Here is a 228,623-nt window from a genome sequence, read left to right as displayed (position 1 = left end):
ACGACGGGCCGGTGCCGGTCACCGGTCGTCCTCCGTCGCGATGCGGTATCCGGCACCCGGCACGGTGTCGATCACATCGGGCGGGCCGAGCTTCGTCCGGAGCCGGCTGAGGGTGACCCGTACCGCGTTCGTGCGGTAGCTGATCTCCTCCTCCCACACCTGCTCGACGAGATCGTCACTGCTGACCACACTCCCGCACGCGCGCAGGAGTGTTTCCAGCACGGCGAACTCCTTCAGGGACAGCCGCAGCGGGCGGCCGTCGCGTCGTGCCCGGCGGGCGGAGGTGTCGAGCACGATGCCCGCGCGCCGGATCACGGGAGGCAGCATGGGGTTGGAGCGGCGGCCCAGGGCCAGGACGCGGGCCACCAGTTCCTCGTACGCGAAGGGCTTGGACAGATAGTCGTCCGCCCCCAGGGCGAGGCCCTCCACCCGGTCGTGCACCGTACCGGACGCGGTCAGCATCAGGACGCGGGTGAGGAGCCCGCGCTCGACGACCTGCCGGCACACCTCGTCGCCGGACAGTCCGGGCAGATCGCGGTCCAGGACGATCACGTCGTACGCGCCGAAGGTCAGACGTCGCACCGCCTCCGGGCCGTCGCCCGCCACATCGACGGCGAAGGCGTTCTGACGCAGCCCCTCCGCGATCATCTCGGCGAGGAACTCCTCGTCCTCCACAACAAGCACGCGCATGGATCCCTGTGTACCCGAAGACCACCTTTCACGGGTGTTACAGCTTCGGTGAAAGCGATGAAACACACACCGCTGTCACTGTCTCCCCACCAAGACGCTCAGAGCACTCGTTCGCCCAGGAGGCAGATCATGCAGACGAAGAAGATCCAGCTGGCCACGGCCTGCGCGGTAACGGCGCTCGCGCTGTTCCTCACCGGATGCTCCGGCGGCTCCGACAGCCAGGGCTCGTCCGGTGGCGGTAACAGCCAGGGCTCGGGCGGCGACAAGCGGTCCAAGGCCAACGACTGCCTGCGCGAGAAGGGCGCGGAGATCACGGAGCCGGCGCGGAAGGGCGATCTGGCGCAGATCAACCCCGGGACGCTGTCGCAGGAGGAACTCGCCCAGGCCGTGAAGGACTGTGACGTCATGGGCGGTAAGGGCGCCGGTGCCGGGATCTCACAGGAGATGAAGGACAAGGCGCTGGACTACGCCGAGTGCATGCGCAAGGAGGGCCTCGACTTCCCGGATCCGGAGTTCGGGAACGGAGGGATCCAGGCCCAGAAACTCCCGCAGGGCGACCAGGCCGCGTTCGCCGCCGCCGACAAGGTCTGCGCGGCGAAGGTCGGCTGACGCACACCCGGGCGAGGAGAGGCACCCCGTATGAAACACAAGAAGTTCCTGCTCACCCTGGGAGCGACGGCACTGGTCGCGGTGGGGGGAGCGGCGGTCGTCACGATGCCCGGCGATTCCGGTTCACGGCCGGAGGCGGAGCGGCTCTCCGTCCCCACGGCCACCGCCGGTGTCACCAAGGGCGATCTGGTCACCTCGGACAAGGCCAAGGGCACCCTCGGGTTCTCGGCCGAGCGCAAGATCACCACCGAGAGGCAGGGAGTCGTCACCTGGCTGCCGGGTGGGGGCCGGACCATCGCGCGTGACGGCAGGCTGTACGAGATCGACGGGTCTCCCGTGTTCCTCATGTACGGCCAGACCCCCGCCTACCGGGTGCTGGAGCTGGGTGATGAGGGGGACGATGTGCGCCAGCTCAAGGAGAACCTCATCGCACTCGGCTTCGGGTCCGGTCTCGCCGCCGACGACGAGTTCACCAAGGGAACCGTGCGGGGTGTCAAGGCCTGGCAGAAGAGCCACGGCCTGAAGCGGACCGGGAAGATCGGGCCGGACGCTGTCGCCTTCGCGCCCGCCGCCGTCCGCGTACAGAACGCCGACGCGTCGGTCGGTGCGCGCGTCGCGCCCGGCGCGCCCGTACTGAGCACGACCAGCTCCGAGCGGGTGGTGCAGTTCGACCTGGAGGTGGCGAAGGCCGGAAAGTACACCTCGGGTGACGCCGTCAAGGTCGAGCTGCCCGACGGATCCACCGCCAAGGGCCGGATCAGCTCCATCGGCCGCACCGCGCGCACGGACGAGCAGTCCTCGGACAAGGAGCCGGTGATCAAGGTGACGGTGGAGTTCGACGAGCCGGACAAGGTCGCCGGTGTCGACAAGGCACCGGTCACCGTGTTCCTCACCGGCGAACGGCGCGAGGACGTCCTGTCCGTACCGGTGGAAGCGCTGCTGGCCGTGGAGGGGGGTGGCTTCGGCGTCCGGGTGGTGGAGGGCGGCACCGCACGGGACGTGAGAGTGGAACTCGGCATCTTCGCCAACGGCCGTGTCGAGGTGTCGGGCGGGGGCCTGCGCGCGGGCATGAAAGTGGGGGTCCCGGCATGACCGTCTCCCCCCTGCGGTCCGCCGAGCCGGTCGCCGAACTGCGCGGTGTGACCAAGGAGTATCCGGGCGGTGTGACGGCGCTGGGAGGTGTGGACCTGAGCATCCGGGCCGGTGAACTGCTCGCCATCGTCGGCCCGTCCGGTTCGGGCAAGTCCACGCTCCTGCACATCCTCGGCACCCTCGACCGGCCCACGGCCGGTACGGTCGGCATCGCGGGCCATGACGTGGGGCGGCTGCGCGACCGGCAGCTGTCCGCCCTGCGCGCCCGCCACATCGGCTTCATCTTCCAGGCGTTCCATCTGGTGCCCAGCGCCACCGCGCTGGGCAATGTCGCCGAAGGACTGCGCTACTCCGGCCTGCCCCCCGCCGAACGCCGCCGCCGCGCGGCGACCGCCCTGGAACGCGTGGGTCTCGCGGACCGGATGAGCCACCGGCCGCACGCCCTCTCCGGAGGACAGCAGCAGCGCGTGGCCATCGCGCGGGCGGTGGCCGGGGAACCGGAACTGCTGCTGGCCGACGAACCGACCGGGGCACTGGACTCCGCGTCCGGAGACGCCGTGATGGAGCTGCTGCACGAGCTGAACGCGGACGGCGCGACGATCGCCGTCATCACCCACGACCGCGAACTGGCCGACGCGCTGCCGCGCCAGGTCCGTATCCGCGACGGACGGGTCGTCGAGGACACCGTGCGCGACATTCCGGCAGGTGTGCGATGACGAGCCGCCGCGGCCGAAGGCTCGTCCCCTCCCGGCTCGGTCTCCGGGACGTCGCGCAGGTCGGTTCGGCGGGACTGCGCGGCCGGCCCGTACGCGTCGTCCTTTCCGCACTGGGCATCGCCATCGGGATCGCGACGATGATCGCCGTGGTCGGCATCTCCGCGTCCAGCAAGGCCAAACTCATGCGGGACCTGGACCGGCTCGGCACCAACATGCTGGTCGTCACGCCGGGCCAGTCGTTCTTCAGCGACGAGGAGGTCAAGCTCCCCAAGGGCGCGCTGCGGATGGTCAGCCGGATCGACGGTGTGGAACACGTCGCCGCGACCGGCGGTGTCAACGGCGCCAAGGTCTACCGCTCCGAGCACATCCCCAAGGAACAGACCGGAGGCATCCAGGTCAACGCCGCCACCGAGGGTCTCAAGAACACACTGCGCGGCTCCATGGCGACGGGCACCTGGTTGAACGGCGCCACCGGTTCCTATCCCTCCGTCGTCCTCGGATTCGCCGCGGCCGAACGCCTCGGGATCACCGAGGCCGGACAGCGGATCCGCGTGGGCGACGAGTACTACACGGTCCTCGGCATCCTCCGGCCACTGCCGCTCGCACCCGAGATCGACAACACCGCGCTGGTGGGCTGGGAGGCCGCACAGAAACTGCTCGGATTCGACGGCCACCCGACGTCACTCTACGAACGCTCGGCCGACAACAGGGTCGAGCAGGTGAGGGAGTTGCTGCCCCGCACCGTCAACCCCGAAGCCCCGCACGAGATAGACGTCTCCGACCCGTCGGCCGCCCTCAAGGCCAAGACCGCTTCCGAGGGAGCCTTCTCCAGCCTGCTGCTCGGGCTCGGCGGGGTCGCGCTGCTGGTTGGCGGGGTCGGTATCGCCAACACCATGATCATCTCCGTACTGGAGCGGAAACACGAGATCGGCCTGCGGAGGTCGTTCGGCGCCACACGCGGCCAGATACGGCTTCAGTTCGTCACCGAATCGCTGATGCTGTCCGGCCTGGGCGGCCTGGCCGGGGTCGTCCTCGGGGCGCTGGCCACCTATATCTACGCCCACGCTTCCGGGATGCCGTGGACGATACCTCCCTGGGCGATGGCGGGCGGCTTCGGAGCGACGCTGGTGATCGGCACGATCGCCGGGCTCTATCCGGCGGTCCGCGCGTCGAAGATGTCCCCGACGCTGGCCCTGCACGCCTCGTAGGACACCGGGCCCGTCCTCGACGGTGAGGACGGGCCTTCGGGCTCACCCGTCCCGCTCACGGCTCATCGTTGCGCCGGCCGTCATGGGCGTGCGTGTGCGTGTGGGGGTGGGCGTGGGGGTGGGGAGGGTGACGGTGATGTGGAGGCCGCCGTGCCGCAGTGGTTCCGCGTGGAGGGTTCCGTTGTGGGCGCGGACGATCGATTCCACGATGGCGAGGCCGAGGCCGTAGCCCGCCGGGCGGTCCGGGCGGCTCGTGCGGCGGGTGTCGAGGCGGTGGAAGGGTTCCAGGATGCGGTCCGTCTCGGTGCGGGTGAGCGTGCGTCCGGTGTTGCGTACGACGAGCCGGGTCCCGTGCTCGGGCCGCTCGTCCACGCTCACGGTCACCGTTCCGCCCGGGTGATTGTGGCGGACGGCGTTGTCGACGAGGTTGGTGACCAGCTGCCGCAGCAGGACCCGGTCGCCGAGGACCCGGCCCCGGCCCACCGACGCGGTCAGGACCACCCCCGCGTCGGCCGCCGCCGGGGTGGCCTGGGTGCACACCTCCCGTGCCAGGACGTCCAGTTCGACGGCTTCCTCGGCGAGCGCGCCGTGGTCGGCGCGGGCCAGGACCAGCAGCGCCTCGGTGATCTCCGTGGAGCGCCGGTTGAGGGTGAGCAGGTCGGGGCCCAGGTCCTCCAGCCGGTACTCACCGGGCGCGGCGAGCGCGACCTGGAGGAGGGTCCGCATCCCGGCCAGCGGGGTGCGCAGCTCGTGCGACGCGTTCGCCGCGAACCGGCTCTGCGCCTGGAACGCCTTGTCCAGGCGCTGGAGCATCGCGTCGAAGGTGTCGGCGAGTTCCCTGATCTCGTCCTTCGGTCCGGCCAGCGCGATCCGTTCGTGCAGGGTGGACCCGGCGATGCTCCGGGCGGTCGCGGTGATCCGCTGGAGCGGCGCCAGCATCCGCCCCGCCACGAACCAGCCCAGAACCACCGCGATCACCAGCAACACCAGGAGTGTCACCGCGCTGAACATCAACAGCGCCTCGAGGAAGTCCGCCTTGGTGGAGACCTCGAACGAGCTTTTCCCGCCGCTCGCGGACCCGCAGACGGCGAGGGTCGAATCACCGTCGCTGGGTGCGCTCAAACGCGCAGCGAACGTGCGCACTTTCTCGGTGAACGAGACCTCGCAGTCCGTCGCCGCGACCATGCTGTCCGCGCTGTGGGTGAGGTGGCCGGGCCCGGGAAGACCGGCTGTGGTCGTGCCGCTTTTCAGGGCGCTGCTGTGGGTCGTCAGACTTTCGCTGTAGACCGGGACGTATTTCATAAAGGCGTAGAGCAAACCGATCATCGCCACACCGGCCGCCGCGAAAAGCCCCGCGTAGGTGAGCGTCAATCGGGCGCGGATGGTGAGCCGGAGCCAGACGGTGCTCACGGGGCCGATACCGGGCGTGCGCGCCCGCCCCCCACGGCCGACGCCAGGGCCATGGGGCCGTTCCGCTGCGCGTGCGCGCGTCCTTCACGGTTTCTGGTTCGCGCTGCCGCGTCTCTCACTTCGATGTGCTCTTCTCTATGAGATGGGCAATGATTCCGTCGCGTCCGTCGCTGATTGGCGTGTACGTTTTCCCGGCTCGCCTGAACGCCTGAACGCCGGATCGCTCGCGGTTACGGAAATTCCGCCATCCGGGTTTCTTTCCGCGGTTCGAATCCATTGTCGCGTTCACGTGTTCGCACGTTCGCACTTCCGAAGCCGCAAGCGAAGCGCGGCGACTTCGGGTGTGTCAAGCGCGCTCATGTTCATGCCATCCCTCGTCGACGACGACGGCGACTGGACGGGGGACGGTCCAGTGAGGACAGTCGGCTGCCTCATTGGACCGTCGTCTCCCGCGCCGTCAGTCTTACCGCTATGACGTGCTGCCGCATCCCGGACACCGCGCCGGGGTCGGGCTGTCCGGCCCCGGACACGGGGGTGGCTGTGGGATGTACGCGGCCGGACAGCACCTCCAGCGAAACCCGAACCCCCCGGATACGCACGTCGGATGGATGCCGGACGGGGTATCGAGTGCGGTGGCTATCCGGCGAGAGTCTGGGTGCCGATCACGGTGAGCAGCGCGAGGCGTTCGGCGTCGGCGGTGCCCGGTTCGGCTGTGTAGACCATGATGCGCAGGTCGCCGGTCGCCACGGTGAGTACGTCGCAGTCCAGTGTCAGTGGGCCCACGCGCGGGTGATCGATGGTCTTGCATGCGGCCTCGTGATGGCCGACGGCGCCGGACTCCCACAGTCGGGTGAACCGCTCGCTGTGTGTGCGCAGTTCTTCGACGAGGCGCCGTAGCCGCTGATCGGCGGGGTAGCGGTCGGCCGCCGCGCGCAGATCGGCGACCAGAGCGGCCTCGAACGCGCGCCGGGCCTCCGGCGTGTGCCGGACCCGGGTGCCGGAACCGAGCAGGTTGCGCCAGACCCCGTTGCGCTCGTTGCCACGCCATCCGGACGGATCGCCCATCAGCGCCGCGTACGGCGGGTTGGCCATGAGCAGTGTCCAGGTGGCGTCGAAGACCGCGACGGGTGTGCCGGTCAGTCTGTCCAGCATCCGCTGGACGCTCGGTGTGATGTACGCGGGCACGGTTTCCGGCCCCGGCGGGGCCAGCCCGGCCAGCCGGAACAGATGCGCGCGCTCGGTTCCCGACAGCCGCAGTGCCCTGGCCAGCGCTTCGACGACCTGCGCCGACGGGTGGGCGGCGCGGCCCTGTTCGAGGCGGGTGATGTAGTCGACGGAGATCCCGGCCAGCAGGGCCAGCTCCTCGCGGCGCAGTCCGGCCGCGCGCCGGTGCCCGCCGGCGGGCAGCCCGACGGTCTCCGGCGAGACCCGGTCGCGCCAACGGCGCACCGCCTTGCCGAACTCCGCTGTCGCCATGCCCACCAGTGTGCACCGCCCGCGGGCCGCGAGCCGTGGTGCAGCCTGGTACCGGCGGTCCCAGGAAGACGCGACCACTGGCTGACCACACCGCCCGGCCGGAATCTGGAGGCATGACAACAACACTGATCACCGGAGCGAACAAGGGTCTCGGTTTCGAGACCGCCCGACGGCTCGTGGAAGCGGGCCACCTCGTCTACGTGGGCAGCCGGGACCCCGAGCGCGGGCGCCGCGCCGCCGAGCTGCTGGGGGCGCGGACGGTCGTCCTCGATGTCACCGACGACGCGTCGGTCGCCGCCGCGGCGCGCGCCATCGAGGCCGACGGCGGACTGGACGTGCTGGTCAACAACGCCGGCATCGAGAGGAACGAGACCGGCGCCGCGGAGGTGACCGCCGACGCGCTGCGGACCACGTTCGACACGAACGTCTTCGGCGTGGTGCGTGTCACCCACGCGTTCCTGCCACTGCTGCGCCGGTCCGCCGCCCCCGTCGTGGTCAACGTCAGCAGCGGCCTGGCCTCGAAGACCCTGGTCTCCACGGTGGGCACGCCGACGTACGCGTACCCGGGGGTCGCCTACCCGGCGTCGAAGGCCGCGCTCAACATGATCACCGTGCAGTACGCGAAGGCCCTCCCGGACATGCGGATCAACGCGGTGGAGCCCGGCTACACCGCGACGGACCTGAACGGCCACAGCGGCACGCAGACCGTCGAGGAGGGCGCCGAGATCATCGTCCGCATGGCGCTCGTACGCCCCGACGGCCCCACCGGGGGCTACTTCGACGCCGAGGGCCCGCTGCCCTGGTGAGCCCCGGCGCCGCTCCGTGAACACTGGTTCCCCCGTGCGTGGTTGGGCACACTGTGACGTGTTGCCTGAAGTGGACTCCGGACGGAGAAGTGGGCGAGTGGCGAGGCACGTACCCGACGAGTGGCGTCCCGGTGCGGTGATCCTGGACCTCTACGAGGTCAGGGAGGTGATCCGCAGCGGCGGGATGGGACTGGTCTACCGGATCCTGCACCGCGACTGGAACGTGGAGCTGGCGGTGAAGGTACCCCGGCCCGCCCTGGCGGCCACGGAGAAGGGACTGCGGGACTTCGAGACCGAGGCGGCGACCTGGGTCGGTCTCGACGAGCATCCGCACACGGTGAACTGCGTGTACGTCCGCACGCTCGGCGGAGTGCCCACGGTGTTCGCCGAATGGCTGGACGGCGGCAGCCTGGCCGAGGCCGTGCGCGACGAACACCTCTACACCGGCGGCCACCGCGAGGTCCTGCGCCGCATCCTCGACATCGCCGTCCAGACCGCGTGGGGACTTCGGCACGCGCACCGGCACGGCCTGATCCACCAGGACGTCAAGCCCGCCAACGTGCTGCTCGCCCGTGACGGCACCGCCAAGGTGACCGATTTCGGACTGGCCAAGGCCCGCGCCGCGGCGGGGGAGAGCACCGTGGTGCCGCCCGGCGCGAGCGTACTGGCCGGGTACTGCGGCATGACCCCGGCCTTCTGCTCCCCCGAGCAGGCGGAGGCCGCCGTGTGGACGGAGGACTCCGGGCGGCCGAGGCCACAGCTCACCCGGGCGACCGACACCTGGTCGTGGGCCCTGACCGTACTGGAGATGTTCGTCGGCCACCCGCCGTGCCGGTACGGGCAGACGGGGGCCGAGGTGCTCGCCGCGTTCGTCGCGGAGGAGATCCGCGACGAACGGATGCTGGCCATCCCGGCCATCCCCGCCGGACTGGTGACCCTGCTGGAGCGCTGTCTCGCCTGGGTCCCGGCGGACCGGCCCAAGGACATGGGCGAACTCGCCGGCGAACTGGCCGAGATCTACGCGACGGCCCTGGGCGAGCCCTACCCGAGGCCGGAACCGCTGACCGCGGTGCGGCTCGCCGACGGCCTGTCCAACCAGGCTCTCTCCCTGGTGGACCTCGGTCGGGCGGACGAAGCCGAGGCCCTGTGGCGGCGCGCCTCCGAGACCGATCCCCACAACCCGCACGCGGCGTACAACCGGGGCCTGTACCTGTGGCGCGCCGGGCGGCTGACCGACGCTCAGGTCATCGTCGATCTGGAAGGGGTCCGCGAGGCTCATCCGGAGGAGTGGCGTCCCGGGTATCTGCTGGGGCTGGTGCATCTGGAGCGCGGCGACGCCGAGTCCGCGGCGGAACTGCTGCGGGCCGCCGCGGAGCGGGCGCCGGGCACCCCGGAGATCACCGACGCGCTCGGACGCGCCGACCGCGCACCACGGACCGGACCGGACACCGTCCTCATCGGCCACACCGGCATCGTGTACGGGGTGGCCGTGAGCCGGGACGGCCGTACCGGCGTCTCCGCCGCCACCGACGGGACGGTCCGGGTCTGGGATCTCGTCGGCCGCCGCTGCGTACGGGTCATCACCGCCACGGACAGCGAGTGGGGGATCTACGGACTGGCGGCGGACGCGGCGGCCCGCCGGGCGATCACCGCGGCGCCCGACGGCGCCGCGCGCGTCTGGGACCTGCGTACCGGCGGGCTTCTCCACACCCTCGACCACGGGGCGAACCCGGTGAAGTTCGCCCCCGGCGACGTGGCGATGAGCGGGGACGGCCTGATCGCGCTGACCGCGCACAACAACGGGGTCGTGCAGGTGTGGGACACCGAGACCGGCCGCTGCCTGCGCGAGCTGACGTCAGGACCGGACGGTACGCGCGTCGGCGGGACCGCCCATGGACTGGCCCTCAGCGCGGACGGCCGCGTCGCGCTGACGCGCGACCGCTGGACGAGCGGACCGGACGCCGGCCTGCTGGTGTGGGATCCGGGCACCGGACAGGTCCTGCGCACCATCGAGACCCGCTTCCGCGACGCCGCCCTGAGCGCCGACGGGCGCACCGCGGTCACCAGCGTCGGCGGCTCCGGCGTACGGATCTGGGACGTGGCGACGGGCCGCGAGCGGCGCCCCGCCGTCGTCCGCCCCGGCGGACTGGGCTACTACTACGGCGTGAGCGCCGACGGGCGGTACGCCCTCGGCGGCGCCACGAACACCACCGAGCTGTGGGAGCTGTCCGCCGGCAGATGTTTCCGGTCGTGGCGGGAAGGCGGCTACTCGGTCGCCTTCGGTACCGACGGCCTGCTGGTACTGACGGGCGGCGCGCACGGCAGGCTCACGCTGAGGGAGCCGGCACCCCCGGGTCCGCCCGCGCCGTGGAGCTACCCGCTTCCGCGCGCGGCGACGGAACGCGTGCGCGAGAGCGAGGTGGTGCGCCGCGCTCTCGACCGTACGACGGCGCTGATGGACGAGGGCCGGGCCGGTGCCGCGGCCGACGAGCTGCGCCGCGCGCGAGCCGTACCGGGCTACCGGCGCCACCACGCGCTGCTCGACAGCTGGCAGGCCGTCACGGGCGCCGGGCGGCGCACCACCCTGTCCGACGCCTGGCTCCGCGCCACCCCGCCCATCATCGGAGTCGGGCCCCACAGCACGCACGAGGCCGCCGGTCTGCTGCCGCTCAACTCCGGCCGCGGTCTGCTGGAACTGGTCTCCCGCGCGGACGGGACACGACTCGACCTGTGGGACCTGCGGGACGGCGGCCGGCGCGTCCTCGCGCGGGGCGACATCGACACCTTCCGTGATCTCGCCGTCCCCGCCGACGACGGGATCGTGCTGTCGGCGGGCGCGGACGGCACCGTCCACGGCTGGGACCTGGAGTCGGGACGGGACCGGCACACACTGCGCGGCACCACCGGACGGATGTACAAGGTGGCGCTGGACGCCGGTGGCCGGGTCGCTCTCTCCGCCGGGAAGGACCGGGTCATCCGCGTCTGGGACCTGGAGACGGAGACATGTGTCCGGGAACTCACGGGGCACACGGCCTTCGTCTCCACCCTGGCGATGAGCGACGACGGGCGGTACGCCTTCTCGTACGGCGACGACGGGCCGCGGATCTGGGACGTGCGGGCCGGGCGCTGCCTCCATGTCCTGAACGGCGAGAAGTGGAGCGAGTTCGCGCTGAGCGGCAACGGCGACGTGCTGCTGACGGGCCACTGGGACGGGACCGTGCGGGTGTGGGACGTCAGGACAGGGATCTGCCGCCATACGATGACCGGCCATGACCCGGAGAAGACCTTGGTCGGCCTCGCCTGTTCCGCGGACGGCGGTGTCGGCGTGTCGGTGAGCCAGGACCAGACGATGCGGACCTGGGACCCGCGTACCGGCCGGTGCCGTCATGTGGCCAGGATCAACCGGGGCTTCCCCGCCTTCGCGGTCAGCGGTGTCGAGGTCAGCGCTGACGGCCGCTTCGCCGTCAGCGGTGGTGCCGAGGGCTTGCTGCGGGTGTGGGATCTCGACACCGGCGCCTGCCTGCGCACGCTGGACGGCCACGCGTCCGGGATCATGTGGCTCGCGATCACCGGTGGTGGCCGCGTCGTCCTCTCACGCGACCGTGAAGGGGTCACCCGGGTCTGGGAGCTGGACTGGGAGTACGACTTCTCACCGCCTCCCCCGCCCCCTCCGGCCACGCCACCCGCACCACCTGTCCGGTCGACGTGGTTCGCGCGGCTCCCGGGGGTCTCGCGGCTGACCCGGTCGTCGCGGTCCTCGCGAGGCGTGTCGTGAGCGGCACGCGGGCGCTCGCGTCCGTCACCCTGTCCGTACGGTCCGGCCCGTCGCGGGGGAGGACGTTCTCCTTCGAGGAGCGCACGACCTGCGTGGTCGGCCGCGCCTCCGACTGCTCGCCACGGCTGCCCCAGGACGACATGCGGGTCTCGCGGCACCACTGCCTCTTCGACATCAACCCGCCCGACGTACGGGTGCGGGACTTCGGCAGCCTCAACGGCACCTTCGTCAACGGCGAGGAGATCGGCCGCCGCGAACCGGACGAGACCCCGGAGCAGGCCGCGCGCGCGGAGTTCCCGGAACGCGATCTCGTCCACGGTGACGAAGTACGCCTGGGGGAAACCCTGTTGCGGGTCGGGATCGCGGGCGGGAAGGCCGCAGCGGGCGAACCGGTCACGACCCGCGCGTACTGCGCGCACTGCGGTCGCGACGTGCAACGCGCGGACGGTGGCCAAGCGGACCGTGGCCGCGAGGGCGACATCGTCTGCGACCCCTGCCGGAACAGCCCCCAGGGCATCGTGCGCGGCCTGCTGTCCCGCGCCGCCGGGGACGACGGCCTCGCGGGCCTGCGCCACTACGAACTCGTACGGGAACTCGGCCGGGGCGGACAGGGCGTGGTCCATCTCGCCCGGCACCTCGGCACAGGCGAACTGGTGGCCCTGAAGGTGCTGTTGGCCGAGGTCGCGGTGGGCCACCGCGCGCGGGCGAACTTCCTGCGGGAGATCGAGGGCATCCGCGGTCTGCGGCACCACAACATCGTCAGGTTCCACGACAGCGGCTCACACGGCGCGAGCTTCTATCTGGCCTGCGAGTACTGCGGCGGCGGCGATCTGCGGCAGTGGCTCGCCGCGCGGGGCGGCACACTGCCGCCGGACGAAGCGGTCGCGATCGCCTCACAGGTACTCGACGGCCTCGCCCACGCCCACACCGCGCCACTGGCCCGGCCGCGACCCCCGGGGTCCGCGGCGGGCGGCGGTGGGAGCGGGAGCGTACGCGGCCTGGTGCACCGGGACATCAAGCCCGCCAACATCCTCCTCACCGCGGACGGCGGACCGCCCACCGTCAAGATCAGTGACTTCGGCCTCGCCAAAGCCTTCGACCGGGCCGGTCTGTCCGGCCTCACCCGCACCGGGACGGTGGCCGGAACCGTGGCGTACATGCCCCGTACCCAGGTCGTCGACTACAAGTACGCCAGGCCCGAGGTCGATGTCTGGGCCACGGCCGCCACCCTGTACCGGATGCTGACCGGTGCCACCCCGCGCGACTTCCCGCCCGCCGTCGACCCCCTCGCGGTACTGCTGCGGGAGCCCGCCGTCCCGATCCGGGACCGTAGCCCGTCGGTGCCCCGCCGCCTCGCCCGGGTGATCGACGAGGCGCTGATCGACAGTCCGCGGATCGTCACCACGACCGCGGACGCGTTCAGAGAGGCCCTTGAGGAAGCGGTCCACCGGGCGTGAACGCGCCGGCGCCGGGGCCCGCCTCTCACGGGAACAGGGCGAGCGGGGCCTCCTGCTGGAAGAACGTCTTGGCCCGGAGCGCCGCCCGCTCGTCGTTCCGTACCTGACCGGGCCGGGAGCCGTTGCCGAACAGCACCCCGCCGAACCGCATCCGCATATACGCCGCCGAGTTGTTGAGGGTGGTCACCAGTCCGTCGCCGACGGCCTCGTCGTCGGCCGACATGACCGACACGCCCCACAGGGTGCGGCCCGCCATCCGCTCCGCGAAGTCCGAGCCGGACACCGTCAGCCAGCCCGACCAGTAGTCGAGGTAGCGCTTGGTCTGCGCGGAGAGGGTGTACCAGTACAGGGGCGAGGCGATGACGATGTCGGTGGCCTCCAGCGTGGCCTGCCGCAGCGTCTCCTCGTACTCCCCGGCCGACCAGGTGTCGGTCTCGTGCCGCCCGTCCTGGAAGTCGGGCAACGGCAGGTGGGCCAGATCCACCCAGCGCTGCGGCACACCGGGCGGTAACTGCTGGGCGGCGGCGCGCGCGAGTATCTCGGTGTTGCCGTCGGAGCGGGAGCTGCCGAGGACGAAGAGGAACGAGCGGTCCGCGTCACGGATCGTGTCCGCACCACGGGTCGTGTCGATGGTCATGTCTGCTCCGGTCTCGGACCCCCGGGCCGCGGGCGCCGAAGGGCCCTGAGCCGCTCGCCGACCGGGGGGAATCGGTGAGTACCTCGCTGCCAACTCCCGTGCCCCGGAGGATATTCCGGCGGTGATCGACACGAAACGTCCTGGCGGGTGACGGGCCGTCCCGCACCCGGCGGGCGCGTTCGGTCCGGAACCGGACCGGCTCCCGGCCGGAGAGTGACGGCGTTGCCGCGTACGGGAGTTCCGCCGCCCTCAGAGCGTCGCGGACCGCTGGTACGTACGGCCTCCCCGGCGTGGCAGCGCGCCGGGGGAGTCGTCGGGGCCGGCGAGGGTCTCCAGCGCCAGATAGAGATCGGCGCGGACGGCGGCGGACGACAGGTCCACGTCCAGGAGCCGGCCGATCTCCTCCAGCCACCGCCGGAGCGTCGTGCGGTGCAGGCCGAGTTCCTCGGCGGCCGGGGCGACGCTGCCGAGATGGCCGAGCCAGACGCGCAGGGCGATCCGTTGTGCCGTGTCGAGCGGTTCGGTCAGCGCGGTGGCCCAACGGCGTGCCGGCGCGGCGTCCACGAGTTCCGTGGGGAGCGCGGCGGGCGGGCCCGTACCGGCGGACCCGGCCGCCTCCGCGGGCCCGCCCGCCGGGGCACGCAGTGCGAGGGCGAGCCGCGCCAGGGCGAGGGGCGTCTCCAGACCTCCCAGCCGCTCGGCGGCCGTCCGCAGCCGGGAACGCGCGGTGCCCCGGGAGATCCCCAGCATCTGTGCCATGGCCCCGATCGATCCGGTGCGCAGCCACCCCTCCAGCGCCTGGCGCTGGGGTTGTGTGAGCGGGCCCAGCAGGGAGGACGCCCAGGCGGAGAGCCGGTCGGGCGGGATGATCCGCAGCAGGGCGCGGTCTCCGAGCCCGGCGGCGGGGACCAGCCGGTGGCCCGCCGCCGCCCCGGCGCGTGCCTGACCGGCCTCGGTGAAGGCCGCCGCGAGCATGGCGAGCGGCGCGGGGTCCGCGACGCCGCCGAGCAGCCCGTACCGCTCCGCCGAGCGGGCGATCAGCCGCAGGACCCGTCCGTCGTCCCGTGCCGCGTCATGGAGGGCCACGACGACCAGGTCACCGTCCAGGAGCGTGATGAGTGTGGGCGCGCCCGGCCGGGCGCCGGTGGGCAGCAGCGCGCGCCACACCGCCTGGTACGCGGCCTGCGGATCCGCGCCGCCGGAGAGCCGGTAGACGGTGGCGTGCGAGGTCAGTCCCCCGATGACCTCCGCCGCGAGACCGGTGTCGCCGCGCAGCAGCAGGCGCGTCACCACGGCATGCAGCCGCATCTCCGCGCTCGTCAGCTCTTCCGCGCGGCGGGCGCGTACTTCGAGCAGCCCGGCCGTGGTCCTGGTCACCAGCTCGACCCGGCGCGCGGAGACGTCCGGGCCGGCGTGCACCACGAGCGCGGCTCCCACCACCTGCCGGACCGTCGTACCCGTGCCGCCGTCGGTATCACCGGACCGCGCCCGTCCGCCGCCGCCCCCTGCCGCACCGCCCGCGCCCACCGTGTTTCCGGCCTCCGCCGCGGCGCTGACACCCGCCGCGGCGGCGCGCTCCGGTGAGCTGTAGACGGCGCCCGTGGTCGGGTCCACCAGAACCGCCCATCCGGAGACCGCGGAGGCGGTCTCCGCGATCAGCGAGGCGCCGGAGCGTGCCGCCGCCTCGATCAGCCGGCGCGCCACCAGCCCGTCACTGTCCATCCGTACAGCTTCGACGGGATACGGCCCGCCCGCACGCGCGGACACGGCCGACGGGGAGGGGCGTGGCCGGGAGGGGGTGGTCGCGGTGATCGGGGGTGGTCAGGGGATACGGGCGACGCCTCCCCAGCCGCCCCGCTCGGCGACCGAGGTGGTGGTGGCGTCGGGGTGCCAGTGCGGCCAGGACACGACACCCGGTTCGACCAGCTCCAGCCCGTCGAAGAACCGTGCGATCTGCTCGGGCGTGCGGAGGATGTACGGGACGGCCCCGGACGCGTTGTACGTCTCCTGCGCCGCCGCGTGCCCCTCGTCCGCTGCCGCCGCGTGGCTCAGGGCCAGATAACTGCCGGACGGCAACCGGTCCACGAGCCGCTTGACCAGGGCCAGGGCCTCGTCGAAGTCGACGATGTGGCCGAGTACGTCCGAGATGACCAGCGCGACGGGCCGCGCCATGTCGAGGGTCTCCGCCGCGCCGTCCAGCACCGCGTCCGTGTCCCGCATGTCCGCCTCGATGTAGGCGGTGGCGCCCTCGGCGGTGGAGGTGAGCAGCGCGTGCACATGCAGCAGGACCAGCGGGTCGTGGTCCACGTACACGACGCGGGCGGTGGGCGCGATGCGCTGCGCGACCTCGTGCGTGTTGTTGACGGTCGGCAGTCCGGCGCCGAGATCGAGGAACTGCCTCATCCCCGCCTCCGCCGCGAGATAGGTGACGGAGCGCCGCAGGAAGCCGCGCGACTCCCGCGCGAACGTCTCGATCAGGGGAAAGACCTCGCGATAGGCGTCCCCGGCCACCTGGTCCGCCGAGAAATGGTCCTTGCCTCCAAGCCAGTAGTTCCAGATGCGCGCGGAGTGCGGCACGGTCGTGTCGATACGACGGGGGGTCTCATCCGGCACGGTAGATCCCTTCGGTCACGGGTCCGGTCACTGGTCGGCTGTCGGGTAAGGGTCGTCGGGCGACGGCATCGCGTAAAGACCGTCAGGCCAGGGGCACGGGGTAGGGGAGCGGGGTGGACGGATGCGGGGCGGCGGCACACGCCTGGTCGATGAGCGTCCGGTACGCGGTCACGGTCACGGTGTCGCTCCAGACGTCGGCAGGACCCACGGGGCTCTCCCGGACCACATGGTCCGGGATCTCGGGCACATCCACCCGGTACAGGGTCAGACCGGCGACTCCGGTCAGCGGATGCGGTGGATCGGTGAGCCGTGCGACCTGAAGGGTGACGTCCGGGCGGGCGGCGGCATCGCGCAGCGCGGCGAGTTGTTCCTCCATGATGCGTCCGTCGCCCACGCGCGTGCGCACCGCCGCCTCGGTCATCAGCGCCCAGATCCGCGCCCCCCGCTCCGTCAGCCGGGCCCGGCGCTCGGTCAGCAGCTCGACGCGCCTGGCGCGGTCGGCCGGTGAACGGCCGGTGCCGAGTGCCTCCTCCACCGCGCGGGCGTACGCCGGGGTGCGCAGCAGCGGCGGCACGAGCGCCGGGTGCCAGAGACGGACCATGCGCGCCGCGGACTCCACGTTCATCAGGTCCAGGGCCCAGGGGTCCATCACGTCCCGCCACGGATGCCACCAGCCCGGCAGATTGGCGGTGGCCAGTTCACCGAGGAACTGCCTGATCTCCTCCTGGCCGGCACCGTAGCGCTCCAGCAGGGTCCGTACCTGGCCCGCGTCGAGCGCCGTCTCGGCCCGTTCGATTCTCATCACCGTCGTCCGGTGCGCGCCCAGCGCCGTCGCCGCCTGGGTCAGCGACAGACCGGCGCCCACGCGCAGCGACAGGAGCCGGGCGGCCAGGACCGCGTGGTGCACCGTGGGCCCGGACCTCGGTCTCATGATCTGCCCCTCTCCGGAACGCTCCCGGATCTCCGTGGCTGTGCTGCTCTCGTGGCTGTGCCGATGTCTCGGTTGTACCGATTCCGCCGGGGTGTGCGACACCGTGCGCACCTTGCGCATCGTGCACACTTCGCACGTTGCATATGGGGCACAGTGCTCCGACAGTGATGAGTATGTCCCCATCTGCCCGAGCCGCATCCTCCGGAAAGGGACCGATCGGAGCCCCCGGCGGGCTTCGCGTCAGGAACCTTCCCCCGCGTTCGCGGAGGCCCGCATGACCCGCGTCCGGCTTCTCGACGGTGTCACCGCCCGGCCGACCGCGTGGGTCGGCCGTCAGGCCCCGTGGGACGGCCAGTCCTCCCGGGGCGACACCTGCCGGATCGTGCCGGATGACGCCCGCCGGACCCCACGGAACGAGACCCTCCGGACCTCCTTGAGCCTCGACCGGGCCGACCACTCGTGCCGGCGCGCCCGGCAGTGGACCCGCGCCACGCTGGCCGACTGGTCCTGTCCGGCCGGTGACGAGATCGCCGGGACCGCCGCCGAGATCACCTCCGAGATCGCCGATGACGTCCTGCTGGTCATGTCGGAGCTGGTCACCAACGCCGTACTGCACGCCCGCGGCCCCATCCGCGCTCATCTGGAACGGCGTCCGGACGGCAGCGTCCATGTCGCCGTGGACGACGGGGGACCGGCCGCGAGCAGCCGTCCGCACGAACTGGCCGGCGACCACGGCAGGGGCCTCGAAGTCATCGCCGCGCTGGCGGCCGACCACGGGCGGACCACCGCGCTGCCCTGCCCGTACCGGGCCCGGTCCTGGGCCACCGTCACCACGGGCGACCGCCGATCCCCTCGACAGGAGCCACCCATGTCCGCTCTGTCACGCTCTCTCTCCGACGAGGGTGCGAGCCTCCCCGGCCCCGCCCATGCCGTCACCCCCGGTCCCGGCCCCGCCCCTGTGGCCGTCCGCGGCGGCGCCACCTGTCCTCCCGCCCGTCCTGCCCGTACCGCCGCTTCCGGCGTGGCGCGGCTGGCCGTCACCGTCACCGAGACCCGTCACCTCGTGATCGAGGATCCCGGACTGCTGATGCACCGCGCGTGGCAGATCGCACGGTGCGACCCCGAGGCCGCCGCCGAGCTGGGGTACGGAGAGCCGTACATCATGAACGAGAGGCAGGCGTTCACGCTGGTGCTCGCGGACTGCGGCGGCGACGGACTGGATGAGCGCGCCGAGCAGATGGGGCTGCGTGTCGTGTCCACCGCCACGGTGGCGACCTGCACCGACTCGGACAGTCTCGTCTACGAGGACGAGCGGCTCTTCGAGCCGAGCTGACCCGACGAGCCCGACCACCTCCGCGGTCCGGTCTCCTCCGCGGTCCGCCCACTGTGCCGTCCGACCATCTGTGCCGTCCGACCACCTGTGCTGTCCGACCGGGCCGGGAGAGGGTGATGTCTGCGCTCCGACGGTGCGTGTCATGGCCCGAGCGGGCGGCGGGCATTGTCTGATGGCTGTGTGGCGCGCAGCGAGAAGGTCCGGGGTCTGTTCGTAGCTTCTCTCCGGATCCTTGGCGTCGCCGTCGCCTACTACGCGGGCACGCGCATCGGCACGATGGAGGGCGTCGTGCGCGTCGAGGGCGCGGATGTGTCACCCCTCTGGCCGCCCACCGGTATCGCCCTGACCTGTCTGTTCCTGATGGGTGCCGGGATCTGGCCGGGGATCACGCTGGGCGTCCTCTTCCACCTCCTCACGCTCGACCCGTTGAGCGCCGTCACGCCCGGCGTCCTCGTGGGCTGCACCCTCGCACCGCTCTGCTCCTACCTGCTGCTGCGGCGCGTGGGCTTCCGTATCGAGCTGGACCGGCTGCGGGACGGGGTGGCGCTGGTGTTCCTGGGCGCCCTCGCCGGGATGCTGATCAGCGCCACGGTGGGGACGGCCATGCTGCTGCTCCACGGCACACTCCCGGTGGGTTTCTGGCCGACCTGGCTGGCGTGGTGGGCGGGTGACGCCATGGGGGTGCTGGTGGTCACGCCCTTCCTGCTCCTCGTCTGCCGTATCCGGCTGCCGCTGCCGCTCGACCGCTGGGTGGAGGGGACGGCCGTGGTGGTGGCCGCCGTCATCATCACCCCGCTGGCCATCACGATGTCCCTCACCCTGATCTTCCTGTTCTTCCCGGTGCTCATCTGGGCGGCGCTGCGCTTCCAGCTCGCCGGGAGCGCGCCGTACGCGCTGTTCGTCTCCGTCGTGGCGGTCCTGGAGGCGACCAAACGCGAGGGTGTCTTCGCCCATCACAGCCTGACGGAGCGGCTGATCAGCCTTCAGGCGCTCAACGGGTCGGTGGCACTGACCTCGTTGCTGGTGGCGGCGGTCGTCACCGAACAGAAGAACATCCGGCTGAAGATCGAGCAGGCGTGCGAGGCTCTGGCGGAGGTGGTGGAGCGGCTCGCGCCGGCGGAGATGGCGAGACTGAGGCCGCTGGAGAGCGAGGAGGAGAGCGGCTGACCCGACCGGCTGACACGCCCCGGACCGGAATGTTTGACTCTTCCCATGTCCATGACTCTCGGTGTGTCCCGGCCCGACCAGGCCGCCTACATGCTGCGCGCCGCCGCCGCGGACGCGGGCCGCGCCTACAAGCGGGAACTGATCGATCTGCTGGACGTACGGCCGGGCCACACCGCGCTGGACGTGGGATGCGGTCCGGGCACCGACCTGCCGGCGCTGGCGGAACGCGTCGGCCCGGCCGGCACGGTGATCGGCGTGGACCGTGACCCGGCCATGCTCGCCGAGGCCCGGCTGCGCACGGACGCGCTCCCTGCGGTCGAGATCCGCGAGGGTGACGCCCACGCCCTTCCCGTCGAACCGGGCACGGTGGACCGGGTGAAGACCGACCGGGTCCTGATGCATGTCGCCGAACCCGCCGATGTCCTGGCCCAACTCCACCTGGCCACCCGGCCGGGAGGGCTGATCGGTCTCACCGAACCCGACTGGGACACCCTGGCCGTCGACGCGGAGGACCTCGACACGAGCCGCGCCTTCACGCGGTACACCGCCTCGCGGGTGGTCCGGCACGCCACGGTCGGCCGCGGCCTCGCCCGCCTGGCCACGCGGGCGGGTCTCACCGTCGAGACCGTCCTCGCCACGACCCCGGTCTTCCGCGACTTCCAGGACGCCGATCACACGCTGGGGCTCGGCCGCAACGTGCAGCGGGCGATCAAGGACGGTGTCATCGACGAAACGCGGGGCCGCCGCTGGTTCGCCGCCCTCTCCGAGGGGCCGTTCTTCGCTTCCTTCACCCTGATCAGCGTGGTCTGCCGCAGACCCGTGTCGTGACGGCGACGATCACGGCATCCTGAGCCGGGCCGGGCCTCGTCCCGCGAACGGCCGTGGCATAGCCTCGACTTCGATGAGAGGCATCGACATCCCCGACGCGCTGGCCGCGTCCTACGGAAAACCGGGCGACGTGTCCGGCCGTGCCTGGATCGCCGCGCTGCCCGGACTGGTCGCGGACTTCCTGGACCGCTGGACGCTCCGGCCGGACGGTCCCGCCGGACACGGCATGGCCGGTCTCGTCCTGCCGGTGACCCGCGCGGACGGCACGCCCGCCGCGCTGAAAATCCAGCCGGTCAGCGAGGACAACGCCCACACCGCGACCGGTCTGCGGGTATGGAACGGCGACGGCGTGGTCCGCCTGTTCGACCACGACCAGGACACCGGCGTCATGCTGCTCGAACGGCTGGACGCGACACGGCCGCTGTCGTCCGTGGCCGATGACACCGCCGCCATGCGCGTGCTCGCCGGTCTGCTGGCGCGGCTGGTCGCGGTGCCCGCGCCGGAGGGCGTACGGCGGCTGGCGGACATCGCCGCCGTCATGGTCGACGAGGCGCCGCGGGCCGTACCGGCACTGCGCGACCCGGCCGAGCAACGGCTCGTACGGACCTGCGCCTCCGCGGTGGCCGAGCTGGTCCGCGAGCCCGGCGACCGCCTGCTGCACTGGGACCTGCACTACGACAACATCCTCGCCGGAGAGCGGGAACCATGGCTGGCCATCGACCCCGAACCGCTGGCCGGCGACCCCGGGTTCGACCTGCTGCCGGGGCTGGACAACCGATGGGACGAGGTGGTGGCGACCGGCGATGTCACGGGCGTGGTGCTGCGCCGCTTCGACCTCCTGACCGAGGCACTCGGCCTCGACCGGCAGCGCGCGACCGGCTGGACGCTCGGCCGTGTACTACAGAACGCGTTGTGGGACATCGAGGACGGCAAGGCCGCGCTGGAACCGGCCCAGGTCGCCATCGCCACGATCCTGTCGCGCCACCGGGCGAACAGCCGGTGGCCCGTCTGACCTCCGCCTCTCCCGGCCCTCCGCCCCTCCCGCGCCCCGGCCCCCCCCGGCGGCATCGGGCGCCCCGCTAAGCTCAGCACATGCCAACCCACCACACTTCCTGGGGCACCCCTGTCTCTCTTCCCTCGCACACCGGCAGCCGGCGCATTCCCTGGGAGCGCCTGCCGCGAGCGGTGAAGGCGGGGATCGAGGACGTACTCCAGGGGACGGTGACCGCGGCCACCAGCCAGCAGGGCGGATTCTCCGACGGCCTCGCGGTCCGGCTGGAACTGTCCGACGGGCGCAGGGCGTTCGCCAAGGCCGTCGATACGGTCGCCGCGACCGCGGTGGGCGCGTTCCACCGTCGGGAGGGCGCGGTGGCGGCCGGGCTGCCGTCCGGGGCGCCCGTGCCGCGGCTGCTGGGCACCTACGACGACGGCGGGTGGGTGGCGCTCGTCTTCGAGGACATCGACGGAACACTGCCCGCGCAGCCATGGCGCGCGACCGAACTGGAACGGGTCCTCGACGCCCTCACCGACCTGGCCGGACGGCTCACCCCGGCGCCCCCGCTCGCGGTGGCCCTTCCGGCGCCACGGCTGGGCGGCTGGGAGCGGCTGGCGAACCATCCCCGCGCGCTGGCGAAGCTGACCGAGATCGCGCCCCGGGCCGCCCGCGAACTGGAGACGCATCTGTCGCTGGAGGCGCGGCTCGGCGAGGCGACCGCCGGAGACACCCTCACGCACGGGGACCTGTACCCGTTCAACGTCCTGCTCACCGACGACCGTGTCGTCGTCGTGGACTGGCCGCACGCCTGGGTCGGCCCCGCACACGCCGATGTGGTGATGCTGCTCAGCAGTGTGGCGCTCTCCGGGATCGATCCGGAACCGTACGCCGCGCGCCATCCGTTGCTGGCCGGTGTCGACCCCGAGGCGGTCGACGTACTCATTTCGGCGCAGGCGGGGTTCCTCCTGGCCGCGGCCTGCTCCATGGACTCCACCGGCGACCCGAGGCTGGAGGGCATGATGACGGGGCTCGGACTGGCGTCCCTGCGCTGGCTGTCCGCCCGCGGGTGAACCGGCGCGGCGGGCGGAGCCGTCGGATAGTGGTTCCGTGCGCGGTACGCGACGCGGCGCACGGACGAACGCGACGGCGGGAGGGAAGCGATGACGCCGCCTGCCGCACCGGAACCCGGCACCCTCACCACGGCCGTACCGGCACGCCTCGACCGGCTGCCCTGGTCGCGCTGGCACTGGATGATCGTGATCGGTCTCGGCACGGTCTGGATCCTGGACGGCCTCGAAGTCACGATCGTCGGCAATATCGCCGGACGTCTGTCCGAGCCGGGCAGCGGTCTGGCGATCACCTCGGCACAGGTCACGGGCGTCGCCGCCGCTCTCTATGTGGCGGGCGCCTGCGCGGGCGCGCTGTTCTTCGGCCGGCTCACCGACCGCTACGGCCGCAAGAAGCTGTTCATGGTGACCCTCGCGGTCTATCTCAGTGCCACCGCGATGACCGCGCTGTCCTTCGACGCCTGGTGGTTCTTCGTCTTCCGCTTCCTCACCGGATTCGGCATCGGCGGTGAGTACGCGGCCATCAACTCGGCCATCGACGAGCTGATCCCGTCCGTCTACCGGGGACGTGTCGACCTGATCATCAATGGCACCTACTGGCTGGGGGCCGTGGGCGGCTCGCTGCTGTCCATCGTGATGCTCAACACCGGACTCCTCCCCGAGAACGTGGGATGGCGGCTCGCCTTCGGACTCGGTGTCGTCCTCGGCCTGGTCATCCTCCTCGTACGACGCCACGTACCGGAGAGCCCCCGCTGGCAGCTCATCCACGGGTACGGCGCGGAGGCGGAGAAGCTGGTCGATTCCGTCGAACGGCGCATCGAGGAGGAGAAACAACGGGAACTCCCTCCGCCGGCCGGCCGGATCACGATCCAGGAGCGCGAGAGCGTCGGCTTCGGCCTCATCGCCAGGACGGTCTTCCGCCGGTACCCCAGGCGGGCCGTGCTGAGCCTGTCGCTCTTCATCGGGCAGGCGTTCCTCTACAACGCGATCACCTTCGGCTTCGGCACGATCCTGACCACGTTCTTCGGCGTCGCGACGGGACACACCGGCTACTACTTCGCGGTCATCGCCGCCGGCAACTTCGTCGGCCCGCTGCTGCTCGGCAGGCTCTTCGACACGGTCGGCCGCCGGATCATGATCTCCGGCACCTATCTGCTGTCGGGCGTCCTGCTCTTCGGCACCGCGTGGCTCTTCGACCGCGGCTCACTGACGGCCACGACGCTCACCGCGTGCTGGTGCGTGGTGCTCTTCTTCGCGTCGGCGGGCGCCAGCAGCGCGTACCTCACGGTCTCCGAGGTCTTCCCGATGGAGACCCGCGCCATGGCGATCGCGTTCTTCTACGCCCTCGGTACGGCGGCGGGCGGTATCAGCGGCCCGCTGGTCTTCGCGGACCTCACGGCGTCCGGGGTGGTCGGGGACACGGCGCTGGCCTTCCGGATCGGCGCCGGGCTCATGTGCGCGGCGGGGCTGGTGGCGGCGTTCCTCGCGGTACGGGCCGAGCGCCGGGCGCTGGAGGACATCGCGGAGCCGCTGTCGGTGGTGAGGTGAACCGGTCACGCGGCTCGCTCCCGTACCACCTCCGCCGGATCCTTGTCGTCGCGCAGCCCACGGAACCGGGGGTGGCGCAGCATCGCGTCCCGCGTCCACTCCGTGAACTCGATGTCGGCGACGAGCCGGGGGTGCGCCCAGTGCGGGGCGCGTTCACGGACCGGGTCGGCGAACGGCGAGTGATCCACGGCCAGTTCGTCGAGCCGTCGGCGCAGCTCCCGCAGGGTCGCGCGGTCGTACCCCGTACCCGCCTTGCCCGCGTAGCGCAGCCGGCCGCCCTCGTGGTACCCGAGGAGCAGCGCTCCGAAGCCGGTGCGCGTACCGGACGGTTCCGTGAAGCCGCCGATGACGAACTCCTGCGCGCGCAGGCACTTGAGCTTCAGCCAGTCGGGGGACCGGCGGGGCTGGTAGCGGCCGGTGGCCCGTTTGGCGATCAGCCCCTCCCAGCCCCGGGCGCACGCCTCGTCCAGCAACTCCTGGCCGCCGTGGTTGCGGTGCGTGATGAACCGCAGCGGCGGCCGGTGGACGAGGGCTCGGCGGAGCAGGGACTTGCGGGAGCGCAGGGGGAGCGCGGTGACATCGGCGCCGTCGAGCCGCAGGAGGTCGAAGAGACAGTAGGTGACGGCGACCGGCGTGGCACGGGCCCTGCGGACGTCGGAGATCCCCATCCGCTTCTGGAGCAGGGCGAAGTCGGTACGGCCGTCCGCGAAGGCGACGATCTCGCCGTCCACGGTGAAGTCGGCGCGGTCCTGCGCGGCGAGGGCGTCCACGATCTCCGGGTAGGTGCTGTTCAGCCGCAGGCCGTTGCGCGACAGCAGACGGACGCCGCCCCCGTCCCGCACCGCGAGCACACGGACCCCGTCGAGCTTCCGCTCGAAGATCCACTCGTCGTCGAACTCCCGGCGGTCGCTCAGGGTGGCCAGCATCGGCCGGGACGCCAGCTCGACGCCGGGCCGCGCGTCGGTCAGCCTCCGGCGTTCGGCGGCCGGCAGCGTCTCCAGGATTCCGGTCATCACCGCACGCCCCTTCCGGGCACGTTCTCCTGGGCCACCTGGCGGAGGGTACGGCCGGTACGCGCGGAACGTGCCCGCCGGGGATCGGGCGCGGCCCGCCCGTGACGGGCGCCACCCGCGTCGTTCTCCTTGACCAGCAGCCAGGCCTCGCGCGCGCCGTCGTCGCCGCTCCTGAACCGGGTGAGCGCGTAACCGCCGCGCAGTTTCGTCCCGTTGAGCCGGAAGGAGGCGTGGCCGCGTTCCAGCGCCCGCGCGAAGGCGGCCGGGTCCATGTCCTTGAGCGGCCGGTAGGTGCCCTGGTCCCAGACGATGACCGTGCCGGCGCCGTACTGGCCGCCGGGGATGACGCCCTCGTACTCCCGGTACTCCAGCGGGTGATCCTCCGTGGGTACCGCCAGGCGTTTGTCGTGCGGATCGTCGGACGGCCCCTTCGGCACCGACCACGATCTCAGTACGCCGTCCACTTCGAGCCGGAAGTCGAAGTGCGTGGTGCTCGCGTCGTGGATCTGGACGACGAACGACGGCTCCCGCCCGGGGAGGTCGCCCTCGCCGCGGGGTTCGTCGAGGGGCTCGTCCGTACGGTCGAAGTGCCGCTTGGCGCGGTAGCGCGCCAAGCCGTCCGTGTCGTTCACGGCGTCCCGCCTCCCTGCCTCCATGACGCTCCATGACGGCTTCGCTCCGGCAGGTCCCCGGGCCCGGCCCGCCGCGCGGGCGACCCTGAGTCCGAGCATCCGGGAGCGGTTCCCCCTCGGCAACCGCGGCCGGCGCCCAGGGCCGACAATCGCAGGTCACCGCCGGTTCGAGGCGCCCGGCGCCCGTACGAAAGGATCCCGGGGCGCCCATGGCGGGGATAGGGCCGGACGGTACCGCCATGGGCCTCTTGGCCCCTATCGGCGCGCACGGACCGCGTGGTCCGGTGGAAGCGGGGCTCCGGGAGAGGAGGCGGGCATGCGCTTCGCCGACCGAACGACCGCCGGGATACAGCTGGCCGAGGAAGTGGCGCGGCTGCACCTCGACGACCCTGTGGTGCTGGGCCTGCCGCGTGGCGGGATACCGGTGGCGTACCAGGTCGCCCGGGTGCTCGACGCGCCGCTGGATGTCATCGCCGTCCGGAAGCTCGGAGTGCCGTCCCGGCCCGAGCTGGGGTTCGGCGCCATCGGCGAGGGCGAGGTACGCATCCTGAACGACGATGTGGTCCGGGCCGCCCGGCTCGGGCCGCGCGAGCGCGCCGCGGTGGAGCTGACCGAGCGGACCGCGCTGGAGGGCCGCCTCCGTGCCTACCGCGCGGAGCGACCGCCCACCGCGCTCGCCGGGCGGACGGTGGTGATCGTCGACGACGGCATCGCCACCGGCTCCACCGCGTCCGCCGCCTGCCAGGTGGCGCGGGCACGCGGTGCGGCCCGGGTGGTGCTGGCCGTACCCGTGGCCCCGCCGGGAGCGCTGGCGGAGCTGAGCGGGGAGGCCGACGACATGGTGTGCCTGTACTCGCCGGACTACTTCGGTTCGGTCGGCCAGTGGTACACGGACTTCGCCCAGACCGGCGACACCGAGGTCGTCGAGCTGCTGAACGACCGTCTGGCCTCCTCCGGGGGCGCCACGAGGAGCACCACGGAGGGTGCGGGGAGCATCGCGGAAGATACGGGGGGCATCGCGGAGGGTTCGAGGGGCTTCGCGGAAGGTACGGAGACCGGTGGCGGCCACACGGCGGACCCGCCGTCCCGCCTCCGGGCCGTCGAACGCGAGGTCGAGATGACCATCGACGGCCGCGTGCTGCCCGGAAGCCTGACACTGCCGGACGGCGCGCCGGGCGTGGTGGTCTTCGCGCACGGCAGCGGCAGCGGCCGGCACAGCCCCCGCAACCGGTCGGTGGCCGAGCTGCTGAACCGAGCGGGTCTCGGCACCCTGCTGTTCGACCTGCTCACCCCCGAGGAGGAACGCGACCGGGCCAACGTCTTCGACATCCCGCTGCTGGCCCGGCGGCTCACGCTGGTCACCGCGTGGCTGGGAGCCGAGCACGCCCTGCCGGTCTGCTACTTCGGTGCCAGTACGGGAGCGGCGGCGGCGCTCCTGTCCGCCGCCGAGCCGCACGCGGACATCAAGGCCGTGGTCTGCCGCGGCGGCCGTCCCGACCTGGCCGCCGACGCGCTCGCTGACGTACGGGCACCGACCCTGCTCATCGTGGGCGGCGCGGACGCGCAGGTGCTCGACCTGAACCGCCGGGCGGCCGAACGTATGCACTGCGAGCACCGTCTCGACGTGGTGGCCGGGGCGACCCATCTGTTCGAGGAGCCGGGTGCGCTCGAAGCCGTGGCGGATCTGGCCCGTGAATGGCTCACGGAGCATCTGTCCCCGAGTGCGCAGCGCGCGGGCCCTTGACGGCGCGCGGAAGGCACCGCGCGGATGACTCCACTTCGGATGGCACCGCGCGGAACCCGGGAACTCATCGAGTCGAGTGCAGGAGGGCGGACCATGCGGACGCCGGACCCAGGGGACCCCAGGAACGACCGGAACCACCGGAACAACCGGAACGACCGGAACCACCGGCACGGGAATCACGGACATCACCGGAAGCACCGGCCGGGGCGTCCGCGCGCCGCAAGGAACGGCAATCCGCTGCGCCGGCCGGCCGACCGGCTGCGGTTCTGCGTCGACATACTCCTGATGGTCGTACTGATCATCGGCCTCCCGCTCGCGGGATGGGCGGCGGGCAGCCTGACCTACGACCACTACCAGGGCGTCACACACTCCCAGAACCTGGGAAAGCACCGGGTCACGGCCCATCTGACCGCGGACACGAGCCATCTCGTACCGGTCGCCCTCCCCGGAGGCTCGGTGGGCAGCGCGCCGGTCACCTGGACCGACGCGAGCGGGAAACACACCGGCCGGACCGTCGCCTTCGAGGGCCAGAAGAAGGGGGCGGCCATCCGCGTCTGGGTGGACCGGGCGGACCGGATCACCGTGCCCCCGGAGAACTCGTCCGCGGGCCTCACCGCCGGAGTGTCCGCCGGGATCGTGGCCGCGGCCACGGCCGGCGCGCTCGTGAGCGGCGCGCGGGCGGGGTTCCACCGGTCGCTCGACCGGCGGCTCGACGCGCGGTGGGAGAAGGAATGGTCCCTGGTCGAGCCCAAGTGGTCCCACCGGAGCGACCGTTGAGACACCGGCGAGACACCGGCGCGGACCGTCCCTGGTGCCACAGGCCGGGGCGTACGAGGACCATCCCCGACTCGCGGGAGAGCCACCATGACGGACAGGACGACAGACGGGACCACGGGCGGCGGACCGGAAGACGGTTACCGCCCGGGAGACCCGGTCCCGCACCGCGCGGACCTGGGCCGGCGGGTCGTCGCACGGCGCCGGGAACTGGGACTGACGCGCGAGGACGTGGCCGTACGGGCCGGTTCGGCGCCCGGCTACATCCAGTATCTGGAGGAGCACTCGGCGTCGCCCGGAACCGGATTCCTGCTGCGCCTCGCCGACGCTCTGGAGACCACCGTCACGGAGCTGACCGGCGCCACGACGGACCTCCCGCCCGGACTCGGCGTGGCCGGGTACCACCCCGAGCTGATCACCCTGAACGCCGCCGACTCCCGTGCGCTGCTGTCCACCCACGGGGTGGGCAGAGTGGCGGTGACGCGGGACGGCGAGCCCGCGATCTTTCCCGTGAACTACACGGTCGACGGTGATCTGGTCGCCTTCAGAACCGCTCCGGACGCCGCGCCGGCGGCGGCCGCGGGGCATGAGGTCGCCTTCGAGGCCGACCATATCGACGACGCGTTCAGCCAGGGCTGGAGCGTGCTCGTCGTCGGCGAGGCACAGCGGGTCACCGACCCGGACCAGGTGCTGCGGCTTGAGGAACTGGCCCACACCACCGCCTGGGCCGGAGGCGACCGCGGTCTGTGGATCGCCATCAGCCCGGCGCAGGTCACCGGGCGCCGGATCCAGGTGCACCACGGCCCCCGGTCGTCCGCCTGAGCCATCCTCCCCCGCAGCACTTACGGTGGAAGTGCGGCCGGCCGGCGGTCCGAAGCCCGGCCGCGACGGAGGGACCGTGGGCGACGACGGGAACACGTGGGCCGAGAGTGCCCCGAGACGGCTGGACGTCCTCCCGGAGGAGTTGCAGGCGCAGCTCGACGCTGTCCGGCACGGGACGCCGCAATCGATGCAGAGCCTGCTGGAGGCCGTGCTCTCGGTCGGGCGGGAGCTGGATCTCTCACAGGTGCTGCGGCACATCGTGGAGGCCGCGGTGGTGCTCGTGGACGCCGAGTACGGCGCGCTCGGCGTCATCGGCGAGGGGATGACGCTCTCCCGCTTCCTGCCCGTCGGCCTCACGGCGGACGAGATGGACACCATCGGCCGGCTGCCCGAGGGCCATGGAATCCTGGGCGAACTGATCCGCCACCCCGAGTCCCTGAGGCTCTCCGAGATCTCGGACCATCCGGAGTCGTACGGGTTTCCGCCCAGCCATCCGCCCATGCACTCGTTCCTGGGCGTGCCGATCCGCGTGCGCGACACCGTGTTCGGCAACCTCTACCTCACCGAGAAGAGGGGCGGCAAGGAATTCGACGACGAGGACGAGACCGTCCTGTCCACGCTCGCCATGGCCGCCGGGGTGGCCATCGAGAACGCGCGGCTGTACGAGAAGGCCCGGGACCGGCAGCGCTGGCTGGAGGCCAACGCGGAGATCGTCGCCAGTCTGCTGTCCGGCGCCGACGAGACGCAGGTGCTCCCCCTGGTCGTGGACCACGCGCGCCGTGTCCTCTCCGTCGACCTGGGGGCGCTGGCGCTGCCCGACGAGGGCGGGGACATCCTGCGCGTCGCGTTCGCCACGGGAGTCGACGCGGAAGCACACGACGGACTGGTGCTGCCCCGCGAGGGCTCGTTCGTCGGAGCCGCCCTCCACGCGGGAAAGCCGCTGATCAGCCTGGACATCGAGACCGACCCGAGGAGCACGGCGGGCCCGCCGGGGTGGGACGGTCTGGGGCCCGCCGTCGCGGTGCCGATGGTCGCGCGGGACGGCGTGCGCGGCGTCCTGCTGCTGGCCAGACTCCGCGGGAAGGTCCCGTTCACCGAGGCCGAGACGGCGCCGCTGCTGGCCTTCGCGGGACAGGCGGCGCTCGCCATGGAACTCGCCGGGCGCAGGCGCTCCGCCGAACAGCTGACCCTGCTGGAGGACCGTGACCGGATCGCCCGTGACCTGCACGATCTGGCCATTCAGCGGCTCTTCGCCACCGGCATGACCGTGCAGAGCACCCTGCGGTTCGTGGACCATCCCGCGGCGCGCGAGCGGCTGCTGCGCGCCGTGGACGATCTCGACGAGACCATCAAGATCATCCGCTCGACGATCTTCGGCCTGCGCGCCCATGACACGGGACGTACCCGGCAGGGGCTGCGCGTCCGCGCCACCGCGGCGGTCGAACAGGCCGTCCGCCCCCTCGGCTTCACGCCGTCGCTGCGCATGGAGGGACTCATCGACACGGATGTCCCGTCGGCGGTCGCCGACCATGTCGTCGCCGTCCTGGGCGAGGCGCTCAGCAATGTCGCCCGTCACGCGCGCGCCACCGGCGCGGAGGTGTCCCTCGTCGTCCGCGAGCACCGGCTGACCCTGACCGTCTCGGACAACGGGGTCGGCCTGGCGCCGGACTGTCCGCGAAGCGGCCTGGACAACCTCGCCGGGCGAGCGGAGACACTGGGCGGCCGGCTGACGGTCCTGCCGGTCGAGGCGACCGATCACGGCGGAGCCGGTCAGCGCGGCACGCGCCTCGTATGGACCGTGCCCGTCGACCCTTGCTGACCCCGTGGGCCGCCGGCCCCGGCCCCGGGTGCGAGGCCGCGGGGCTCAGTGGCTCCCATGGCCGGGGTCCGGCGGTCCCGCCGAGTGCGGGGCGGCCTCGGTGGCGAGGACGGCGGCCTGGATACGCCGTTCGACACCGAGCTTGGCCAGCAGCCGCGAGATATGGTTCTTGACCGTCTTCTCGGAGAGATAGAGCCGCTCGCCGATCCGCCGGTTGGTCAGCCCCTCGCCGATCAGCCCGAGGATCTCGCGCTCGCGGGGTGACAGCCCGGACAGCGCGTCGGGCTCCCGCCGCTCTTCGTCCTCCGCGTCCTCGCCGCGCAGACTGCTCATCAGCCGGGTCGTCGTGGCCGGGTCGAGCATGGAGCGGCCCGAGGCGACCGTACGCACGGCGTCCACCAGATCCGACCCCTTGATCTCCTTCAGCACATAGCCCGCCGCCCCGGCCATGATCGCGTCGAGCAGCGCGTCGTCGTCATCGAACGACGTGAGCATCAGACAGGCCAGGCCGGGCATCCGCGACCGCAGCTCCCGGCAGACCGTGATCCCGTCGCCGTCCGGCAGCCGTACGTCGAGAACGGCGACATCGGGCCGGAGCGCCGGACCCCGGGCCAGGGCGTGGTCCATCGAGCCCGCGTCCCCCACCACCTCGATGTCGGGCTCCGCGTCGAGCAGATCCCGCACCCCGCGCCGGACGACCTCGTGATCGTCGAGGAGGAACACCCGGATCGGCTTCCGCGCCGGGTCGCGCGCCCGCGTGCGCGCCGAGAAGTCAACGTCCCGTGCCTCGTCCATGCCGATCCTCCGCCGCGCCGTCGTGGGCCCCGCCCCGGTATCCGGCCAGGGCCTCCATCGTGGCGCCACCTCTCCATCGTGGCGCGGGCTCCGGTGGGCGTACCAGGGCCGAACGGGGCCCGCGCATGGGCCGTCCAGGTCCCCCGGCGTTCCCTCCCAGGGCCCCTGCCGGCCCGGGGAGGGGCCCGGGGAGGCGTGAGTCCCGGCATCGCGCGTTCGTCCGTCAGGCGTCGTCGCCCGTCACGAGTGGCGTCGGGCATCGGAAGTCTTCTGCCAGGAGTCAGGCGCCGGGGCCACGGTCACGGTCCTCCGCGCCGTGAATCCCGGGCCGCGACGCCGGGAGAGCCGACGCGGGGAGAGTCATCGTGAACACGGTGCGCCCGGGGGCGCTCTCCACGCCGACCGTGCCGCCGTGCGCGGTGACCACCGCGTGCACGATGGCGAGCCCCAGCCCCGTGTCGCCCGCCGCCCGCGAGCGGCTGACGTCCGCGCGTACGAAACGGCCGAAGATCTCCGGCTGGAGTTCCTCCGGGATACCGGGGCCGTCGTCCGCCACGCTCAGCCGGATCTCGTCCCCGTCGGCCGCCAGCCGGACGGTGACCCGCGTACCGGGAGGCGTGTGCGAGCGGGCGTTGGCGAGGAGGTTGGAGACGGCCTGGTGCAGTCGGTGCTCGTCGCCCGTCACGGTCACGGCCTCCTCCGGCAGATCGAGCAGCCACCGATGGCCGGGGCCGGCGGCCCGCGCGTCGTCCGTGGCGTCGAGCACGAGCCGCGTGAGGTCCACGGGGCCGCGGTCGAGGGCGCGTCCGGCGTCGATACGGGCCAACAGCAGCAGATCGTCCACCAGCCGGCTCATACGCTCCGACTCGGACTGGATACGGTCCAGCGCCCGCCGTACCTCGCGCGGTACGGGGCCCTCGTGCCGGAGCGCGAGCTCCGCGTGCCCGCGGATGTTGGCCACGGGCGTGCGCAGTTCATGGCTGGCGTCCGCGGCGAAGTGACGCAGCCGTTCCTCACTGGCCTGACGTCGCTCCAGGGCGTTGCCGACATGCCCGAGCATGCGGTTGAGCGCGGTCCCGACCTGGCCCACCTCGGTGCGCGGGTCCGTGACCGGTACCGGGTCCGGCATGGCGACCTCTCCGCTGGCGAGGGGGCGCTCGGCCACGTTCGCCGCGGTGCTGGTCACCCGGCGCAGCGGGCGCAGCGACAGCCGTACCCACAGCGCCGCCAGGATTCCCGTGACGATCAGGGCCGCGCCGAAGACCGCCGCCTCCACCCGCTCCAGCCGGTGCACGGTTTCCTCGACGGGGCGCAGGGGCAGCCCCGTGATCAGCACATCCCCGTCGTCGCCCTTGACGGCGGCGAGCCGGTAGTGTCCCAGCGCGGAGAGCCGGAGCGTATGCCCCTCTCCGTCGACGGGCAGCCCGGCGAGTGCGCGCCGGTCGTCCACCGTGAGTCGTACCGCCGAGTCGCCCTCGTTCCTGACGACAGCCGCCTGTGTGGTGGTGCCCCGCAGCAGCCGGGCTCCGAACGTGCCCTTCGACTGGCCCCTGGTGTCGGCGCGGTTGTCGCCGTCCGGGGTGGCCTCGTGTTCCAGACTCGCCGGGAACCTCCCCCCGGACGCGGAAAGCTGCTGGTCGAGGCGGCGGACGAGGAATCCTTCGAGTGCGAAGGCCGTGCCGACACCCACCGCCAGACAGGCGAGCGCGAGGAGCACGACGAGCCCGGTGGTCAGCTGACCGCGCAGCGTACGGGGCGGCAGGGAGGCGCGGGACAAGAGCCGTCGCGGTGGTGTCGGCATCAGGACTCCGGCTTGAGTACGTAGCCCACGCCGCGCACGGTATGGATCATCGCGGGCCGCCCCGTGTCGATCTTCTTGCGCAGATAGCTGATGTACAGCTCCACGACATGCGCACGGCCACCGAAGTCGTAGGACCAGACCCGGTCCAGGATCTGCGCCTTCGACAGCACCCTGCGGGGGTTGCGCATCAGGAACCTGAGCAGCTCGAACTCCGTGCGGGACAGCTCCACGAGATCACCACCGCGCGTGACCTCCCTGGCCTCCTCGTCCATCACCAGGTCTCCCACGGCCAGCAGCCGGTCGCTGTCCGTCTCGCGCGCCATGCCGGCCCGTCGCAGCAGCCCGCGCAGCCGGGCCAGCACCTCTTCCAGACTGAAGGGTTTGGTCACATAGTCGTCGCCGCCCGCGGTGATTCCGGCGATCCGGTCCTCGACGGAGTCGCGCGCGGTCAGGAACAGCACACACACGTGCTCCCGCTCTCCGCGCAGCTCGTGCAGCACCCTCAGACCGTCCATGTCGGGCAGCATCCAGTCCAGGACGACGGCGTGCGGACGGAACGCGCGGGCGGTGGCGACGGCCGACGCGCCGTCGGCCGCGGTGCGCACCTCCCAGCCCTCGCCCGACAGCACGCCGGAGAGGACCTCCGTGAGGTCCGGCTCGTCATCGACGACAAGGACCCGCACCGGGCCGCCGTCGCTGCCGTACAGACGGGGTGGGTGGCTGTGGTTCTCCATGGTCCTTACAGCATCTCCCGCGACACGGGGTGTGTGCTTCAGGGCTTGCTCTGAGTTCCCTCTGAATACGCCCGTTACGAGGGCGCTCAGAGGGTTCTCAGAGGTTGGGTTGCCAGGCTGGCGGCGGCCGGTGGAAACGATGCCGGCGGCCACCGGCGGAAAGAGGGCCCCATGACCAGCGCGACCCACGCGCGCCGTATCCCGGACCGCGCGCTGGGGCCGCGGCGGCCGCGTTCCGCCGTCCCCGCGATGACGCTCGGAGCGATCTGGGCAGGTGCCGCCGGCGTCCTCGCCCTGTGGTGGAGAGACACGGCCTCGGTCGTGGGCGCGGGCGGGTGGCTGACCGACGCCGGCCGGATCACCGGGCTCCTGGCGGGGTACGCCTGCGCCGTGCTGGTGGTCCTGATGGCGCGCATACCGCTCCTGGACCACAGCGTCGGCACCGATCGGCTCGCGCGCTGGCACGCGATGGGCGGCCGCTACACCATCTCACTCGTGCTGGCCCACACCCTGCTGATCATCTGGGGCTACTCCCTCACCGCACACGCCGGCGCGGTGGACCAGACGACCACACTCCTGCGCGCCTATCCGGACATGCTCAAGGCCACCGCCGCCTTCCTGCTGCTGGTGGGCACCGGAATCGTCTCGGCGCGGGCCGCGCGGCGCAGGATGCGCTACGAGACCTGGCACTACCTGCACTTCGCCACGTATCTGGCCGTCTTCCTCGCCTTCTTCCACCAGCTGAGCAACGGCGCCGACTTCGTCGCCAACAGGCCGGCCCAGGCGGTCTGGTACACGGTGTACCTGGGAGTCGCCGCGCTCACCGGCTGGTACCGCTTCCTGGTCCCGGTACGGCGGGCGCTGCGCCACCGGCTGCGTGTGGCCGACCTCCGGTACGAGGCGCCCGGCATCGTATCCGTCCATCTCAGCGGCGAACGTCTGGACGAACTGGGCGCACGGCCAGGGCAGTTCTTCCGCTGGCGCTTCCTGGCACCGGGCCTGTGGTGGACCGCCAACCCGTACTCGCTCTCCGCGCCGCCACTCGACCACCATCTGCGGATCACGGTGAAGGAGGCAGGCGGTCACAGCGCCGCGCTGGCGCGGCTGCGGCCGGGGACCCGGGTGTGGGCCGAGGGGCCGTACGGTTCCTTCACCGCGGCTCGCAGCGCGTCGCGAAAGGTGCTGCTGCTGGCGGGCGGTGTCGGGATCACGCCGTTGAGGGCGCTGTTCGAGACGCTCCCCGGCGAGGTGACGCTGATCTACCGAGCCCGCCGCCCCGAGGACCTCGCCCTGCGCGCCGAACTCGACGCGATAGCGGCGGCCCGCCGCGCCGTCGTGCACTACATCGTCGACGAACCGGCCGGGTACTCCTCGCCGCTGACGGCTCGGGCGCTGAGCCGGCTGGTGCCCGACCTCGCCGCGCACGAGGTGTATCTGTGCGGCCCGCCCGGCATGACCGCCGCCGCCACCCGCGCACTGCGCGGCGCCGGGGTGCCGCGCCGTCATATCCATCACGAGTCGTTCGAGTTCTGAGGAGACCCACCGTGCGACGAGCCGTTCTCACCGCCGCGTCGACCTGCTCCCTGGTCGTCCTGCTGCTCGCGCTCAAGCCGCACCACACAGCCGCGGTCTCCGCGCTCGGCGGCACACCCCCGAGCGGGGCAGCCCCCTCGCCGACGCGGTCCGAGCCCGCCGCGAGCGGCTCGCACCCGGTCAGCGGCACCTACACAGGTGATCCCGTCGACACCCGGTACGGGACGGTGCAGGTCGCCGCGACCGTCCAGGGCGGCGAGCTCACCGACGTCAAGGTAGTTCAGGTACCGTCCGGATCCGGCCGCGACCAGCAGATCACCGCCTACGCGGTGCCCCGGCTGACACAAGAGGCGCTCACCGCCCACAGCGCGCACATCGACGCGGTCTCGGGTGCCAGTTACACCAGTCAGGGCTACATCCAGTCCCTGCAGAGCGCACTCGACAAGGCCGGTGTCTGACGGTGTCCGATACGGATCGGGAAACAGGTACGCGTGCGGGTCCGGGCGAGGCGCCGGGGCGTGGCGGGTGGCGCCACGTCGAGCACGCGATGGGCACCGTCTTCTCCTTCGACATGCGCGACCCGCGCACGCCCGCCGTCGAGGCCGCGCTGCGCGAGGCGGTGCGCTGGCTGCACCACGTCGACGAGGTGTACTCCACGTACCGGCCCGAGAGCATCATCTGCCGTCTCGCACGCGGAGAGATCCGACTCGACGAGTGTTCCTCCGAGGTACGCGAGGTCCTCACCCTCTGCAAGAGGGCCGTACGGCACACCGGCGGCTGGTTCAGCCATCTCGCGGGTGGTGTCCTCGACCCGTCCGGGCTGGTCAAGGGGTGGTCGGTCGAACGCGCCTCGCGGATCCTGCGCGAGGCGGGCGCGTACAACACCTGTGTCAACGGCGGCGGGGACCTGCAACTCGGAGGAGAGGCGGCGCCGGGCTCACCCTGGCGCGTCGGGATCGCGGACCCCCTGCGCCCCGGGGAGTTCTGTACGGTCGTCACCGGCCGTGACCTGGCCATCGCCACCTCGGGCGAGACGGAACGCGGAGCCCATATCCTCAACCCCCACCACGGCACGCCGGCGTGCGGCCCCGCGTCCGTCACGGTGGTCGGTGCCCGGCTCACCATGACCGACGCGTACGCGACCGCGGCCTTCGCCATGGGGGAGGGGGCACGGGACTGGCTGGAATCCCTGGACGGCTACGAGGGGTTCGCGGTGACACCGGACGGCGGGTCATGGCGCACCAGCGGATTCCCCGGCGAAGCGCCGCCGGATACGAGGGCCGACGTGTCCGGGCGCTGAGCGGATCACCACGGCTCGCGATCCCCGGAGCATGCCGTCGCCATCGACCACGGGGCCGTATCGACCACGGGCAGCCGCTTCGGCTTCCCCCGGGTCCTGGTTCACGCCGCCCCCGGGTCATGGTTCACGCCGCCCGCCCGGTCAGCGGCGGGCGACCGCCTTGCGCAGGCCGTACGCGGCGGCGCCCACCGCGAGCACCGCGGCTCCCCACACGACCGAGGCCGTCGGCAGGGCGAAGGCCAGGACCAGGCAACCGGCCAGGCCCAGGACCGGCACGATCCTGGCGGGGCGGCCCTCGGCCGGGGTGAGCGTCCAGGCCGAGGCGTTGGCGACGGCGTAGTAGGCGAGCACGCCGAAGGACGAGAAACCGATCGCGCCGCGCACATCGGCGGTGGCGGCCAGGACGGCGACGACCGCGCCGACCGCGAGCTCCGCGCGGTGCGGCACCCCGAAGCGCGGGTGGACGGCCGCCAGGGCATGCGGCAGATGCCGGTCACGGGCCATGGCCAGCGTGGTACGGGAGACACCGAGGATCAGCGCGAGCAGCGAGCCGAGCGCCGCGACCGCGGCCCCGACCCGCACCACCGGGACCAGCCCCGGGACCCCGGCGGCCCGGACCGCCTGGTCCAGTGGCGCGGCGGCCCCGGCCAGGCCGTCGGGCCCGAGCACCGCGAGGACCGCGAGGGCGACGCCCGCGTACACGGCCAGCGTGATGCCCAGGGCGAGCGGGATCGCCCGGGGAATGGTCCTGCCCGGGTCGCGGACCTCTTCGCCGAGGGTGGCGACGCGCGCGTAGCCCGCGAAGGCGAAGAACAGCAGCCCGGCCGCCCCCAGCACCCCGCCGAAGGTGGTGTCCGCGCCGATGCCCAGCCGCGCGGGCTCGGCCGTCCCACCGGCCAGACAGGCCGCGACCACGGCGGCCAGGACGGCCAGCACGACCGCGACGATGCCCCTCGTCAGCCACGCGGACTTCCGCACGCCGGCATAGTTCACCGCGGTCAGCGCCACCACCGCCGCCACCGCCACCGCGTGCGCCTGGCCGGGCCACGCGTACGCGCCCACCGTCAGGGCCATCGCCGCGCAGGAGGCGGTCTTGCCGACCACGAATCCCCAGCCGGCCAGATAACCCCAGAACTCCCCGAGCCGCTCGCGGCCGTAGACGTACGTGCCACCGGACTTCGGGTAGCGCGCGGCCAGCCGTGCGGAGGACGTGGCGTTGCAGTACGCCACCACCGCGGCCACCGCCAGGCTCAGCGGCAGCCCGGACCCGGCCGCCGAGGCGGCCGGGGCGAGCGCGGCGAAGATTCCCGCGCCGATCATCGCGCCGAGCCCGATCACCACGGCGTCGAACACGCCCAGACGCCGCTTCAGCTCTCCCGCTCCAGCAGACCCCGCCGGCGTACCCATCGCTCGCTCCTCGCCCCTGGCCGGGCAACACCGCGCTCCGCGGGCGGCTGTCCGCGTACGTACGATATCGACGGGCCGAACAGCCGACGGAGCCCGCCCCGGACCCTGACGGCACCGCGTGCGACACCGGTCGGACAGGGCCAACGCGGTGCGGCCGTCGATGACAGGGCGCTCCTCCCGCCTTCGTCCGACTCGCCCACCGGTAGGGTGGATTCGATGGGGACCGGCCGCCACGACCGGCCTCGCTTCCGCGGCGAACGACTCATGGGGGCCAGTGGTGACCTTGCGGGGGGACGATCCACGTTCCGTCGGCGCGTACCGGCTCGTGTCGCGGCTGGGCGCGGGCGGCATGGGCGTCGTCTACCTCGGGCGGTCCGTCTCCGGACGCCAGGTCGCGGTGAAGATGATCCGGCCCGAGTTCGCCGAGGACGACGGGTTCCGCACCAGGTTCCGCCGAGAGGTGGAGGCGGCGCGGCGGGTCAGCGGGGCCTTCACCGCGCCCGTGGTGGACGCCGATCCGGAGGCCGAACGGCCGTGGCTGGCCACGCTGTTCGTACCCGGGCGCACGCTGCACGCGCGGGTGGCGGACGACGGTCCGGTGCCCCCGGGGGAGATACGGATCCTCGCGGCGGGCCTCGCGGAGGCGCTGCGCGACATCCACCGCACCGGTCTCGTACACCGCGACCTCAAGCCCGCCAATGTGCTGCTCGCCGAGGACGGTCTGCGGGTCATCGACTTCGGGATCTCGCGGGCGGTCGACAGCGATCCGCTGACCCGTACCGGACTGGTGGTCGGCACACCGCCGTTCATGGCGCCCGAGCAGTTCCGCGCGGGTGAGGCCACAGGACCCTTCACGGATGTCTTCGCGCTGGGTTCGGTGCTCGTGTTCGCGGCGACCGGACACGGCCCCTTCGACGCGACGGACCCGTTCGTGTGCGGCTACCGGGTCACGCACGAGGAGCCGGACCTCACCGGACTCCCCGACGAGCTGCGGGAGTTGATCGCTCCCTGTCTGTCGAAGGAGCCGAGCGCGCGCCCCACGGTCGGGGACCTCCTGAAGCACACGGAGGCGGCGATGTCGGGGGCGGCGGCGACGGTCCCAACGGACGGGACGGTCCCGGCGGTTGGTACGGTCCCGGCGGTCGAGACGGGGACGACATCGACCGAGGCGGCGGGTACGGAATCCCCGGCACAGCCGGAGGCATCCCCTGAGGTGCGGCCCGAGGCGCGCCCCGACGTACGGCCCGAGGCGCGGCCCGAGGCGGAGGTCACCACCGCGAGCGCACCGGCGCGGGAGCCGGAGCCGGTCGCCCGTCCGGCGTCCGGGCCGGTCACCGCACCCGCAGTTCCGCCGGTCACCGAGTCCGCCGCCCCGCCGGAAACCGAGCCCGCCGCTCAGCCGGTCACCGAGTCCGCCCGCCCAGCCGCCCGGCAGCCCACTCCGCCGGTCGCCGAGCCCGGACCCGCACCGCGGCTCGCCGCCTTCGCACGGGCCGAGACACACGTCGCACCCGTGCCGGCGCCCGCGTCCACGTCCGCACCCGCGTCACCACCCGGAGATCTGCCCCCCTCCCCGGAACGAGCCGGAGGCGGCTTCCCCAAGCGGCGTACCGCCCTCGCCCTCGTCACCCTGGCGGCCGTCGTGGCGGGCTCGCTCTGGGTGGTGAACCAGGGCGGCGGCCAGGACGAACAGGCCGGTGACAAGGGCGGGCCGGCCGGAACCACCACGCCCCAAGCCTCACTCCCCGCCACGCCCTCCCCGTCGCCCAGAAGTGACGCCCTCGGCCCCGTCCCCGACCCGCCCGGCGGATTCCGCGGCTGGACCAGCCGCATCACACTCGACGGGCGCAGCTACGAGCTGGGCAGTGGCAGCTGTGCGACGGTGAGCAGCGGCGTCTACTGCGCGACCTCCTACCGCCAGGCGGTCAAGCTCGACCCCGCCACCGGCGCCGAAGGCTGGAAGGAGGACTACCCCGACGGCCACGGCTATGTCTACCGGGGCATCGCCGGCGTGAGCCGGGACACCGTGATCGGCTGGACCTCGGTCGGGATCTCCCGTGGTCCGTCCCGGCTCACGGGCCTCGCCACCGCCGACGGCGGGTCACGCTGGGCCAAGCACTACCGGCAGTTCGCCATCCCCGCCTACGACGGCCGGAACACGGTCTTCATGGCCGACGCCCCCGAAGGCCGGCCGACGGTCCTCAGAGCACTCGACGCGGCCACCGGCAAGGAGAAGTGGACCATCGACGGTCCGTCACCCGGTGTGGGACAGGTGCTGTGTGCCGGGGACGGCTTCCTCGTCACGACCGAGGCGTACGGGGAGAGCACGATCGCCACGGCATACGGGTCGGAGAGCAACGAGGAACTCCGGCGGACCAACTTCGTCGGCTCCCTCCTCGCGTGCGACGTGCGGGCGGACGCGATGTACTTCCTGGTGGGCGAGGGAGAGGACGGACCGCGCCGCACCCTGCGCTGGGACCTGGGGAAACCGAAGGGCACCGACCCCGAGCGCGTCGACGTCGACGGCACGTTCCGCACCGGCACGTTCGCCGACGATGTCTTCTACGGCTCCGACGAATCGGCCGCGTACGCCTACGACTTGCGTACGGGCAAGCGCATGTGGCGCCGTGCGCTGCCCAAGGGTGTCGGCCTCGCCGCGCCCGCCACCGCACCGGGGAACCGGCTTCTGGTGCCCGTGGGCGAGGGCAGGGTGGCGGTGCTCAACGCCACCACGGGCAGCCAGCTGTGGACCGCGAAACCGAAGGGCAAGACCGCCGGGGGCGCCAGCGAGAGCCGCCCGATGACGCTCGGCGGAGCCGTGTACACGGTCGCCCTGGGGACGGACATCTTCGCGTTCCGGCTGGACGGGAAGACGGGCTGACAGCCGCGCGCACGCTCCGCGCCGTCGGCGGGCGGGTAATCCGGTGGATCGGTGTATCCGGTGTATCCGGTGACCCGGCGTATCGGGCCGGGAGGCCGCTATCAGTCCGCTGACCGGTCAGCTGACCGGTCCGCGCGGCCGAAGGGGTGAGTGAACTGGTCGACCAGGCCCTGTGGCGCGTCGGGACCGAAGCAGAGGGCGAGGCTGTCGGCGGACTCCACCGCGGATGCCTCGGCGCGCGGGAACAGCGCCTCCTCGTAGACGGTCAGCGCCTTCTCCGTGTCACCGGGGTGGGCCACGATCGCGGCGGCCAGTTCGGCGCCGTCGAGCATGGCGAGGTTGGCGCCCTCACCGGCGAAGGGCGACATCAGGTGCGCGGCGTCACCGAGCAGCGTCACACCGGGAATCCGGTCCCACCGGTGGCCGAGGGGCAGGGCGTGGATGGGGCGCGGTACGAGCGGGCCGTCGGCGTCGGCGATGAACGCGCGCAACCGCTCGTCCCAGCCGTCGAAGTACCCCAGGAGACGGGACCTGGCCGCTTCCGTGTCGGTGAAGTCGATACCGGCGGAGGCGATCCAGTCGGCCGGGGCCCTGAGCGCGCAGTAGATGTGCAGTCGGCCGTCGGTTTCCCGGTGGGCGAGGAAGCCCTTCCCCTCGGCCAGCGCGAAGAGCATGCCGCCTCCGACGACGGCGGCGCTGACCGGATGGCGGGTATCGGCGTCGTGGAGATCCATTTCGACGAAGGAGACGCCGGAGTAGCGGGGCCTGGCGTCGGAGACCAGCGGACGCAGCGTCGACCAGGCACCGTCCGCGCCGATCAGCAGGTCGGTGGTGAAGGTGGTGCCGTCGCCGAGAGCGACCTCGTGGCGGCCCGCACCGAGCGGGCGGGCGGCGGTCACCTTGGCACCCCAGCGGAGGGTGTCCCCGGGCAGTGAGGCGAGCAGGAGGTCACGCAGATCGTTGCGGTTGATCTCGGGCCGGCCACCGGCGCTGTCCTCGTCGCTCTCCTCCATGCGGACGGTGGCGTGCTTGTCGAGGATGCGCAGGGCCTCGCCGCCGGGGTGGACGGCGGCGCGGAACTCCGCGAAGAGACCGGCGGCGCGCAGCGCCTCCTGACCGGAGTCCTCGTGCAGGTCGAGCATGCCGCCCTGTGGCCGGGCGTCGGGTGAGGCGTCCCGTTCGTACACGGCGGTCTCGATCCCGTGCAGATGGAGAACTCGGGCCAGCACGAGTCCGCCGAGTCCGCCGCCGACGACGGTGATGGGGTGGTGGGTTCGGTGGGCCGGGTGGGCCTCGTGGGCCTGGTGTGGGGTCTGCATGTCGATCACTCCTCTTCGGATGTGGTGGTGTCTGATCCCCGAAGGTAGCGAACATGTTCGTCACGAACAAGTTCGCAAGCCATGTGAACGAAGTGTTCACAACGAATAGTTGACATCGATTCGTGTGTCAGCGATCCTGGTGGCATGTCATCGACGTCCGGTCGGCCCGCCGACCCCTTCACGCCCCCGCACCCCGAGCAGGCGCGCGCGCATCGCGTCGCCGCGTCGCTGTTCCGCATCGCCGAGCGGCACGCGGCCAGTGACGAACAGCGCCGCCGACAGGTCCATCCCGCGGTCCTCGCGCCGCACGAGGCCATCAGGCTGGTGTCGTTCCTGCTCAGTGGCGCCGCGCGGCCCGATGAGGGCGAGCCGGAGGTGGACCACGCGGACATCACCGCCGCCCTGAGCCTCATCCCCTCGGCGCGCGGTGACATGGACGAACTGGAGGCCGGGCTCCTCAAGATGGCCCGCGGGCGCGAGATGACCTGGCAGGAGATCGCCTTCGGTCTGGGCCTCGGCACTCCCCAGGCGGCGAGGCAGCGGTACGAGCGGCTGGCCGGCCGTGCCACCGCCGACCCGGACGGGGCGGGGGAGCCGGGGGAGACGGACGGGGCAGGCGAGGCGACCTGAGGCGCTCCTCCGGGCGTCACCCGGCCGGCCCCCATCGAGAGCGGGGCCGGAGCGGGAAGGGACACCGGGCCGGAGCGGGCAGGGTCACGGGGCCGCGATCTCCGACGGGCAGGCGGCCCGGCACGCGTGGCGATCGGGAAGTGTGCTGTTCATCCCGCTATGTTCCTCCCGGACCGCCCACGCACCCGCCACGCCAGCCGAGGGACGCGATGAGACTCCGTGCCGTCAGAATCAGCCGGTCGCCGGCGCTCCTGTTCGCTCTCCTGATCAGTACGGCGATGGCGTTGTGGCCCGCCGCCCCGGCACACGCGCGGCAGGCGTCCTGCGAGCCCTCCGTGCCGTACGAGTCCGGGACCTCCGGCTACCACACCTTCCGTATCCCGGCCGCTCTCCAGGTGCCGGGCGGCGCCCTGCTCGCGTTCGCCGAGGGGCGGCGCGACTCGGCCGCGGACGACGGCGACATCGATCTGGTCCTCCGGCGCTCGCTGGACGGAGGGTGCACCTGGCAGCCGCTCCACGTGGTCGCCGACGCGGGGAAGGACACCGTCGGCAACCCCGCGCCGATGATCGATCCGCACAGCGGGGACGTGGTGCTCGTGACCTGCCGGACGATCGGCGGCGCGACCAAACGCCAGGTGGTGGTGGGCGCGGTCGCCGAATCCGTCCGCCGGGTGTATGTGCAGCGCAGCACGGACGGCGGCCTGAGCTGGTCGCCACAGCGGGACATCACGGCATCGGTCAAAGCCGCGGACTGGCGCTGGTACGCGGTCGGCCCCGGGCACGCGGTGGCGCTGCGCCACGGCCCGCACCGGGGACGACTGCTGGTCCCCGCGAACCACAGCGCGGGCCCCAGGGCCCGCAGCGGCGCGCACTCCTTGATCAGCGACGACGGCGGTCACAACTGGCGCGTCGGCTATCTCAGCCCCGGGGCCGACGAGCCGCTCGCGCTCAACGAGAGCACCCTGACGGAACTGCCGGACGGCCGCGTCTACATCAACGCCCGTGATCACGACCGTACGACCGGGGGGTCCCGGGCCGACGCCTACAGCGCCGACGGCGGCCTGACCCTCTCCGTCCCGTTCCGTCCGCAGCCGGGGATCGAGGGACCCGTGGTGCAGGGCAGTGTGCTCCAGGTCCGCGGTGTCACGCGGCACGAGCCGTTGCTGTACTCCGGCCCCTCGGACGCCGTGGAGCGGCTCCGGATGCAGGTGCGGGCCAGCGGAGACGGCGGGCGGTCATGGCGACCCGTGTGGACGGTGTCGGAGGACCGGGCCGGCTACTCGGACCTGGTGCAGACCGGTGGGGGGACCGTCGGTCTGCTGTACGAGACGGGGGAGCGGACCTATCACGACACCATCCGCTTCACCCGGCTCCCCTGGGTCTGGAGGCTCCTGCCGTAGGGCGTGCCGGACGGTGATGACCCCCGGCCCCGCCGTGCTCACGACCGTGAGCCGTGGTGCCATGGGTCCATGGGGCATCTCCGCGCAGGGGCCGGGCAGGGACGGATCGGGCCATGACCGCCGCGCCGGCCCTGGCACCGTGTCTGCGCGCCGTGCGGGCCGTGGTCTTCGACACCGACGGGGTCATCATCGACTCCGCCGGGGTGCACGCCGCGGCCTGGAAGGGCGCGTTCGACGCGTGTCTGTCCGCCGCGGGCGTGCGGGAGCCCTTCGACGCGGTGGACGACTACCGCCGTTATGTCGACGGCAGGTCCCGGGAGGACGGGGCGGTCGCGTTCCTGAGCGCGCGCGGGCTCGGTCTGCCCCTCGGCGATCCCGGCGACGGACCGGGAACGGCCACCGTCCGGGCCGTCGCGGCACGCAAGGAGCAGCTGTTCGCCCGGCGGCTGCGCGAGCACGGCGTCGACGCCTGGCCCGGGACCGTACGCCTGCTCCACGCGCTGACCGCCGAGCGCGTGCCGTGCGCCGCCGTCTCGGCGTCCCGGCACGCGACGGAGCTGCTGACGGTGGCCGGTGTGCTCGGTCTGCTGCGGACCGTGGTGGACGGCGACGAGGCGCGCAGGCTGCGGCTGCCGGGCAAGCCCGCCCCGGCGCTCTTCCTGGAGGCCGCCCGCCGTCTCGGGTTCCCGCCCCGGGACACGGCCGTCGTGGAAGACGCGCTCGCCGGTGTCGAAGCGGGCCGGCGCGGCGGGTTCGGCGTGGTGATCGGTGTCGACCGTACGGCGGGGCCGACGAGCGCGGCCGACCTGCGCGGGCACGGCGCCGATGTGGTGGTCGCCGACCCCGGAGAGCTGCTGATCGCGGAAGCGTGCCGGAGCAGCGCGAAGGGGAGCAGCGCGAACGGGAGAAACGCGAACGGGAGCAGCGCGAACGGGAGAAACGGGAACAGGAGCACCGGGTGACCTCACGCGCCTGGACCTGGACCTACGAGGGGTACGACCCCGAGGCGGAGCGTCTGCGCGAGGCGCTCTGCACCCTGGGCAACGGCTACTTCGGCACTCGCGGCGCCGCGTCGGAGACGTCCGAGGGACCCGCCCACTACCCCGGCACGTACGCGGCGGGCTGCTACAACCGGCTGATCTCCACCGTGGCGGGCCGTCAGGTCGAGAACGAGGACATGGTCAATCTGCCCAACTGGCTTCCGCTGCGCTACCGCGTACACCCCGAGGGAGCCGCACCGGGACCGTGGCTCTCACCCGACGGTCCCCACCTCCTCACCCACCGGCAGAGCCTGGACCTGCGGCACGGCACCCTGACCCGCTGGTCGGTGTACGAGGACGACGCCGGGCGGCGGCTGCGCGTGGAGCAGGCCCGGCTGGTGCACATGGGCGAGCCGCATCTCGCCGCACAGCGCACCTCGTTCACCGCGGAGGGCTGGGCCGGGACGGTGGAGGTGGAGTCGGGGCTCGACGGCGATGTGCGCAACGCGGGAGTGGAGCGCTACAGCGAGCTGGCGAACCGGCATCTGACCCATGTGCGCACCGGCGCCGAGCACGATGACACCGTGGTGTGGCTGCGGTGCCGCACCGTCACCTCCGACATCAGGATCGCGCTGGCCGCGCGTGTCCGCGTCACCGACCGCCGCGCCCTCCCACCCCGTGCGCGGCTCACCGCGGGACAGGCCGTCCAGACGCTGCTGATCCCCGTGGGGCGCGACGAGACGGTGGCCGTCGACAAGACGGTCGCGCTGTACACCTCCCGCGACCCGGCGATCAGCGGCCCGCTGACCACCGCCGTCCAGGAGGTACGGCGCGCCGCCGACTTCCCCCGGCTGCTGGCGTCGCACCACCGTGCCTGGGAACGCGTCTGGCGGGAGGCCGCGCTGGACGTGCCGGGCGAGGCGGGCCGGATCCTGCGGCTGCACCTCTTCCACGTACTCCAGACCCTGTCCCCGCACACCGCGGGTCTGGACGCCGGCGTACCGGCCAGAGGGCTGCACGGCGAGGCGTACCGCGGGCATGTGTTCTGGGACGAGCTGTTCGTCCTGCCGTTCCTCAACCTGCACTTCCCGGAGGTCTCCAGGTCCCTGCTCGGCTACCGCTACCGGCGGCTGCCCGCGGCCGTGCACGCGGCGCGCAGTGTGGGCCGGCGGGGCGCGATGTACCCCTGGCAGAGCGGCAGCGACGGGCGCGAGGAGACTCAGGAAGTCCACCTCAACCCGCGCTCGGGCCGCTGGCTGCCCGACCACTCCCGGTTGCAGCACCATGTCGGCTCGGCGGTGGCGTACAACGTGTGGCAGTACTGCCAGGCCAGCGGCGACACGGAGTTCCTGCACACCGACGGCGCGGAGACCCTGCTCCAGATCGCACGGTTCTGGGCGAGCAGCGCGGTGTGGGACCCGGCGCTGGAGCGGTACCGCATCCGCGGCGTCGTCGGTCCCGACGAGTACCACGACGGCTACCCGGACGCCACGGTGCCGGGCCTGGACGACAACGCCTATACGAACGTCACCGCCGCGTGGGTACTGACCCGGGCCCTCGAACTCTGCCGGACCCTGCCCCTCGCGCACCGCCACCAGCTCTTCGACCGCATCCGGCTCGCGCCGTCGGAACAGGACGGCTGGGACGACATCGCCCACCGGCTCCATGTGCCGTACCACGCGGGGATCATCAGCCAGTTCGCCGGATACGGGGACCTCGCCGAACTCGACTGGGAGGGATACCGGAAGCGGTACGGCGACATCCGGCGGCTGGACCGGATCCTGGAGGCGGAGGGCGACACGGCCAACCGCTATCAGGCGTCCAAGCAGGCCGATGTGCTGATGCTCGGCTATCTCTTCTCGCCCCGGGAACTCGCCGGGCTCTTCCGGCAGCTCGGTCACCGTCTCGACGACGACTCCTGGCGGGCCACCGTCGACTACTACCTCGCCCGTACCAGCCACGGGTCCACGCTCAGCTCCCTCGTCCACGCGTGGGTGCTGGCCCGGGTCCGCCGTGAGGAGGCGTGGGCCTTCGCCGAGGAGGCGCTCGCCGGGGACGTGGCGGATGTCCAGGGCGGCACCACGGCGGAGGGCATCCACCTCGGCGCGATGGCGGGCACCCTGGACTTCGTCCAGCGCGGGCTGACGGGTCTGGAGACCCGGGACAACGCGCTGTGGCTGGATCCGGCGCCGCTGCCCCAGCTGTCGAAGTTCGGGGTCGGCATCCGCTACCGCAGTCACTGGGACGTGGATCTGCGGATCCTGGCCCAGCGGGTACGGATCGCCGTGCCGGACGGGAGCGACGGTCCGGTACGCGTGGTGCTCGGCGGGGTCGAGTCCGTCATCGCTCCCGGCACCGTGCGCCGGCTCGAACTGCCCGGTGGCTGAGCGCCGGGCAGGCGGGTGAGCGCGGCGGCGGTGCGCGCCGGCCCGGCTACGGGCGTCAGCGGGCCATGGGCGTCAACGTGCCATGGGCGCCGGCCGGGTACGGGCGTCAGTCGGGTACGAGCACCGCGGCGCCGTTCACCCGGTCGGCCGCGAGGTCGGTGAGCGCCCGGTCGGCCTGGCTCAGCGGATAGCGGCTGACGGTGACGCGGATGCCGATGCGCTCGGCCAGGGCGAGGAAGTCGTAGCCGTCCTGGCGGGTGTTGGAGGTGACGCTGCGCAGATTCCGTTCCTGGAAGAGATGGCGCTGGTAGTTGAGCACCGGAATGTCGGAGAGGTGGATTCCGGCGATCGCGAGCGTGCCCGACCGGTCCAGGGCCTCCAGCGCCACCGGCACCAGGTCACCCACCGGGGCGAACAGGATCGCGGAGTCCAGTGGCTCCGGCGGCCGGTCCCGGGCGTCACCGGCCGAGGAGGCGCCGAGTTCCATGGCGAGGTCACGTGCCGACGCCGACCGGGTCAGGACATGGACCGTGGCGCCCTCGGCCAGCGCCACCTGCGCGGCCAGATGGGCGGAGGCGCCGAAACCGTAGAGCCCCAGACGCCCGCCGCGGGGCAGCGCGCTGCGGCGCAGCGAGCGGTAGCCGATGATCCCGGCGCACAGGAGCGGCGCGAGGAGCGCGGCGTCCTGGTTCTCCGGCAGCCGGTAGGCGAACGCCTCGGGGACGAGGGCCAGTTCGGCGAAGCCGCCGTCCGCGTCCCACCCCGTATAGAGGGACCGGGGGCAGAGATTCTCCTGTCCCGCCCGGCAGTAGCGGCAGGTCCCGCAGGTCCCGCGCAGCCAGGCCCCGCCGGCCCGGTCGCCGGTACGGAACCGCGTCACGCCCTCGCCGACGGCGGCCACCCGGCCGACGATCTCATGGCCGGGGATGCTCGCCGGGCGGTGCGGGGCGAGATCGCCCTCGGTCAGATGCAGATCCGTACGGCAGACGCCGCACGCCTCCACCCGCAGCAGCAGTTCGCCGGGCCCGGGGACGGGCACGCGGCGGCTGACACGGACCAGTGGCCGCCCGGTGCTGACCGGCCCCGGGGTCTCGACGGCCCAGCCGCCGTAGGTCTCCGTGGCGGGGGCGGCGGACGCGGGAACAGCCATGAATCCAGCCTGCGGCGGTCGCCGACCCGCGGCAAGCGGACGCCGCGGCACACCCCGGGGCCGTGCCTCTCCTCTCCTCTCCTCTCCTCTCCTCGGCACGCGGCCGGAGTCTCATCCGCGCTCGCGGAGATACGCCTCCAGCTCGGCGGCCCCGGTGAGCATCGCCCGCGCGCGAGCGGACAGCCGCCCGTGCCAGTCGTGCAGTGTGGCCTCCAGCGGCTCCAGGCCGCCGGCCGCCCGCACCTGGGCGAGCAGCGGGGCGATCCGCTCCAGCGGATAGCCGCCCCGTCTGAGCTGGTGGGCCAGCCGGGCGTCCCGTACGTCGGCCTCGTCGTAGACGCGGTACCCGGTCAGCGGGTCGCGGCGCGGGCGCACCAGCCCGGCGCGCTCCCATTTCCGCAGCGTCGCGGGCCGGATTCCGAGCTCCTCCGCAAGCGGCCCGATGAACGTGCCGCCGAGCCCGGACACCGGCCCGGACACCGGCCCGGACGTTCGCGCGGACCGGGGCACCGCCGCGGCGGGTTCGGATGCCGTGGTGTGCGCCAGGTCGCGGAGGGCGTTCTCCACGGCCTGAAGGGTCCGCCGGTCGTCGAGCAGCTGGGCGTGGCTCTCGTCGATGAGACGGAACGCCTCGTCGACCGCGTCCCGGTGCACGGCCCGCATGATCGACGTCGCCGTCCCGTGGCTGTGACCGGGCACCAGCGCGAGGAACGCGCCCAGGGCCCGCGCGTGCAGCGGGGTGTAGGTGCGGTAGCCGTGGGCCGTGCGACCGGCGGCCGGCAGGATGCCGGCCTCCTCGTAGTTCCTGACGGCCTGCGTCGACAGACCGTGCCCGCGCGCCAGGTCGATCGGCCTGAGCCGACCGGCGTTTTGAAGGTTTCGTGCCACGGAGCGGACGATATCGCGGAAAAGTCTCCACCGAGGGTTCAACGATACCGTTGAAGGCATGGTTACCGACATCAAGGACGCCGCTCGGGCCGTCACGGCCGCCGCCCTCCTGAAGCCCCTTCCGGCCCGGCCGCGACTGCTCGCCCTCGGCGAGCCCACCCACGGCGAGGACCTCCTGCTCGACGTGCGCAACGAGCTCTTCCGGCAGTTCGTCGAACAGGAGGGCTACCGGACGATCGCGATCGAGAGCGACTGCCTGATGGGTCTGGTCGTGGACGACTACGTCACCTCGGGCACGGGCACCCTGGACGACGTCATGGCACGGGGAATCAGCCACGGCTGGGGCGCCTCCGCGGCCAACCGCGAGCTCGTACGCTGGATGCGCGCCTACAACGTCCGCGCCGACGACGACGGCCGGCCCGCGTCCGAGCGGCTCCGCTTCGCCGGGTTCGACGGCCCGCTGGAGATGACCCACGCGGCGAGTCCCCGGCAGGCCCTCACCGCACTCCACGGCTATCTCGCGGCCCGGGTGGACGCGCGGCTGCTCCCCTGTACCGCGGACACACTCGACCGCCTGCTCGGCGCCGACGACCGGTGGACCGAGCCCGCCGCGATGATGGACCCGTCCCGGTCCGCGGGGCGGTCGGCCGAGGCCGGGGAACTGCGGCTGCTCGCCGACGATCTGGTCGCGCTGCTCGACGCGCAGACGCCATACCTGATCACGACGTCATCGCGAGAGGACTGGGACCGGGCCCGCCTGTACGGGCGCACCGCCGTCGGGCTGCTGCGCTACCACTTCTGGATGGCCGACACCTCACCGGGCCGCATGACGCGGCTGATCGGCCTGCGGGGCCAGATGATGGCCGACAACCTCCTCGCCCTCGCCGACCGGGGCCCGGCACTCCTCCACGCCCACAACTCGCATTTCCAGCGGGAGAAGAGCTCGATGCGGATGGGCGACATGCCGCTGGAGTGGTGGAGCGCCGGGGCGCTGGTGAGCGTCCGGCTCGGCGAGGAGTACGCCTTCGTGGCCACGGCCCTCGGCACGATCCGGCACCAGGGCGTGGACACGCCGCCGCCGGACACCGTCGAGGGACTGCTGTACGCGCTCCCGGAAGACCATTACGTCGTCGACCCCCGGCGGCTGGCCGCCGCACTGGGCGACACACGCCCCGCGCCCCGCGTATCCCCCTGGTTCGGCTACGCCCCGTTCGACCCGGCCCACTTGGCGGACAGCGACGGCATCGTGTTCGTCAAGGACGTCACGCGCTAGGGAATGTCCGGCCGGTGTTCGTGAGCCGGTGCGCTCAGCTGCCAGACGCGCGCCGGTGGCACATTGCCCCAGACGGTGCGGCAGCCGACGGCATGGGCTCGCTGGAAGGAGTCGAGCACGTGCACGACTCCGCTGTGCCGGGCCAGGCTCCGGGAGCTGCCGAACACCGCGCGCAGCCTGGTGGTGCCGCGATAGCCGAAGTACGTCAGCCGACCGCCCGGTCTGAGCGCGGTCAGATAGCGCGCGAGCAGATCGGACACCTCGTCGGGGCGGAAGTTGGTGAACGGCAGCCCCGACACGATCACGTCGTACCGTGCCGCGGGGTCCAGCTCCTGGACCGGTGCGGCTATGAGCCCGGCCCGGCCCCCCAGGACCGTGAACCGGGGGTCGGCACGCAGATCGGCCGCGAGCACGCGGGCGAAGCGCGGGTTGGATTCGACCAGGTCCAAGGTGTCCTCCGGCCCGAGCAGAGCGGCGAGTACCCGGGAGACCGCGCCGGTGCCGGCCCCGACCTCCAGTACGGCGCGGGGGCGACCGGTACGCTCCGCCAGCGGCGCGGCGAGGGCCTGGGCCAGCGGGCGCCCGCTGGGCGTCACGGCGCCGGTCGTACGGAACGTCCGCAGTGTCTCCGCGAAGAACAGCCCCCGGTCGGCGAGCCGCCGGACGGGCGTGCGCCGGGCCCGCGCACCCCCGGCCGGGGGTACGCCGGTCCGTGCGGCGCCAGTGGGTGAGGTGCCGGCCGGCGAGGTGCGGACCAGCGGGGTACGGGGCGGTGGAAGAGCCATGCGAGCGACGCTAGGCAGCGGGCGGAGCCGGGGAATCGGCTGTTGTGCGACGCCGGTCTCCGACGAAAGTCGGGGGTGGCGATGGCTGTTTGGCGGGGGAGCCCGGCGTACGGCGTCTCTAGGATGACGAGGTGAAATCCGAGCCCGGCCGCAGAATGCCGCTGTGGGTGGAGGCACCGTCGGCGGTGGCGCTCGCCCTGATGTCCGTACTGGAGGGTTACCGGTCGGCCGGTGACACGCTGGCGGATCCCGCGCCATGGGTGGCGGTGATCGCCTCGGTGGCGGCCCTCGGACGCCACCGGTATCCCCGGGCGGCGGCGGGCGCGGCGCTCGTGTCGGCGGTTCTCGGCGCCCTGCTGCCGTTGTTGGTGACGCTGTACCACTTCTCCTCGCGGGGCAGGCTGCGCGAGGTGTGGGTGTGTCTGGGAATCGTCCTGACCGCCGGGCTGCCGTGGCTCGCCGTCGCGCTGACCCGGGGCGAGCCGCTCACCGGAGGGCGGCTGAGCAACTGGACCACCGCGAGCTTCGGCAATTCCGTGCTCATTGGTCTCGCCCTGGCGCTCGGCATGTGGCTGGGCAGCAGGCGCCGGCTGCTGGAGGCGCTGACGGACCAGGTCGAACAACTGCGGGTGGAGCGCGAACTCCGCGCGGAACAGGCGAGACTGGCCGAACGGTCGCGGATCGCCCGGGAGATGCACGATGTACTCGCCCACCGGCTGAGCCTGCTCATGCTGCACGCCGGGGTGCTCCAGCTGCGCGGGGAAGGAATGCCCCCGGCCACCGTCGAGCGGATCGCCCTGCTGCGGAGCACCGCGGGACAGGCGCTGGACGATCTGCGCGAGGTGCTCGGGGCGATGCGCTCCGACGACGGGCCCCGGGGGACCGGCGGGACGGCAGGGGCGGTGGGGACCGCCGGGGCCGACGGCACGGTGGCCGTGGCCGCCCCGGCGCTCCAGGATCTGGCCGAGCTGCTCGCCGAGGCACGGGCCGCGGGACAGCTGATCGAGTCGACGGTGTCCGGGGACGCGGGCAGCACCTCCACCACCCACCGGCTGGCGGTGCACCGGCTCGTGCGGGAAGCCCTGACCAACGCCCGCAAGCACGCCTGCGCGGCGCCGGTCGCGGTGCGCGTGCACTACGGGCCGCCGGCCACCACGGTCGAGGTGGTCAACGGGCCCGCGGGGGAGGCCCCTCCGGCGTCCGAGGACCCCGGGGCGCGGGCGCCCGGCGGGTACGGTCTGATCGGTCTGGCGGAGCGGGTCGCCGCGCTGGGCGGCCATCTGCACGCAGGCGCCACCGGGGGAGGCTGGCGGCTCGCCGCCCGGCTGCCCGTGACCTCCTCCGACCTCTCCTCGGCGGCGTCATGATCAACGTCCTGGTGGTGGACGACGACGCCCTGGTGCGGCTCGGTCTCGTCGATCTGCTGACCACCGACCCGGAACTGACCGTCGTCGGTGAGGCGGCGGACGGGCTGGCGGCCGTCGAGCAGGCGGGCCGGCACCGTGTCGACATCGCGCTCGTCGACATACGGATGCCGCGTATGGACGGTATCGCCGCGACCCGCCGGCTGCGCGCGCTCCCGGCCCCGCCGCGAGTGATCACCCTGACCACCTTCGACCTGGACGAGTATGTCTACGACGCGCTCGCCGCGGGCGCGGACGGCTTCCTGCTCAAGGACACCGATCCGCTGGAGATCATCCGCGCGGTCCACGTGGTGGCCGCGGGCCAGGGCATGCTGCACCCCGCCGCGGCCCGCCGGCTGATCGACCGTTACCACCACGCCGAACGGCCCGCGGCGCTGGCGGCGCGCGCCAAGGTCGCCCGGCTCACACCGCGCGAGACGGACGTACTGGCACGGCTCGCGCTGGGCTGCTCCAACGCGGAGATCGCGACGGCGCTCGGTATGCGCGAAAGCACCGTCAAGGCGCACATCAGCCGGATCCTCACGGCACTCGACGCCGGAAACCGCGTCCAGGCCGCACTGCTGGCCAGGGACGCCGGGCTCGGCGCTCCCGGCTGAGCCACGGCGGAGGGCCGCCGGACCGGATCACGGCCCGGAGCCGGCGGAAACGCTCGGATTGGTCGTGTCGAAGTAGACCGTGTCCGTTCCCGCATCGAGATAGAACGCGCCGGAGTACGTCCCACGCGTCATGTCGCTGTCGAAGGATTCGCCGCGGACCCACCGTGCGCCGTCGGGCATGAACTCGGCCAGCTCGCCCGGAATCCGGCGTGGTGTCTCACGCCGAAAGCTCCGATGCGGCGCCCCCGTGATGGCGGCGACGGCACCTGCTCCCAGCCGGGCGGTTCCCACCACGCGAACATCGGTGGGGCCCGGAACGGACATCCTCGAATCGGCGCCCAGCGCGGTGCCGAGCCAGTGCGCGCCGGACAGCGCGCCGAGCGCGGCGAACCGGCGTTCCAGAGGCTCCAGGTCTGTGCGGACCTTGGCACCGTCCGTGCTCTTCGCGGCCGGGTTACAGGCCGCTAGCACCACCACCGCGCCCAGCGCGAGGATCCCCCGGCGCCCAGGACTCGCTATGTCCCTCACCGGACCGCCTTCTCGTGTTGTACGCGGTGGCGGCTTGTACGCGGTGGCGGCCTCCGGAACCAGTCCGGACCGTTCGCCGTAAAGCCCTTGATCTGGAGCGCGCTCCAGATCCGAGCATAGAACGCATGAACACGACCGACCCTCAGATCGTCCTCGGAACGATGGACTTCGGCACCCTCGTCGACCGCGACCGGGCCTTCGCCGTCCTCGACTCCTTCGTCGCCGCCGGCGGTGTCTGGCTCGACACCGCGAACGCCTACTCCTTTTGGGCCGACCCCAGCGGCGTCGGCGGCGCCAGCGAGCGTCTCATCGGGGCATGGCTCCGGGCCCGCCCGGGTGCGCGCGACGCGGTGCGGATCGCGACGAAGGTCCGGCAGAACCCCCTCGTCCCGCACTCCTGGCCGGACAGCGCGGAAGGACTCTCCGCCCGCGCCATCCACGCCGGAGTGAAGGAGAGTCTGGGCCGCCTGGGAGTCGACCACCTCGATCTGCTCTGGGCCCACGCCGAGGACCGCAGCGTGCCACTGGAGGAAACCGTCGGGGCCTTGGGCGAACTGGTCGGGCAGGGAGCCACGTTGCGGGTCGGGGCCGCGAACCATGCCGCCTGGCGCGTCGAACGCGCCCGGTCGCTCGCGCGACAGCGGCACGTGGAACCGCTGACGGCCCTCCAACTGCGCCACTCACTCGTCCAGCCGCGCCCGCTCACCCCCCTCGCGGAGTCCGCCCACCGCATGCTCACCGCCGACGACCTGGACCTCGCGCGGTCGGAGGGGCTCGCCGTATGGTCGTACACCTCGCTGATGTGGGGTTCGTACGTACGCGCGGACAAGCCGCTTCCGCGGACCTATGATCACCCCGGAACCACCCGGGTGCTCGCGGTCCTGGACGACATCGCCGGTGAGCTGTCGGCCACGAGGAACCAGACCGTCCTCGCATGGCTGATGCGGCAGGGCATCGATCCCATCGTCGGCGTGAGCCGGGTGGAGCAGATCGAGGAGGCGCTCGGCGCACGCCATGTGCGGCTCGGTGACGAGCACCTGGCGCGTTTCGCCGAAGCGCGGTAGCGGCGACAGCCGAAGGAGCTCCATGACCACCATTACCCCGGCGGCGGCCGCCGACCGCACCGGCGTCTCCATCGACACGCTGCGCTACTACGAACGCGAAGGGCTCATCGGCCCGATCGGCCGCTCCGTCGGCGGGCGCAGGGAGTACACCGACGACGACATCTTCTGGATCGGCCTGGTCACGTGCTTCCGCGAGGCCGGCCTCGGCATCGCGGACCTGCGCGGGTTCGTCGCCCTCCTGCGAGCCGAGCAGCCTCCGCGGGAAAAGGTCACCTTCCTGCGTGAGCACCGCGCCACCCTGGAGCAGCGAGTGGCGGCGCTGCGCCGGGCCATGGAGGTCCTCGACGGCAAGATCGCCTACTACAGCTGAGCGCCCGCCGCCGGTCGTCCGGGGGCGGGCTCCGCGCCGGTCAGTGGATCGGCGGATCACGTCCACGAACACCGGGTCGGTGTACGGCCAGGTGTCCGCCCACGGGTCGCCGTCGCCGGGCGTGTGGGGGATCGGTCCGCGGAGTGTGTCGTCCGCTACGACAGCGTGTCGTCCGCTACGACAGCGCGCCGACGACCACGGACGCGGCTTCCGCGATCAGCTTGTTGTCGTAGGCGGCGTCCTTGCCGGGGCGGTTCGACATGATCGCCATGACGATGGGGGCGGAGTCGGGCGGCCACACCACGGCGATGTCGTTGCGGGCGCCGTGGTAGCTGCCGGATCCCGTCTTGTCGCCGACCACCCAGCCCTTGGGCACCCCGGCCCGGATGAGTTCGTCCCCGGTGGTGTTGGTCCGCAGCCACTCCGTGAGCTGGGCGCGTTCGCCCTTGCCGAGGACGTCTCCGAGCACGAACGCGCGCAGATCCCTGGCCAGCGCCCGCGGCGTGCTCGTATCCCGCGTGTCGCCGGGGACCCACCGGCTCAGCTCGGGCTCGCGGCGCTCCATCAGGGTGACGTCGTCGCCGATGCCCCGGAGTACGGCCTGGAGGCCCTTGGGGCCGCCGAGCTGGTCGAAGAGCAGGTTGGCCGCGGTGTTGTCGCTGAAGCGGACGGTGGCGTCACACAGCTCCTTCAAGGTCATCCCGGTCTCGACGTGCTTCTCGGTCACGGGGGAGTTGGCGACCAGATCCTCCTTGGAGTATGTGATCACCCGGTCCATGCCGCTCAGGGAGTACTTCCGCAGCACGGCACCGGCGGCCAGCGCCTTGAACGTGGAGGCGTAGCCGAACCGCTCGCCGTCCCGGTACGCCACCTCGCGCCCGGTGCCGGTGTCGATGGCGTACACACCGAGCCGCGCGTCGAACGTGCGCTCAAGCTCCTTGAGTTCGCCGGTGAACGGCTTCGTCGCCGCGCCCGGCCCTGTCGTCGCCGTGGCGGACGGGGACGACGCGGCGGACAGAGACGACGAGGCCGCGGAACTCTCCTGGCCGCAGGCCACGAGCGGGACGAGGGCGAGCGCGGCGAGTGCGCCGAGAACGGCGCGCCGGGCACGGGTGCAGTGCATGGTCCAAACCTCCGGGGCGCCCCGTGCGCGCGGGCGGGCGCGTGGGGCGGCATAGGGGATGGGGTGACACGGCCCCATCCCGGTACGTGGTCGTGGTCATCGGTGCCGGGACCACCCTCACCGTCGGACTGCCATGCGGTCCAATACGCTCATGCGCTGTTCCATGCCGATCTGGCATAGAGTGCGGCGCGTGGATCTGGTGGGAGCGTGTCACGCGTTTGTCAGCGTCAGCGAACACGGCAGTTTCACCGTCGGAGCGGCGGCTGCCCGGATGTCCCAGTCGGTGGCCAGCCGTCGTGTCGCCGCGCTGGAGGAACGCTTCGGTGAGCAGTTGTTCGAGCGCACGTCACGGCGGGCCGTCCTGACCCCCTTCGGCCGGCACATGCTGCCGGCCGCCCGACAGCTCGTACAGTCGGCCGAGGTGCTGCTGAACGAGGCGACCGCCGCCAAGCGCAAGCCCTGGCGGCTCGCGGTGCCGGGCATCTGCTCCACAGCCGGACTCGCCCGTCTCGTCGCCGAGGCGCGCGGATACGGTGTCACGCTCGATCTCCGCGTCGCCGCGCCGGCGGAGCGCAGGGAGCTGATCCACGCCCAGCAGGTGCGTGCCGCCGTGCTCGCGGTGCCCGGGGACGAGGCGACGTGGTCCGTCCCGCTCGGGCTCGCCGGTGCGCGGGATCCCGGCGTCAGGCGTGTGTACGTCGAGACGCTGCGGATCGGACGGGCCTCCGCCGGCCCGGCGCGCCGTATCTGGATCCAGCCTGAGGACGACGTGCCGCATATCCGTGACCCGCTGACGCGACTGCGCGACGCGGTGGGCCTGCGGCCCGCACAGCTCGTCGCCGCGGCCGACCTGACGACCGCCGCCGCGGAAGTCCTCTGCGCGCAGGACCTGTTGCTGTGTTCCCCGGCGCAGGCCGGGGAACTCGCCCTGCACTGGCGGCCCATCGGTGAGATCACACTCAGCCGGGGGTTCGCCCTCGCCGCCGCGGCGGACGGCAATCCACAGCACATCGAGGCGCGCCTGGGCGACGGCCTCGCCCGTCTCCTGGGCGCGGGCACCCGGGCGGGCGCCTCGGGCGGGGCGGCGGCGTGAACACCGAGGCACTGCTCGGCGAGATGCGCCGGCAACTGCGCGACGGCGGTCTGCACGGCTGCCTGCTCGTGCGGGACCTGCACACGGGAGAAGAGCTGGGGATCGACCCGGACACCCCGCTGCCCGCCGCCTCCCTCGTCAAGGTGCCGCTCGCGCTGGCGACGGCCGAGCGCATACGGCGGGGCGAGCTCGACGGGGCGACGACGCTCGACGTGGAACCCGGGCGGATCACCACGCCCGGCCCCACCGGGCTGAGCCGATTCCGTCACCCCGCCCGGATCGCGATCGACGACCTGCTCTATCTGAGCACCTGCGTGAGCGACGGAACGGCCGCCGACGCGCTGTTCGCCCTCACCCCGCCCGCCCGGGTCGCGGGCATCCTCCACGAACTCGGCGTGCGCGGCCTCACCGTCCGGCACGGCATGCTCGAACTGTCCGACACCCCCGTGGAACGCTTCGACGCCGCCGAGGCCCATCTCGCCCACTCCCTCGCCATCGACGCGGGCACCAGCGGCCGTGGGCACCGGGTGCCGCAGCTCGACACGACCCGCGCCAACACCGGCAGCGCACGCGCCTACGTCGAACTGCTCCAGGCCCTGTGGACACCCTCGGCGATCCACCCCGAAGTGGCCGAGCGGGTGCGCGGGCTCATGAGCCACAACGTGCTACGGCACCGGCTCACCCCGGACTTCAGCTCCGACGCCACCACCTGGTCCTCCAAGACCGGCACCCTTCTCAACCTCCGTCATGAGATCGGTGTGGTCGAGCACTCCGACGGCCAGGCTTTCGCCATCGCCGTCCTCACCGAGTCACTCGTCCCGGCCAGTACCCAACCCGGGGCCGACGCCCTCATGGCGCAGGTCGCCCGAAGCCTGCGCGATCACCTCAGGCAGCTCTAGGACAGATGCCGGGGCGGTCCCCGCCCGCCCCTCGCCGCCCCCTCACACCTGGCGGCGCCTCACACCGTCCGTACGATCACCCCGGCCGCGGCCAACGCGGCCGTCTCCTCCTCCGGGGCCGTCCCGTCCGTCACGACGGCGTCGAGCGCGGAGACCGGCGCGACGAAGGCGAGCGCCGTACGGGAGAGCTTGGCGGCCTCCGCCACGGCGATCACCCGGCGGGCCGAGGAGATCGCGGCGCGCTTGACGGCGGCGTCGGCCAGGTCGTACGCGGTCAGACCGTCCCTGGAGGTGAGCCCGCAGCAGCCGATGACGGCGGTGTCGAAGCGCAGCGCGGCGAGCGACGCCTCGGTCAGCGGGCCGGTCAACGCCAGCTCGCCCGGACGCGGTTCACCGCCGGGCAGCAGCAGTTTCAGCCGGGGGGCACCGGTCAGCGCGTTCGCGGCGTGCAGGGAGAGCGGTATGACGGTCAGCCTGCGGTGCTCCAGGGCGCGGGCCACCTCCAGACAGGTCGTGCCGCTGTCGACGAGCACCGACTCGCCGTCGGCGATCAGTCCGGCCGCGGCGGCGGCGATGCGCCGCTTCGTCTCCGTGTCCTCCCGCGCCCGGAGCGCGAAGGGCGGTTCCTCGCCCCGCAGCAGCAGGCTTCTGGCGCCGCCGCGGTAGCGCTCCAGTACACCCTGGGTGCCCAGGGCCTCCAGATCGCGGCGAATGGTCATCTCGGAGGCCCCGGTGAGCCGCGCCAGTCCGGCCACGCTCAGCTGCCCGGCCTCGCGTACGGCATCGGTGATCAGCCTCAGTCGTTCTGTGCGCGCCATACCGGATATTGAACATGGCTGGCGACCGTTGGGCAATGTTTCGAACGTATTCCATGTTTGCTATGTTCGCTCGCATGGAGAGAACACGCATGGAGAAATCACTGCGCGCCGCCCGGATCGCCACCTTCGGCTTCTTCACCCTCAACGGGTTCGTGATGGGCATGTGGGTCGTCCACATCCCGACCGTGGAGCACCGCGCGGGGATCAGCCATGCCGTGCTCGGCTGGCTCCTGCTGCTGCTCGGCGGCGGCGCGTTCGCCGGAATGCAACTGGTCGGGCCGCTCACCGACCGTCTCGGCGCGCGCAAGGTGGTGCCCGCGAGCGCGGCGCTGTGCAGCGCCGCGCTGATCCTGCCCGGCCTCGCCACCGAGGCGTGGACCCTGGCCGTGGCCATGCTGGTGTTCGGCTTCGGCAACGGCTGTCTGGACGTCAGCATGAACACCCATGCCGTCCAGGTCGAACGCGGCTACGAACGGCCCATCATGTCCGCGTTCCACGCCTTCTTCTCGGTCGGCGGGGTGCTGGCCGCGCTGGTCGGCGCCCGGACCCTCAGCTGGGACTGGAGCGCGGCGCTGACCCTCACCTCGGTCAGCGTCTTCGGGGTGGTCGTCACCGTCCTCTTCACCCCGGCCCTGCTGCGGCCCGCGCCCGCCCACGGCCCGGAGACGCACGACGGCACGGCCGGTGAGACCGGCGCCGGGCGCAAGCCGTCCCCGGCGGACCAGGAGCTGTCCCGGGCGGGTCGGAAGTCTCCGCGCGCGAAGACCCCCTCGCGGATCTGGGCGCTGGCCGCGCTCGCCTTCATGCTGATGCTCTGCGAGGGCGTCGCCAACGACTGGAGCGTGCTGGGCCTGCGGGAAGTCCTCGACGCGCCCGCCGCCACCGCCGCCTTCGCCTACGGCGCGTTCTCCACCGCCATGACGATCGGACGGCTGCTCACCGACCGGGTGGCGGCGCGCTTCGGCCCCGTCGCGATCGTCCGTTACGGCACGGCCCTGGGGGCGCTCGGGCTGACGGTCGTCGCGCTCTCCCCCTGGATTCCCCTCGCCCTGGCCGGCTGGACGGTCTTCGGCATCGGGCTGTCCGGTTCCGTACCGCAGCTCTTCAGCGCCGCGGGCCACGCGGACCAGGGGAACGCCGGGGTGAATGTCTCCCGCGTCGCCGGACTCGGCTATCTGGGCATGCTCGCCGGGCCCGCGATCATCGGGCCCATGACCCATTTCATCCCGCTGAACCTCACCTTCTTCCTGCCGGTGGTCTTCTGCGTGATCGCCGCGTCGGCCGCCCGGATCCTGCGTACGGGACCGGCGGCGGCGACCCCGGCGGCCGAGCCCGCGCAAGCGAGCGCGGGAAGCCGGCCGGTCTGACCTCGCCCTGGACGCCTGGACGCCTGGACGCCTGGACGCCTGACGTCCGGGACGCCCTGCGGTGTCACGCGGCCGGGGAACGGCCCTCGGCGGAGGAGCGCCGCAGGGCGAGCACGGCGATGTCGTCCTGCTGATGTCCCGCGGCGAAGGCCCGGGAAACCGTGTGGAGGGAGCGCGCGAGCCGGTTCGGGGGCAGCTCCGCGCTCTCGGCGAGACGCTTCCGCAGCGGGAAGAACGTGCCGTCGGGGGCGCGGGCCTCGGTCAGGCCGTCGGTGCAGAGCAGCAGTGTGGTGTCGAAGGGGAAGTCGAACCGGCCGACGGTGCGGGCCGCGGACGCCAGCGAGCCGAGGCCGAGCGGGAGATCCGCTTCATCGAGGAGTACGGAGACGGCCGCGCCCGGTCCGACGAGATACGGGCGGGGGTGTCCGCAGCAGATGGCCTGCACCGTCGGGGAGTCGTCGATACAGAGGACGAGCGCGGTCACGAACCGTTCCGGCTCGTCGGCCTCGGCGGCGATGGCGTTGTGCCGTACGACGGCCTCCTCCAGGGCGTTCACGAGACCGGGGAGCGTCGTCTCGCGGTACGCCGCCTCGCGGAACGCGCCGATCACGGCGAAGGCCGTGCCTATGGCGGGCAGCCCCTTGCCCTGGACGTCACCGATCAGCACGCGCGTGCCGTAGGGCGAGGCCGCCAGGTCGTAGATGTCGCCGCCGACGAGCTTGTCCTCCTGGAGCGGCTCGTACACACCGTCCATCAGCACCTGGTCGGTGAGCAGCGGGAGCGGCCGGAGGATGCTCCGCTGCATGGCGGTGGCGGTCGACCGCAGCCGCAGCATCTCGTTCTCGTGCCCGATCCGGTACCGGCAGCCCAGCACGCTCAGCACGCCGAAGACCACGGTCAGTGTCAGCGCCGCGATGTCATCGCCCTGGTCCGGTGCCGGGTGGTAGGCCAGGGACAGCGCCATCGCGGCGATGGACCAGCACGCGGTGAACATGGTCTGCCGGACGTCGGAGAAGGCGGCGGCGAACGCGGGGAGGAACACGAGCAGGCTGACCAGGCGTACGCCGGTGCCGGTCAGCAGGCCGATCACCAGGATGAACCCGGTCAGTCCCACGACCCACAGCAGTACGGCGCCGTTCGACGGCCGGCGTGCCCGGGGGCGGTCCGGATCCGCAGGCTCGTCGGCCCTGGTGGCCACACCGCGCTCCCTTCACCGTCGGGCTCTCCCCCCCCACCTTCGGGCCGGGCCCTCCGGCCCGCGAGCGGCGCGGAGCACACGTGTGATCAGGGCGTGGGCACCTCCCCCGGCCCGGCGCCCGGCCGAGGGAGGCGTGCACGTCCGGGCCCCTAGCGCAGATCGATCTGGAACACCTTGTCCGCGCCGGCCGGCTCGCCGCCGTTGGCGTCGGCGTTGGTCGTCGCCAGCCACAGGGCGTTCTTGCCGGGGACCTGCTCCACGGTGCGCAGCCGGCCGTACTGACTGGCGTAGTACGCGACGGGCGTGCCCGTACTCGTACCGGTGACCGGGATCCGCCACAGTCGCTCGCCGCGCAGCGCCGCCAGATAGAGCGCGCCGTCGGCGTACGCGACCGCGCTGGGGGAGGCCTCGTTCGTCGGCCACTGCCGGGCGGGGTTGGTCATGCCGGCGGTGGTGCAGTTGCCCTCGCAGACCGGCCAGCCGTAGTTCTTGCCGGGCTCGATCAGATTCAGCTCGTCGAACTTGGTGTTGCCGAACTCAGCCTCCCACAGCCTGCCTTGCGCGTCCCAGGCGAGCCCTTGGGGGTTGCGGTGGCCGAGGGAGTAGACGAGCGTGCCGAAGGGGTTGCCCGGCGCGGGCCTGCCCTCGGGCGTCATCCGCAGGACCTTCCCGCTGAGGGAGTTCGCGTCCTGCGAGAGGTTCGCGTTCTGCGCGTCGCCGGTGGTGGCGTAGAGGTAGCCGTCCGGGCCGAACTTGATCCGCCCGCCGTTGTGATAGCGGTTCTTGGCCATGCCGCTGACCAGCACGGTGTAGCCGCCGAGCGAGGAGCCGTCGTACGTCATCCGGACGATGCGGTTGTCACTGGACGAGGTGTGCATCAGATAGATGTAGTGATCGCTGTTCCAGTTCGGCGAGACGGCGATGCCGAGGAGCCCGCCCTCGCCGCCGGTGGTCACGACGTTGGGCACGGTGCCGACCTGGGTCCGGGCGCCGGACTGCGTGAGCTTGAAGACCTTGAACGAGTCGCGCTCGGTGACGAGCGCGGCCCCGTCGGGGAGCCAGCTGAGGCCCCAGGGAACGGTCCAGCCGGACGAGACCGTCCGGATGGCCGACGGGACGGATTCGATACCGCTGTCGGTCTGTGCCGTGGCGTTTCCCGTGCCGGCGGAGACGAGCAGACCGGCGGTCACCGCGGTCGCGGCGGCGACGGCGATCAGCGTGGGGGGCAGGAGCCTTCGGGCGGTGTGGGGGTGGCGTGCCATGGGAGGGCCCTCCTGAGGGAGTCGGTACGGCTGGAACGTCACACGACCGGTGGGTCTCCGGCCGTGGCTGACGAGCACCTGACAATGACTTCGGGCTCCCGAGGGACCGTAGGAGCTGTGTCATGGCCGGTCAAGGGCGTATGGAGCCAAAGGTTCGTACCTATACGGCGGGTCAGCGGGCGGCATCGCGGATCAGACGGGTGGGATCGGGCCGGTGGGGATCGCCGGGGTCCGATCGGGCCGGTGGGGATCGGCGGGGTCCCGGAAGGCGAGGCGCCGGGCGCGCCGGTTCCGTGGGCGAGTGCGGCGCTGGGACACTCCGACGACCGGCCGGGCCACCGGCCGGAGTCCGTGACGTCTCGGAGAACGGGGTTCACCGCGTGCTGCTGCTGGCCGAGTTACTGACCAACTTCCTGCCCGGCCACGTGAAGACGCGCGGAGCGTATGCGCTCTCCGCGGTCGTCATGACGGTGCTGGCCCTGCTGGTGCCGTCCTCCCTCGGGCATCTCTTCGGACAGACGTGGGGCACCGCTCTGACGTGGGCGTCCTTCGTGGCCGGGGGCGTGGCCGTCGGATACGCCGTGGCGTACCCGTTCATGAGGGCCCGGCTCACCGGCGCTCGGCGAACTCCCTAGACGAGAACCGGGCAACACGCGTTCGGATTGGGGCGGTTGGGGCGGGTGTACACGGCCGTCTCACTCGTCCGGCCCACACCGAGTACCCGAAGAGGTGGTTTGGCGTCGCCGCCCGGCTTCCATGGCGACGGCATCCGGCAGTCTCCTCCCGGTGCCGGACAGTCCGGCCCGAATCGTGTCAGGAGAAGTCATGTCGGTATACAAGCTGAACTGGGCCGCCGCGGCCGCCGCTCTCGCGGGAACGATGCTCGTCGCCTCGATGACGCCGACCGCCTCGGCGCAGCCCGAGACGGACAGAGCGGTCACCGTCCAGCAGCTCAGCCTCCGTCTGGCCGCCAACCCCAGCCAGGTCGCCAACGTCAAGGGCGGCGGCAGCGCGAACGGTACGCCGGTCATCCAGTGGCCCTGGTCAGGGACCCCGAACGAACGCTGGGAGGCCACCGCCAAGGGCGGCGGCTACTACCAGTTCGCGTCGAAGGAAAGCGGAAAGTGCCTGAACGTCAGGGGCGGTGGCAACGCCAACGGCACCGAGGTCATCCAGTGGACCTGCGGCAACGACGCCAACGCCCTGTGGAAGTTCGTACGGAAGGGCATCGGCTACGAGCTGGTCGTCAAGTCCAGCCAGAAGTGTCTGAACGTCAAGGGCGGTGTCGGCAAGGGGAACGCCCTGATCCAGTACACCTGCGCCGGCGCCGACAACGACATCTGGCTGCCGGTCTGGGAACACTGACGGTCACCCCGCGCCGTACCGGTCCGGCACGCTGACGGGCGACGGGACACTCGTCACGGCTGACCCGTGAACCGGCCGTCAGGAGGGCCGCCGACACCGTCGGCGGCCCTTTCCCGCTCCGGAACAGGACGGCGAGGTTGTCAGCGACGGGCCTGGACGAGCGCGTGCGTGCCGCTGGTACGCCACGACTTCCCGCTCGCCTCCAGGCCCTCCAGCGTGCGGGCGTCGAGACCGACGATCACATCGGACTTCAGGGTGCGCAGCGCGGCCACGGGACCGGGGAAGTACGCGGTGCGGCCGGCGAACGAGGACGTCGGCGCCCAGTACCGGTCGCCCACCAGACGCCGGTAGTTGAGGTCGCCCTTGAGAAGCGTCACGGTGGCGCCCGCGAGTTCCCGGCGCAGATCGTCGGGCATCGCGCTGTACGGCAGCGGCGCGCGGAAGAAGCCGTGCGCGCGCACCGTGAGCCGCCCGCCCGCCATCGCGGCCCAGAGCCGTTCGCCGGTCCCGGCCGCGTATCCGGACGCCGCGCCCAGCCGCCGCAGACCGTCGATGACGTCCGTCATCGTCGCGTCGGAGACGTAGTACGGATACGGCTTGACGTGCAGGACGGCGCGGGAGGCGCGTCCGGTGTGGAGCAGATGGTCGAGGAGCACGAGATCCGGGATGAGTTCCCGGCCGGCGTTGTCGGCGATCAGATGCACCGTGGCCGCCGCGCCCACGGGCAGCAGGGACCACAGCAGCGGGCCGTCGTCCGCGACGAGGCGCGGGTCCGTACCGCTGTCGGCGGCGACGGCTCCCGAGGCGATCCGGAAGCCGAGGTCCGCGCGGTTGCCCCAGAGCGAGGCGTGTGCCAGCGCGAGCGCCTGCTCGTCTGCGGGGCGTCCGGCGAGCCCGTCGAGTGCGGCGAGTTCGTCGTCCACCGCCGGGCCGCGCAGCTCGGCGTCCTTGAAGGGGGCGAACGGGTCGACGCCCCGCCAGGGGCCGTCGCCGAAGTAGCCCATGGCGTCGAGGAGCACGCGGTAGAAGTAGCTCTCGGCCCACAGGAACGGCACGTCGAACCAGGACCGGCCGAACCGGGAACCCCCGGCGCCGTCACGCCCCCAGACCTCCCACTGGGCGCGGTCGTGCGCGTCCGGCGCGAGCGGCTCGATCACCCCGTCGGTGACCGAGCGCAGCAGGGCGTCGAGCGCCCGGTGCTGCGCGGGGGTGCAGGGGAAGGCGTCGCGCACCTGCTGGATCAGCGCCGGATGGCGGTCGGTCAGTACTCCCCGGGCGAACGAGCCGGGCTCGTCGCCCAGGATCACCGGCGCGTCGTCCGCCGCGGGCGTCGCCTTGTCGTCTGCTTCGCGCATCGCCTGTACGTACTCCTCGGTCGGCCGTCCGGAGCGGCCCCGCCGAGCCGCCGTCGCCGGCCGTCCCGGGGGACCACCACCGCACCGTACCGGTGGCGGCTCACGCCCACAGCGCCCCGGCGAGGGCGACCCCGGCGAAGGCCGCGCCCAGCCCGGCCGCCACGCTGCCGAGGACATTCACGGCGGCGTAGAGCTTCGCACCGTCCTCGGCGAGCCGCAGCGTCTCGTAGCTGAAGGTCGAGTACGTCGTCAGCGCGCCGCACAGGCCGGTGCCGAGGAACAGCTGGGTCCGCGAGGAGGCGGCCCCGGCGGCGACCGCGCCGGTCAGCAGCCCGAGGATCAGACACCCCACGACATTGACCGCGAACGTCCCCCACGGGAAGACACTGTCGTGTCCGCGCTGCACGCTCCGGTCGGTCAGAAAACGCAGCGGGGCTCCGATGGCGGCCCCGGCCACGACCAGCAGCCAGTTCACCGCGCCTCCCGCCGCCCGGCGTGACGGACGACCTCGCAGTTCTCCAGCGTGACCAGCCCCTCGCGGACCAGCTCGTCCAGCCGTGGGAGGAAGTCCCGGATCTTCTCCTCCGAGTCCACGATCACGATCGCGACCGGCAGATCCTCGCTCAGCGACAGCAGCCGCTGCGTGTGGATCAGGGAGGACGCGCCGAACCCCTCGATCCCGCGGAACACGCTCGCGCCCGCCAGCCCCGCCCGGTGCGCGCGGTGCACGATCTCGGTGTAGAGGGGCTTGTGGTGCCACACATCGGATTCGCCGATGAGGACCGTCAGCCGCAGGGCACTGCCCATCAGCCCGTTCATCTCTGCCTCCACGCGACTACGCGGCGCGTCAGCCACACCGCACTCCACACCGAGGCGAGGGCCGCCACCAGCGTCAGTCCCAGATACGCCATGCCCGTGGCGGGCCTGCCGGAGCCCACCAGGAGCCGGATGTCCACCGCGTAGGTGGAGAACGTGGTGAACCCGCCCAGCACGCCGGTCCCGAAGAACGGCCTCACCAGCCGGTGCGCGGCCCACACCTCGCTGATCACCACCATGAAGACGCCGATCACCGCGCACCCCACCACGTTCACGGTGAGCGTCGTCCACGGAAAGGTGCCGGACGCGGTGGGCCACAGGAGGGACGCCCCGTAGCGGGCCGCCGCGCCGATCGAACCGCCGAGGGACACGACGGCCACCACCGGCCACAGCGCTCCGGCCCGCGCACGCCGCCGCCCGGCCCCGGGCAGGGCCTCGGCGCCGGCTCCGGACATGGCGTCACCGTCATCGGGTCCGGTGGGTTCGTCGGGCTCGTTCGCCACGCGGGGCCACGGGCTTCCCATGGGCATACGTCTCCTACTCGCCGGGCGCCCGTACGCGGGCGCGCTCCTTCGCAAGTAGGGACCGTTGGCGGAGATCTCCGCGGTTCGGGTACGGCGGGCCCCACCGCCGCGTGGTCGCCCGCCGGGCCACCACCGGCTCCCAGGCTAGCGCCACGGCGCCGGAGGCGCCGACCGGGGCCCTGACGGCCCCTGCCGTGCGCGGGTACGGCGCCGGCTCACAGCCCCGGGCCACCATGGCGCATGTACTGGTCGAGCAGTTTCGTACGCGCCACCTCAAGGCGGCGGGCGAGGATCTCCGCGATGGAGCGGGTCAGCGCGTAGCCGAGCGCAGGATCGGCCTCGCACATGGCCCGTACCGCGTGCCCGTCGAACTCCAGGGTGCGCACCGGACTGAACGCCTCCGCCCCGAAGTGCCAGCGGTGCGGCGGGAACAGCCAGGACCAGCCGAGCAGGTCCCCGACCCCGAGCGTCTCGACCATCACCCGCCGGCGGCCGGGTACGTACATGTCCAGGGAGACGGCGCCCGAGCGGATCACCCAGAACCGGTCCGCCGGATCGCCCTCCTCGAAGATCCTGGTGTCCTGGGGGAAGGAGACATAGCGGGCCTGTCGCATCAGGAGCTCGCTGTGGCCGCTGGGAAGCACCGTCAACCAACGCGTCGCGGGAGCCATGGTGGGGTACCTCCTTGCCGAACCGCGTGACCGGGCCGTCGGCCGGGTCATGAACGGGCCGGACGGGACATACGGCGCGTACGGCCATACTTCAGATGGTATCCCCACCGTGTGACCTGCCCGGAAGTGCTGGTTCCGCGGGCTCTCCCGCCGGGCCCGGATGGTCACCGATGCCACCACCGTGTGTGACGGACTCGCGGCGGACAGCGCCGGAACGGCGGAAACGAGACCCGGCCGAATCCCGCCCCCCGGGGCCGCGCGATCATAGGGACACGTCGTGACCGCGACACGTCTTGACCTCGGCCACGCCGTGACCTCGACCTTCGCCGTGTACACGAAAGCAGGAGAGTCCGTTGAAGCAGCCTCCCCATCTCGCCGCCGCCGACCGCTACGAGGACATGCGCTTCACGCGTTGCGGTCACAGCGGCGTACGACTGCCGCAGGTCTCCCTCGGCCTGTGGCACAACTTCGGCGGCACCGCGCCGCTGGAGAACCAGCGCGCCGTGCTGCGCCGCGCCTTCGACCGGGGCGTCACCCATTTCGACCTCGCCAACAACTACGGCCCGCCCTACGGCAGCGCCGAGGAGAACTTCGGCACGCTCTACGCGCAGGACTTCCGCCCCTACCGCGACGAACTGTTCCTCTCCACCAAGGCCGGCTACGACATGTGGCCGGGGCCGTACGGTGAGTTCGGCTCGCGCAAGCATCTGCTGGCGAGCCTGGACCAGTCGCTGACGCGGATGCGCGTCGACCACGTCGATCTCTTCTACTCCCACCGGTTCGACCCCGACACTCCGCTCGAGGAGACGATGGGGGCGCTGGACTCGGCCGTACGGCAGGGCAAGGCGCTGTACGCCGGGCTGTCCAACTACCCGCCCGAGCGGATGGAGCGGGCCGCCGCGATACTCCGGGACCTCGGTACCCCGCTGCTGATCAACCAGCACCCGTACAACCTCCTGGACCGCGGCATCGAGCACAACGGTCTGATCGCCGCCTCCGCCGGGGTGGGCGCCGGAGTGATCGCCTTCTCCCCGCTGGCCCAGGGGCAGTTGACGGACCGTTACCTGAACGGTGTGCCCGCCGACTCGCGGATGGCCGTGGGGCACTTCCTGAAGCGGGACGCGCTCAGCGAGCGGAAGCTGACCCTGCTGCGCGCGCTCGACAAGCTCGCGGGCGAGCGCGGACAGACCCTCGCGCAGCTGGCCCTCACCTGGGTGCTGCGCGACCCGCGCGTCACCTCCGTCCTCATCGGCGCCAGCAGCGTCCGGCAGCTGGACCAGAACCTCGAAGTGCTGACCGCCACCGCGCTCGCTGAGCCGGAACTGGCCGCGATCGAGGCCCTGTTGACGGATCTCGACGGATCTGCCTGAGGGCACGCTGACGGACAGTGAGATATTCGTCGGACGGGTGCATCCGGCAGGTATCCCCTTATCACATTCCACGTCACCCCAGCTGTTGACGTGCTCCTAATCCGTGACGGACCATCACATGAGGGTGTCCAACGGGGAGTTGGGCACCGTGGTGTCGAAGGGGGATCGTTCCATGCGGAAAACGGCCAAGAGCGACAGCACATCCCGTCCCAAGCCGACCACCATCAAGATCCGACGTCTCGACCGGAGAGAGACCACGGGCGACAGCAACTCGACCGGTTCCTGAACGGGCCGCTGTGCCGGGTCGTTATCTCACCGTCGACGAACTGACCTCCCGCGCCCGGGGCCTGGCCGCGGCGCACCCGGACCGCGCCGTCCTGCGGCGTATCGGCTACTCACGGGCCGGGGAGCCGATACGGCTGCTGTCCATAGGGCGGGGGAGCCGGCACGCGCTGGTGGTCGCGGGGCCGCATGCCAATGAACCGGTGGGCGGCATGACGGCCCTGCGGCTGGCCCGGTATCTCGCCCGGCCCGAGCGGCCGGGCCGGGCCATGGATACGACCTGGCACTTCGTTCTCTGCCTCGATCCCGACGGAGCCCGCCGCAACGAGCGGTGGCTCAAGGGCCCGATGACCTTCGCCCAGCACTACCGCCACTTCTTCCGTCCCGGCTTCGCGGAGCAGCCCGAGTGGCTGCCCACGGAGCCCGGCGCGGAACCGATGCCCGAGACCCGGGCCCTGCTCGACCTCCAGGACGAACTGCGCCCCTACCTCCAGTGCTCGCTGCACGGTGTGGACGTGGGCGGCAGCTTCGTCCAGCTGACCCGCCGGCTGCCCGGTCTCCCCGAGCGGCTCGGCCGGTCCGCCGCCGATCTGCGGATACCGGTGGAGCTGGGACCGTACGACGCGTTCTTCTGGCCGAGCCCGGGACCGGGCGTCTACGACATGCCGCGGCCCCAGGAAACGGACCAGTTCCACTCACTGCCCGCCGCCACTGCCACCTCCACCTGGTTCCATCCGTATACGTACGGCACCGTCACGGCGGTCGTCGAAGCACCGATGTGGGGGGTCGAGGAGGTCGGTGACACCTCCGTCCACCCCGACCCGTCCGGCGCCCTGGAGACCATCAGCCGGACGCTCCGGCAGGACGCGTTGTTCCTCGCCGGACTGCTGGAGCGGGTGCGGCCGGGGCTGCCCGCCACCGTGGCACCGCTGCTCGCGCCGGTCGAGGAGTACCTCGCCATCTGCGGCGGGCTGGCGGACGAATGGGCGCCGGAGGCGGCCCTGCGCGAGACGGGCGGACTGCCACCGCTGAACCGGGCGCGGATCATGGCGCTCCGGATCGCCGCCCGGCGGCTCGTGGTCCGTACGGCGGGGATGCTGCACCAGATGCTCGCCGCCGGGCACGGCACGGAGCCCGGTCACGACCCCGGCGTCACGGGCGGCGCGGCCGGCGCCGGCGGTACGGAGGCGGCCGAGGTACGCGCTTCCCTGGACGTGTTCCTCACACGGCGCTGCGACGCGTTCGAAGCGGACTGCCGTGCCCGCTGGATCCCGGTCCACGACCAGGTGGAGCATCAGTTCAGAATCGTGCTGGCCGCCTCCGAGCTGGCCGCCCGGTTCAGGGAGCCGAGGGCGGTACGGGCGTGAAACCGGACCGGCCGCCACCGCCGGTGTCCGGCTTACGGCGTCCCCGGGTCAAGCCCGAACACCGTGCCTACCGCACCGTGGACGGGAACGTACGCATCGGGAGCGTGGTGTACGGGATCGGGGCCGAGGTCGCCGACCCCGACGGCTGGATCTGGACGCTGACCGAGGCGCTCGACGGGACCCGCGGCCAGGCCGAGTCGGTCGACGAGGTGCTCGCCCGGCACCCGGCCGTCGAAGGGGGCGCGGTCGTCCAGGCGATCACCGAGCTGTACGAGGCCGGGTTCCTGGAGGACGCCGAGGCGGAGCCACCGGACACCCTCACCGACGAGGACCGCGTACGGTACAGCCGCGGCGTGACGCTGTTGCGGTGGATGGACCTCAAACCGCACGCGACCGCCTGGGAGTTACAGGCCCGGCTGCGCTCGGCCCGTGTCCTGCTGCTCGGCCTCGGCGGCACCGGAGGCTTCGCCGCTCAGGGCCTGGTCGCGTCGGGCGTGGGCCGGATGCACTGCGTCGACGGCGATGTCGTGGAGCTGTCCAACCTCAACCGGCAGCCCCTGTACCACGAGAGCGACATCGGCCGGTCCAAGGCCACCGCCGCCGACGCGGCCCTGCGGGCGGTCAACTCGCGGGTGGCGCTGACCACCGAACACCGCGCGGTCCGCGGTCCCGACGACATCGCCACACTGCTCGCGCCCGGCTACGATCTGCTGCTGCTCTGCGCCGACCGGCCGCCGGAGATCCGCCGCTGGGCCAACCGCGTCTGCCTGGCCGCCGGAATCCCCTGGCTCGACGCCGGCTACCGCGGACCGCTCGTCACCGTCGGCGTCCACACGCCCGGCCGCGGAGCGTGCTGGGAGTGCCACCGCGCGGGTGAGGTCGACCGCCGCGATCTGCGCCTCGCCGCAGGACAGGACGAGGAGGCCGCCTCGCCCCGGATGGAGTGGAACCCCGTCAACGCCGTGACCGCGGGCCTCTCCGGCCATCTCCTCGTCCACGCGGCGATCGCGCTGCTCACGGGCGTACCGGAGATGGAGCCCGGCTTCCGCTTCGGCCTCAATCTGATGGCACTGTCCGAACCGGTGGAGGAACGGTACGACCGCAGACCGGACTGCCCGGCGTGCGGTACGCCGCACACGGCACGCCGCCCGGCCTGAGGCCCGTAACCGTCCCGCCGGAAGCGTGTCGTCCGGCGGGGGAGTTTCGTTACCCCTTGAACCGCCTTCGCGCAGTCGAACGGCCGAATTCGTGTGGATTCGGGTCCACTCGGGGCGCTCCGGGGCTACCCTCAACACTTGACCTGCGCACTGTTCGAGAAAGCGAGGGATGCCGGTGTACCGGCCGGATGACACGGTCACCCTCCCGCTGCTGGAGCGTGAACCCGAACTCGCCGCGGCGGCCAACGCCGTGGACGCACTGTGCGGAAGCAAGCGCTCCGGTGGGCTTCTCGTCTACCGGGGTGCCGCCGGGCTCGGCAAGACGGCGTTGCTCTCGGAGGTGCGCCGACTCGCCACCGGACGCTGTGCGGTGTGGTCCGCGCGCGGCGGCGAGACCGTCACTTCCGTGCCCTTCCATGTCGTACGGCAGTTGCTCCAGCCCGCACTGACAGCCGCCGAACCGGTGTCCGAGGCGGTGCCGGGACCGGCGGACGGTCCCATGGACGCACGGGAGTTGCTCGGCGACCGGTACGAGATCGTCGGCCCGGCCCTCGGCATAGCGCCACCGGGCGACCAGCACGCGGACCCGCAGGGCGTCAGGGACGGCCTCGACGCCCTGGTCGAGCGGCTCGCCGCCGTCCACGGACCGCTCGTCCTCCTCGTGGACGACGCGCAGTGGGCCGATCTGGAGACCCTCGCCTGGCTCACCTCCTTCGCCGAACGCCCCGCCGTCCCGCTGCCCGTCCTCATCGTCGTCGCGTACCGCACCGAGGAGGCCATCGGCGAGACCGAATGGTTTCTCCAGAAGATCGGGGCGGCGGCGAGGCTGCTGGTCACACTGAGCGAGCTGACCTCCGACGCCACGGCCGAGCTGGCCCGCGCCGCCCTCGGAGAGCACGCGGACGATCCGTTCTGCCGCGAGGTGTGGGCGGTGACCGGCGGCAACGCGTACGAGACCGTCGAACTGCTCGCCAAGGTGCGCGACAGCGGCCTCGAACCCGTCGAGGACCACGCCGGAGAACTGCGCGCCCTCGGCGCCTCGGCCCGCGGCACCGGTCTGATCGCCCGGCTGGAGGAACTGGGCACGGCCACCACCCGGTTCGCCTGGGCCGCCGCCATCCTGGGCACCGACATCTCACTCGATCTGGCGATCTCCCTGTCGGGTATGAGCCAGGAAGAGGCCACCGAATGCGCGGAACGGCTGCGGGCCGCGCGCATCCTCGTGGGCACGGACCCGCTGGAGTTCGTCCACCCGCTGATCGCGGGCGCCGTCTACCGGGCGATCCCGCCGGGCGTGCGCACCGCGATGCACGGCCTCGCCGCCTGGGCCGTCTCCCGCAGCGGCCGGGGATCGGCGGCGGCCGCGCCCCACCTCCTCGAAGTGCATCCGGACGGCGACCCCGAACTCGTCGAGCAACTGCGCGAAGCCGCCGCCGAACACCTCGCGGTGGGCGCACCGGACGCCGCCCGCCGCTGCCTCGAACGCGCCCTGGCGGAACCGCCGTTGGAGTCCGTCCGGCCCCTGGTGCTGTACGAGCTGGGCTGCGCCACGCTGCTCACCTCACCGGCCACCACGGTCGGACATCTGCGCGCCGCGCTCGACACCCCGCAGCTGGACGAAGCCCTGCGGGTGGATGTGGTGTTCCGGCTCGCCCAGGCACTGACACACAACAACCAGACCGGTGACGCCGCGCATGTGGTGGCCACCGAGGTCGCGCGCACCGAAGAGGGACCCGCCAGGATGCGGCTCCAGGGCGCCCACTTCCTGTGGGAGGGCGTGCAGGCCATCGAGGAGAACGGCCCCGAGCGCTCCCGCCGGCTCGCCCGGCTGGCGGACGGGCTCACCGGACGTGACAACACCGAACGCGTCCTGCTGATGCTGCGCGCGTTCGACGGTACGGCCCGGGGCGAGAGCGCCGAGGAGAACGTCCAGATCGGTGAACAGGCCCTGCTCGACGGCCGGTTGGCGCCGGGAGTCGGCTGGACCGACACGGCGTGGGGCTTCGAACCACCGGCGCTGCTCGGTCTCTCGTACGCCTTCGCCGACCGGCTCGACCGCGCGGAGAGCCTGTTCCAGGAAGGGCTGCGGGCCTTCGAGATCTCCGGCTGGAGCGGTGGCCATCTGGCCTTCGCCCATGCCCTCGTCGGCTACGGCCACCGCCGGCGCGGCCGGCTCGCGGATGCCGAGACGTATCTGCGCGAGAGCCTGCGGCTGGCCGACCGGGTCGGCAACGGTCTGCCGATGCACTGGGACGCGGCGTGCATGCTGATCGACACCCTGCTCGCACGCGGCCATGTCGACAAGGCCCTGGAGGCGGCCGAGCGTCACGCGTTCGCCCCGCCGTACTCCTCCTCGATCGTCATCCCCGACGCGCCGAGCGTGCGCGGCCGGCTGCTGCTCGCCCTCGGCCGTACCAAGGAAGCCGTCGCCGAACTCGAAGCGACCGGGGTGGCGTTGACCGCGCGAGGCCGGCACAACATCGTCATGGCTCCCTGGGCGTGCGACCTCGCGCGTGCGGTCGCCGACGACGATCCGCGCCGTGCGGCCCATCTCGCCTCGTACGCCAGGGACCGGGCGGAACGCTTCGGCACGCACACCGCCATCGGAGTCGCGCTGTGCTGCGCCGCGTCCCTGAAGGAGGGCGCGGAGAAGGTCGAGTTGCTGGCGCAGGCCGTCGCCCATCTGGAAACGTCACCGTCCGCGTACGAACTCGCCGTGGCCCGCGTGGAGTACGGCATCGCCGCCGGGTTCCCCGCCGAGCTGGCCTGCGGGCTCGAACTGGCGGAGAGCTGTGGCGCGGACGGCCTGGCGGACCGGGCGCGCCGGGCGATGGACGCCCGCCCGGCACCGCGCTGACGACGGACGGACCGCCGGCCGCCCGGGGCCTCGCCGATGCCCGGGCCCGCCGACGGCCGGCGCGCCCCGTCGGCGGCCGTCCGTCCGGGACGCGGGCCTTATGACGTCATCGCCGTAAGCCCCCGCCCGGTCAGGGCGCGGTGCGCGGGCGCAGTTCCAGCACCCGTACGCCGTACGGGCCGATCTCCACCGACTCCAGCCGCTCGCCGGAGACCAGATCGTGCAGCGCCGCGTCACCGGTCTCCGGACACACCGTCAGCTCCCGCTCGGACTGGCTCACCAGCCAGACGAAGCGCCTGCCGTCCTCATGCACCAGCATGTCCGCGCCCACCAGCGGCGTGCCGACCGTCACCGGCCGCCGTACGCCCGCCACGTCGGCGAGCGCCTCGTACAGCCGGTGCGTACGCTCCGGATTGACCCGGGCCGTACGGGCCGCCATGTGCTCCAGCGGGTAGGTCGCCAGCACGGTCTCGCCCTCGCCGAGCCGGTGGCGCAGCAGTGCGGGCCGGCCGTGGGCATCGGTCGCCACCACCCGGGCCCCGGTGGGCACCACCGGCAGATAGGCGCGGCTGTCCTCGTTGCCCGCCACCGCGAAGCGCAGCGTCTCCCCGGCCCCGATTGTCCCGAAGTCCTCCTGGAACGTCATCTCCAGCGTGTCGTCCTCGATCGGCTCGGCGACACCGTACGAGAGCTGGAGCTCCACCCCGAACAGTCCGTCCAGGTCGTGGAACCACGGCCCGCGCGTGCCCGGGTACTCACCCGAGCAGAAGGACAGATAGACCGTCGCGCCGTCCCGCGCCCGCCGCTCCAGGTCGCGCCGGGTACGGGTGGTCAGCTGGCGTGTCGAGGGCAGCAGATACAGCAGGCCGTCCCTGGGCAGACCGTCGGCCTCCCGGGCGAACGCGACCGGCAGATCCGCGCCGCGCGCCGCCACATACCCCTGGTGCAGCGAGCTGAAGATCAGCGGCCGGTCGGCCGGCCTGCTGTACGGGTAGCCGCGCTCCAGGAAGGCGGGCACGACGAGCGCGGTGGGCGCGTCGGAACGCCGGCAGTGTGCGAAGTCCACCCGCCGCAGCACATCGGTGAAGGCGGCCAGTTCACGCAGCGGCTCCTTCGGGCGCCCGGTGCTGTCCGTGATGCCGAAGTGCATCTCGAAGGGGTGGTGGTCGTACGGCGACCGGTCCCAGAGATGGTCGTAATCGGTGTTGTTCCAGGCGATCCACCCGGTCGCGCCGCCGAGCAGCGAGTTGTGCAGGGTCTGCCGGTAGTAGACGCCCGCGTTGCGCGCGGAGACGGTGTCGGTGGAGAGGCCGAACTCCTCCAGGATCACGGGCTGTCCGGTGACGGCGGCCAGCTCGCATTCGAAGGCCGCCCGGTAGTGCTGGCGCGGCAGATCGGTGTCGGAGCGGTAGACATGCGGGCCGACGAAGTCCACGTACTCCGCCGTCTCGCGCAGCGAGAAACCGTTGTCACGGCCGGTCACCTCCAGACCCCAGGCACCGTCGCCGAGCGACAGCGGCTGGGTGCCCCCGGCCGCCCGGACGGCCTGGCACATGAACTGCGCCCAGGCCGTCACCACGTCCGAGGACGGCGGATCGACCTGGTGGATCCGCCCGTACCCGGGCATCTCGTTGGTGATCAGCCAGCCGGTCACCGCGGGGTGGTCCTTGAAGCGCCGGGTCATCTCGCTCACGAACCAGGCCTGCCGGCCGACCATCCACACGTCCTCGTACAGATCGCGGTCGCCGCGCCAGACCGGATCCCAGTTCTCCCCGGACATGTGGCCCACGATGAACGTCGGGACGGTACCCATCGACAGCTCGTCGTGGGCGTCCAGGAAGTCCCGGAAACGGTCGCACAGTTCCTCGTCGATCCGGTGCGGTTCGGGGTGGAAGTCCGGCCAGTAGAAGAACGAACGGCTCATGGAGAGCCCGTGGTCGCGCAGCACGGCCAGCTCTTCGCGTACGACCGCGCCGTCGTAGTCGCGCCACATCAGCGGACCGCCGGTGCGGGACCAGAAATTGGCGCCGACCCAGGGCAGGACGCGATCGTCGTGGGTGAGGTGGGCGCTGTGGCGTCGCATGTGTTCTCCGTGACGGGGATGGTTCTCTGTCTTCTGGGGAGCCGGGCTCACCGGCGGCGGTCAGGCCCTGTCCCGGCCCGGGACAGGGCCCGTCGACTCGCGGACCACCAGCCGGGGCCGGCCGGTGAGCGGCCGGGTGTCGGCGTCCTCGCCGCACTCCGCGAGCAGTGCCCGCGCCGCGGCGGCGCCGACCTCCCGTACCCGCTGGTCGACGGTGGTCAGCCGGGGGTGCAGCCAGTGTCCGAGCGGCAGATTGTCGTAGCCGACCACCGAGAGATCGTCCGGCACGGCGAGCCCGGCGCGCTGGGCCGCGCCGATACCGCACACCGCCATCGAGTCATTGGCGTACATGATCGCGGTCGGCCGGACGGGGAGCGCGAGCAGCTGTGTGGTGGCGGTGCCGGCCGCGGCCTCGGTGAAGTCCGTGTGCAGCACGGCCGCGGGGGCGAGCCCCGCCGCCGCGAGTTCCCGCTCGACGACCCGCAGGCGGAAGCCGGTGTGCACCAGCTCGGCCGGGCCCGCCACATACGCGATACACCGGTGGCCGAGGTCCAGCAGATGCCGTACGGCCTCGGTGACGCCCGCCTCCTGGTCCCCGAGCGTGATGTTCCGGACCGGCAGCTCGTGGTGCGGTGTGCCCAGCAGTACGGCGGGCAGCCCCAGCCGGCGCAGCAGCGGGGGACGGGGGTCGTCCGTCCTGTGGTCGGTGAGGACCGCGCCGTCGACGCGTCCCTCCGCCGCCAGCCGCTCGTACAGCGCCGTCTCCTCCGCCACCCCGCCGGCCATGTGCAGCAGCAGGCCGTAGCCGCGCGGCGACAGCTCGCTCTCCAGACCGGTGATCAGCTCGGAGAAGTGCGGATCCGCGCCGAGGACATCGGTGGGGCGGCGGACGACCATCGCGACCGTACGGGTACGGGACCGGCGCAGCGCGGTCGCCGTGGCGCTCGGCGACCAGCCGAGCCGCGCCGCCGCCTCCACGATGCGCAGGCGCGTCGGCTCCGATATCCGGCCCGTGTTGTTGAAGACCTTGGACACGGCCGTCGCCGAGACGCCCGCCTCGGCCGCCACGTCCTTGATGGTGGGTCTGGAGTTCCTGCCGGCGCCGTTCCCGCTCGCGCCGTCGATCCCGCCGTTGCTCTCGCTCACATCTTCACCGCGCCGCTGATCAGTGCCTGCTGCATCCTCTTCTGGAGAATGGTGTACACGATCCAGACGGGTACGAGCGTGAGGATCGTCCCGGCCGTCAGTACACCGTAGTCGGTGCCGATCTGGGACTTCAGGGTCGGCAACGCGACCTGCACGGTGCGCAGTTCGGGGTCCGGGCCGATGATGATCAGCGAGTAGAGGTACTCGTTCCAGAAGCTGAGGAAGTTCAGCAGCAGCACGGTGGCGATGCCGGGCATGCACATCGGTGTGTAGATGTGCCGCAGTACGGCGAACGTCGAGGCGCCGTCCATCCGCGCCGCCTCCTCCATCTCGCGCGGGATGGTCCGCATGAACTGCACCAGGATCACCACCGACAGCGGCATCGCGGTCGCCGGCAGGAACAGCACCATGAACGCGCGGGTGTGGAAGAGGCCGGTCGCCGCCGAGAGCAGGAAGGTGGGGAAGAGCGCGGCGAAGGTCGGAATGAGGAACCCGAGCGAGAACACCTTCTCCATCGCGGACGCCAGCCGGCCCGTCGAACGGGCGAGCGCGAACGCGGCGGGTATCGCCAGGCCCAGGGTCAGGGCCAGCGAGAACACCGTCACCAGCGCCGAGTTGAGGATCGCGGGGCCGAGTCCGGCGCTCTCGAAGGCCGTACGGAAGTTGCCGAAGCCGAACGAGGACGGCGGTGAGAGGGGGCTCGCGAAGATCCGTTCGTTCGACTTGAACGCCGAGGCGAGGAAGTAGTAGAGCGGGACGGCCAGCAGTACCGCGTACGTCCACACCAGGATGTGCGCGGGCAGCCAGGACTTCCTGAACTTCATGGTGGACATCTTCATGGTGGACATGGGGGACAGCTCCGATCGGTGGCTGTGTGCACGACGCCGGCGCGCTGCGGTACCTCGGTACGTCGCATGTCAGTACGTCTGGCGGAAGGTGCGGCGGATGGAGAGCAGCCCCACCAGCCCGGCCAGGAAGAGGACCACACCGATGGCCTGGCTGTAGCCCAGATCCGTCTCGATGAACGCCTTCTGGTAGACGAGGAAGGACAGTGTGGTCGAGGAGTTGGCCGGCCCGCCCTGGGTGAGCAGCAGCACCTGCTGCGCCGAGCCGAAGAGCGTCCAGAGGAACTGGAGCATCGTCACCACCCCCACGTAGTCCTTGATGACGGGGAAGTGGACACGCCACATGGTGCGCCAGTGCCCCGCGCCGTCCAGCTGCGCGGCCTCGCCGAGCTCGTCGGGAACGCTGTCGAGCCGCGCCGCGAACAGCACGGCCGTGAAGCCGATACCGGCCCAGATGTCGAGCGCGATCAGACAGAACAGCGCCGTACCGGAGTTGGCGAGCCAGGCGTCGGAGAGCGAGCCGAGGCCGATGGACTGGAGGGCTCCGTTGAGCAGCCCGTCCGGGGAGAGCGCGGCGTAGAAGACCATCGCCTTGGCCGGGGTCGAGATCAGCCCCGGGACGAACAGCAGATAGCGGATCACCCGGTGACCCGGGGGCTTCTGCGCCACGTAGTAGCCCACCATGTACGCGCACACGATCATGACCGGCACGGCGATCGCGAGCTGGACGGCGGTGTTCCGTACCGCCTGCCAGAAGACCGGATCGTCCAGCACCGTACGGAAGTTGTCGAGCCCGGCGAACGAGACGGGCTGGAGCATCCCCGGCCAGTTCATGGCCGCGATCACGAAGATGGCGGCCATCGGGCCGACCATGAAGATCAGATACCAGGCGAGGGCGGGCAGGGCGAGGATCGTGGCGCGCTGCCCGCGCCGCCGCTTCCGCTGTCCTGGGCCCGGTCGGGCCGGTGCGGCCTGCCCGGTGGCAGACCTGACAGACATCGTTGTCACTGGAGAACTCCCGTGGGGCGTCGGACCTGCTCAGGCGTGGCGGTACGCACCGTCGAGCAGAGCGAGGATGCGGCGGGCGCTGGTGCCCGGGGTGAACGCGGTGCTGGTCGCCTGGATCAGCGGCTGCACGGCCGAGGGCGGCACGTACAGATCCGGCAGGACCACCTGGCTCACGCTGTCGCCGAGTCGCTGTGCCTTGGCGACCAGGGGGAAGTTGTCGCTGAGGGTGTCGGTCCGCACGGCCATGTCGCGACCGCCCTCGGAGACGAAGCGCGAGATCACATCGGGCCGGTACATGAAGCGGACGAACTTCTCCACGTTCTCGATCTTCTTCGTGCCGTTCGGACTGATCCAGAACCCGGAGACGGTGTACGTCCGCAGGATCGTCGGCTTCGGATGCGCGGCGCCCGGGGCCAGTGGCCAGCCGCCGACCTCCGTGCGTGCGGCGACCTTTCCGGGGACCCGGGCCAGCGCCGAGGACATCGCCGACTCCATGGCGGCGGCCTCGGTGTTGAACTGGGTCGTCATCGAGTCCGTGGTCAGACCCTGCGCCTTGTCCGTGAACACCCCCGCGTCGCGCAGCTCGACGAAGTACGCGACACCGTCGCGCGCCTGCGGGAGACCGCTGAAGTCGCCCGTGGAGTAGAGGGTGCGGGCCTGCTCGGGGGTGAGGAACGTCTGGATGATCTGGGCGAGAAGCTTCTGCCCCGTCCAGTCGTTGCCGCCGATGGTGACGGGGGCGGTGCCCTTCGCGCGCAGCTTCCGGGCCGCCGCGATCAGTTCGTCGCCGGTGGTGGGGATCGTGTCGACACCGGCGGCCCGCAGCAGCGAGGTGTTGAAGGCGACGGGCCAGTTGCTGCTGATGTAGGGAAGGGCGCGCAGCCGCCCCTTGGGGTCGGTCCACTCCTTGAGGGCGCCGGGGATGACGCGGTCGCGCAGCCCCCACGCGTCGAGATAGCCGCCGACCGGGACGGTCGCGCCCAGCTCGGTCCAGGCCACCGTCTTGTCGTAGAGGTTGACCATGACGACGTCGGCCTCCTTCTTCGCCAGCCGCGACGTCTCGTACACCTGCCCCAGCTCATCGCCGTTGACCAGGCTCTTGACCGCGATCCGCGGATTCTCCCGGCGGAAGGTGTCGAGCACGGCCCGGAAGGTGGCGGAACCGGGGGCGGTGCCACCGAGCTGGCTGTGGATGACCAGGGTGTCGGGGTCGAAGTCGGCCGCCGCCAGTGCGGCGCACCCGGACAGCGCGGGTACGGCGGCGCCTGCGGCGAGGGCGGCGCCGGCGGCCAGAAAACCGCGGCGGTTCAGCGGGGAGCGCACGGCGCGGGGCCTCCTACGGGAGTGCTGAGTGGGACCCCGGTCAGATGGTTTATCGATACACCTGCGAGGTGCGAGGAATCTAGACCCAGGACAGGAGACGGTCAACCCCCCGTTGCACATGCTGCGTCGGCGCCGGAAGGTACGCTCCGTCGGGCGACCGCCGCCCAGCAGGTACAGGAGACCGGAACCCTTGTCAGCGCAGCCCGACCCCTTGAACTCCGCCCTCCGCGAGGGGGATCACGACTCTCCCCGCGAGGGGACGCACGGCCCCGGGCCCTCCGGCCTCGATCTGCGGGCCGACTGCGCGAACTGCTTCGGGCTCTGCTGCGTCGCGCTGACCTTCTCGGTCTCGGCGGACTTCCCGGTCGACAAGGCCGCCGGAGAACCCTGCCGCCACCTGCGGACGGACTTCCGCTGTGGCGTGCACAGCACCCTGCGGGAACGGGGCTTCCAGGGCTGCACGGTCTACGACTGCTTCGGCGCGGGCCAGAAGGTCTCGCAGCTCACCTTCGGCGGACGGGACTGGCGGCAGGCCCCGGAGAGCGCGGAGCGGATGTTCGCCGCGCTTCCCGTGATGCGGCAGCTCCAGGAACTGCTGTGGTACCTCGACGAGGCGCTGGCGCTGGAGCCCGCCCGTCCGCTTCACCGCGAGATCCGCCGCGCCCTGGACGACACCGAGCGCCTGACCCGGAGCGCTCCCGAGGCCCTGCTCGCACTGGACGTGGCGGAACGACGCGCGGCCGTCAACACCCTCCTGCTGCGCACGAGCGAGCTGGTACGGGCCCAGGTCCGGGGCAAGCGGAAGAACCGCAGGGGGGCGGGCCTCTTCGGCGCGAAGCTCAACGGCGCGGATCTGCGCGGCGCCGATCTGCGCGGGGCGTATCTGATCGCCGCCGACCTGCGGGGAGCCGATCTGCGCCTGGCCGATCTGATCGGGGCCGACCTGAGGGACGCGGATCTGCGGGGCGCCGACCTGACCGGCGCCATCTTCCTCGTCCAGACCCAGGTCAACGCCGCGAAGGGGGACGCGGCGACCAGACTCCCGCCGTCACTCACGCGCCCCGCGCACTGGTAGGCGCCCTCAGCGGGTGGGTGCCGGGTCACCGGCGGGTGTCCGGCTCCGCGGCGATGGGTGCCGGGCTCACCGGCGGGTGTCCGGCTCCGCGGCGGCGGGTGCCGGGCTCAGTGGATGATCTCTTCCTCCTCCGGCCGCCGCCGCCGGCCCGAGCGCCGTACGGCGAAGAGCCCGACGGCCGCGAGACAGGCCGCGCTCACGAAGACCGCGGGCACCAGATAGCCGGACCCGGAATCGTCCTCCTCCGCCCGCGCGACGCTCACCGACCGGGCGCCCGGCGGCGCCCCCGCCACCTTCGCCATCGGGCTCGACCCGGGACCCGCCGGCTTCGGCGGGGTCGGCGGCATCGGCGGGACGGGCGGTGGCGGCGGCTTGAGCGTGCCCACCGGGACGACCCGCTTCCCGGCGGCGAAGCCCCAGTCCAGCAGCTCCCTGGCCTCCTCGTACACCGCGTGGACGCCGCCCCACTGCGGGTTCATCACGGTCGCCACCAGCGTGCGCCCGCCGCGCTTGGCCGCCGCGACCAGGGTGTAGCCGGCCTCGGAGGTGAAGCCGTTCTTGACACCGATCAGCCCGGGATAGGGCTCGACCCCGTCCTCGCCGCTCAGCAGCCGGTTGGTGTTGACGATGCCGCCCTCGCCGGGGAACTCGGCGTCGACGGTCGAGCTGTACCGTACGAACTCCGGTGACGCCAGGCCCGCGCGGGCGAAGACCGACAGGTCGTACGCCGACGACACCTGACCGGGCGCGTCATAGCCGTCAGGGGACACGACATGGGTGTCCAGCGCACCCAGTTGCCTGGCCTTCTTCCGCATCTGGGCGACCGTCGAATCCCAGCCGCCGTTCATCGCGGAGAGCGCGCGCACCGCGTCATTGCCGGAGCTGAGGAACACGCCCCGCCACAGATCGGCCACTTCGTACGACTCGCCGCCGACGATGCCCACCGTGCTGCTGCCGGGGCCGATGTCGTCCAGCTCCTCCTCTTTGACGGTGTGCCGGGAGTGTTCGGCCAGTCGCGGCAGCGCGGTGAGGGCGAAGAGCGTCTTCAGGGTGGAGGCCGGAGGGAGTTTGAGGTGTGCGTCGCGCGCGGCGAGGACCTCTCCCGTACGGGCGTCCGCGACGAGCCAGGACAGCGCCGACAGCTCCGGCGGAGCGGGGGCACCGGCCCTGGGCCGCGCGTGCGTACCCGGCCGGTACAGCAGCGCGCGGTCGATATCGGCTCCCGGGGCGCTCGCGGGGCCATGAGCGCCGGCGGCCGGTCCGTGCGCGGCGGAGACGGATCGGGGGGATCGATGAGATCCGGGGGAGCCGGAGGAGCCGGGGGAGCCATGAGGTCCGGGAGATCCGGCTGAGCCATGGACGCCGGGGGAGCCTGCGATCACGGGGACGCGGGGCAGGCCCGGAGCCCGTACGGCCGGATCGCTGCGGGAGTCCGCGGCGGCCGGCGGGGACGGCGGCAGAAGGACCAGCAGGCCGATGGCGGCGAGAGCCACCGTGCCGGAGAGCGCGGAGCGCGTCACGGATCTGTTGATCATTCCGCCACGGTAGGAACGGACCGCGTCCCGCGCCCCTCACGTGAGCCGACCGGATGTATCACTGTCCGGTCGGCGGTTCCGGGTTTCGGCGGGCGCGCATCCGTCACGGATAGCGGACCCGATAGCGCAAATGGGTGACGCCGATGCCCTGGGACATCGACAGCGGTCCCTCCAGTTGCACGGGTACGTTCCTCAGCTCGTCGAAGAACGGTGTCCCGGCGCCGAGCAGCACCGGTACGAGATCGATCCACACCTCGTCGAGCAGCCGCGCGTCCAGGCACTGCCGCGCGATCGTGCCGCCGTTGACGGTGACCGCCCTGCCGGGCCCCGCGAGCTCCTTGGCCCGTTCCACGGCGCTCTCGATACCGTCCGTGACGAAGGTGAAGGGCGCGTCCTCGTACGGCCAGTCCTCCGGCACGCGGTGCGTGAGCACGACCACCGGGCACCCGATCGGGTGATTTCCCTCCCAGCCGGAGGTGAGATCGAAGAGGCGCCGGCCGACGACCAGCGCGCCGGTGCGCTCGACCGTGGCTCGCCACGCCTCCACGCTCACCGGGGACATAGTGAAGGTGAGGTCGTCGCGGGCGGTCGGCACGCGCACCGTGCCGTTGCTGTACCACGTGAACAGCTTGTCGAAGCCCGTCTCCTCGGGGCCCGCGATATAGCCGTCCAGCGACATGCTGGCGCCGGTGCAGACCGTGTTTGTCCTCATCGGTCGGCGGGCTCCGGCGCGGCGGCGGGGCTGGAACCAGGACCGGGGCCGGGGCCGTGCCCGGATCCGGGCCCCGCATCAGCGGCGCGACCGGGATCGTCGACAACGGGGACCGTGGCCGGGGCGGCGGCCGTGGCGGGTCCCCGTGGCATCTCGCCCGTGTCCGTCAGCTCGGTCATCCCGGTCATCCCTGTCATCTCCGTGCCGATCACATCGAGCAGCCTGAGCTTCTCCGCCGCGTCCGTGCCCGGGGCGGCGGAGTACGCGGCGATACGGAGATCGCAGCCCGGGACGGTCAGGGTGTCGCAGTCCACGGTCACCGGTCCGACATCCGGGTGATGGATGGTCCTGGTGTCGGTGTCGTGGGAGTCGGTGATACGGGAGTTCCACAGCACCGCGAACCGGTTGCTGACCCGCCGCAGCTCCCCGATGAGGAAGCGCAGCCGTACGTCGGTGGGGTAGTGGACCGTCGCGGACCGGAGGTCGGCGACGAGAGCCGCCTCGAACCGGGCCTCCTGCTCCACGGTGTGGCTGATCCGGCCGGGCTGGCCCGTGAAGTGCAGCCAGGCGGCGTTGCGGCCCCGCCCGGGGACCGCCGCCGGATCCCCGAGCAGCGCGGCCCAGAGGGGATTCCAGGTGATCAGGTTCCAGGCGGCGTCATGGACCCCGAGCGGGGTCCCCGGAAGCCGTCCGAGCAGCCGCCGCACGCTGGGCGGGATGTGGTCCGAGACCCGTCCGAGCGCGGGCGGTGACTGCCCGGCGAGCAGGAAGAGGTGTCTGCGCTCGTCGTCGGAGAGCCGCAGGGCGCGGGCCAGCGAGGTGAGGATCTGAACGGACGGGGAGGTCGCCCGCCCCTCTTCCAGCCGGACGAGATAGTCCACGGACAGACCGGTCAGCTGGGCCAGCTCCTCATGCCGCAGCCCGGCCGCCCGGCCGGGCTCGCCCGCGGGCAGCCCGGCCTCGGCCGGTCCGATCCGGTCACGCCAGCGGTGCAGGGCTGTGCCCAGCTCTCCGTGTCGGGTCATGGGGTCAGTATCAGCGCGTACGGCGGCAACCGCCTGATATCGCCTGATATCCCCGTGGGGAGCGCCCCCGGCACCCCTTCCGGAACCGCTCGCGCGCGGGGCCTCCCACGCCCCTCCCGTGCCATCCGGCCGACCGGTCGCCTCTTCCCCGAACGTCCCCTTCGGCAACAGGGGTTGCGAGTAGTCGCCAACCGCACCCGTACCGCCGTGATCGCTATTACGGTTGATCCGGAACGTGGCGCGCGGCCTCCGCCGGCGCTTCGCCGGGCAGCGGGGACCGGGCCCGCGGACCCGGACGCGGGATCCGGGCAGGGGATCCGGGCACGGGATCGGAGAACGGGGAATGGGGGAGCGGGCATGCTGGAGCCCATGTCACTGGCGGCGATCGCCGCGGTGCTGAGCGCCGTAGGCGCGGGAATGGCCAATGAGGCCGGGAAGTGGGCCTGGGAGTCGGCCGGTGGTCTGGTGCGGCGCATCGTCGGCCGGGAGGTGACGGCGCCCGAGGGCCCGGCCGAGCTGACGGCCGTGGCCGAGCGGATCCACGAGGCGGTACGGACCGATCCCGCGCTCGCCCGCGCCTGGGAGGCGTTCGCCCGTACCGCTCCCGGCCCGGGGCCGGCCGACGCGGTGCCGGCCCTGCCCGCCTCCATACGGTTCTTCACGGACCGTCAGGGACCGATGAAGCTCCTGGAGCGTGAGGCCGCGCGCCCGGCGGACGGACGGCCACGCGTCGCGCTGATCCACGGCCCCGAAGGCATCGGCACCAGCGCCCTCGCCATCCACTGGGGGTGCCGGGAGGCGGAGCGCCTCTTCCCCGGCGGGCAGCTGTACGCCGACCTGCGCGGCGCCTCCGCGACCACCGCGCTGGACGCGTCCACGGTCCTGCGGAGCCTGCTCGTCCAGCTCGGGATGGCCCGGGACGAGATCCCGCCGGACGCGGCGGACCGGCGCGAGTGGTTCCGGCGCGCCGTCGCGAACCGGCGCCTGCTCGTCGTACTGGACCACGCCCAGTCGGCGGCGCAGGTCCGGCCCCTGCTCACGGCCGCGCCGGACGTGTTCACGGTCGTGACCGCGCCGAGGCCGCTGCGCGGTCTGGACGCGCTGCCGGTCCCCGTCGGGCCGCTCTCCGACAAGGACGCGCGCAGGCTGCTCACCGACCTCACGGACCGGGAGACGGTCGCGGCGGCCCGCGCCGTACTGCCGCGGGTGCTGGAGCGGTGCGGCGGTTCGCCGTACGCGCTGCGGGCGGCGGCGCCACAGCTGACCGGGCCGCACCGGCCGCTCGGCCAGGACCCCGGACCGGACCGGCAGGAGGAGGCGCCCACGGTGTCCGACCACGGCCCCGTCCGTACCGCGGTCGAGGGCCTGTACCGCGAGCTGGAGCCCGCCGCCGCCAAGGTCTACCGGCTGATGTCGCTGCGCGAGTGGCCCGCGTTCGGCCCGGCCGCCGTCGCGGCCACCGTCTCCCTGCCCGAGGCCGAGGCGGCGCGCGTCCTCGGCGAACTCGTCGACCACGGGCTGCTGGAGTCCGTGGACGCCGACCGCTGTCGCTACCGCCCCGTGGTCCGCGCCCACGCCGAGGAGACCGCCGTCCGCGTGGACGGCATCCCGGCGTACTCCGCGGCGGTGCAGCGAACGGTGGACTGGTATCTGCGCTTCGCCGTACGGGCCCGGCTCGCCGCCCTGCCGGGAGCCTGGGGCATCGGCCCGCTCTACGAGGAGCTGGCGCGGGTCCCGAGCCCGTACGGCAACGAGGGCGAGGCGCTCTCCGCGCTGGTGGCCGAGCTGGGCAACCTGGTCCAAGCGGTCCACGCGGCCGAGGAGTTCGGCCGGCCGGAAGCCGTCTACCAGCTGTGCCAGGCCCTCTGGCCGCTCCAGCTGAAGGCGGGATACCACGACGAGCTGCTCCCCGCGCTGCGGGCGGGCGCGCGCGTCGCCGATGCCCATGACCCCGGATCCCGGATGGCCGGGCGGACGCATCTGCTGCTGGCGCTGGACCTGATGGAGCTACGGCGGTACGAGGAGGCCGAGCCCGAACTGGCAGCCGCCGCGCGGGCCGAGGAGCGGTCAGGGCATCTGCGCGGACACGCCTCCTGCGTGGAGTCGCTGGGTCTGCTGCGGCTGCGCCAGTGGCGCTTCCAGGAGGCGTACGACCGCTTCGACGAGGCGGCGGCGATCCTCGACGGCATCGGTGCCGGGGACGAGGGCGAGCGTGATCTGCCCCGCGCCCGCGCCCTGTTGGACCGGCACCGGGGCCGGGCCCTGCGCGGTCTCGGCAGCTACGCCGAGGCCCATGAGCGGCTGGCTGCGGCGCTGGCGTTCTTCCGCGACGTCGCCAGGGAGCCGTACAACACCGCGAGGACCCTCACCGACCTCGCCGAGACCTGTCTCGCCGAAGGGGACCCGCACAGCGCGCTGCCGCTGATCGACGAGGCGGCCGCCGCGCTCGACGCCGAGAAGGCCGCCTACCATCTCGCGCATCTGCGGGCGCTGCGCGAGCGCTGTCTCACCTCAGGGGAGTGAAGGGAGATCCCGGACCCTCCTGACCGTCCGGATCGTCCGGGCCGCCCTGATCGCCCGGATCGCTCTGATCGCCTGGGCCGCTCTGACCGCCCGGATGGGCCGGGCCGTCCGGCGTGAGCGGTGTGACCGACACCTGGTGCGGGCCGCTCCTGCCGGTGCGTACGGTCATCCCGCCCGCCGCCAGCTCCTCCCACGTCTTGCCCGCGGCCAGCCACGCGTACAGCGCGGAGACATACACGGCGGGGTCGGCGGCGGCGGGCGGGCCGGAGAGCCGCAGCAGTGCGCCGCTCCGCGCGCGGACCGTACAGCCGCCGGGACCGGTGACCAGTGCCGCCAGCTCACTGTAGGGATGGCGGGCCAGTACCTCCGCCGTCCACTCCTCCGCGGTGCCGTACCGGGGATCGTCCGCCGTGCCGTACCGGAAGATCACATCGGCGAGCGCGCGTCTGTCCGGGTCCAGGGTGTCCTCGTGTACGGCCGTGTGCGCGTCCCCGTCACCCGCCGGCTCCGACCGGGGGTCCGCGTACCGGCTCACCTCGACCTCGCCCGTTCCCAGCAGCCGCGTCACGACCCGCAGGGGGGCCGTCCGCGCCACCCGCTCGTACGGGGGGAGCGGCAGCGGGTCCAGCAGAGCGGGCTCCTCGGGCTCGGGGATACCGATGAACCCGTAGAAGTGGCGGCGCAGCAGCGCCGCCGCCTCACCCGGAACCGAGGAGACCAGCTCGGCGGGACCGGGGAGCGCCCCCGGCTGCCGTTGCCGCCGCCGTTCCGCTTCGTCGAGCAGCGCGTCCAGCTGGGCCCGCAGTGGGGCGTAGGGCACGAGCCGGGGAGCCCGCCGTACGAACGCGGCCACCGGCGACCGCGCGTCGAGTCCGTCCGCCGACGCCGCGCCCATCAGCACCGGGGTGCCGAGAGCCGCCGCGTAGTAGCTGACCGAGCCGCCGTCCCCGATGACCACATCGGCCGCGATGAGCGCCTGACGCCATCCCTCCAGCGGATCCACCAGCGCCAGCCCGCCCCGCCTGGCCCGGTCCAGCCAGACGCGGATCTGGCCGGGCCCGTGACCGTGCCAGATATTGGGGTGCAGCACGGCCGCCGGCCGGTACTCGTCGGCGGGCAGTTCGGCGGTGAGCCGCGGCAGCAGCGACGGCAGTATGTCCTCGCCGCCGTCCCCGAAGAGGGAGTCCGGGTTCCAGGTCGAGTTCAGCAGGACGAGCCGCTGTCCCGGCCGTACGTCGAGGGCCCGGCGGAAGCGCTCGCGATAGGGGAGGGCCGCGAGTATCCGGTCGAAACACGGGTCGCCGGCGAGTACGGCGGTGGGCACCGCCTCAGGGCACGCGGCGCGCAGCCGCTCCAGCTGTTCGGGGTGGGAGAGGACCAGCGCGTCGGCGACGGGGGAGCCGTCGGCGAGCAGCCAGTCGGGGGAGAGTCCGAAGACGGGCGGCGACCCGGCACCGGGCGTACGGCGCTCCGCTTCGGGCGAAGGGCATCCGGTGTCCGGTGTCCGGTGTCCGGTGTCCGGTGTCCGGTGTCCGGTGTGGCCAGCCTCTTATTGTAGCCAACGCCATGTGAGAGGACGGTCAACTTCCCCGAAAGCGCGTGAAGTTGACCGCCGAAGCTGGCCGATATCGCCAGATCCACCGGGAGTTCGAGCGCCTGCTCCCATGGCAGTACCGGTACGCCGGTCTCCGCGAGCAGCTCGGCCACCCCGGCTCGGAACGGCGACGAACCGGTCCACGTGGCGAGCAGCTGCACCCGCAGATCGTCGCGGAACAGCGGCAGGACGTCCAGCAGCCGGGTCGCCGAGGTCACGTTGTGCACGACGAACAGCACGAGTTTGCAGCGCCCCCGGGTCGCCCACCGCGCCGAGTCGGCCCCCACCGGCACCCGGATCCAGTCGGCCCGCGCCTCGCCCACCGTCCGCCCTCCCCGTTCCACCGTGTCACCGCCGCCCCTTCCGACCCGCCACGATAACCACCCGGCGGACGGCGCGTGGACGCGTCGTCACTTCCCCGGGGCGACCGCCCGCGGACAGCGGACGTCACGGTGGTGTCACCCGTCAGGGTGGAAACCGTCCGGAGACGTGTGGGCCGCGGGTGCGCCGCGATCGCGCGTCGTTCACCCCCCGAGCCCTTCACCCGGAAGAGTGAAGATCGTTGGCGATTCCTCGATCGGACCGGGCGGCCGTACCGGGCCCGGTCTTCCGCACGCGCGCTCGGCATACGAGCGTGATCACCCGATAAACGCCCGATATCAGAGCCATTGTCATGCCCCGAGGTCGTTACTCTTCGTGCCCTCATGGGCGCGTAGCGTGCAAACGCGCGAGTCTATGCCCAACGGCATTGCCCCCGCATGAGGTTGAGTGAATATGCCGATGCGCCGATTTCATCGGGCTAAGCTCTCGCGGAGCGCGCCGAGTTGATACGTAATCAGGCACTTGTTCCCTTTGTGCCGTGATTGTTGGAATGATCTGATCTGAATCGACCGCCAGAGGGCTTACATGGTTCGTGTTGAAGCACCCCCGAGTGATCAAGCATCCCCCGCCGTCCGCGCGCTTCTGCTCCCCGCCGTCCTGATCGTGGCGGCCACAGCGGGCGCGGTGGTCCTCGTTCCCGACGCCGCCCGGATACCGCTCGTGGTATACGGTGCGGTCGCGACGATCGTCGTCACCTGGTGTGCGGGGGAACTGTCCCGGCGCGCCAGGACCGTCAGTACGCTGCACGAGCACTACGCGTACCGCCTCGCACAGCTGGAACGGCGTCTCGCCCAGCACGACGAGGAGACCGTACGGCTCGGCAAGGAGCTGATGCCGGCCACGATCCACCGGATGCGACAGGGCGAATCGCCCGCGGAGGTCATCCGCGCCGTGGTGGACGGCGACGAGCGCTACCGCGAACTGCCCACCGCGCAGCGGTCCTTGCTCCGGTCCGTACTACAGATCGTGGACGACGAGGAAGCCATGCGCGAGTCCGCGCAGCGCTCCTTCGTGAACATCGCACGCCGCGTCCAGTCCATCGTGCACCAGCAGGCCAGTGAACTGCGGGAGATGGAAGAGGCGCACGGCCGCAACCCCGAGGTCTTCGACGACCTGCTGCGCATCGACCACGGCACCGCGCTGATCGGCCGGCTCGCGGACAGTATCGCCGTACTGGGCAAGGCCCGTCCCGGACGCCAATGGCCCAAGCCCGTACCGCTGTTCAGCGTGTTGCGCGGCGCGATGTCCCGGATCCTGGAGTACCAGCGCGTCGATCTGCACTCCATCGCCAAGGTCGCCATCATCGGCACGGCCGTGGAGCCGCTCATCCACGCGTGCGCGGAACTCCTCGACAACGCCACCCGCTACTCGCCGCCGCAGACCCGCGTCCATGTCACCGCGGTCGAGGTGCAGACCGGGATCGCGATCGAGATCGAGGACGGCGGCGTCAGTCTCAGCGAGGAGGCACGGGCGCGGGCCGAGACCATGCTCGCGCAGGCCCAGGCCGGTATCGACCTCAACGACCTCGGCGAGACACCCCGGCTCGGTATGGCCGTGGTCGGCCGCCTCTGCCAGATGTACAACTTGCAGGTCTCGCTGCGGCAGTCGGCGTACGGCGGCGTCCGTGCCGTCCTCATCGTGCCGCGCGATGTCGTCACCACCGGACCCGCGCCCGGTATCGCCCATGGCATCGGCGCTTCGGCGCTGCCCCGCGGCAGTGGTGCGGGACTGCCGACGACGGACGTACTGCGGCCCGCGAACCGGGTGCCGCGGCCGGCCACCGGGCCACAGCCGTCGGTGCCGGTGGGGGGACCCATGGAGGACGACATTCCCGTGGTGACGGAGTGGACGGAGAACGGGCTGCCGCAGCGGCGCAGCCGTGGCCGCGCCCCGCTCGGCTCCCACAACCTCGGCCTCCAGAACAACGGCTGGAGCGAAGGCCGGAGTGACAACCGGAGCGACAGCCGAACCCAGGGCAATGGCCCGGCCAACGGCAGAAGCACCGGGTATGGAAGCACCGGGTACGGAAGCAACGGGCACGGAAGTACCGGGCACGGAAACAACGGGTACGGCGGCAACGGGTCCAACGGCGGGCGCCGCGACGCCCCGGGCGGCGCGCCGGACGGCACACAACGCGACGGCGGTGCGCCGGAGAAGAAGCCCGGCCCCGGCATCTGGCTCGAAGCGTTCACCAAGGCGGTCAACGGCACTCCGCGTGAGCCGTCGGCCGAGCCGGGGGAGGCGCCGGGCCACCCCGGTGACCAGGGCGAATCCGACGACGTGTGGGGCAAGGGAGATCTGAAGTGATCCAGCAGCGGGCGAACATGGACTGGATGCTCAAGGAACTGGCCGACGGCGTACCGCAGATCCAGCAGATCGTGGTGCTCTCCGCGGACGGGCTCCGGATCGCCCGGCACGGCGGTGACCCGGATGTCGCCGACCGGCTGGCCGCCGCCTGCGCCGGACTTCAGAGTCTGGCCGCCGCCGTCGCCGCCGAAATCCCCTCCAGCGACGGCCGGATGCGGCTGGTCGTCATCGAGGTCGGGGGCGGCTTCTTCTATCTGATGGAGGCGGGGGCGGGCGCGTATCTCGCCGTCCTCGCCGACGACACGGTGGACGCGGGGCTGGTGGGGGCCAGGATGCGGGACATGGTGGTCCGTATCGGAGCGCATCTGACGAGTCCGCCGCGCCATGACGGGCAGACCGGATGATCACGCCTCCCCGACGAGAACGCCGGCGCCCCGAGGCGGATGTGGGGGATCCGGAACGGCTGTACGTGATCACCGGTGGCCCCGACGGCGCCGAACGGGCGCCGCTCGATCTGGTCACCATGATCGTGGCCCGCGACGAACCCTCGCCGACGGTGCAGCCGGAACAGGCCGCCATCCTGCGGCTCTGCCGGGCACCCCTGTCCGTGGCCGAGATCTCCGCCTACCTCAGCCTCCCCTTCAGCGTGGTGACCGCGCTGCTGACCGAACTCCTCGCGACCGAGCTGGTCGAATCGCGCGCACCCATCGTCCGCGCCGCACTTCCCGACCGGTCCCTTCTCGAAGCGGTGATGCATGGACTTCAGAAACTCTGACACGATCACGGGTCCCAGGAGCGAGGACGTCCTGCCCACCACGGCCACCTCCGCGGTGAAGGTCGTGATCGTGGGCGGATTCGGGGTCGGAAAGACGACGATGGTGGGCTCGGTCAGCGAGATCCGTCCGCTCACCACCGAAGAGACCATGACCCAGGCCGGGGTGGGGGTGGACGACAACTCCGGTGTGGAGACCAAGACCGCCACGACCGTCGCCATGGACTTCGGCCGGATCAGCATCACCGAACAGCTGGTGCTCTATCTCTTCGGCACCCCCGGCCAGGAGCGCTTCTGGTTCCTGTGGAACGGCCTCTTCGAGGGCGCCCTGGGAGCCGTGGTGCTCGTCGACACCCGCCGCCTCGAAGTCAGCTTCGATGTGATCGGACGGCTGGAGGAGCGCGGCGTACCGTTCGTCGTCGCGGTCAACACCTTCCCGGACGCGCCGCACCACCCCGTCGAGGCGCTGCGGACGGCCCTGGACCTGCCCGACGAGGTCCCGATGGTCGACTGCGACGCACGGCTGCGGGCGTCGAGCCGCGATGTGCTGCTGACGCTGATGCACTACCTGCACTCGCTGGCGCTGCCGTCCGCCTGAGCGCCGCGTGACCGTCCGCCTGAGCGGCCCCGTGACCCGGCCCCGTGACCCGGCCGCGCGCGGTCTTCGCGTACCGGGCACCGCGCGCCATCCCCGTACGCACACACGCGTACGCCCACGTACACCTTCCGGCCTGACCCCTGGAGCGACCGTGACCACCCCTTATTCCCACCGACCCGGGCCGGACGGGCCCATGGCGCCGCCCCCCGGCTGCCCCGCCCACGGCATGACCGCCGGTGAGCTGAACTCCCCCGGCCGGAGCGGCGGTCAGGACACCATGGGGCCCACACTGGAGGGCTTCGCCGCCGGTGGGCTGCGGCGGCTGTACGGACCCGAGGCCGAGAACGACCCCATGGGTCTGTACGAGAAGCTGCGCGCCGAACACGGCTCCGTCGCGCCCGTGCTGCTGCACGGCGACGTCCCCGCCTGGCTCGTGCTCGGGCACGGTGACAATCTGCATATGACGCGTACGCCGTCGCAGTTCTCCCGGGACTCCCGGCGCTGGCGCGCGCTGCACGACGGCACCGCGCCCGCCGACCATCCCCTCGCGCCCATTTTCACCTGGCAGCCCATCTGCGTCTTCGCCGACGGCGCGGATCACGAGCGGCTGCGCGGCGCGGTCACCGACGCGATCGCGCGGATCGACCACCGGGGCGTCCGGCGCTATATCAACCGCTACAGCAACCGGCTGGTCAACGAGTTCTGCCGGGACGGCAGGGCGGATCTGGTCAGCAGGTTCGCCGAGCATCTGCCGATGATGGTGATGACGCAGATCCTCGGGATGCCCGAGGAGTACAGCGAACGCCTCGTGCAGGCCGCGCGCGACATGATCAAGGGCACCGAGACCGCCAACGAGAGCAACGCCTATGTGATGGCCACACTGACCAGGCTGGTGAAGCGGCGTCGTATCGCGCCCGAGGAGGACTTCGCGACCTGGCTCACCGAACACCCGGCCGGACTCACCGACGACGAGGTCGGCCAGCATCTGCGGCTGGTGCTCATCGCGGCGTACGAGACCACCGCGAACCTCATCGCCCATGTGCTGCGCATGGTCCTCACCGATCCGCGGTTCCGGGCCCAGCTGAGCGGCGGTCATATGACCCTGCCGGAGGCGGTCGAGCAGACGCTCTGGGACGAGCCCCCCTTCACCACGATCTTCGGCCGCTGGGCGGTCGGCGACACCGAACTCGGCGGGCAGCGCATCAGGGCCGGGGACGCGCTGGTGGTCGGGATCGCGGCGGCCAATGTGGACCCCGTGGTACGGCCCGATCTCAACGCCTCCATGCAGGGCAACCGGGCCCATCTCGCCTTCAGCGGCGGCCCGCACGAGTGTCCGGGCCAGGACATCGGGCGGGCGATCGCCGACACCGGGATCGACGCGCTGCTGCTACGGCTGCCCGACGTCCAGCTGGCCGTGGAGGAACATGAACTGCGGTACGAGGGGGCGCTGATGTCCCGTCAGCTGCTGGAGCTTCCGGTGACCTTCGCACCGCGTCCGCCGCAGGACGTCACCGGGCCGCCGAGCGCGTCGGCCGCCGTACCGCGACCGCGCTGGCGGGTGGATTCGCCCCGCCCCGACGCGGCGCGACCACCGGCCGGGGCCGCGGTCCCGTCATCCGAAGTCCCCTCATCCGAAGTCCCCTCTGCCGGGGGCCCGTCACTCGGGGTCCCGTCAGCCGGGGAGGCCGGTACCGGCGGGACGGGGACGAGGGCGATCCCGGAGGCGACGGGCCTGGTTCCGGAGCAGCGCCGGGAACAGCGCGCGGGCAGTGCCCCGAAGCGGGCCTGGCGGGCGGTGGCGCGCTGGTGGCGCGGCCACTGACGGAGCACCGGCGGGGCCTGCCGGCGCGTCGGCCGGCCGGTGCGCCGACGGCTCAGTGCGCCGGGTCGAGCTGGTCCCACCACCAGGCGATCGTCGGGATCGGAAGCGGCTCAAGGCTGGTGTCGGCCGGCTGCCGCTTCCACCATCCGCCCGGGGTCGACCGCGGCCCCGACGGTACGGAGTAACGGGGGCAGACCGACGCCCAGTCCAGATGTCCCCGGATGAACTGGCCGAGCCCCTGCACGTAGCGGCGCAGACCGTCGTCCGCCTCCTTCAGCACCTGCTGGGCCAGCCGGTCGAACAGCACCATCACGCGGTCCCGCATCGCCACCACCCGTACGAGTGCGCGACGCGGGTCGCAGTGCTGCTCCTGGCAGAGGACGTCGATCAGATTCAGATTGTCGTCGGCCCGCAGCAGTTCCTTGTTGCGGGAGTAGAGGTCGTTGTCCCAGCTGACCAGCGTCCAGGTGATCTCCGTGAGCGCACGTACCCGGGGGTCCTGCATGTCCTCGTCCGCCACCGAGAAACCGCCGACCACCTCGATCATCGCGGTGGAGGGCGCCATCCCGATGGCCCGCATCCACAGCGTGACGTAGTCGTCGAGCGAGGGAAGGCCCGCGTTGCGGCGCCAGGACGCCTCCCACACCAGCCCCGAGGTATAGACGCGCATCGCCTCCGTCAATCGGCGTACCTGACGCGGCGACGCGTACTGCTCCAGTTCCAGCCGCAGCCTGCGCAGCGCGGCGGTGTGCGGTGAGTCGCCGAGCGCCCGCGCGGCCGGTGCCTCCACGGCGCGCATGATGCGCGAGGTCTCCTGCGCCAGCAGATCGGCGGTGGCCTCGGACTCGTCGCACACGCCGTCGTCGAGCGAGAAGAGCACGGCGTGGAATTTGGCCATCAGCGTGAGCGGTTCGAGCGCCCCGTACGGCATGGTCGACGCGGCGAGGCCGCCGAAGTCGCAGACGGCCAGGCGTTTGAGCTGGTGCTCGTCGCTGTCGAGGTGCTGTTTGAGCATCCATCGCACGGTCCGGTCGTTGACGGTCTCGACCGACGGATGTCTGGCGGGCGGTACGGGGCAGTAGAACGGCACAGCAGGAAGCTGTTGGACCAAGCGCTGTTCCGAGACGCAGGTCATGGTCGGCCTCCTGATGCGGCAAGGGCGCAACACGGTGCGCGGATAAGGGGCGATGCCGTTCGGGTGGAGCGTATCTGTCCATGTCGGATCGTCAACAACGGTGTAACTGGCGTGCCGCTGGCCGAAATTGACTGATTGTGAACTGACCTGATCGGTACCGGTCGGGAGTCGAACCCATCGCGCCCCAGCCCGGGGGCTCCGAAATCGGGCCACACGCGCGCCGTGCACCGGTGGTTCATACCACTGCGCCACCGTCCGCCGTGCTCCCCGGGCCCCCGGCGCCCGCCGCCGGCCGAAGGTGTTCGTCACGGCTCGTATACGGCTCCTCCCGGATGCCGTCGCCATTCTGACCGCTGTCACTACGTCATTGAGCGGTGACGTACAGAGACGAATGTACGAGACCGGACTCCGTACGCACGCATGTCCCCATCTCTCCATCTCTCCGTTTCCCCGTCTGTTCCGAACACTCGACCGCCCCGGCGTGCCTGTGGCCCCCTCCGGAGAGGGGGCCACAGGCACGGAGTGCGCCGCTCCCGTCCCCACGGTGCGGCGCCGGTGAGCCGTCGTCATCCGCTCGGACGACGGCCCACCGGTCAGGGGCGCGAGGCGGCTCGCGCGGTGTCCCGCAGGCCGAGTGCGGGGAAGACCGCGGCCTCCAGGAAGCGGTGGAGATACGCCTCGTCGGCCTGTCGGCCCTCCACCATCGGCCGCGCGCGCATGACGCCCATCAGCTGGGCGGCCACGAACTCCGCCGCGGGGTTGTCGGCCGCGATCTCGCCGCGTGCCACGGCGCGTTCGACCATGGCGTTGATCGCCGCGACCTCCGGTTCGATGATGTTCTCGCGCAGGGCGCGCAGCAGCTCCGGATTCTGGAAGGCCGCGTGGCTGAGCGCGTGCATCAGCGCGGTGTCGCGGCCCGCGCCCGCCACCGCCGCACGGGCCGCCGCCCGCAGGTCCCCGACGAGGCTGCCCGTGTCGACGTCCACGAGCTTGACGCAGCGGGTGCCGCGCAGCGCCGCCGCGACCAGCTGCGGTTTCGTGCCCCACTGACGGTAGAGCGTGGACTTGCCGCAGCGCGAACGGGCGGCCACGCCCTCCATGGTCAGCGCCTCGTACCCGCTCTCTCTGAGCAGCTCCAGGGCGGCTTCGTAGAGTTCCCGCTCCCGTTCCGGCGTGATCTTGGAGCGGCGCTGCGACGTCATCGTCTCTCCCCGTCTCGGCCGCTCGGCCCCGGTGCGGTTCCGGCGGCGATACGTCAGTGTACCGATACGCCAGTGTACCGATACGAATCCGTATCGGTACACTGGCGTATCGATAGGGCGCGGTCCAGACCGCGCCGCCGCACCACCACGACGTCCTGTCACGCCGTGTTGCCCAGGTAAGGGGGTCGGGTGATACACACCCGCACCGGGCCCGCCGCACGGAAGCCGGACACTTCCGCCCGACCGCCCCTCGTACGTGAGCTGCTGCTCGTCGCCGGACTCTTCCTCGTCTACAAACTCGGCAGGCAGGCCGCCACCGGCCGGACCGGCGAGGCCTTCCGGAACGCCGACCGCGTCTGGGACTGGGAGCGCGCGGTCCATCTGCCGGGCGAGGGCTCCGTACAGGGCGTGCTGCTGGACAGCGGGACGCTCGTCCACCTGGCGAACACGTACTACGCGACGGTGCACTTCCCGGCGACGGTGCTCTTCCTCGGCTGGCTCTACTGGCGCCGCCCCGGCCACTACCTGTGGGCCAGGCGCGTCCTGTCCGTACTGACCGGGGCCGCGCTCGCCCTCCATCTGCTGATGCCGCTCGCGCCGCCGCGGCTGCTCGCGGCGTCCGGTCTGGTGGACACCGGCCAGGTGTACGGGCCGACGGTGTACGGCGAGAGCCCCGGCACGGACGCGCTGGCGAACCAGTTCGCGGCGATGCCGTCGCTGCACGTCGGCTGGGCCCTGATGGTGGCCGTGGGCCTCATCGCCGCCACGCGGTCACGGTGGCGGTGGCTCTGGCTGCTCCACCCGCTGCTGACGCTGCTCGTGGTCATCGGCACCGCCAACCACTACTGGCTCGACGCCCTCGTGGCCGTCGCCCTGCTCACCGGCACACTGACCGCCATCAGGGCGCCACGTCCCCGGTCCCCGCGGCGCGGCTCGCTGGTCGCACGCTCCGCCGCCGCGCAGCTCCCGCCCGTGGCACCCGTCGCTCCCGTCACCTCAGGGGCCGGCCGGTGAACGGGGCGACGGCCGTGGCCGTGGCGCTGTCGCTGGTCTCGGCCGTCGCGTATGCCTCCGCCGCGGTGGCACAGGAGCGGCTCGCGGCCCGTACGGCACCGGACGCCGGGCTGTTCACCCTGCTGACCCGCGGCGCCTGGTGGTGGGCGGTCGGGCTGAACGCGACCGGCGCGCTCCTGCATGTCGTGGCGCTCACCTACGGACCGCTCACGGTCGTCCAGCCGCTGGGCGCCCTCACCCTCGTCGCCGCCGTACCCCTGGGGGCCCGTCGGGCCGGGCGGCAGGTCAGCCGGGGCGAGTGGCGCGGCACGGCCTTCACGCTGGTCGGCCTCGCGGCCATCCTGCTCACGGCGGCCGGCAGCTCCCCCGACGAGACGCTCAGCCTGCCGCAGGCGCTCGGTGTCGCGGGCGTGGCGATGGCGCTGGTCGCCCTGCTGGCCCGGCCGGGAGCAGGGTCCGGCCTCCGGCACGCCGCGGCCTCCGGCATCACCTCGGGCGTCGCCTCGGCCCTCACCCAGACGGTCACGGTCGCCGCCACCGCGCGCGACGCGGACGCGCTGCCGATGTGGCAGGTGGCGGCCGTGGCACTGGTGGTCGCGGCCTTCGCGTCCGGCGGTCTGCTGCTGTCACAGCGCGCCTACCGCGGCGGACTCGGAGCGCCGCTCGCCGTCCTGACCCTGGCCAACCCGCTCGCGGCGGCCGTCATCGGGCTGGCCCTGCTGGGGGAGCGCCTCCAGGGCGGCGTCCCGGGCGTGACGGCGGCGCTCATCGGCGCGGTGCTCGCCGCGCGGGGCGTGGTGCTGCTGACACGTACGGCGGTGGCAGCGCCCGCGATGACGGCGCCGATGACGGTGACGCCCGTGGCGCGGGTGCCCGGACAGCGGACCACCGCCCCCGTCGCCGTACCGCCGGCGCGTCCCGAGCCCGGCGGCCGGGCCGTGGAGCCGGCCGCCGCGGACGGATGGCCCGGCACGGACGTCCCCGCGCAGGGTGGCCCGGTGCCCGGCACGCTCACCGTCCGGCGACCCTGGCGACCGCACCCTCTGAGATCGGGGCGGGCGCTCCGGGACCGCCGGCGTGCGCGTCGCCGCGGAGACTGTACGTACCGCTAGGGCCTGTCTTCAAAGGAGCGCCGTCCGCCCGGAGGGCGCGCTTCGGCGGCGTCCGGTGCGTGCGAGCGCACGGAGGAGGGTCGCCCCAGTGCCGGACATACTGGGGTGACCCCGACAACGCCGCGAGTGTCCGTGCCGAGAGCCCGCCGTCAGCACAAGGCGCCGGCCGCCCGCACTTCGGTGAGTGTCCGCCGCGCGAGTTCGGCGAAGTCGTCGCGGTTGGCCGTGTCCCTCCAGCGCTCGTAGGCGATCTTCCAGGCGAGCGCGCCCAGTTCGGCGGCTACGCGAGAGGTCAGGTCGGGAACGCCGCGGCGCTTGAGTGCGTCGATCATCGATGCGATGAGGCCGCGTTCCTTCAGTGCCTCGCGTTCACGCAATTCCGGGTTGGCGGCGATCACTGCCGACCTCCGGGCGCTGAACTCGCGACGATCGGAGGTGAAGGCTTCCCTGCCGATCGCGTCCAGAGCATGGGCTACCGCTTCGAGGGGTCCGGCCCCGGCCGGTGCCGTGTCGATCCCGTCGACGAGCAGTCCGGTCATCGTGCCCCCGCCGAAGAGCACCTCCCGCTTGTCCGGGAAGTGCCGGAAGAAGGTGCTCTTCGTCAGCCCGGCGCGCTCGGTGATCTCGATGACCGTCGTGTTCTCGTAGCCCCGTTCCTCGAACAGTTCCAGGGCGGCGACGAGCAGTCGCTCGGGTGCGTGGGGTTGCCAGCGGGCCATGGGGGACATCGTACGGGACTTGGTGCCGTCACCGATGTATGGTGATGGGACCAAGTCCCGTCACTCTGTCTGCTGGAGGTACTCATGAGCCGGGCTGTTGTCTACGAGACGTTCGGTGGTCCCGAAGTGCTGGAGCTGCGGGAGGTTCCGGAACCCCATGCCGGGCCGGGCGAGGTCCGTGTCCATGTCACGGCCGCCGGTCTGAATCCCATGGACTGGGGCATCGCCTCGCAGCCCGAGGTCGCGGCCCGGTTCGGCACCAGCGTGCCGTCCGGCTTCGGGTACGACTTTGCCGGGGTCGTCGACGAGGTCGGCCCCCACGCCACGGGTTTCGCTGTGGGCGACCGTGTCCACGGCGGCGCGCAGGGCAGGGCCGCTGCCGATTTCGTGGTGGTCAGGACGCCCACCGAGGCGCACGAGCCGCTCTGGCACACGCCGGAGGGCATCAGCGACGAGGTGGCGGCCACGCTTCCGGTGGCCGGCATGACCGCCGCCGCCGCGCTGGCCGCGATCGACCTGCGGTCCGGCGACACCGTCCTGGTCGGCGGCGCCGCGGGCGGCGTGGGCGTGTTCGCCGTACAGCTCGCGAAGCTCACCGGCGCCAGAGTGATCGGGACCGCCGCGCAGGGCACGTTCGAGTTCCTGCGCCGGTTCGGCGCCGAGCCCGTGGCCTACGGCCCCGGACTGGCAGACCGGGTACGGGCCCTGGCCCCGGAGGGCGTGACCGCGGCGACCGACCTGTTCGGCATCGAAACGGCCGAGACCGCGCTCGCGCTCGGCGTGCCGCCCGAGCGGATCTCCACGATCGCCGCGGGACCCAATCCTCCCGGCGGCGTTCGCGCGACCGGTGGTTTCGACGCGAGCCCGGACGTCATGGAGCGGATCAGCGACGCGATCCTCGCCGGCGCGATCACCGTACCGATCGCCGCGACCTTCCCGATCGGGCAGATCCACGATGCCGTGGCACTGCAAGCCGGACGTCACGTCCACGGCAAGGTCGTGATCAGCCTGCGGCCAGGTCTTCACTGACCACCGCGCCGCGCCCCACCCGCCGGGGCGAGAACCAACACGCCTATTCCACAGACAGGAGATGTTCGACATGGGCAGATACGAGGGCAAGAAGGCCGTCATCACGGGAGGCAGCAGTGGCCTGGGCCTGGCCACCGCCCGGTCACTCGTGGACGAAGGCGCGCGCGTGCTGATCACCGGGCGCGACCAGGACAAGCTGAATGCCGCCCGTGACCAGCTCGGCGAGAACGCGATCGCGGTCCGCAGCGACGCGGCGTCACTGCCAGATATCGATGCGCTGGCTGACCGGGTACAGGCCGAGTTCGGCACGGTCGACGCCCTGTTCGCCAATGCCGGTGTCACCGGCTCCGCACCGTTCGAGGCAACGAGTGAGGAGCTGTACGACCACCTGCTGACCATTAACGCCAAGGGACCGTACTTCACCGTGCAGAAGTTCGCTCCGCTGCTGGCGGAGGGCAGCGGGGTGGTGCTCACGACCTCGGCCGTCAACGTGCTGGGCCTGCCGATGCTGAGCGCGTACGCGGCCGGCAAGGCGGCACTGCGCTCGATGACCCGCAGCCTGGCCCGTGAACTTCTCCCGCGGAGAATACGTGTCAACGCGGTCAGCCCCGGCCCGATCGACACCAGGATCACGGACAAGTCACTGCCGCGGCAGTCGGCCGAGGAGACGACGGCGCTTGTCGCACAGATCCCCATGCTGCGACTGGGGACCCCGTCCGAAGTGGCCAAGGCCGCGCTCTTTCTCGCGTTCGACGCCACCTACACCACCGGCGCCGAACTCGCCGTGGACGGCGGTGGCACTCAGCTCTGACCCCCCGCACCGACGAAGACCCTGGTCGGGGACGCGGCGCAGCACCTCGGCCTGCCCGCCAGGCCGGTCGTCTTCCCGGCGCGCCGCGGCGCGTGAAGCTCCGCTGTTGGGCCGCTTAAGAAATCCTCGATGGACTGAACGATCACCACTCGGCAGATTGGTGCCCGACCACCGAACAGTGATCACCGTTCAGCGCCCTGCACCACGCACCACCACCCCCCGGGAGCCGCGCCCATGAAGGCACTTGTCAAACAGAAGGCCGAGCCGGGGCTGTGGCTCACGGATGTGCCCGAGCCGGAGTACGGGGACGGTGACGTACTGATCAAGGTGCTCCGTACCGGCATCTGCGGCACCGACCTGCACATCCGCTCCTGGGACGGCTGGGCCCAGCAGGCCGTCACCACCCCCCGCGTCCTCGGCCACGAGTTCGTCGGCGAGGTGGCCGCCGTCGGCTCGGCCGTACAGGACGTCGCCGTCGGCGATCTGGTCAGCGGCGAGGGCCATCTCGTCTGCGGCAAGTGCCGCAACTGTCTCGCCGGCCGCAGGCACCTCTGCCGCAGCACCGTCGGGCTCGGTGTGGGCCGCGACGGCGCCTTCGCGGAGTACGTCTCCCTGCCCGCCGCGAACGTCTGGGTGCACCGCGCCGAGGTGGATCTCGATGTCGCCGCGATCTTCGACCCGTTCGGCAACGCCGTCCACACCGCGCTCTCCTTCCCCCTCGTCGGTGAGGACGTGCTGATCACCGGCGCGGGCCCCATCGGCATCATGGCCGCGGCCGTCGCCCGGCACGCCGGTGCGCGCAATGTCGTGATCACCGACGTCAGCACGCACCGCCTCGAACTCGCCCGCAAGGTGGGCGCCACGCTCGCCCTCGATGTCTCGCCCGCCGATGTCGGCATCGCCGACGCTCAGCGGCAGCTCGGCCTCAAGGAAGGCTTCGATGTCGGCCTGGAGATGTCGGGACGCCCCGAGGCCATGCGCGACATGGTCGACAACATGACGCACGGCGGCCGGATCGCCATGCTCGGGCTGCCCGCCGAGGAGTTCGCCGTCGACTGGTCGAAGATCGTCACCTCGATGATCACGGTCAAGGGCATCTACGGACGCGAGATGTTCGAGACCTGGTACGCGATGACCGTCCTGCTCGAAGGCGGACTCGATCTCACGCCCGTCATCACCGGCAGCTACGGCTACGAGGACTTCGACGCGGCATTCGACGAAGCGTCCTCCGCGCGCAGCGGCAAGATCATTCTCGACTGGAGCGCCTGACCGCCTCCCGGCCCCCGCGGCGCACCGAGTCCAGAGCCCAGAGCCCAGCCCAGAGCCCCCTGAGCAGAGCCCCAGAAGAAGGAGCCCTCCATGTACGCGTCCGTCCGGGACGACCTCTCCGCCACCCTCGACGAGATCCGCGACGCGGGTCTCTTCAAGCCCGAGCGGGTGATCTCGACGCCGCAGAGCGCCTCCGTCGCCGTCACCGAGGGCGGCGCCCCCGGTGATGTCCTCAACTTCTGCGCCAACAACTACCTTGGGCTCGCCGACCACCCCGAGGTCGTCGCCGCCGCCAAGGACGCGCTCGACCGCTGGGGCTACGGCATGGCGTCCGTACGCTTCATCTGCGGCACCCAGGAGATCCACAAGGAGCTGGAGCAGCGGCTCTCCGCGTTCCTCGGCCAGGAGGACACGATCCTCTACTCCTCCTGCTTCGACGCCAACGGCGGTGTCTTCGAGACGCTCCTCGGCCCGGAGGACGCCGTCATCTCCGACGCCCTCAACCACGCCAGCATCATCGACGGCATCCGGCTCTCGAAGGCCCGCCGCCTCCGGTACGCCAACCGCGACCTCTCCGAGCTGGAGACCCGGCTGAAGGAGTCCCAGGACGCCCGTCGGCGGCTGATCGTCACGGACGGCGTGTTCTCGATGGACGGGTACGTCGCCCCGCTGGCCGAGATCTGTGATCTCGCCGACCGGTACGACGCGATGGTCATGGTCGACGACTCGCACGCCGTCGGCTTCGTGGGCCCCGGCGGCCGGGGCACCCCCGAGCTGCACGGCGTCATGGACCGAGTCGACATCATCACCGGCACGCTCGGCAAGGCGCTCGGCGGCGCCTCCGGCGGCTATGTCGCGGCCCGCGCGGAGATCGTCGCGCTGCTGCGCCAGCGCTCGCGCCCGTATCTCTTCTCCAACTCCCTCGCGCCGGTCATCGCCGCCGCGTCGATCAAGGTCCTCGACCTGCTGGAGAGCGCGGGCGAACTGCGGGACCGGCTGAACGCCAACACCACGCTCTTCCGCGCGGAGATGACGGCGGCGGGGTTCGAGATCCTGCCCGGTGACCACGCCATCGCTCCCGTCATGATCGGCGACGCCGCCGAGGCGGGCCGGATGGCCGAACTGCTGCTGGAGCGCGGGGTCTATGTGATCGGCTTCTCGTACCCCGTCGTCCCGATGGGCCGGGCGCGGATCCGGGTCCAGCTGTCCGCCGCGCACTCCACGGACGATGTGGAGCGGGCGGTCGCGGCGTTCGTCGACGCGCGCGAGGCGATGAAGCGGGAGGGCTGAGCGCCGATGCGGGTGGGGCGGCCGATGCCCGTGGGGGTGGAGTTCCGGGCAGACCTGGCAAAATGGGCCGGGTGATCGACCCCCGGCGCCTGCGCGTCCTGCGGGCCGTGGCGGACCACCGTACGGTGACCGCCGCGGCCGCCGCGCTCTATCTCACCCCCTCGGCCGTCTCCCAGCAGCTCGCCGCGCTGGAGCACGAGACCGGGCACGCGCTGCTGACCCGCAGCGGCCGGGGCGTACGGCTGACCGCCGCCGGGGAGATCCTCCTCACCCACGCGCACGCCGTCCTCGCCCAGCTGGAGCGCGCCGAGGCGGAGCTCGCGGCGTACGCGGGCGGCACGTCGGGCGAGGTCACGGTCGCCGCCTTCGCCACGGGCATCGCGGAAGTGCTGGCCCCGGCCCTTCAGCTGCTCGGCGGACCGCACCCCGACATACGCGTACGCGTACGGGACGCCGAGGGGGACGAGAGCCTGCCGATGGTGCTCGACGGCGAGGCGGATCTGGCGGTCGCGGTCGAGTACCGGGGCGCCCCGCGCGAGGACGATCTGCGGCTGTGGCGGGTGCCGCTGTACGCGGAGCCGTTCGACGCCGTCCTGCCGGCCGCGCATCCACTCGGCCTGGGCGCCGAGGTCGTGCTCGCCGAACTGGCCGACAGCGACTGGATCGGCCCGTACCCCGGCAACCCCTGCCATGACGTGATCCAGCTCGCCTGCGAGCTGGCGGGCTTCCAGCCGCGGCTGGCGCACTCCTCCGACGACTTCCGCGCGGTCGTCGCCCTCGCGGGCGCGGGCGCGGGAGTGGCGCTGGTCCCGCGCTCCGCGCTGCGCGGCATGGAGCTGAAGGGGACGGTCGTACGCCCCGTGGCGGGCCCGGCCGCGACCCGCAGGGTCTTCGCCGCCGTCCGCCGGGGCGCGGAGGCGCACCCGCTGATCCGTCCGGTGCTCGACGCGCTGGCACGGGCGGCGGGCGGCCTGACGACGGACTGACGGCGGGATACGGCCGGACTGACGGCGGCCACGACCGGGCTGACAGCCGGCCACGGCCGGGCCGACGACGACCGACGGCGGACGCTCGGCGCGGTGCGACCGGTCCGAGCGCCCGCACCGGCTCAGCTCAGCAGGCTCGGCGCCGCCCTGTCCAGGACCGATCCCACGCGCTCCCAGGTCTCCACGTCCCGTTCCACCGGGGGCAGTTCGGGCCCGTCGCCGGTCCGCCAGGAGGTCGCGATCGCCACCGGGTCCTCGCCCGTCGCCGCGCCCGCGGCCAGCGCGGCGGCGCCCAGCGCGACCAGCTCGCCGCTCGTCGGGACGATCACCCGGCGGCCGGAGAGCCGGCGGACCGTGTCCACCCACATCCGGCCCTGCGCGCCGCCGCCGACCAGGCGCAGCGGGCGGCCCGCGACCTCCGGGGCGGCGGGGTCGAGGCCGCAGGCGCGCAGCACCTCGTCCAGCGCGCGCAGTACGGTGACGGCCGCGCCCTCGTAGGCGGCGCCCAGCAGCTGCTGCGGGGTGGTGTCATGGCGCAGCCCGGTCAACAGGCCCGAGGCGGCGGGGAGATCGGGGGTGCGTTCGCCGTCCAGGTAGGGGAGCAGTACGGCTTCGCCGCCCGGCACCGCGTCCTCACGGTCGAGCCGGAGCAGCGAGGCCACCTTGTCGACGGCGAGCGTGCAGTTGAGTGTGCAGGCCAGCGGCAGATACGTACCGTCCGCCGCCGCGAACCCGGCGAGCGCGGGGGAGCCGGGGCGGGTGCGGGTGGCGGCGAAGACCGTACCCGACGTGCCGAGGCTCAGCACCGGATGGTCCAGCAGCCCGGCGCCGCCGAAGCCGAGCCCGACGGCCGCGCTCATGTTGTCGCCGGTGCCCGCGGCCACGGCGATGCCCGCGGGCAGGCCCAGTTCCGCCGCGGAGCCGGCCGTGAGCGAGCCGACGCGCGCGGCGCCGGTCGTGGCGACCGCGGGCAGCAGATCGGCGTCGAGACCGAGGAGCGCCAGCAGCTCGGGGTCGTACTCCCCGGTGGCGGTGGAGTACCAGCAGGTGCCCGAGGCGTCACCGGCGTCGGTGGCCGCGGTGCCCGAGAGCCGTTCGGTGAGAAAGTCGTGGGGGAGCCGGATGGCCGCCGTGGCTTCGGCGATGGCGGGGTCGTTCTCCCGCAGCCACTGCCATTTGGAGGCGGTCATCGAGGCCACCGGTACGGAGCCCGTGCGCGCCGTCCAGGCGTCGGGGCCGCCCAGCGCCTCGGTGAGCGCCGCCGCCTGCGGGGCGGAGCGGGTGTCGTTCCAGAGCAGTGCGGGGCGCAGCGGCCGGCCGGTGCGGTCGAGCACCACCAGACCGTGCTGCTGTCCGGCGACGGCTATGCCGGTCACGGACGAGGCGTCCACCCCGGACTCCTTGAGACCGGCGGCGACCGCCTCGCGCAGCGCGTTCCACCACACCTCGGGGTCCGTCTCCCGGGCGCCGCCCTCACCGGTCACCCGGTGCGGCGCGCGGCCCACGGCGAGCAGCCGGCCTGTGGTGGCGTCCGTGAAAGCCGCCTTCGTGGACTGGGTGGAGCTGTCCACGCCGATGACGACCGGGTTCCGGGACATGGGCGTACCTCCAGATTGAGCGACAGTGAAACAAATTACGCGATGGTGTGGCACACGGGAACCGTGCCGACGATCATCATCCTGTGTCCGTGCGCGTGCGGGGTCTTTTGCACACCCGCATCCCCGTGCATTATTAGTCATGTCAGGAAACAAATAAGGTCGGCACGTGCCGGACCTGAGGTATCGAAGGCGGCCAGAGTCATGACGGAACGCTTCACCCCCACCCCCGAGGACAAGTTCAGTTTCGGCCTCTGGACGGTGGGCTGGCAGGGCAAGGACCCGTTCGGCGACGAGACCCGCCCGGCGCTGGATCCCGTCGAATCGGTTCACCGACTCGCGGAGCTCGGCTCGTGGGGTGTGACCTTCCACGACGACGACCTCATTCCGTTCGGCTCGACGGAGGCGGAGCGCGAAGCGCACATCAAGCGGTTCAGGCAGGCGACCGAGGCCACCGGCATCACGGTCGAGATGGTCACCACCAACCTCTTCACCCACCCGGTCTTCAAGGAGGGCGGCTTCACCGCGAACGACCGCGACATCCGCCGCTACGCGCTGCGCAAGGTGCTGCGCAATGTCGACCTCGCGGCCGAACTGGGCGCCAGGACCTTCGTCGCCTGGGGCGGCCGTGAAGGCGCCGAGTCGGGCGGGGCCAAGGACATCCGTCTCGCCCTCGACCGGATGAAGGAGGCCTTCGACCTGCTCGGGGAGTATGTCGTCGAGCAGGGCTACGACCTCAAGTTCGCCATCGAGCCCAAGCCCAACGAGCCGCGCGGCGACATCCTGCTGCCCACCGTCGGCCACGCCCTGGCGTTCATCGACCGCCTGGAGCGCCCCGACCTGTTCGGTGTGAACCCCGAGGTCGGCCACGAGCAGATGGCCGGGCTCAACTTCCCGCACGCCATCGCCCAGGCGCTCTGGTCGGGCAAGCTCTTCCACATCGACCTCAACGGGCAGCACGGCACCCGCTACGACCAGGACCTGCGGTTCGGCGCCGGCGACCTGCGTGCCGCCTTCTGGCTGGTCGACCTGCTGGAGAACGCGGGCTGGGAGGGCGCGCGGCACTTCGACTTCAAGCCGCCGCGCACCGAGGACTTCGACGGGGTGTGGGCCTCCGCCGCCGGCTGCATGCGCAACTATCTGATCCTCAAGGAGCGGGCCGCGTCCTTCCGCGCCGACCCGCTCGTCCAGGAGGCGCTGCGCGCGTCCCGCGTGGACGAGCTGGCGCAGCCCACCGCCCCCGAGGGCGTGACCGCGCTGCTGGCCGACCGGGCCGCCTACGAGGAGTTCGACGTGGATGCCGCCGCCGCGCGTGGCATGGCGTTCGAGCACCTCGACCAGCTCGCCATGGACCACCTCCTCGGCGTGCGCTGACCCGCTGACCCCGGGAGCGACCAGGAGCCGCTGGGAGCCCCACGGCGAACGCGCGCGGCGGCGGGCCGGCACAGGCCCGTCCCGCGCGCGTTCCGGCGATGTCGTAGGTGTTCGTACGTGCCGTAGGTGCCGTACGTGTCGTACGTCAGCCCGTCCCGCGCGTCTCGCGGTGTACGTACGCCACCGGATCGGCCAGCACCGCCTGGACGACCAGGGCCGCCGCGCCGCGTGCCGCGTCCCCCGCCGAGGAGGACCCGCGCAGCCGCCCGCTGTCGCTCTCCCAGAGGCCCGACACCACCCGGGCGGTCAGCTCCCGGTCCGCGGCCGGTGAGAGCCAGGGCATCAGCTCGCGGTAGATCCCGCCGAGGACGACCGCGTCCGGATCGAAGAGGTTCACCGCGCCCGAGAGCACCCGGCCCAGTGTCTGCCCGGCCCGCTCCACGGCTGTGATGGCCTGGGGGTCGCCCGCGTCCGCCCGCAGCCCCAGCTCGGCCACGCCCGGCACTCCCGCGTTCTCGTCGATCCCCGCCGCGCGCAACAGCGCGGACTGGCCCGCGTACTGCTCCAGGCACCCCCGGGAGCCGCAGCGGCACAGCGGTCCCTCGGGATCGACGACCACATGGCCGATCTCCCCGGCGAACCCATGGGCCCCGCGCAGCAGTTCGCCGTTGAGCACCAGGGCGCCGCCGACGCCGATCTCGCCGGTCAGATAGAGGAAGGTACGGAGCGGGCCGAGTTCGCCGAACCACAGCTCCGCCAGCGCCGCGAGGTTGGCCTCGTTCTCCGAACTCACCGGCAGCGGGGGCAGATCGGGCCGCAGCTCGGCCAGCGCGGAGGCGAACAGCTCGTCGGAGGGCACGAGGTTCCAGCCGAGATTCGGGGCCTGCCGGACCGTACCGCCCGACACCAGCCCCGGCAGGGCGAGTTGGACCCCGACCGGCAGCAGGTCCTGCTCGGCGGCGGACTCCAGGGTGCGGGCGGCGATCCTGGCGCAGCGGGTCAGCACATCGGAGGGGCGGGAACCGCGGTTGTCGAGGTGTTCGGTCAGCCGGACCCGGTCGGTGCCGGACAGGTCGACCACACACACCGACACATAGTCGATATTGATCTCGACGCCGATCCCCGCGGGCCCCGTGCGCGTCACCTTCAGCACGGTGCCGGGGCGCCCGGCCTGGCCGCTGAACGTCTTGCCGGACTCGGAGAGGAAGCCGCTGTCCAGCAGCTGCTCGACCAGGGACGACACAGCCGCCCTGGTCAGGCCCACCCGCGCCGCGACACCGGCCCGGGTCGCCTCGCCCTCGTCCCGTACCGCTCGCAGCACAAGGCTCAGATTGTGCCGGCGCACGGTCTCTTTGTCGGCCTTCGGGCCGAGGGAAGTGTGGTTGTTGTTCATCTCGCCCACGAGCCTATGTGATCGGCCCGTGGTCGCGGGACCGGAGCGGCAAGCCGACCGGCCGGCCGGGTCCCGGCATGATCAAAGGAAGGAGAGTCCTAGCCCCGCCGTGCCGGTACGGTCCCCGCCGTGCCGTCCGGCTCCCAGGACGGGGCGGTGCCGGTCAGCTGGCAGACCATGAGGTAGAAGGGGATCGGCGGGGTGTACGGCGTGGGGTCCTCCGGCCAGTGGATCAGCCGGGGGTGCGTCGCCGGCACGTTCGTCCCCGCGACATAGCGGGCCGGGGACGGCCAGGTCAGATCGAGGTCCGAGCCCGCCGGGACGATCCACCACCACCATTCGGCGTCGGCGAAGATACAGCCCTTCCTCGGCAGCCGCGCCATCAGCCGGAAACCGTGCTCCGCCGGGATGCCCACGGCGTCACACCCCAGCGAGGCGGGCAGGGTCGGCGGGAGGGGCAGCTGTACGTGTCCGGGAGATGACTCGGTGCGCAGGCCGCGTGAAAGGCGCTGCAGCGTGGTCTTCAGCATGACTGCTCCGCTCCGTGTGACAGTTCCGCCCAGACGACCCGCCCGGGTCCGTATCCCGAGGTGTCGTGGGCTCCCCAGCCGCTGCATATGGAATCGACGAGAAACAGTCCGCGGCCGCCCTCGCCCTGGCTCTCGCCTTCCTCGGCGTGGTGCAGCTGCGGTCCCGTCGGCCCGTACCCCTGGTCCTCCACCGCGATCCGCAGCTTTCCGTTGGTCTGCCGGATCTCGCAGACGACGTGGTCGCCGGCGGCGTGCACCACCGCGTTGGTGACCAGCTCGGACACGACGAGCACCACGGTCTCGCGGGTCTCCTCGTCCACCTCCCAGGTGGCGAGCCGGTCGCGGGTCAGCTGTCTCGCGCGGCAGACCGACTCGGCGTGAGACGGCAATTGGAACCCGTAACGGCGGACAACGTTGCCAGGGCACAGGGCTATGAGCTGGGGGGTGAGCGCGTTACCAGGTGCCACGACCGATTCCTAACGGTGGGGGAGCAGCGTTCGCGCGCAAGACCTCTCCCGTGGCAGAGCGCGACAACCGCGTGAACTGGTTCACCGATCCACTCTCCACCCGCCGAGGACACTTGGCAAGTAGCACTCTGAATTTTTCAGAGTGCCGTGTTCTTCGTGGAGGAGACATGGCAGACTGCTGTCAACCGTGCGTGGGGAGGACCCAAAAGTGAGTGAGCCGCGGTCCGCCCCGACCGTGGGACAGGTCGTACTGGGCAGACGCCTACAGGATCTGCGTGAGCGCGCCGGGCTGAAGCGCGAGGAGGCCGCCAAGCTCCTCCGCGTGGCTCCGGCGACGATACGCCGCATGGAGACGGCCGAGGTCGCGCTCAAGATCCCCTATGTACAGGTGCTGCTCAGGGCCTACGGGATCCCCGAGGACGAGGCCGACGCGTTCGTCGAGCTCACCGAGGAGGCGAACAAGCCGGGCTGGTGGCAGCGGTTCCACGACATCCTGCCGGACTGGTTCAGCATGTATGTCAGCCTGGAGGGGTCCGCCGCGCTGCTCAGGGCGTACGAACCGCACTTCGTCCCCGGGCTGCTCCAGACCGAGGGCTACGCGCGCGCCGTCATGAACGCCGGCGCCGTGGGGAAGGCGCGGCCGGAGGACATCGAGCGCCATGTGGCGCTCCGGATGGAACGCCAGTCGCTCCTGACCCGGGTGGACGCGCCCAAATTCTGGGTGATCATGGATGAAACGGTGCTGCGCCGCCCGGTGGGGGACAGCCCGGAGATCATGCGGGAACAGATCGACCGGCTGCTCGAAGCCGCCACGCTGCCCAATGTGACCCTGCAGATCGCGGAATTCTCGACCGGGCACCACCCGGGTACCTACGGGCCGTTCGTGATCTTCCGTTTCGCCGTACCGGAGCTGCCGGACATGGTCTACAGCGAGTACCTCACCGGTGCCGTCTATCTCGACGCTCGTCCCGAAGTGGCCACCCACCTGGAGGTCATGGACCGGATGGCGGCCCAGGCCGCAACTGCACAACGCACGAAGGAGATCCTCAAGGATGTCCGCAAGGAGCTGTGAATGGATCCCATATACAACGGCATGCCCGCCGCCGACCTCGGCGCCGAGGGCTGGCACAAGCCGTGGAGTGGTGGCAACGGCGGCAACTGCATCGAGGCCATGAAGCTGGCCGACGGCAGAGTCGCCGTGCGGCAGTCCGCCGACCCTGACGGCCCCGCACTGATCTACACCACCAATGAGATCGCCGCCTTCATCCAGGGTGCCAAGTCGGGCCAGGCGGACTTCCTGCTCACCTGATCCCCCGCTCCATCAGCCGACCCGCTCGGCCGCTCCCGCTCAGCCCCTGCTTTGCTTTCCCCACATCTCCACATCTCCACATCTCCGCATCTCGACTCATCGACTCATTGACCTGAGACTCATGGAGCGCACATGACCGGGCATGACCCGATCGACACCACCAAGCCGCATCCGGCCCGGGTGTACGACTGGTTCCTCGGCGGCAAGGACAATTACCCGGTGGACGAGGAGATGGCGAAGCAGCTTCTCACCCTGGACGCGAGGGGTCCCGAAATGGCCCGGGTCAACCGGGCGTTCATGCACCGCGCCACTCGCTGGCTCTGCGCCGAAGGCGGGGTGCGCCAGTTCCTCGACATCGGTACGGGCATCCCCACCGAGCCCAATCTCCACCAGATAGCCCAGGAGGTCGCCCCCGACTCCCGGATCGTCTACACGGACAACGACCCGATCGTCCTCCGGCACGCCGAGGCCCTGCTGCGCAGCACTCCGGAGGGCGTCACCGAGTACGTCCAGGCCGATGTGCGCGACCCGGCGAGCATCGTCGAGGCCGCCGGCACGATCCTGGACCTCGACCGGCCGGTCGCGCTCTCCCTCATCGCGCTGCTCCACTTCGTCTCGGACGAGGACGGCGCGTACGAGCTGGTGCGCCGGCTGCTCGAACCGCTGCCCTCCGGCAGCTATCTCGTCATCTCCCACGCCACGGGCGATTTCGACCGGGAGAGCTCGGACCAGGCCCGTGCGCTGTACCGGCAGCGCGGTCTGACCCTGGCCCTCCGCTCGCGGGACGAGTTCGCCGCGTTCTTCACGGGGCTCGATCTGGTCGAGCCCGGGGTCTCGCTGGCCGCCGACTGGCGTCCCGGGCTGGGTGAGGTCGTGCCGGTTTCCGGCAACGAGCCGATCCCGGGGTACGCGGCGGTGGCACGCAAGCTGTAACCGGTAGCGGGGGCGCGGCGTCGCAGCACTATTCAGGTGTGCTGCGACGCCGCGCGTACGTTTCGACGGCTCCGTGCGCGGTGCGTGTCAGGCGCCCACCCGGCGTTTGTTCCAGACGTCGAAGCCGACCGCCGCGAGCAGCACCAGCCCCTTGATGACCTGTTGGTAGTCCGTGCCGATCCCCACCAGCGACATGCCGTTGTTGAGCACGCCGAGCACCAGCCCGCCGATGATCGCGCCGAGGACCGTGCCGACACCGCCGCTCATCGACGCGCCGCCGATGAACGCGGCCGCGATGGCCTCCAGTTCGAAGTTGATCCCGGCCTGGGGCACCCCCGCGTTGAGCCGGGCCGCGTAGACGATGCCGGCCAGCGCGGCCAGTACGCCCATGTTCACGAAGACGAGGAACGTGACGCGCTTGTCCTTGACCCCGGACAGCTTCGCCGCGGCCTGATTGCCGCCGAGCGCGTACACATGACGGCCGACGACGGCGTTGCGCATGACATAGCCGAAGCCGATCAGCAGCGCCGCGAGCAGCAGCAGGACGACCGGCACCCCGCGGTAGCTGGCCAGCGTCATCGTGAAGGCGAGCACGGCGGCGGCGAGCGCCACGCACTTGACGAGGAAGAGATTGCGGGGGAGCACCTCCAGGTCGTACGCCCGCTGCCGGCGCCGGTCCCTGAACTCCTGGAACAGCGCGAACGCCAGCAGCGCCAGCCCCATCAGCAGCGTCAGATTGTGGTAGTTGGTGGCCGGGCCGATCTCGGGGAGATAGCCGGTCGAGATCTTCTGGAAACCCTCGGGGAACGGGCCGAGCGAGCGCGACCCCAGGAAGATCTGCGTACCGCCGCGGAACAGCAGCATCCCGGCGAGCGTGACGATGAACGACGGAATGCCGACGTACGCGATCCAGAACCCCTGCCAGGCCCCGGCGACCGCCCCGATGAGCAGCCCGAGGACCAGCGCGAGCACCCACGGGATGTCGTGCTCGACCATCATCACCGCGCAGGCGGCGGAGACGAACGCGGCCAGCGAGCCGACCGAGAGATCGATATGGCCCGCGATGATGACGATCATCATGCCGATGGCGAGCACCAGGATGTAGCTGTTCTGGAGCACCAGATTGGTGACGTTGTTCGGCTTGAGGAGGACGCCGTCGGTCCAGATCTCGAACAGGACGACGATCAGGCCGAGCGCGATCAGCATCCCGTACTGCCGCATATTGCGGCGTGCGGCGTCGAGCAGCAGCGCCCCCGTTCCGCTCCGCCCGGACGGGGGCGACGGTGGGGAGTCCTTCGGTGTGTCGCCCTTCGGCGCATCGGTGGTGACCGGACCCATGTCGACTACCTCGTGTTCCTGGTCATGTGACGCATCAGGACTTCCTGGGTCGCCTCCGCCCGCGGGATCTCACCGGTGAGCCGGCCGGCCGCCATCGTGTAGACGCGGTCGCACATGCCGAGCAGTTCGGGGAGTTCGGAGGAGATGAAGATGACGGCCTTGCCCTCGGCGGCGAGCCGGTCGATGACGGTGTAGATCTCGTACTTCGCGCCGACGTCGATACCGCGCGTGGGCTCGTCGAGGATCAGCACCTCGGGTCCCGCGAAGATCCACTTGCCGAGGACGACCTTCTGCTGGTTGCCGCCCGACAGCCTGCCGGCCTGTTCGAAGACGGTCGGCGCCTTGATGTTCAGGCTCGCGCGGTACGACTCGGCGACCCGTGTCTCCTCGTGCTCGTCGACCACCCCGCGCCTGGCGACCTTCGACAGGGCGCTCAGGGTGATGTTCCGGCCGATGGTGTCGATGAGATTGAGCCCGTACCGCTTGCGGTCCTCGGTGACGTACGCGATGCCGTGCGCGACGGCCTCCGGCACCGTCCGCGTACCGATCTCGCGGCCGTCCTTGAGTACGGTCCCGCTGATGTTCCGGCCGTACGAGCGGCCGAAGACGCTCATCGCCAGTTCGGTGCGGCCCGCGCCCATCAGTCCCGCGATCCCGACGATCTCGCCCCTGCGGACCTGGACCGAGACACCGTCGACGACCTTGCGCTGCTGGTCGATCGGGTGGTGCACCGTCCAGTCGCGCACCTCCAGCGCGGGGTGGGCGCCCGGATCGCCCTCGTAGGGGGTGCGTTCGGGGAAACGCTGGTCGAGATCGCGGCCGACCATGCCCCGGATGATCCGGTCCTCGGTGGCCGACCCGGCCCGCACATCGAGGGTCTCGATGGTCCGGCCGTCCCGCAGGATCGTGACGGAGTCGGCCACCTCGGCAATCTCGTTCAGCTTGTGCGAGATGATGATCGAGGTGATGCCCTGTTCCTTCAACTCCCTGATCAGCCGCAGGAGCCGGGCGCTGTCGCCGTCGTTGAGCGCGGCGGTCGGCTCGTCCAGGATCAGCAGCTTCACCCTCTTCGCGAGCGCCTTCGCGATCTCCACGAGCTGCTGCTTGCCGACCCCGATATCGGCGACCCGGGTCTGCGGACGCTCGTCCAGGCCCACCCGTCCGAGCAGTGACGCCGCGTGTCCGAGGGTGTCGTTCCAGCTGATGAAGCCACGGGTGGCGTGCTCGTTGCCGAGGAAGATGTTCTCCGCGATCGACAAGTAGGGGATCAGGGCGAGTTCCTGATGGATGATCACAATGCCCTGGGCCTCGCTGGCCCTGATGTCCCGGAAGGCGCACGGAGCGCCCTCGAAGAGGATCTCGCCCTCGTAACTGCCGTGCGGATGCACCCCGCTGAGCACCTTCATGAGCGTGGACTTGCCCGCGCCGTTCTCCCCGCAGACGGCGTGCACCTCGCCCTGGGCGACCGTGAGGCTGACATCGGAGAGCGCCCTGACCCCCGGGAAGGTCTTCCCGATGGAGCGCATCTCCAGGATCGGGGCCGGTCCGCCGGTGTGGGCGGTCACGTCAGGTCACTCGCCTTGATGTAGCCGGAATCGACCAGCTCCGCGCGGTAGTTGGACTTGTCGACGCTGACCGGGTCCAGCAGATAGGCCGGGACGACCTTCACCTCGTTGTCGTACGTCTTCTCGTCATTGACCTCCGGCTTCTTGTCGTGGAGTACGGCGTCCGCCATCCGCACGGCCTGCTCGGCGAGCGCGCGGGTGTCCTTGTAGACGGTCTGCGTCTGCTGGCCCGCGATGATCGACTTGACCGAGGCGACCTCCGCGTCCTGCCCGGTGACCAGCGGGTACGGCTGGGCGGCGGTGCCGTAGCCGTCCGACTTGAGCGCCGACAGGATGCCGATGGAGATGCCGTCGTACGGCGAGAGCACCGCGTCCACCCGCTGTGAGCCGTACGCCCCGGTCAGCAGGTCGTCCATCCGCTTCTGCGCGGTGCCGCCGTCCCAGCGCAAGGTGGTGACCTGGTCCAGCTTCGTCTGGCCGCTCCGAACGACGAGCTGCTTCTTGTCGATGAACGGCTTGAGGGTCTTCCACGCGCCGTCGAAGAAGTAACGGGTGTTGTTGTCGTCCGGCGATCCGGCGAACAGCTCGATGGTGAACGGGCCCTTCTCGCCGCCGTCCTTCAGACCCAGCTTGTCGAGGAGATACGTGGCCTGGAGGACGCCGACCTTCTCGTTGTCGAAGGACGCGTAGTAGTCGACGTTCTCCGTGCCGAGGATCAGCCGGTCGTACGAGATCACCTCGATGTCCCGGTCGGCCGCCTGCTGGAGGACGTCGCTGAGGGCCCGGCCGTCGATGGCCGCGATCACCAGGACGTCCACCCCTTTGGTGATCATGTTCTCGATCTGGGCGACCTGTTGGGCAACGTTGTCCTCGCCGTACTGGAGATTGGTCCTGTAGCCCAGCTTCTCGAACTGGGCGACCATGTTCGCGCCGTCGGCTATCCAGCGCTCGGACGACTTGGTGGGCATCGCGATACCGATGGTGGAGCCCCCGCTGTCCTTCGTGTCGTCCTTGCTGCCGCCCTCACTGCTCTGCCCGCAGGCGGCGAGTGAGAGGACCAGCGATACGGCGGTGACGGCGAGTGCGGCTCGGCGAGTGCGCATGGAGGCATCAGTCCTTGTCTGGGGTCGGGGCCGGTCCGGGGCATGACCTGTCCGGGGTCATGACGGGTCCGGTGGCTGGGGGAAGCGGCTGAGCGGACCCGGCAGCCGGGAGCCGAGCGGCGACATCCCGCCGTCGGCGCCGTGCCGGATGAGGAGATCGAGGACGAGCCGGCCGCGGCGGACCCGTTCACGGGCGCTGCTGAGGGCGGTGTCCCGCAACTGGGCGCCGTACGGATAGATTCCGGGCGATTTCGACAGTCCGAACTTGAGATAGAGCGGGGCGCCGCGCCGGATCACCTCCGCCGTCTCGTACATCCGCACATAGCCGCCGAGATCGTCGGGCGCTTCGATGTAGAGGTCCATCGGCGCGCGGCTCGCCCGGCGGATCTCGCTGACATGCGCGAGCGCCAGATCCGAGGGGATATTGATCGAGTCGGCGCCCAGCTGCTCGAACACCGCGTACGACGCCGGGTTGACCGGGCCGATCAGCGCCGACACCTTGAACGTGGTGTCGGCGGGCAGCACGCCCCGGGCGCGCAGCCGGTGCAGGGTCCACAGCACGCCCTCGTCCGCGACGAGCAGACACCTCACGCCGAGTCCGGTCGCGCGCAGGGCGTCCTCGACACAGCCGGCCAGGGCGTCATGGCCACGGGCGCGCGGCCCCGCGCCGCCGGAGTCCGTACGGGTCGAGCCGCCGGTGTCCCATGTCCCGCGCGGCCCGGTGAACAGGCACAGCTCGATGTCGCGGGCCGCGCAGGCGTCGGCCATCTCGGTGATCTCGGCGTCGGAGAGCATCCAGACGCCGCTGCCCTGGCTGACGCGGTGGATGGGCACATCGAGACGGGTGGACTCCTTCAGGACCTCCGCCAGACTCTCGGGGCCCTCCACCGAGGGGATCTCGGTACGCCAACGGCCGCCGTCGGGGAAGGCGTGCGGGGAGGCGTCCACGGAGCGGGGCTCGGGCGCGGCCAGTCCGAGCGAGGCGAGCGCCGGGGCGCCGGGACGGCGGGGAGCGGGGGCTGATACGTCGGTCACGGACGAGTCCTCCGGTTCAGTGGTGCGCGTTGTCGTACGGATCCGGGTCAGGGGCGCAGCAGCACCTTCCCGGTGCCGGGAGCGCCGCCGCCGACCAGGGACACGGCCTCGCCGTACCGCTCCAGCGGGAATTCGTGGGTGATCAGCGGAGCCGGGGCCAGCAGCCCGGCGGTGAACGCCCGTACGGCGAAGGCCCAGGCGGCGGACGGCGCGCCGAAGACGCTCCGTACCGTCAGCTGATTCAGCGTCAGCGGTACGGGATCGATCCCGGCCGCGCCGGGAGCGAACATCCCGGTGAGCACCACCCGGCCGCCGCGCCGGGCCAGCGCACAGGACGAGGCCGCTGTGGACGGTGCCCCGGCGGTCTCCACCACCAGGTCGTACCGGCCGCGCAGTTCCTTCGCGTCCTCGGGGGTCCCGGTCAGCGTCGCCCCGAACTCCGTTGCCGGAAGCCACCGTTCGGTCCGCGGTTCGATCACCGCCAGCTCGGCGGGGGAGGAGGCGGCGAGCAGTTGTACGGCGAGCAGCCCGAGCGTGCCCGCGCCCACGACCGCGATCCGCTCACCCGGCTCCGGGCGGCCGGCCCGCACCGCGGCGGCCACGACGGCGGCCGGTTCGAGCAGGGCGGCGGCCCGCAGGTCCGCGTCATCGGCGAGCGGATGCAACAGCCGCGCGGGCACCACGACATGGTCGGCGAACGCGCCGGGAACGGTGAAGCCCGTCTCGTCGTAGCCGGCGGCGCACAGCGAGGTCTCACCGGTCCGGCACCGCGCGCAGGTCGCGCAGTACCGGAACCCCTCGGCGACCGTCGCGCGGCCGGTCAGCCGCGTGTCGATGCCCTCGCCCACCGCGTCGACCGTCCCCGACCATTCATGACCGGGCGTCACCGGATAGCGCACATAGGCCGCGTCGCGATGGCCGTCGTACACCTCGCGGTCGCTCATGCAGATTCCGGCGGCGGCGACCCGTACCCGGACCTCGCCGGGCCCGGGGACGGGCACAGGACCGCTCACCAGCCGGTGGACGCCGGGCCGGTCGACGACGATCGCCCGGCCGGTCTCCGGGGAGCCGGTCTCCGCGGGGCCGCTCACCGGGGCGCCTTCGGGTCGCGCTTCTCCCAGCCCTCGGCCCACAGGTCGAACCGCGCGTGCTGCTGCGGGAATTCGGCCGCCGCCGCCACATCGAACTCGACCCCGAGGCCCGGCGCGTGCGACACCTCGAAGCACCCCGTCCCGGGATCGACCTCCGGAGCGCCGGTGACGACCTTCTTGATCTCCGCGTCCGCGAAGTCATTGAAGTGTTCGAGGATCTTGAAGTTCGGTGTGCAGGCGGCCAGTTGAAGACTCGCGGCGGTCAGCACCGAACCGCCGACATTGTGCGGTGCGATCAGTGTGTAGTGCGTCTCGGCGGTCGCGGCCAGCTTCCGGGCCTCCAGGATGCCGCCGATGTGCCCCACGTCCGGCTGGATGATGTCGGCGGCCTGCGACGCGAACAGCTCACGGAACTCGATCCGGTCATGGATCCGTTCACCGGTCGCGATCGGCAGATCGACCTTCGCCGCGACCTTCCCCAGCGCCGTGAGATTCTCCGGCGGCACCGGCTCCTCCAGCCAGGCCGGGGCGTACGGCGCCATCTCGCGCGCCAGCCGTACGGCGGTCGACGGGCTGAACCGGCCGTGCATCTCCAGCATCAGCTCCGCGTCGGGCCCGATCGCGTCCCGTACCGCCTCGATCAGCGCCACCGCCTCGTTCGACGCCGCACGGTCCAGCTCGAAGTGGCCGGTGCCGAACGGGTCGATCTTCAGGGCCCGGTAGCCGCGCGCGATCACCGCGCCGGCCGCCTCGTGGTACGCCTCGGGGGTCCGTTCCGTGGTGTACCAGCCATTGGCGTACGCCTTGACCCGGTCGGTGACCTTGCCGCCGAGCAACTGCCACACCGGCACGCCCAGCGCCTTGCCCTTGATGTCCCAGCAGGCCATCTCCACGACCGCGATGCCCGACATCACGATCTCGCCGGCCCGCCCGTAGTCGCCGTACTTCATCCGCCGTACGAGATCCTCGACGGCGAACGGGTCCGAGCCCTGGACGTGGTTGGCCTCGGCCTCGCGCAGATAGCCGAGCAGCGCGTCCGTCCTGCCGAGCATCCGGGTCTCGCCGACCCCGGTGAGCCCTTCGTCCGTATGAACGAGGACATACGTGAGGTTACGCCAGGGCGTACCGACCACGTGTGTGCTGATTCCCGTGATGCGCACGGCAGTTGCCCCTCGTCTGTTCGGTATTTCGTCACCCGTTCGAAATCGTGGCGTGACGGTATTCAGGCACTCCGAGGGTGTCAATGGGGCGTGCGACGGTTAGCCTTTGTTCGTGATTCCGGCCGGTGGCCGACGTGCCGAACAAGAGGGGTGGGTGAGCGATCGTGGGACGTCTGGTCCCCGCGGTGACGCGGGCCCTGGACATACTCGAACTGTTCCTGGAGGGTGACGGCACGCTCTCCGCGCCCGATGTCATCAGGAGACTCCAACTGCCGCGCACCACCGTGCACGAACTGCTCACCACGCTCGCGGCCCGCTCGTATCTGGCGGCCGTCCCGGGGCAGCCCGGCCGCTACCGGCTCGGTGTGCGCTCCTACCAACTCGGCAGCCGGTACGCGGAACAGCTCGATCTCGCCGCCGAGGGCGGGCAGGTCGCCCGTGAGATCGCCGAGACGTGCGACGAGACCGTGCATGTCGCGATCCTGGAGGAGACCGACGTCATCTACATCGCGAAGGTGGACTCCACACACGCGGTCAGGATGGTCTCGGCGGCCGGCCGCCGGCTGCCCGCCCACTGTACCTCGGTCGGCAAGATGCTGCTCGCCTCACTGCCCGGCGCCGAGCTGGAGAACCGTATCGCCGGGCACGAGTTCACCGCGATGACGCCCGCCAGCATCACCGATCCGGAGGCGCTGCGGGCGGAGCTGGCGGGGATCAGGGAGCGCGGCGTCGCCGTCGAGCACCGCGAGTCCAACCCCGATGTGAGCTGTGTGGCGGCGCCGGTGCGGGACAGCGCCGGCCGGGTCGTCGCGGCCCTGTCCATCTCCGTACCGATGATCCGGTGGAGCGACGCGCGCGAGGAGGAGCTCGCCCGGCTCGCCGTGAAGGGCGCGGGCGCGCTCTCGGCACGGCTCGGACACCGCGGGCAGCGATGACCCGGCGGTGACCGGCGGAGACGGCTCCGGGGGATTCGGTTCGGGGGATTCGGCCCCGGGGGAGAGCCCCGGGGGAGACGGCCCTGTGTGAGGCGCGCGGGATCGGGCGGCGAGAATGGACGCATGGCCCGACGCCCCGCTCGCCCCAGCCGCCCCGCCCGCCCCAGCCGATCGGGCAGGTCCGCCGTCACCGCCGACTCGCCCTGCCCCTGCGGGCTGGACGCCACGTACGGCGCGTGCTGCGGACGGTTCCACGCCGGCCCCGCCACCGCGCCCACCGCCGAACTGCTGATGCGCTCCCGCTACAGCGCCTTCGCCGTCCTCGACGCGGCGTATCTGCTCCGCTCCTGGGACCCGGCGACCCGCCCGCCGGCCGTCGATCTGGATCCCGCGACGCGGTGGACCGGCCTGGAGATCCTCGACACGACCGACGGCAGCCCGTTCCACACCACGGGCACGGTCACCTTCCGGGCCCATTTCACCCGGCCGGGCGGTCCGGATGTCCTGGAGGAACGCAGCCGGTTCGCGCGCCACGACGGCGCCTGGGTGTACGTGGATCAGGTCTGAGCCGGAGCGGCGGCCACTGCCGGGCGAGATCCCGGCACGCGTCGCGCCGGTGAGTCCGAGCGCCGGTCGGGAACGCCCGAGCGCCGACCTGGGAACGGCCTAAGGGGTGTGCGCCGTGTGCGCGGCGCCATGGTCCGGACGTTGCAGTGTGACGAAGCGGCGGCCCGCCGCCGTCCACTGCTCGGCCGGGACCCAGCCCGTGGCGCGGGCGTGCCGTATGAGCGCGCGGGAGCCGACCCGGGCCCACGAGAACGCCTCGCCCGGGGCGCCGTTGCCGTTGTCGACCCGTACCCGCACGCGCTCGTCCAGCTCGGCGTCCATCCCGGCCGCGGCCGTCTCGACGATCAGCGAACCGGCCCTGCCGACCACCCCCGCGAGCCGGGAGAGCAGCGCCAACGGGTCCCCGCCGATACCGATGTTGCCGTCCATGAGCAGCGCGGTGTGCCAGCCGCCCTCGCGCGGCAGCGGATCGAACACCGACCGCACCAGCGCGCTGCCGCCCGCGCGCACGGCGTGCGCCACGGCCGCCGGACTGATGTCGATGCCCAGGGAGGGACGGCCCCGTGACGCCAGCGCCGCCACGAGCCTGCCGGGGCCGCAGCCGATGTCGAGCACGGTGCCCCGGCAGCGTTCGAGCACCGTCAGATCCGCGCTGTCGGGCTCCGCGCACCAGCGCTCCACGTCCAGCGGCAGCAGCCAGCCGTCGGCGCGGCGCAGGAAGAGCGGCCCGCGGCCGGTGCGCAGCGCGTCGGTGTACGGGTCCGCCTGCCAGGGAGCCGTACGGCGCTGCCGCAGGGCACCCGCCGCGGACGGCCGGACCGGGCCCGGGGCGTGGGCATGGCTGTGGGGCGGAGTGTGGGACTGGGCGGTGGTCTCGGCGGTGGTCATCGCGCCCCGGCCCCGGCGAGCCGGCCGAGAGCCGCCGCGAACCGGCTGTCCGGTGCCTCGGCGGCGACCAGCGTGGCGTCCCGCGCGGTGTCGACATCGCGCAGCGGCGGCAGATCCCGTACGGAGAGTCCCGCGTCCTGCAGCCGCGCGCGCTGTACGGCCCCGGTCTCGGGCACCGACATCGGTACGCCCAGCAGCAGCGCGGGATCCGGCGCGGCGAGGCCGAGCGCCCAGAACCCGCCGTCCAGAGCGGGCCCGAACCACGCGTCACAGCCCTGCCACGCGTCGGCCGCGAGCGCGGGGGCCAGCAGCTGCGGGGTGAGCTGCGGGGTGTCCATCCCGACGAGCAGGGCGGGCCCCGTACAGAGTCCGAAGGCGGCGGCCAGCCGCTCGTCCAGGCCGCCGCCCGACTGCGGTATGACCTCGATCCCGGCTGGCAGCCAGCCTCCCGGAACACCGTCCAGGACGAGCAGCCGCCGTCGTACGGGCGCGGCCAGGACCGCCGCGAGCGTGTCGCACAGCGCCGCCTCCGCGAGCAGGGCGGCCTCCTCCGGCCGGAAGGGGGGTGTGAGCCGCGTCTTGACGCGCCCGGCCACGGGCGCCTTCGCCAGCACGAGGAGAGTCGTCATCGGACACCCGCCCGGCTCGTCCCGCCGCGCCCGGCGCGCGGTCCGTCCGTCGCCCGTCCGGCCGGCGGCTCCGCCAGCACCCCGCGCATGTCGTGCACCGCCTGCCAGGTGCCGCGCCATGTGCCGGTCACCTTCGACCTGCCGGTGCGCGGCAGATACGGCACGTCACGTTCCATCACCCGCCAGCCCGCGTCGGACGCCCGTACGACCATCTGGAGCGGGTAGCCGCTGCGGCGGTCCGTGAGACCGAGTCCGAGCAGCGCCTCGCGGCGCGCCGCGCGCAGGGGGCCGAGGTCCCGCAGCCGCAGACCCGTTCTGCGGCGCAGCATCCGGGACAGCGCCAGATTCCCGGCCCGCGCGTGGGCGGGCCAGGCTCCGCCTGTCTGCGGCCGGCGGCGGCCCAGCACCAGATCGGCCCGGCCCGCCGCGATCTCCGCCACGAAGGCGGGGAGCAGGCCGGGGTCGAGGGAGGCGTCGCAGTCGCAGAAGCAGACGAACTCCGCCTCGGCCGCGAGCAGCCCGGCGTGACAGGCGGCCCCGAAGCCGCGCCGCGGTTCGTGCACCACCGTCGCGCCCAGACCGGCGGCGATCTCCGCCGAGCCGTCGGCCGAGCCGTTGTCGACGACGATCGCGCGCCAGCCGTCCGGCATGTGCTCAAGCACCCAGGGGAGGGCGAGGGCCTCGTCGAGGCAGGGGAGTACGACGTCAACCGTCGTGGGTTCGGAGGGGGTCACGTCCATCACCGTATGAATTCGGGAACCGACAAAAGGGATGTGAGGCCTTACGAAACACGGACATCCACGGGGCGGCGACCGGCCCCGGGCCGTTCGGGTCACAACGCTCCGCGCGGACCGCGCCGGGACCGCCGGGACCGCACGGGGACCGCCGGGACCGCACCGGGTCGCCAAGGGACCGGCCCGGGGCGCCGTACCGCGCCGGGCCGTGCGTACACGGCGGTCAGCGGACCGCGGCCGCCCGCTGGCCCGCCGCGGCGAACTCCGCCATGCCCTCGGCGAATCCGACCGACGGCCGCCAGCCCAGCTCCGCCCTGAGCCGCTCCGACGACGCCGTGATGTGCCGGACGTCGCCGAGCCGGTACTCCCCGGTGACCACCGGCCCGGGGCCGCCGTGCGCCGCCGCCAGTGCCCCGGCCATCTCGCCGACCGTGTGCGGCTCCCCGCTGCCCGTGTTGAATGCGCTGAGCGTGCCGGGCTCCCGGATCCGTACGGCACTCAGCGCCAGCGCGTTCGCCGCCGCCACGTCCCGTACATGGACGAAGTCCCGGCGCTGCCCGCCGTCCTCGAAGACCCGCGGCGCCTCGCCCCGCGCGAGCGAGGAGCGGAAGAACGAGGCGACCCCCGCGTACGGGGTGTCGCGCGGCATCCCCGGCCCGTACACATTGTGGTAGCGCAGCGAGACGGCCCGGCCGCCGGTGGCCCGCGCCCAGGCCGCCGCCAGGTGCTCCTGGGCCAGCTTCGTCGCCGCGTACACATTGCGCGGATCCGTGGCCGCGTCCTCGCCGATCAGCCCCGGCGTCAACTCCGCGCCGCAGGAAGGGCAGCCGGGTTCGAAGCGCCCGGCGTCCAGGTCCGCCACGTTCCGCGGACCCGGCGCGACTCGGCCGTGCCGGGGGCAGTCGTAGCGGCCCTCGCCGTAGACGACCATCGACCCGGCCAGCACCAGATCCCGGACACCCGCCTCCGCCATGGCCGCGAGCAGTACGGACGTGCCCAGATCGTTGCAGCTCACATACGCGGGGGCGTCCGCGAAGTCCTTGCCGAGCCCGACCATCGCGGCCTGGTGGCACACCGCGTCCACACCACGCAGGGCACCGGCGAGGGCCGTCCCGTCCCGTACGTCGGCCTGGATCCACTCCGCCTCCGGTGGACGCGACGGTGGGACGGGGTGCGCCGAGGGCAGCAGGGCGTCCAGGACGACGGGCTGATGGCCGAAGGAGCCGAGGGCGGAGACGATGTGCGAGCCGATGAAGCCCGCGCCTCCGGTGACGAGTACACGCATGCCGGGGACGCTATGCGCCGCCCGGCCGCCACGCGCGGTCACGCGCCGGGGCGTCACAGGTCCGTAAGATCGCGGCGCTCGTACGGCCGACCGCGCCCGTGCGCTCAGTGGCCGGGCGCCCGCAGCACCTCCGCCAGGTCGTACCGCACGGGCTCCTCCAGCTGCGCGTAGGTACAGCTCGCCGGCGTACGGTCGGGCCGCCAGCGGCGGAACTGCGCCGTGTGCCGGAACCGGTCGCCCTCCATATGGTCGTACGCGACCTCGCACACCCGCTCCGGCCGCAGCGGAAGCCAGGACAGATCCTTCGTACCGGACCAGCGGCTCGGCGCGCCCGGCAGCCGGGCGCTCTCGTGCGCGGACTCCTCCGCCCACGCGGCCCACGGATGGCCCTCCGCCGACTCCATGCGCAGCGGCGCCAGTTCCTCGACCAGCTCCGCCCGGCGCTTCATCGGGAATGCCGCGCACACCCCGACATGCTGGAGCGCGCCCGCGGAGTCGTACAGCCCCAGGAGCAGCGAGCCCACCACGGGACCGCTCTTGTGATGGCGGTATCCGGCGACGACCACGTCCGCCGTCCGCTCGTGCTTGATCTTGTACATGGACCGGGTGTCGGGCCGGTACGGCAGATCGAGGGGTTTGGCGATCACCCCGTCGAGACCGGCGCCCTCGTACCGCTCGAACCACTCCCGGGCCACCTCGATATCGCTCGTTGCGGGCGCCAGATACACCGGCGGACGCAGCGCCGCGAAGGCGGCCTCCAGCGCCTCCCTGCGCCGCGCCTGGGCGATGGCGAGCAGCGAGGTGTCCCCGAGGGCCAGCAGATCGAAGATCACGAAGCTCGCCGGGGTCCGCTCGGCGAGCAGGTCCACCCGGGACTTCGCCGGATGGATGCGTTCGGTCAGCCGGTCGAAGTCCAGCCGGTCCTCATGGACGATCACGATCTCGCCGTCCACCACACAGCGTCCGGGCAGCTCGGCGCGCAGGGCCGTGACCAGCTCGGGGAAGTACCGCGTCAGCGGCTTCCCGGTCCTGCTGCCGATCACCACCTCGTCGCCGTCCCGGTGGACGATCGCCCGGAAGCCGTCCCACTTGGCCTCGTACTGCATCCCCGGCGGGATACGCGCCACGGACTTGGCGAGCATGGGTTTCACGGGAGGCATCACCGGCAGATCCATGCCCCGATTGTGCTCGGGAACAGCGGCCTCCGCCCGATATGCGCTCCGCGCGGGCCCGGCCTACCGTGGCGCACATGGGTGCAGCGGTGGAGCTGGAAGCGGGCGGCAGGGCCGTACGGCTGTCCAGCCCTGACAAGATCTACTTTCCCGAGCGCGGTTTCACCAAGCTGGATGTCGCGCGGTACTTCCTCGCCGTCGGGCCGGGCATCCTGCGCGCCCTGCGCGACCGGCCCACCACCCTGGAACGCTTCCCCGAGGGAGTCGACGGCGAGTCCTTCTTCCAGAAGCGCGCCCCCAAGAACCTGCCCGACTGGATCCCCACCGCCCGTATCGACTTCCCCAGCGGCCGGTCGGCCGACGAGATCTGCCCGACGGAGGTCGCCGCCGTCCTCTGGGCGGCGAACCTCGGCTGTCTCACCTTCCACCCCTGGCCGGTGCGCAAGGGCCGCACCGACCACCCCGACGAGCTGCGCATCGACCTCGACCCGCAGCCCGGCACGGACTTCAAGGACGCGGTCGCGGCGGCCCACGAACTCCACGCGTTCCTGGACGAGCAGGGGCTGCACGGCTGGCCCAAGACCTCCGGCGGACGCGGCCTCCATGTGTTCGTACCGATCGAGCCGCGCTGGACCTTCACCGAGGTGCGCCGGTGCGCCATCACCATCGGTCATGAACTGGAACGGCGGATGCCGGGCCGGGTGACCACCGCGTGGTGGAAGGAGGAGCGCGGCCGGCGGATCTTCGTCGACTACAACCAGACCGCCCGCGACCGCACCATCGCGTCCGCCTACTCCGTACGCCCCAAGCCGCACGCCCCGGTCTCCGCGCCGCTGCGCTGGGCCGAGCTGGACGACGTCGCCCCGCGCGACTTCGATCTGGCGACGATGCCCGTGCGCTTCACCGAAGTGGGCGATCTGCACGCCGAGATGGCCGACCGGCCGGACAGCCTGGAAGGGCTGCTGGAGCTGGCCGACCGGTACGAACGCGACCACGGTCTCGGGGACATGCCGTACCCGCCGGACTACCCGAAGATGCCGGGGGAGCCGAAGCGGGTCCAGCCGAGCCGGGCCAGGAAAGAGGAACCGTAGACGCGGATGTGCCCCCTCTCGCCGGAGAGGGGGCACATCCATGGTGATGGTTCCGCGGCCTACAGCTCCTGGATGCGGATGTTGCGGTACGAGATCACGTCCGTGGTGCCGTGGACCTGGAGCCCGACATAACCGGTGGCGTACCGCCGGCCGTCCGTGCCGGGGTCTCCGCCACGCTCCGGGTAGAAGGTCTGCCCGCCCACGTTGTCGAACTCATTGATCACGACACCGTTGCGCAGGATCGTGAAGTGCTGGTCGACCACGCGGATCTCGTAGTCGTTCCAGGTGCCCTTCGGTGTGACTCCCGCGCCGCCCAGACCCACGCGGTCGAAGCCGTAGACCGAGCCGGTTTTGTACATGTCGCCGTCGGGCCTGTCGAGGATCTGGATCTCGTGGCCGTAGTTGATGGCGACCCACTCCGGCCGGGACTCCTCCGGGTGGTCATGGACATTCGGGAAGCGGACGAAGACACCGCCGTTGGCGTTGCCGTTGCCCGGGGCGTCGTCGCGGAACTGGAGCTTCAGCGAGAAGTCGCCGTACTTGCGCTCCGGGAACCACAGCATGCCCATGCCCTCGACCGTGGTGCTGCTGGTGATGGCACCGTCGCCGGAGAGCGCGAACTTACCGCCGCCGACCTGCTCCCACTTGGCGAGGGACGCCGCCGTGCCGTCGAAGAGATCGCGGTAGCCCTCGGTCTGTCCGGGCTTGCCGATCTTGGACTGCTTGGCGGCCTTGGTGATCTTGTTGAACTCGCGCTGGTCGATGACGTTGTCGGCCAGCAGCTTGTCCAGCACCGAGTCGACGTGCTTGAGGAAGAGCGCCTGCGAGCTCCAGTCCTTCTCGTCCTCGATCAGCTCGTTGATCGTGCACCGGCTACGGGTCAGCCGGTTCGGCACACCCGTGTCGACCGCACCGACGATGACCGTCAACCGCTCGTCGAACTCGGGGCAGTTGGGCGCCGGAACGCCGCCGCCCTGCGCGATGGTGAACGACACCTGCTGGGCCTGCGCGGTGTTGCCCGCCTTGTCGGTCGCCCGGTACGCGAGGACGTGGTAGCCGACCTGGTCGACGATCACGGGCGTCGTGTACGCGAGATACGGGCCGCCGTCGAGGGAGTACTCGACCTTGTCCACCCCGGAGTCCGCGTCGGTCGCGGTGACGGTCACCTTGGCGCTGGTGATGAACGCGCCGTTGGAGTTCTTGTCACCGGTCACGACCGCCCCGGTCACCGGCGCGGTGGTGTCCTGCGCCGGCGCCTCCACGACGGTGAAGTCGACGGACTTCTCGGCCGCCGCGTTGCCCGCCTTGTCGGTCGCGCGGTAGCGGACCTTGTGGGTACCGGTCTCGTGCACCATCACCGGCGCGGTGTACCGCTGCCAGGCGCCGTCCGCCCCGAGCGCGTACTCGATGGTGTTCACGCCCGAGCCGGTGTCCGAGGCGGTGACGGTGACCGTGGCCATCGTCAGATAGTTGCCCGCCTCGTCCTTCTCGCCGCTCACGGTCGCCGAGGTCTCCGGCGGGGCCGTGTCGTCGGTCGGCGGGACGACGACCTTGAAGGAGACGGACTTCTCCGCCGCCACGTTCCCCGACTGGTCGGTGGCCCGGTATCTGATCGTGTGGTCACCGACCTGGTCGATCACCACCGGCGCGGTGTACGGCTGCCACGGCCCGTCGGCGCCGACCGCGTACTCGGTCGTCGCCACCCCGGAGCCGGCGTCGGTCGCCGTCACCGAGACGGTCGCGGAACCGACGTACGCGCCGTCGGCGTTCTGCTGCCCCTCCACCTTGGCGGCGGTCTCGGGAGCCGTGGTGTCCCCGGGACCGACCTCGGTCACGGTGAGCACCCCGGTCATCTGACCGTGCCCCGGGATGGAGCAGTGGAAGCGGTACTTGCCCGGCGTCAGGTTGACCTCGGCGGTGTACTTGCCGCCGTTGGCGTCACCGGGGTTGGCTAGGATGTTCAGCTGGACGTCGTTGTTGTACTCGGGATCCGACACGTCGAAGGTCAGCGTGTGCGGCATCCCGGTGGTGTTGCCGGTGGCCGTGCTGTTCTCGAAGACGATCGTGGTCGGCCCGGCCAGCGCGGTGGTCGGGAAGGACAGGTACTTGTCGATGGGGTCGCCGGCCGTCCAGGTCAGCACCTGGGCCGCGGCCGCCTTCCCGCCGTCCGTGCGGTCGTCGGTACGCCCGTACGCCGCCGTCGAGGTCAGCCCGAGCACCATCAGGAACGCGCCCACCAGGGCCGTCCACAGGCGTAGAGGCCGGTGCCTCAGGAGAGATCGGTGTCTCACTGCGCCGCCTTCCTGACCAGGTTGTCGGCGGCCGGTGTCGCCGCGCCGCCCTTGTACGTCACGCGCCACAGCGCGGACTGGTTGTCCGAGGTGAAGAAGCCCCGCCCGTAGTCGAGGACATAGAGCGAGCCGTCCGGGGCGAACTTCCAGTCCATCAGGTTGCGGATACCGCCCTGACCGACCGGAATGATCTTCTTCAGCGACTCCGCGGTGACGGGCAGACCGCCCTTGCCGACGGTCTTCGGGTCCGTCACCACCGCGTGGCGCGGGCTGTCCGCGGCGTCGTAGAAGTCACCCACGAACCACTTGCCGTCCCAGTACTCCGGCCACTTCTCGGTGCTGGCGCTCTGCGCGTCGTACCGGTAGAGCGGGCCGTTCATGGTGGCCTGGCCGCCGCCCTTGAGCCACGGCAGGAGGTACTTGGCCTCGTCCGCCTTGTAGCTGGGCACGCCGTTGGCGTCGCGCGGGTAGTCCGGGGCACCGCCCTGGGGCGAGTACCAGATGGTGTTGCCCGTGACGGGAGGCAGGTTCACCAGGCCGTCGTTGTTGGGCGACTCGTTCTTCGGCGCGGCACAGTTGTACCAGCCGAGCGGCTTGGTCGGGTCGGGCAGATTACGGTCCCGGTAGGGCTGGTTGTTGCCCATGCAGAACGGCCAGCCGTGGTTGCCCGCCTTGGTGATCGCGGCGAAGGTGTCGTACTTCGCCGGGCCCCAGACGGTGGACGGCGAACCGGCGTCCGGGCCGACCCAGCCCGCGTACAGAGTGTCGGTCTTCTTGTCGATGGAGATACGCGCCGGGTTGCGCACGCCCATCACATAGATCTCGCCGCGGGTCTTGCCGCCGCCCTCGGCCTCCTCCTTGCCCGTGAAGAGGTTCCCCTCGGGCAGGGTGTACGTGCCGTCGGACTCCGGGTGGATACGGAGGATCTTGCCGTTCAGGTTGTTGGTGTTGCCCGCGGTGCGGCGCGCGTCCGCGAAGGAGACACCCTTGTAGTTCGGCTGCGGGTTGTTGCCCGAGTAACCGTCGCTGAATCCGGACGAGTTGTTGTCGCCGGTCGCGATGTAGAGGTTGCCCTTCGAGTCCCAGGCCATGCCGCCGCCGGCGTGGCAGCAGCTGTTCACCTGCACCGGCCACTTCAGCAGGACCTTCTCGGAGGCGAGGTCCAGCTTGTTGGTCGCCAGGTCCAGCTTGAAGCGGGAGACGCGGCGTTCCGCCATCCGGGTGTCACGGTTGAGCTGGGAGTGCGGGGTGTAGTGCAGATACACGAAGCCGTTGGTCTCGAAGGCGGGGTCCAGCTCGATACCGAGCAGCCCCTCCTCGACCTTGATCAGCTCGTCGCCGCCGCCCTTGTTGCCGAAGATCGTCAGCGCGCCCGCGAGCGTCACCTTCTTCGTCTTCGGGTCATAGACATGGATCTGGCCCAGACCCTTGCCGATGTTCGGGTCGGCCCAGTCGGTCACCACGGGGGCGCTGTTGTCGCCACCGCCGCGGCCGATGTACAGAACACGGCCGTCGGGCGCCACGACCATGCCGTGCGGCTCGCCGATCTGGTCCTGCTGGCCCGCCTGGTTCGGCTGAGTGACGCGCTCCGCCTTGTAGTTGGAGTCGATCGTCGCCTTGCAGTCGGCGGGGGAGATACGGGTGGTCCACTGGAGCGCGCCGCGCAGATGGGCGCGGAAGTCGGTTTCGGCGTACGAGTCGGCCGTGCCGCCCATGCCGGTGTAGAAGGACCGGCCGCCGTCGTAGTCACGGCACCAGGAGATCGGGTGGTCGGTGCCGTTGGCACCCGTGCCGGGCTTGTAGCTGGCCTCCCTGACGCGGGCGACCGTATGCACCTTGCCGGTCGGGTTGGTGGCCCAGTTGAGCCACTTGTCCGGCCGCTTCCACTCCAGCGGCAGACTCTTGGTGGCCGGGTTGACGCGGTCGCCGACCTCGACCGTCGCGCGCTGGACGGTGGTGGGGCTGGTCGCGGGACGCGCTCCGATCAGCCCGGTGAACCAGTCGGAATACGGCTCCGTACGGGCCGCGTCATGGATACCGAGGAAGCCGCCGCCGGCCTCCACATAGGCTTCGAGGCCCGCCTCCTGCTCGGGATCGAGCACATCGCCGCCGCCCGTGAGGAAGACGACCGCGTTGAACTTGCCGAGCCTCGTGGCGTTCGTGAAGACCGAACCGTCGTCCGTGGCCTCGGTCTTGAAGCGTCCGGCCGCGGGTCCGGAGAGACCGATCGCCTCGATCGCCTCGATACCGGCGTTGACGACCGGCGACTCCTCGGTGGCCGAGGCGTGGAAGACAAGGACCTTGACATTCTCGCCGCCGGGCGGCGACGGAAGGGACAACGTTGTCGACGGCGGCTCCGGGTACGGCTTGGCCGTGGCGGCGGTACCGCCGAGCAGAGACGCCGCCATGGTGCCGGCCACCAGGGCCGCGGCCATTCCGCGCCTGGATCTCGACCGGTGACGTGGTGCGCGCTGCATGTGTTCACCCACCCCTCTTTGGTCACAGCAACAGCGCCTGAAGCTAGACCTCTTTCGTCAGTTCGCCAATAGGTACGACCGCAATCCCACCAACTTTGTCCTGAGTGTGGATAAACGAAGATCCCTGGTCTACCGTGTGGCCGTCCCCGGGGCCTCATGTGCCCCGTAAATATCCGTACGGCACTGGGGAGTTCGGTATGGCCATGGACAGACGGAGCTTCAATCGACGCCTGCTGGCGGGAGGTGCGGTCGCCGCGACAGGGGTGACATCGTTGTCGGTCGCCTCGGCCCCCGCGGCCACCTCGGCCCCCGCGGCGGTGACTCCGCCCAGAACCGCACCGGCGGGCGGTCAGGTGCGCCATCTCAAGCTCTACGCCGAGACCTTGCCGAACGGTCAGATGGGCTACGGCCTGGAGAAGGGCAAGGCGAGCATCCCGGGACCGCTGATCGAGATCACGGAAGGGGACACCCTCCACATCGAGTTCGAGAACACCACGGACGTGGCGGCCAGTCTCCATGTCCACGGTGTGGACTACGACATCGCCAGCGACGGCACCAGGATGTCCAAGAGTCATGTGGAGCCCGGTGGTACGCGTACGTACACCTGGCGCACCCATACACCCGGCAAGCGCGCGGACGGCACCTACCGGCCGGGCAGCGCGGGGTACTGGCACTACCACGACCATGTCGTCGGTACGGACCATGGCACGGGCGGCATCCGGAAGGGCCTCTACGGGCCGGTGATCGTCCGCAGGAAGGGCGACATCCTCCCGGACAAGCAGTTCACGATCGTCTTCAACGACATGACGATCAACAACAAGCCCGGCGCGGAGAGCCCCAACTTCGAGGCCACGGTGGGGGATCGTGTCGAGATCATCATGATCACGCACGGCGAGTTCTACCACACGTTCCATATCCACGGTCACCGCTGGGCGGACAACAGGACGGGCCTGCTCACCGGCCCCGACGACTCCAGCCGGGTGATCGACAACAAGATCACGGGCCCGGCGGACTCCTTCGGCTTCCAGATCATCGCGGGCGAACACGTGGGCGCGGGCGCCTGGATGTACCACTGCCATGTCCAGAGCCACTCGGACATGGGAATGGCCGGCCTGCTCCTGGTGGCGAAGGCGGACGGCACGATCCCGGGGTACGAGCCGCACCATCCGGAACACCCGATGGGGGCGGGGGATGCGAAGTCCGCGAAGGGGGCGGAGGACGCGAAGGGGGCGGAGCACTCGGGGCATTAGGGAGTGCGGGGGTGTGGGGTGGGGCGGCGTGGCGGGGCGGTGTGGCGGGGCCCGAGGGGGCAACTGCCGGTCAGGGCCGAGGGGTAGTCGGGCTCACCCGGAGGGTGTGGTGTCGGGTGGGGGGCCGCCCCTGAGGTTCAGTTTCGCGGTTGCGGGGTGGGTGTCAAGGGCGCTCCTGCGTCGCGTCGGCTGCGCCGATTCCGCTGCGCTCCACCCTGGACACCCACCCCTCCACCGCAAGTGCAGCTTTGAGGGGGGCGGCCCCGGGGGGAGGGTCCCCGGGGCCGCTCCCTTGTTCCGGGGGCCGGTTGCCGACCGCAGGTCGGTGGGCCCTGCGGGGCTGCGCACCAGTCGAATGGGGCGGCCCGGCACCGGCCCAGCGTCTTACCCCCATGGAGGGCCGGGATTCATGCCCCGCTGATGACGGTGTGTGGGTGGTGGGGCGGGTGTGACGGGGGAGGCGGTGAGTGGGCCCCTGAGCGGCCGTGATGTGTCGTGGAGCCAGGTTAACTGGCCGCAGGACGCATCACCGGTCCGAGGACCCTCCAAAAGGCTCACCAAACTGGGACATAGGGGCCAGGGTGTGGGTCTCGTCCGCCTCGGTCCACAGAAGCACCCGACAACGGACCCACACCAGCGGGGCATGAAGCCCAACTCCCCACCCACACGCGCTCGCTGAGCCGGTGTGCCGGGCCGCCCCACTCCACTGCTGCGCAGACCACCCGCCGAGCAGCGGTCGGCAATGGAGCCCGTCCAACACTCTGAGGCTTGCTCGGGTAACGGGACGTTTCCGCTGGTCACAAGAGGTGTCCCATGGCAACAGCCACACCGGTCAAGGCACGCAGGGAACCTTCGGTCCCTACCAGGACCATGAAGAAGACCTCCGAACGGGGAACAGCCCCCGTCCCGGGGTGGGCACGCAACGACGAGTGACCGGGTGCCCTTTGGTGCGCTGCCCATGGGTACAGGCGTGTTGCCTATCAGGTCGCTCGCGTTGATAGACCGACCAGGGGCGCACATGCGCTGTATCGACTGCACCGAGTCCGCGACGCACTGGGGCCGCTGCGAGGGGCACCATCGGGGCTACGAACGACACGCATCGGTGCGTACTCGGGGATTCGCCAGGCGGTGCTGGCCCGGGTGTTCTCGGGAGCCGCGCGGCTCCGTAGCGCTGGTCAGTGCCCGTGGTGGCGAGGACACGGACGAAAAAGCTCAACTGCTCAGTCATTGCTGTCACTTGACCAAGACCGACGAAGACTTCAGGGTGACCAAACCCCCGTTCTAAGTAGTGGCCGTTCACTCAGCATGGGCCAGGTGGTAAACGCCTCCCGCGACACCGGCCCCCGCCGCGAAGACAGACGGGTTACTAGGGACCATGCTCCGCACCCCCTTCCTGATGTGCTCCTTCACCCAACGGCGTGCCTTCTTGGAAAGGACGTGCCAGACGAGTTCGACCGCGTGCAGAACGAGCAAGAGGGCGGAGACCGTGACGGCCGGAATCGAACCGGCTGCCTGACCCCAAGCTGAACGAACGGACCAGCAGACAGTACAGAGAGCCCGGACACCGCCGCTCTAGACCGCCGTGACCGGCTCGTCCTGGTGCAGGAGGCGCGCGGTGTGTAGGTGTGCACTCTGCCCCGAGTAGGTGTGGGCGGTTCCCGCGCTGAACCGGGTGGTAGAGGCGGTTCGATTCCGTCCACCCCGCTCTATTGGGTCGTCCACCAGGCTGCCCCGCTGCTGATGACCGTGGCCAGCAGTGCCCATAGCCATGCGGGAATGCGCTCAATGGTCAGGCGAAGTCCGCCAACGCGGATTTCAAGGTGGGGGCGCGCGTTGCGCTGGTGCTCGCACCGGCCGGGCATGAGTGTCCTCCGTGGCTTCGCTGTTGGGATGTGCTGATGAACATCCCACCCGACGAGGAGGTCGGCGGGCTAGACAGCGCACCCTGGCGCGTCCTGGCGAATTTCTCTCTACCTGCTCAGTAGTGGTTACCGGTGAGTACAAAGCTGTACTGAACTGTTCGACGTTCCCCCCCACTTCACAGTTGCGCTCCCCCTGCTTGGAGGCGATCCCCCGTGCTGCGTAAGCCCGCCCCCGGGGCCGGCCCCCCTCGAAGCTGCACTTGCGGTGGAGGGGTGGGTGTCCAGGGTGGAGCGCAGCGGAATCGGCGTAGCCGACGCGACGAAGGAGCGCCCTTGACGCCCGGCCCGGAGCCGCGAAACTGAAATCTGAGGGGCGGCCCCCACCCGACACCCACACCCCCCGGCCCACCCCGACTACCTCTTGGTCGTGACCGGCAGTCGAAAACCTTCCCTCCACCAGCGGGGCACGAGTCCCAACTACCCACCCACACCTGCCCGCTGAACCGGGGCCGGGCCGCAGCGTTGTGAAGATGATCTCGGCTGGGCAGACCTGGAGCCCCGAACGGGGCCGGTTCAGGAGAAGGACGGCGCCAGAGGAGAATGACTCAGGAGGCGGACGGCTCGATCTCCCCCGCGAAGACGATGACCTGGTCGATGAGGCTCCGCCGCAGATGGACGACGTCCGTTCCCGCCAGGCGGGGGCCTCCGTCCGGCGTCGTGAAGACCCACTGGTACCGGGCCCACTCGTCCGGCATGTCCACCGCCGAACAGCGCACCATCGTGCCGGTCCCCGCGGGGTGGCGCCGGATGTCCAGCACGAACCGCTCGACCGCCTCGATCCCCTCACTGCGGCCCAACGGTCCCCAGAAGACCACGTCCGAGGTGAGGGCCTGGGAGAGCAGCGCAGTCACATAGCTGTCGTCCGAGGCGTTGAACGCGGAGATGAACGTGTCGATCGCGGACCGCGCGGTTTCTTCCTGCATGCACCAGTAATACCAGTTGCCTCGCGGACCGCGCTCGTCCCGTGAGCCGTCTCCCGACCACGGTGAACCATCCCGGTCACAGGACTAGCCCCCGGCCCACCCCGACTACCCCTCGGTCCTCACCCGCGCCGTGTCACCGCGTCGGCCGGGGCGGTGTTCACCGCCGGGGCGGTCGGGTCACCCCTCTTCCGCCAGCCGTTGCTGCTCCTCCTCCACGATCCTGCGTGCGAGGTCGCGGTCCGAGACGTCGATCGCGTCCGGTGCGGCGTCCGCCAGGTCGCTGCGTCGTGCGTACGCGTCGAACAGGCGGCTCTTGTTCGCGAGGATGTCCAGCAGGCGCTGGTCCACGCTGTCCACCGCGAGCAGTCGGTGGACCTGCACCGGGCGGACCTGGCCCATCCGGTGGGCGCGGGCCACCGCCTGATGTTCCAGGGTCGGTTTGACCTGTGGTTCGCAGAGGATGACCACCGACGCGGCCTGTAGATTGAGCCCGATCCCGCCCGCCTGGATCTGGCTCAGCAGCACGGCGTGGCCCGGGACCGCGGTGAAGCGGTCGACCATCCCCTGGCGGCGCGCCGCCGGAACGCTGCCGGAGAGCGGCCCGAACACCCCGTCGCCCAGGGCCTCTCGGACCGTGGCCAGCACCTCCTGGAAGTACGAGAAGACGACGACCTTCAGTTCGTTCCCGGCCGCCTCGGCCACCAGCTCCCGCAGACGCCCGAGTTTCGCCGAGGTCTCCGGGCGGGCGTAAGCGGCCCGGCGCATCCGCATGAAGTGGGCGGACGTCACGGCCTCCCGATAGGCCGCCAGATCCCCGGCGCTCAGCGCCTCCCACTCGTCGACCTGGACCAGCGCGGGCAGTTCGGCGAGGACGTCCCGCTGGTTACGGCGCAGATAGGCGGGGGCGACCGCGCGCCGGAAGGCGTCGGAGCCCGCGACCGCGTCGATCCCCGCGACATCCGGCGCCAGTTCGGGCCGGAGGCGCTGGACCAGGCTGCGGAACTCCGCGACCCGGTTCTCCATCGGCGTACCCGTCATGAACAGGACGTGTTCGGCCCGCGCCGTCCAGCCGGAGAGAGCGCGTGATCTGCGGGTGTCCGGGTTCTTCACATAGTGGGCCTCGTCGACGACCAGCATCCGCGGCTCCTGGGGCAGCGGCCTCACCTCCCCGGCCCGCGGCTCCGCGTCCCCGGCCAGTGGCAGCGTATGCAGGGAGTCGAAGGTGGTGACGGCGACGCCGCCCCGCTCACGCCACTCGGTGAACGCCTCCCGCCGCTCCGGACCGTGCACCGGGACCACCCGCAGTGTGCTCCGGGCGCGGATCTCCCGGGTCCAGTTGATCAGCACACTGCTGGGGCACACCACCATGAAGTGCGTACCGCCGCACGCCGCGAGATGCGCGAGCGCGGCGATGGCCTGCACCGTCTTGCCGAGCCCCATCTCGTCGCCGATGATCACCCGCCGCTGGCTCAGCGCGAAGCGTGCCCCGAACGACTGGTAGCCGCGCAGCGACACCCGCAGCCTGGTGTCGTCCAACTCCTGTGCCCGTACGCGCCCCGCGATCTCCGACGGCATGAATCCCTCGGCCGCGGCGGCATCAGGAACGCTGCCCGTCGTCTCCGCGAGCACGCTGTAGTACTCGGCCGAGCGCAGCTCGAAATCCACCCAGCACTCGACGTCCGACGCCGGCTCCCGCAGCAGATCCACCGAGATCTGCGCGAGCAGCAGCGGTACGTCCGCTTCCACGGCCTCGTCGAGCCGCTGCCGGATCCGGCCGACCGCGCCGAGAGCCCGCGCCCGCCGCTCCCGTCCCGCGAGCGCCATCCGCAGTCGGCCGCGGGCGGGTTCGGCCTCCGGCAGCAGGGCGCGCAGCTCCGTGGTGAGCCGCTCGGCGGAGTCACGGGCGCGCCGCAGCCCCGGTCCGGCCTCGACCAGCCGGTGCAGAGCGGTCACCAGCGCGGTGGTGCGCGGCTCGGGGCGGTCCATGTCGATACGTACGGAGACGGTCTCCCCGACCGCCTCGGCGATCCGGGTGGCGGCGGCCACCGCCTGGTCGGCGGTGTGCCCGCCGATACCGGGCAGTTGGCGCAGGGCGTGCCGGCCCGCCTCGTACACCTCGCCCACGTTCGTGAGACCGGCCTGTTCGAGAGCGCCGAGCCGTAACCGGCCGGAGGTTACGTCCTTCAGCCGGGAGACCGGGATGGCGGCGAGTTCCGCGCCCGTCAGCTCCCGCTGGAGCGGACGGTGGGCGTCCCGTATGGCGGTGATGGCGCGGTCGTGGTCGTCGAGCAGCCGCTGCGCGCTGTCGAGCAGCGACACCGCCGCGTCGAGCACGGCTCCGGCCCTTCGTCCCGCCACCACCGGAGCGCGTCCCGGCGCGGCCCCCGCACCTCTCATACGCCGCTCCACTCGACACCCGACCTGGACACCTGCCCCGGACAACCGATCCCGGACACCCGATCCCGGACATCTGCCCCCGGACAACCGATCCCGGACACCTGCCCCCGGACACCCGATCCCGGACACCCGGCGGACGCCGCTCCCGGCACCGGACTGACCCGCTCTGTCCGGATCCGACCGGCTCATATGCTCCCACGCGCGTCGGCCGCACATGCGACGGCACCGCGCCGGGAGCAGACTCGGAGGGGAGAGCTATGGGATCCCATGAAGGAGCGCGCCATGGTGAGCACCCCGTTTGTCACTGGTTCCCCGGTGTGGATCGACCTCGGCACCCCTGATCTCGACGGCGCGACCGCCTTCTACCGGGGCATATTCGGGTGGGATTTCGTTTCCGCCGGCCCGGATACGGGCGGCTACGGCCTGTTCCAGCTGAACGGCAGGACGGCGGCCGGTGTCATGCCCGTGGAACCCGGTCAGGCACCGCCTTCCTGGGCCCTGTACTTCCAAACACCCAACGCCGATGCCACGGCCGAGTCCGTCCGGCGGAGCGGAGGTTCCGTCGTCTTCGAGCCGATGGACGTGATGGACCTCGGCAGGATGGCGGTCTTCACCGATCCGTCGGGCGCGGGCTTCTCGGTCTGGCAGCCGGCCAGGAACAAGGGGCTGGACGCGGTCGGTGAGCCGGGCAGCCTCTGCTGGGGCGAGCTGTACACGCCGGACGAGGAGGCCGCGTACCGCTTCTACAACTCGGTCTTCGGCTGGGAGACCAAGAGCATGCCGATGCCGGACGGAAACAGCAGCTACCGGATGGTGAACCCGGCGGGCCAGGGTCCTGAGGGGATGTTCGGCGGCTTCGTGCCGGCCGGCACCGACCCGTCGGAATCCGACACGGGGCCGCACTGGCTCCTGTACTTTGCGGTCACGGACTGCGACGCTTCTGTGACGGCCGCGCGGAAACTGGGCGGTACGGTCCGGGTGGCGCCGACCGATATCGAGGGCGTCGGCCGGTTCGCGAAGCTCGCCGATCCCTCCGGGACACGGTTCGCGCTGATGCAGGGCGTGGACCAGGCCGGCTGACGGCGGCGCGGGGAGACCCCCGGTTCCGCGCCGGTCCTTCGACGGCCGGCCGCCACGTTGACCGTTCGTCAATCACCTGTTTATCGCGACCGGGCAATCTGTCCGGCATGCCGATCAACATCACCACCAGCACGACCGACACGACCGACCGCAGCGAGCATGAACTCTCCTGGCAGGAGAGCGCGTTGTGTGCCCAGACCGGGCCGGAATTCTTCTTCCCCGCCCCCGGCTCCTCCACCCGCGAGGCCAAGCGGCTCTGCGGTGCCTGTGAGGGACGGGTGGCCTGCCTCCAGTACGCACTCGCCCATGACGAGCGATTCGGCGTCTGGGGCGGTCTCTCGGAGAAGGAGCGACAGAACCTGCGTCGCGACTCGGCCGGCCTTCAGGCCGGCTGAACCGAGCGACGTGAACGGAGCCGCGCGAGCCGCGGGCGTGAACTGAGAGACGGGGACTGAGAGACGCGGACTGAGGGCGTGGAACGACGTTGGACTGAGGGCGTGGACTGCGTGCGCGTCCACTCAGCGCATCGCACGGCGTCCCGCTGCCGCGTCCCGCCGCGTCCCGCCTCCCAGCACATCTCGGTGCTCGTGAGCGGATCGTCGCCGCCGCCGGACATCCCGGCGACGGCGACGACAAGGGCAAGGGCAAGCCGGTACGGGGGCCGGCCGGCCCCCGTACCGGGGCCGGCCGGCCGATCAGCCCGCGGCGCGCGCCGCCATCCGTGCCTTGCGCGCGGCGAGCTTCTCGTCGAACTTGCTCGCCTCGCTGTCCAGGCCGCCCATGTACATGCCCAGCTCCTCCTGCGCCTTGAGCCCCTCGGGGCCGAGCCCGTCGATGTCCAGCACCTTCAGGAAGCGCAGCACCGGCTGGAGCACATCGTCGTGGTGGATCCGCATGTTGTAGATCTCGCCTATGGCCATCTGCGCGGCGGCGCGCTCGAAGCCGGGCATGCCGTGTCCGGGCATCCGGAAGTTCACGACGACATCGCGGACGGAGCACATGGTCAGATCCGGGGCGATCTCGAAGGCCGCGCCCAGCAGATTCCGGTAGAAGACCATGTGCAGGTTCTCGTCGGTGGCGATCCGCGCCAGCATGCGGTCGCAGACCGGGTCGCCCGACTGGTGTCCGGTGTTGCGGTGCGAGACCCGGGTCGCCAGCTCCTGGAAGGCGACATAGGCGACGGAGTGCAGCATGGAGTGGCGGTTGTCGGACTCGAAGCCCTCCGACATGTGTGCCATCCGGAACTGCTCCAGCTTGTCCGGGTCGACGGCCCGCGAGGTGAGCAGGTAGTCCCGCATCACGATGCCGTGCCTGCCCTCTTCCGCGGTCCAGCGGTGCACCCAGGTGCCCCAGGCGCCGTCGCGGCCGAAGAGGCTGGCGATCTCGTGGTGGTAGCTGGGGAGGTTGTCCTCGGTCAGCAGGTTGACCACGAGCGCGATCTTTCCTATGTCGGTGACCTTGGACTGCTCGGGGTCCCAGGCTTCGCCGTTCTCGAAGATGCCCGGGAAGTTGCGGCCGTCGGACCAGGGCACATACTCGTGCGGCATCCAGTCCTTGGCGACCTTGAGATGGCGGTTGAGCTCCTTCTCCACCACCTCTTCCAGCGCGTACAGCAGTCGGGCGTCGGTCCACGCGTCCGAACTGCCGAGGTGGGGAGAGGTGATCGACACGGGTACTCCAGGGGGGACGGGAGGTTTACCTACGGGTTCGTAGGTTACGACACCGTAGGTTAAGGCCGCAGTAAGCCGAAGGCCAAGCCCGGCTGCGTCGAACGTCCCTACGCCCTGTCATGCGTGCAGGTCAGGCAGGCCAGGCAGGTCACGAAGGAGCGCGAAGAGGCAGGTCACGAAGGCGTACAGAGAGCGGCGCACATTGAGAACGCAGAGAGCGGCGCACAGAGAGACAGGTCACGCCCCCTCCGGGCCTCTCGTACCCGCCGATGCCGACCGGCACGGGCTCACGCCGCGCCCGCCGGGCCCGGGATCTCCCCGCTCAGGCCGGAGGAGTGGCCCGCTCCAGCTCCCGGCGCAGATACTCGGCCGTGAAGGATTTGGGGTGTTCGAGCAGCTGCCGCGGAGTGCCCGTGAAGACGATCTCTCCGCCGTGCTTGCCGCCGTCGGGACCGAGATCGATCACCCAGTCCGCACGTTTGACGACATCCATGTTGTGTTCGACGCAGATCACCGAGTTCCCGGCGTCGACCAGCCGGTCCAGCAGTGCCACCAGCGTGTCCACGTCAGCCATGTGCAGCCCGGTGGTCGGCTCGTCGAGTACGTACACACTGCCCGTGCGGTGCAGTTGCGTGGCCAGCTTGATGCGCTGGCGCTCGCCGCCGGAGAGCGAGCTGAGCGGCTGGCCGAGTGTGAGATAGGTCAGTCCGACGTCATTGAGCGTGCGCAGCTTCCGCAGCAGCGCTGTGTCCTCGAAGAACTCCATGGCCACCGCGGCCGTCATGTCCAGTACGTCGACGATGGAACGGCCCCGCACCGTGTGCCGCAGCACCTCGTCGTGGAAGCGCCGCCCCTCGCACGCGTGGCATGTCGTGGTCACCGGGTCCATGAAAGCGAGATCGGTGTAGATCAGCCCGCGTCCCGAGCACTCCGCGCACGCCCCCGAGGAGTTGAAGCTGAACAGCCCCGGCGCGACCCGGTTCTCCTTGGCGAAGACCCTGCGGACCGTGTCCATGACGCCGAGATACGAGGCGGGGGTGGAGCGGGACGAGGCGGTGATGGCGCCCTGGTCGATGACGATCGCCTCGGGATAGGCCGTCGTGAACACCTCGGAGACCAGGGTCGATTTCCCGGACCCCGCCACCCCGGTCACCGCCGTGAGCACCCCGGTCGGGAACCGTACGTCGATGCTCTTGAGGTTGTGCAGCGCCGCGCCGGTCACCGGAAGCCAGTCGGCTGGGGAGCGGAACGACTCCTTGACGGGGGTACGGCGGCGCAGACAGCGGCCGGTGAGCGTGTCGGCCTCCCGGAGCCGGTCCGCCGGGCCCTCGAAGACGACCTGGCCGCCGTCCGTCCCGGCCTTCGGACCCATGTCGACGATATGGTCCGCGATCGCCATCACATCCGGGTCGTGCTCCACCACCAGCACCGTATTGCCCTTGTCGCGCAGCCGTACCAGCAGATCGTTCAGCCGGCCGACATCGCGTGGATGCAGTCCCACACTCGGCTCGTCGAAGATGAAGGTGAGGCCGGTCAGTGAACTCCCCAGGTGGCGCACCATCTTGAGCCGCTGGCCCTCACCGCCGGACAGCGTGGTCGTCTCGCGGTCCAGACTGAGATAGCCGAGCCCGATCCCGACCAGCCGCTCCAGCCGTTCACGGGCGGCGGCCGCGATCGGGGTCGCCACGGGGTCGTCTATCCGGCCCAGCACCTCCACCAGATCGGCGACTTCCATCCGGGTGTGATCGGCGATGCTCAGCCCGTCGATCCGGGAGGCGAGCGCGGCCTCGTTGAGACGCGCACCGCCGCACGCCTCGCACAGCCGCTCCACCGTGAAGCGGGCCGCCGCCTCCTTGCGCTTCTCGGAGAGATTCGCGGTGTCACGCTTGAGGAAGAGCCGGGTGAAGCGGGTGACGATTCCCTCGAACCGCATATCGACCGCGCCCGACTTCATTTCGATCCGGACCTTGAAGTCGGCGCCGTGCAGCAGCAGTTCGCGCTCCTCCTCGGTGTAGTCGGCGAGCGGCTTCGCCCGGTCGAAACGGCCCGAGTCGGCGTACAGACTCCACTCCCAGCTGTTCACCGAGAGCCCCGGCAGCAGCAGCGCGCCCTCGTCGAGCGACTTGGACCAGTCGATCGCGCGGTCGATGTCGAGCGCCACGACGCGGCCCACCCCGTCGCAGACCGCGCACATCCCCGACGGATCGTTGAAGGAGTACGCGGTGGCCGCCCCCGCGCTCGGGACGCCATGGCGCGAGAACAGCACCCGGATCACCGAGTAGATGTCCGTCATCGTGCCGACCGTGGAGCGGACGTTGCCGCCGATCGGCTTCTGGTCGACGACGACCGCCACTGAGAGATCATCGATTCCGTCGACGTGCGGGCGCTCGTACTTCGGCAGGAAACTTCTGATGAACGAACTGAAGGTCTCGTTGAGTTGGCGCTGCGACTCCACCGCGACGGTGTCGAAGACGATGGAGGACTTGCCCGATCCGGATACCCCGGTGAAGACGGTGATCTTGCCCTTCGGGATGGTGAGGGACACGTCGCGAAGGTTGTTCTCACGGGCACCCGTGATGGTGATGTTCTGAGGCATGCCACGACGCTAACGGGGAATCCCGACATCTTCTGTCGAGTTTCCCGGTCGGCGTCGGCGTCGGCGTCGGCGTCCGCGTCGGCGCCAGTGTCAGCGTCCGGCGTCCCGCGTACGGCGTCCGCCTGCCGGTTCCTACGGCTTCGGCAGCGCCCCCGCCCGTACCTCCTCGGCCGAGGTGTCGCGCAGTTCCCCGTCGAGCAGCAGCCAGCGGGTGATGCCGAGCGACTCCAGGAACGGCACATCGTGGCTCGCCACGATCAGCGCGCCCTCGTACGGCTCCAGAGCGGCCGTGAGCCCGCGTATACCCGCCATGTCCAGGTTGTTCGTCGGCTCGTCCAGCATCAGCAGCCGCGGCGCCGGCTCCGCGAGGAGCAGCGCGGCGAGCGAGGCCCGGAAACGCTCACCGCCCGAGAGGGTCCCGGCCGGCTGGTCGGCGCGTGCGCCCCGGAACAGGAAGCGGGCCAGCCGCGCCCTGATCATGTTGTTCGTCGCCCCGGGCGCGAACCGCGCCACATTCTCCACCACACTCAGCGCGTCATCGAGCACATCCAGCCGCTGAGGCAGAAAGCGCAGCGGAACGTGTGCCAGCGCCTCGCCGGAGACCGGCTCCAGCTCCCCGGCGACCGTACGCAGCAGTGTGGTCTTGCCCGAGCCGTTCCGGCCGACGAGCGCGATCCGTTCGGGGCCGCGGATCTCGAAGTCCCCCTTGGCCTCGGCCCCGTACCGCAGCCGCAGGTCGCGCAGGGTGAGCACACCGAGGCCGGGATGGACCGTGGTGTGCGGCAGTTCGATACGGATCTCGTCGTCGTCCCGTACCGCGTCCGCCGCTTCGTCCAGCCGCTGCCTCGCCTCGGCCAGCCGCTCGGTGTGCATGATGCGGTGCTTGCCCGCGGACTCCTGGGCGGTGCGTTTGCGCATCCTCATGACGGCCCGGGGTTCCCGCTTGCTGTCGTACATCTTCTGGCCGTACCGCACGCGCTTGGCCAACTTCTGCTGGGCTTCGGCCAGTTCACGTTTCTGCCGCTGTACGTCGGCCTCCGCGACCCGCACCATGCGTTCGGCCGCCTCCTGTTCCTGGGCGAGGGCGTCCTCGTACGCCGTGTAGTTGCCGCCGTACCACCGCACCTCGCCGTCCCGCAGATCGGCGATCTGGTCGACGCGCTCCAGCAGTTCGCGGTCATGGCTGACCACGACCATCACACCGGACCAGGTGTCGACCGCGTCGTACAGCCGCCGCCGCGCGTGCAGATCGAGGTTGTTGGTCGGCTCGTCGAGCAGCAGGACCGCGGGCGCCGCCAGCAGCAGCGCGGCCAGCCGGAGCAGCACGCACTCACCGCCGGACATCTCGCCGATGGTCCGGTCGAGGCCGAGATGCCCGAGGCCGAGCTGGGCGAGGGTGGCGTGGGCCCGCTCCTCCACGTCCCAGTCGTCGCCCACGGCGGTGAAGTGCTCCTCGCGCGCGTCGCCCGCCTCGATGGCGTGCAGCGCGGTACGGGCCGCGGCGATCCCGAGGGCCTCGTCCACCCGCAGCGCGGTGTCGAGCACCACGGTCTGCGGCAGACAGCCGATCTCGCCGGCGACCTTGACCGTGCCCTCCGCCGGGGTGAGATCGCCCGCGATCAGCCTCAACAGCGTTGATTTGCCTGATCCGTTGAGGCCGATCAGGCCCGTTCTGCCGGGGCCCACGGCCAGTTGGAAACCGTCGAACACACCGGTCCCGTCGGGCCAGGCGAAGGAGAGGGCGGTGCAGGTGATGAAGGCGGGGGAGGCAGACATGGGGATCTCCGGTCGCTGCGAGGAAGCCGAGGCGTGCGGGGCAACGGATGGAGACACCGCGGGACGGAGGATCCCGGTCGGGGAGGACGGCTCGGGCGGCCGAGGTCACACACGAGGCGCACAACGGCCGGAAGAACCGGCGGAAGCTGTGCGGCAGCGGTGTCTCAGGACCTCAGACGAGCAACGTCCTACTCCAATCGGCGACAACAGGACCGACGCCCACGGTAGGCAGCGGCTCGGACGTCGTCAACGCGATTACGGCCGTGGGCGGCGACGGGGGCCGTGGGGCCGTGAGGGTACGGCTGGTGCGTACGGGCGGTCGGTACGGCTCCGAGTACGCGGGCGCGGGCCGGGCTCAGCAGGCGTCGCGCAGCAGCTCGGTCAGGTCGTGGTCCAGATCCAGATAGAGATGCTCGTGTCCCGTCGGCACGAGATCCTGCGAGCGCTCCAGGAAGCGCCGCAGCTCAGCGGTACGGAGATGCACCATCGCGGTGCCCTCGGGAGCGTGGAACTCCAGCACCGTACGGCCGTATCCGAAGGGCCGCACCCGTACGTCCCCGAACCCGACGGGCTCGGTCATGCCCGTTGTCAGCAGCTCACGGGAGAACTCCCAGGTCACCTCGGTGCCCTCCAGCGTCGCCAGGGGCGGGAACGCCATCCGTACGGCGAAGGGGTCCGCCCTGTCGTAGCGCAGGGTCGCGGGTACGGTCTCCAGCCGGGGGGCGGATGCGACCAGCCGGGCCTGTACGGCCTGTTCAATGACGAGCGTCATGGTCTGCTCCCCTTCGCCGGACCTGGATGAGGTCTCCTTCTAAGGGAAAGACGGTGGAGCGCCTCGATACGTGCTCCAAAACGGGAGTGAGCTGTGTCACCGTGCGGCGCCCGGTCCCCGCGGCGAGGTGATTCCGGCCCGGGGACACCCGGGCACATGCGTGCCCGGTGCGCTCTGGACGGGGTCTCCCCGGTGGGCTAGCTTCCAGCGCCATGAGATCCATGGGGAAGATGCGACGCATGTGGTGGGCGGGGCTCGCGGTCGGGGTGAGCGGGGCGGCGCTGGCCGCGGCTCTGGCCGTACCGGCACAGGCCGCGGACGGTGCGGCGGATGGTGTCGGCGGAACCCCCGGCTGGCACCTCACGGACACCGGCAGCGACGCGCGCTTCCGCGGGCTCGCCGCCGTGAGCCGCCGCGCCGCCTGGGTCGCCGGCTCCGGGGGTACGGTGCTGCGCACCGCCGACGGAGGCCGCAGCTGGCGCGATGTCTCCCCGGCCGGGGCGGGCGAGCTGGAGTTCCGCGACATCGAGGCGTTCGACGGGCGCCGGGCCGTCGCCCTGGCCATCGGCGAGGGCGAGGCGTCCAGGATCTACCGCACGGAGGACGGCGGAGCGCACTGGACGGAGTCCTTCCGCAACACCGACCCCAGGGCGTTCTACGACTGCGTGACCTTCTTCGACAGCCGTCATGGCCTCGCGATGAGCGATCCGGTCGACGGCAAGTACCGCATCCTGTCCACCGGCGACGGCGGCTCGACCTGGCGGGTGCTGCCCGGCGACGGCATGCCGGCCGCGCTGCCCGGCGAGGCGGGCTTCGCCGCCAGCGGCCAGTGCCTGGTCAGTTCGGGGCCGAGGGATGTCTGGCTGGCCACCGGCGGCGGTGCCACGGCGCGGATTCTGCACTCCGCCGACCGCGGTGTGCACTGGACCGTGACCGACGCGACGCTTCCCGGGGGCGATCCGGCACGCGGAGTGTTCGGGCTCGCCTTCCGCGACCGCCGGCACGGTCTCGCCGTCGGCGGCGACTACCGCGCCGACCAGCCGTCCCCGCGGGCCGCGGCCGTCAGCGGCGACGGCGGGCGGAGCTGGCGCCAGGCGAACACCCCGCCGTCCGCCTACCGTTCGGGCGTGGCCTGGCTGCCGCACAGCCGCTCCGCCGCCCTCGCCGTCGGCCCGACCGGGACGGACCTGACGACGGACGGCGGCCGTAACTGGCGCACCGTCGACACCGGTTCGTACGACACCGTCGACTGCACCCCGGACATCGGCTGCTGGGCGGCGGGCGAACGGGGCCGCGTCGCCCGGCTGGACTTCTAGATTCTTTCGGGCGCCGCTCTGGCTAGGGTGTGATCACCATGAAGATGATCAGAACACCCGGGGACGAGACCGAGGCCCGTGCCATCCAGGACGAGCTGCGCGGCCTGGTCGTACGGGACGAGCCGGGGCCGCCGCCCGGTACCGGGCTGGTGACGGGGGTGGACGTGGCGTACGACGACGCGCGCGATGTCGTCGCCGCCGCGGCCGTCGTGCTCGACGCCGCCACCCTCGCCGTCGTCGAGGAGGCCACCGCCGTCGGCACGGTCGCCTTCCCGTACGTGCCAGGACTGCTCGCCTTCCGGGAGATCCCCACCGTCCTGGCCGCCCTCGAAGCGCTCACCTCGGACCCCGGTCTCGTCGTCTGCGACGGCTACGGCCTGGCCCACCCGCGGCGCTTCGGGCTCGCCGCGCATCTCGGGGTGCTCACCGGCCTCCCCGTGATCGGCGTGGCCAAGAACCCGTTCACCTTCTCGTACGAGCAGCCGGGCGGCCGGCGCGGTGACTCCTCGCCGCTGCTGGCCGACGACGGCGAGGAGGTCGGGCGGGCGCTGCGCACGCAGGAGGGCGTCAAGCCGGTGTTCGTCTCGGTCGGCCACCGCGTCGGCCTCGACAACGCCTGCGCGCACACGCTGCGGCTGGCACCCGACTACCGTCTTCCCGAGTCCACCCGGCGGGCCGACGCGCTCTGCCGCCGCGCGCTGCGCGAGGCGACCGACTGACGGGGAGCACCGGGCGCCCCGCCGGTACCCGGCAGGCCGGACCTACTCGTCCAGCGTGCGCGCGTCCACGATCCTGAACCCCAGCCCCGCCGCCCGCAGCCGCCCCAGCAGCGCGTCGCCCATCGCCACCGCCGTGGTCACCTGGCCGGCGGTGGCGGGCAGTTCGTCCAGCGCGAGCGAGAGCGCCGACTCGGCCAGCATCTTCGCCGACTCGTCATAACCGGGGTCGCCGCCCGAGACCTCGGTGAAGACCCGGTGCCCGCCGCCCGTGCCCACCAGGCGCAGCGAGAAGTCGCTCGCCCGTCTGCGTTCGAGGTCAGGGCCGGTGCCCGACGCGAAGCGGCGCGTCAACCAGTCGCGGACCGGGGGCAGTTGGGCCAGGGCGACGCCCACTCCCGCCGCCGCGCTGCCGCCCAGCGCCACCGGCAGTGTCTTCACCCCGGCGAAGTACCGGTAGCGGAAATCGGGGCCGTAGCGTGGCAGCGCCGCCGCCGAGCGCGCCACCACCTGTGCGTCGAGCGTCGGCAGCGGCAGCGCCCAGTACCCGGTCTCCCGGCTGAAGTGCGGTGCGCCGAGCGATCCGCGCACGCGACGGTCGACCTGCCTCGGCTCGTACAGCCGCCGTTCCCGCGCGGCGTGCAGCAGCTGTCGGCCGCGGCTCATGGCGGTCATCGCGGAGGCGAGTGTCCCGCCGGAGAAGAGGGCGTTGGAGCGTACGAACGCGTCCACGCGCAGCGGTACGTCCTCCGGCAGCCGCTGGACGGTGAGGTACGCGCCCAGGTCGCTCGGGACCGCGTCGAAGCCGCAGGCGTGCACGAGCCGCGCCCCCGTCTCCCGGGCACGGACGTCGTGATGCAGATACATCCGATCCAGGAACTCGGCCTCGCCGCACAGATCGGCGTAGTCCGTCCCCGCCTCCGCGCACGCCGCGACGAGCCCCTCGCCGTACCAGAGATACGGCCCGACGGTCGAGGCGACGACCCGGGCGGACTCGGCGAGGGACCGCAGCGAGTCGGGGTCCGCCGAGTCGGCCCGCAGTACGGGGAGCACGGCGCACCCCGGATTGAGCGCGGTGAGCCGTTCCCGCAGCCGCTCCAGCCGGGTGAGATCACGGCCGGCGATGGCCCAGCGGCAGTTCTCGGGCGCGTGGGCCGCGAGATACTCCGCGGTCAGCGTCCCGACGAAGCCCGTCGCTCCGAACAGCACGATGTCGTACGGGCGCTCCGTCCCGTTTCTCCTGGCCATTGGCTCCTCCGCCGTTCGCCCCGCTCCATTGCCGGTGGCCGAGATTAGTGCCCCTCCCCGCGATCCCGTGCCCCTCCGGGTGATCCCGGCGCCCCTCCCGGCGATGATGTGCCCTCCGGCGTGAGATCTCACGGGTGTGGGCGGGAACGCTCATCGCGAACCGCTCCGGGTCGGCATAGGCTCGACAGTGAACTAAGCGCTTGCTCTGCCCGCAGGGTTGTGCGGAGTGGAACACGTTCTTAGCATCACTGCTGTTACATCAGTTGTGTCACATAGGGCCGGGAGTCAGATGACAGCCGCAGGAAAAGGTCCGCTGACCGGCGTACGCGTGGTCGAGCTGGCCGGGATCGGGCCCGGACCGTTCGCCGCGATGACCCTCGCCGACCTCGGCGCCGATGTCGTACGGGTCGACCGTCCCGGCGGCGCGGGCCTCGGCATCGATCCGGCCCACGACCTGACCAACCGCAACAAGCGGTCCGTACTGATCGACCTCAAGACCGAGGACGGCGTGGCCCGCGTCCTCGATCTGGCCGAGCGCGCCGACGTCCTCATCGAGGGATACCGGCCGGGTGTCGCCGAGCGCCTCGGCGTCGGCCCGCGGGAGTGCCTGGACCGCAATCCGCGGCTGGTGTACGGGCGGATGACCGGCTGGGGCCAGGACGGCCCGCTCGCCGAGCGCGCCGGGCACGACATCGGCTATATCGCCGTCACCGGCGCCCTCTCCATGATCGGCACGGCGGGGGAGCCCCCCGCGCTCCCGGCGAATCTGCTCGGCGACTACGCGGGCGGCGCGCTCTATCTGGTCATCGGGGTCCTGGCGGCGCTCCAGCACGCCCGTACGCCCGACGGCGCCGGACAGGTGGTGGACGCGGCGATCGTGGACGGCACCGCCCATCTCACCACCATGATCCACGCCATGATGGGCGCGGGCGGCTGGCAGGACCGGCGGGGCGCCAATCTGCTCGACGGCGGCAGTCCGTTCTACGGTTCGTACGAGACCGCCGACGGCGAGTACATGGCGGTCGGCGCCCTGGAACAGCGGTTCTACAACGAGTTCGTGGAGCTGCTCGGCATCGCCGAAGAGCTGCCGCCGCGCAAGGACTTCGCGCGCTGGGACGCACTGCGCGAGGCGGTCGCGGCCCGGTTCAGAACGAAGACGCGCCAGGAGTGGACGGCGGTCTTCGAGGGCTCGGACGCCTGTGTCGCGCCGGTGCTCTCCCTGCGCGAGGCCCCGGCCCACCCCCATCTGGCGGCTCGCGGCACCTTCACCGACCACGCGGGACTCACCCAGCCCGCCCCCGCGCCGCGGTTCTCCGTCACCCCCGGGTCGGTGCGCCGCCCGCCCGCACGGCCCGGCGCCGACACCGCGGAGGTGGCGCGCGACTGGGGTCTGCCCGAACGCGCCGCGGGGGACAAGGAGGACAGCTGAGGTGAACCGCCCACACGTGAAACGCCACTCCAGCACCTTCGCATTCTTCCGTTCCCTCGTCCCTCCTCCTCATCCTGAAAGGCAGTCGCCGTGAGTACCGAAGCGTTCGTCTACGACGCGATCCGCACCCCGCGCGGCCGCGGCAAGGCCAATGGCGCCCTGCACGGCACCAAGCCGATCGATCTCGTCGTCGGACTGATCCATGAGCTGCGCCGCCGCCTCCCCGGGCTCGATCCGGCGGCGGTCGACGACATCGTGCTCGGTGTGGTGAGCCCGCTCGGCGACCAGGGCTCGGACATCGCCCGGATCGCGGCCATCGCCGCGGGACTGCCCGACTCCGTCGCCGGCGTACAGGAGAACCGCTTCTGCGCCTCCGGTCTGGAGGCCGTCAACCTGGCCGCCGCCAAGATCCGCTCCGGCTGGGAGGATCTGATCCTCGCGGGCGGCGTCGAGTCGATGTCGCGCGTGCCGATGGGCTCGGACGGCGGCGCCTGGGCCATGGACCCGATGACCAGCTTCGCGACGGGCTTCGCCCCGCAGGGCATCGGTGCCGACCTGATCGCCACCCTCGGCGGTTTCAGCAGGCGCGATGTGGACGAGTTCGCCGCGCTGTCCCAGGAACGGGCGGCCACCGCGTGGAAGGAGGGCCGCTTCGACCGCTCGGTCGTGCCGGTCCTCGACCGCAACGGGCTCACCGTCCTCGACCACGACGAGCACATGCGCCCCGGCACCACCGCCGACTCGCTCGCCGCGCTGAAGCCCTCCTTCGCGGGGATCGGCGACCGGGGCGGCTTCGACGCCGTCGTCCTCCAGAAGTACCACTGGGTCGAGCAGATCGACCATGTCCACCACGCGGGCAACTCGTCCGGCATCGTGGACGGTGCGGCCCTGGTCGCCATCGGCTCCCGGGAGACCGGCGAGCGCTACGGGCTCACGCCCCGCGCCCGGATCGTCTCCGCGGCCGTCTCCGGCTCCGAGCCGACGATCATGCTCACCGGCCCCGCCCCGGCCAGCCGCAAGGCACTCGCCAAGGCCGGACTGACCATCGACGACATCGACCTCGTCGAGATCAACGAAGCCTTCGCGGCGGTCGTGCTGCGCTTCGCCGGGGAGATGGGCCTCTCGCTCGACAAGGTCAATGTCAACGGCGGCGCCATCGCGCTCGGCCATCCGCTGGGGGCCACCGGCGCGATGATCCTCGGCACGCTCGTCGACGAACTGGAGCGCCAGGACAAGCGGTTCGGCCTCGTCACGCTCTGCGTCGGCGGCGGCATGGGCGTCGCCACCATCGTGGAACGTCTCTGACGGCCCGCGCCCCCCGCCCTCCTGGAACCCCGTCAGACGGTCCGGATCCCCGCCCTCCCGGAAGCTCGCCCCTCCTGGAACCTGGCCCCTCCCGGAACCTCGCCCCTCTGGACCGACCCCGCCCTCCTGGACCCCCCGCCCGGATTCCCCGATACGGAGCAGCAGCATGAGCGAGTCCACCACCCCGGCCTCCCCGGCGATTCGCTGGGAGCAGGACGGGACCGGTGTCGTCACCCTCGTCCTCGACGACCCCGTCCAGTCCGCCAACACCATGAACCAGGCGTTCCGGCAGTCCATCGCGGCGATCGCCGACCGTGTGGAGGCCGAGAAGGACAGCATCCGCGGCATCATCGTCACCTCCGCGAAGAAGACCTTCTTCGCGGGCGGCGACCTCAAGGACATGATCAAGCTCGGCCCGGCCGACGCCGAGGGGGTCTTCGAGAGCAGCATGGCCATCAAGCGTGCCCTGCGCCGCATCGAGACCCTCGGCAAGCCCGTCGTCGCCGCCCTCAACGGCGCGGCCCTGGGCGGGGGTTACGAGATCGCCCTCGCCTGCCACCACCGGATCGCCCTGGACACACCCGGCTCCAAGATCGGGCTGCCCGAGGTGACGCTCGGGCTGCTGCCCGCGGGCGGCGGGGTCACCCGTACCGTACGGCTGATGGGCGTCGCGGACGCGCTGCTCAAGGTGCTGCTCCAGGGCACCCAGTACTCCCCGGCGCGCGCCCTGGAGAACGGGCTGGTCCACGAGATCGCCGCCGACGCGGACGACATGCTCGCGCGCGCCCGCGCCTTCATCGACGCCCACCCCGAGTCGTCCCAGCCGTGGGACGTCAAGGGCTACAAGATCCCCGGGGGCACGCCCTCCAGCCCCCGCTTCGCCGCCAGCCTGCCCGCGTTCCCCGCCAACCTGAAGAAGCAGACGGCGGGCGCCCCGTACCCGGCGCCCCGCAATATCCTCGCGGCGGCCGTCGAGGGTTCCCAGGTCGACTTCGAGACCGCGCAGACCATCGAGGCCCGCTACTTCACCGAACTGGTCACCGGCCAGACCGCCAAGAACATGATCCAGGCGTTCTTCTTCGACCTCCAGGCCGTCAACTCGGGCGCGGGCCGCCCCCAGGGCCTCGCACCGCGAGAGATCCGCAAGGTCGCGGTCCTCGGCGCCGGGATGATGGGCGCGGGCATCGCGTACTCCTGCGCGCGCGCCGGATTCGACGTCGTGCTGAAGGACGTCTCGGAGGAGGCGGCGGCCAAGGGGAAGGCGTACTCCGGGAAACTGCTCGCCAAGGCGCTCGCCCGGGGCCGTACGACCGAGGCCGAGCGGGACGCGCTGCTCGCCCGGATCACCCCGACCGCCGACCCCGCCGGCCTCGCCGGATGCGACGTGGTGATCGAGGCGGTCTTCGAGGACACCGCGCTCAAGCACAAGGTGTTCCAGGAGATCCAGGACATCGTCGAGCCCGACGCGCTGCTCTGCTCCAACACGTCCACCCTGCCCATCACGGTGCTCGCCGAGGGCGTCTCCCGGCCCGCCGACTTCATCGGGCTGCACTTCTTCTCGCCGGTCGACAAGATGCCGCTCGTGGAGATCATCAAGGGGGAACGGACCGGGGACGAGGCACTGGCGCGCGCGTTCGATCTGGTACGCGCGATCAGGAAGACCCCGATCGTGGTCAACGACTCGCGCGGCTTCTTCACCTCACGGGTGATCGGGCAGTTCATCAACGAGGGGGTGGCGCTGGTCGGCGAGGGCGTCGAGCCCGCCTCGGTCGAACAGGCCGCCGCGCAGGCGGGCTACCCCGCCAAGGTCCTCTCGCTGATGGACGAGTTGACGCTCACCCTGCCCAGGAAGATCCGGAACGAGGCGAGGCGCGCGGTCGAGGAGGCCGGAGGCACCTGGACCGCGCACCCGGCGGACGCGGTCATCGACCGGATGGTGGACGAGTTCGGCCGGCCGGGACGCAGCGGGGGCGCGGGCTTCTACGAGTACGGCGAGGACGGCAGGCGGACCCGCCTCTGGCCCGGCCTGCGCGAGCACTTCGGCACACCGGAGGGCGAGGCAGGTACGGAGGTCCCGTTCGTCGACATGACGGAACGGATGCTGTTCTCCGAGGCGCTGGACTCCGTGCGCTGTCTGGAGGAGAACGTCCTGACCTCGGTCGCGGACGCCAATATCGGCTCGGTCATGGGCATCGGCTTCCCGGCCTGGACGGGCGGGGTGCTCCAGTACATCAACGGGTACGAGGGCGGCCTGCCCGGCTTCGTGGCGCGCGCCCGAGAGCTGGCGGAGCGGTACGGCACCCGGTTCGAGCCGCCCGCGCTGCTGGTCGGGAAGGCGGAGCGGGGCGAGACGTTCGGCGACCGCGCCTGAGCGGCGGCCGGGCCCGAGCGGCGGCCGGGCCCGAGCGGTGAGAACGCCCGGGGGCGCAGGCCGCGTTCGAGGCACGGGAGGGTGGTCACTCCGCCTCGAACGCGGCCCGCAGCTCCTCCTTCAGCGACCGCTGGAAGGCCGTCACCAGCGCCTGCATCACCAGCGGCTGCATATGGGCCGAGAGCGACTTCATCGCCGCGACATGCCCGGGGTCGGACCCCTGGTCCCGGTACGGAGTCCACACCTCGTCCCGGAACAGCCGCGTCAGCTCGTACGCCGCCTCGCGCGTGTGCTCCAGCAGGACCGTACGGGCCGCGAGGATCGTCTCCTGCGGGATCGGTACGTCCAGCAGCTCGACGCCGAGCCGCAGCAGCCCGGGATCCAGCCGGTAGCCGTCCGGCCCGTCGGCGCGCGCCAGGGCGCCCATCGCGGCGAGCCGGTCGATGTCCTCCTCGGACAGCGCGCGTCCGGCCCGGCGCTCCAGCTCGGCCCGGGTCGCGTCCTCGGCGGAGTCCGGCGCCCAGGAGGCCACCAGCGCCCGGTGGATGGCCAGGTCCTGCGCGCTCAGATCGGGCGGCAGCCGCTCCAGATAGCGTTCGATCGCGGCGAGCGTCATGCCCAGCTGCTGAAGCTCCTCGATCAGGGCCAGCCGGGACAGATGGTCCCGGCCGTAGTGCCCGACCCGGCGCGGCCCGATCACCGGCGGCGGCAGCAGCCCGCGGGTGCTGTAGAAGCGGACGGTGCGTACGGTGACCCCCGCGCGGGCCGCCAGCTCGTCGACGGTGAGCGTCGGCTCCTCGCTCCCAGTGGCCATGTCCGCGCCCCGCCTTCCGCTGCTCCGGGCCGACAGATCGACAGGCCGACTCGGTGCAACAGTATTGCTGTGCCACCAGCGCGGTGAAACCACCAGCACGGAGATTCCACCAGCACGGTGAGAGCGGCGGCACGGTGAGAGCGGCGGCCACCTCGGACAGCACCTCGGGCGCCACCTCGGAGTCCGAGGTGGCGCCCGGCGGACATCGGTCAGGGCCGGACCGTACGGCCGCGGCTCAGTCCAGACCGCCCCGGCCGATGACCCCCGCGTACCAGCGCGCGCTGTCCTTCACCGTGCGGCGCTGCGTCGCGAAGTCCACATGGACGATGCCGAACCGCTTGCTGTAGCCGTACGCCCACTCGAAGTTGTCCAGCAGCGACCAGAGGAAATAGCCGCGCACCTTCGCGCCGTCCGTGATCGCGCGGTGGACGGCGTGGAGATGGGCACGCAGATAGGCCACCCGCTCGGGGTCGTGCACCGCGCCGGACGGATCCGCGTAGTCGTCGTACGCCGCGCCGTTCTCGGTGACCATCAGCGGGGTGGCCGGCAGTTCGTCCCGCAGCCGCGTCAGCAGTTCGTACAGTCCGTCCGCGTCGACCGGCCAGTCCATCGCGGTACGCGGTCCCGGCGCGGGGACGAACCGCACATGCTTCTCCGCGCCGGGCCACGGTGACGGGGTGTCGCAGGAGCCGGCCGCGACGACCGTGGGGGAGTAGTAGTTGATCCCCAGCGAGTCGATGGGCGCGGAGGCGGTCGCCAGATCGCCGTCCCGGACGAACGACCAGTCCGTCAGCGAGGCCGTGTCCTCGACCAGGTCCGCGGGCAGCCGCCCGTGGAACACCGGATCGAGGAAGATCCGGTTCCCGACGGCATCGATCCTGCGCACCGCGTCCAGGTCGGCCGCCGAGTCCGTCAGCGGCCGGGCGGCGTGCAGATTGAGGGTCAGCGAGATCTCGGACTTCCTCGGCAGCGCGTCGCGCAGCGCGCGGGTGGCCAGACCGTGGGCGAGATTGAAGTGGTGGGCGGCGCGCAGCGCGGCGACCGGATCCGTACGGCCCGGGGCGTGGACACCGGAGGCGTACCCCAGGAACGCCGCGCACCACGGCTCGTTGAGGGTGGTCCAGGTGGCCACCCGGTCGCCGAGCGCCTCGGCGACGATCTTCGCGTACTCCGCGAACCGGGGCGCCGTGTCGCGCTGCGGCCAGCCGCCCGCGTCCTCCAGCTCCTGGGGCAGATCCCAGTGGTAGAGCGTCGCGACCGGCCGGATCCCCGCCGCCAGCAGCGCGTCGACCAGCCGCCGGTAGAAGTCCAGACCGCGCTGTACGGCCGGGCCGCGGCCGGTCGGCTGGACGCGCGGCCAGGCCACCGAGAACCGGTAGTCCGTGACCCCCAGCTCCTTCAGCAGCGCGACGTCCTCGTCCATCCGGTGATAGTGGTCGGCGGCGATGTCGCCGGTGTCGCCGTTGCGGACCCGGCCGGGAGCGCGGCTGAAGGTGTCCCAGATGGACGGGGTACGGCCGTCCTCGGTGGCGGCCCCCTCGATCTGGTACGCGGCGGTGGCCGTCCCCCAGCGGAAGCCGCGGGGAAAGCGCAGCTCCGCGGTGGTCTCGGGACGTGCGTCGACAGCGGTCATATGGAAGGAACTCCCGTGAGATGAGACAGAACAGTGGGGGGAGGCGGCGGGGGACTCGTAGGGCGCGGCGGCGGGTGCGCGCGACAGGTGACGGGTGCGCGCCGGGCGGTGGGGTGCCCGGCAGTGGGGGGACGCGCGACGGGGGGACGCGCGACGGGGCGGGGCATCACCCCTTGACGGCGCCCTGCATGATGCCGCCGACGATCTGCCGGCCCAGCAGACCGAAGACCAGGAGCACGGGCAGCGTGCCGAGCAGAGTGCCCGCCATGATCACGGACTGGTCGTGGACGTAGCCGCCGCCGAGCTGGCGCAGCGCCACCTGCACGGTCGGATTCTGTGAGGAGAGCGCGATGATCGGCCAGAAGAAGTCGTTCCAGGCGGCCATGAAGGTCAGCATCCCGAGCACGGCCATCCCGGGCCGGGCGACGGGCACCACGATCGACCAGAAGATCCGCGCCGTGGAGGCGCCGTCCACCCGGGCGGCCTCGATCAGCTCGTCGGGCAGCGACTGCACCAGATACTGCCGCATGAAGAACACCCCGAAGGCGGAGACGAGTCCGGGCAGGATGACGGCCTGGAGCTGGTTCACCCACTGGAGTTCGGCGATCAGCATGAACAGCGGGATCACGCCGAGCTGCGGCGGGATCATCATCGTCCCGACGGTCACGGCGAGCAGCGCGCCCCGGCCGCGGAAGCGCAGCTTGGCGAACGCGAACCCCGCGAGGGTGCAGCACAGCACCGTGCCCACGGTGATCGAGCCGGACACGATGAAGGAGTTGAGGAGGGCCTTGCCGATATCGGCCTCCGCCAGCACCGCCTCGAAGTTGCGGATGAGGTTCGGCCCCGGCAGCAGACTCGGCGGTACCTTCGCCAGCTCGGCGTTGGAGCGGCTGGCGGCGACGATCGTCCAGTAGAACGGGAACACCGAGATGAGCAGCGCGACGGCCAGGATCGCGTACGAGAGCCTGCCCCCGTGCATCGTGCGCCCGGCCCGGCCGCCGCGTCGTACGGAGCGCCGTGGCCGGTCCTCGGTCCCCGGCGGCGGGGTGGGCGGTGCGGCGAGCGCGGTCATCGGCCGGCCTCCTTACGGGAACGGCGGCGGGCGATCAGGGCGTTGACGCCGACCAGCAGCAGGATCAGGACGAACATCACCCAGGCGATCGCGGCGGCCCGGCCCAGATGGAAGAAGCCCCAGCCCTGTTCGTACATATAGAGGCCGAGGGTCTGGTACTGGTGCGAGATACCGCCCGAGATGGACCCCTCGAAGAGCAGCGGCTCACCGAACAGCTGGGTCGCGCCGATCGTCGAGACGACGGCGGTGAAGACGATCGTGGGGCGCAGCCCCGGCAGCGTGACATGGATGAACTGCCGCCAGCGCGAGGCCCCGTCGACCTCGGCGGCCTCGTACAGCTCGCTGGGGATGGACTGCATTCCGGCCAGATAGATCAGCGCGTTGTAGCCGGTCCAGCGCCAGATGACGATCGACGAGACGGCGATCTGCGAGGCGACCGTACCGGTCTGCCAGTCCACCGGGTCGAAACCGACCAGGCCCAGTACGTAGTTGATCAGACCGAAGTCGCGGCCGAAGAGCTGGGCGAAGACCAGCGTCGCGGCGGCGACCGAGGTGGCGTACGGCAGCAGGATCGCCGTACGGATGAACGTCCGGCCGCGCAGCTTGTAGTTGAGCAGATGGGCCAGGCCGAGGGCCATCGCCAGCTGCGGGACGGTCGACAGCACCCCGATGGTGAAGGTGTTGCGCAGCGAGGTCCAGAAGAACTCGTCGGTGAAGAGCGCGGTGTAGTTGCCGAATCCGCGCCACTCCATGTCGCCGGGTGTCTGGAGCTCCACCCGGTAGAGCGAGACGAACGCGGTGTAGATCAGCGGGAACAGCCCGAAGGCCGCGAACAGCGTGAAGAACGGGGCGATATAGGCGTACGGCGAGAAGGAGCGCCAGGCGCGGCGCGTGGCGGACGCCCGCGCGGCGGGTGGTCCGGACGGCGGCGGTGACGCGGCCTTCGCGGTGGCGGTGAGGGTCATGGAACGGCCTTCGGAAGCGTGGGCTGGGGCGTGTGGCGCACGTGGGGCCGTCCGCCCGCGGGGGCGGTCGCGAGCCGGGCGGGACGTCGTGACACGCCGGGGGAAGGGACGGGACCGGGGGCGGGCGCCGTGCGGGGACGAGATGTGGAATCCGCCCGGTGCCTGCCCCCGGCGACCGTTTCGGCTGACGCGGTGATCAGCCGACGACGATGCCGACGTCAGCCGACGACGATGCCGATGTCAGCCGACGTTGTCGACGTCAGCCGATGACGTTGTCGACGCCCTTCTTCGCGGTGGACCACGCCTTGTCGGACGAGGTGCCCTTGCGCTCCACCTCGCTCAGCGCGTTGGTGATCTGCTGGTTGACATTGGCGTCATGGACCCCGAGGACCTGCACGGGGGAGGACTTGGCCGCGTCACCGAAGATCTGCCCGATCGGCGCGTCCGAGAAGTACGGGTCCTTGGCGCCCGAGACCTTGTCGATGGCGCCCGTGGCGGACGGGAAGAGCCCCTGCTTCTGGAAGAGCTTGGCCTGCTGTTCGGGTGCGGTCAGCCACTCGATCAGCTCGTACGCCTCCTTCTTGTGCTTGGCGGCGCGCGGGACGGAGAGATACGAGCCGCCCCAGTTGCCCGCGCCGCCGGGCAGCTTGGCGATGTCCCACTTGCCCGAACCGGTCTCCCCCGCCTGGCCCTTGATGTAGCTGAGCATCCAGGCGGGGCACGGAATGGTGGCGAACGAGCCGGCCGCGAACGCCTGGTTCCACTGCGGCGACCACTGGTCGAGCTTGGCGCTCAGCCCGGACTCCGCGGCCTCCACCGAGGTGTCCCAGGCGGTCTTCACGGCCGGGTTGTTCTCGTAGATCAGCTTTCCGGAGGCGTCGTAGTACCGCTCCTCCTCCTGGCCGATCATGATCGAGAAGAGGCTGCCGATGCTGTCGATCCAGGCGCCCTTCGCGGGCGACTTCTTCTTGTACTCCTCGCCGAGTGCGAGATAGCCGTCCCAGGTGGACCACTTCCGGCTCAGCTCGTCACGGTCCGTCGGCAGCCCCGCCTGCTTGAACAGATCCGTGCGGTAGCACATCGCCTCGGGCCCGACGTCCGTGCCGAGCCCCAGGATCCGGCCGTCCTCCGTCGTGGCGGCGGACCACTTGGCTTCGGCGAACTGGTCCTTCAGCTTGTCCGCGCCGTACTGCTTCAAGTCTTCGAATTTGTCGGACTGCTGCTGGGTGACCGAGGCGATCCGCCCCACCTCGACGCCCTGGACATCGCCGAGCCCGCCCCCGCCGGCCAGCCGGGTCTGGAGCGACTTCCAGTAGTCGGCCTCGTCCTCGGTGTCGCTCTGCTTGATCGTGATGTCCGGGTGGAGTTTCTGGTACTCCGCGTAGAGTCCCGCCTCCTTGTAGCCGAACGATCCGAAGAGGTCGACCGTCAGCGTGACCTTGCCACCCGCGCTGTCGGAGGTTCCCCCCGAGGAACCGGATCCGCACGCGGCGAGGAGTGCCCCGGAGAGCACGACCGCACCGAGACGGACTGCGGCCCTCCTGGCGGCTCGGGCGTTGGGCATGGGAAGCCTCCCTTGGCTTCGGAATACAACGGAGTACCCGCGAGAGGCAGTTGAGAGCGCTCTCAAGAGATGGCTGGAGCGTGCCCCGGCCCGCCACCCTTCGTCAAGACTCGAACACATAACGGCTGCCGGTCAGTTCAAGGCTCGCCGTGAACTGCCTTCCGTGCCAGACGTATTGACACTTCTGTTTCAGGAGTTTTACGTTTCGTGCCATCTGAGAGCGCTCTCGGACGCCCTTGCCCCCCATGTCTTCGAGGTGCCGTCCATGTCCGTCTCCCGTGCCAGACCCGCCTCGGCGCTGATTCTGGCCACCGCCCTGGCCGCCGTCGGCCTGGGCCCCGCCGCGTCCCCGGCGATGGCCGCCAACGTGCCTGTCGGCTCCGGCAGTTACTCGGACAGCAGGCCCGCCGGCACATCCGGCCCCACCACCAACACCGGCACTCCCGTCACCCCGAAGGTGACCGAGGCCGCGCGCGACCGGCCGCTGCCCACCAACGACTGGTGGTCCTCGCTGGCCTTCCAGCGGTACGGCGACAACCCGTACTCCACCCCCATGTACGGCCACCCCCTCACCTATCAGGCGACGGCGGGCGGTCTGGAGGTCGGCTATCCGACCACCCCGGCGATCGTCGGCGACGGCCGCCAGTACGAATACGCCCACAAGGCCGATCTCACCCTCGGCCTGACCGGGCTCAACTCGCCCGACACCAAGGCGGACGCCTGGTCGGACTGGACCGTGACACCGTACTGGTCCGACGGCGCCCGCACCCTGCGGACGACCATCGGCCACGGTCTGCCCTTCGTCTATGCCAAGGGCTCGGGCGGTGACGCGCGGATCACCACCGCCGCCGCGCCCGCCGTCTTCGCCGACGACGGCAATGTCCTCGGCATCACCGTCGCGGGCCACCACTACGCCCTGTTCGCCCCGTCCGGCAGCGACTGGGCCGTCTCCGGATCCACCGTGACGGCCGGGCTCGGCGGCGCCGACTACTTCTCGCTCGCGGTCCTGCCGTCCACCGACGCGCTCGCCACGTACAAGAAGTACGCGTACAGCTTCGTCACCGGCTCGAAGGTGAGCTGGAGCACCGAGGGCGGCACGGTCAAGGCGACCTACAGCCTCACCACCGAGCCGCAGGAGGGCACCGAGACCGGCACCCTCCAGGCCCTCTACCGGCACCAGTGGCTGAACACCACCGACGCGCTGACCCCGTACACCTATGTCTCACCGCGCGGCACGATGAAGGTCCGCGAGTCCGCCTCCTTCACCACCTCCCAGGCGTCCTCCGGGGTGCTGCCCGCCCTGCCGAAGTCGAGCGGTGTCGACCAGGCGCGGCTCAAGGGCTATCTGGACGAGGTGGCGGGCGCGGGCGATCCGTTCTCGGGCGCGACCGACACGTACTGGACCGGGAAGGCACTGGGCAAACTCGCCCAACTCGTGCCCATGGCCGACCAGATCGGTGAGAGCGCGACCCGCGACAAGCTCCTCGGACTGCTCAAGAGCCGGCTGGAGGAGTGGTTCACGGCGGGCGGCGCGAGTGAGTTCTCGTACGACAAGGACTGGAAGACGCTGATCGGCTACCCGGCGTCCTACGGCAGCGACACGGAACTCAACGACCACCACTTCCACTACAGCTACTACGTGTACGCGGCGGCGATCGTCGCCCAGTACGACCAGGGCTGGGCCGCCGACTCCGCCTGGGGCGGCATGGTGAAGACGCTGGTCCGTGACGCCGCCAACCCCAGCCGCACCGACACCGCCTTCCCCTTCCTGCGCGGCTTCGACGTGTACGCGGGCCACAGCTGGGCCTCCGGGCACCAGGGGTTCGCCGCGGGCAACAACCAGGAGTCGTCGTCGGAGTCCACCAACCTCAGCGCCGCGCTCGTGCTGTGGGGCTCCGCGACCGGCAACGCCGAACTGCGCGATCTGGGAAGCTACTTGCTGGCCACCGAGTCCGAGGCGATCGCCCAGTACTGGTTCGACGCCGACGAGGAGGTCTTCCCGTCCTCCTTCGGCCATGACACGGCCGGCATGGTGTGGGGCAGCGGCGCCGCGTACTCCACCTGGTGGACCGCCAACCCCGAGGAGATCCACGGCATCAACGTCCTCCCCGTGACCGGCGGTTCACTGCATCTGGGCCGGGAGAAGGCCGCGATCCAGCGCAATCTCGCCGAGCTGGAACGGGAGAACGGCGGCCCGGCCGTCGAATGGCGCGACATCCTCTGGGAGTTCGAGGCCCTCGCCGATCCGGCGGGCGCCAAGGCCAAGTGGGACGCGGGCAACGCGGGATACACCCCCGAGGCAGGTGAGTCCAGGGCACACACCTACCACTGGATCGGCACGCTCGACGCGCTCGGCGCCCCCGACGCGACGGTGACCGGGTCCGTCCCGACCTCGGCCGTCTTCAGCAAGGGCGGCGTACGCACCTACGCGGCGCACAACTTCGAGTCGGCGGCGCGGACCGTCACCTTCTCGGACGGTACGACGCTCGACGTACCGGCCCGCTCGACAGCGACGAAGTAGTCGCCGGACCGCCCGAGATCTCGCGGGCGGACGCGGGACGGCGGGCCCGGCCTAGGCCGAGGCCCGCCGTACCAGCGTGGTCGGGGTGATCACCGACGCCGGGGCCTCCTCGCCCTCGCGCTCGCGGTCGAGCCCGCGCAGCAGCAGCCGCGCCATCAGCCGGCCCTGCCCCTCGATGTCCTGCTGGACGGTGGTCAGCGGCGGGTCGGTGACCCCGGCGACCGAGTCCATGTCGTCGAACCCCACCAGCGCCACCGCGTCCGGCACCGCGATCCCGCGCTCCTTCAGCACCCGCAGCGCGCCCGAGGCCATCAGATCGTTGGCGGCGAACACCGCGTCCAGATCGGGACACCGCTCCAGGAGCGTGGTCATCGCCCGCGCCCCGCTCTCCTCGGTGAACGCACCCTCGGCGATCAGCGAGGGATCCTCGTCCAGCAGCACATCGCGGTAGCCGTCGAGCCGGTCGGTGGCCGAGGTCTGATCGCGCGGCCCCGCGATATGCGCGATCCGCCGCCGCCCGAGGTCCCGCAGATACCGGACGGCCTCCCGGGCCCCGCCGCGGTTGTCGGCGTCCACATACGGCACGGCCCGGTGGTCCGGTGCCTTCGTCCAGCCCGGCCGGCCGCCGTAGACCGTCGGCATTCCGGCCCGCCGGGTGATCTCCGGGATCGGATCGTCGGTGTGCAGCGAGAACGCGAGCGCGCCGTCGACATGGCCGCCCGCCAGATAGCGGGCGATCCGGTCGTAGTCACCGGGGCCTTCGAGCAGCAGCAGCACCAACTGGTAGTCGTGCACGGTCAGTTCCTTGCTGATACCGCGGATCTGCTGGGAGAAGAACGGGTCGGAGAAGATCCGGATCTCCGGCTCGGCGATGATCACGGCGACGGCGCCGGTACGCCGGGTGACCAGCGTGCGGGCCGCGTGGTTCGGTACGTAGCCCAGCTCCTCGACCGCCCGCCGCACCTTCTCGACGAGCGGCTGTCGCACCCCCGCCCCGCCGTTGACGACCCGGGAGGCCGTGGCCCGGGAGACACCGGCGAGCGCCGCGACGGCTTCCAGAGTGGGGCGGGCCCCAGGCAACGGCTCGGTCAAAACGGGCGCTCCTCGACGTACAACGGACAGGACAACCTCCAGCCTAGCCGCTCCGGGAGAATTCCTGAGAGCGCTTCCATGCCGCCCCAGCAGGCAAAGCAGCGTGCCGTGCCACCAGGGAAGGGCGGCACGGCACGGCGGTGGGGCAGGTCGGCGGCGGGCAGGTAGGCGGCGAGGCCGGAAGGCAGCCGTCAGCGCTCGTGGATCGAGTTCGTGGCGGCGATCCGCTGCCAGGACGCGGGCCGGTCCCGCGCCGCGTCGGACCGTACGAGCCCAGCTTCGGCGGCGGCCCCGTCGGCGGGCTTCGACGGCTGGAAGAGCCAGGTGTCGAAGAGTCCGGCGAGCGGTGTGTCCGAGATCCGCTCCGCGTAGGCCACGAAGTCGTTCACCGAGGCGTTCCCATAGGCGTGCTCGGCCGGCCAGCCCTTCAGGACCGCGAAGAAGTCCTCGTCCCCGATCCTGTTCCGCAGCGCCTGGAGAGCCAGCGCGCCACGGTCGTAGACCGCGCCGTGGAACTGGTTGTCCGGGCCCGGGTCGCCCGGCTTCACCGTCCAGAACGCGTCGTCGGCCGGGTACCGCGCGTACAGATAGTCGGCCAGTTCCTGCGCGGTGCCCTCGCCCTCCTTCTCCGACCACAGCCACTGGCTGTAGCGGGCGAAGCCCTCGTTGATCCAGATGTCCTTCCAGCCGCGCACCGAGACGCTGTCGCCGTACCACTGGTGCGCCAGCTCATGGACGACCACCGAGACGTTCGCGCCGTTCGCGAACTGCTTCGGGCTGTAGAAGGGCCGCGTCTGCGTCTCCAGCGCGAAGCCGCTGGTCACATTGGGCACGTAACCGCCGAGCGCGTTGAACGGGTAGGGACCGAAGACACCGGTCAGCCACTCCGCCACCTCGCCGGTCCGCTCGACGCTCGCCCGCGCCGCCCCCGCGTTGTCCCCGAGGTCCTCGCTGTACGCGTTGAGGATCGGCAGCCCGTCCGCGGTCCTGTCGGTGGTGATGTCGAACCTGCCGACCGCCAGCGTTGTGAGATACGTGGCCTGCGGCTTGTTGGAACGCCAGTTGTAGCGGGTCCAGCCGAGCTTCGAACTCCGCGACTGGAGGACGCCGTTGCTGATCGCCTGGGTGCCGTCGGGAACCGAGACCGAGATGTCGTAGGTCGCCTTGTCGAGCGGATGGTCATTGGACGGGTACCACCACACCGCCGACTCCGGCTCCTGGGCCGCGACCCCGCCGTCCGGGGTGCGCTGCCAGGCCGTATAACCGTCGATCTTCAGCTCGGACGGCTTTCCGGCGTACCGCACCACCACCGAGGCCGGCTGACCCTTCGTCAGCGGGGCGACCGGGGTGATCTCCAGCTCCTGGCCGCCGGTGGCGGCGAACGCCGCCTTCCGCCCGTTCACCCTGACCTCCTCGACCGTCAGCCCGAAGTCGAGATGGAAACGGGAGAGGTCCTGCCGGGCCGTGGCGAGGAGGGTCGCCGTGCCCTGGAGCAGATCGGTGGCGGGCTGGTAGGTGAGCCTGAGGTCGTAGTGCGACACGTCGTATCCGCCGTTGCCACTGGCCGGGTAATAGGGGTCGCCGATACCCGGTGCGCCCGGGGAGAAGTCCGCGGCGGATGCCGGGATCGCCAGCAGAAGCGAAGCCGCGAGGACGCCCGGAACGATGAATCTGCGGTGCACGGGTGCTCCAAATCCTGGGGATCAAAGATCTCCTGACCTTATTGAGTACATCGCCGGATGGTCATGTTCATGGCCCGTTATGTCACACGATTGCCATGCGGCGGACATCCCGTACGGGCCCCGCCCACCTCTCGTTTCCCACGACTGCCCTCTTTTGCGCGCGAGTTGACGGGGGTACCTTCCGCCCCATGGAGATCCGTGCGCGGGGCGCCCGCTGGTCATGCAGAACGCTGGTCGCGGCAGCCTCCGCGGCGCTGCTGGGGGTGTTGCTCACCCCGACGGGAGCGCAGGGCGCACCATCGGCGCAGGGAGCACGAGCGGTTCAGGAAGCAGGAGCGGTTCAGGAGGCAGGAGCGGTTCAGGAGGCACAGAGCGCACGGACGACGGCGACGGACGGGCCACCCCCGCGCCGGAGCGAGCCCGTCTACTCCTACGAGAACGCCATCCGGGAATCCGTCTGGGTGGACACCGGGATCGACGGCGACGCGAACGGCGGCACCGACCGGGTCGCCGTCGATGTCGTACGGCCCCGCGAGGCCGCGCGGTCGGGCCGGAAGATCCCCGTGATCATGGACGCCTCCCCGTACTACTCCTGCTGCGGACGCGGCAACGAGAGCCAGAAGAAGACCTACGACGCGAACGGCGACCCCGCCGGCTTCCCGCTGCACTACGACAACTACTTCGTGCCGCGCGGCTACGCCTTCGTCGCCGTCGACCTGACCGGCACCAACCGCTCCGACGGCTGCGCCGACGTCGGCGGACGCTCCGACGTCCTGTCGGCCAAGGCCGTCGTCGACTGGCTGAACGGCCGCGCCCGCGCGTACGGCAGCCGTACCGGCACCGACCCCGTACGGGCCTCCTGGACCACCGGCGCCACCGGCATGATCGGCAAGAGCTACGACGGCACCATCGCCAACGGCGTCGCCGCCACCGGCGTCAAGGGGCTCAGGACCATCGTCCCGATCGCCGCGATCAGCTCCTGGTACGACTACTACTTCGCCCAGGGCGCCCCCCTCTACGACTCGGGGCCCGAATGGCTCTCCGATTACGTGGAGAGCCCCGAGGCCCGCGACCGCTGCCAGGCCGTTCAGCAGCGGCTGATCGACGAAGCGCCGCGCACCGGCGACTGGACCCGGCTGTGGAGCGAGCGCGACTACGTACGGAACGCCGGCAACGTCAGGGCCAGCGTCTTCGCCGTCCACGGCATGCAGGACCTCAACGTCCGCACCAAGCACCTCGGCCAGTGGTGGGACGCGCTCGCCGAAGCGGGCGTGGAGCGCAAGATCTGGCTCTCCCAGACCGGCCATGTCGACCCGTTCGACTTCCGCCGCACCGAATGGGTCGCCACCCTGCACCGCTGGTTCGACCACTATCTGCTCGGTTACGACAACGGCGTCGACCGCGAGCCCATGGCCGACATCGAGCGCGCCCCCGACCGCTGGACCACCGACAGGGTGTGGCCGCCGCGCGCCACCGCCGCCACCACCGTGCGCCCCGCCGCGGGCGAGGTCCCCGGCGTGGGCACACTCGGCCGTACCCCCGCCCGGCCCGGTACGACCGAGACCTTCACGGACGATCCGCGCCTCGGCGAGTCCGACTGGGCCGCGGACATCGACCGGTCCACCTCCGCCAAGTCCGGCTTCGTCACCCGGCCGCTCAGCCGCGATCTACGGCTCTCCGGCTCCTCCACGGTGACCGTCACCGCCACCCCGTCCACCACGAGCGCCCATCTCTCCGCGGTCCTCGTCGACCTCGGTCCCGACACCATCCGTGACTACGGGCACACGGGCGAGGGCATCAACACCCTCACCGAACGCACCTGCTGGGGCCCGAGCACCACTGCCGACAGCTCCTGCTACCGGGAGACCGAGGCCAGGACGGCGGACGTCGACCACACCGTCTTCAGCCGCGGCTGGGCCGATCTCGGCACCTACGCCTCGGCCGGCCACGGCCGCCCGCTCACCCCCGGCAAGCCGTACACCCTCAGCCTCCAACTCGCCGCGAGCGACCATGTCGTACCCGCCGGCCACCGGCTCGCCCTGATCATCGGCGGAACGGACCAGGGCCTGATCGACCCGCCGTCCACCACCCCGACCCTCACCCTCGATCTCGCCCGCACGTCCGCGAAGCTGCCGCTCGTCGGCGGCGCCGAGGCCTTCACCCGCGCCACGACCGGCACCGTCCCGCCGCACAGCGCACCCCGAGAGTCCCGCCCGAACGGCGTGGCCGAGCCGCGCCGGACACCTCCGATCCCGGGAGACCGCACCTGATGACGCCCCGTAAGACACCCCGCCCGCGCACCCTCGTCCTGGCGGTGACCGCCGCGGCCCTCGTACTGCCGATCGCGGCGCTCCCCGCCCAGGCCACCCCCGGCCAGGCCACGTCCGGTCAGTTCGCCTCCGGTCAGGACACCTCCGGTCACGGTGCCGACACCCCGCCGCGTACGGAATTCGAGACCGGCGACGGCGCGAACTGGACCAGCCAGGCGCAGGAGCAGCGGTTCCTGTCGGACGTCGACCGCGGCAGCGACCGCGCCGCTCTGACGACCATCGGCACCACCAAGCAGGGCCGGCCGCTCCAGCTCGTCGAGCTGGGAGCCCGGCGCGCGCCCGCCACCGTGCTGCTGGTCTGCAGCCAGCACGGCGACGAACCGTCGGGCCGTGAGGCGTGTCTGACCACGGTCCGCGACCTCGCCTACGCCAAGGACCGCGCCACCCAGCGCTTCCTGGCCCGGACGAGCGTGCTCGTCCTCCCGACCGCCAACCCGGACGGCCGGGCCGCCGACACCCGCGGCAACTCCGACGGCGTCGACATCAACCGCGACCACATCGCGCTGAAGACGGCCGAGGGACGCGCGATGGCCGCCGTCATCCGGGACCGAAAGCCGGACATCATCTACGACCTGCACGAGTACGGCGCCACCCCGCCGTACTACGACGAGGATCTGTTCGACCTCTGGCCGCGCAACCTCAACACCGACACGCGGGTGCACGACGAGGCGCAGGCACTCTCGGAGCGGTACGTACGGCCCGCCGCGCGCGCGGCCGGCCACTCCATCGGCACCTACGGCATCTGGACCGACCCGGTGACCGGCGACCCCATCAGGCAGACCGCCGGCGACGGCCAGGAACGCATCCTGCGCAACGCCTCCGGCGTCAAGCACGCGATCGGCCTGCTGATCGAAAGCCGCGTCGATCCCCTCACCGACGCCGAGAAGGCCGACGAGGCGCTCAACAACCGGCGCCGCGTGACCAGCCAACTCGACTCGCTGAAGGGCCTGTTCACCTTCACCGACGAGCGAAGGGCACGGATCGTGACCGCCACGGCCACCGCCCGGCTGGCCGGACTGAAGGACCGCGGTCCGGTCTATCTCGGCGGCGCCGACAACGAACCCGCGGCCCCCGAGGAGATCCTCCAGGACCCGCCGTGCGGCTACCGTCTCGACGCGGCCCAGTACGCGGACGTCAAGGACGAACTCGCCCTGCACGGCGTGGTGTCCGTACCGCTCGGCAAGGGCGCGTTCGTACCGCTCCGCCAGTCGCAGCGGAATCTGGTGCCGCTGCTCCTCGACGAGCGGGCGGAGTACCACCTGACGGCCGCGACGCCCGCCGCCTGCTGACCGCCCGCGCTACGCGGCGGCCACCGCCAGTCCGGCGGCGGCCGCCGCGCAGCCCCAGGCCACGGTGACACCCGCGCCGCCGTGCCCGTAGTTGTGCACCACGCGCCCGCCCCCGGGCAGCCGCACGGCCTCCAGCCGCACCCGGGGACGGGCGGGCCGCAGCCCCACCCGGTGCTCCAGCACCCGCGCCCCGGCCAGTTCGGGCCGGATCCGGGCGCAGCGCGCCACGATCGCCTCGGCCTCGGCCGGGTCGGGGCTCAGATCCCAGGAATGATCGCTCGCCGTGCCGCCGAGCAGGACGCCGTACGGCTGAGGCATCAGATACGTCATCGCGGACGAGCCGGGGCCGGCCGCCACGAACCACTCGTCGATCCCCGGGTTCTCCACGATCACCACCTGACCGCGCACCGGATACAACGACGCGTCCCCCGCCAGCTCCCGGGCGCCGAGTCCGGTGCAGTCGATCACGGCGGACGTCTCGGCCGCCGGCTCGGCGAGGTCCGTGACCGACCGCCGCTCGACGGTGCCGCCCGCCCTGCGCAGCCGCTCCTTCAGGTAGCGCAGATACACCGGCATGTCGATCAGCGGGACCGCGGCCCGCAGCCCCTGGCCGAAGCCGCCGGGCAGCTCGTCCGTACGGGCCTCGCGCAGCTCGGGCACCCGGGAGGCCCAACTGCCCAGTCCCGCCAGCGGGGTGTCCGCCATCAGCCCCGCGACGATACGCACCCCGGTCCTGTCCGGGGTCCGCGCCAGCTGTACGTAGTGGCGCAGCGACTCCTCCAGCCAGGCGCCGACCTGGCGCGCGGGCTCGATGCGATAGGGCCAGACCAGCGCTCCCGCCACCGCCGAGGTGGTCCGCGCCACCGGATCGCGGGTCCACAGCCCGACACGGTGGCCGCTCTCCGCGAGGACCACCGCCGTCGTCAGGCCTATGACTCCGCCGCCCACCACGATCACATCAGTGTCACTGCCGCTCATGCCCGGACCGTACCGGAATCCGCCCCGTCAGGGTGTCCGCGAGTCCCGGCCGATCCGCGACCGGGTCCGCGACGCACGCGCGACGGCGCTTCGCGGACAGGGCCTAGAATCACCGGTCTGATGACTGCCACGCTCGTAGCCAAAGACCTCGCCGCGGGACACGGCGACCGCGCACTCTTCTCCGGGCTCGATCTGGTCGTCGCGCCCGGCGATGTGATCGGACTCGTGGGTGCCAACGGCGCCGGGAAGTCCACCCTCCTCCGGCTGCTCGCCGGGATGGACACGCCCGAGGAAGGGCAGCTGAGGCTGTCCCCGCCCACCGCCGCCGTCGGCCACCTCCCCCAGGAGCCCGAGCGGCGTCCGGGGGAGACCGTACGGGCCTTCCTGGGCCGCCGCACCGGCGTCACCGCGGCGCAGACCGCCCTGGACGAGGCGACACAGGCGCTGGTCGACGGCGCTCCCGGCGCCGATGACGCCTACGCGGTCGGCCTGGAGCGCTGGCTCGCCCTCGGCGGCGCCGACCTCGACGAACGGGCCGAGGAGGTCGCCGCCTCACTCGGTCTGACCGTCGGCCTCGACCAGCCCATGACCAGCCTCTCCGGCGGCCAGGCCGCCCGCGCGGGCCTGGCGTCGCTGCTGCTCTCGCGGTACGACGTCTTCCTGCTCGACGAGCCGACCAACGACCTCGATCTCGACGGCCTCGACCGTCTTGAGGGCTTCGTCTCGGGTCTGCGCGCCGGCACGGTCGTCGTCAGCCATGACCGCGAGTTCCTGGTACGGACGGTGACCAAGGTGCTCGAACTCGACCTCGCCCAGCAGAAGATCACGCTCTTCGGCGGTGGCTACGAGGCGTATCTGGAGGAGCGCGAGACCGCACGGCGCCATGCCCGTGAGGAGTTCGAGGAGTACGCGGACAAGAAATCCGCCCTGGAGGCGCGGGCCCACACCCAGCGCTCCTGGATGGAGAAGGGCGTCAGGAACGCCCGGCGCAAGGCGACTGACAACGACAAGATCGGCCGGAAGTTCCGTACCGAATCCAGCGAGCAGCAGGCGGCCAAGGCGCGCCAGACGCAGCGGCTGATCGAACGCCTCGATGTGGTCGAGGAGCCCCGCAAGGAGTGGGAACTGCGGATGGAGATCGCCGCCGCGGACCGGTCGGGGGCCGTGGTGGCGACGCTCCGCGAGGCCGAAGTGGCACGCGGCGACTTCCGCTTCGGACCGGTCACGCTCCAGATCGACCGGGCCGACCGGGTCGCGATCACCGGAGCCAACGGCAGCGGCAAGTCCACGCTGCTGGCCGCCCTGCTGGGCCGCCTTCCGCTGGACGCGGGCCACGCCACCCTCGGCTCGGGCGTCGTCGTCGGCGAGGTGGACCAGGCACGCGCCCTCTTCCATGGCCCCGAGACCCTGCTGGACGCCTTCCGCGCGGCGGTCCCCGACACCGAACCGGCCGACATCCGTACGCTGCTCGCGAAGTTCGGCCTCAAGTCCGGCCATCTCCTGCGCCCCGCGACCACGCTCTCGCCGGGCGAGCGCACCCGCTCCGCGCTCGCGCTCCTCCAGGGCCGGGGCGTCAATCTCCTGGTCCTGGACGAGCCGACCAACCACCTCGACCTGCCGGCCATCGAACAGCTGGAGTCGGCGCTCGACTCCTATGACGGGACGCTGCTGCTGGTGACCCATGACCGCAGAATGCTGAACGCGGTCCGTACGACCCGCCGTCTCGATGTGGCGGACGGCAAGGTCACCGAGATCTGAGGGCGGTGCGGGGGACCTGAGGGCGGAGGCGGGGGCTCCCGTCCGTCTCGGAGCCCCGCACCCTCCCTCGGAGATCCCCCGCGCCGCCGCGTCCGGAGCGCCTCAGCGTCGCTTGCCGCGGCCGTTCGGATCCGTCAGACCCGCCCGTCGCAGGGCGTCCGCCATCGCGCTGTTCGCCGGTGGCGGGGCCGTCGCCTGACGTCCTCCACCGCCCCCACCGCCACCGCGGCCACCGCGCCCGCCTTGCCGCTGCTGCGGGGGCCGCCCGCCGCCGCCCCCGGACCGCTCCCGGTCCTGCTTGGCCGGCTGCGCCTCGTCGTCCAGCCGCAGCGTCAGGGAGATCCGCTTACGGGGGATGTCGACGTCCATCACCTTCACCTTGACCACATCACCCGGCTTCACCACCTCCCGCGGGTCCTTCACGAAGTTCCTGGACATGGCGGAGACATGGACCAGACCGTCCTGGTGCACCCCGATGTCGACGAACGCGCCGAACGCGGCCACGTTCGTCACGACCCCCTCCAGCACCATCCCGGACGCCAGGTCGCCGAGCTTCTCGACGCCGTCCTTGAACGTGGCCGTCTTGAACGCCGGCCTCGGGTCCCGCCCCGGCTTCTCCAGCTCGCGCAGGATGTCGGTGACGGTCGGCAGACCGAAGGACTCGTTGACGAAATCGTCGGGCCGCAGCGTGCGCAGCACCGACGCGTTCCCGATCAGCGAAGCGACCTCACTGCCCGTCGTCTTCACCATCGACCGCACCACCGGATACGCCTCGGGGTGCACGCTCGACGCGTCCAGCGGGTCGTCGCCGCCGCGGATACGGAGGAAGCCCGCGCACTGCTCGTACGCCTTCGGACCGAGCCGCGCCACATCCTTGAGCGCGCGCCGCGAACGGAACGGCCCGTTGGCGTCGCGGTGGGCCACGATGTTCTCGGCGAGTCCCGTCCCGATGCCCGACACGCGCGAGAGCAGCGGCGCGGAAGCGGTGTTCACATCGACGCCGACGCCGTTCACACAGTCCTCGACGACCGCGTCCAGCGAGCGGGACAGCTTCACCTCGGACAGATCGTGCTGGTACTGGCCGACACCGATCGACTTGGGATCGATCTTCACCAGCTCGGCCAGCGGGTCCTGGAGCCGGCGCGCGATGGAGACCGCGCCACGGATCGACACATCCAGATCGGGCAGCTCCTGCGAGGCGAACGCGGAGGCGGAGTACACCGAGGCGCCCGCCTCCGAGACCATCACCTTCGTGAGCTTCAGCTCGGGGTGCTTGGCGATGAGATCACCGGCGAGCTTGTCGGTCTCCCGGGACGCCGTGCCATTGCCGATGGCGACCAGGTCGACGGAGTGCTCCTTCGCCAGCCGGGCCAGCTTCGCGAGCGACTCGTCCCACTTGTTCGCGGGCACATGGGGGTAGATCGTGTCGATGGCGACGACCTTGCCGGTCGCGTCGACCACGGCCACCTTCACGCCCGTACGGAACCCGGGGTCGAGCCCGAGCGTGGCGCGGGTGCCGGCCGGGGCCGCCAGCAGCAGATCGCGGAGGTTGGCGGCGAACACCCGTACCGCCTCGTCCTCGGCGGCGGTCCGCAGCCGGAGCCTGAGGTCGATCCCGAGATGCACCAGGATGCGGGTACGCCACGCCCAGCGCACCGTGTCGGTGAGCCACTTGTCGGCGGGACGGCCGCGGTCGGCCACGTCGAAGCGGCGCGCGACCATGTTCTCGTACATGCTCGGGCCCGGCTGCTCCGACGGTTCCTCGGGCTCCAGGACGAGATCGAGGACATCCTCCTTCTCGCCCCGGAGCATCGCGAGCACGCGGTGCGAGGGCAGCTGGGAGAAGCCCTCGGCGAAGTCGAAGTAGTCGGCGAACTTGGCGCCGGCCTCCTCCTTGCCGTCCCGTACCTTCGCCACGAGCCGGCCCCGGGTCCACATCCGTTCACGCAGCTCACCGATGAGATCGGCGTCCTCGGAGAATCGCTCCGCGAGGATGGAGCGGGCGCCGTCCAGCGCCGCCGCCGGGTCGGCGACCCCCTTGTCCGCGTCCACGAACGCGGTGGCCGCGGCGAGCGGTTCCACCGAGGGATCGCTCAACAGCCCCTCGGCGAGCGGCTCCAGACCGGCCTCCCGGGCGATCTGCGCCTTGGTGCGCCGCTTGGGCTTGAACGGCAGGTAGATGTCCTCCAGCCGCGCTTTGGTGTCGGCGGCCCGGATCCGCGCCTCCAGCGCGTCGTCGAGCTTGCCCTGCTCGCGTACGGACTCCAGGATCGCCCCCCGCCGCTCTTCCAGTTCGCGCAGATAGCGCAGCCGCTCCTCGAGCGTGCGCAGCTGCGCGTCGTCGAGCATCTCGGTCGCTTCCTTGCGATAGCGCGCGATGAACGGCACGGTCGACCCGCCGTCGAGCAGCTCGACGGCCGCCTTCACCTGCCGCTCCCGTACGCCGAGTTCCCCGGCGATCCTGCCTTCGATGGACGTCGTCACGATCACGCTCCGCTGTTCAGTGGTCCGCCGTCTGCATTGTGGCAGGTGGCACCGACATCAGCGGGCACGACCGGCGGTGACGAGCCGGTACAGGGGGCCGTACGGAAGCTCACGCCTCGCCGTACGGCAGCCCACGGCCCGGTCCCGAAAAGGAGAGGGACCGGGCCGTGGAACCGATCGGGCCCGTGGCGGGAGACCCTTATCCGTGCGCGGCGCCGCCGAAGAGACGGGCGAGCGCGCGGAAGGGAAGCGTCACCACGGAAGCGATCGTGGAGCCGATGGCTCGGAGGACATCGGCGATGGCACGGAACATGGGGGCCTCCTTCAGGTGGCTGTCGAGTCGGCGGCCGTGTCGGGCGCTTCGCGCATACGGCGTACGGGCCTCTGCCTGCGTACGGGGCACGCGCCACGAGCACCCTCGAACGGGGTGAACCACGGCCTACCACCTGTCTAAGCGAGTGTCCGTTCGGGGCACGGGTAAACACCGGCCGCCGGTTTCCGTCGCGGCGCGGCCCTCAGCGCTTTCCGATGAGATCCGCGGGGAACGCGCCGGCCGCCTGCGCCGCACCCGCGAGAGCCCCGCCCAGCTCGGTGAGGCGGGCCACGCCCGCCGCACCCAGATGTTCGTACGGTGCCCGGTCCAGCCGGTCGGTCTCGTCCTCCAGGGCCTTGCGCAGTTCCGTGCCCGACGCGGTCAGCTCGCCTTCCGCGTCCAGCAGGCCCCGCCCGCGCAGCCGCTCCCCGGCCGCGTCCCACTCCTCCTGGCTCCAGCCCCGGCTGGCCATGACCCACTGGGGTGACATGCCCCGGCCGCTGGCGGTATGGCTGGCGAGCGCCTCCAGCGGGTCGAGCCCGGCGCGCAGCAGAGCGGCCAGATGACCGTCACCGCGGTACTCCCGCAGCAGGGTGGCCGCGTGCCAGTACGCCAGATGCGGCGCGTCGGGCACCGGCAGGTCGGCGTTGGCGGCGTACAGCGGACGCGCGGGGCGCGTGCAGGCCTCGGTGGCCCGCAGCGCCAGCTCCGCCGCCTCGGCCAGTTCCTTCGAGGCCAGGGTCTCCTCTCCCAGCAGCCGGCGCAGCAGCGAGTCGACCGCCCGCAGCCGCGCGTCGAGCGCGTCCTCGGGCGAGACGGAGTCCCAGGCGTGCGGGATGTGCCGGGCGACGAGGTCGTGCCGGAAGTTGTAGAAGGCCGCGGTGACGGTCCCGGCGCCGACCCGCCCCAGGGGAGCGGCACGGGCCACGAAGTAGACGGCACGCGCGTCGTCCAGACCGGCGCGCGCGAACTCGCGGCCGAGGTCGGGGGAGAAGTAGAGGGTCGAGTGGAACGGATTGACGACGGCGTGACAGCGCCGCGCGGCACGCTCGGGCAGAGAGGTCATGCCCGTACGTTACCGACTGGTCGGTACGCCCGACAGAGGGGGACCGGACAGCCCGGCAGAGGGGGACCGGACAGAGGGGGACCGGACGGCGAGCGCCCGTGATGGCAGGAAGAGAGGGGCATTCGTCATTGCGGCCACCACTCACCGGGCCAAGGATGAGAACCATGACCGAGCGATCCGTACTCGTCGTCCTCTTCGACGAGGTGCAGAGCCTTGATGTGACCGGCCCCGTGGAGGTGTTCAACGGAGCCGGGCTCGCCACCGGCGACCGCGGCGCGTACCGGATCCGCACGGCCTCGCTGGACGGTGCGCCCGTACGGACCTCCAGCGGACTGACCCTCGTCCCCGACCTCGCGCTCTCCGACGCCCCCGACCCGCACACGCTCGTTGTGCCCGGCGGGAACGGCACCCGCGGTCCCGACCCGCTGCTGATCGCATGGCTGCGCGAGCACGCGCCCCGGGCCGGCCGGCTCGTCTCGATCTGCACCGGGGCCCTGCTGCTCGCCGCGGCGGGAGTGCTCGACGGTCGCCGCGCCACCACCCACTGGAGCGCGGCCCGTCTGCTCGCCACGCACTACCCCGCCGTCGAGGTCGACCCGGACCCGATCTTCGTACGGGACGGGAAGATCGCCACGTCCGCCGGTGTCACCTCGGGGATCGATCTCGCGCTCGCCCTCGTCGAGGAGGACCTCGGCCGCGAGGCGGCGCTCACGGTGGCCCGCCATCTCGTGGTCTTCCTGCGCCGCCCCGGCAATCAGGCGCAGTTCAGCGTCCAGCTCGCCGCTCAGACCGCCCAGCGTGATCCGCTGCGCGACGTGCAGAGCTGGATCAGCGACCATCCCGGCGGCGATCTCTCTGTCGAGACACTGGCGGCGCGGGCCAGCCTCTCGCCGCGTCACTTCGCGCGCGCCTTCCGCGCGGAGACCGGTATGACCCCGGGCCGCTACGTGGAGCGTGTCCGGGTCGAACACGCCAGAAGGCTGCTGGAGGACAGCGCCGACGGCATCGAGGAGATCTCCCGCGTATGCGGCTACGGCACACCCGAGGCCATGCGCCGCGCCTTCACCAGAGTCCTCGGCACGGCGCCGGCCGAGTACCGCCGCCGTTTCCGTCCGGGCCCGGTCCCCGCCCCCGCCGCCACCCACTGACCAGCTGCCCGGCCACCCGGAGAAGCAGCCTCTCAGCGACCCCAACGAAAGGCCCGTTATGAAGATCGCGATCGTCCTCTTCGAAGGCTTCACCGCGCTCGACGCCGTCGGTCCCTACCAGATGCTCAGCCACACCCCCGGCTACGAGACATGCTTCGTCGCCGAGAGGACCGGTCCCGTGGCCGACGACGCCGGCACCCTCGCGCTCGTCGCCGCGAAGACGCTCGCCGAGGTCCCCGCGCCGGACATCCTGGTGGTGCCCGGTGGGCCCGGCCAGGAGAGGCAGATGGAGAACGAGACGCTCCTCGGCTGGCTGCGCGCGGCCGACACCGCCACCACCTGGACCACCTCGGTCTGTACCGGCTCCCTGCTGCTCGCCGCCGCCGGGCTGCTGCGGGGACGCCGGGCCACGTCCCACTGGCTGGCCATGGAGGCGCTGCGTACGTACGGCGCCGAGCCCACCGGCGAACGTGTCGTCACCGACGGCAAGTACATGACGGCCGCCGGTGTCTCCGCGGGGATCGACATGGGCCTCACCCTCGCGGGACTGCTCGCGGGCGACCGGTTCGCCCAGTCCGTCCAGCTGCTGACGGAGTACGACCCGCAGCCGCCCTACGACGCGGGCTCGCCCGACAAGGCGCCCGCCGATCTGGTCGCGGAGATGCGGGACGGGAGCCGGTTCATCCTTCAGTGACGGGTTCGCCCGCGCCGACGGGTTCGTGAGACCAGCTGAAGCGCGGTTCGCGGCGCTCCAGGAAAGCGGCGACGCCCTCCGAGGTGTCGCCGCTGCCGTGCGCCTGCGCCGTCCAGTACGCCGCGCGGTCCGTGCGGCCCGAGGCGAACTCCTTGGCGGCCATCTGGGTCAGCCGCGAACGCGAGACCAGCACCCGCGCGAACTGCGCCACCCGCGTGCCCAACTCGCCCTCCGGCAGCACCTCGTCGACCAGTCCGGTCCGCAGCGCCCGGTCCGCCTCGATCAACTCGGCGGAAAACAGCAGGTATTTGGCCGTGGCGGGACCCACCAGCGAGATCAGCCGACGGGTGGACGACTCCGAGTAGACGATCCCGAGCCGCGCCGGAGTGATCCCGAACCGCGCGCCCTCCTCGGCGAACCGCAGATCGCAGGCCACGGCCAGCTGACAGCCGCCGCCCACGCAGGAGCCGCGTACGGCAGCGAGCGTCGGCTTGGGGAAGGCGGCCAGCGCTTCTTCCGCGGCCACCGCCGGCGCGCTCGGATCCCGGCCCGCCTCGCGCAGCGAGGAGATGTCGGCGCCCGCGCAGAAGCTCGTGCCCTCACCGGTCAGCACCAGCACCTGTACGGCGGGGTCGTCCGCCAGCATGCCGAGCAGCGGCGGCAGCTCACGCCACATCCGCGCGGTCATCGCGTTGCGCTTGGCCGGATGGTGGATCACCACGGTCGCGATGCCGTCGGCGACGGTGTGCAGCAGTTGGGGCTCCATGCGCCGGATGCTATCCCCGCTCTCCCGCGCCCCGGCAACCGCTCCCAGATCGCCAGCGGATGAGCAGAGGCGATCGTGTTCCTCGTCGTGTCGCTCGTATGCGGTCGCGACGCGCCAATTCCAGCTGACTTCTGTTCAGTACTCCGGTGCGGACGGTCCCGGTCCCAAGACTCGGTACCGATGGACGACGCCGTTCGAGGCAAGGGTGGGTGCCGCACGATGGAGAGCCGCGGAAGTGTTCCGGCCCGGCCGCTGTCGTACGAGGGGGTCTGGCGGTTCACCGCACCCGCCGTCGACATCTCCGTACCACAGGCCAGACACGCCGTACGTGACCTGCTGAGACGTCAGCGCGTACCGATCAGGGACGGGGTCGTCCAGGGGGTGCTGCTCATCGTCTCCGAGCTGGTCACCAACGCCGTACAGCACGCGGCCCTGCTCTCGCCGGAGATCGCCGTCGAGGTCGCCATCGGCGGGGCGTGGATCCGGGTGTCGGTCGAGGACAACCATCCGTACCGGCCCACGGCCCTGGAGACGGATCACGCCCGCACAGGCGGGCGCGGGCTGCTGCTCGTCCAGGAGACCTCGCGGGAGGCCGGCGGGAACTGCGGGGTGGAGCACACCGCCGGCGGCGGGAAGATCGTCTGGGCGGTGCTGCCCTTCCCGTCGCCGGCCGCGCCCGGGGAGCCGCCGCGGGGAAGTGTCACCAGCCCGCGGCGGGGCCGGTGAGCTCTCTGATGGCCGGACGCGCCGCGTCCAGGACGGTCATGAACCACGCGGAGAACACGGCCTCGCCATGCCGCTCCGTCAGCTGCGCCGGGGTGACGAACACCGTCTCGCCGACCTCCTCGGGGTCCGGCCGCGGCGCGGACTGCGCGAGCCCGACGAAGAGATGGTTGTACTCGTGCTCCACCAGCCCCGAAGCCGGGTCGGGGTGGTTGTAGCACACGGTCCCCGCCTCGGCGAGCAGCGAGGGCGAGATGCCCAGCTCCTCATGGGTGCGGCGGGCGGCGGCGGCGAACGGCGCCTCACCCGGGTACGGATGCCCGCAGCAGGTGTTCGACCAGACGCCGGGGGAGTGGTACTTGCCGAGCGCGCGGCGCTGGATCAGCAGCCTGCCCTGCTCGTCGAAGAGGAAGACCGAGAACGCCCGGTGCAGTGTGCCCGGCGCCTGATGGGCGGAGAGCTTCTCGGCGGTGCCGATGGTGTTGCCGTGCTCGTCGACCAGCTCCAGCATGATCGTTTCTTGTGCGTCGTTCGACGTGCTGTTCGCCGCAGTGACTGGTGTGGTCGGCATAACCATCCTTCGCATCGGGCCTCGGAGCCCAAGTCTGCCGCACAAGAGCTTTGTATCCACACTCCGGAAGTGTGGGCATGTCCGTTCGCCCGAGGGCGTCAGTGACAGGGCTTCGCGTCAGTGACAGAGCTTCGCCTCGTGCTCCGCGTGGCCGCGGGGCTCCAGCTGGAAGGTGCAGTGCTCGACGTCGAAGTGATGTCCCAGGCATCCCTGCAGGTCATGGAGCATCTTCTCGTGGCCCACCGCGTCCAGCGCGTCCTGGTCCACCACCACATGCGCGGAGAGCACCGGCATCCCGGAAGTGATCGTCCAGACATGGAGATCGTGTACGTCCGCCACCCCCGGCAAGGCGAGCATATGTGCGCGTACCTCATTCATGTCCACGTTCTTGGGCGCCGCTTCCAGCAGGACGTTCAGCGTCTCCCGCAGCAGCTTCACCGTACGCGGAACGATCATGAGCCCGATCAGCAGGCCCGCGATCGGGTCGGCCGTCTGCCAGCCCGTGGTCAGGATGACGACGGCCGAGACCAGCACCGCGAGCGAGCCCAGGGTGTCCGCGAGGACCTCCAGATACGCGCCGCGCACATTGAGGCTCTCCTTCTGCCCCCGCATCAGCAGCGAGAGGGAGACCATGTTGGCGGCCATGCCCACCAGGGCGAAGATGATCGTGAGGCCGCCCTTGGTCTCGGGCGGCACGATGAAGCGCTCGATCGCCTCGTACAGCAGGAAGCCGCCGACCCCGAGCAGCAGCAGACAGTTGGCCAGCGCGGCGAGGATCTCGGCCCGCGCGAAACCGAAGGTGCGGGTCTCGTCCGCGGGCCGGGCGGCGAAGTGGATGGCCAGCAGGGCCATCCCGAGACCCACCGCGTCCGTCGCCATGTGCGCCGCGTCCGCGAACAGGGCCAGGGAGTCGGAGGCGATACCACCGATGATCTCCACCACCATCACGGACACGGTGATCGCCAGAGCGATCCGCAGCCGGCCCCGGTACGCGGCGGTCGCGGTGCCCGCCGGCGGTCCTCCGTGCGTGTGCCCGTGGCTATGTCCTGCCCCCATGAAGACGCCTCCCAGTCGTCCGGCCAAACTCCCGACGAGGTCAGTGAACTACGGGTGGGGGGTATCCGGCAACACGGCACTGAACACCGTTGTCATATGCTCTGACCTGCGGAAATGACCGCAGGTCAGAGCGCGGAACGGTCACCCGACCGGGGCTGCGGGATGGTGCAGCCGCCAGCCCTCCCAGGCCGACTCGACCATCTCGCGGACACCGCGGCTCGCCGTCCAGCCCAGCTCCTCGGCGATCAGCCCGACCGCCGCGACGGCCCGCGCCGCGTCGCCGGGACGGCGCGCCTCGGTCACCGGCTCCGTACGGTCGCCGGTGACGTCCGCCACCAGATCGGCCAGTTCCCGGACCGAGACTCCCTCGCCGCGGCCGATGTTCACCGTGAGATCCCGGGGGCCCTCCTGGGAGGCCAGCCACCGGGCCGCCGCGAGATGCGCCTCGGCGAGATCGGCGACATGGATGTAGTCCCGGACGCAGGTGCCGTCCGGTGTCGGATAGTCCGTGCCGAAGATCCGCGGCGCCTCGCCCCGGCTGATCCGGTCGAAGAACATCGGGATGATGTTGAACACTCCGGTGTCCGCGAGCTCGGGCCGTGCGGCGCCCGCCACATTGAAGTAGCGCAGACAGCCGGTGGCGATGGAATGCGCCCGCCCGGTCGCCCGTACCAGCCACTCACCCGCGAGCTTGGTCTCCCCGTACGGATTGATCGGCACGGCGGGCGTCCGCTCCGTGATCAACTCCACATCCGGCACGCCGTACACCGCCGCCGAGGAGGAGAAGAGGAACCGCCGCACCCGCGCCGCCACCACGGCCTCCAGCAGCACCGTGAGCCCGTGCAGATTCTCCCGGTAGTACGTCAGCGGCCGCTCGACGGACTCCCCGACCTGCTTCTTCGCCGCCAGATGCACGACTCCGGTGATCGCGTGCTCCGTGAGCGTACGGTCGACGAGCCCCCGGTCCAGCACGGAGCCCCGCACGAGCGGGACCTGGGCGGGCAGCCGGTCGGCGACACCGGTCGACAGATCGTCGAGCACGACCACCCGCTCACCCGCCGCGGCCATGGACCGCGCCACGTGCGCCCCGATATAACCCGCCCCACCTGTGATCAGCCACGTCATGCCGTCACCCTAAGGGCTGTCCCGTCCTCCCCTGCGGGCGCCCGACCGCCCTGGACGAGGAGGTCCGGAGTCCCGTCCGCGCACGGTCCGCACGCCCCGATCAGGTCGTGTTCACGTCATGTCCCCGCCCCCGGCACCCGCGGTTTGTCGGGCGGGCCGTCGATCGACGATGATGATCTCCACGCGGGCTGTACCCGGCCCAGATCATGGCGTCCGGGGCGTAAACGGTCGGTGAACTAGGTCTTCCGTTCATCCGATAGCCTCTGCCGACGTGCCGCAGCCCGAATCCCGGGGCGTTCGCCGCGCACCCAGCCCTGTCAGCGCCAAGGAGTGAGTTCGTCTGTCGACCGCCATCCTCACCGGTCCCCCGGTACCCGGATCGTCGCTCGAGGGCGATCTGCGGTCGCTGGGTTTCGACGTACGTACCGCGCCGGGCGCGGAAGAGGTCCGGGGCCTGCTGGCCGCCGCCCCCGCGACCGAGCGTGTCGCCCTGGTCGACTCCCGTTTCGTCGGCCATGTCCACGCCCTGCGGCTGGCCCTGACCGACCCCCGCTTCCCGGCCGCCGCCGTGCCCGGCGCGCTCACCGCCCAGCCCGGGGCCCGTGCCGCGCTGCTGCGCGCCCTGACGTCCCTGGACGGGGACGACGACGGGGACGGGGACGGCCCCCAGCCGCTCGGCGGCACGGCGGAAGCCCAGCGGACGGCCGCCACCGCGGTGGCTCCGTGTGAACCGCTCGCCGACCGGGCCGCCACCGCGCTCGACGCCGAGGGCACCACCGTCACCCGCCCCGGACTCGGCTCGCTCGTCGCCGCCGTACCGGCCGACGCCGCCGCCCGGGAACGGGCCGAGGCCGCCGTCGCCGCCGTGGACGACGAGGCCGTACGGCTGCGCTCCGCCGTGAAGGCCCGCGACGGCTTCTTCACCACGTTCTGCATCAGCCCGTACTCCCGCTATCTCGCCCGCTGGTGCGCCCGCCGCGGCCTGACCCCCAACCAGGTCACCACGGCGTCGCTGGTCACCGCGCTGATCGCGGCGGCCTGCGCGGCCACCGGCACCCGCGGCGGCTATGTCGCCGCCGGCGTGCTGCTGATCTTCTCCTTCGTCCTGGACTGCACCGACGGACAGCTCGCCCGTTACTCGCTCCAGTACTCCACGATGGGCGCCTGGCTGGACGCGACGTTCGACCGCGCCAAGGAGTACGCCTACTACGCGGGCCTGGCGCTCGGTGCCGCGCGGGGCGGCGACGACGTATGGGCACTCGCCCTCGGCGCGATGGTCCTCCAGACCTGCCGCCATGTCGTCGACTTCTCGTTCAACGAGGCGAACGTCGACGCGACGGCCGCGAGCAGCGGGGGCAAGGCCGTCGTGGGCACCCCCACCGCCGCCCTGTCCAGCAGGCTCGACAGCGTCGGCTGGACGGTGTGGGTGCGCCGGATGATCGTGCTCCCCATCGGCGAGCGCTGGGCGATGATCGCCGTCCTGACAGCCGTCACCACGCCCCGGATCGTCTTCTACGCGCTGCTCGTCGGCTGCGCCTTCGCCGCCTGCTACACCACGGCCGGCCGTGTCCTGCGCTCGGTGACCCGCAGGGCCACCCGTACCGACCGGGCCGCCCAGGCCCTCGCGGACCTCGCCGACTCGGGACCGCTCGCCGAACTCGTCGCACGGGCGCTGCGGCGCCCGGCCCGCGCGCTGCCCGGTGTGCTGCCGTTCCTGATCGCGCTGGCCGGTGGCGTCGTGGTCGTGGCCACGGCGGCCTTCGCGCCGCTGAAGGACCCCTCCGACAGCCCGGTGCTCATCCTCGGTGCCCTGGTGTACGTCCTGACCGCGGGTCTCGCCGTCGCCCGCCGGATGGGCGGCGCCCTCGACTGGCTCATCCCGCCGGTCTTCCGGGCGGCCGAGTACACCACCGTCCTGGTGTTCGCCGCCCGCGCCGATGTGCCCGGAGCGCTGCCCGCGGCCTTCGGGCTGGTCGCGGCGGTCGCCTACCATCACTACGACACGGTGTACCGCATCCGCGGCGGCGCCGGCGCCCCGCCCCGCCGCCTCGTGCGGGCACTCGGCGGGCACGAGGGCCGCACCCTGCTGGTCACCCTCGCCGCCGCCTTCTCCACGCGCGCGTTCGACTTCCCGCTGGAACTGACGGTGCTCGCCGCCGCCGTGGCGCTGGTCGCGCTCACGGAGTCCATCCGGTTCTGGATGTCCTCCGGAGCCCCCGCCGTACATGACGAAGGAGAAGCCGCATGATCGGCCTCGTACTCGCCGCCGGTGCCGGAAGGCGTCTGCGCCCCTACACCGACACGCTGCCGAAGGCCCTCGTGCCGGTGGACCCGGCGGGGGAGGGGACCACCACGGTCCTCGACCTGACGCTCGGCAACTTCGCCGAGGTCGGCCTCACCGAGGCCGCGATCGTCGTCGGCTACCGCAAGGAGGCCGTGTACGAGCGCAAGGCCGCCCTGGAGAGGACGTACGGGCTGAAGCTCACGCTCGTCGACAACGACAAGGCCGAGGAGTGGAACAACGCCTACTCCCTCTGGTGCGCCCGCGATGTGCTGGCACAGGGAGTGATCCTCGCCAACGGCGACACCGTGCACCCGGTCTCCGTCGAGAAGACCCTCCTCGCGGCCCGCGGCGGGGACCGCAGGATCATCCTCGCCCTCGACACCGTCAAGCGGCTGGCCGACGAGGAGATGAAGGTCATCACGGACGGCGCCAAGGGCGTGCGCCGGATCACCAAGCTGATGGACCCGGCCACCGCCACCGGCGAGTACATCGGGGTCACACTGATCGAGCCCGAGGCCGCCGCGGACCTCGCCGACGCCCTCAGGACCACCTTCGAGCGCGACCCCGACCTCTACTACGAGGACGGCTACCAGGAGCTGGTGAACCGGGGCTTCACCCTCGACGTGGCGCCCATCGGCGACATCCCCTGGGTCGAGATCGACAACCACGACGACCTGGCGAAGGGCCGTGAGATCGCGTGCCAGTACTGACCCGGCTCATCCCGTCCCCGGTCGTCGTGGACATCAGGCCCGGCGCCCTGGACGATCTCGCCGGCCTCCTGGCCGACCAGCGGATCTCCAGCGCGGGCCGGCTCGCCCTGGCCATAAGCGGCGGCTCGGGACAGCTGCTGCGCGAGCGGCTCGCACCGGACCTGCCGGGCGCGGACTGGTTCTCCGTCGAGGACGGCACGATCGACTCGGCGGTCAGGCTCGCGGACGGCATCAAGGGCAAGCGGTACGACGCCGTGGTGGGCGTCGGCGGCGGCAAGATCATCGATGTGACGAAGTACGCGGCGGCCCGGGTGGGCCTGCCGATGGTGGCCGTCGCCACCAACCTCTCGCACGACGGCCTGTGTTCACCGGTCGCGACGCTCGACAACGACAACGGCCGCGGCTCGTACGGCGTCCCCACCCCCATCGCCGTCGTCATCGACCTCGACGTGATCAGGGACGCGCCGGTCCGCTTCGTCCGGTCCGGCATCGGCGACGCCGTCTCGAACCTCTCGGCCATCGCGGACTGGGAGCTGTCGCACCGTACCAACGGCGAGCCGGTGGACGGACTGGCCGCCGCGATGGCCCGTACGGCGGGTGAGGCCGTGCTGCGCCACCCCGGCGGGGCCGGCGACGACGAGTTCCTGACCGTCCTGGCGGAGGCGCTGGTACTCACCGGTATCGCCATGTCGATCAGCGGGGACACCCGTCCCTCGTCCGGCGCCTGTCACGAGATCAGCCACGCCTTCGACCTGCTCTACCCCAAGCGCGCCGCGCTCCACGGCGAACAGGTCGGCATCGGCGCCGCCTTCGCCATGCATCTGCGCGGCGCGCACGAGGAGTCACATCTGTTCACCGAGGTGCTGCACCGGCACGGGCTGCCCGTGCTGCCCGAGGAGATCGGCTTCACCGTGGAGGAGTTCGTGCGGGCCGTCGCCTACGCGCCGCAGACCCGTCCGGGCCGCTTCACCATCCTCGAACACCTCGACCTGTCCACCGACCAGATCAGGGACGCGTACGCCGACTATGCCAAGACCATCAGTAGCTGAACTCCGCCCGGTCGTACACCCGGCGGGTGTCAAGGACCGGCGCAGCGGTGAGCACTGGGCCGGGCGCCTGTACATGCGGGAGATCTCGCTGCGCGTCGACCGGTACCTGGTGAACACCCGCGTCACGCCCAACCAGCTGACGTACGTGATGACCGTCGCCGGTGCCCTCGCGGCCCCCGCCCTGCTGGTGCCGGGTATCACGGGCGCGGTGCTCGGCGTGCTGGCGGTCCAGCTCTATCTGCTGCTGGACTGCGTCGACGGTGAGATCGCCCGCTGGAAGAAGCAGTACTCGATGACCGGGGTGTATCTGGACCGGGTCGCCGCCTATCTGTGCGACGCCGCCGTGCTGCTCGGCTTCGGGCTGCGCGGCGCCGACCTGTGGGGCACCGGACGGATCGACTGGCTGTGGGCCTTCCTCGGTACGCTCGCCGCCCTCGGCGCCATCATGGTCAAGGCCGAGACCGACCTGGTCGGCGTCGCCCGTCATCAGCAGGGGCTGGCCCCGGTCAAGGAGGCGGCCTCCGAGCCGCGCTCGTCCGGTATGGCGCTGGCCCGCAGGGCCGCCGGGGCGCTGAAGTTCCACCGGCTCATCCTCGGCATCGAGGCGTCCCTGCTGATCCTTCTCCTGGCGATCCTGGACTCGGTCAGGGGCGATCTGTTCTTCAGCCGCCTCGGGATCGCGGTCCTGGCCGGGATCGCCGTCGTCCAGACCGTGCTGCACCTGGTCTCCATCCTGGCGTCCAGCAGGCTGAGGTGAGCGACATGCGGCTCGGCGCGGTGATCATCACGATGGGTGACCGCCCCGGCGAACTGCGTGCGCTGATCGACTCCGTCCTCCGCCAGAACGGCGACCCGGTCGAGATCGTCGTGGTCGGGAACGGCGCCCCCGTGGGCGCCGTCCCCGACGGCGTACGGACGGTCGAGCTGCCCAAGAACCTCGGTATCCCCGGCGGCCGCAATGTCGGGATCGAGGCGTTCGGGGCCGCCGGCTCCGACGTGGACGCCCTGCTCTTCCTGGACGACGACGGTCTGCTGCCCCACACCGACACCGCGGAGCTGATCCGCGGGGCCTTCGCGGCCGATCCCGTGCTCGGGATCGTCAGCTTCCGGATCACCGACCCGGAGACCGGTCTCACCCAGCGCCGCCACGTCCCGCGGCTGCGCGCCTCGGACCCGCTGCGGTCCTCCCGGGTGACGACCTTCCTCGGCGGTGCCAGTGCGGTGCGCACGAAGGTCCTCGCCGAGGTCGGCGCGCTGCCCGGCGGTTTCTTCTACGCCCACGAGGAGACCGATCTCGCCTGGCGGGCGCTCGACGCGGGCTGGATGATCGACTACCGCGCCGACATGGTGCTGAACCACCCGACCATGCCGCCGTCCCGGCACGCGGTCTACCACCGCATGGTGGCCCGCAACCGGGTCTGGCTGGCCCGTCGCAATCTGCCGGCCGTCGTCGTCCCGCTCTACCTGGGAGTATGGGTGCTGCTCACCCTGGTCCGGCGCCCTTCCCTGACCGCGCTGAAAGCGTGGTTCGGCGGGTTCCGGGAGGGCTGGGCGACCCCGTGCGGGCCGCGCCGTCCGATGAAGTGGCGTACGGTATGGCGGCTGACCCGGCTGGGCCGACCGCCTGTCATCTGACAAGCTCGGTTCTGAGAGCATCGGACAAGAGGCCGCCTGCCTCTTGCCCCCCGGGGCCGGGCCCGTCCGCGCCCGCGCCCGACCGGCTGCGCATCTTGAACACGAAAGTTTCAACTTGTGAGTGACACAACCCAAGAGGGTGCGATCGCTGTGAGCGCCCCCCCGTCGCCCGACGACGGTCTGTCCGCGGCGGATCTCGCCGCCAAGTACGGTCTGTCGGTGAGCGGTGCCCGGCCAGGGCTGCGCGACTACATCCGGCAGCTGTGGGGCCGGCGTCATTTCATCCTGGCCTTCTCCCAGGCGAAGCTCACGGCCCAGTACAGCCAGGCGAAGCTGGGCCAGCTCTGGCAGGTGGCGACCCCCCTGCTGAACGCCCTTGTCTACTACTTGATCTTCGGCCTCATCCTCGGGACCAAGAAGGACATCCCCCAGGATGTCTTCGTGCCCTTCCTGGTCACCGGGGTCTTCGTCTTCACCTTCACCCAGAGCTCCGTGATGGCCGGTGTCCGTGCCATCTCCGGCAATCTGGGGCTCGTCCGGGCCCTGCACTTCCCCCGGGCCTCGCTGCCGGTCTCCTTCTCCCTCCAGCAGCTCCAGCAGCTCCTCTTCTCGATGATCGTGCTGGTCGTCGTCGCGGTGGCCTTCGGCAGCTACCCGACCCTGAGCTGGCTGCTGGTCGTGCCCGCGCTGGCGCTCCAGTTCGTCTTCAACACCGGGCTCGCGCTGATCATGGCGAGGCTGGGCAGCAAGACCCCCGACCTCGCCCAGCTGATGCCGTTCGTGATGCGCACCTGGATGTACGCCTCGGGCGTGATGTTCTCGATCCCGGTGATGCTCGAGGACAAGCCCGCCTGGATCGCCGACGTACTCCAGTACAACCCGGCCGCGGTCTACATGGACCTGGTCAGGTTCGCGCTGATCGACGGCTACGGTTCGTCGAACCTGCCCGCGCACGTGTGGCTGGTCGCGCTGGTGTGGTCCGTGGTCCTGGGCGTCGTCGGCTTCGTCTACTTCTGGAAGGCTGAGGAGCGCTACGGCCGTGGCTGAGGACAACACGCAGGGGCGTATCCCCACGGTCATCGCCGACGACGTGCACATCGTGTACCGCGTCAACGGCGGTGGCGGCGGCAAGGGCAGCGCCACCGCCGCGCTCAGCCGCATACTCCGCCGCGACAAGGGGGAGTCGCGGGGCGTTCGCAAGGTCCATGCCGTCCGGGGGGTCACGTTCACCGCGTACCGGGGCGAGGCGATCGGGCTGATCGGCACCAACGGTTCCGGCAAGTCGACCCTGCTGCGCGCGATCGCCGGTCTGCTGCCGGCCGAGAGCGGCAAGGTCTACACCGACGGCCAGCCGTCGCTGCTGGGGGTCAACGCGGCTCTGATGAACGATCTGACCGGTGAGCGCAATGTCATCCTCGGCGGTCTCGCCATGGGGATGACCCGCGAGCAGATCCGGGAGCGCTACCAGGGCATCGTCGACTTCTCCGGCATCAACGAGAAGGGCGATTTCATCACCCTCCCCATGCGGACCTACTCCTCCGGCATGGCCGCCAGGCTCCGGTTCTCCATCGCCGCCGCCAAGGACCACGACGTCCTGATGATCGACGAGGCGCTGGCCACCGGCGACCGCAAGTTCCAGATCCGCTCCGAGCAGCGGATCCGCGAGCTGCGCAAGGAGGCGGGTACGGTCTTCCTGGTCAGCCACAGCAACAAGTCGATCAGGGACACCTGCGACCGGGTGCTCTGGCTGGAGAAGGGTGAGCTCCTGATGGACGGTCCGACCGACGAGGTCATCAAGGCGTACGAGAAGGAGACCGGCAAGTAGACCGGTCTTCCATGATCGAACGGGCCCCCGCCGGATCGTCCCGGCGGGGGCCTTCTGGTGGGTCAAACGTCAAGGACCGGTCAAGTCCGTTTGGCTGGGGGATGGTTGGCGTGTATTGCGGCGTTCTTGTATGCGCGCCACACCCCGGCGTGTTCCTCTTAGCTGTAGAACGTAAGCTGTGCTGGGCTGATGCGCGGCAAATGGCGGTCATTCCCGCGGAGCGCCCGGCCCGGCCTGGCACCCTTCTGTACTCGGTGGAGTGGGCGGCGTGTCCGAAATGGGATGTATTAGGTCGGCAGTGTAGAACGGAAGATGTGACGGCAATGACGGAAAATCTCCAGCTCCGCGAGGATTCCGCCGTCCCCGTACTGGGCAGCACGCGATGACGGGCCCCCCAGAGGTACGCTCCGACGCCTCCTCGCGCACCACCCTGGACAAGGCCGCGGACGAGAACTTTCCCGTGGCCCCGTTCTTTCTGCCGCGCGCGTGGCGGGACGATCTGATGGCCGTGTACGGCTTCGCCCGGCTCGTCGACGACATCGGTGACGGCGATCTCGCCCCCGGCGGCGGCGACGCCCGTCACCTGGGCGTCGCCGCCGCCCAGGCCGATGACCGGCTGGTCATGCTCGACGCCTTCGAGGCCGATCTGCGGCGCGTCTTCGACCCGCAGGGCCCGGCCCCGGCGCATCCGCTGCTGCACGCCCTCGCCCCGACCGTACGGCGCCGTTCACTCACCCCCGAACCGTTCCTCGGACTCATCGCGGCCAACCGCCAGGACCAGTTGGTACGCCGCTACGAGACCTACGACGACCTGCTCGCCTACTGCGAGCTGTCCGCCAACCCGGTCGGCCGTCTCGTCCTCCAGATCACCGGCACCGCGAGCCCCGAGCGTGTCCGCCGCTCCGACGCCGTCTGCACGGCGCTGCAGATCGTCGAACATCTCCAGGACGTCACCGAGGACCTCGGCAACGACCGTGTCTATCTGCCCGCCCAGGACATGAAGAGGTTTCATGTCACGGAGGCGGATCTGGCCGCGGGCACCGCGAACGCGTCGGTGCGCGCGCTGGTGGCCTTCGAGGCCGAACGTGCCGGGCAGCTGCTGAACGAGGGCGCCCCCCTGGTGGGCAGCGTCCACGGCCGGCTCCGGCTGCTGCTCGCCGGATTCGTCGCCGGAGGGCGTGCCGCCCTCGCTTCGATCGCGGCCGCCGGGCACGATGTGCTCCCCGGACCGCCCAAACCCACCAAGCCGCGTCTGCTGCGCGAAGTGGGAGCTGTCCTGCGAAGTGCGCACAGAAAGGGGTGAGCCGGAACATGGAGGGACAGACGCCCATGTCCGCGCCGGTACTGGCGGCCTACAGCTACTGCGAGGCCGTCACCGGGCAGCAGGCCCGTAATTTCGCCTATGGCATCAGGCTGCTGCCTGCCGAGAAGCGGCAGGCCATGTCCGCGCTGTACGCCCTCTCCCGGCGGGTGGACGACATCGGCGACGGCACACTCGCCCCGGAAGCCAAGCTGGCACGCCTCGACGACACCCGTGCCCTCCTGGACCGGGTCAGGAAGGGCGCGGTGGACGAGGACGACACCGACCCCGTCGCCGTCGCCCTCACCGACGCGGCGCGCCGCTTCCCGATCCCGCTCGGCGGCCTCGACGAGCTGATCGACGGCGTGCTGATGGACGTACGCGGCGACACGTACGAGACCTGGGACGACCTGAAGGCCTACTGCCGGTGTGTCGCGGGCGCCATCGGGCGGGTGTCGCTCGGCGTGTTCGGCACCACCCCCGGCGCGCCCGGCGCCGAGCGCGCCGCGGAGTACGCCGACACACTGGGACTCGCCCTCCAGCTGACCAACATCCTGCGCGACGTGCGGGAGGACGCGGGCAACGGCCGTACGTACCTGCCCTCCGACGACCTCGCCAAGTTCGGCTGCTCCGCGGGCTTCCACAGCGCGGCCCCGGCCGCGGGGGCCGACTTCGCGGGACTGGTGCACTTCGAGGTGCGCCGCGCCCGCGCGCTCTTCGCCGAGGGGCTGCGCCTGCTGCCCATGCTCGACCGGCGCAGCGGAGCCTGCGTCGCCGCCATGGCCGGTATCTACCGCAGGCTGCTCGACCGCATCGAACGCGACCCCGAGGCCGTGCTGCGCGGCCGGGTCTCGCTGCCGGGACATGAGAAGGCGTATGTCGCCGTGCGCGGGCTCTCGGGGCTCGACGCGCGCCAGATCTCCCGGCAGACCATCAGGAGGCGTGGCTGATGCGGCTTTCCGCCCGATTCGGCCCGATCTCCATGCTCCGCGGAATCCACCGGAACACATACGCGCACCAGCGGTTCGCAACCTCGAGTCGATGTGACACGTCCCTGACCGTGACAGAACCGGCGGTTCTGGCGAAACGTCACGGACAGACCCCAGGAGGGCATGAATGACGACGGCCGAGGGCACGTCCCGCCACGCGGTCGTGGTCGGCGCGGGACTCGCCGGCATCACGGCCGCCCTTCAGCTCGCCGACGCCGGTGTGCGGGTGACGCTCGTCGAGGGGCGGCCCCGGCTCGGCGGGCTCGCGTTCTCCTTCCAGCGCGGTGACCTCACGGTCGACAACGGCCAGCATGTGTATCTGCGCTGCTGCAGGGCGTACCGCTGGTTCCTGGACCGGGTGGACGGCGCCGCGCTCGCGCCGCTCCAGGACCGGCTGGACGTACCCGTACTCGACGTCGCCCCGGCAGGCGGGCCCAGGCTGGGACGGATCCGCCGCAACGGGCTGCCCGTACCGCTGCACCTGGCCGCCGGGCTCGCCACGTATCCGCATCTCTCGCTCGCCGAGCGCGCCTCCGTCGGGCGTGCCGCGCTCGCGCTGAAGCGGCTGGATCCCGCCGATCCGGCGCTGGACGGCATCGACTTCGCCACCTGGCTCGGCCGGCACGGCCAGTCGAAGCGCACCATCGAGGCCCTCTGGGACCTGGTGGGCGTGGCGACCCTCAACGCCACCGCGCCGCACGCGTCCATGGGGCTCGCCGCGATGGTCTTCAAGACCGGACTGCTCTCCGAGCCCGGCGCCGCCGACATCGGCTGGGCGCGGGTCCCGCTCGGTGAACTGCACGACACACTGGCCCGCAAGGCACTCGACTCCGCGGGGGTACGGACCGAGACCCGTACCCGTGTCAGCTCCGTCTCCCGTGCGGAGAACGGCGGTTGGCATGTCGACATGGACGGGGAGCGGCTCGACGCGGACGCCGTCGTCCTCGCCGTGCCCCAGCGCGAGGCCCACGCGCTGCTGCCCGGGGGCGCGCTCGCGGACCCCGACCGGCTGCTCGATATCGGCACCGCGCCGATCCTCAACCTCCATGTCGTGTATAGTCGCAAGGTGCTGCGCCGGCCATTCTTCGCCGCGCTCGGCAGCCCGGTCCAGTGGGTCTTCGACCGAACCGACGCCTCCGGACTGACGGACGGCCAGTATCTGGCCGTGTCGCAGTCAGCCGCCCAGGACGAGATCGACACGCCCGTGTCGGAGTTGCGCGCACGCTATCTGCCCGAACTGGAACGACTCCTCCCGGCCGCTCGGGGTGCCGAGGTGCGGGACTTCTTCGTGACACGCGAGCGCACCGCGACCTTCGCGCCCGCGCCGGGTGTGGGAAGGCTGCGGCCGACGGCCCACACCCGCGCCCCCCGTCTCTTCCTGGCCGGCGCATGGACCGCCACCGGTTGGCCCGCGACCATGGAGGGGGCGGTGCGCAGCGGCTTCAGCGCCGCGGGCGCGGCCCTCTCCGAACTGGGGCACCGCCATGAACACCCCTTGCGGGAGGCGGCATGAGCCCGAGTACCGCACCAACGAGTACTGGAACAAGAGGAGAGACCGTGCCGACTGTGCCCCCGGCGAATCCGGCTGTCGACACCGCGGACGTCCACGCGCTGCTGGAGCGTGGGCGGAGCCTGTCAACGCCCGTGCTGCGCGCCGCCGTTGAGCGGCTCGCCGCGCCCATGGACACCGTCGCGGCCTACCACTTCGGCTGGATCGACGCCGAGGGGCGGCCCGCCGCGGGAGACGGCGGCAAGGCGGTGCGTCCGGCGCTCGCGCTGCTCTCCGCGGAGGCCGCCGGCGCCCCCGCCGAGATGGGCGTCCCCGGCGCGGTCGCGGTGGAGCTGGTCCACAACTTCTCGCTGCTGCACGACGATCTGATGGACGGCGACGAGCAGCGCCGCCACCGCGACACCGTCTGGAAGATGCACGGTCCCGCCCAGGCGATCCTCGTCGGCGACGCTCTCTTCGCGCTCGCCAACGAGGTGCTGCTGGAGATCGGCACGGTCGAGGCGGGCCGCGCGACACGCCGCCTGACCACCGCGACGCGCAAACTGATCGACGGTCAGGCGCAGGACATCTCCTACGAGCACCGCGAGCGGGTCACCGTCGAGGAGTGCCTGGAGATGGAGGGCAACAAGACCGGCGCCCTGCTCGCCTGCGCCGTCTCCATCGGCGCGGTCCTCGGCGGCGCCGACGACCGTACGGCCGACACGCTGGAGGCGTACGGGCACCATCTCGGCCTGGCCTTCCAGGCCATCGACGATCTGCTCGGCATCTGGGGCGACCCGGAGTCCACCGGCAAGCAGACCTGGAGCGACCTGCGTCAGCGCAAGAAGTCCCTGCCGGTCGTCGCCGCGCTCGCCGCGGGCGGACCGGCGTCCGAACGACTCGGCGAACTGCTCGCCGCCGACGCCAAAAGCAACGATTTCGAGACCTTCTCGGAGGAAGAGTTCGCCACCAGGGCGGCGTTGATCGAGGAGGCGGGTGGCCGGGAGTGGACCTCCCAGGAGGCCCGCAGGCAGCACGCCGTAGCCATCGAGGCCCTGGACGGAGTCGATATGCCGGAACAGGTCAGGGCGCGACTCATCGCGCTCGCGGATTTCGTCGTCGTACGAAAGAGATGATCACTATTCCCATATGCCTTCCTTCCGGGGGCTGACCTCCATACCCCCAACAGTCGCCGTCCACAGCCCGTAGGGCGCCGGACGACGGAGACCCCAGCACAGCAGAAGCACACCACTGCACGAAGGGGAAGCCATGACAGCGACGACCGACGGGAGCACCGGGGCCGTGGGACCCCGCGCAGCCTCGGCCAGCGAACCGACCGAAACCCTCACCCCCGCGGCGGGCGGTGACCTTCGGGTCGCCGCCGAGCGGGCCACCGCACGATCCGTCGAGTATCTGCTCGGCAGGCAGGACGCCCAGGGCTGGTGGAAGGGCGACCTGGCGACCAATGTGACGATGGACGCCGAGGATCTGCTGCTCCGCCAGTTCCTCGGAATCCAGGACGCGCGCACCACGGAGGCGTCGGCCCTCTTCATCCGCGGTGAGCAGCGCGCTGACGGAACGTGGGCCACCTTCCACGGAGGCCCCGCCGACCTCTCCGCCACCATCGAGGCGTATGTCGCCCTGCGGCTGGCCGGAGACAGCCCCGAAGACCCGCACATGGCGCGCGCCTCCCAGTGGGTGCGCGAACGCGGCGGCATCGCGCGCTCCCGGGTCTTCACCCGGGTGTGGCTCGCCCTCTTCGGCTGGTGGAAGTGGGACGACCTGCCCGAACTGCCGCCCGAGCTGATCTTCTTCCCCAAGTGGTTCCCGCTCAACATCTATGACTTCGGCTGCTGGGCACGGCAGACGATCGTGCCGCTCACGATCGTCTCCGCGAAGCGTCCCGTACGGCCCGCCCCGTTCCCCCTGGACGAGCTGCACTCCGACCCCGCGCGTCCCCGCCCGGACAAGTCCTTCGCGCCCATGACCAGTTGGGACGGAGTGTTCCAGCGCCTCGACAAGGCGCTGCACGCCTACCACAAGGTCGCGCCGCGCAGGCTGCGCCGTACCGCGATGAACGCCGCCGCGCGCTGGATCATCGAACGGCAGGAGAACGACGGCTGCTGGGGCGGAATCCAGCCCCCCGCCGTCTACTCCCTGATCGCGCTGCATCTGCTCGGCTACGACCTCGACCACCCGATCATGCGGGCCGGCCTGGAGTCGCTCGACCGGTTCGCCGTCCGGCGCGCGGACGGCGCCCGGATGATCGAAGCCTGTCAGTCCCCGGTCTGGGACACCTGCCTCGCCACCATCGCGCTCGCCGACGCCGGGCTGAACCCGGAGCATCCGGCCCTGGTCAGGGCGGCCGACTGGATGATCGGCGAACAGATCGTGCGCCCCGGCGACTGGTCCGTACGCCGGCCCGGACTCGCCCCGGGCGGCTGGGCGTTCGAGTTCCACAACGACAACTACCCCGACATCGACGACACCGCCGAGGTCATCCTCGCGCTGCGCCGGGTCAGACACCCGGACGCCGAGCGGCTCGACGCGGCCATCGAGCGCGGCGCCCGGTGGAATCTGGGCATGCAGTCGAGGAACGGCGCCTGGGGCGCCTTCGACGCCGACAACACCAGCCCGTTCCCCAACCGGCTGCCCTTCTGCGACTTCGGCGAGGTCATCGACCCGCCGTCCGCCGATGTCACCGCGCATGTCGTCGAGATGCTCGCCTTCGAGGGTAAGTCCCACCACCCCGGCACGCGCCGCGGCATCGAGTGGCTCCTCGCCGAACAGGAGACCAACGGCGCCTGGTTCGGCCGCTGGGGCGTCAACTACGTATACGGGACAGGGTCCGTGGTGCCCGCGCTGACCGCGGCCGGACTGCCCGCCTCCCACCCCGCGATCCGCCGCGCCGTCGCCTGGCTCCGGTCCGTGCAGAACGAGGACGGCGGCTGGGGCGAGGATCTGCGGTCGTACAACGACGAGGCGTGGATCGGACGCGGTGCCACGACCGCCTCCCAGACCGCGTGGGCGCTGCTCGCGCTCCTCGCGGCCGGCGAGCGGGAGAGCGAGGCCGTCGAACGGGGCATCGCCTGGCTCGCCGGGGCCCAGCGGGAGGACGGCTCCTGGGACGAGCCGTACTTCACCGGTACCGGCTTCCCCTGGGACTTCTCCATCAACTACCACCTCTACCGGCAGGTCTTCCCGCTCACCGCGCTCGGCCGGTATCTCCACGGCGAGCCCAAGCCGCTCGCGGTCCGCGCGGGCGTCCGCAAGGGAAGCTGATGGAGCGGTCCTCCGGTCCGGCCTCGGCTCCGTCCTCCGGTCCGTCGTCGCGTCCGGCACCCGGTCCCGCCGTGCCGCTGCTGATCGCCTGTGCGCTCGGCATCGAGCGGTTCGCCCTGCGCGCGGGCCGGTCCGGCGCGGCGGGCCAGGTGAGTGTCCTGCGTACCGGCATGGGACCCAGGAACGCCGAGCGCGCTGTCGTACGGGCGCTCGGAGAGGCCCGGAACAGGGACGCGGCCGTGATCGCCTCCGGGTTCTGCGCCGGACTCGTCCCCGGGATGAACCCGGGGGATCTGATCGTCGCCGACGAGACCCGGGACCCGGACGGTTCCACGCCCTGTACGAGCACAGGACTGCTGGTGGACGCGCTGGCCAGGGCCGTGCCGGGCCATATGGTCCACACCGGCCCGCTGACCGGCTCCGGCCATGTGGTCCGAGGCCAGGAGAGGGCTCAACTGCGCGCCACGGGGGCGGTCGCGGTGGACATGGAGTCCGCGGCAACGCTCCGAAGTGCTCTGAGCGCCGGGTCCCGCCCGGTTGCGGCCGTCCGGGTGGTCGTGGACGCTCCAGAGCATGAGCTCGTCCGTATTGGCACAGTGCGCGGTGGAATATCAGCCTTCCGCGTTCTCCGTGCCGTCCTTCCGGCTTTCCACGAATGGCACCGTTCTTTGCTGCTCCCCAGGAGGTGAGCTAGATGGCCATGCCGCTCCGTCAGACCATCAGGGTCGGGACGTACCTCTTTGAACAGAAGCTCCGCAAGCGTGAGAAGTTTCCGCTCATCGTCGAGCTGGAACCCCTCTTCGCCTGCAATCTGAAATGTGAGGGCTGCGGCAAGATCCAGCACCCGGCCGGCGTCCTGAAGCAGCGTATGCCCGTTGCCCAGGCCGTCGGGGCGGTGCTGGAGTCCGGGGCGCCCATGGTCTCCATCGCCGGTGGCGAGCCGCTGATGCACCCGCAGATCGATGAGATCGTCCGGCAGCTGGTGGCGAAGAGGAAATACGTCTTCCTGTGCACCAACGCGATGCTGCTGCGCAAGAAGATCGAGAAATTCACCCCTTCGCCGTATTTCGCCTTCGCGGTGCACATCGACGGGCTGCGTGAGCGGCACGACGAGTCCGTGGCGAAGGAGGGGGTGTTCGACGAGGCCGTGGCGGCGATCAAGGAGGCCAAGCGCCGCGGTTTCCGGGTGACCACCAACTCCACCTTCTTCAACACCGACACCCCGCAGACCATCATCGAGGTGCTCAACTACCTCAATGACGATCTGAAGGTCGACGAGATGATGATCTCGCCCGCCTACGCCTACGAGAAGGCGCCCGACCAGGAGCACTTCCTGGGGGTCGAGCAGACCAGGGAGCTGTTCAGGAAGTCGTTCGCGGGCGGTAACCGGGCGCGCTGGCGTCTCAACCACTCACCGCTGTTCCTGGACTTCCTCGAGGGCAAGGCCGACTTCCCCTGCACGGCGTGGGCCATCCCCAACTACTCGCTCTTCGGCTGGCAGCGCCCCTGCTATCTGATGAGCGACGGGTATGTGCCGACGTACCGGCAGCTCATCGAGGAGACGGACTGGGACAAGTACGGCCGCGGCAAGGACGCGCGCTGTGCCAACTGCATGGCGCACTGCGGCTATGAGCCGACCGCCGTCCTCGCCACCATGGGCTCGCTCAAGGAGTCGCTGCGGGCGGTCCGTGAGACGGTCGCCGGGACGCGGTGACGACGACCCGGCAGTCCGACGGCGGGTTCCTCCGGGGACTCCCGCCGTCACCGTGAGCTGAAGAAGCATTCCGAGAGGGGGCCCGAGCGTGTCAGTCTTGGAGAATATCCGGGGGCCGCGCGATCTCAAGGCGCTGAGTGAAAGCGACATCGGTGAACTGGCCGAGGACATCAGACAGTTCCTGATCCAGGCGGTCGCCAGAACCGGCGGCCATCTCGGGCCCAATCTCGGGGTGGTGGAGCTGACCATCGCCCTGCACCGGGTCTTCAATTCGCCTGTCGACCGAATTCTGTGGGACACCGGCCATCAGAGCTATGTCCATAAACTCCTCACCGGCCGACAGGACTTCTCCAAACTGCGCGGCAAGGGCGGCCTGTCCGGTTATCCCTCGCGCGCGGAGTCCGCACACGATGTCATCGAGAATTCGCACGCCTCGACCGTTCTCGGCTGGGCCGACGGACTCGCCAAGGCCCGTGAGGTGCTGGGCGGCGAGGACCATGTCGTCGCGGTCATCGGGGACGGGGCGCTCACCGGCGGGATGGCCTGGGAGGCACTGAACAATATCGCCGCGGCCAAGGACCGGCCCCTGATCATCGTGGTCAACGACAATGAACGGTCCTACGGTCCGACGATAGGCGGACTCGCCGATCACCTCGCCACTCTCCGTACCACCGACGGCTACGAGAGCGTCCTGGCCTGGGGCAAGGAGGTACTCCAGCGCACCCCCGTGGTGGGCCGGCCGCTGTACGGGTCGCTGCACGGCGCGAAGAAGGGGTTCAAGGACGCCTTCGCCCCGCAGGGCATGTTCGAGGACCTCGGTCTCAAGTACGTCGGACCGGTCGACGGACATGACACCGCCGCCCTGGAATCGGCGCTGCGGCGCGCGAAACGCTTCCACGGACCCGTACTGGTGCACTGTCTGACGGAGAAGGGGCGCGGCTACGCGCCGGCGCTGGAGCATGAGGCGGACCGCTTCCACACGGTCGGCGTGATGGATCCGCTGACCTGCGAGCCGCTGGCACCGCCGGGCGGCCCGACCTGGACCTCGGTGTTCCACGACGAGATCGTCGCCATCGGCGAGGAGCGGCCCGATGTGGTGGCGATCACCGCGGCCATGCTGCACCCCGTCGGGCTGACGAAGTTCGCCGAGCGCTTCCCGGACCGGGTCTGGGACGTGGGGATCGCCGAGCAGCACGCGGCGGTCTCCGCGGCGGGGCTCGCCACGGGCGGGCTGCATCCGGTCGTCGCCGTCTACGCCACATTCCTCAACCGCGCCTTCGACCAGCTGCTGATGGATGTCGCCCTGCACCGGTGCGGCGTCACGTTCGTACTCGACCGGGCCGGGGTCACCGGGGTCGACGGGGCCTCGCACAACGGCATGTGGGACATGTCGGTCCTTCAGTGCGTACCCGGGCTGCGGATCGCGGCGCCGCGCGACGCGGGACAGCTGCGGGCGCAGCTGCGCGAGGCGGTGGCCGTGCACGACGCGCCGACGGTCGTCCGGTTCGCCAAGGAGTCGGCGGGCGCCGGGATCCCGGCCGTCGGACGCGTGGGAGGGATGGACGTCCTGCGCCCCGCGGCGGACGCGAAGGTGCTGCTCGTGTCGGTGGGGGTGCTCGCGCCCGTGTGCCTCCAGGCGGCGGAGCTGCTCGCGGAGCGCGGTATCGGCTGCACGGTGGTCGACCCGCGGTGGGTCAAGCCGGTCGACGAACAGCTCGCCCCGCTGGCGGAACGGCACCGGCTGGTCGCGGTCGTCGAGGACAACAGCCGCAGCGGCGGGGTGGGTTCGGCCGTCGGACAGTCGCTGCGTGACGCCGGGGTGGACGTACCGCTGCGGACCTTCGGTATTCCCGAGGAGTTCCTCGCCCACGCCAAACGGAGTGAGGTGCTGGCCGACATCGGTCTCACCCCGGTGGAGATCGCGGGCCGGATCGGCGCGGCCCTGGCTCGTCACGAGAGCCGGGCACGCGTGGGGAAGCCGGCGAGCGAGCGGAACCCGGCGGGCAGGGAGAACACGGCAGGCAGGACGAGCCCGGCAGGCAAGGAGAGCGCGGAATGACCGAGCCCACGGGTTTCGACCTGTCGCGGCTGCTCGCCGAGCGCGGCGCCGAGCGCTACGAGCTGTACACCAAGCACCTCAACCACCAGCTCCCGCGCATGCTGCACACCATCGGCTTCGACCGGTACTACGAGCGGGCCGAGGGAGCCTACTTCTGGGACGAGGAAGGCAACGACTATCTGGACATGCTCGCCGGCTTCGGCGTCATGGGTCTCGGCCGGCATCACCCCGTCGTACGCAAGGCGCTGCATGACGTCCTCGACGCCTCGCTCGCCGATCTCACCCGCTTCGACTGCCAGCCGCTGCCCGGACTCCTCGCAGAGAAGCTGCTCGCCCACTCCCCGCATCTGGACCGGGTGTTCTTCGGCAACAGCGGTACGGAAGCGGTGGAGACGGCGCTGAAGTTCGCGCGGTACGCGACCGGGAAGCCCAGGATCCTGTACTGCTCGCACGCCTTCCACGGGCTCACCACGGGCGCGCTGTCGGTCAACGGCGAGGACGGCTTCCGGGACGGCTTCGCACCGCTGCTGCCCGACACCGCTCTCGCGCTCGGCGATCTCGACGGTCTGGAGAGAGAGCTCGCGCGCGGCGATGTGGCCGCCTTCGTCGTCGAGCCGATCCAGGGCAAGGGCGTCCACGAGACACCGCCCGGATTCCTGCGCGCCGCCCAGGAGCTGCTGCGCAGGCACAAGGCGTTGCTCATCGTCGACGAGGTGCAGACCGGGCTCGGCAGGACCGGTGACTTCTACGCGTACCAGCACGAGGAGGGGGTGGAGCCGGATCTCGTCTGTGTGGCCAAGGCGCTCTCCGGTGGCTACGTACCCGTCGGCGCGACCCTCGGCAAGGACTGGATCTTCAAGAAGGTCTACTCCTCGATGGACCGGGTGCTGGTCCACTCGGCGAGCTTCGGATCCAACGCCCAGGCCATGGCCGCGGGTCTGGCCGTGCTCTCCGTGATGGAGGACGAGAACGTCGTGGCCAACGCGCGGGCCACCGGGGATCTGCTCCGGTCACGGCTGGCCGCGCTCGTCGACCGCTATGAGCTGCTGTACGAGGTACGCGGCCGTGGCCTGATGATCGGCATCGAGTTCGGCCGGCCGCACTCGATCAAGCTGCGCGGCCGGTGGACCATGCTCCAGGCGGCCCGCAAGGGACTCTTCGCGCAGATGGTGGTCGTACCGCTGCTCCAGAAGCACCGGATCCTCACCCAGGTCTCCGGCGACCATCTGGAAGTGATCAAGCTGATTCCGCCGCTGACCATCGGGGAGAGGGAGGTCGAGCGCTTCGTGGACGCCTTCACGGCGGTCATGGACGACGCCCACGGCGGTGGCGGACTGATGTGGGACTTCGGCCGGACCCTGGTGAAGCAGGCCGTGGCCAACCGCTAGGGCGTGTTGCGAAAGTCCCGCCTGGCCCGCGACGCCCGGCACGCACGCTCGCGGCGTTGTCGGGATCATCCCAGTACGTCCAGTACTGGGGCGACCCTCCGCCTTGCGATCGCACGCACCGGACGCCGCAGGCCCCGCCCTGCGGGCGGACGGCGCTACTTTCGCAACACGCCCTAGGGCCCGGTCCGGGATTCCGAGGGATTTGCCTCCGAGGTAAGAAATTTGCCTCGGAGGAAAGTTCCTGGCGCAATGGACGTATGAGCACCCCTCCCGCCGGAGAGGCCGGCGAAGACCTGTCCGGGCAGCTGCCCGATGTCGCACCCCGCCTGCGCGACCTGCGCCGCGGCCGGCGGCTCACCCTGGAGACCGCCGCCCGGCGGGCCGGGCTCTCCCCGGCCCATCTCTCCCGGCTGGAAACCGGTCGTAGACAACCGTCGCTCCCGATGCTGCTGAGCCTCGCCCGTATCTACGGTACGACTGTCTCCGAGCTGCTCGGGGAGATTCCGCCGGAACGGGACCCCATCGTCCGGGCCGACCGGATGGAACCGGTCGAGGCCGACGGCTGGACCTACTACCAGGCGGGCGGCTCGGGCCGGGCCATGCAGCCGCTGCGGCTCCAGGTCCCGTACGGGGCGCAGGGCGACCTCGTCCGCGTACACCCGGGTGAGGAGTGGCTCTATGTCCTCGAAGGGCGGCTGCGGCTGACCCTCGGGGACGCCGTACACGTGCTCGACCCCGGGGACAGCGCGCACTTCGACTCGCTCACCCCGCACCGGATCGCGGCGGCCGGACCCGAGGGGACCGAGCTGCTCTTCGTCCATACCCTGCTGCAGAGCCCCGCCGCCGAGCTGTGCCTCGGCGCCGGGGCCCATCGCCGCTGACCTGCTGAGAGAGGTCTGCCACCATGCCCGAGTCAGAGAACCCCGTGCCGGAGAACCCCGTGTCGGCGAATCCCGTGCCGGAGAACGCCGTGCCGGTGAATCCCGTGTCGGTGAATGCCGCGCCCGGTCATGTCATGAAGGAGGAGGGGAAGTTCCCCCGCGGGCTGGTCATCCGGCTCTTCGCCTATCTGATCGCCGGCCATCTCTTCGCGGCGTTCCTCTATCTGCTCTTCGAGATGGGCGCGCGGGGGTAGCGGCTCGGGTGGCGGCCCGAGGGGTGACGGCTCGGGGGGTGGCGCTGTCGCCGTCGCCGTCGCTCGCTCAGCTCTGGTCGAGCAGGCGGGCGCGGAGCCGCTCGCGGGTCTCGGGGGCGAGCCCGAGACCCTCGGCCAGATAGCGGTCGGTGGTGCCCCAGGTCTTCTCGATGGTCTCGAAGGCCGCAGCGAGGTACGCGGCGCGAGCGTCGAAGAGCGGACTGAGGAGCTCCATCACCTCCGAGGACATCCCGGCGGCCGAGCTGTCGCTGCGCCGGATCGGGTAGCGGCGGTGCGGGTCGTTCGACTTGAGGTAGTCGGCCTCGATCGCCTCGGGCTCCACCCCGACGGCGAGCAGGGACACCGCGATGGAGAGCCCCGCCCGGTCCTTGCCCGCCGCGCAGTGCATGAGCGCGGGGACGCTGTCCTCGGCGAGGGAGTGCAGGACGCGGCTGTGCTCGGCGGTGCGTTCCGTGATGATCGTCCGGTACGAGTCGATCATCCGGTTGGCCGCCTTGCCGTCCGAGAGGATCGAGCGCAGCTGGTCGAGATCGCCGTCCCGCACCATCAGCCAGAACTCGGCGCCGTCCGCCGGATCGGTGAGCGGCAGGTTCACATTGCGTACGCCGGGCAGCTCCACGTCCGCGCCGTCGAGCTTCAGATCGGCGCCGTTGCGGAAGTCGAAGATGGTGTGCAGGCCGAGGGAGGAGAGGAAGGCGGCGTCGGCCGGGGTGGCGTTGGCGAGATGCCCGCTGCGGAAGAGCCTGCCGTGGGCCACTCGTCGGCCGTCCGTGGTCGGCAGCCCGCCCACGTCGCGGAAGTTGCGCACGCCGGACAACTCGGGCTCTGTCGACGGGACCTGCGGCAGCTGCTGCGTCACGGCGTGCTCCTCCGTGTCTGCCGTCGGCGCGGCTCGCCGACGATGTCGATTCCCGACCCTACGACATTTGTTCCTCAGGCAACCTGTGGCAATCAGCCCAGCGCCCGAGGGGGCAGAAGCGCACTATTCGGACACTCGGCGTCGATGAATATCGCCCACATGCCCATCTGTCCGGAATGGGTGGTTCCGTATAACCTGCCCCGGTCGCAGGGGAGATGGGTTCGGGCCAGTGAGCAGGATCATATCCGTGACGTTGCGTGGTGGTATCGAGAAGAGGAATTCCTTCCCCGTAAGGAAATTGAAGACCGGAATCCACGCAGGGTGACCGGATAACCCGGGCGATATCCGGAACGGCTGCGACCGCCGGAATACGACATCTTGTTCCGGCCGTCCGACTCGCTTACCTTCAGCCTCAATCCGAGCGGATCGCCGAATCCTGCCGCCGCTTGGAATTCGCATCCACCCATCAACGCGTGGCAGGAGCGGGGGACCCAGGTAGTACGCCGGTCCGGAACCTCGGACGGCTTGGGGTGAAGTCGCGCACCACGCGCGGCCGGGCAGCTCCAGTCCGAACCCGACAGCTCACCTCGCAGGCGCCGGAGAGGAATTCGCCATGCCCGCGAAGGGTAAGCACCGCCGTCCCAAGAACAACCCCATCTCGCGCGGATTCATCGCCGCCGGCACGGGTGGCGCGGCCATCGCGCTTCCGCTCATCGGCGCCACCGGCGCGCACGCCGCGGAGAAGGCCGCTCCCGCCACCGCTCCGCAGGCCGCCGTTCCCGCCTCGGCGCACACGGCCCAGAACCTGTCCGGCGCCCAGCAGCGGGCCGAGACGAAGCAGACAGCCGCCCGAGCCGCCGCCACCAAGGTCGCGAGGACCTACACCGTGGTCGCCGGGGACTATCTCTCCAAGATCGCCGTCGAGCACCATGTCCGCGGCGGCTGGCACCGGCTGTACGAGGACAACCGGGAGGCCGTCGGCGACAACCCGTCGCTGATCCACCCCGGCCTCAAGCTGACCCTCGGCGCGAGGGCCGCGGCGAGTTCCCCGTCCGAGACCCCGGCGGAGCCCTCCAGCTCCTCGGCCGACTCCGCCTCCTCGTCCGCCGACTCCTCCTCGGCCGACTCCGCCGCCGCCTCGACCGACGACTCCGCGTCCGACGACTCCGCGTCGAGCGGCTCGACGGACGAGTCCGCCGCCTCGACCACCGAGCAGGCACCCGCCCCCGACACCGCGGAGCCGAGCACCGGTTCCGGCTTCACCGCGCCGGTCGACGGACCCACCTCCACGCCGTACCGCGCCTCCGGCGCCAGCTGGTCCAGCGGCTACCACACCGGTGTCGACTTCTCGGCGTCCTCGGGCACCCCCGTCAAGGCGGTCGGCGACGGCACGGTCGTGACGGCCGGCTGGGGCGGCTCGTACGGCAACCAGATCGTCATCCAGCACAGCGACGGCATGTACTCGCAGTACGGCCACCTGTCGTCCCTGGAGGTCTCCGCGGGCGACAGCGTCAGCGCGGGCCAGGAGATCGGACTTTCCGGTTCCACCGGCAATTCCACCGGACCGCACCTGCACTTCGAGATCCGCACCGGCCCCGAGTACGGCTCGGACGTCGACCCGGTGGCCTACCTCCGGGAGCACGGCGTCAACCTCTGATTCGTCAGATCACGTCAGCCCATTCCGCTGCCCGGCACTTTCCGTGCCGGGCAGCGGCGGTTTTCTGCTATTCCCGCTTGGTCGAATCTTGACCGATGGCATATCTCACCCGGCGTCAACCCCTCCTTACGGTCGCGTAGGTCACATCTGTCGGGGAATGATGTGGTGCTGTGGCAGACGATTCGAGATCAAGAAGAAATGGCGTACTCGGGTCGTACGCGGCGATCGGCGACAGCTTCACCGAGGGGGTGGGAGATCCGGGCCCCGACGGGATGTATGTCGGCTGGGCGGACCGGTTCGCGGTCCTGCTCGCCGACCAACTGCCGGTCTCGGGTCCGACGGACAACACCCCCCACGGCGATTTCCGGTACGCCAATCTCGCCGTACGCGGCCGGCTCCTCGACCAGATCGTCGACGAACAGATACCGCGCGCGAAGGAACTCGCCCCGGATCTGGTGACGTTCTGCGCCGGCGGCAATGACATCATCCGGCCCGGCACCGATCCCGACGATGTCGCCGAGCGTTTCGAGCGGGCCGTCGCCGATCTCTCCGGCGCCGTCGGCACGGTCATGGTGACCACCGGCTTCGACACCCGGGGCGTGCCCGTGCTGCGCCATCTGCGCGGCAAGATCGCCACGTACACCGCCCATGTACGGGCCATCGCGGACCGCTACGACTGCCCGGTGCTCGATCTCTGGTCGCTCAAGTCCGTCCAGGACAGGCGTGCCTGGGACGGCGACCGGCTGCATCTGTCACCCGAGGGGCACACGCGCGTGGCGTTGCGCGCCGCGCAGGTCCTCGGCCTCGATGTGCCCGCCGACCCGGACCAGCCGTGGCCGCCGCAGCCCCCGCGCGGAACGCTGGAGGTGCGGCGCGACGACATCCACTGGGCGCGCGAGTATCTGGTGCCGTGGATCGGGCGACGGCTGCGCGGCGAGTCGTCCGGCGACCACGTCGCGGCGAAACGCCCTGACCTTCTGCCCCTCAAGCACTGACCCGGGGAGGCTTCCCGCCCGGGGTGGGTCCGGCCGGCCGTATCCCCGCGGGGATACGCTCCAGCACCCCTCCGGCGAAGACGTCGTACAACGGCAGCGTCTCCAGATGCACATAGCCGATATGGCAGTCGCACACCGCCAGCGGGCACGCCCGCGGAGCGAGCGCCCGCCGGTAGGACCCGTCGTAGAGATTGCCCAGCTCGGCGCGGACGAAGTGGCAGCGCCGCACCGTCCCCTCGCCGTCCACCGAGATCACCGACTCGCCCGTACGGCAGGGCAGACCGGCCGAGCGATGCGGGCTGCGGCTGTAGGGGAAGAGCGGATCGAGAGCCGTCCAGCGGTCGGCCTCCTCGTCCGTATAGCCGTGCCCCTCGGCCGCGTTGATCCAGAGATACACCTGCTCGGGCAGGTCCGCGCGCAGCCGGCGGGCGTGCTCCAGATGGTCCGGCAGACCGACGACCCCCACACTGAACCGGATCGACCGGTCCGCCAGCTCATGGGTCTTCGCGAGGAAGCGGTCGTAGGGCGTCTGGCCCGGGTGGTACGTACACCACAGGGCGAGCTTCGCGGGATCGGCGTCCGCCAGCCAGTCCGTGCGGCAGCTGAGATTCGTCTGGACCGCCACGCGGCCGATGTGCGGCAGCCGCGACAGCTCGGTGAGAGCGCGCCGGTACCAGGAGCGCACCAGCCCTTCGCCCCACGGGGTGAACAGCACCGACAGCCTGTCCTCCCGCTGCTCCGACGCCCAGGCGGTGAAGCGCTCCAGGGCGGCCCGGTCCGCGCGCAGTTGATCCCGGCTGTCGCGGCGCTTGGCGAACGGGCAGTACGGGCAGTCGTAGTCGCAGGAGGCGAGCGGGCCGCGGTAGAGGATCGTCAGGTCCACGGGGCTCACTTCCTCTCGTACGCGGCCATCGCGGCCCGTACGGCGGGGGAGAAGAGCGCGGGACCCAGCGCGTCCGAGTACGCGAGCCCCTCGGGGGAGAGGCGCAGCAGTCCGGCCGGCGCGCTCTCGTCGAGCCAGCCGAGGGCTGCGAACCGGGCCAGCTCGGCGGGGAAGTCCTCGGCGGGGCCGGAGCCGAACCGCTCGCGGTAGCCGGCCTCCGCCATCCCCTCGGCCTGGAGCAGGGACTGGAGAAGATGACGGCGGCGCGTCTCGTCCTCGTCGATCCGGCGGCCGACCTCCGCGCGGGAGAAGTCCTCCGTCGCCGTGTAGGTGTCGATGATGCCGCGTATCTCGCGCATGTCGACCGCGTAGTCGAAGGAGTAGTGGAGCGCGGAGGTGTAGGAGCGGGCCCCGCAGCCCAGACCGATCATCCCGTCGGTCTGGCACGCGTAGTCGTCCGCGCCGGCGTCCTCGGACGGGACGTCCGGACGGCGGAACATACGCATCGACGTCTGCTCGTAGCCGTGGGCGAGCAGCTGGTCGCGGCCCTGCCGGTAGAGCCGCAGCCGCTGTTCGTCCCAGGCGGCGTCACCGCCGGCGCCGAGCCGGTCGAGGCCCGTGAGCGGACGTACGTACAGGGGGTAGAGATACAGCTCCTCGGGCCGCCAGGCGAGCGCGGCATCCAGGGACTGGCGCCAGCTCGCCTCCGTCTGGCCGTCGATGCCGTAGATCAGATCGATGTTCAGCACGGGGATCCCGGCGTCCCGGATGCGGCCGAGCGCGGCCTCGACCTCGGCGCGGCGCTGTGGGCGTACGGCGGCCTTCGCTTCCGCGTCGACGAAGCTCTGGACGCCGATGCTCAGCCGCGTGGCACCCCGCTCGGCGAGCACCGCCAGCCGGTCGGCGGTGGCCGTGGCGGGGGAGGTCTCCACGGAGAGCGGGACGGCCCGCAGGTCGGCCCCCATCCGTTTCTCCGCGATGTCGCACAGCCGGTCCAGCTCGTCCGCGTCCAGATAGGTGGGCGTGCCGCCGCCGAAGGCCGCCGTGGCGAACCGCGCGGTGTCCGCGCCGCCTTCCGCGTCCGCCAGGGCGTCGCGCACGGCGGTCGCCTGCCGGTCGAGCGCGTCGAGATAGCGCGTCGTCAGTTCGCCGGGGGCGCCGATCCGGGTGAAGAGATTGCAGAAGCCGCAGCGGACCTCGCAGAACGGTATGTGCAGATAGAGGGAGAGCGCGTCCTTGCGTTCACCGGCCCACAGCCCGCGCAGCGCCGGGCGGTCCTCCAGCGGGCGGTAGGCGGTCTTGTGCGGATAGGCGTAGACGTAACTCTCGTACGGACGAGGTGCGAGGGTGGTGCTCATCGGGCTGTCCCGCTCTCCAGGAAGAAATGGGCGTACGGCACGGTCCAGACCACCTCGTGGCCCAGACGGTGGCCGGTCCAGCCGTCGTCGCCGTAGGCGGTGCCATGGTCGGAACAGACGATCGTGAAGCAGCGCCGACGGCTGCTCGCGGCGGCGAAGAGCCGGCCGATATGGCGGTCGACATACTCCAGCGCGGCGGCGTGCGTGGCCCGCGAATCGCCCGCCTCGCGGGTGGCACCGGGCAGATGGAACCAGTTGGGCTGGTGCAGCGCCGCCACATTGACGAACAGGAACAGCCGCTGGTCGGGCCCCAGACCGGCGACGACCTTCTCCGCGCGGTCGACCTGGGACTCGAAGGAGGTGGGGGAGGCCACGCCGAACTCCGGCTCCCAGTGGCTCTCCTGGAACATCCCGGGCAGTACGGAACCGAGCGCGCCCCGCTGGTTGAAGAAGCCGACCCCGCCCAGGCACACCGTGCGGTAGCCGGCCGCCGCGAGACCGGAGACCAGATCCGGCGTGTCATACACAAAGGTCCGGTCGGCCGTGGTCTCGCTGCCGCCGAAGCGCGCGGCGAACAGCCGTGGATGCGGACCCGGCGTGGCGGGGGTGGGCAGAAATCCGGCGAAGATCGCCTGATGCGAGGCGTAGGTGAAGCTTCCCGGCGCGTGGCGCTTCTCCCAGCGGCCGTCCGGGAGATACCGGGCGAGGTGCGGAATGCGGCCCGCGGCGGCCAGTTCCTCCGCGACGTCGAAGCGCAGTGTGTCGAGGGTGACGAGCAGGAGATCGTCCCGCCCGACGACCTCGTTCATGTCAGGTGTCCGCACACCGGCTCCTCGGTCGTCCGTCGGGTCGTACGCGCCGGCAGGGCGGCGAGCTGCGCCGCGTACGTGTCCAGGCCCTCGGCGCCGCCGCCGGGCAGACCCGTGAGACCGGGCAGCAGATCGCCGAAGGCGTTGACCTCGCCGACGGCGTACCGCCGCCAGCTCGGGGCGGGCAGCAGATCGACACCCACGCAATGGGTCAGGGGGAAGCGGTCGGCCGCCGCCTCAGCGAGGGCGAGAGCCGTGGAGAGGCTGCCGCCGGACGACGTGATGACGGCGCGGGCCGCGTCGAGATCCCCGCGCTTCCCGCCCAGATGGAGGTTGGTCATGGGCGACCGGCTGGTCCGTACGACCACGTGCGTGGCACGGCCCGCGACGACCACCACCCGCAGATCGGCCGACCGGCCGTCCAGGACGCCCTTCGGCACCCACTGCTCGATATGCAGTCCGTCGGGCGCGAGGGTGTCGATGATCGCGGCCACGTCGCGCTCGCTGGTGTAGTCCCGGACCCGCAGGGAGTTGAAGAGGCGCCCCGCGCCGTCCCGTTCGACGGAGGTGAGGGCACGCACCCGGCCGGGACCCGCCCTCTCGACGGCGAGGACACCGGAGGCCGACGAGCCGTGGGCGATCTTGACGAAGGCGCGGCGGAGTCCTGCCCCGGCCATCAGGGCGCGCACATCGTCCCAGCCGGACACGGCCGGGCCCTCGGGGCCCGAGGTGGGGGACACGGGAACGCGCACCCCCGCCGCGTCCAGCACGCCATGGCACAGCCGCTTGTCGAAGAGGACCGCCAACTCGCCGGGATCGTCCAGCGGATCGGCTCCGGCCGCGGAGACGGCCCGGCCGAGGTCCCGGGCCGCCGCCATGAACCGCTCGTACCAGCGGGCCGTGCCTTCGACGCGGGTCGGATCGTCCACGTCGCGCAGCAGCCGGTCCACCTCCGGGTCCTCACCCGGGGAGTCGAGCCGTACCGTCTCCCCGGGCGCGAACCGCGCCCGGCCGTCCAGCACATCGCGCCAGGCCACCTCGCGGGCGGGGGCCAGCCCGGCGGCCCGGACGGCGTCCTGGAACAGGGACACGCGGCGGTTGCCGGGGACCCCGACCACGACCAGCTTCGGATCGGCGCCCGCCGGGGGCGCGTCGCTCAGGTCAGGGGCCATCCGTTACTCCGCCACCGCGGTGTAGCGGTGCTCGACGCCGTCCGACTCGCGGTCCGGCTCCGTGCTCTCGGAGAGGTCGATCTCGACACCGGCCGCGCCCAGCGTGTCGAGGAGACGCTTCCGCATCGCCTCGCCGAGGTAGTTGTGGTGCAGATCGAGCTTCTTGAGATGGCTGAGCGGCTGGCCGCCGAGGAGAGCCTCCGCGCCGTCGTCGCCGAGCGTGCCCATCGAGAGATCGAGTGTCTCCAGCCCGGCCACGACCGGGGCGCCGGCCAGTGCCCCGGCGATCTCGTCCTGTATCTCGCTGTTGCGCAGCGCCAGCGACCGCAGCCGGGGCAGCCGCGCCCCGCCCAGGATCGGCGCCAGATCGGCCGTGTTGGCGTTCGCGCCGTACCACGACGTGCCGAGCCAGAGGTCGAGGTGCTCCAGCTCGGGGAAGTCGCTCGCCGCGACGGACCGCACCACCTCGGCGTCCAGACCGCCCGTCTCGATGGTGAGAGAGCGCAGCCGCGCGTGCCGGACGGCGGGGAAACGCAGGTCCTGGCCGCCGCGGACACCGAATTCCAGCAGCTCGGGGAAGGCGTCGAGCAGCGGGGTCACCAGCCCCTGGTTGATCCAGGAGATCTCGCACTCCATGAAGGTGATGTCACCGAGGAACAGCGCGCGCAGGGCGGGCAGCCGGTCGCGGGCGGCGACGAGGGCCGAGATCACCTCGTCGGGGCCGGACTCGTAGGCATCGCTCCACGATCCGACGATCAGCGCCCGGACCTCGGTGGTGTCCACGGATGCGGTGAAGCGCGCGAACGCCGCCTCCCACTCCTCCTCGGCGTCGTACGAGTCGACCGAGATGCGCCAGGCCACGGTGGCCGGGTCGGGGAGCTCCGCCGTCGTTTCCGCTGCGGGGAAGTCGAACGCGGGCAGGCCGTAGAACTCCCGCAGATGGTTCGAAATGGCCATGACGAACGCTCCAGACACCTGTGACATGTGATCGGCTGATGTGGAGCAGTTCTACCAGCGGCCACTGACAACACCCGCCGCAGGGCCGATTGTCAGACCCTCCCCTTAGCGTCGTTCACAGGTCGGCGCACCGGCGCCGCTGGTCGAGGGGAGAGCCATGTTCCGGCAGGGAGACGTCCTGATCGTGCCCGTCGCGGAGGAGACGGTGCCGCCGCGCGTTGTGGACGCCGCGCGCACCCCGGGAGAGCCGAGGGACGCGCGGGGGCGACTGGTCCTGGCCCTCGGCGAGGTCACCGGCCACGCCCACGCGGTGGCCGGACCCGGCCGGCTGGTCCGAGAACCGGGCGACGAGCTGGGACCGATGTTCCTCCATCTCCCGGAAGGCGGACGGGTGGTGCACGAGGAGCACGCGGCGATACCGCTGCCCAAGGGGTGGTTCCGGGTGGTGCGCCAGCGCGAGTACCTGCCGGGCGCGGTGCGCATGGTCGCGGACTGAGCGCGGCGGACAGCGCCCGGCACGCCCCCCGCGGCGGGCCGCGGGGCGACGGACAACAGCGGTCCAGCGGTACGCGGACGGCGGACAGACAGGGGGACGGGCATGACAGGGGACGGGAATGACATCGGATGGGGTTTCGGGGATGAGTGACGTGAGTACGTGGCGGGCGGTCGCGGCGGCGACGGGGGAGACGGACAGGGCCGCCGCCGAGCGGGGGGTGCGGCTCGCCTACCGCCGGGCGGGCCTCGCGGAGCCCGAGCGGATCATCTGGGCCGGCTCGCCGCTGGCCGGCGCGCGGACCGCCCGGTCGCTCGGCGACGCGGGCCGGTCCGTGCGTGACGAGGTGCGCACCTTCCCGTGGGCCGAGGAACGGCGCAGGGTGCACGACGAGTTGGGACCGGCGGGCTGGGCCGCGCACTGGAACGCGACCGGCGCCCGGCTGTGGGACACCACCCGGGCGCTCGCCGAGCGGATACGCACCGGAATCGTGGAGAGCCTCGCCGACCGGCCCGCCGAGGCGGCCGAGCTCCGCGCGGTGCTGCTCGACGCGGTTCTCGGCCAGCAGGACGCGGCCTGGCTCGCCGCGTTCGACGGCCGCAGCGAACGCCTCGAAGGACTCGCCGAGGTGGCACGGCACGCCGGCTGGTGGTGGCCGTACGAGCGCGCCGTGGTGATCTGCGAGCGTCCCGTCGCGCTGTACCGCGACGAGGCGGGCCGGCTGGACCGCGGTGACGGCCCCGCGCTCGCCTACCCGGACGGCTTCGCCCTGCACGCGTGGCGCGGGATGCCCGTACCGGCCGAGTTCCTCGCCGGGCTGCCGTCCCTCACCCCCGAGCGCATCCGTACCGAGGCCAATGCGGAACTGCGCCGCGTGATGCTGGAGTACTACGGCTACGACCGCTATCTGAACGAGTCGGGAGCGAGGCCCGTCCACAGCGACGAGACCGGTGTGCTGTGGCGGATCGCGCTGGACGGCGACGAGGATGTCGCGATGGTCGAGGTCGTCAACTCGACACCGGAGCCGGACGGTACGTACCGCACCTACTGGCTGCGCGTGCCGCCCACCATGTCCACGGCGAAGGCGGGGGTCGCCTGGACCTTCGGGGTGGAGGAGGAGGCGTACGCGCCGGTGCGGCAGACCTGAACGGAGCGTCCGCCGGTGGGGGAGGCGTCGTCGTCGGGGGTGCGTGGTGACCGGGGGGCGGGGCGGCCGGACCGGTGGCTCGGGCCGCTGGACCGCGTGTTCAGGCCGCGAGCAGCGCGTCCCGTCCGATCAGCGCCTCGTTGCCCTCGCCCGTACAGGCATGGGCACCCGCCACGGCGCCGAGCCGGGCGCACTCCTCCAGATCGCGCCCGGCCAGCCGCCCGTACAGGAAGCCGCAGACGTACGCGTCCCCCGCGCCGTTGGAGTCCACCACCGGCGCGGGCGGGACGGTCGCCCTGACCGGGCGCGGCGTCCGGCTCCCCTCACGGCTCATCACATACGAGCCGCCCGCGCCCGCCGTCGCGACGACCGCCTCGGCCCGGCCCTCGCGCAGGATCTCCCGCATCACCGAGGCGATCCGCTCGCTCGCCCCGGCGGCGCTGAGGAACACCAGGTCGGACCGGAAGGCGAAGTCCCGGTGATAGTCGGAGAGACCGTCCCAGTCGTGCAGATCGGTCGAGACCGGGACACCCAGCGCCTCGATGTCGTCATAGAGGAACCGGGCGAAGTTGGTGATCGACAGATGGACATGGCGCGCGCGTTCGAGATGGGGCAGATAGAAGTCGCGCGGCATCCGCAGATCGTCCGGGTCCCTGGCGTCATGGAAGGACATCCGACGGCCGGTCTTCTCCACGAGATTGACCGCGCGCCGGGTGCCCGCCGGGGAGTGCAGGGCCTCGAAGTCCACATCACCCCGGGCGAGCCGCTCCCGGACCTGTTCGCCGGTCCAGTCGTCCCCCAGGTAGTCGAGGAACTTGACGTCCAGGCCGAGATTCCGGCAGCCGAGCGCCACATTGCCGCCGGTGTGCCCCGGCCATTCGAGGATCGGCCCCACCGAGACCGCGTCGGCGAGTGGCACCGGCAGCGAGTCGACCCGGACGACGGTATCCACCCCGCTGCCCCCGACGACCAGCACATCATGATGGAGCTGGTCGGTCCGCTGCTGCGCCACGATCTCCCTTTCCGCTGCCTGAGGTCTGTACGTGTGTCCGTGCGGCTCTACATTCCGGGGCCGGGTCTTCCGAAGGCCGTGCTGTCCAGCCCCAGTTCGCGGGCGAGGGCCTCGTCGGCCCACTCCAGCATGGTGGCGCGCGGCAGTGAACCCTCGTACGACGTCATCTGAACCGCGAGGCCGTCCAGCATGGCGGTCAGTCGCCAGGCCGCCGACACCGGGTCCGCGCAGTGGAATTCGCCCGCCGCCGAGCCCTCCGCGATGACCTCGGCGAGCGCCGCCTTCCACTGCTGGTCGAGAGCGCCCGCCACCTCACGCAGCGCGGGGTCGCGCAGCGCCGCCGCCCAGCTCTCGATCCACAGCCGCCACCCCTTGGCCTCCCCGGCAGGCGCGTACCAGCGGACCGCGCCGTGCAGCCGTGCCAGCGCGCTGTCGCGCCGGCCGAGCAGCGCGCGCAGCTGGTCGAGATCGCCCCGTGCGGCATGGGCGAAGGCCTCGGCGACCAGCTTCTCCTTCGTGGAGAAGTGATAGAGCACCAGCGCGTTGCTGACGCCGAGCACGGCGGCGACATCGGAGATCCGCACGGCGGCGACGCCCCGTGCCTCGATCTGTTCGACGGCGGCGCGCAGCAGGTCCTCGCGCCGTTCCGCCACACTCAGCCGCACTCTCGCCACGACGCCACCCTACCGAGACCGGCCCCCGCGTCTCACCCGTACCAGCCGTACCGTTGCGCGACGAACGGCAGACGGCCGCCGGCCGTCGCGACGACCACCGGGTCACGGCCGGGGTCACGGCCGGGGTGCGTGCCGGGGAGATCACCCGACTCGGGGGGCGTAGCCGGGAATCCCGGGGGCAGTGACGACGTTGGACGTGCGTACGCCGGCCCGGGTGGGGCACCCGATCGCATCCGATCGACTCGACCCGCACCGATGTACACACCCGGACATAATGGGACGACACCGAACCTCCAGGAGGTGCTGTGACAGGCGCTGGTTCCCCCCTTTCGTTGCGCTCCCGGCTGCGCTCGCTGCGACCCGCGGCCTTCGGGGCCGATTCGGCGGGCGAGCGGCTGGAGCGGATCCACCGCTCGCCGAACTTCGTCGACGGGGTGTTCCAGAACCCGGTGGGGGCCAGGACCAGACCGTCCGGCGCCTCGGGACTGGAGTTCGCGAAGATCTACTTCCAGAAGGAAGCGCGGGCCCGGCGGTCGCCGATCGGCACCATTCCCGTGCACTCCACCACCCTCGCGGACCTCGCCGCGCCCCCGGTCTCGGGCCTCCGCCTCACCTGGATGGGGCATTCGAGCGTGCTCGCCGAGATCGACGGCCGGCGCGTGCTCTTCGACCCCGTCTGGGGTGAGCGGTGTTCGCCGTTCGCCTTCGCGGGGCCGAAGCGGCTGCACCCGGCGCCCGTCCCGCTCGCCTCCCTCGGTCCCGTCGATGTCGTCGTGATCTCCCACGACCACTACGACCACCTGGACCTGCCCACCATCCGGGCCCTCGCCTCCACGGACACGGTCTTCGCCGTACCGCTCGGTGTCGGCGCCCATCTGGAGAGGTGGGGCGTGCCGGCGTCCCGGCTGCGCGAACTCGACTGGAACGAGTCCACCGAGGTCGCCGGTATCCGGCTGACCGCCACCCCCGCCCGGCACTTCTGCGGCCGCGGGCTGCGCAACCAGCAGCACACACTCTGGGCGTCCTGGGCCGTGGCCGGTCCCGAGCACCGGATCTACCACAGCGGGGACACCGGCTACTTCCCCGGATTCCGCGACATCGGCGCCGAGCACGGCCCGTTCGACGCCACCATGATCCAGATCGGCGCGTACAGCGAGTACTGGCCCGATATCCACATGACCCCGGCCGAGGGCATGCGCGCCCATCTCGATCTCCAGGGCGGCCGTCCGTCCGGCGTGATGCTGCCCATCCACTGGGGTACGTTCAACCTCGCCCCGCACCCGTGGGCCGAGCCCGGCGAGGGCACGGTCACCGCCGCCGCCGAAGCGGGTGCCGGGATCGCGCTGCCGCGCCCCGGCCAGCCCTTCGAGCCCACCGGTGACGAGGTTCCCGACGCCCCGTGGTGGCGCTCCGTGGCCGCCGTGCCGGCCGGGGGCTGGCCCTCCGTGACCGCGCGCTCCGCCGCCGGGGCTCCGGCGGCGACGGTGGGTACGGCGGGCGACACCACCGGCAAGGGTGACGGCGGGAAAACGGAGGAGACGGCCGAGACCACGTCCTCCGCGTAGGCGCGCGGGCCCCACGCGAGGGGCGGGCAAGGGCGGGGCGGCAGCGGGAGAGAATCCCCGGGGCTCGGGGGGGGGCTCGGGATCCGGGGGCCGGGATGCGGTCCCCGCCCTCATGGCTCACATGGGTCCTGGTGTCCGCTCGGACGCTCAGACCTGGACGACATGTACCCCGCGCTCCTCGAACCGGCGCGCCCACTCCGGCGCGCCGGAGTCCGTGATGAGCGTCCCGATGTCCTCCACCGGGCAGATCCGCGCGAACGCGCGGGCGCCCAGCTTGGAGCTGTCCGCCACCACGACCAGCGTCCGCGCCCGCTCGGCGAGCAGCGCGTTGATACTCGCCTCGTGCTCGCTGTGGGCACCGGCGCCCGCCTCCGTGTCGACGGAGTCCGCGCCGATGAAGGCGATGTCGAGGCTGACCTCGCCGATGATGTGCCGGGCGAGCGGCCCGACGAGTTCGTACGACTGGGGCATCGCGACCCCGCCCGTCGTCACCACCTTGATGTGCGGCCGGACCGCCAGCTCATGGGCGATGTTCAGCGCGTTGGTGACGATCGTGAGCGCGGGCTCCTCGGCCATCCGCTCCTCCGCCGTCCCCCGCAGCTCACCGCGGGTGGCGAGGGCTCTGGCCACCTCCGAGGTGGTCGTGCCGCCGTTCAGCCCGACCACCATGCCGCGTTCGGTCATCGCCGCGGCGGCGCGCGCGATGCGCTCCTTCGCCGAGGCGTGCCGTACCGCCTTGTACCGCAGTGGCAGTTCGTACGCGACGGAGTGCGCCACCGCCCCGCCCCGGGTGCGCGTCACCAACTGCTGCTCGGCGAGGTGATCGAGGTCGCGGCGGATGGTCGCCACGGACACCCCCAGCTCCGCGGCGGCGGCCTCGACCTCCAGCTGATGCCGCTCGGTCAGCAGCTCAAGCAAGGTCGTATGCCGCTCATGGCGATTCACCGTAACCCCCTCGGTCCCGTGGAGCCTCGATCCTATGTGCTCGCGACCTCGTTCCAATTGCTTGTTTGTGATTGAAAGTGTCGTCTAGCATGCAGAAACAATCATACGGTTCGAGAGTCGCAGGGCTCAGGGGAGTGGGGACGCACATGACGCATGTGGAGACGGAACTGGCCAGTCAGCCCGAGTGCTGGCGCCGGGCGGCGGCCCTGGCCGAAGGGGTACGCGACAAGCTGCCGGAGCCGGGTGAGCGCACGGCCGTCGTCGGCTGCGGCACCTCGCTGTTCATGGCCCGTGCCTACGCCGGGCTGCGGGAGGGGGCGGGGCTGGGCGAGACCGACGCGTTCGCCGCCTCCGAGTTCCCCGCCGGCCGCCGCTACGACCGGATCGTGGCGCTGACCCGGTCGGGGACGACCACCGAGGTGCTGTCGCTGCTCGCGGACGTCCGCGGCACCGCCCGTACGACCGCGATCACCGCGGACCCCGGGACGCCGGTGCGTACGGCCGCCGACGATCTGGTCGTACTGGACTTCGCGGACGAGCGGTCCGTCGTCCAGACGCGCTTCGCCACCACCGCGCTCACGCTGCTCCGCGCGCACCTCGGGCTGCACCCGGACGCGGCGGTGGCGGACGCGGAGACGGCCCTCGCGGAGCCCCTGCCCGCCGGGGTGACCGAGTGCACGCAGTTCACGTTCCTCGGCCGGGGCTGGACCGTCGGGCTCGCGGAGGAGGGCGCGCTCAAGATGCGGGAGGCGGCGCTGGCCTGGACCGAGGCGTATCCGGCGATGGAGTACCGCCACGGTCCCATCAGCATCACGACCCAGGGGACGGCCACATGGGCGCTCGGGCCGGCTCCCGAGGGGCTTGAGGAGCAGGTACGGGCGACCGGCGGGCTGTGGGTGCCGGGGACGCTGGACCCGCTGGCCGAGCTGGTACGCATCCAGCGGCTCGCCCTCGCACTGGCGGACCGGCGCGGTCTCGACCCGGACAGTCCGCGCCATCTCAGCCGCTCCGTGATTCTGTCGCCGTCCTCCTGAGGATTCCGTTGCCGTCCTCCTGAGCTTCTTTCCCCCTTCTTCCCTCTCGCGTGGAGTCGTCTCTCGCGTGGAGACGTTCGGCCCGGTGCCTCGCACCGGGCCGAACGTCGTATTTCGCGCTGATGTGCGATGCCTCATACCGGAGCGGGATGCTCTGTGGGGAACTTCGTCAACTGCCCACCGCGAGGGAACGCTTGGCGACTACCGTAAGTGCTCGGTGATCAACGGAGGGCGTACGCGGTATGCGCAGGTCCTGCCGCTGTCGCCGGAATCGCACCACCCGCACGACGCCGCTTCCTGGGGCCCGACGTACCGAGGACACTGATGTCTCAACTTCGCGCACCCGTCGCGCGGCCGGAGCGCCGCGAGGGCGGGCGGCACGGCAGGCCGGGCTCCCGCCCGTTCCCGTCCCCGGCCAGGACGGACACGCCGACACCGCCGGACGCCCGCATACGGCCTCAACTGCTGCGCACCGCCGTCCTTCCGGCGATAGTCGCGGCGCTCAGCGGCGCCGCCGCCGTCGTGCTCATCCTGCGCTCCACCGCGGCGGAACCGACCGTCGCGCTCTGGACGGCGCTGTTCGGCATGGCGCTGCTCGCCTTCGCCGCCATCGCGGCGGCCGCCCTCGGCGCGGAACGTACCGCGAAGTCCGTCCTGGACCGCTGCAACGCGATGCGTCGCTCCAGCGCGCGCGGGCAGGCCGAGCTGCTCGCGGTCGTCGAGCAGCTCCGGCGGGGCGAGCGGGTGCCCGTACGCCCCGCACCGGCCCCGCCCGCGGTTCCCGGCGGTGACGAATTCGATCTGCTGGCACAGGAATTGGGCCGCTCCCGGGATGCCGCCGTCGCCGCCGTGGTGCAGGCGTCCCGGCTCTCCAGCAGCGTCGGGGACGAACAGAAGGTGGAGGTCTTCGTCAATCTGGCCCGCCGGCTCCAGTCCCTCGTCCACCGGGAGATCCAGCTCCTCGACGAGCTGGAGAACGAGGTCGAGGACCCGGAGCTGCTGAAGGGCCTCTTCCACGTCGACCATCTGGCGACCCGTATCCGCAGGCACGCCGAGAACCTCGCCGTTCTCGGCGGGGCGATCTCCCGGCGCCAGTGGAGCAGGCCGGTCACCATGACGGAGGTCCTGCGCTCGGCCATCGCCGAGGTCGAGCAGTACCCGCGGATCAAGCTCGTACCGCCGATCGACGGCACGCTGCGTGGCCATGCCGTGGCCGATGTCATCCATCTGCTGGCCGAACTGGTCGAGAACGCCACGGTCTTCTCCTCCCCGCACACCCAAGTGCTGCTGCGGGCGCAGCATGTGACGGCGGGTCTGGCCATCGAGGTGGAGGACCGGGGCCTGGGGATGCCGTTCAACGAGCAGAAGAAGATGAACGGACTGCTCACCGACCCCGACCAGGTCAATGTCGCGCATCTGCTCCAGGACGGGCGGATCGGGCTCTTCGTGGTGTCGGCCCTGGCGCGCAGGCACGGCATCGCCGTACGTCTCCAGTCCAATATCTACGGCGGGATCCAGGCCGTACTGGTTCTGCCGCAGGCGCTGCTCGGCTCCGACGGCTCCGACCGGCCGGACGAGCGGAACGGCGAGCACCAGACGTACGGGACGCGGCCTCAGTCACCGCTGCCATCACAGCCCTCGCGGCCGCAGATGTACGAGGCGCAGCCCCAGCCCCCGTCGCAGCAGCCGCAGCCCCCGTCCCGGCCGTCGCAGTCCCCCCAGCCGCCGCCGCTGCCGCAGCAGCCACCGCCGCCCCAGCCGGGACCGACACCACCCCTGGGCGCCCCCGCCCCGCTCCCCGTACGTGACGCGGGCGCCGAACGCCCCACCCCCGCCGCCGCGCGCCCCGGCGCCGTCCACCCCGACCGGCGGCGACCGCCCGCCGCACCGGACCCGGCCCGCCCGCGGGTCGAGCCTCTCGGCGACGGCACCATCCACGCCACCGCGAGCCGGCCCCAACTGCCCAGACGCCGCGGCCAGGAGCACATGGTCCCGCAACTGCGCGAGGCCCCGCCCCCGCCGCCGTCCGCCGAGGAGGCCGTGCTCCACGACCCCGGCCTGATGGCCGCCTTCCAGCGGGGCATCGGACTCGCCGAATCCCAGCCCGTCCGCCCATCGGCCTCCGTACCCGACCCGTTGACCGATCCCTTGACAGGTCCGTCGACCGGTCCGCTGCCGGATCCGTCGACCGGTCCGCTGCCGGACCTCCTGCCCGCCCCGCTGTCCGAGTCCCTCGCGCAACCGCCGGAACCGCGGCGCCACGACACCACCCCCAAGGAGTAGATGCACCATGGCGAGCGATGTGCCGACCGGCCATGCCTCCGACCTCGACTGGCTGTTGAGCGGTCTGGTCCAGCGAGTCCCGTACACCCGAAGCGCGGTGCTGCTCTCCTCCGACGGTCTGGTGAGGTCCGTGCACGGCCTGGACCCCGACAGCGCCGATCACATGGCGGCGCTCGCCTCCGGCCTCTACTCGCTGGGCCGCAGCGCCGGGGCTCGGTTCGGTGACGGCGGGGAGGTCCGTCAGGTCGTCGTGGAACTCGACTCGACCCTGCTCTTCGTCTCCACCGCGGGCTCGGGCACCTGTCTCGCCGTGCTGGCGGGCCGTGAGGCGGACGCCGCCGTCCTCGGCTACGAGATGGCGATGCTGGTCAAGAGCGTACGGCCGTATCTGGTCACGCCGCTCAGGCACGAGGCCGGTTTCTCGCCGAGCGTCGCGGGGCACTGACGGTGCCGCTTCCGACGGACGGGCCGTGGCTCGACGACGCGGCCGGCCGGCTCATCCGCCCGTACGCCGTGAGCGGGGGCCGGACCCGGCCGACCACAGCTCTGGACCTGCTCACGCTGGTCATGTCCACGGGATCGGGACCCCAGACGCATCTCGGGCCCGAGCACGCCCATGCCGTCGGCCTCTGCCAGGGACCGACCTCCGTCGCGGAGGTCGCGGCACATCTGCGGCTTCCCGTGACGGTCACCAAGGTGCTGCTCTCCGATCTCGTGGACTGCGGGGCGATCACGGCACGGCCGCCCCACAGCTTCGACCACCCCACCGATCGATTCCTGCTGGAGGCAGTCCTCGATGGTCTACGACGACAGCTCTGACGCACTCGCCGCCCCAGTCGCCCCTGCCGCTTCCACCGCCCCCACGGCTCCCGTCGCGTCCGTCGTCCCCGCGCCCTTTCCCACCGCGCTGAAGGTCCTGGTCGCCGGCGGTTTCGGGGTCGGCAAGACGACGTTCGTGGGGGCCGTCAGCGAGATCGCGCCGCTGAGTACGGAGGAGCTGCTGACCCAGGTCAGCGCCGCGACCGACGATCTGACGGGCGTCGAGGCCAAGACATCGACGACGGTCGCCATGGACTTCGGCAGACTGACGCTCGACGAGCGCCATGTGCTGTATCTGTTCGGGACGCCGGGGCAGGAGCGCTTCTGGTTCATGTGGGACGAGCTGTCGCGCGGCGCGCTCGGTGCGATCGTGCTGGCCGACACCCGGCGGCTGGACTACTCCTTCTCCGCGGTGGACTTCTTCGAGCGGCGCGGGATCGGATTCGTCGTCGCCGTCAACGAGTTCGACGGCTCGTACCGCTATGAGCCGGAGGAGGTGCGGGCCGCGATCGATCTCAAGCCGGAGGTGCCGATCGTGCTCTGCGACGCGCGCATCGCCAGTTCCGGGATCCAGACGCTCGTCACCCTCGTCCAGCATCTGATCACCGCGACCCCGGCGCCGCCCGCGGCCCCCTCAGAGTGACGGAGCTCCGCGTATGACGTACGACCCGATCGGCCGTCTGCTGCTCACCCCCGTCGACCGTGAGGCGCCCGACCGTGTGGTCCGGCTGCGCGGGCTCGGGCTGGGGGAGCGCGCCGAACCGGCCTTCGACGCCGTCGCCCAGCAGCTGGCCCAGCTGACGGGCGCTCCGTACGCGATGGTCAACTTCATCGACGAGGAGCGGCAGTTCTTCGCCGGGCTGCACGCTCCTCCGGGCGCCGGGAGGGAGCGGTTCATGGCCCGTGACCACGGCTACTGCCCCTATGTGGTGGTACGGCACAAGGCGCTGGTCCTGGAGGACGTACGGGACTTCCCCCGGTTCGCCGGGAACGCGCTGGTCGACGAGACCGGCATCCGCTCGTATCTCGGGGCTCCGCTCATCGACCGTACGGGGATGGCGCTCGGCACCGTCTGTGTGGCCGACACCGAGCCGAGGCGGTGGGGCCGGACCGGTCTCGACACCATCAAGTCCTTCGCCGCCGAGTTGATGGCGCAGATCCACCGCAGGGAGGATGGGCTGATCTGACCGTGCTTTCCGATGCCGTGTGGTGAGGGACCGTCAGCAGGAGTCCCAGAGCGGGGTGGTGGTGGGTGACGGTGGCGCGGTGCTGGCGCGCAGGACGACTTCGCCGCCGACCCGCAGCACCCGCGAGCGCGCTCCACGCGGCTCCCGCAGCGCGAGCGAGATCACGCTCTCGCCCATGGCGGTGAGCGGCAGGGCGACGGTCGTGAGCGGAGGAGTCAGCTCCCGTACGAGCGGGATGTCGTCGAAACCGGCGAGCGACAGATCCTCCGGCACCCGTAGACCCGCCTCCCTGAAGGCGGCGAGCGCCCCCACCGCCATCACGTCCGTCACCGCGAAGACACAGGTGGGGCGGGGGCGAGCCGGGCCGTCGAGCAGTTCGCGGGCCGCCGTGTAGCCGCCGTCGCGGGTGAACGCGCCGTGGACGACGGACCCGGGCCTGAGGACGACCCCGGCCTCGCCGAGCCCTTCCCGGAACCCGGCCAGCCGGTCGGAGACCGTGGTGAGTTCGCGCGGCCCGCTGAGGACCCCGAACTCCCGGTGCCCCAGGGCCAGTAGGGCGCGGGCGAGCGCCGCGGCCCCGGCACGGTTCTCGGGAAGCACGGCGTCGGCGCGCAGACTCCGGTGCCGGCTCACCACGGCGACGCGCCCGCCCGCGCGGATGTACGGAGCCACCTCGGCGGCCAACTTCCGTTCCCAGGACGGGTCCTGGAAGCCCGAGCCGATCAGCAGGATGGCGCGGGCCCGCTGGGCGCGGAGCATCGAGACATAGGCGATCTCCCTGGCTGGCTCCCTGAACGTACTGGCGAGCATGACCAGGACGTCCTGTTCGGCCGCCGCCCGCATCACCCCGCCCGCGATCGCGGCGAAATACGGGTCGCCCACATCGTGGCAGATGAGCCCCACCGTATTGCTGGAGGCGCTGGCGAGGGCCTGGGCATGGGCGTTGGGGATGTAACCGAGCAGATCGGCCGCCGCGTGCACCCGTTGGCGCAGTTCCTCGCGGACTCTCGTCGTGCCGTTCAGCGCTCTGGAGGCCGTCGCCAGGGAGACGCCCGCGCGGCGGGCGACGGCCTCCAGTGTCACATGGGTCTGTACTTCGGTCTGTGCTTCCCGTTCACTCAACTCGACCCCCGGGTCGCGGTGGCGGCGGGGCCCGGGGCGGACCCCGAAATTTCGGGACGACCTATTGACCGTACGGACGGGCAGTCATTAGCGTGGCGATCACCCTATCAGAAAGCGCTTTCTGAAAGCGCTTGTAGGCGAACAGCGCACTTATAACTGCCCGGTTTTCCCGAGGAGTTCACAGTGAGCCAGAGCGTCGCGCCGGCATCCGCACCGCAGCCGGAACCCGCACCCGCGCCCGTACCGGACAAGGGAGTGTCCGGGGTCGCCGAACGGAACGGTCCGGGGACGGGGGAGCGGCTCGCCCGTGCCGTCGAGGCCGGCTGGCGGCCCCTCGTCCTGCTGGCGGGCTGTTTCGCCCTCTGGTGGATCATCGCGGCGGCCGAACTGGTGGAGCCGTATCTCGTCCCGTCGCCCGGTGCGACCCTCGACGTGCTCACCGGCAAGGCCGACTACCTCTGGCAGCACACCTGGGTGACGACCTATGAGACGCTGCTCGGCTTCGTGATCGCCGTGGTGGTCGGGGTGCTCGCGGCGGTCGTCATGGTCTACTCCTCGACCGTCGAGAAGACGCTCTACCCCATTCTGCTCTTCGCCCAGGTCGTGCCCAAGATCGCCATCGCACCGCTGTTCGTGGTCTGGCTCGGCTTCGGCATCACACCGAAGATCCTGATCGCCGTCCTCATCGCCTTCTTCCCGGTGGTGATCTCCATGGTCACCGGCTTGAAGGCGGTCGATCCGGAGATGCTCCAGCTCTCCGCCACCATGGGCGCGAAGCCCTGGCAGACCTTCGCCAAGATCCGCTTCCCGGCCTCGCTGCCGCATCTCTTCTCCGGTCTCAAGGTCGCCGTGACCCTGGCGGTCACCGGAGCGGTCGTCGGTGAGTTCGTCGGCGCCAACGAGGGGCTCGGTTATGTGATCCTCCAGGCGAACGGCAACCTCGACACCCCGATGCTCTTCGCGGGACTGCTCGTCATGTCACTGATCGGCGTCGTCCTCTTCGTCCTGGTCGAGATCGCCGAGAAACTGCTGCTGCCCTGGCACGCCAGCCGCCGGGACACCAACGTCACCACCTCGTACTGACCGACTCGACTCGATCCCTTTCAGGGAAGGGCCAGCCATGCATGCGCGCAGACTCCTGATCGGCCTCGTACCGCTGCTCCTGGTCGCCACGGCCTGTGGTGAGGGCGGCTCGGGGACCACCACGAGCGACTCCGGCAAGAAGCTCGACAAGGTGACGCTCACCCTCAACTGGTATCCGTACGGCGAACACGCGCCGTTCTACTACGGCAAGCAGCAGAAGATCTTCGAGAAGCACGGCATCGATCTGACGATCCGGGCGGGCCAGGGCTCGCAGAAGACCGTGCAGGCGACGGCCGCGGGCCAGACCGACTTCGGCTGGGCCGACACACCGGCCGTCCTCAGCGGGGTGGACCAGGGCGTCAAGGTCAAGAGCCTCGGTGTCTTCCTCCAGACCACGCCCTCCTCGGTGCAGTTCTTCGCGAGCGAGAACGTCTCCCACCCCGCCGATCTCAAGGGCAAGACCATCGCGGGCACGGCCGGTGACGCGCTCACCAAGACGTTCCCGATCTTCCTGGCGAAGAACGATCTGAAGGAGTCGGACGTCCGGATCCAGAACACCGACCCGGCGGGCAAGATCGCCGCGGTGATCTCCGGCAAGACGGACGCGCTGCTCGGCTACGCCAGTGACCAGGGTCCGACCATGCAGGACAAGGCCAAGAAGGACGTGTCGTATCTGCGCTTCTCGGAGCACGGACTCAACTTCTACTCCAACGGCCTGATCGCGGGTCAGAAGATCCTCTCCGGCAAGGGCGAGCTGGCCGGGCGCATGGTGCGGGCCGTCAGCGAGGCATGGGCGGCGGCGGAGAAGGCACCGGAGGCGGCCGTCGCGGAGATGGACGGCGCCTCGGAGCAACTGCCGCCCACGAATGTCCTGCTGGAGCAGTTCAAGACGACCGTCACACTGCTCCACACCGACGCGACACGAGGCAAGGCCCCGGGCGTCAACACCGAGGGCGACTGGCAGCAGACCATCGACGTCTTCGCCGAAGCCGGTCTGGTGAAGAGCCCGAAGGCCGTCGCGGAGTACTGGGACAGCGGCACGGCGCTGAAGGGATGACGATGGCCA

195 protein-coding genes and 1 riboswitch are annotated in these 228,623 nt (G+C 71.5%); of the genes, 107 read left to right on the top strand and 88 right to left on the bottom strand.

What is annotated here, in order from left to right; genetic code table 11:
• Positions 1-18: 18 nt before the first annotated feature.
• Positions 19-690, bottom strand: a complete 672-nt coding sequence (locus ACIOGX_RS05325) for a response regulator transcription factor (RefSeq protein WP_401910457.1) — start codon at positions 688-690, stop codon at positions 19-21.
• Between the two features lie 129 nt (positions 691-819).
• On the opposite strand from ACIOGX_RS05325, the gene ACIOGX_RS05320 reads away from it, so the two are divergent.
• Genes ACIOGX_RS05320 through ACIOGX_RS05305 form a run of 4 tightly spaced genes read left to right on the top strand, consistent with a single transcriptional unit; the run spans position 820 to position 4,315 of the window.
• Positions 820-1,299 (top strand): hypothetical protein, encoded by a 480-nt coding sequence (locus tag ACIOGX_RS05320; RefSeq protein WP_401910454.1) that lies wholly within the window; start codon positions 820-822, stop codon positions 1,297-1,299.
• Between the two features lie 30 nt (positions 1,300-1,329).
• Complete coding sequence (locus ACIOGX_RS05315) at positions 1,330-2,391, top strand: peptidoglycan-binding protein (RefSeq protein WP_401910451.1); 1,062 nt, start codon at positions 1,330-1,332, stop codon at positions 2,389-2,391.
• Positions 2,388-3,107: an ABC transporter ATP-binding protein gene (locus tag ACIOGX_RS05310; protein ID WP_401760102.1), complete on the top strand. Its 720-nt coding sequence runs from the start codon at positions 2,388-2,390 to the stop codon at positions 3,105-3,107. Before ACIOGX_RS05315 ends, ACIOGX_RS05310 begins: the two co-directional genes overlap by 4 nt.
• Positions 3,104-4,315 carry an ABC transporter permease gene (locus ACIOGX_RS05305; RefSeq protein WP_401760099.1) on the top strand — a complete coding sequence of 404 codons (1,212 nt, stop codon included), beginning with the start codon at positions 3,104-3,106 and terminating at the stop codon, positions 4,313-4,315. Before ACIOGX_RS05310 ends, ACIOGX_RS05305 begins: the two co-directional genes overlap by 4 nt.
• A 42-nt stretch (positions 4,316-4,357) precedes the next feature.
• Here ACIOGX_RS05305 and ACIOGX_RS05300 read toward each other — a convergent pair whose 3' ends face one another.
• On the bottom strand, positions 4,358-5,725 hold the full coding sequence (locus ACIOGX_RS05300; protein WP_401910448.1) for an ATP-binding protein: 1,368 nt from the start codon (positions 5,723-5,725) through the stop codon (positions 4,358-4,360).
• Between the two features lie 636 nt (positions 5,726-6,361).
• Entirely contained in the window at positions 6,362-7,201 is an 840-nt protein-coding gene (locus ACIOGX_RS05295) for a helix-turn-helix transcriptional regulator (RefSeq protein ID WP_401910445.1), read from the bottom strand.
• A gap of 113 nt (positions 7,202-7,314) precedes the next feature.
• On the opposite strand from ACIOGX_RS05295, the gene ACIOGX_RS05290 reads away from it, so the two are divergent.
• The 3 genes from ACIOGX_RS05290 (at position 7,315) to ACIOGX_RS05280 (ending at position 13,239) form a co-directional block, all read left to right on the top strand.
• Positions 7,315-8,007, top strand: a complete 693-nt coding sequence (locus tag ACIOGX_RS05290) for an SDR family NAD(P)-dependent oxidoreductase (protein WP_356511081.1) — start codon at positions 7,315-7,317, stop codon at positions 8,005-8,007.
• Between the two features lie 97 nt (positions 8,008-8,104).
• Positions 8,105-11,782, top strand: a complete 3,678-nt coding sequence (locus tag ACIOGX_RS05285) for a WD40 repeat domain-containing serine/threonine protein kinase (RefSeq protein ID WP_401910442.1) — start codon at positions 8,105-8,107, stop codon at positions 11,780-11,782.
• The gene (locus ACIOGX_RS05280; RefSeq protein ID WP_401910439.1) at positions 11,779-13,239 is read left to right on the top strand and encodes a protein kinase; all 1,461 of its coding nucleotides are present in this window, start codon (positions 11,779-11,781) and stop codon (positions 13,237-13,239) included. Before ACIOGX_RS05285 ends, ACIOGX_RS05280 begins: the two co-directional genes overlap by 4 nt.
• 25 nt (positions 13,240-13,264) lie before the next feature.
• Here ACIOGX_RS05280 and ACIOGX_RS05275 read toward each other — a convergent pair whose 3' ends face one another.
• The 4 genes from ACIOGX_RS05275 to ACIOGX_RS05260 form a co-directional block, all read right to left on the bottom strand.
• Positions 13,265-13,876 (bottom strand): NAD(P)H-dependent oxidoreductase, encoded by a 612-nt coding sequence (locus ACIOGX_RS05275; RefSeq protein ID WP_356511075.1) that lies wholly within the window; start codon positions 13,874-13,876, stop codon positions 13,265-13,267.
• Positions 13,877-14,125: 249 nt separating this feature from the next.
• Positions 14,126-15,598: a helix-turn-helix domain-containing protein gene (locus ACIOGX_RS05270; protein WP_401910436.1), complete on the bottom strand. Its 1,473-nt coding sequence runs from the start codon at positions 15,596-15,598 to the stop codon at positions 14,126-14,128.
• Between the two features lie 99 nt (positions 15,599-15,697).
• Positions 15,698-16,489, bottom strand: coding sequence for an SAM-dependent methyltransferase (locus ACIOGX_RS05265; RefSeq protein WP_401910434.1), 792 nt, complete (start codon positions 16,487-16,489; stop codon positions 15,698-15,700).
• A gap of 82 nt (positions 16,490-16,571) precedes the next feature.
• Complete coding sequence (locus tag ACIOGX_RS05260; protein WP_383965315.1) at positions 16,572-17,420, bottom strand: helix-turn-helix domain-containing protein; 849 nt, start codon at positions 17,418-17,420, stop codon at positions 16,572-16,574.
• Between the two features lie 274 nt (positions 17,421-17,694).
• On the opposite strand from ACIOGX_RS05260, the gene ACIOGX_RS05255 reads away from it, so the two are divergent.
• The 6 genes from ACIOGX_RS05255 to ACIOGX_RS05230 all read left to right on the top strand — a co-directional run bounded on the left by ACIOGX_RS05255 (position 17,695) and on the right by ACIOGX_RS05230 (position 24,357).
• Positions 17,695-18,753, top strand: coding sequence for an ATP-binding protein (locus ACIOGX_RS05255; protein ID WP_401910431.1), 1,059 nt, complete (start codon positions 17,695-17,697; stop codon positions 18,751-18,753).
• 180 nt (positions 18,754-18,933) lie between these two features.
• A complete protein-coding gene (locus ACIOGX_RS05250) occupies positions 18,934-19,920 on the top strand; it encodes an MASE1 domain-containing protein (RefSeq protein WP_356511065.1) in 987 nt (328 codons plus the stop codon).
• 45 nt (positions 19,921-19,965) lie between these two features.
• The gene (locus tag ACIOGX_RS05245) at positions 19,966-20,748 is read left to right on the top strand and encodes a methyltransferase domain-containing protein (protein ID WP_383965306.1); all 783 of its coding nucleotides are present in this window, start codon (positions 19,966-19,968) and stop codon (positions 20,746-20,748) included.
• A 73-nt stretch (positions 20,749-20,821) separates the two neighbouring features.
• On the top strand, positions 20,822-21,760 hold the full coding sequence (locus ACIOGX_RS05240; RefSeq protein WP_401910428.1) for an aminoglycoside phosphotransferase family protein: 939 nt from the start codon (positions 20,822-20,824) through the stop codon (positions 21,758-21,760).
• A gap of 80 nt (positions 21,761-21,840) precedes the next feature.
• Positions 21,841-22,812 carry an aminoglycoside phosphotransferase family protein gene (locus ACIOGX_RS05235; protein ID WP_356511060.1) on the top strand — a complete coding sequence of 324 codons (972 nt, stop codon included), beginning with the start codon at positions 21,841-21,843 and terminating at the stop codon, positions 22,810-22,812.
• Positions 22,813-22,902: 90 nt separating this feature from the next.
• Entirely contained in the window at positions 22,903-24,357 is a 1,455-nt protein-coding gene (locus ACIOGX_RS05230; RefSeq protein ID WP_356511058.1) for an MFS transporter, read from the top strand.
• A 5-nt stretch (positions 24,358-24,362) separates the two neighbouring features.
• Here ACIOGX_RS05230 and ligD (ACIOGX_RS05225) read toward each other — a convergent pair whose 3' ends face one another.
• Positions 24,363-25,370 carry a non-homologous end-joining DNA ligase gene (gene ligD, locus ACIOGX_RS05225; protein WP_383965293.1) on the bottom strand — a complete coding sequence of 336 codons (1,008 nt, stop codon included), beginning with the start codon at positions 25,368-25,370 and terminating at the stop codon, positions 24,363-24,365.
• Positions 25,370-26,002 (bottom strand): DNA polymerase ligase N-terminal domain-containing protein, encoded by a 633-nt coding sequence (locus ACIOGX_RS05220; protein ID WP_401910423.1) that lies wholly within the window; start codon positions 26,000-26,002, stop codon positions 25,370-25,372. The genes ligD (ACIOGX_RS05225) and ACIOGX_RS05220 overlap by 1 nt, the downstream gene beginning before the upstream one ends.
• Before the next feature lie 316 nt (positions 26,003-26,318).
• On the opposite strand from ACIOGX_RS05220, the gene ACIOGX_RS05215 reads away from it, so the two are divergent.
• The 4 genes from ACIOGX_RS05215 (at position 26,319) to ACIOGX_RS05200 (ending at position 31,161) form a co-directional block, all read left to right on the top strand.
• Entirely contained in the window at positions 26,319-27,746 is a 1,428-nt protein-coding gene (locus tag ACIOGX_RS05215; RefSeq protein ID WP_401910420.1) for a phosphoribosyltransferase family protein, read from the top strand.
• 93 nt (positions 27,747-27,839) lie between these two features.
• On the top strand, positions 27,840-28,523 hold the full coding sequence (locus tag ACIOGX_RS05210; protein ID WP_401910417.1) for a hypothetical protein: 684 nt from the start codon (positions 27,840-27,842) through the stop codon (positions 28,521-28,523).
• Positions 28,524-28,610: 87 nt separating this feature from the next.
• Positions 28,611-29,342: a helix-turn-helix domain-containing protein gene (locus tag ACIOGX_RS05205; protein WP_401910414.1), complete on the top strand. Its 732-nt coding sequence runs from the start codon at positions 28,611-28,613 to the stop codon at positions 29,340-29,342.
• Positions 29,343-29,418: 76 nt separating this feature from the next.
• Positions 29,419-31,161 carry a GAF domain-containing protein gene (locus ACIOGX_RS05200; protein ID WP_401910411.1) on the top strand — a complete coding sequence of 581 codons (1,743 nt, stop codon included), beginning with the start codon at positions 29,419-29,421 and terminating at the stop codon, positions 31,159-31,161.
• Positions 31,162-31,206: 45 nt separating this feature from the next.
• Here ACIOGX_RS05200 and ACIOGX_RS05195 read toward each other — a convergent pair whose 3' ends face one another.
• From ACIOGX_RS05195 to ACIOGX_RS05185, 3 genes are all read right to left on the bottom strand, one after another.
• Entirely contained in the window at positions 31,207-31,956 is a 750-nt protein-coding gene (locus tag ACIOGX_RS05195) for a response regulator (RefSeq protein ID WP_383965278.1), read from the bottom strand.
• A 280-nt stretch (positions 31,957-32,236) separates the two neighbouring features.
• Positions 32,237-33,757, bottom strand: a complete 1,521-nt coding sequence (locus ACIOGX_RS05190; protein WP_401910408.1) for a sensor histidine kinase — start codon at positions 33,755-33,757, stop codon at positions 32,237-32,239.
• Positions 33,757-34,491, bottom strand: a complete 735-nt coding sequence (locus tag ACIOGX_RS05185; protein ID WP_401910405.1) for a response regulator transcription factor — start codon at positions 34,489-34,491, stop codon at positions 33,757-33,759. Before ACIOGX_RS05185 ends, ACIOGX_RS05190 begins: the two co-directional genes overlap by 1 nt.
• Before the next feature lie 171 nt (positions 34,492-34,662).
• On the opposite strand from ACIOGX_RS05185, the gene ACIOGX_RS05180 reads away from it, so the two are divergent.
• The 3 genes from ACIOGX_RS05180 (at position 34,663) to ACIOGX_RS05170 (ending at position 37,324) form a co-directional block, all read left to right on the top strand.
• A complete protein-coding gene (locus tag ACIOGX_RS05180; RefSeq protein WP_356511038.1) occupies positions 34,663-36,024 on the top strand; it encodes a ferredoxin reductase family protein in 1,362 nt (453 codons plus the stop codon).
• Positions 36,025-36,035: 11 nt separating this feature from the next.
• Positions 36,036-36,482 carry an FMN-binding protein gene (locus ACIOGX_RS05175; RefSeq protein ID WP_401910401.1) on the top strand — a complete coding sequence of 149 codons (447 nt, stop codon included), beginning with the start codon at positions 36,036-36,038 and terminating at the stop codon, positions 36,480-36,482.
• 89 nt (positions 36,483-36,571) lie between these two features.
• Entirely contained in the window at positions 36,572-37,324 is a 753-nt protein-coding gene (locus tag ACIOGX_RS05170) for an FAD:protein FMN transferase (protein ID WP_356511034.1), read from the top strand.
• A gap of 141 nt (positions 37,325-37,465) precedes the next feature.
• On the opposite strand, the gene ACIOGX_RS05165 is transcribed toward ACIOGX_RS05170, so the two are convergent.
• Positions 37,466-38,731, bottom strand: coding sequence for an APC family permease (locus ACIOGX_RS05165; protein ID WP_383965263.1), 1,266 nt, complete (start codon positions 38,729-38,731; stop codon positions 37,466-37,468).
• Between the two features lie 277 nt (positions 38,732-39,008).
• Here ACIOGX_RS05165 and ACIOGX_RS05160 point away from each other — a divergent pair, with 277 nt between their 5' ends.
• Entirely contained in the window at positions 39,009-41,612 is a 2,604-nt protein-coding gene (locus ACIOGX_RS05160) for a protein kinase (protein ID WP_401910397.1), read from the top strand.
• 101 nt (positions 41,613-41,713) lie between these two features.
• On the opposite strand, the gene ACIOGX_RS05155 is transcribed toward ACIOGX_RS05160, so the two are convergent.
• A complete protein-coding gene (locus ACIOGX_RS05155) occupies positions 41,714-42,931 on the bottom strand; it encodes an FAD-dependent oxidoreductase (RefSeq protein ID WP_401910394.1) in 1,218 nt (405 codons plus the stop codon).
• Positions 42,932-43,075: 144 nt separating this feature from the next.
• Here ACIOGX_RS05155 and ACIOGX_RS05150 point away from each other — a divergent pair, with 144 nt between their 5' ends.
• The 4 genes from ACIOGX_RS05150 (at position 43,076) to ACIOGX_RS05135 (ending at position 48,328) form a co-directional block, all read left to right on the top strand.
• Positions 43,076-43,561, top strand: coding sequence for a DNA-binding protein (locus ACIOGX_RS05150; protein ID WP_401910391.1), 486 nt, complete (start codon positions 43,076-43,078; stop codon positions 43,559-43,561).
• A gap of 209 nt (positions 43,562-43,770) precedes the next feature.
• Positions 43,771-44,961, top strand: a complete 1,191-nt coding sequence (locus ACIOGX_RS05145) for an exo-alpha-sialidase (protein WP_401910389.1) — start codon at positions 43,771-43,773, stop codon at positions 44,959-44,961.
• A gap of 113 nt (positions 44,962-45,074) precedes the next feature.
• On the top strand, positions 45,075-45,923 hold the full coding sequence (locus ACIOGX_RS05140; protein ID WP_401910386.1) for an HAD family hydrolase: 849 nt from the start codon (positions 45,075-45,077) through the stop codon (positions 45,921-45,923).
• Positions 45,920-48,328, top strand: coding sequence for a glycoside hydrolase family 65 protein (locus ACIOGX_RS05135; RefSeq protein ID WP_401910568.1), 2,409 nt, complete (start codon positions 45,920-45,922; stop codon positions 48,326-48,328). Before ACIOGX_RS05140 ends, ACIOGX_RS05135 begins: the two co-directional genes overlap by 4 nt.
• A 106-nt stretch (positions 48,329-48,434) precedes the next feature.
• Here the strand turns inward: ACIOGX_RS05135 and ACIOGX_RS05130 are convergent, their stop codons facing one another.
• Positions 48,435-49,478, bottom strand: coding sequence for a zinc-dependent alcohol dehydrogenase family protein (locus tag ACIOGX_RS05130; protein WP_401910383.1), 1,044 nt, complete (start codon positions 49,476-49,478; stop codon positions 48,435-48,437).
• A gap of 111 nt (positions 49,479-49,589) precedes the next feature.
• Positions 49,590-50,366, bottom strand: coding sequence for a TioE family transcriptional regulator (locus tag ACIOGX_RS05125; RefSeq protein ID WP_401910380.1), 777 nt, complete (start codon positions 50,364-50,366; stop codon positions 49,590-49,592).
• 58 nt (positions 50,367-50,424) lie between these two features.
• Between ACIOGX_RS05125 and ACIOGX_RS05120 the strand changes: the two genes are divergently transcribed.
• Positions 50,425-51,639 carry an erythromycin esterase family protein gene (locus ACIOGX_RS05120; RefSeq protein ID WP_401760016.1) on the top strand — a complete coding sequence of 405 codons (1,215 nt, stop codon included), beginning with the start codon at positions 50,425-50,427 and terminating at the stop codon, positions 51,637-51,639.
• On the opposite strand, the gene ACIOGX_RS05115 is transcribed toward ACIOGX_RS05120, so the two are convergent.
• Complete coding sequence (locus tag ACIOGX_RS05115; protein ID WP_401910377.1) at positions 51,636-52,424, bottom strand: class I SAM-dependent methyltransferase; 789 nt, start codon at positions 52,422-52,424, stop codon at positions 51,636-51,638. The two genes, ACIOGX_RS05120 and ACIOGX_RS05115, sit on opposite strands and share 4 nt — an antisense overlap.
• 131 nt (positions 52,425-52,555) lie before the next feature.
• Here ACIOGX_RS05115 and ACIOGX_RS05110 point away from each other — a divergent pair, with 131 nt between their 5' ends.
• Both ACIOGX_RS05110 and ACIOGX_RS05105 read left to right on the top strand, forming a co-directional pair.
• Entirely contained in the window at positions 52,556-53,791 is a 1,236-nt protein-coding gene (locus ACIOGX_RS05110; protein WP_401910375.1) for a sensor histidine kinase, read from the top strand.
• On the top strand, positions 53,788-54,444 hold the full coding sequence (locus ACIOGX_RS05105; RefSeq protein WP_356511010.1) for a response regulator transcription factor: 657 nt from the start codon (positions 53,788-53,790) through the stop codon (positions 54,442-54,444). Before ACIOGX_RS05110 ends, ACIOGX_RS05105 begins: the two co-directional genes overlap by 4 nt.
• A 27-nt stretch (positions 54,445-54,471) precedes the next feature.
• On the opposite strand, the gene ACIOGX_RS05100 is transcribed toward ACIOGX_RS05105, so the two are convergent.
• Complete coding sequence (locus ACIOGX_RS05100; protein WP_401910372.1) at positions 54,472-54,972, bottom strand: hypothetical protein; 501 nt, start codon at positions 54,970-54,972, stop codon at positions 54,472-54,474.
• A gap of 125 nt (positions 54,973-55,097) precedes the next feature.
• Between ACIOGX_RS05100 and ACIOGX_RS05095 the strand changes: the two genes are divergently transcribed.
• Together ACIOGX_RS05095 and ACIOGX_RS05090 are read left to right on the top strand one after the other, a co-directional pair.
• Positions 55,098-56,036, top strand: coding sequence for an aldo/keto reductase (locus ACIOGX_RS05095; RefSeq protein WP_401910370.1), 939 nt, complete (start codon positions 55,098-55,100; stop codon positions 56,034-56,036).
• Positions 56,037-56,058: 22 nt separating this feature from the next.
• Positions 56,059-56,406 carry a MerR family transcriptional regulator gene (locus ACIOGX_RS05090; protein WP_401910368.1) on the top strand — a complete coding sequence of 116 codons (348 nt, stop codon included), beginning with the start codon at positions 56,059-56,061 and terminating at the stop codon, positions 56,404-56,406.
• 175 nt (positions 56,407-56,581) lie between these two features.
• Here ACIOGX_RS05090 and bla read toward each other — a convergent pair whose 3' ends face one another.
• Entirely contained in the window at positions 56,582-57,529 is a 948-nt protein-coding gene (gene bla / locus ACIOGX_RS05085; RefSeq protein ID WP_401910366.1) for a class A beta-lactamase, read from the bottom strand.
• A gap of 190 nt (positions 57,530-57,719) precedes the next feature.
• Between bla and ACIOGX_RS05080 the strand changes: the two genes are divergently transcribed.
• Both ACIOGX_RS05080 and ACIOGX_RS05075 read left to right on the top strand, forming a co-directional pair.
• Entirely contained in the window at positions 57,720-58,622 is a 903-nt protein-coding gene (locus ACIOGX_RS05080; protein ID WP_384771688.1) for a LysR family transcriptional regulator, read from the top strand.
• Positions 58,619-59,521, top strand: a complete 903-nt coding sequence (locus tag ACIOGX_RS05075; RefSeq protein ID WP_401759999.1) for a serine hydrolase — start codon at positions 58,619-58,621, stop codon at positions 59,519-59,521. The genes ACIOGX_RS05080 and ACIOGX_RS05075 overlap by 4 nt, the downstream gene beginning before the upstream one ends.
• A gap of 59 nt (positions 59,522-59,580) precedes the next feature.
• On the opposite strand, the gene ACIOGX_RS05070 is transcribed toward ACIOGX_RS05075, so the two are convergent.
• On the bottom strand, positions 59,581-60,339 hold the full coding sequence (locus ACIOGX_RS05070) for a DeoR/GlpR family DNA-binding transcription regulator (protein WP_401910363.1): 759 nt from the start codon (positions 60,337-60,339) through the stop codon (positions 59,581-59,583).
• Between the two features lie 89 nt (positions 60,340-60,428).
• On the opposite strand from ACIOGX_RS05070, the gene ACIOGX_RS05065 reads away from it, so the two are divergent.
• Complete coding sequence (locus tag ACIOGX_RS05065) at positions 60,429-61,706, top strand: MFS transporter (RefSeq protein ID WP_401910565.1); 1,278 nt, start codon at positions 60,429-60,431, stop codon at positions 61,704-61,706.
• A gap of 64 nt (positions 61,707-61,770) precedes the next feature.
• Here ACIOGX_RS05065 and ACIOGX_RS05060 read toward each other — a convergent pair whose 3' ends face one another.
• Together ACIOGX_RS05060 and ACIOGX_RS05055 are read right to left on the bottom strand one after the other, a co-directional pair.
• A complete protein-coding gene (locus tag ACIOGX_RS05060; RefSeq protein ID WP_401759993.1) occupies positions 61,771-62,904 on the bottom strand; it encodes a PP2C family protein-serine/threonine phosphatase in 1,134 nt (377 codons plus the stop codon).
• Between the two features lie 149 nt (positions 62,905-63,053).
• The gene (locus tag ACIOGX_RS05055) at positions 63,054-64,166 is read right to left on the bottom strand and encodes a PQQ-dependent sugar dehydrogenase (RefSeq protein WP_401910360.1); all 1,113 of its coding nucleotides are present in this window, start codon (positions 64,164-64,166) and stop codon (positions 63,054-63,056) included.
• Positions 64,167-64,546: 380 nt separating this feature from the next.
• Between ACIOGX_RS05055 and ACIOGX_RS05050 the strand changes: the two genes are divergently transcribed.
• Together ACIOGX_RS05050 and ACIOGX_RS05045 are read left to right on the top strand one after the other, a co-directional pair.
• Positions 64,547-64,801 (top strand): hypothetical protein, encoded by a 255-nt coding sequence (locus ACIOGX_RS05050; RefSeq protein WP_401910357.1) that lies wholly within the window; start codon positions 64,547-64,549, stop codon positions 64,799-64,801.
• Positions 64,802-64,991: 190 nt separating this feature from the next.
• Positions 64,992-65,531 carry an RICIN domain-containing protein gene (locus tag ACIOGX_RS05045; protein WP_356510989.1) on the top strand — a complete coding sequence of 180 codons (540 nt, stop codon included), beginning with the start codon at positions 64,992-64,994 and terminating at the stop codon, positions 65,529-65,531.
• Positions 65,532-65,671: 140 nt separating this feature from the next.
• Here the strand turns inward: ACIOGX_RS05045 and ACIOGX_RS05040 are convergent, their stop codons facing one another.
• The 5 genes from ACIOGX_RS05040 to ACIOGX_RS05020 all read right to left on the bottom strand — a co-directional run bounded on the left by ACIOGX_RS05040 (position 65,672) and on the right by ACIOGX_RS05020 (position 68,897).
• On the bottom strand, positions 65,672-66,886 hold the full coding sequence (locus tag ACIOGX_RS05040; RefSeq protein ID WP_401910354.1) for a damage-control phosphatase ARMT1 family protein: 1,215 nt from the start codon (positions 66,884-66,886) through the stop codon (positions 65,672-65,674).
• Between the two features lie 100 nt (positions 66,887-66,986).
• On the bottom strand, positions 66,987-67,361 hold the full coding sequence (crcB, locus tag ACIOGX_RS05035; RefSeq protein WP_356510985.1) for a fluoride efflux transporter CrcB: 375 nt from the start codon (positions 67,359-67,361) through the stop codon (positions 66,987-66,989).
• Positions 67,358-67,705, bottom strand: coding sequence for a DUF190 domain-containing protein (locus ACIOGX_RS05030; RefSeq protein WP_129772438.1), 348 nt, complete (start codon positions 67,703-67,705; stop codon positions 67,358-67,360). Before ACIOGX_RS05030 ends, crcB begins: the two co-directional genes overlap by 4 nt.
• A complete protein-coding gene (locus ACIOGX_RS05025) occupies positions 67,702-68,157 on the bottom strand; it encodes a fluoride efflux transporter FluC (protein ID WP_384771671.1) in 456 nt (151 codons plus the stop codon). The genes ACIOGX_RS05030 and ACIOGX_RS05025 overlap by 4 nt, the downstream gene beginning before the upstream one ends.
• Positions 68,158-68,441: 284 nt before the next feature.
• The gene (locus tag ACIOGX_RS05020) at positions 68,442-68,897 is read right to left on the bottom strand and encodes a cyclic nucleotide-binding domain-containing protein (protein ID WP_356510982.1); all 456 of its coding nucleotides are present in this window, start codon (positions 68,895-68,897) and stop codon (positions 68,442-68,444) included.
• A gap of 398 nt (positions 68,898-69,295) precedes the next feature.
• Here ACIOGX_RS05020 and ACIOGX_RS05015 point away from each other — a divergent pair, with 398 nt between their 5' ends.
• The 5 genes from ACIOGX_RS05015 (at position 69,296) to ACIOGX_RS04995 (ending at position 75,930) form a co-directional block, all read left to right on the top strand.
• The gene (locus ACIOGX_RS05015; RefSeq protein ID WP_401760245.1) at positions 69,296-70,267 is read left to right on the top strand and encodes an aldo/keto reductase; all 972 of its coding nucleotides are present in this window, start codon (positions 69,296-69,298) and stop codon (positions 70,265-70,267) included.
• 118 nt (positions 70,268-70,385) lie between these two features.
• Complete coding sequence (locus tag ACIOGX_RS05010) at positions 70,386-70,553, top strand: hypothetical protein (RefSeq protein ID WP_401759981.1); 168 nt, start codon at positions 70,386-70,388, stop codon at positions 70,551-70,553.
• Positions 70,554-70,563: 10 nt separating this feature from the next.
• A complete protein-coding gene (locus ACIOGX_RS05005) occupies positions 70,564-71,916 on the top strand; it encodes a M14 family zinc carboxypeptidase (RefSeq protein WP_401910350.1) in 1,353 nt (450 codons plus the stop codon).
• A 77-nt stretch (positions 71,917-71,993) separates the two neighbouring features.
• Positions 71,994-73,073, top strand: coding sequence for a ThiF family adenylyltransferase (locus ACIOGX_RS05000; protein ID WP_356510978.1), 1,080 nt, complete (start codon positions 71,994-71,996; stop codon positions 73,071-73,073).
• Between the two features lie 169 nt (positions 73,074-73,242).
• On the top strand, positions 73,243-75,930 hold the full coding sequence (locus ACIOGX_RS04995) for an ATP-binding protein (protein WP_401759977.1): 2,688 nt from the start codon (positions 73,243-73,245) through the stop codon (positions 75,928-75,930).
• Between the two features lie 130 nt (positions 75,931-76,060).
• Here the strand turns inward: ACIOGX_RS04995 and ACIOGX_RS04990 are convergent, their stop codons facing one another.
• The 5 genes from ACIOGX_RS04990 to ACIOGX_RS04970 all read right to left on the bottom strand — a co-directional run bounded on the left by ACIOGX_RS04990 (position 76,061) and on the right by ACIOGX_RS04970 (position 82,335).
• Positions 76,061-78,013, bottom strand: coding sequence for a cellulase family glycosylhydrolase (locus ACIOGX_RS04990; RefSeq protein ID WP_401910346.1), 1,953 nt, complete (start codon positions 78,011-78,013; stop codon positions 76,061-76,063).
• Positions 78,014-78,073: 60 nt separating this feature from the next.
• A complete protein-coding gene (locus ACIOGX_RS04985) occupies positions 78,074-79,081 on the bottom strand; it encodes a LacI family DNA-binding transcriptional regulator (RefSeq protein WP_401910562.1) in 1,008 nt (335 codons plus the stop codon).
• A 74-nt stretch (positions 79,082-79,155) separates the two neighbouring features.
• Positions 79,156-79,983: a carbohydrate ABC transporter permease gene (locus ACIOGX_RS04980; protein ID WP_356511138.1), complete on the bottom strand. Its 828-nt coding sequence runs from the start codon at positions 79,981-79,983 to the stop codon at positions 79,156-79,158.
• 93 nt (positions 79,984-80,076) lie between these two features.
• The gene (locus ACIOGX_RS04975) at positions 80,077-81,003 is read right to left on the bottom strand and encodes a carbohydrate ABC transporter permease (RefSeq protein ID WP_401910343.1); all 927 of its coding nucleotides are present in this window, start codon (positions 81,001-81,003) and stop codon (positions 80,077-80,079) included.
• Positions 81,004-81,042: 39 nt separating this feature from the next.
• On the bottom strand, positions 81,043-82,335 hold the full coding sequence (locus ACIOGX_RS04970; RefSeq protein ID WP_356510970.1) for an ABC transporter substrate-binding protein: 1,293 nt from the start codon (positions 82,333-82,335) through the stop codon (positions 81,043-81,045).
• Between the two features lie 289 nt (positions 82,336-82,624).
• Here ACIOGX_RS04970 and ACIOGX_RS04965 point away from each other — a divergent pair, with 289 nt between their 5' ends.
• Positions 82,625-83,410, top strand: a complete 786-nt coding sequence (locus ACIOGX_RS04965) for a pentapeptide repeat-containing protein (protein ID WP_401910559.1) — start codon at positions 82,625-82,627, stop codon at positions 83,408-83,410.
• 107 nt (positions 83,411-83,517) lie between these two features.
• On the opposite strand, the gene ACIOGX_RS04960 is transcribed toward ACIOGX_RS04965, so the two are convergent.
• The 3 genes from ACIOGX_RS04960 to ACIOGX_RS04950 form a co-directional block, all read right to left on the bottom strand.
• Positions 83,518-84,945: a D-alanyl-D-alanine carboxypeptidase family protein gene (locus tag ACIOGX_RS04960; RefSeq protein ID WP_401910340.1), complete on the bottom strand. Its 1,428-nt coding sequence runs from the start codon at positions 84,943-84,945 to the stop codon at positions 83,518-83,520.
• 103 nt (positions 84,946-85,048) lie between these two features.
• On the bottom strand, positions 85,049-85,657 hold the full coding sequence (locus ACIOGX_RS04955) for a dihydrofolate reductase family protein (protein ID WP_356510966.1): 609 nt from the start codon (positions 85,655-85,657) through the stop codon (positions 85,049-85,051).
• Entirely contained in the window at positions 85,654-86,682 is a 1,029-nt protein-coding gene (locus tag ACIOGX_RS04950; protein WP_401910338.1) for a helix-turn-helix transcriptional regulator, read from the bottom strand. The genes ACIOGX_RS04955 and ACIOGX_RS04950 overlap by 4 nt, the downstream gene beginning before the upstream one ends.
• Positions 86,683-87,039: 357 nt before the next feature.
• On the opposite strand from ACIOGX_RS04950, the gene ACIOGX_RS04945 reads away from it, so the two are divergent.
• Entirely contained in the window at positions 87,040-89,205 is a 2,166-nt protein-coding gene (locus ACIOGX_RS04945) for a tetratricopeptide repeat protein (protein ID WP_401910335.1), read from the top strand.
• Here ACIOGX_RS04945 and ACIOGX_RS04940 read toward each other — a convergent pair.
• Positions 89,189-90,529: a hypothetical protein gene (locus tag ACIOGX_RS04940; protein ID WP_401910332.1), complete on the bottom strand. Its 1,341-nt coding sequence runs from the start codon at positions 90,527-90,529 to the stop codon at positions 89,189-89,191. The genes ACIOGX_RS04945 and ACIOGX_RS04940 overlap by 17 nt on opposite strands.
• Before the next feature lie 1,176 nt (positions 90,530-91,705).
• Between ACIOGX_RS04940 and ACIOGX_RS04935 the strand changes: the two genes are divergently transcribed.
• The 5 genes from ACIOGX_RS04935 to ACIOGX_RS04915 all read left to right on the top strand — a co-directional run bounded on the left by ACIOGX_RS04935 (position 91,706) and on the right by ACIOGX_RS04915 (position 96,679).
• The gene (locus tag ACIOGX_RS04935; protein ID WP_401910330.1) at positions 91,706-93,487 is read left to right on the top strand and encodes a sensor histidine kinase; all 1,782 of its coding nucleotides are present in this window, start codon (positions 91,706-91,708) and stop codon (positions 93,485-93,487) included.
• Positions 93,484-93,891 carry a roadblock/LC7 domain-containing protein gene (locus ACIOGX_RS04930; protein WP_356510956.1) on the top strand — a complete coding sequence of 136 codons (408 nt, stop codon included), beginning with the start codon at positions 93,484-93,486 and terminating at the stop codon, positions 93,889-93,891. The genes ACIOGX_RS04935 and ACIOGX_RS04930 overlap by 4 nt, the downstream gene beginning before the upstream one ends.
• The gene (locus ACIOGX_RS04925; protein ID WP_030350306.1) at positions 93,891-94,262 is read left to right on the top strand and encodes a DUF742 domain-containing protein; all 372 of its coding nucleotides are present in this window, start codon (positions 93,891-93,893) and stop codon (positions 94,260-94,262) included. The genes ACIOGX_RS04930 and ACIOGX_RS04925 overlap by 1 nt, the downstream gene beginning before the upstream one ends.
• Complete coding sequence (locus ACIOGX_RS04920) at positions 94,243-94,857, top strand: ATP/GTP-binding protein (protein ID WP_356510954.1); 615 nt, start codon at positions 94,243-94,245, stop codon at positions 94,855-94,857. The genes ACIOGX_RS04925 and ACIOGX_RS04920 overlap by 20 nt, the downstream gene beginning before the upstream one ends.
• Positions 94,858-95,008: 151 nt before the next feature.
• The gene (locus tag ACIOGX_RS04915; RefSeq protein ID WP_401910326.1) at positions 95,009-96,679 is read left to right on the top strand and encodes a cytochrome P450; all 1,671 of its coding nucleotides are present in this window, start codon (positions 95,009-95,011) and stop codon (positions 96,677-96,679) included.
• 52 nt (positions 96,680-96,731) lie between these two features.
• Here ACIOGX_RS04915 and ACIOGX_RS04910 read toward each other — a convergent pair whose 3' ends face one another.
• A complete protein-coding gene (locus ACIOGX_RS04910; protein ID WP_356510950.1) occupies positions 96,732-97,814 on the bottom strand; it encodes a hypothetical protein in 1,083 nt (360 codons plus the stop codon).
• A gap of 593 nt (positions 97,815-98,407) precedes the next feature.
• Entirely contained in the window at positions 98,408-99,016 is a 609-nt protein-coding gene (locus ACIOGX_RS04905; RefSeq protein WP_401910323.1) for a TetR/AcrR family transcriptional regulator, read from the bottom strand.
• Between the two features lie 189 nt (positions 99,017-99,205).
• Between ACIOGX_RS04905 and ACIOGX_RS04900 the strand changes: the two genes are divergently transcribed.
• Both ACIOGX_RS04900 and ACIOGX_RS04895 read left to right on the top strand, forming a co-directional pair.
• Entirely contained in the window at positions 99,206-100,030 is an 825-nt protein-coding gene (locus tag ACIOGX_RS04900) for a phosphatase PAP2 family protein (RefSeq protein WP_401910320.1), read from the top strand.
• Positions 100,027-101,142, top strand: a complete 1,116-nt coding sequence (locus ACIOGX_RS04895; protein WP_401910317.1) for a hypothetical protein — start codon at positions 100,027-100,029, stop codon at positions 101,140-101,142. The genes ACIOGX_RS04900 and ACIOGX_RS04895 overlap by 4 nt, the downstream gene beginning before the upstream one ends.
• 149 nt (positions 101,143-101,291) lie before the next feature.
• Here the strand turns inward: ACIOGX_RS04895 and ACIOGX_RS04890 are convergent, their stop codons facing one another.
• The gene (locus ACIOGX_RS04890; protein WP_383965150.1) at positions 101,292-101,861 is read right to left on the bottom strand and encodes a TetR/AcrR family transcriptional regulator; all 570 of its coding nucleotides are present in this window, start codon (positions 101,859-101,861) and stop codon (positions 101,292-101,294) included.
• Between the two features lie 84 nt (positions 101,862-101,945).
• On the opposite strand from ACIOGX_RS04890, the gene ACIOGX_RS04885 reads away from it, so the two are divergent.
• The 5 genes from ACIOGX_RS04885 to ACIOGX_RS04865 all read left to right on the top strand — a co-directional run bounded on the left by ACIOGX_RS04885 (position 101,946) and on the right by ACIOGX_RS04865 (position 107,246).
• Positions 101,946-102,890, top strand: a complete 945-nt coding sequence (locus ACIOGX_RS04885; protein WP_401910314.1) for an NADP-dependent oxidoreductase — start codon at positions 101,946-101,948, stop codon at positions 102,888-102,890.
• Between the two features lie 70 nt (positions 102,891-102,960).
• A complete protein-coding gene (locus ACIOGX_RS04880) occupies positions 102,961-103,701 on the top strand; it encodes an SDR family oxidoreductase (protein ID WP_401910311.1) in 741 nt (246 codons plus the stop codon).
• A 234-nt stretch (positions 103,702-103,935) separates the two neighbouring features.
• Positions 103,936-104,970, top strand: a complete 1,035-nt coding sequence (gene tdh, locus ACIOGX_RS04875; RefSeq protein WP_356510936.1) for an L-threonine 3-dehydrogenase — start codon at positions 103,936-103,938, stop codon at positions 104,968-104,970.
• Positions 104,971-105,060: 90 nt separating this feature from the next.
• A complete protein-coding gene (locus tag ACIOGX_RS04870; RefSeq protein WP_401910308.1) occupies positions 105,061-106,260 on the top strand; it encodes a glycine C-acetyltransferase in 1,200 nt (399 codons plus the stop codon).
• Between the two features lie 71 nt (positions 106,261-106,331).
• Positions 106,332-107,246 carry a LysR family transcriptional regulator gene (locus ACIOGX_RS04865; protein WP_356510930.1) on the top strand — a complete coding sequence of 305 codons (915 nt, stop codon included), beginning with the start codon at positions 106,332-106,334 and terminating at the stop codon, positions 107,244-107,246.
• A gap of 122 nt (positions 107,247-107,368) precedes the next feature.
• On the opposite strand, the gene xylB is transcribed toward ACIOGX_RS04865, so the two are convergent.
• Positions 107,369-108,844 carry a xylulokinase gene (gene xylB / locus ACIOGX_RS04860; RefSeq protein WP_401759927.1) on the bottom strand — a complete coding sequence of 492 codons (1,476 nt, stop codon included), beginning with the start codon at positions 108,842-108,844 and terminating at the stop codon, positions 107,369-107,371.
• Positions 108,845-109,045: 201 nt separating this feature from the next.
• Here xylB and xylA point away from each other — a divergent pair, with 201 nt between their 5' ends.
• On the top strand, positions 109,046-110,215 hold the full coding sequence (xylA, locus tag ACIOGX_RS04855) for a xylose isomerase (protein WP_129772411.1): 1,170 nt from the start codon (positions 109,046-109,048) through the stop codon (positions 110,213-110,215).
• 145 nt (positions 110,216-110,360) lie between these two features.
• Here the strand turns inward: xylA and ACIOGX_RS04850 are convergent, their stop codons facing one another.
• The 3 genes from ACIOGX_RS04850 to ACIOGX_RS04840 form a co-directional block, all read right to left on the bottom strand.
• A complete protein-coding gene (locus tag ACIOGX_RS04850) occupies positions 110,361-111,608 on the bottom strand; it encodes an ROK family protein (protein WP_356511134.1) in 1,248 nt (415 codons plus the stop codon).
• Positions 111,609-111,706: 98 nt separating this feature from the next.
• Complete coding sequence (locus ACIOGX_RS04845; RefSeq protein WP_129772410.1) at positions 111,707-112,138, bottom strand: hypothetical protein; 432 nt, start codon at positions 112,136-112,138, stop codon at positions 111,707-111,709.
• Positions 112,132-112,605, bottom strand: a complete 474-nt coding sequence (locus tag ACIOGX_RS04840; RefSeq protein WP_356510922.1) for an ATP-binding protein — start codon at positions 112,603-112,605, stop codon at positions 112,132-112,134. Before ACIOGX_RS04840 ends, ACIOGX_RS04845 begins: the two co-directional genes overlap by 7 nt.
• A gap of 208 nt (positions 112,606-112,813) precedes the next feature.
• On the opposite strand from ACIOGX_RS04840, the gene ACIOGX_RS04835 reads away from it, so the two are divergent.
• The 3 genes from ACIOGX_RS04835 to ACIOGX_RS04825 all read left to right on the top strand — a co-directional run bounded on the left by ACIOGX_RS04835 (position 112,814) and on the right by ACIOGX_RS04825 (position 114,847).
• Positions 112,814-113,677, top strand: a complete 864-nt coding sequence (locus ACIOGX_RS04835) for a helix-turn-helix transcriptional regulator (protein ID WP_129772408.1) — start codon at positions 112,814-112,816, stop codon at positions 113,675-113,677.
• Complete coding sequence (locus ACIOGX_RS04830; protein ID WP_030350290.1) at positions 113,678-113,914, top strand: DUF397 domain-containing protein; 237 nt, start codon at positions 113,678-113,680, stop codon at positions 113,912-113,914.
• A 132-nt stretch (positions 113,915-114,046) separates the two neighbouring features.
• Complete coding sequence (locus ACIOGX_RS04825; protein ID WP_356510920.1) at positions 114,047-114,847, top strand: SAM-dependent methyltransferase; 801 nt, start codon at positions 114,047-114,049, stop codon at positions 114,845-114,847.
• Positions 114,848-114,934: 87 nt separating this feature from the next.
• On the opposite strand, the gene mmsB is transcribed toward ACIOGX_RS04825, so the two are convergent.
• The 6 genes from mmsB to ACIOGX_RS04795 are packed head-to-tail and all read right to left on the bottom strand — an operon-like array spanning position 114,935 to position 122,139.
• The gene (gene mmsB / locus ACIOGX_RS04820; protein WP_384773183.1) at positions 114,935-116,185 is read right to left on the bottom strand and encodes a multiple monosaccharide ABC transporter permease; all 1,251 of its coding nucleotides are present in this window, start codon (positions 116,183-116,185) and stop codon (positions 114,935-114,937) included.
• A gap of 5 nt (positions 116,186-116,190) precedes the next feature.
• Positions 116,191-117,711 (bottom strand): multiple monosaccharide ABC transporter ATP-binding protein, encoded by a 1,521-nt coding sequence (gene mmsA / locus ACIOGX_RS04815; RefSeq protein ID WP_401910555.1) that lies wholly within the window; start codon positions 117,709-117,711, stop codon positions 116,191-116,193.
• A gap of 35 nt (positions 117,712-117,746) precedes the next feature.
• Positions 117,747-118,853 (bottom strand): multiple monosaccharide ABC transporter substrate-binding protein, encoded by a 1,107-nt coding sequence (gene chvE / locus ACIOGX_RS04810; protein WP_383965127.1) that lies wholly within the window; start codon positions 118,851-118,853, stop codon positions 117,747-117,749.
• 57 nt (positions 118,854-118,910) lie between these two features.
• Positions 118,911-119,888 carry a hypothetical protein gene (locus tag ACIOGX_RS04805; RefSeq protein ID WP_356510914.1) on the bottom strand — a complete coding sequence of 326 codons (978 nt, stop codon included), beginning with the start codon at positions 119,886-119,888 and terminating at the stop codon, positions 118,911-118,913.
• Between the two features lie 47 nt (positions 119,889-119,935).
• Positions 119,936-120,979, bottom strand: coding sequence for a zinc-binding dehydrogenase (locus tag ACIOGX_RS04800; RefSeq protein WP_401910299.1), 1,044 nt, complete (start codon positions 120,977-120,979; stop codon positions 119,936-119,938).
• Positions 120,976-122,139, bottom strand: a complete 1,164-nt coding sequence (locus ACIOGX_RS04795; RefSeq protein WP_401759912.1) for a mandelate racemase/muconate lactonizing enzyme family protein — start codon at positions 122,137-122,139, stop codon at positions 120,976-120,978. Before ACIOGX_RS04795 ends, ACIOGX_RS04800 begins: the two co-directional genes overlap by 4 nt.
• 164 nt (positions 122,140-122,303) lie before the next feature.
• Between ACIOGX_RS04795 and ACIOGX_RS04790 the strand changes: the two genes are divergently transcribed.
• Positions 122,304-123,074, top strand: a complete 771-nt coding sequence (locus ACIOGX_RS04790) for an IclR family transcriptional regulator (protein ID WP_356510910.1) — start codon at positions 122,304-122,306, stop codon at positions 123,072-123,074.
• Positions 123,075-123,197: 123 nt separating this feature from the next.
• Complete coding sequence (locus ACIOGX_RS04785) at positions 123,198-123,641, top strand: YchJ family protein (RefSeq protein ID WP_356510908.1); 444 nt, start codon at positions 123,198-123,200, stop codon at positions 123,639-123,641.
• A gap of 99 nt (positions 123,642-123,740) precedes the next feature.
• Here ACIOGX_RS04785 and ACIOGX_RS04780 read toward each other — a convergent pair whose 3' ends face one another.
• The 5 genes from ACIOGX_RS04780 to ACIOGX_RS04760 all read right to left on the bottom strand — a co-directional run bounded on the left by ACIOGX_RS04780 (position 123,741) and on the right by ACIOGX_RS04760 (position 128,352).
• Positions 123,741-124,529, bottom strand: a complete 789-nt coding sequence (locus ACIOGX_RS04780) for a class I SAM-dependent methyltransferase (protein ID WP_401759908.1) — start codon at positions 124,527-124,529, stop codon at positions 123,741-123,743.
• Positions 124,526-125,158: a DUF2064 domain-containing protein gene (locus ACIOGX_RS04775; RefSeq protein ID WP_401910295.1), complete on the bottom strand. Its 633-nt coding sequence runs from the start codon at positions 125,156-125,158 to the stop codon at positions 124,526-124,528. Before ACIOGX_RS04775 ends, ACIOGX_RS04780 begins: the two co-directional genes overlap by 4 nt.
• Positions 125,155-125,898, bottom strand: a complete 744-nt coding sequence (locus ACIOGX_RS04770) for a glycosyltransferase family 2 protein (protein ID WP_401910293.1) — start codon at positions 125,896-125,898, stop codon at positions 125,155-125,157. The genes ACIOGX_RS04775 and ACIOGX_RS04770 overlap by 4 nt, the downstream gene beginning before the upstream one ends.
• 217 nt (positions 125,899-126,115) lie before the next feature.
• On the bottom strand, positions 126,116-127,177 hold the full coding sequence (locus ACIOGX_RS04765) for an NAD-dependent epimerase/dehydratase family protein (RefSeq protein WP_401759902.1): 1,062 nt from the start codon (positions 127,175-127,177) through the stop codon (positions 126,116-126,118).
• Between the two features lie 104 nt (positions 127,178-127,281).
• Positions 127,282-128,352, bottom strand: a complete 1,071-nt coding sequence (locus ACIOGX_RS04760) for an ATP-dependent DNA ligase (protein WP_401910289.1) — start codon at positions 128,350-128,352, stop codon at positions 127,282-127,284.
• A gap of 74 nt (positions 128,353-128,426) precedes the next feature.
• On the opposite strand from ACIOGX_RS04760, the gene ligD (ACIOGX_RS04755) reads away from it, so the two are divergent.
• Positions 128,427-129,440, top strand: a complete 1,014-nt coding sequence (ligD, locus tag ACIOGX_RS04755; RefSeq protein ID WP_356510896.1) for a non-homologous end-joining DNA ligase — start codon at positions 128,427-128,429, stop codon at positions 129,438-129,440.
• Between the two features lie 59 nt (positions 129,441-129,499).
• On the opposite strand, the gene ACIOGX_RS04750 is transcribed toward ligD (ACIOGX_RS04755), so the two are convergent.
• Positions 129,500-131,731 carry an OmpL47-type beta-barrel domain-containing protein gene (locus tag ACIOGX_RS04750; RefSeq protein ID WP_356510894.1) on the bottom strand — a complete coding sequence of 744 codons (2,232 nt, stop codon included), beginning with the start codon at positions 131,729-131,731 and terminating at the stop codon, positions 129,500-129,502.
• Positions 131,728-134,208, bottom strand: a complete 2,481-nt coding sequence (locus tag ACIOGX_RS04745; RefSeq protein ID WP_401759895.1) for a ThuA domain-containing protein — start codon at positions 134,206-134,208, stop codon at positions 131,728-131,730. The genes ACIOGX_RS04750 and ACIOGX_RS04745 overlap by 4 nt, the downstream gene beginning before the upstream one ends.
• 203 nt (positions 134,209-134,411) lie before the next feature.
• Between ACIOGX_RS04745 and ACIOGX_RS04740 the strand changes: the two genes are divergently transcribed.
• Entirely contained in the window at positions 134,412-135,458 is a 1,047-nt protein-coding gene (locus ACIOGX_RS04740) for a multicopper oxidase domain-containing protein (protein ID WP_383965349.1), read from the top strand.
• Positions 135,459-137,925: 2,467 nt separating this feature from the next.
• Here the strand turns inward: ACIOGX_RS04740 and ACIOGX_RS04735 are convergent.
• Both ACIOGX_RS04735 and ACIOGX_RS04730 read right to left on the bottom strand, forming a co-directional pair.
• Positions 137,926-138,303: a nuclear transport factor 2 family protein gene (locus ACIOGX_RS04735; RefSeq protein WP_024757633.1), complete on the bottom strand. Its 378-nt coding sequence runs from the start codon at positions 138,301-138,303 to the stop codon at positions 137,926-137,928.
• Between the two features lie 177 nt (positions 138,304-138,480).
• On the bottom strand, positions 138,481-140,700 hold the full coding sequence (locus ACIOGX_RS04730) for a DEAD/DEAH box helicase (protein ID WP_401910284.1): 2,220 nt from the start codon (positions 140,698-140,700) through the stop codon (positions 138,481-138,483).
• 282 nt (positions 140,701-140,982) lie between these two features.
• Here ACIOGX_RS04730 and ACIOGX_RS04725 point away from each other — a divergent pair, with 282 nt between their 5' ends.
• Entirely contained in the window at positions 140,983-141,780 is a 798-nt protein-coding gene (locus ACIOGX_RS04725) for a VOC family protein (protein WP_383965090.1), read from the top strand.
• Between the two features lie 107 nt (positions 141,781-141,887).
• Positions 141,888-142,175, top strand: a complete 288-nt coding sequence (locus tag ACIOGX_RS04720) for a WhiB family transcriptional regulator (protein WP_129772389.1) — start codon at positions 141,888-141,890, stop codon at positions 142,173-142,175.
• Between the two features lie 300 nt (positions 142,176-142,475).
• On the opposite strand, the gene ACIOGX_RS04715 is transcribed toward ACIOGX_RS04720, so the two are convergent.
• The 4 genes from ACIOGX_RS04715 to ACIOGX_RS04700 form a co-directional block, all read right to left on the bottom strand.
• A complete protein-coding gene (locus tag ACIOGX_RS04715) occupies positions 142,476-143,450 on the bottom strand; it encodes an acyl-ACP desaturase (protein WP_356510884.1) in 975 nt (324 codons plus the stop codon).
• Positions 143,451-143,772: 322 nt separating this feature from the next.
• On the bottom strand, positions 143,773-146,046 hold the full coding sequence (locus ACIOGX_RS04710; protein ID WP_401910279.1) for an ATP-binding cassette domain-containing protein: 2,274 nt from the start codon (positions 146,044-146,046) through the stop codon (positions 143,773-143,775).
• 132 nt (positions 146,047-146,178) lie between these two features.
• Entirely contained in the window at positions 146,179-147,822 is a 1,644-nt protein-coding gene (locus ACIOGX_RS04705) for an ABC-F family ATP-binding cassette domain-containing protein (protein WP_401910276.1), read from the bottom strand.
• Between the two features lie 355 nt (positions 147,823-148,177).
• On the bottom strand, positions 148,178-148,594 hold the full coding sequence (locus ACIOGX_RS04700) for an SsgA family sporulation/cell division regulator (RefSeq protein ID WP_356510878.1): 417 nt from the start codon (positions 148,592-148,594) through the stop codon (positions 148,178-148,180).
• A 212-nt stretch (positions 148,595-148,806) separates the two neighbouring features.
• Here ACIOGX_RS04700 and ACIOGX_RS04695 point away from each other — a divergent pair, with 212 nt between their 5' ends.
• A complete protein-coding gene (locus tag ACIOGX_RS04695; protein ID WP_401910273.1) occupies positions 148,807-149,910 on the top strand; it encodes a WD40/YVTN/BNR-like repeat-containing protein in 1,104 nt (367 codons plus the stop codon).
• Positions 149,911-149,948: 38 nt separating this feature from the next.
• On the top strand, positions 149,949-150,629 hold the full coding sequence (locus ACIOGX_RS04690) for an endonuclease V (RefSeq protein WP_356510874.1): 681 nt from the start codon (positions 149,949-149,951) through the stop codon (positions 150,627-150,629).
• A 42-nt stretch (positions 150,630-150,671) separates the two neighbouring features.
• Here ACIOGX_RS04690 and ACIOGX_RS04685 read toward each other — a convergent pair whose 3' ends face one another.
• Complete coding sequence (locus ACIOGX_RS04685) at positions 150,672-151,874, bottom strand: saccharopine dehydrogenase NADP-binding domain-containing protein (RefSeq protein ID WP_356510872.1); 1,203 nt, start codon at positions 151,872-151,874, stop codon at positions 150,672-150,674.
• 289 nt (positions 151,875-152,163) lie between these two features.
• Between ACIOGX_RS04685 and ACIOGX_RS04680 the strand changes: the two genes are divergently transcribed.
• From ACIOGX_RS04680 to ACIOGX_RS04670, 3 genes are all read left to right on the top strand, one after another.
• Complete coding sequence (locus tag ACIOGX_RS04680; RefSeq protein ID WP_383965073.1) at positions 152,164-153,303, top strand: CaiB/BaiF CoA transferase family protein; 1,140 nt, start codon at positions 152,164-152,166, stop codon at positions 153,301-153,303.
• 90 nt (positions 153,304-153,393) lie between these two features.
• Positions 153,394-154,608, top strand: a complete 1,215-nt coding sequence (locus tag ACIOGX_RS04675) for an acetyl-CoA C-acetyltransferase (protein WP_401910269.1) — start codon at positions 153,394-153,396, stop codon at positions 154,606-154,608.
• A gap of 166 nt (positions 154,609-154,774) precedes the next feature.
• Entirely contained in the window at positions 154,775-156,979 is a 2,205-nt protein-coding gene (locus ACIOGX_RS04670) for a 3-hydroxyacyl-CoA dehydrogenase NAD-binding domain-containing protein (RefSeq protein WP_401910266.1), read from the top strand.
• Between the two features lie 85 nt (positions 156,980-157,064).
• On the opposite strand, the gene ACIOGX_RS04665 is transcribed toward ACIOGX_RS04670, so the two are convergent.
• The 5 genes from ACIOGX_RS04665 to ACIOGX_RS04645 form a co-directional block, all read right to left on the bottom strand.
• Positions 157,065-157,793 (bottom strand): MerR family transcriptional regulator, encoded by a 729-nt coding sequence (locus tag ACIOGX_RS04665; protein ID WP_356510864.1) that lies wholly within the window; start codon positions 157,791-157,793, stop codon positions 157,065-157,067.
• 235 nt (positions 157,794-158,028) lie between these two features.
• Entirely contained in the window at positions 158,029-159,426 is a 1,398-nt protein-coding gene (locus tag ACIOGX_RS04660; RefSeq protein WP_401910263.1) for a GH1 family beta-glucosidase, read from the bottom strand.
• Between the two features lie 166 nt (positions 159,427-159,592).
• Positions 159,593-160,498 carry a carbohydrate ABC transporter permease gene (locus ACIOGX_RS04655; RefSeq protein ID WP_356510861.1) on the bottom strand — a complete coding sequence of 302 codons (906 nt, stop codon included), beginning with the start codon at positions 160,496-160,498 and terminating at the stop codon, positions 159,593-159,595.
• Positions 160,495-161,463: a carbohydrate ABC transporter permease gene (locus ACIOGX_RS04650; RefSeq protein ID WP_401910260.1), complete on the bottom strand. Its 969-nt coding sequence runs from the start codon at positions 161,461-161,463 to the stop codon at positions 160,495-160,497. Before ACIOGX_RS04650 ends, ACIOGX_RS04655 begins: the two co-directional genes overlap by 4 nt.
• Positions 161,464-161,722: 259 nt before the next feature.
• Positions 161,723-163,027: an extracellular solute-binding protein gene (locus ACIOGX_RS04645; protein WP_356510857.1), complete on the bottom strand. Its 1,305-nt coding sequence runs from the start codon at positions 163,025-163,027 to the stop codon at positions 161,723-161,725.
• A gap of 265 nt (positions 163,028-163,292) precedes the next feature.
• Between ACIOGX_RS04645 and ACIOGX_RS04640 the strand changes: the two genes are divergently transcribed.
• The gene (locus ACIOGX_RS04640; protein ID WP_383965057.1) at positions 163,293-165,548 is read left to right on the top strand and encodes a glycosyl hydrolase; all 2,256 of its coding nucleotides are present in this window, start codon (positions 163,293-163,295) and stop codon (positions 165,546-165,548) included.
• Positions 165,549-165,599: 51 nt separating this feature from the next.
• Here the strand turns inward: ACIOGX_RS04640 and ACIOGX_RS04635 are convergent, their stop codons facing one another.
• Both ACIOGX_RS04635 and ACIOGX_RS04630 read right to left on the bottom strand, forming a co-directional pair.
• Entirely contained in the window at positions 165,600-166,640 is a 1,041-nt protein-coding gene (locus tag ACIOGX_RS04635; protein WP_401910256.1) for a LacI family DNA-binding transcriptional regulator, read from the bottom strand.
• A 191-nt stretch (positions 166,641-166,831) separates the two neighbouring features.
• Positions 166,832-168,322 carry a M1 family metallopeptidase gene (locus tag ACIOGX_RS04630; protein ID WP_356510851.1) on the bottom strand — a complete coding sequence of 497 codons (1,491 nt, stop codon included), beginning with the start codon at positions 168,320-168,322 and terminating at the stop codon, positions 166,832-166,834.
• A gap of 188 nt (positions 168,323-168,510) precedes the next feature.
• On the opposite strand from ACIOGX_RS04630, the gene ACIOGX_RS04625 reads away from it, so the two are divergent.
• Together ACIOGX_RS04625 and ACIOGX_RS04620 are read left to right on the top strand one after the other, a co-directional pair.
• Positions 168,511-170,592 carry a Xaa-Pro dipeptidyl-peptidase gene (locus ACIOGX_RS04625; protein ID WP_401910252.1) on the top strand — a complete coding sequence of 694 codons (2,082 nt, stop codon included), beginning with the start codon at positions 168,511-168,513 and terminating at the stop codon, positions 170,590-170,592.
• Positions 170,592-171,941 carry a M14 family metallocarboxypeptidase gene (locus ACIOGX_RS04620; RefSeq protein ID WP_401910249.1) on the top strand — a complete coding sequence of 450 codons (1,350 nt, stop codon included), beginning with the start codon at positions 170,592-170,594 and terminating at the stop codon, positions 171,939-171,941. The genes ACIOGX_RS04625 and ACIOGX_RS04620 overlap by 1 nt, the downstream gene beginning before the upstream one ends.
• 9 nt (positions 171,942-171,950) lie before the next feature.
• Here ACIOGX_RS04620 and ACIOGX_RS04615 read toward each other — a convergent pair whose 3' ends face one another.
• Entirely contained in the window at positions 171,951-172,919 is a 969-nt protein-coding gene (locus tag ACIOGX_RS04615) for an FAD-dependent oxidoreductase (protein WP_356510845.1), read from the bottom strand.
• Between the two features lie 120 nt (positions 172,920-173,039).
• Between ACIOGX_RS04615 and ACIOGX_RS04610 the strand changes: the two genes are divergently transcribed.
• Entirely contained in the window at positions 173,040-174,677 is a 1,638-nt protein-coding gene (locus tag ACIOGX_RS04610) for an ABC-F family ATP-binding cassette domain-containing protein (RefSeq protein WP_401910246.1), read from the top strand.
• A gap of 102 nt (positions 174,678-174,779) precedes the next feature.
• On the opposite strand, the gene ACIOGX_RS04605 is transcribed toward ACIOGX_RS04610, so the two are convergent.
• The 3 genes from ACIOGX_RS04605 to ACIOGX_RS04595 form a co-directional block, all read right to left on the bottom strand.
• Positions 174,780-177,161 carry a Tex family protein gene (locus tag ACIOGX_RS04605; protein WP_401910243.1) on the bottom strand — a complete coding sequence of 794 codons (2,382 nt, stop codon included), beginning with the start codon at positions 177,159-177,161 and terminating at the stop codon, positions 174,780-174,782.
• A 199-nt stretch (positions 177,162-177,360) separates the two neighbouring features.
• Positions 177,361-177,474, bottom strand: a complete 114-nt coding sequence (locus tag ACIOGX_RS04600) for an LPFR motif small protein (RefSeq protein WP_275670243.1) — start codon at positions 177,472-177,474, stop codon at positions 177,361-177,363.
• Between the two features lie 202 nt (positions 177,475-177,676).
• Positions 177,677-178,540, bottom strand: a complete 864-nt coding sequence (locus ACIOGX_RS04595) for an SCO6745 family protein (protein ID WP_356510839.1) — start codon at positions 178,538-178,540, stop codon at positions 177,677-177,679.
• 164 nt (positions 178,541-178,704) lie between these two features.
• Between ACIOGX_RS04595 and ACIOGX_RS04590 the strand changes: the two genes are divergently transcribed.
• Both ACIOGX_RS04590 and ACIOGX_RS04585 read left to right on the top strand, forming a co-directional pair.
• On the top strand, positions 178,705-179,688 hold the full coding sequence (locus ACIOGX_RS04590) for a GlxA family transcriptional regulator (protein WP_401910239.1): 984 nt from the start codon (positions 178,705-178,707) through the stop codon (positions 179,686-179,688).
• Between the two features lie 58 nt (positions 179,689-179,746).
• Positions 179,747-180,382, top strand: coding sequence for a DJ-1/PfpI family protein (locus ACIOGX_RS04585; RefSeq protein ID WP_356510835.1), 636 nt, complete (start codon positions 179,747-179,749; stop codon positions 180,380-180,382).
• Here the strand turns inward: ACIOGX_RS04585 and ACIOGX_RS04580 are convergent.
• A complete protein-coding gene (locus ACIOGX_RS04580) occupies positions 180,369-181,148 on the bottom strand; it encodes an enoyl-CoA hydratase/isomerase family protein (RefSeq protein WP_401910236.1) in 780 nt (259 codons plus the stop codon). The genes ACIOGX_RS04585 and ACIOGX_RS04580 overlap by 14 nt on opposite strands.
• 219 nt (positions 181,149-181,367) lie before the next feature.
• Here ACIOGX_RS04580 and ACIOGX_RS04575 point away from each other — a divergent pair, with 219 nt between their 5' ends.
• Positions 181,368-181,874, top strand: a complete 507-nt coding sequence (locus tag ACIOGX_RS04575; protein ID WP_356510832.1) for an ATP-binding protein — start codon at positions 181,368-181,370, stop codon at positions 181,872-181,874.
• Here ACIOGX_RS04575 and idi read toward each other — a convergent pair.
• The 3 genes from idi to galE all read right to left on the bottom strand — a co-directional run bounded on the left by idi (position 181,849) and on the right by galE (position 184,623).
• A complete protein-coding gene (gene idi, locus ACIOGX_RS04570) occupies positions 181,849-182,442 on the bottom strand; it encodes an isopentenyl-diphosphate Delta-isomerase (protein ID WP_356510830.1) in 594 nt (197 codons plus the stop codon). The two genes, ACIOGX_RS04575 and idi, sit on opposite strands and share 26 nt — an antisense overlap.
• A 117-nt stretch (positions 182,443-182,559) precedes the next feature.
• A complete protein-coding gene (locus tag ACIOGX_RS04565) occupies positions 182,560-183,498 on the bottom strand; it encodes a cation diffusion facilitator family transporter (RefSeq protein WP_356510828.1) in 939 nt (312 codons plus the stop codon).
• A 141-nt stretch (positions 183,499-183,639) separates the two neighbouring features.
• Positions 183,640-184,623 carry a UDP-glucose 4-epimerase GalE gene (gene galE, locus ACIOGX_RS04560; RefSeq protein ID WP_401910232.1) on the bottom strand — a complete coding sequence of 328 codons (984 nt, stop codon included), beginning with the start codon at positions 184,621-184,623 and terminating at the stop codon, positions 183,640-183,642.
• A gap of 340 nt (positions 184,624-184,963) precedes the next feature.
• On the opposite strand from galE, the gene ACIOGX_RS04555 reads away from it, so the two are divergent.
• The 18 genes from ACIOGX_RS04555 to ACIOGX_RS04470 all read left to right on the top strand — a co-directional run bounded on the left by ACIOGX_RS04555 (position 184,964) and on the right by ACIOGX_RS04470 (position 205,482).
• Positions 184,964-186,871, top strand: coding sequence for a DUF5941 domain-containing protein (locus tag ACIOGX_RS04555; RefSeq protein WP_401910552.1), 1,908 nt, complete (start codon positions 184,964-184,966; stop codon positions 186,869-186,871).
• The gene (locus tag ACIOGX_RS04550; protein WP_129772359.1) at positions 186,868-187,617 is read left to right on the top strand and encodes a sugar phosphate nucleotidyltransferase; all 750 of its coding nucleotides are present in this window, start codon (positions 186,868-186,870) and stop codon (positions 187,615-187,617) included. Before ACIOGX_RS04555 ends, ACIOGX_RS04550 begins: the two co-directional genes overlap by 4 nt.
• Positions 187,605-188,666, top strand: a complete 1,062-nt coding sequence (locus ACIOGX_RS04545; protein ID WP_129772358.1) for an iron-containing alcohol dehydrogenase family protein — start codon at positions 187,605-187,607, stop codon at positions 188,664-188,666. The genes ACIOGX_RS04550 and ACIOGX_RS04545 overlap by 13 nt, the downstream gene beginning before the upstream one ends.
• Complete coding sequence (locus ACIOGX_RS04540) at positions 188,644-189,423, top strand: CDP-alcohol phosphatidyltransferase family protein (protein ID WP_356510823.1); 780 nt, start codon at positions 188,644-188,646, stop codon at positions 189,421-189,423. The genes ACIOGX_RS04545 and ACIOGX_RS04540 overlap by 23 nt, the downstream gene beginning before the upstream one ends.
• 5 nt (positions 189,424-189,428) lie before the next feature.
• On the top strand, positions 189,429-190,301 hold the full coding sequence (locus ACIOGX_RS04535; RefSeq protein WP_401760229.1) for a glycosyltransferase family 2 protein: 873 nt from the start codon (positions 189,429-189,431) through the stop codon (positions 190,299-190,301).
• Between the two features lie 117 nt (positions 190,302-190,418).
• Positions 190,419-191,348, top strand: a complete 930-nt coding sequence (locus ACIOGX_RS04530; RefSeq protein ID WP_356510821.1) for an ABC transporter permease — start codon at positions 190,419-190,421, stop codon at positions 191,346-191,348.
• Positions 191,341-192,126 carry an ABC transporter ATP-binding protein gene (locus ACIOGX_RS04525; RefSeq protein ID WP_030355206.1) on the top strand — a complete coding sequence of 262 codons (786 nt, stop codon included), beginning with the start codon at positions 191,341-191,343 and terminating at the stop codon, positions 192,124-192,126. Before ACIOGX_RS04530 ends, ACIOGX_RS04525 begins: the two co-directional genes overlap by 8 nt.
• 382 nt (positions 192,127-192,508) lie before the next feature.
• A complete protein-coding gene (gene hpnC, locus ACIOGX_RS04520) occupies positions 192,509-193,429 on the top strand; it encodes a squalene synthase HpnC (protein ID WP_401910227.1) in 921 nt (306 codons plus the stop codon).
• An 8-nt stretch (positions 193,430-193,437) separates the two neighbouring features.
• A complete protein-coding gene (gene hpnD, locus ACIOGX_RS04515; protein ID WP_356510817.1) occupies positions 193,438-194,376 on the top strand; it encodes a presqualene diphosphate synthase HpnD in 939 nt (312 codons plus the stop codon).
• Between the two features lie 166 nt (positions 194,377-194,542).
• Positions 194,543-195,928, top strand: coding sequence for a hydroxysqualene dehydroxylase HpnE (gene hpnE / locus ACIOGX_RS04510; protein WP_401910225.1), 1,386 nt, complete (start codon positions 194,543-194,545; stop codon positions 195,926-195,928).
• 53 nt (positions 195,929-195,981) lie between these two features.
• Positions 195,982-197,040, top strand: a complete 1,059-nt coding sequence (locus ACIOGX_RS04505; RefSeq protein WP_356511124.1) for a polyprenyl synthetase family protein — start codon at positions 195,982-195,984, stop codon at positions 197,038-197,040.
• Between the two features lie 133 nt (positions 197,041-197,173).
• On the top strand, positions 197,174-199,186 hold the full coding sequence (shc, locus tag ACIOGX_RS04500) for a squalene--hopene cyclase (RefSeq protein ID WP_401910222.1): 2,013 nt from the start codon (positions 197,174-197,176) through the stop codon (positions 199,184-199,186).
• Positions 199,186-199,875 carry a 1-hydroxy-2-methyl-2-butenyl 4-diphosphate reductase gene (locus tag ACIOGX_RS04495; RefSeq protein ID WP_356510811.1) on the top strand — a complete coding sequence of 230 codons (690 nt, stop codon included), beginning with the start codon at positions 199,186-199,188 and terminating at the stop codon, positions 199,873-199,875. Before shc ends, ACIOGX_RS04495 begins: the two co-directional genes overlap by 1 nt.
• Before the next feature lie 5 nt (positions 199,876-199,880).
• Positions 199,881-200,900: an adenosyl-hopene transferase HpnH gene (hpnH, locus tag ACIOGX_RS04490; protein WP_129772349.1), complete on the top strand. Its 1,020-nt coding sequence runs from the start codon at positions 199,881-199,883 to the stop codon at positions 200,898-200,900.
• 88 nt (positions 200,901-200,988) lie between these two features.
• A complete protein-coding gene (gene dxs / locus ACIOGX_RS04485; RefSeq protein ID WP_401910217.1) occupies positions 200,989-202,959 on the top strand; it encodes a 1-deoxy-D-xylulose-5-phosphate synthase in 1,971 nt (656 codons plus the stop codon).
• Positions 202,956-204,347, top strand: coding sequence for an aspartate aminotransferase family protein (locus ACIOGX_RS04480; RefSeq protein ID WP_383971584.1), 1,392 nt, complete (start codon positions 202,956-202,958; stop codon positions 204,345-204,347). Before dxs ends, ACIOGX_RS04480 begins: the two co-directional genes overlap by 4 nt.
• A gap of 257 nt (positions 204,348-204,604) precedes the next feature.
• Positions 204,605-205,228 (top strand): XRE family transcriptional regulator, encoded by a 624-nt coding sequence (locus ACIOGX_RS04475; RefSeq protein ID WP_356510803.1) that lies wholly within the window; start codon positions 204,605-204,607, stop codon positions 205,226-205,228.
• 134 nt (positions 205,229-205,362) lie between these two features.
• Positions 205,363-205,482, top strand: a complete 120-nt coding sequence (locus ACIOGX_RS04470; RefSeq protein WP_037729095.1) for a DUF6126 family protein — start codon at positions 205,363-205,365, stop codon at positions 205,480-205,482.
• A 67-nt stretch (positions 205,483-205,549) separates the two neighbouring features.
• Here ACIOGX_RS04470 and ACIOGX_RS04465 read toward each other — a convergent pair whose 3' ends face one another.
• Positions 205,550-206,362 (bottom strand): tyrosine-protein phosphatase, encoded by an 813-nt coding sequence (locus tag ACIOGX_RS04465; RefSeq protein WP_383971578.1) that lies wholly within the window; start codon positions 206,360-206,362, stop codon positions 205,550-205,552.
• Between the two features lie 417 nt (positions 206,363-206,779).
• A riboswitch (cyclic di-AMP (ydaO/yuaA leader) is annotated at positions 206,780-206,971 on the top strand.
• 4 nt (positions 206,972-206,975) lie between these two features.
• Here ACIOGX_RS04465 and ACIOGX_RS04460 point away from each other — a divergent pair.
• Entirely contained in the window at positions 206,976-208,019 is a 1,044-nt protein-coding gene (locus tag ACIOGX_RS04460; RefSeq protein WP_401910213.1) for a peptidoglycan DD-metalloendopeptidase family protein, read from the top strand.
• Positions 208,020-208,189: 170 nt separating this feature from the next.
• The gene (locus ACIOGX_RS04455) at positions 208,190-209,014 is read left to right on the top strand and encodes an SGNH/GDSL hydrolase family protein (RefSeq protein WP_356510797.1); all 825 of its coding nucleotides are present in this window, start codon (positions 208,190-208,192) and stop codon (positions 209,012-209,014) included.
• On the opposite strand, the gene ACIOGX_RS04450 is transcribed toward ACIOGX_RS04455, so the two are convergent.
• The 5 genes from ACIOGX_RS04450 to ACIOGX_RS04430 are packed head-to-tail and all read right to left on the bottom strand — an operon-like array spanning position 209,004 to position 214,193.
• Entirely contained in the window at positions 209,004-209,897 is an 894-nt protein-coding gene (locus ACIOGX_RS04450) for an STM4011 family radical SAM protein (RefSeq protein WP_401910210.1), read from the bottom strand. The two genes, ACIOGX_RS04455 and ACIOGX_RS04450, sit on opposite strands and share 11 nt — an antisense overlap.
• 5 nt (positions 209,898-209,902) lie before the next feature.
• The gene (locus ACIOGX_RS04445; protein ID WP_401910207.1) at positions 209,903-211,255 is read right to left on the bottom strand and encodes an STM4012 family radical SAM protein; all 1,353 of its coding nucleotides are present in this window, start codon (positions 211,253-211,255) and stop codon (positions 209,903-209,905) included.
• Complete coding sequence (locus ACIOGX_RS04440) at positions 211,252-212,064, bottom strand: STM4013/SEN3800 family hydrolase (RefSeq protein WP_401910549.1); 813 nt, start codon at positions 212,062-212,064, stop codon at positions 211,252-211,254. The genes ACIOGX_RS04445 and ACIOGX_RS04440 overlap by 4 nt, the downstream gene beginning before the upstream one ends.
• On the bottom strand, positions 212,061-213,236 hold the full coding sequence (locus ACIOGX_RS04435; protein ID WP_401759762.1) for an STM4014 family protein: 1,176 nt from the start codon (positions 213,234-213,236) through the stop codon (positions 212,061-212,063). The genes ACIOGX_RS04440 and ACIOGX_RS04435 overlap by 4 nt, the downstream gene beginning before the upstream one ends.
• Positions 213,237-213,239: 3 nt before the next feature.
• A complete protein-coding gene (locus ACIOGX_RS04430; protein ID WP_401759760.1) occupies positions 213,240-214,193 on the bottom strand; it encodes an STM4015 family protein in 954 nt (317 codons plus the stop codon).
• A gap of 157 nt (positions 214,194-214,350) precedes the next feature.
• On the opposite strand from ACIOGX_RS04430, the gene ACIOGX_RS04425 reads away from it, so the two are divergent.
• Entirely contained in the window at positions 214,351-214,689 is a 339-nt protein-coding gene (locus ACIOGX_RS04425; protein ID WP_383971561.1) for a hypothetical protein, read from the top strand.
• A gap of 142 nt (positions 214,690-214,831) precedes the next feature.
• The gene (locus ACIOGX_RS04420; protein ID WP_356510785.1) at positions 214,832-215,833 is read left to right on the top strand and encodes a DUF6745 domain-containing protein; all 1,002 of its coding nucleotides are present in this window, start codon (positions 214,832-214,834) and stop codon (positions 215,831-215,833) included.
• A gap of 100 nt (positions 215,834-215,933) precedes the next feature.
• Here ACIOGX_RS04420 and ACIOGX_RS04415 read toward each other — a convergent pair whose 3' ends face one another.
• Both ACIOGX_RS04415 and ACIOGX_RS04410 read right to left on the bottom strand, forming a co-directional pair.
• Positions 215,934-216,845 carry a carbohydrate kinase family protein gene (locus ACIOGX_RS04415; RefSeq protein WP_356510783.1) on the bottom strand — a complete coding sequence of 304 codons (912 nt, stop codon included), beginning with the start codon at positions 216,843-216,845 and terminating at the stop codon, positions 215,934-215,936.
• Between the two features lie 47 nt (positions 216,846-216,892).
• Entirely contained in the window at positions 216,893-217,519 is a 627-nt protein-coding gene (locus tag ACIOGX_RS04410) for a TetR family transcriptional regulator C-terminal domain-containing protein (RefSeq protein ID WP_356510781.1), read from the bottom strand.
• Between the two features lie 305 nt (positions 217,520-217,824).
• Between ACIOGX_RS04410 and ACIOGX_RS04405 the strand changes: the two genes are divergently transcribed.
• The gene (locus tag ACIOGX_RS04405; RefSeq protein WP_401910202.1) at positions 217,825-219,084 is read left to right on the top strand and encodes an MBL fold metallo-hydrolase; all 1,260 of its coding nucleotides are present in this window, start codon (positions 217,825-217,827) and stop codon (positions 219,082-219,084) included.
• 147 nt (positions 219,085-219,231) lie between these two features.
• Here ACIOGX_RS04405 and ACIOGX_RS04400 read toward each other — a convergent pair whose 3' ends face one another.
• A complete protein-coding gene (locus ACIOGX_RS04400) occupies positions 219,232-220,029 on the bottom strand; it encodes a DeoR/GlpR family DNA-binding transcription regulator (protein WP_401910199.1) in 798 nt (265 codons plus the stop codon).
• 146 nt (positions 220,030-220,175) lie between these two features.
• On the opposite strand from ACIOGX_RS04400, the gene ACIOGX_RS04395 reads away from it, so the two are divergent.
• The 6 genes from ACIOGX_RS04395 to ACIOGX_RS04370 all read left to right on the top strand — a co-directional run bounded on the left by ACIOGX_RS04395 (position 220,176) and on the right by ACIOGX_RS04370 (position 225,352).
• Positions 220,176-221,063, top strand: coding sequence for an SIS domain-containing protein (locus ACIOGX_RS04395; protein WP_384773894.1), 888 nt, complete (start codon positions 220,176-220,178; stop codon positions 221,061-221,063).
• 324 nt (positions 221,064-221,387) lie between these two features.
• Positions 221,388-223,346 (top strand): sensor histidine kinase, encoded by a 1,959-nt coding sequence (locus ACIOGX_RS04390; RefSeq protein WP_401910196.1) that lies wholly within the window; start codon positions 221,388-221,390, stop codon positions 223,344-223,346.
• Between the two features lie 7 nt (positions 223,347-223,353).
• A complete protein-coding gene (locus ACIOGX_RS04385; RefSeq protein ID WP_356510771.1) occupies positions 223,354-223,791 on the top strand; it encodes a roadblock/LC7 domain-containing protein in 438 nt (145 codons plus the stop codon).
• Positions 223,792-223,793: 2 nt separating this feature from the next.
• Positions 223,794-224,165, top strand: a complete 372-nt coding sequence (locus ACIOGX_RS04380; protein ID WP_356510769.1) for a DUF742 domain-containing protein — start codon at positions 223,794-223,796, stop codon at positions 224,163-224,165.
• Positions 224,143-224,808 (top strand): GTP-binding protein, encoded by a 666-nt coding sequence (locus tag ACIOGX_RS04375; protein WP_401910192.1) that lies wholly within the window; start codon positions 224,143-224,145, stop codon positions 224,806-224,808. The genes ACIOGX_RS04380 and ACIOGX_RS04375 overlap by 23 nt, the downstream gene beginning before the upstream one ends.
• Positions 224,809-224,821: 13 nt before the next feature.
• Positions 224,822-225,352: a GAF domain-containing protein gene (locus tag ACIOGX_RS04370; protein WP_356510765.1), complete on the top strand. Its 531-nt coding sequence runs from the start codon at positions 224,822-224,824 to the stop codon at positions 225,350-225,352.
• A gap of 33 nt (positions 225,353-225,385) precedes the next feature.
• On the opposite strand, the gene ACIOGX_RS04365 is transcribed toward ACIOGX_RS04370, so the two are convergent.
• Positions 225,386-226,435, bottom strand: a complete 1,050-nt coding sequence (locus ACIOGX_RS04365; RefSeq protein ID WP_401910546.1) for a LacI family DNA-binding transcriptional regulator — start codon at positions 226,433-226,435, stop codon at positions 225,386-225,388.
• 294 nt (positions 226,436-226,729) lie between these two features.
• Between ACIOGX_RS04365 and ACIOGX_RS04360 the strand changes: the two genes are divergently transcribed.
• Both ACIOGX_RS04360 and ACIOGX_RS04355 read left to right on the top strand, forming a co-directional pair.
• A complete protein-coding gene (locus ACIOGX_RS04360) occupies positions 226,730-227,557 on the top strand; it encodes an ABC transporter permease (RefSeq protein ID WP_356511118.1) in 828 nt (275 codons plus the stop codon).
• Between the two features lie 37 nt (positions 227,558-227,594).
• Entirely contained in the window at positions 227,595-228,614 is a 1,020-nt protein-coding gene (locus ACIOGX_RS04355) for an ABC transporter substrate-binding protein (RefSeq protein ID WP_356510763.1), read from the top strand.
• The last annotated feature ends 9 nt before the right edge of the window (positions 228,615-228,623 follow it).

The sequence above is a fragment of the Streptomyces sp. NPDC088147 genome (assembly GCF_044741565.1).
Classification (GTDB): domain Bacteria; phylum Actinomycetota; class Actinomycetes; order Streptomycetales; family Streptomycetaceae; genus Streptomyces.
This window is presented reverse-complemented; position numbering and strand designations above follow the sequence as displayed.

Excerpts from the sequence above, each read along its gene's own strand:
- ACIOGX_RS05195 (WP_383965278.1), bottom strand. The coding sequence starts at position 31,956 with ATGGACGAGGCACGGGACGTTGACTTCTCGGCGCGCACGCGGGCGCGC.
- ACIOGX_RS05310 (WP_401760102.1), top strand. The coding sequence starts at position 2,388 with ATGACCGTCTCCCCCCTGCGGTCCGCCGAGCCGGTCGCCGAACTGCGC.
- ACIOGX_RS05245 (WP_383965306.1), top strand. The coding sequence starts at position 19,966 with ATGTCCATGACTCTCGGTGTGTCCCGGCCCGACCAGGCCGCCTACATG.
- ACIOGX_RS04495 (WP_356510811.1), top strand. The coding sequence starts at position 199,186 with ATGGAGCGGTCCTCCGGTCCGGCCTCGGCTCCGTCCTCCGGTCCGTCG.
- ACIOGX_RS05215 (WP_401910420.1), top strand. The coding sequence starts at position 26,319 with ATGCGCTTCGCCGACCGAACGACCGCCGGGATACAGCTGGCCGAGGAA.
- ACIOGX_RS05090 (WP_401910368.1), top strand. The coding sequence starts at position 56,059 with ATGACCACCATTACCCCGGCGGCGGCCGCCGACCGCACCGGCGTCTCC.
- ACIOGX_RS05120 (WP_401760016.1), top strand. The coding sequence starts at position 50,425 with ATGGTTACCGACATCAAGGACGCCGCTCGGGCCGTCACGGCCGCCGCC.
- ACIOGX_RS04480 (WP_383971584.1), top strand. The coding sequence starts at position 202,956 with ATGACCGAGCCCACGGGTTTCGACCTGTCGCGGCTGCTCGCCGAGCGC.
- ACIOGX_RS04470 (WP_037729095.1), top strand. The coding sequence starts at position 205,363 with ATGAAGGAGGAGGGGAAGTTCCCCCGCGGGCTGGTCATCCGGCTCTTC.
- ACIOGX_RS04955 (WP_356510966.1), bottom strand. The coding sequence starts at position 85,657 with ATGAGGACAAACACGGTCTGCACCGGCGCCAGCATGTCGCTGGACGGC.
- ACIOGX_RS04760 (WP_401910289.1), bottom strand. The coding sequence starts at position 128,352 with ATGGATCTGCCGGTGATGCCTCCCGTGAAACCCATGCTCGCCAAGTCC.
- ACIOGX_RS04885 (WP_401910314.1), top strand. The coding sequence starts at position 101,946 with ATGAGCCGGGCTGTTGTCTACGAGACGTTCGGTGGTCCCGAAGTGCTG.
- ACIOGX_RS04685 (WP_356510872.1), bottom strand. The coding sequence starts at position 151,874 with ATGGCCAGGAGAAACGGGACGGAGCGCCCGTACGACATCGTGCTGTTC.
- ACIOGX_RS05155 (WP_401910394.1), bottom strand. The coding sequence starts at position 42,931 with ATGCAGACCCCACACCAGGCCCACGAGGCCCACCCGGCCCACCGAACC.
- tdh (WP_356510936.1), top strand. The coding sequence starts at position 103,936 with ATGAAGGCACTTGTCAAACAGAAGGCCGAGCCGGGGCTGTGGCTCACG.
- ACIOGX_RS04700 (WP_356510878.1), bottom strand. The coding sequence starts at position 148,594 with ATGACGCTCGTCATTGAACAGGCCGTACAGGCCCGGCTGGTCGCATCC.
- ACIOGX_RS04705 (WP_401910276.1), bottom strand. The coding sequence starts at position 147,822 with ATGTCTGCCTCCCCCGCCTTCATCACCTGCACCGCCCTCTCCTTCGCC.
- ACIOGX_RS05275 (WP_356511075.1), bottom strand. The coding sequence starts at position 13,876 with ATGACCATCGACACGACCCGTGGTGCGGACACGATCCGTGACGCGGAC.
- ACIOGX_RS04890 (WP_383965150.1), bottom strand. The coding sequence starts at position 101,861 with ATGGCCCGCTGGCAACCCCACGCACCCGAGCGACTGCTCGTCGCCGCC.
- ACIOGX_RS04595 (WP_356510839.1), bottom strand. The coding sequence starts at position 178,540 with ATGACCTCTCTGCCCGAGCGTGCCGCGCGGCGCTGTCACGCCGTCGTC.
- ACIOGX_RS04540 (WP_356510823.1), top strand. The coding sequence starts at position 188,644 with ATGCCAAGACCATCAGTAGCTGAACTCCGCCCGGTCGTACACCCGGCG.
- ACIOGX_RS04585 (WP_356510835.1), top strand. The coding sequence starts at position 179,747 with ATGAAGATCGCGATCGTCCTCTTCGAAGGCTTCACCGCGCTCGACGCC.
- xylA (WP_129772411.1), top strand. The coding sequence starts at position 109,046 with ATGACGGAACGCTTCACCCCCACCCCCGAGGACAAGTTCAGTTTCGGC.
- ACIOGX_RS04580 (WP_401910236.1), bottom strand. The coding sequence starts at position 181,148 with ATGGAGCCCCAACTGCTGCACACCGTCGCCGACGGCATCGCGACCGTG.
- ligD (WP_356510896.1), top strand. The coding sequence starts at position 128,427 with ATGGGTGCAGCGGTGGAGCTGGAAGCGGGCGGCAGGGCCGTACGGCTG.
- ACIOGX_RS04995 (WP_401759977.1), top strand. The coding sequence starts at position 73,243 with ATGCCGGTGTACCGGCCGGATGACACGGTCACCCTCCCGCTGCTGGAG.
- ACIOGX_RS04745 (WP_401759895.1), bottom strand. The coding sequence starts at position 134,208 with ATGCAGCGCGCACCACGTCACCGGTCGAGATCCAGGCGCGGAATGGCC.
- ACIOGX_RS04430 (WP_401759760.1), bottom strand. The coding sequence starts at position 214,193 with ATGGCCATTTCGAACCATCTGCGGGAGTTCTACGGCCTGCCCGCGTTC.
- hpnE (WP_401910225.1), top strand. The coding sequence starts at position 194,543 with ATGACGACGGCCGAGGGCACGTCCCGCCACGCGGTCGTGGTCGGCGCG.
- ACIOGX_RS05260 (WP_383965315.1), bottom strand. The coding sequence starts at position 17,420 with ATGAGACCGAGGTCCGGGCCCACGGTGCACCACGCGGTCCTGGCCGCC.
- ACIOGX_RS05315 (WP_401910451.1), top strand. The coding sequence starts at position 1,330 with ATGAAACACAAGAAGTTCCTGCTCACCCTGGGAGCGACGGCACTGGTC.
- ACIOGX_RS04620 (WP_401910249.1), top strand. The coding sequence starts at position 170,592 with ATGACGCCCCGTAAGACACCCCGCCCGCGCACCCTCGTCCTGGCGGTG.
- ACIOGX_RS04395 (WP_384773894.1), top strand. The coding sequence starts at position 220,176 with ATGACGCATGTGGAGACGGAACTGGCCAGTCAGCCCGAGTGCTGGCGC.
- ACIOGX_RS05095 (WP_401910370.1), top strand. The coding sequence starts at position 55,098 with ATGAACACGACCGACCCTCAGATCGTCCTCGGAACGATGGACTTCGGC.
- ligD (WP_383965293.1), bottom strand. The coding sequence starts at position 25,370 with ATGACCGGAATCCTGGAGACGCTGCCGGCCGCCGAACGCCGGAGGCTG.
- ACIOGX_RS04660 (WP_401910263.1), bottom strand. The coding sequence starts at position 159,426 with ATGACCGCTGTCGACGCACGTCCCGAGACCACCGCGGAGCTGCGCTTT.
- ACIOGX_RS04460 (WP_401910213.1), top strand. The coding sequence starts at position 206,976 with ATGCCCGCGAAGGGTAAGCACCGCCGTCCCAAGAACAACCCCATCTCG.
- ACIOGX_RS05045 (WP_356510989.1), top strand. The coding sequence starts at position 64,992 with ATGTCGGTATACAAGCTGAACTGGGCCGCCGCGGCCGCCGCTCTCGCG.
- ACIOGX_RS04825 (WP_356510920.1), top strand. The coding sequence starts at position 114,047 with ATGACCGGGCATGACCCGATCGACACCACCAAGCCGCATCCGGCCCGG.
- shc (WP_401910222.1), top strand. The coding sequence starts at position 197,174 with ATGACAGCGACGACCGACGGGAGCACCGGGGCCGTGGGACCCCGCGCA.
- ACIOGX_RS04475 (WP_356510803.1), top strand. The coding sequence starts at position 204,605 with ATGAGCACCCCTCCCGCCGGAGAGGCCGGCGAAGACCTGTCCGGGCAG.
- ACIOGX_RS04385 (WP_356510771.1), top strand. The coding sequence starts at position 223,354 with ATGGCGAGCGATGTGCCGACCGGCCATGCCTCCGACCTCGACTGGCTG.
- mmsA (WP_401910555.1), bottom strand. The coding sequence starts at position 117,711 with ATGCGCTCCATCGGGAAGACCTTCCCGGGGGTCAGGGCGCTCTCCGAT.
- ACIOGX_RS05020 (WP_356510982.1), bottom strand. The coding sequence starts at position 68,897 with ATGGCTCCCGCGACGCGTTGGTTGACGGTGCTTCCCAGCGGCCACAGC.
- ACIOGX_RS05070 (WP_401910363.1), bottom strand. The coding sequence starts at position 60,339 with ATGGCGCGCACAGAACGACTGAGGCTGATCACCGATGCCGTACGCGAG.
- ACIOGX_RS04720 (WP_129772389.1), top strand. The coding sequence starts at position 141,888 with ATGCCGATCAACATCACCACCAGCACGACCGACACGACCGACCGCAGC.
- ACIOGX_RS04830 (WP_030350290.1), top strand. The coding sequence starts at position 113,678 with ATGGATCCCATATACAACGGCATGCCCGCCGCCGACCTCGGCGCCGAG.
- ACIOGX_RS05165 (WP_383965263.1), bottom strand. The coding sequence starts at position 38,731 with ATGGGTACGCCGGCGGGGTCTGCTGGAGCGGGAGAGCTGAAGCGGCGT.
- ACIOGX_RS05180 (WP_356511038.1), top strand. The coding sequence starts at position 34,663 with ATGACCAGCGCGACCCACGCGCGCCGTATCCCGGACCGCGCGCTGGGG.
- ACIOGX_RS05170 (WP_356511034.1), top strand. The coding sequence starts at position 36,572 with ATGGGCACCGTCTTCTCCTTCGACATGCGCGACCCGCGCACGCCCGCC.
- ACIOGX_RS04670 (WP_401910266.1), top strand. The coding sequence starts at position 154,775 with ATGAGCGAGTCCACCACCCCGGCCTCCCCGGCGATTCGCTGGGAGCAG.
- bla (WP_401910366.1), bottom strand. The coding sequence starts at position 57,529 with ATGCACTGCACCCGTGCCCGGCGCGCCGTTCTCGGCGCACTCGCCGCG.
- hpnH (WP_129772349.1), top strand. The coding sequence starts at position 199,881 with ATGGCCATGCCGCTCCGTCAGACCATCAGGGTCGGGACGTACCTCTTT.
- ACIOGX_RS04920 (WP_356510954.1), top strand. The coding sequence starts at position 94,243 with ATGGACTTCAGAAACTCTGACACGATCACGGGTCCCAGGAGCGAGGAC.
- ACIOGX_RS05040 (WP_401910354.1), bottom strand. The coding sequence starts at position 66,886 with ATGCGCGAAGCAGACGACAAGGCGACGCCCGCGGCGGACGACGCGCCG.
- ACIOGX_RS04975 (WP_401910343.1), bottom strand. The coding sequence starts at position 81,003 with ATGTCTGTCAGGTCTGCCACCGGGCAGGCCGCACCGGCCCGACCGGGC.
- chvE (WP_383965127.1), bottom strand. The coding sequence starts at position 118,853 with ATGCGCACTCGCCGAGCCGCACTCGCCGTCACCGCCGTATCGCTGGTC.
- ACIOGX_RS04680 (WP_383965073.1), top strand. The coding sequence starts at position 152,164 with ATGACAGCCGCAGGAAAAGGTCCGCTGACCGGCGTACGCGTGGTCGAG.
- ACIOGX_RS04775 (WP_401910295.1), bottom strand. The coding sequence starts at position 125,158 with ATGACGACTCTCCTCGTGCTGGCGAAGGCGCCCGTGGCCGGGCGCGTC.
- ACIOGX_RS04740 (WP_383965349.1), top strand. The coding sequence starts at position 134,412 with ATGGACAGACGGAGCTTCAATCGACGCCTGCTGGCGGGAGGTGCGGTC.
- ACIOGX_RS05130 (WP_401910383.1), bottom strand. The coding sequence starts at position 49,478 with ATGGCTGTTCCCGCGTCCGCCGCCCCCGCCACGGAGACCTACGGCGGC.
- ACIOGX_RS05115 (WP_401910377.1), bottom strand. The coding sequence starts at position 52,424 with ATGGCTCTTCCACCGCCCCGTACCCCGCTGGTCCGCACCTCGCCGGCC.
- ACIOGX_RS04880 (WP_401910311.1), top strand. The coding sequence starts at position 102,961 with ATGGGCAGATACGAGGGCAAGAAGGCCGTCATCACGGGAGGCAGCAGT.
- ACIOGX_RS05015 (WP_401760245.1), top strand. The coding sequence starts at position 69,296 with ATGCGCTTCACGCGTTGCGGTCACAGCGGCGTACGACTGCCGCAGGTC.
- ACIOGX_RS05230 (WP_356511058.1), top strand. The coding sequence starts at position 22,903 with ATGACGCCGCCTGCCGCACCGGAACCCGGCACCCTCACCACGGCCGTA.
- ACIOGX_RS05290 (WP_356511081.1), top strand. The coding sequence starts at position 7,315 with ATGACAACAACACTGATCACCGGAGCGAACAAGGGTCTCGGTTTCGAG.
- ACIOGX_RS04950 (WP_401910338.1), bottom strand. The coding sequence starts at position 86,682 with ATGACCCGACACGGAGAGCTGGGCACAGCCCTGCACCGCTGGCGTGAC.
- ACIOGX_RS05235 (WP_356511060.1), top strand. The coding sequence starts at position 21,841 with ATGCCAACCCACCACACTTCCTGGGGCACCCCTGTCTCTCTTCCCTCG.
- ACIOGX_RS04640 (WP_383965057.1), top strand. The coding sequence starts at position 163,293 with ATGTCCGTCTCCCGTGCCAGACCCGCCTCGGCGCTGATTCTGGCCACC.
- ACIOGX_RS04690 (WP_356510874.1), top strand. The coding sequence starts at position 149,949 with ATGAAGATGATCAGAACACCCGGGGACGAGACCGAGGCCCGTGCCATC.
- ACIOGX_RS04710 (WP_401910279.1), bottom strand. The coding sequence starts at position 146,046 with ATGCCTCAGAACATCACCATCACGGGTGCCCGTGAGAACAACCTTCGC.
- ACIOGX_RS04730 (WP_401910284.1), bottom strand. The coding sequence starts at position 140,700 with ATGAGAGGTGCGGGGGCCGCGCCGGGACGCGCTCCGGTGGTGGCGGGA.
- hpnC (WP_401910227.1), top strand. The coding sequence starts at position 192,509 with ATGACGGGCCCCCCAGAGGTACGCTCCGACGCCTCCTCGCGCACCACC.
- ACIOGX_RS04355 (WP_356510763.1), top strand. The coding sequence starts at position 227,595 with ATGCATGCGCGCAGACTCCTGATCGGCCTCGTACCGCTGCTCCTGGTC.
- ACIOGX_RS04565 (WP_356510828.1), bottom strand. The coding sequence starts at position 183,498 with ATGGGGGCAGGACATAGCCACGGGCACACGCACGGAGGACCGCCGGCG.
- ACIOGX_RS04390 (WP_401910196.1), top strand. The coding sequence starts at position 221,388 with ATGTCTCAACTTCGCGCACCCGTCGCGCGGCCGGAGCGCCGCGAGGGC.
- ACIOGX_RS05325 (WP_401910457.1), bottom strand. The coding sequence starts at position 690 with ATGCGCGTGCTTGTTGTGGAGGACGAGGAGTTCCTCGCCGAGATGATC.
- idi (WP_356510830.1), bottom strand. The coding sequence starts at position 182,442 with ATGCCGACCACACCAGTCACTGCGGCGAACAGCACGTCGAACGACGCA.
- ACIOGX_RS04575 (WP_356510832.1), top strand. The coding sequence starts at position 181,368 with ATGGAGAGCCGCGGAAGTGTTCCGGCCCGGCCGCTGTCGTACGAGGGG.
- ACIOGX_RS04535 (WP_401760229.1), top strand. The coding sequence starts at position 189,429 with ATGCGGCTCGGCGCGGTGATCATCACGATGGGTGACCGCCCCGGCGAA.
- ACIOGX_RS04435 (WP_401759762.1), bottom strand. The coding sequence starts at position 213,236 with ATGGCCCCTGACCTGAGCGACGCGCCCCCGGCGGGCGCCGATCCGAAG.
- ACIOGX_RS04590 (WP_401910239.1), top strand. The coding sequence starts at position 178,705 with ATGACCGAGCGATCCGTACTCGTCGTCCTCTTCGACGAGGTGCAGAGC.
- ACIOGX_RS05185 (WP_401910405.1), bottom strand. The coding sequence starts at position 34,491 with ATGGAGAACCACAGCCACCCACCCCGTCTGTACGGCAGCGACGGCGGC.
- ACIOGX_RS05145 (WP_401910389.1), top strand. The coding sequence starts at position 43,771 with ATGAGACTCCGTGCCGTCAGAATCAGCCGGTCGCCGGCGCTCCTGTTC.
- ACIOGX_RS04625 (WP_401910252.1), top strand. The coding sequence starts at position 168,511 with ATGGAGATCCGTGCGCGGGGCGCCCGCTGGTCATGCAGAACGCTGGTC.
- ACIOGX_RS04960 (WP_401910340.1), bottom strand. The coding sequence starts at position 84,945 with ATGATCAACAGATCCGTGACGCGCTCCGCGCTCTCCGGCACGGTGGCT.
- ACIOGX_RS04600 (WP_275670243.1), bottom strand. The coding sequence starts at position 177,474 with ATGTTCCGTGCCATCGCCGATGTCCTCCGAGCCATCGGCTCCACGATC.
- xylB (WP_401759927.1), bottom strand. The coding sequence starts at position 108,844 with ATGTCCCGGAACCCGGTCGTCATCGGCGTGGACAGCTCCACCCAGTCC.
- ACIOGX_RS04870 (WP_401910308.1), top strand. The coding sequence starts at position 105,061 with ATGTACGCGTCCGTCCGGGACGACCTCTCCGCCACCCTCGACGAGATC.
- ACIOGX_RS05105 (WP_356511010.1), top strand. The coding sequence starts at position 53,788 with ATGATCAACGTCCTGGTGGTGGACGACGACGCCCTGGTGCGGCTCGGT.
- ACIOGX_RS05010 (WP_401759981.1), top strand. The coding sequence starts at position 70,386 with ATGAGGGTGTCCAACGGGGAGTTGGGCACCGTGGTGTCGAAGGGGGAT.
- ACIOGX_RS04695 (WP_401910273.1), top strand. The coding sequence starts at position 148,807 with ATGAGATCCATGGGGAAGATGCGACGCATGTGGTGGGCGGGGCTCGCG.
- ACIOGX_RS04725 (WP_383965090.1), top strand. The coding sequence starts at position 140,983 with ATGGTGAGCACCCCGTTTGTCACTGGTTCCCCGGTGTGGATCGACCTC.
- ACIOGX_RS05055 (WP_401910360.1), bottom strand. The coding sequence starts at position 64,166 with ATGGCACGCCACCCCCACACCGCCCGAAGGCTCCTGCCCCCCACGCTG.
- ACIOGX_RS04765 (WP_401759902.1), bottom strand. The coding sequence starts at position 127,177 with ATGCGTGTACTCGTCACCGGAGGCGCGGGCTTCATCGGCTCGCACATC.
- ACIOGX_RS05240 (WP_401910428.1), top strand. The coding sequence starts at position 20,822 with ATGAGAGGCATCGACATCCCCGACGCGCTGGCCGCGTCCTACGGAAAA.
- ACIOGX_RS05210 (WP_401910417.1), top strand. The coding sequence starts at position 27,840 with ATGCGGACGCCGGACCCAGGGGACCCCAGGAACGACCGGAACCACCGG.
- mmsB (WP_384773183.1), bottom strand. The coding sequence starts at position 116,185 with ATGGGTCCGGTCACCACCGATGCGCCGAAGGGCGACACACCGAAGGAC.
- ACIOGX_RS05305 (WP_401760099.1), top strand. The coding sequence starts at position 3,104 with ATGACGAGCCGCCGCGGCCGAAGGCTCGTCCCCTCCCGGCTCGGTCTC.
- ACIOGX_RS04645 (WP_356510857.1), bottom strand. The coding sequence starts at position 163,027 with ATGCCCAACGCCCGAGCCGCCAGGAGGGCCGCAGTCCGTCTCGGTGCG.
- ACIOGX_RS05205 (WP_401910414.1), top strand. The coding sequence starts at position 28,611 with ATGACGGACAGGACGACAGACGGGACCACGGGCGGCGGACCGGAAGAC.
- ACIOGX_RS04440 (WP_401910549.1), bottom strand. The coding sequence starts at position 212,064 with ATGAACGAGGTCGTCGGGCGGGACGATCTCCTGCTCGTCACCCTCGAC.
- ACIOGX_RS04420 (WP_356510785.1), top strand. The coding sequence starts at position 214,832 with ATGAGTGACGTGAGTACGTGGCGGGCGGTCGCGGCGGCGACGGGGGAG.
- ACIOGX_RS05270 (WP_401910436.1), bottom strand. The coding sequence starts at position 15,598 with ATGGACAGTGACGGGCTGGTGGCGCGCCGGCTGATCGAGGCGGCGGCA.
- ACIOGX_RS04425 (WP_383971561.1), top strand. The coding sequence starts at position 214,351 with ATGTTCCGGCAGGGAGACGTCCTGATCGTGCCCGTCGCGGAGGAGACG.
- ACIOGX_RS04980 (WP_356511138.1), bottom strand. The coding sequence starts at position 79,983 with ATGAAGTTCAGGAAGTCCTGGCTGCCCGCGCACATCCTGGTGTGGACG.
- ACIOGX_RS04375 (WP_401910192.1), top strand. The coding sequence starts at position 224,143 with ATGGTCTACGACGACAGCTCTGACGCACTCGCCGCCCCAGTCGCCCCT.
- ACIOGX_RS04850 (WP_356511134.1), bottom strand. The coding sequence starts at position 111,608 with ATGAACAACAACCACACTTCCCTCGGCCCGAAGGCCGACAAAGAGACC.
- ACIOGX_RS04910 (WP_356510950.1), bottom strand. The coding sequence starts at position 97,814 with ATGACCTGCGTCTCGGAACAGCGCTTGGTCCAACAGCTTCCTGCTGTG.
- ACIOGX_RS04615 (WP_356510845.1), bottom strand. The coding sequence starts at position 172,919 with ATGAGCGGCAGTGACACTGATGTGATCGTGGTGGGCGGCGGAGTCATA.
- galE (WP_401910232.1), bottom strand. The coding sequence starts at position 184,623 with ATGACGTGGCTGATCACAGGTGGGGCGGGTTATATCGGGGCGCACGTG.
- ACIOGX_RS04785 (WP_356510908.1), top strand. The coding sequence starts at position 123,198 with ATGGCCCGACGCCCCGCTCGCCCCAGCCGCCCCGCCCGCCCCAGCCGA.
- ACIOGX_RS05150 (WP_401910391.1), top strand. The coding sequence starts at position 43,076 with ATGTCATCGACGTCCGGTCGGCCCGCCGACCCCTTCACGCCCCCGCAC.
- ACIOGX_RS04655 (WP_356510861.1), bottom strand. The coding sequence starts at position 160,498 with ATGACCGCGCTCGCCGCACCGCCCACCCCGCCGCCGGGGACCGAGGAC.
- ACIOGX_RS04990 (WP_401910346.1), bottom strand. The coding sequence starts at position 78,013 with ATGCGACGCCACAGCGCCCACCTCACCCACGACGATCGCGTCCTGCCC.
- ACIOGX_RS04845 (WP_129772410.1), bottom strand. The coding sequence starts at position 112,138 with ATGCTGAAGACCACGCTGCAGCGCCTTTCACGCGGCCTGCGCACCGAG.
- ACIOGX_RS04610 (WP_401910246.1), top strand. The coding sequence starts at position 173,040 with ATGACTGCCACGCTCGTAGCCAAAGACCTCGCCGCGGGACACGGCGAC.
- ACIOGX_RS05295 (WP_401910445.1), bottom strand. The coding sequence starts at position 7,201 with ATGGCGACAGCGGAGTTCGGCAAGGCGGTGCGCCGTTGGCGCGACCGG.
- ACIOGX_RS05140 (WP_401910386.1), top strand. The coding sequence starts at position 45,075 with ATGACCGCCGCGCCGGCCCTGGCACCGTGTCTGCGCGCCGTGCGGGCC.
- ACIOGX_RS04905 (WP_401910323.1), bottom strand. The coding sequence starts at position 99,016 with ATGACGTCGCAGCGCCGCTCCAAGATCACGCCGGAACGGGAGCGGGAA.
- ACIOGX_RS05255 (WP_401910431.1), top strand. The coding sequence starts at position 17,695 with ATGACCCGCGTCCGGCTTCTCGACGGTGTCACCGCCCGGCCGACCGCG.
- ACIOGX_RS04665 (WP_356510864.1), bottom strand. The coding sequence starts at position 157,793 with ATGGCCACTGGGAGCGAGGAGCCGACGCTCACCGTCGACGAGCTGGCG.
- ACIOGX_RS04550 (WP_129772359.1), top strand. The coding sequence starts at position 186,868 with ATGATCGGCCTCGTACTCGCCGCCGGTGCCGGAAGGCGTCTGCGCCCC.
- ACIOGX_RS04770 (WP_401910293.1), bottom strand. The coding sequence starts at position 125,898 with ATGGACGTGACCCCCTCCGAACCCACGACGGTTGACGTCGTACTCCCC.
- ACIOGX_RS04735 (WP_024757633.1), bottom strand. The coding sequence starts at position 138,303 with ATGCAGGAAGAAACCGCGCGGTCCGCGATCGACACGTTCATCTCCGCG.
- ACIOGX_RS05320 (WP_401910454.1), top strand. The coding sequence starts at position 820 with ATGCAGACGAAGAAGATCCAGCTGGCCACGGCCTGCGCGGTAACGGCG.
- ACIOGX_RS05190 (WP_401910408.1), bottom strand. The coding sequence starts at position 33,757 with ATGCCGACACCACCGCGACGGCTCTTGTCCCGCGCCTCCCTGCCGCCC.
- hpnD (WP_356510817.1), top strand. The coding sequence starts at position 193,438 with ATGGAGGGACAGACGCCCATGTCCGCGCCGGTACTGGCGGCCTACAGC.
- ACIOGX_RS05030 (WP_129772438.1), bottom strand. The coding sequence starts at position 67,705 with ATGAACGGGCTGATGGGCAGTGCCCTGCGGCTGACGGTCCTCATCGGC.
- ACIOGX_RS05025 (WP_384771671.1), bottom strand. The coding sequence starts at position 68,157 with ATGTCCGGAGCCGGCGCCGAGGCCCTGCCCGGGGCCGGGCGGCGGCGT.
- ACIOGX_RS05065 (WP_401910565.1), top strand. The coding sequence starts at position 60,429 with ATGGAGAAATCACTGCGCGCCGCCCGGATCGCCACCTTCGGCTTCTTC.
- ACIOGX_RS04945 (WP_401910335.1), top strand. The coding sequence starts at position 87,040 with ATGCTGGAGCCCATGTCACTGGCGGCGATCGCCGCGGTGCTGAGCGCC.
- ACIOGX_RS04780 (WP_401759908.1), bottom strand. The coding sequence starts at position 124,529 with ATGACCACCGCCGAGACCACCGCCCAGTCCCACACTCCGCCCCACAGC.
- ACIOGX_RS04935 (WP_401910330.1), top strand. The coding sequence starts at position 91,706 with ATGGTTCGTGTTGAAGCACCCCCGAGTGATCAAGCATCCCCCGCCGTC.
- ACIOGX_RS04650 (WP_401910260.1), bottom strand. The coding sequence starts at position 161,463 with ATGACCCTCACCGCCACCGCGAAGGCCGCGTCACCGCCGCCGTCCGGA.
- ACIOGX_RS04370 (WP_356510765.1), top strand. The coding sequence starts at position 224,822 with ATGACGTACGACCCGATCGGCCGTCTGCTGCTCACCCCCGTCGACCGT.
- ACIOGX_RS04445 (WP_401910207.1), bottom strand. The coding sequence starts at position 211,255 with ATGAGCACCACCCTCGCACCTCGTCCGTACGAGAGTTACGTCTACGCC.